Source organism: Arthrobacter sp. PTI12, from assembly GCF_056679915.1.
The window spans coordinates 57,672-283,201 of the sequence record NZ_CM155256.1 but is presented as its reverse complement, the minus strand read 5'-3'; the positions used below and the strand labels follow the sequence as shown (position 1 = coordinate 283,201).

Annotated in this window: 214 protein-coding genes, 1 tRNA gene, 1 pseudogene and 1 riboswitch (2 of these 217 cut by a window edge); of the genes and pseudogenes, 101 read left to right on the top strand and 115 right to left on the bottom strand. The window is 63.9% G+C overall.

Annotation, left to right across the window (positions count from 1 at the left end; genetic code table 11):
* The 7 genes from lipA to AC1MBU_RS01340 all read right to left on the bottom strand — a co-directional run.
* Positions 1 to 518, bottom strand: partial view of a lipoyl synthase gene (lipA, locus tag AC1MBU_RS01370; RefSeq protein ID WP_479788249.1) — the 5' portion only. 490 nt of this gene lie to the left of the window's left edge; the window shows 518 of its 1,008 coding nt (coding positions 1–518); it begins with the start codon at positions 516 to 518; its stop codon lies beyond the left edge, outside the window.
* Positions 519 to 543: 25 nt separating this feature from the next.
* The gene (locus AC1MBU_RS01365; protein WP_479788248.1) at positions 544 to 1,941 is read right to left on the bottom strand and encodes an L-serine ammonia-lyase; all 1,398 of its coding nucleotides are present in this window, start codon (positions 1,939 to 1,941) and stop codon (positions 544 to 546) included.
* Positions 1,942 to 2,037: 96 nt separating this feature from the next.
* Positions 2,038 to 3,369, bottom strand: coding sequence for a serine hydroxymethyltransferase (glyA, locus tag AC1MBU_RS01360; RefSeq protein ID WP_471672454.1), 1,332 nt, complete (start codon positions 3,367 to 3,369; stop codon positions 2,038 to 2,040).
* A complete protein-coding gene (gcvH, locus tag AC1MBU_RS01355; protein ID WP_277357544.1) occupies positions 3,366 to 3,749 on the bottom strand; it encodes a glycine cleavage system protein GcvH in 384 nt (127 codons plus the stop codon). The genes glyA and gcvH overlap by 4 nt, the downstream gene beginning before the upstream one ends.
* Positions 3,750 to 3,875: 126 nt before the next feature.
* The gene (gene gcvT, locus AC1MBU_RS01350; RefSeq protein WP_479788247.1) at positions 3,876 to 5,009 is read right to left on the bottom strand and encodes a glycine cleavage system aminomethyltransferase GcvT; all 1,134 of its coding nucleotides are present in this window, start codon (positions 5,007 to 5,009) and stop codon (positions 3,876 to 3,878) included.
* Between the two features lie 10 nt (positions 5,010 to 5,019).
* A complete protein-coding gene (gene gcvP / locus AC1MBU_RS01345) occupies positions 5,020 to 7,872 on the bottom strand; it encodes an aminomethyl-transferring glycine dehydrogenase (protein ID WP_479788246.1) in 2,853 nt (950 codons plus the stop codon).
* A 158-nt stretch (positions 7,873 to 8,030) separates the two neighbouring features.
* Positions 8,031 to 8,128, bottom strand: a riboswitch (glycine riboswitch).
* A gap of 85 nt (positions 8,129 to 8,213) precedes the next feature.
* A complete protein-coding gene (locus AC1MBU_RS01340) occupies positions 8,214 to 8,378 on the bottom strand; it encodes a hypothetical protein (RefSeq protein WP_277357541.1) in 165 nt (54 codons plus the stop codon).
* A 148-nt stretch (positions 8,379 to 8,526) separates the two neighbouring features.
* Here AC1MBU_RS01340 and AC1MBU_RS01335 point away from each other — a divergent pair, with 148 nt between their 5' ends.
* The 3 genes from AC1MBU_RS01335 to xdhC are packed head-to-tail and all read left to right on the top strand — an operon-like array spanning position 8,527 to position 13,254.
* Positions 8,527 to 10,023: a xanthine dehydrogenase small subunit gene (locus AC1MBU_RS01335; protein ID WP_479789823.1), complete on the top strand. Its 1,497-nt coding sequence runs from the start codon at positions 8,527 to 8,529 to the stop codon at positions 10,021 to 10,023.
* Positions 10,020 to 12,410, top strand: a complete 2,391-nt coding sequence (gene xdhB, locus AC1MBU_RS01330; protein ID WP_471672451.1) for a xanthine dehydrogenase molybdopterin binding subunit — start codon at positions 10,020 to 10,022, stop codon at positions 12,408 to 12,410. Before AC1MBU_RS01335 ends, xdhB begins: the two co-directional genes overlap by 4 nt.
* Position 12,411: 1 nt before the next feature.
* On the top strand, positions 12,412 to 13,254 hold the full coding sequence (gene xdhC / locus AC1MBU_RS01325; RefSeq protein ID WP_479788245.1) for a xanthine dehydrogenase accessory protein XdhC: 843 nt from the start codon (positions 12,412 to 12,414) through the stop codon (positions 13,252 to 13,254).
* Here the strand turns inward: xdhC and AC1MBU_RS01320 are convergent.
* Positions 13,251 to 14,798, bottom strand: coding sequence for a PucR family transcriptional regulator (locus AC1MBU_RS01320; protein WP_346027707.1), 1,548 nt, complete (start codon positions 14,796 to 14,798; stop codon positions 13,251 to 13,253). The two genes, xdhC and AC1MBU_RS01320, sit on opposite strands and share 4 nt — an antisense overlap.
* A 170-nt stretch (positions 14,799 to 14,968) precedes the next feature.
* Between AC1MBU_RS01320 and AC1MBU_RS01315 the strand changes: the two genes are divergently transcribed.
* Positions 14,969 to 16,351, top strand: a complete 1,383-nt coding sequence (locus AC1MBU_RS01315) for an MFS transporter (RefSeq protein WP_346027706.1) — start codon at positions 14,969 to 14,971, stop codon at positions 16,349 to 16,351.
* Entirely contained in the window at positions 16,348 to 17,346 is a 999-nt protein-coding gene (speB, locus tag AC1MBU_RS01310) for an agmatinase (RefSeq protein ID WP_346027705.1), read from the top strand. The genes AC1MBU_RS01315 and speB overlap by 4 nt, the downstream gene beginning before the upstream one ends.
* Positions 17,347 to 17,480: 134 nt before the next feature.
* Here the strand turns inward: speB and AC1MBU_RS01305 are convergent, their stop codons facing one another.
* The 9 genes and pseudogenes from AC1MBU_RS01305 to AC1MBU_RS01265 all read right to left on the bottom strand — a co-directional run bounded on the left by AC1MBU_RS01305 (position 17,481) and on the right by AC1MBU_RS01265 (position 22,057).
* Complete coding sequence (locus AC1MBU_RS01305) at positions 17,481 to 17,753, bottom strand: DUF1905 domain-containing protein (protein WP_479788244.1); 273 nt, start codon at positions 17,751 to 17,753, stop codon at positions 17,481 to 17,483.
* Positions 17,738 to 18,042 (bottom strand): annotated as a pseudogene (locus tag AC1MBU_RS01300) (NCS2 family permease); the annotation flags it as partial. The gene AC1MBU_RS01305 and the pseudogene AC1MBU_RS01300, both read right to left, overlap by 16 nt.
* 26 nt (positions 18,043 to 18,068) lie before the next feature.
* The gene (locus AC1MBU_RS01295) at positions 18,069 to 18,773 is read right to left on the bottom strand and encodes an EAL domain-containing protein (RefSeq protein WP_346027703.1); all 705 of its coding nucleotides are present in this window, start codon (positions 18,771 to 18,773) and stop codon (positions 18,069 to 18,071) included.
* 149 nt (positions 18,774 to 18,922) lie between these two features.
* Positions 18,923 to 19,216 carry a type II toxin-antitoxin system RelE family toxin gene (locus AC1MBU_RS01290; RefSeq protein WP_479788243.1) on the bottom strand — a complete coding sequence of 98 codons (294 nt, stop codon included), beginning with the start codon at positions 19,214 to 19,216 and terminating at the stop codon, positions 18,923 to 18,925.
* Positions 19,209 to 19,487, bottom strand: a complete 279-nt coding sequence (locus AC1MBU_RS01285; RefSeq protein ID WP_479788242.1) for a type II toxin-antitoxin system Phd/YefM family antitoxin — start codon at positions 19,485 to 19,487, stop codon at positions 19,209 to 19,211. The genes AC1MBU_RS01290 and AC1MBU_RS01285 overlap by 8 nt, the downstream gene beginning before the upstream one ends.
* A 30-nt stretch (positions 19,488 to 19,517) precedes the next feature.
* The gene (locus tag AC1MBU_RS01280) at positions 19,518 to 19,643 is read right to left on the bottom strand and encodes a hypothetical protein (protein ID WP_346027700.1); all 126 of its coding nucleotides are present in this window, start codon (positions 19,641 to 19,643) and stop codon (positions 19,518 to 19,520) included.
* A gap of 75 nt (positions 19,644 to 19,718) precedes the next feature.
* Positions 19,719 to 20,006, bottom strand: coding sequence for a DUF1905 domain-containing protein (locus AC1MBU_RS01275; protein ID WP_479788241.1), 288 nt, complete (start codon positions 20,004 to 20,006; stop codon positions 19,719 to 19,721).
* A gap of 37 nt (positions 20,007 to 20,043) precedes the next feature.
* Entirely contained in the window at positions 20,044 to 21,552 is a 1,509-nt protein-coding gene (locus tag AC1MBU_RS01270) for an NCS2 family permease (RefSeq protein ID WP_479788240.1), read from the bottom strand.
* A 10-nt stretch (positions 21,553 to 21,562) separates the two neighbouring features.
* A complete protein-coding gene (locus AC1MBU_RS01265) occupies positions 21,563 to 22,057 on the bottom strand; it encodes a nucleoside deaminase (protein WP_346027697.1) in 495 nt (164 codons plus the stop codon).
* 342 nt (positions 22,058 to 22,399) lie between these two features.
* Here AC1MBU_RS01265 and AC1MBU_RS01260 point away from each other — a divergent pair, with 342 nt between their 5' ends.
* The gene (locus AC1MBU_RS01260) at positions 22,400 to 22,987 is read left to right on the top strand and encodes a pullulanase X25 domain-containing protein (RefSeq protein ID WP_479788239.1); all 588 of its coding nucleotides are present in this window, start codon (positions 22,400 to 22,402) and stop codon (positions 22,985 to 22,987) included.
* 13 nt (positions 22,988 to 23,000) lie between these two features.
* Here AC1MBU_RS01260 and AC1MBU_RS01255 read toward each other — a convergent pair whose 3' ends face one another.
* Positions 23,001 to 23,261, bottom strand: a complete 261-nt coding sequence (locus AC1MBU_RS01255; protein WP_277357531.1) for a hypothetical protein — start codon at positions 23,259 to 23,261, stop codon at positions 23,001 to 23,003.
* A 100-nt stretch (positions 23,262 to 23,361) separates the two neighbouring features.
* Here AC1MBU_RS01255 and AC1MBU_RS01250 point away from each other — a divergent pair, with 100 nt between their 5' ends.
* Positions 23,362 to 24,357, top strand: coding sequence for an adenosine deaminase (locus tag AC1MBU_RS01250; RefSeq protein WP_479788238.1), 996 nt, complete (start codon positions 23,362 to 23,364; stop codon positions 24,355 to 24,357).
* Between the two features lie 13 nt (positions 24,358 to 24,370).
* Here AC1MBU_RS01250 and AC1MBU_RS01245 read toward each other — a convergent pair whose 3' ends face one another.
* Genes AC1MBU_RS01245 through AC1MBU_RS01235 form a run of 3 tightly spaced genes read right to left on the bottom strand, consistent with a single transcriptional unit; the run spans position 24,371 to position 27,265 of the window.
* Positions 24,371 to 25,222: an ABC transporter permease gene (locus tag AC1MBU_RS01245; RefSeq protein WP_471672442.1), complete on the bottom strand. Its 852-nt coding sequence runs from the start codon at positions 25,220 to 25,222 to the stop codon at positions 24,371 to 24,373.
* Positions 25,212 to 26,168: an ABC transporter ATP-binding protein gene (locus AC1MBU_RS01240; protein ID WP_479788237.1), complete on the bottom strand. Its 957-nt coding sequence runs from the start codon at positions 26,166 to 26,168 to the stop codon at positions 25,212 to 25,214. Before AC1MBU_RS01240 ends, AC1MBU_RS01245 begins: the two co-directional genes overlap by 11 nt.
* Positions 26,165 to 27,265: a LolA family protein gene (locus AC1MBU_RS01235; RefSeq protein WP_479788236.1), complete on the bottom strand. Its 1,101-nt coding sequence runs from the start codon at positions 27,263 to 27,265 to the stop codon at positions 26,165 to 26,167. The genes AC1MBU_RS01240 and AC1MBU_RS01235 overlap by 4 nt, the downstream gene beginning before the upstream one ends.
* 192 nt (positions 27,266 to 27,457) lie before the next feature.
* Between AC1MBU_RS01235 and AC1MBU_RS01230 the strand changes: the two genes are divergently transcribed.
* From AC1MBU_RS01230 to AC1MBU_RS01210, 5 genes are all read left to right on the top strand, one after another.
* The gene (locus AC1MBU_RS01230) at positions 27,458 to 28,453 is read left to right on the top strand and encodes an acyl-CoA thioesterase (protein WP_479788235.1); all 996 of its coding nucleotides are present in this window, start codon (positions 27,458 to 27,460) and stop codon (positions 28,451 to 28,453) included.
* A 171-nt stretch (positions 28,454 to 28,624) separates the two neighbouring features.
* The gene (locus AC1MBU_RS01225; protein WP_277357525.1) at positions 28,625 to 29,707 is read left to right on the top strand and encodes an ABC transporter permease; all 1,083 of its coding nucleotides are present in this window, start codon (positions 28,625 to 28,627) and stop codon (positions 29,705 to 29,707) included.
* Positions 29,708 to 29,756: 49 nt separating this feature from the next.
* Positions 29,757 to 30,464, top strand: a complete 708-nt coding sequence (locus AC1MBU_RS01220; protein WP_471672437.1) for an ABC transporter ATP-binding protein — start codon at positions 29,757 to 29,759, stop codon at positions 30,462 to 30,464.
* Between the two features lie 47 nt (positions 30,465 to 30,511).
* Positions 30,512 to 30,946 (top strand): DUF2269 family protein, encoded by a 435-nt coding sequence (locus AC1MBU_RS01215; protein WP_479788234.1) that lies wholly within the window; start codon positions 30,512 to 30,514, stop codon positions 30,944 to 30,946.
* Positions 30,947 to 31,009: 63 nt separating this feature from the next.
* The gene (locus AC1MBU_RS01210; RefSeq protein WP_471672436.1) at positions 31,010 to 31,585 is read left to right on the top strand and encodes a HutD/Ves family protein; all 576 of its coding nucleotides are present in this window, start codon (positions 31,010 to 31,012) and stop codon (positions 31,583 to 31,585) included.
* On the opposite strand, the gene AC1MBU_RS01205 is transcribed toward AC1MBU_RS01210, so the two are convergent.
* From AC1MBU_RS01205 to AC1MBU_RS01180, 6 genes are read right to left on the bottom strand one after another with little or no spacing between them, the layout of a single operon-like run.
* Positions 31,582 to 32,388, bottom strand: a complete 807-nt coding sequence (locus tag AC1MBU_RS01205; protein ID WP_479788233.1) for an HpcH/HpaI aldolase family protein — start codon at positions 32,386 to 32,388, stop codon at positions 31,582 to 31,584. The genes AC1MBU_RS01210 and AC1MBU_RS01205 overlap by 4 nt on opposite strands.
* Complete coding sequence (gene hpaH / locus AC1MBU_RS01200; protein WP_277357520.1) at positions 32,373 to 33,158, bottom strand: 2-oxo-hept-4-ene-1,7-dioate hydratase; 786 nt, start codon at positions 33,156 to 33,158, stop codon at positions 32,373 to 32,375. Before hpaH ends, AC1MBU_RS01205 begins: the two co-directional genes overlap by 16 nt.
* Before the next feature lie 2 nt (positions 33,159 to 33,160).
* On the bottom strand, positions 33,161 to 34,252 hold the full coding sequence (gene hpaD, locus AC1MBU_RS01195; protein ID WP_056545274.1) for a 3,4-dihydroxyphenylacetate 2,3-dioxygenase: 1,092 nt from the start codon (positions 34,250 to 34,252) through the stop codon (positions 33,161 to 33,163).
* A 36-nt stretch (positions 34,253 to 34,288) separates the two neighbouring features.
* On the bottom strand, positions 34,289 to 35,824 hold the full coding sequence (gene hpaE / locus AC1MBU_RS01190) for a 5-carboxymethyl-2-hydroxymuconate semialdehyde dehydrogenase (RefSeq protein ID WP_277357519.1): 1,536 nt from the start codon (positions 35,822 to 35,824) through the stop codon (positions 34,289 to 34,291).
* 24 nt (positions 35,825 to 35,848) lie between these two features.
* Positions 35,849 to 36,547 (bottom strand): GntR family transcriptional regulator, encoded by a 699-nt coding sequence (locus AC1MBU_RS01185; RefSeq protein ID WP_479789822.1) that lies wholly within the window; start codon positions 36,545 to 36,547, stop codon positions 35,849 to 35,851.
* 1 nt (position 36,548) lies between these two features.
* On the bottom strand, positions 36,549 to 38,051 hold the full coding sequence (locus tag AC1MBU_RS01180) for a fumarylacetoacetate hydrolase family protein (RefSeq protein WP_277357518.1): 1,503 nt from the start codon (positions 38,049 to 38,051) through the stop codon (positions 36,549 to 36,551).
* 240 nt (positions 38,052 to 38,291) lie between these two features.
* Between AC1MBU_RS01180 and AC1MBU_RS01175 the strand changes: the two genes are divergently transcribed.
* Positions 38,292 to 40,184, top strand: a complete 1,893-nt coding sequence (locus AC1MBU_RS01175) for an FAD-binding monooxygenase (RefSeq protein WP_479788232.1) — start codon at positions 38,292 to 38,294, stop codon at positions 40,182 to 40,184.
* A gap of 362 nt (positions 40,185 to 40,546) precedes the next feature.
* A complete protein-coding gene (locus AC1MBU_RS01170) occupies positions 40,547 to 42,508 on the top strand; it encodes an FG-GAP-like repeat-containing protein (RefSeq protein WP_479788231.1) in 1,962 nt (653 codons plus the stop codon).
* Between the two features lie 27 nt (positions 42,509 to 42,535).
* Here AC1MBU_RS01170 and AC1MBU_RS01165 read toward each other — a convergent pair whose 3' ends face one another.
* The 10 genes from AC1MBU_RS01165 to AC1MBU_RS01120 all read right to left on the bottom strand — a co-directional run bounded on the left by AC1MBU_RS01165 (position 42,536) and on the right by AC1MBU_RS01120 (position 49,787).
* On the bottom strand, positions 42,536 to 43,573 hold the full coding sequence (locus tag AC1MBU_RS01165) for a zinc-dependent alcohol dehydrogenase family protein (RefSeq protein WP_479788230.1): 1,038 nt from the start codon (positions 43,571 to 43,573) through the stop codon (positions 42,536 to 42,538).
* A gap of 27 nt (positions 43,574 to 43,600) precedes the next feature.
* Positions 43,601 to 44,044, bottom strand: coding sequence for a PRC-barrel domain-containing protein (locus AC1MBU_RS01160; protein WP_479788229.1), 444 nt, complete (start codon positions 44,042 to 44,044; stop codon positions 43,601 to 43,603).
* 215 nt (positions 44,045 to 44,259) lie between these two features.
* Complete coding sequence (locus tag AC1MBU_RS01155; RefSeq protein WP_277357513.1) at positions 44,260 to 44,550, bottom strand: type II toxin-antitoxin system RelE family toxin; 291 nt, start codon at positions 44,548 to 44,550, stop codon at positions 44,260 to 44,262.
* Positions 44,550 to 44,813 (bottom strand): hypothetical protein, encoded by a 264-nt coding sequence (locus tag AC1MBU_RS01150; protein ID WP_277357512.1) that lies wholly within the window; start codon positions 44,811 to 44,813, stop codon positions 44,550 to 44,552. The genes AC1MBU_RS01155 and AC1MBU_RS01150 overlap by 1 nt, the downstream gene beginning before the upstream one ends.
* A gap of 53 nt (positions 44,814 to 44,866) precedes the next feature.
* Entirely contained in the window at positions 44,867 to 45,148 is a 282-nt protein-coding gene (locus tag AC1MBU_RS01145) for a hypothetical protein (protein ID WP_277357511.1), read from the bottom strand.
* Positions 45,138 to 45,419, bottom strand: coding sequence for a hypothetical protein (locus AC1MBU_RS01140; RefSeq protein ID WP_277357510.1), 282 nt, complete (start codon positions 45,417 to 45,419; stop codon positions 45,138 to 45,140). The genes AC1MBU_RS01145 and AC1MBU_RS01140 overlap by 11 nt, the downstream gene beginning before the upstream one ends.
* Positions 45,416 to 45,673: a hypothetical protein gene (locus AC1MBU_RS01135; protein WP_479788228.1), complete on the bottom strand. Its 258-nt coding sequence runs from the start codon at positions 45,671 to 45,673 to the stop codon at positions 45,416 to 45,418. Before AC1MBU_RS01135 ends, AC1MBU_RS01140 begins: the two co-directional genes overlap by 4 nt.
* Positions 45,674 to 45,845: 172 nt before the next feature.
* Positions 45,846 to 47,261, bottom strand: coding sequence for a GntP family transporter (locus AC1MBU_RS01130; RefSeq protein ID WP_479788227.1), 1,416 nt, complete (start codon positions 47,259 to 47,261; stop codon positions 45,846 to 45,848).
* Between the two features lie 118 nt (positions 47,262 to 47,379).
* Positions 47,380 to 48,282 (bottom strand): NAD(P)-dependent oxidoreductase, encoded by a 903-nt coding sequence (locus tag AC1MBU_RS01125; protein ID WP_479788226.1) that lies wholly within the window; start codon positions 48,280 to 48,282, stop codon positions 47,380 to 47,382.
* Positions 48,283 to 48,332: 50 nt separating this feature from the next.
* Positions 48,333 to 49,787, bottom strand: a complete 1,455-nt coding sequence (locus AC1MBU_RS01120) for a four-carbon acid sugar kinase family protein (protein WP_277357506.1) — start codon at positions 49,785 to 49,787, stop codon at positions 48,333 to 48,335.
* Between the two features lie 131 nt (positions 49,788 to 49,918).
* Between AC1MBU_RS01120 and AC1MBU_RS01115 the strand changes: the two genes are divergently transcribed.
* The 8 genes from AC1MBU_RS01115 (at position 49,919) to AC1MBU_RS01080 (ending at position 60,282) form a co-directional block, all read left to right on the top strand.
* Positions 49,919 to 50,620, top strand: a complete 702-nt coding sequence (locus tag AC1MBU_RS01115; RefSeq protein WP_056545251.1) for a FadR/GntR family transcriptional regulator — start codon at positions 49,919 to 49,921, stop codon at positions 50,618 to 50,620.
* A gap of 41 nt (positions 50,621 to 50,661) precedes the next feature.
* Entirely contained in the window at positions 50,662 to 52,953 is a 2,292-nt protein-coding gene (locus AC1MBU_RS01110) for a beta-galactosidase (RefSeq protein ID WP_479788225.1), read from the top strand.
* A gap of 293 nt (positions 52,954 to 53,246) precedes the next feature.
* Entirely contained in the window at positions 53,247 to 54,542 is a 1,296-nt protein-coding gene (locus AC1MBU_RS01105; RefSeq protein ID WP_428831024.1) for an ABC transporter substrate-binding protein, read from the top strand.
* A 57-nt stretch (positions 54,543 to 54,599) separates the two neighbouring features.
* Positions 54,600 to 55,724, top strand: a complete 1,125-nt coding sequence (locus AC1MBU_RS01100; RefSeq protein WP_277357504.1) for a carbohydrate ABC transporter permease — start codon at positions 54,600 to 54,602, stop codon at positions 55,722 to 55,724.
* A complete protein-coding gene (locus AC1MBU_RS01095; RefSeq protein WP_479788224.1) occupies positions 55,721 to 56,620 on the top strand; it encodes a carbohydrate ABC transporter permease in 900 nt (299 codons plus the stop codon). Before AC1MBU_RS01100 ends, AC1MBU_RS01095 begins: the two co-directional genes overlap by 4 nt.
* Positions 56,620 to 58,119, top strand: a complete 1,500-nt coding sequence (locus AC1MBU_RS01090) for a GH1 family beta-glucosidase (protein ID WP_479788223.1) — start codon at positions 56,620 to 56,622, stop codon at positions 58,117 to 58,119. Before AC1MBU_RS01095 ends, AC1MBU_RS01090 begins: the two co-directional genes overlap by 1 nt.
* A gap of 50 nt (positions 58,120 to 58,169) precedes the next feature.
* Positions 58,170 to 59,189 (top strand): LacI family DNA-binding transcriptional regulator, encoded by a 1,020-nt coding sequence (locus AC1MBU_RS01085; protein ID WP_428831011.1) that lies wholly within the window; start codon positions 58,170 to 58,172, stop codon positions 59,187 to 59,189.
* 16 nt (positions 59,190 to 59,205) lie between these two features.
* A complete protein-coding gene (locus AC1MBU_RS01080; protein WP_479788222.1) occupies positions 59,206 to 60,282 on the top strand; it encodes a Gfo/Idh/MocA family protein in 1,077 nt (358 codons plus the stop codon).
* Here the strand turns inward: AC1MBU_RS01080 and AC1MBU_RS01075 are convergent.
* Genes AC1MBU_RS01075 through AC1MBU_RS01065 form a run of 3 tightly spaced genes read right to left on the bottom strand, consistent with a single transcriptional unit; the run spans position 60,272 to position 63,171 of the window.
* On the bottom strand, positions 60,272 to 61,312 hold the full coding sequence (locus tag AC1MBU_RS01075) for an N-acetylglucosamine kinase (protein ID WP_479788221.1): 1,041 nt from the start codon (positions 61,310 to 61,312) through the stop codon (positions 60,272 to 60,274). The genes AC1MBU_RS01080 and AC1MBU_RS01075 overlap by 11 nt on opposite strands.
* Complete coding sequence (locus tag AC1MBU_RS01070; RefSeq protein ID WP_479788220.1) at positions 61,300 to 62,571, bottom strand: 6-phospho-beta-glucosidase; 1,272 nt, start codon at positions 62,569 to 62,571, stop codon at positions 61,300 to 61,302. Before AC1MBU_RS01070 ends, AC1MBU_RS01075 begins: the two co-directional genes overlap by 13 nt.
* Before the next feature lie 54 nt (positions 62,572 to 62,625).
* Positions 62,626 to 63,171, bottom strand: a complete 546-nt coding sequence (locus AC1MBU_RS01065; protein WP_479788219.1) for a GNAT family N-acetyltransferase — start codon at positions 63,169 to 63,171, stop codon at positions 62,626 to 62,628.
* Positions 63,172 to 63,460: 289 nt separating this feature from the next.
* On the opposite strand from AC1MBU_RS01065, the gene AC1MBU_RS01060 reads away from it, so the two are divergent.
* Both AC1MBU_RS01060 and AC1MBU_RS01055 read left to right on the top strand, forming a co-directional pair.
* Positions 63,461 to 63,676: a hypothetical protein gene (locus tag AC1MBU_RS01060; RefSeq protein WP_479788218.1), complete on the top strand. Its 216-nt coding sequence runs from the start codon at positions 63,461 to 63,463 to the stop codon at positions 63,674 to 63,676.
* Positions 63,677 to 63,816: 140 nt separating this feature from the next.
* On the top strand, positions 63,817 to 64,215 hold the full coding sequence (locus tag AC1MBU_RS01055) for an ArsR/SmtB family transcription factor (protein ID WP_268760484.1): 399 nt from the start codon (positions 63,817 to 63,819) through the stop codon (positions 64,213 to 64,215).
* 39 nt (positions 64,216 to 64,254) lie between these two features.
* On the opposite strand, the gene AC1MBU_RS01050 is transcribed toward AC1MBU_RS01055, so the two are convergent.
* The 3 genes from AC1MBU_RS01050 to AC1MBU_RS01040 form a co-directional block, all read right to left on the bottom strand.
* Positions 64,255 to 64,440 carry a hypothetical protein gene (locus AC1MBU_RS01050; protein ID WP_479789820.1) on the bottom strand — a complete coding sequence of 62 codons (186 nt, stop codon included), beginning with the start codon at positions 64,438 to 64,440 and terminating at the stop codon, positions 64,255 to 64,257.
* A gap of 187 nt (positions 64,441 to 64,627) precedes the next feature.
* Complete coding sequence (locus AC1MBU_RS01045) at positions 64,628 to 65,374, bottom strand: alpha/beta hydrolase (RefSeq protein WP_479788217.1); 747 nt, start codon at positions 65,372 to 65,374, stop codon at positions 64,628 to 64,630.
* A gap of 30 nt (positions 65,375 to 65,404) precedes the next feature.
* A complete protein-coding gene (locus AC1MBU_RS01040) occupies positions 65,405 to 66,067 on the bottom strand; it encodes an alpha/beta hydrolase family protein (protein WP_479788216.1) in 663 nt (220 codons plus the stop codon).
* A gap of 57 nt (positions 66,068 to 66,124) precedes the next feature.
* On the opposite strand from AC1MBU_RS01040, the gene AC1MBU_RS01035 reads away from it, so the two are divergent.
* Positions 66,125 to 67,255 carry a winged helix DNA-binding domain-containing protein gene (locus AC1MBU_RS01035; protein WP_479788215.1) on the top strand — a complete coding sequence of 377 codons (1,131 nt, stop codon included), beginning with the start codon at positions 66,125 to 66,127 and terminating at the stop codon, positions 67,253 to 67,255.
* Here the strand turns inward: AC1MBU_RS01035 and AC1MBU_RS01030 are convergent.
* The 7 genes from AC1MBU_RS01030 to AC1MBU_RS01000 all read right to left on the bottom strand — a co-directional run bounded on the left by AC1MBU_RS01030 (position 67,236) and on the right by AC1MBU_RS01000 (position 73,485).
* Entirely contained in the window at positions 67,236 to 67,574 is a 339-nt protein-coding gene (locus AC1MBU_RS01030) for a hypothetical protein (RefSeq protein WP_056545215.1), read from the bottom strand. The two genes, AC1MBU_RS01035 and AC1MBU_RS01030, sit on opposite strands and share 20 nt — an antisense overlap.
* Positions 67,575 to 67,707: 133 nt before the next feature.
* Positions 67,708 to 67,911, bottom strand: a complete 204-nt coding sequence (locus tag AC1MBU_RS01025) for a hypothetical protein (protein ID WP_056545214.1) — start codon at positions 67,909 to 67,911, stop codon at positions 67,708 to 67,710.
* A gap of 108 nt (positions 67,912 to 68,019) precedes the next feature.
* On the bottom strand, positions 68,020 to 69,654 hold the full coding sequence (locus AC1MBU_RS01020; protein ID WP_479788214.1) for a RecQ family ATP-dependent DNA helicase: 1,635 nt from the start codon (positions 69,652 to 69,654) through the stop codon (positions 68,020 to 68,022).
* Complete coding sequence (locus AC1MBU_RS01015) at positions 69,651 to 70,406, bottom strand: ZIP family transporter (RefSeq protein ID WP_277357481.1); 756 nt, start codon at positions 70,404 to 70,406, stop codon at positions 69,651 to 69,653. Before AC1MBU_RS01015 ends, AC1MBU_RS01020 begins: the two co-directional genes overlap by 4 nt.
* Before the next feature lie 2 nt (positions 70,407 to 70,408).
* Positions 70,409 to 71,740, bottom strand: a complete 1,332-nt coding sequence (locus AC1MBU_RS01010; RefSeq protein WP_479788213.1) for an APC family permease — start codon at positions 71,738 to 71,740, stop codon at positions 70,409 to 70,411.
* 13 nt (positions 71,741 to 71,753) lie between these two features.
* A complete protein-coding gene (locus tag AC1MBU_RS01005; protein ID WP_277357479.1) occupies positions 71,754 to 72,869 on the bottom strand; it encodes an AI-2E family transporter in 1,116 nt (371 codons plus the stop codon).
* Positions 72,870 to 73,005: 136 nt separating this feature from the next.
* On the bottom strand, positions 73,006 to 73,485 hold the full coding sequence (locus tag AC1MBU_RS01000; RefSeq protein WP_479788212.1) for a nucleoside deaminase: 480 nt from the start codon (positions 73,483 to 73,485) through the stop codon (positions 73,006 to 73,008).
* Between the two features lie 78 nt (positions 73,486 to 73,563).
* On the opposite strand from AC1MBU_RS01000, the gene AC1MBU_RS00995 reads away from it, so the two are divergent.
* From AC1MBU_RS00995 to AC1MBU_RS00975, 5 genes are all read left to right on the top strand, one after another.
* Positions 73,564 to 74,334 carry a MerR family transcriptional regulator gene (locus tag AC1MBU_RS00995; protein WP_479788211.1) on the top strand — a complete coding sequence of 257 codons (771 nt, stop codon included), beginning with the start codon at positions 73,564 to 73,566 and terminating at the stop codon, positions 74,332 to 74,334.
* Positions 74,335 to 74,419: 85 nt separating this feature from the next.
* Positions 74,420 to 75,517, top strand: coding sequence for a PLP-dependent cysteine synthase family protein (locus AC1MBU_RS00990; protein ID WP_479788210.1), 1,098 nt, complete (start codon positions 74,420 to 74,422; stop codon positions 75,515 to 75,517).
* A complete protein-coding gene (locus AC1MBU_RS00985) occupies positions 75,514 to 75,639 on the top strand; it encodes a hypothetical protein (RefSeq protein WP_277357475.1) in 126 nt (41 codons plus the stop codon). The genes AC1MBU_RS00990 and AC1MBU_RS00985 overlap by 4 nt, the downstream gene beginning before the upstream one ends.
* Positions 75,640 to 75,670: 31 nt before the next feature.
* Positions 75,671 to 75,988 (top strand): dihydrofolate reductase family protein, encoded by a 318-nt coding sequence (locus AC1MBU_RS00980; RefSeq protein WP_277357474.1) that lies wholly within the window; start codon positions 75,671 to 75,673, stop codon positions 75,986 to 75,988.
* An 80-nt stretch (positions 75,989 to 76,068) separates the two neighbouring features.
* Positions 76,069 to 76,899, top strand: a complete 831-nt coding sequence (locus AC1MBU_RS00975) for a DUF1206 domain-containing protein (RefSeq protein WP_277357473.1) — start codon at positions 76,069 to 76,071, stop codon at positions 76,897 to 76,899.
* 123 nt (positions 76,900 to 77,022) lie between these two features.
* Here the strand turns inward: AC1MBU_RS00975 and AC1MBU_RS00970 are convergent, their stop codons facing one another.
* Positions 77,023 to 78,849, bottom strand: coding sequence for a glycoside hydrolase family 2 protein (locus AC1MBU_RS00970; protein ID WP_479788209.1), 1,827 nt, complete (start codon positions 78,847 to 78,849; stop codon positions 77,023 to 77,025).
* Between the two features lie 80 nt (positions 78,850 to 78,929).
* A complete protein-coding gene (locus tag AC1MBU_RS00965; protein WP_479788208.1) occupies positions 78,930 to 79,949 on the bottom strand; it encodes a LacI family DNA-binding transcriptional regulator in 1,020 nt (339 codons plus the stop codon).
* A 217-nt stretch (positions 79,950 to 80,166) separates the two neighbouring features.
* Between AC1MBU_RS00965 and AC1MBU_RS00960 the strand changes: the two genes are divergently transcribed.
* From AC1MBU_RS00960 to AC1MBU_RS00930, 7 genes are all read left to right on the top strand, one after another.
* Positions 80,167 to 81,483, top strand: a complete 1,317-nt coding sequence (locus AC1MBU_RS00960; protein WP_479788207.1) for an ABC transporter substrate-binding protein — start codon at positions 80,167 to 80,169, stop codon at positions 81,481 to 81,483.
* 145 nt (positions 81,484 to 81,628) lie between these two features.
* Positions 81,629 to 82,468, top strand: coding sequence for a carbohydrate ABC transporter permease (locus tag AC1MBU_RS00955; protein ID WP_479788206.1), 840 nt, complete (start codon positions 81,629 to 81,631; stop codon positions 82,466 to 82,468).
* Positions 82,465 to 83,352 carry a carbohydrate ABC transporter permease gene (locus tag AC1MBU_RS00950; RefSeq protein WP_479788205.1) on the top strand — a complete coding sequence of 296 codons (888 nt, stop codon included), beginning with the start codon at positions 82,465 to 82,467 and terminating at the stop codon, positions 83,350 to 83,352. The genes AC1MBU_RS00955 and AC1MBU_RS00950 overlap by 4 nt, the downstream gene beginning before the upstream one ends.
* The gene (locus tag AC1MBU_RS00945; protein ID WP_479788204.1) at positions 83,349 to 84,344 is read left to right on the top strand and encodes a glycoside hydrolase family 43 protein; all 996 of its coding nucleotides are present in this window, start codon (positions 83,349 to 83,351) and stop codon (positions 84,342 to 84,344) included. The genes AC1MBU_RS00950 and AC1MBU_RS00945 overlap by 4 nt, the downstream gene beginning before the upstream one ends.
* A gap of 25 nt (positions 84,345 to 84,369) precedes the next feature.
* Positions 84,370 to 85,251: a phytanoyl-CoA dioxygenase family protein gene (locus AC1MBU_RS00940; protein ID WP_479788203.1), complete on the top strand. Its 882-nt coding sequence runs from the start codon at positions 84,370 to 84,372 to the stop codon at positions 85,249 to 85,251.
* 94 nt (positions 85,252 to 85,345) lie between these two features.
* A complete protein-coding gene (locus AC1MBU_RS00935; protein WP_479788202.1) occupies positions 85,346 to 85,624 on the top strand; it encodes a hypothetical protein in 279 nt (92 codons plus the stop codon).
* 28 nt (positions 85,625 to 85,652) lie between these two features.
* Positions 85,653 to 86,981, top strand: coding sequence for a hemolysin family protein (locus AC1MBU_RS00930; protein WP_479788200.1), 1,329 nt, complete (start codon positions 85,653 to 85,655; stop codon positions 86,979 to 86,981).
* On the opposite strand, the gene AC1MBU_RS00925 is transcribed toward AC1MBU_RS00930, so the two are convergent.
* Positions 86,978 to 87,895: an EamA family transporter gene (locus AC1MBU_RS00925; RefSeq protein ID WP_479788199.1), complete on the bottom strand. Its 918-nt coding sequence runs from the start codon at positions 87,893 to 87,895 to the stop codon at positions 86,978 to 86,980. The genes AC1MBU_RS00930 and AC1MBU_RS00925 overlap by 4 nt on opposite strands.
* 133 nt (positions 87,896 to 88,028) lie before the next feature.
* On the opposite strand from AC1MBU_RS00925, the gene AC1MBU_RS00920 reads away from it, so the two are divergent.
* Positions 88,029 to 88,538, top strand: a complete 510-nt coding sequence (locus AC1MBU_RS00920; RefSeq protein ID WP_277359860.1) for a septum formation family protein — start codon at positions 88,029 to 88,031, stop codon at positions 88,536 to 88,538.
* 99 nt (positions 88,539 to 88,637) lie between these two features.
* Here the strand turns inward: AC1MBU_RS00920 and AC1MBU_RS00915 are convergent, their stop codons facing one another.
* The 6 genes from AC1MBU_RS00915 to rhaI are packed head-to-tail and all read right to left on the bottom strand — an operon-like array spanning position 88,638 to position 96,048.
* Positions 88,638 to 89,327, bottom strand: a complete 690-nt coding sequence (locus AC1MBU_RS00915; protein ID WP_479788196.1) for a cupin domain-containing protein — start codon at positions 89,325 to 89,327, stop codon at positions 88,638 to 88,640.
* A 41-nt stretch (positions 89,328 to 89,368) separates the two neighbouring features.
* The gene (locus AC1MBU_RS00910; protein ID WP_471672396.1) at positions 89,369 to 90,274 is read right to left on the bottom strand and encodes a DUF6807 domain-containing protein; all 906 of its coding nucleotides are present in this window, start codon (positions 90,272 to 90,274) and stop codon (positions 89,369 to 89,371) included.
* Positions 90,267 to 91,376 (bottom strand): Gfo/Idh/MocA family protein, encoded by a 1,110-nt coding sequence (locus AC1MBU_RS00905; protein ID WP_479788194.1) that lies wholly within the window; start codon positions 91,374 to 91,376, stop codon positions 90,267 to 90,269. Before AC1MBU_RS00905 ends, AC1MBU_RS00910 begins: the two co-directional genes overlap by 8 nt.
* A gap of 13 nt (positions 91,377 to 91,389) precedes the next feature.
* The gene (locus tag AC1MBU_RS00900; protein ID WP_479788191.1) at positions 91,390 to 92,832 is read right to left on the bottom strand and encodes a rhamnulokinase; all 1,443 of its coding nucleotides are present in this window, start codon (positions 92,830 to 92,832) and stop codon (positions 91,390 to 91,392) included.
* 10 nt (positions 92,833 to 92,842) lie between these two features.
* Complete coding sequence (locus tag AC1MBU_RS00895; RefSeq protein ID WP_479788189.1) at positions 92,843 to 94,879, bottom strand: bifunctional aldolase/short-chain dehydrogenase; 2,037 nt, start codon at positions 94,877 to 94,879, stop codon at positions 92,843 to 92,845.
* Between the two features lie 2 nt (positions 94,880 to 94,881).
* Entirely contained in the window at positions 94,882 to 96,048 is a 1,167-nt protein-coding gene (gene rhaI, locus AC1MBU_RS00890) for an L-rhamnose isomerase (protein ID WP_346027655.1), read from the bottom strand.
* A gap of 251 nt (positions 96,049 to 96,299) precedes the next feature.
* Between rhaI and AC1MBU_RS00885 the strand changes: the two genes are divergently transcribed.
* From AC1MBU_RS00885 to AC1MBU_RS00855, 7 genes are all read left to right on the top strand, one after another.
* Complete coding sequence (locus AC1MBU_RS00885; protein ID WP_479788188.1) at positions 96,300 to 97,298, top strand: LacI family DNA-binding transcriptional regulator; 999 nt, start codon at positions 96,300 to 96,302, stop codon at positions 97,296 to 97,298.
* A gap of 155 nt (positions 97,299 to 97,453) precedes the next feature.
* The gene (locus AC1MBU_RS00880) at positions 97,454 to 97,795 is read left to right on the top strand and encodes an L-rhamnose mutarotase (protein WP_056545181.1); all 342 of its coding nucleotides are present in this window, start codon (positions 97,454 to 97,456) and stop codon (positions 97,793 to 97,795) included.
* A gap of 97 nt (positions 97,796 to 97,892) precedes the next feature.
* Positions 97,893 to 98,981 carry a Gfo/Idh/MocA family protein gene (locus AC1MBU_RS00875; protein WP_479788186.1) on the top strand — a complete coding sequence of 363 codons (1,089 nt, stop codon included), beginning with the start codon at positions 97,893 to 97,895 and terminating at the stop codon, positions 98,979 to 98,981.
* Entirely contained in the window at positions 98,978 to 99,928 is a 951-nt protein-coding gene (locus AC1MBU_RS00870) for a family 43 glycosylhydrolase (protein ID WP_479788184.1), read from the top strand. Before AC1MBU_RS00875 ends, AC1MBU_RS00870 begins: the two co-directional genes overlap by 4 nt.
* Positions 99,929 to 100,098: 170 nt before the next feature.
* The gene (locus tag AC1MBU_RS00865; protein WP_056545175.1) at positions 100,099 to 101,241 is read left to right on the top strand and encodes a ThuA domain-containing protein; all 1,143 of its coding nucleotides are present in this window, start codon (positions 100,099 to 100,101) and stop codon (positions 101,239 to 101,241) included.
* Between the two features lie 158 nt (positions 101,242 to 101,399).
* Positions 101,400 to 102,107: a hypothetical protein gene (locus tag AC1MBU_RS00860; RefSeq protein ID WP_479788183.1), complete on the top strand. Its 708-nt coding sequence runs from the start codon at positions 101,400 to 101,402 to the stop codon at positions 102,105 to 102,107.
* 204 nt (positions 102,108 to 102,311) lie between these two features.
* Entirely contained in the window at positions 102,312 to 104,876 is a 2,565-nt protein-coding gene (locus tag AC1MBU_RS00855) for a rhamnogalacturonan lyase (RefSeq protein WP_479788181.1), read from the top strand.
* A 112-nt stretch (positions 104,877 to 104,988) separates the two neighbouring features.
* Here AC1MBU_RS00855 and AC1MBU_RS00850 read toward each other — a convergent pair whose 3' ends face one another.
* The 3 genes from AC1MBU_RS00850 to AC1MBU_RS00840 form a co-directional block, all read right to left on the bottom strand.
* Positions 104,989 to 105,759 carry an isocitrate lyase/PEP mutase family protein gene (locus tag AC1MBU_RS00850; protein ID WP_479788180.1) on the bottom strand — a complete coding sequence of 257 codons (771 nt, stop codon included), beginning with the start codon at positions 105,757 to 105,759 and terminating at the stop codon, positions 104,989 to 104,991.
* Positions 105,760 to 105,860: 101 nt separating this feature from the next.
* On the bottom strand, positions 105,861 to 106,922 hold the full coding sequence (locus AC1MBU_RS00845) for a hypothetical protein (RefSeq protein ID WP_471672377.1): 1,062 nt from the start codon (positions 106,920 to 106,922) through the stop codon (positions 105,861 to 105,863).
* A 93-nt stretch (positions 106,923 to 107,015) separates the two neighbouring features.
* Positions 107,016 to 108,002, bottom strand: a complete 987-nt coding sequence (locus AC1MBU_RS00840; protein ID WP_479788179.1) for an acetylxylan esterase — start codon at positions 108,000 to 108,002, stop codon at positions 107,016 to 107,018.
* 186 nt (positions 108,003 to 108,188) lie between these two features.
* Here AC1MBU_RS00840 and AC1MBU_RS00835 point away from each other — a divergent pair, with 186 nt between their 5' ends.
* From AC1MBU_RS00835 to AC1MBU_RS00815, 5 genes are read left to right on the top strand one after another with little or no spacing between them, the layout of a single operon-like run.
* Positions 108,189 to 109,487, top strand: coding sequence for an ABC transporter substrate-binding protein (locus tag AC1MBU_RS00835; protein ID WP_471672375.1), 1,299 nt, complete (start codon positions 108,189 to 108,191; stop codon positions 109,485 to 109,487).
* 38 nt (positions 109,488 to 109,525) lie between these two features.
* Positions 109,526 to 110,512 (top strand): carbohydrate ABC transporter permease, encoded by a 987-nt coding sequence (locus AC1MBU_RS00830; RefSeq protein ID WP_056545161.1) that lies wholly within the window; start codon positions 109,526 to 109,528, stop codon positions 110,510 to 110,512.
* The gene (locus tag AC1MBU_RS00825) at positions 110,509 to 111,414 is read left to right on the top strand and encodes a carbohydrate ABC transporter permease (RefSeq protein WP_056545159.1); all 906 of its coding nucleotides are present in this window, start codon (positions 110,509 to 110,511) and stop codon (positions 111,412 to 111,414) included. The genes AC1MBU_RS00830 and AC1MBU_RS00825 overlap by 4 nt, the downstream gene beginning before the upstream one ends.
* Positions 111,411 to 112,037, top strand: coding sequence for a hypothetical protein (locus AC1MBU_RS00820; RefSeq protein WP_479788176.1), 627 nt, complete (start codon positions 111,411 to 111,413; stop codon positions 112,035 to 112,037). The genes AC1MBU_RS00825 and AC1MBU_RS00820 overlap by 4 nt, the downstream gene beginning before the upstream one ends.
* 27 nt (positions 112,038 to 112,064) lie before the next feature.
* Positions 112,065 to 114,038 (top strand): beta-galactosidase, encoded by a 1,974-nt coding sequence (locus AC1MBU_RS00815; RefSeq protein ID WP_479788175.1) that lies wholly within the window; start codon positions 112,065 to 112,067, stop codon positions 114,036 to 114,038.
* Position 114,039: 1 nt separating this feature from the next.
* On the opposite strand, the gene AC1MBU_RS00810 is transcribed toward AC1MBU_RS00815, so the two are convergent.
* On the bottom strand, positions 114,040 to 114,336 hold the full coding sequence (locus tag AC1MBU_RS00810; protein WP_479788173.1) for a DUF4287 domain-containing protein: 297 nt from the start codon (positions 114,334 to 114,336) through the stop codon (positions 114,040 to 114,042).
* A gap of 160 nt (positions 114,337 to 114,496) precedes the next feature.
* Here AC1MBU_RS00810 and AC1MBU_RS00805 point away from each other — a divergent pair, with 160 nt between their 5' ends.
* A complete protein-coding gene (locus tag AC1MBU_RS00805; RefSeq protein WP_479788172.1) occupies positions 114,497 to 116,188 on the top strand; it encodes a thiamine pyrophosphate-binding protein in 1,692 nt (563 codons plus the stop codon).
* A gap of 11 nt (positions 116,189 to 116,199) precedes the next feature.
* Here AC1MBU_RS00805 and AC1MBU_RS00800 read toward each other — a convergent pair whose 3' ends face one another.
* Positions 116,200 to 116,799, bottom strand: a complete 600-nt coding sequence (locus tag AC1MBU_RS00800; RefSeq protein WP_479788171.1) for a DUF305 domain-containing protein — start codon at positions 116,797 to 116,799, stop codon at positions 116,200 to 116,202.
* A 124-nt stretch (positions 116,800 to 116,923) separates the two neighbouring features.
* Positions 116,924 to 119,104 (bottom strand): alpha-xylosidase, encoded by a 2,181-nt coding sequence (yicI, locus tag AC1MBU_RS00795; RefSeq protein WP_479788170.1) that lies wholly within the window; start codon positions 119,102 to 119,104, stop codon positions 116,924 to 116,926.
* A 110-nt stretch (positions 119,105 to 119,214) separates the two neighbouring features.
* On the opposite strand from yicI, the gene AC1MBU_RS00790 reads away from it, so the two are divergent.
* Positions 119,215 to 120,231, top strand: coding sequence for a LacI family DNA-binding transcriptional regulator (locus AC1MBU_RS00790; RefSeq protein ID WP_479788169.1), 1,017 nt, complete (start codon positions 119,215 to 119,217; stop codon positions 120,229 to 120,231).
* Positions 120,232 to 120,245: 14 nt separating this feature from the next.
* Here AC1MBU_RS00790 and AC1MBU_RS00785 read toward each other — a convergent pair whose 3' ends face one another.
* From AC1MBU_RS00785 to AC1MBU_RS00770, 4 genes are read right to left on the bottom strand one after another with little or no spacing between them, the layout of a single operon-like run.
* Positions 120,246 to 121,169: a carbohydrate ABC transporter permease gene (locus AC1MBU_RS00785; RefSeq protein WP_056545144.1), complete on the bottom strand. Its 924-nt coding sequence runs from the start codon at positions 121,167 to 121,169 to the stop codon at positions 120,246 to 120,248.
* A complete protein-coding gene (locus AC1MBU_RS00780; protein WP_479788167.1) occupies positions 121,166 to 122,170 on the bottom strand; it encodes an ABC transporter permease in 1,005 nt (334 codons plus the stop codon). The genes AC1MBU_RS00785 and AC1MBU_RS00780 overlap by 4 nt, the downstream gene beginning before the upstream one ends.
* An 8-nt stretch (positions 122,171 to 122,178) precedes the next feature.
* The gene (locus AC1MBU_RS00775; protein ID WP_479788165.1) at positions 122,179 to 123,519 is read right to left on the bottom strand and encodes an extracellular solute-binding protein; all 1,341 of its coding nucleotides are present in this window, start codon (positions 123,517 to 123,519) and stop codon (positions 122,179 to 122,181) included.
* Complete coding sequence (locus AC1MBU_RS00770; protein WP_479788164.1) at positions 123,452 to 123,853, bottom strand: hypothetical protein; 402 nt, start codon at positions 123,851 to 123,853, stop codon at positions 123,452 to 123,454. The genes AC1MBU_RS00775 and AC1MBU_RS00770 overlap by 68 nt, the downstream gene beginning before the upstream one ends.
* A gap of 239 nt (positions 123,854 to 124,092) precedes the next feature.
* Here AC1MBU_RS00770 and AC1MBU_RS00765 point away from each other — a divergent pair, with 239 nt between their 5' ends.
* Positions 124,093 to 126,915 carry a glycoside hydrolase family 3 C-terminal domain-containing protein gene (locus AC1MBU_RS00765; protein WP_479788163.1) on the top strand — a complete coding sequence of 941 codons (2,823 nt, stop codon included), beginning with the start codon at positions 124,093 to 124,095 and terminating at the stop codon, positions 126,913 to 126,915.
* Positions 126,916 to 126,933: 18 nt separating this feature from the next.
* Here the strand turns inward: AC1MBU_RS00765 and AC1MBU_RS00760 are convergent, their stop codons facing one another.
* Positions 126,934 to 127,242 carry a hypothetical protein gene (locus AC1MBU_RS00760; RefSeq protein WP_277359164.1) on the bottom strand — a complete coding sequence of 103 codons (309 nt, stop codon included), beginning with the start codon at positions 127,240 to 127,242 and terminating at the stop codon, positions 126,934 to 126,936.
* A 254-nt stretch (positions 127,243 to 127,496) separates the two neighbouring features.
* Here AC1MBU_RS00760 and AC1MBU_RS00755 point away from each other — a divergent pair, with 254 nt between their 5' ends.
* The 5 genes from AC1MBU_RS00755 to allB all read left to right on the top strand — a co-directional run bounded on the left by AC1MBU_RS00755 (position 127,497) and on the right by allB (position 133,615).
* Entirely contained in the window at positions 127,497 to 128,285 is a 789-nt protein-coding gene (locus tag AC1MBU_RS00755) for a hydroxypyruvate isomerase family protein (RefSeq protein ID WP_479788162.1), read from the top strand.
* An 83-nt stretch (positions 128,286 to 128,368) separates the two neighbouring features.
* The gene (locus AC1MBU_RS00750) at positions 128,369 to 129,244 is read left to right on the top strand and encodes a 2-hydroxy-3-oxopropionate reductase (RefSeq protein WP_479788161.1); all 876 of its coding nucleotides are present in this window, start codon (positions 128,369 to 128,371) and stop codon (positions 129,242 to 129,244) included.
* An 86-nt stretch (positions 129,245 to 129,330) separates the two neighbouring features.
* Complete coding sequence (gene gcl, locus AC1MBU_RS00745) at positions 129,331 to 131,109, top strand: glyoxylate carboligase (protein WP_479788160.1); 1,779 nt, start codon at positions 129,331 to 129,333, stop codon at positions 131,107 to 131,109.
* Between the two features lie 20 nt (positions 131,110 to 131,129).
* Positions 131,130 to 132,275 (top strand): glycerate kinase, encoded by a 1,146-nt coding sequence (locus tag AC1MBU_RS00740; RefSeq protein ID WP_479788158.1) that lies wholly within the window; start codon positions 131,130 to 131,132, stop codon positions 132,273 to 132,275.
* The gene (gene allB / locus AC1MBU_RS00735; protein WP_479788156.1) at positions 132,272 to 133,615 is read left to right on the top strand and encodes an allantoinase AllB; all 1,344 of its coding nucleotides are present in this window, start codon (positions 132,272 to 132,274) and stop codon (positions 133,613 to 133,615) included. Before AC1MBU_RS00740 ends, allB begins: the two co-directional genes overlap by 4 nt.
* A 197-nt stretch (positions 133,616 to 133,812) precedes the next feature.
* On the opposite strand, the gene bcp is transcribed toward allB, so the two are convergent.
* The gene (gene bcp, locus AC1MBU_RS00730) at positions 133,813 to 134,283 is read right to left on the bottom strand and encodes a thioredoxin-dependent thiol peroxidase (protein WP_479788154.1); all 471 of its coding nucleotides are present in this window, start codon (positions 134,281 to 134,283) and stop codon (positions 133,813 to 133,815) included.
* Positions 134,284 to 134,440: 157 nt separating this feature from the next.
* Here bcp and AC1MBU_RS00725 point away from each other — a divergent pair, with 157 nt between their 5' ends.
* Complete coding sequence (locus AC1MBU_RS00725) at positions 134,441 to 135,286, top strand: HpcH/HpaI aldolase/citrate lyase family protein (RefSeq protein ID WP_277359300.1); 846 nt, start codon at positions 134,441 to 134,443, stop codon at positions 135,284 to 135,286.
* 77 nt (positions 135,287 to 135,363) lie between these two features.
* Here AC1MBU_RS00725 and AC1MBU_RS00720 read toward each other — a convergent pair whose 3' ends face one another.
* The 5 genes from AC1MBU_RS00720 to AC1MBU_RS00700 all read right to left on the bottom strand — a co-directional run bounded on the left by AC1MBU_RS00720 (position 135,364) and on the right by AC1MBU_RS00700 (position 141,984).
* Positions 135,364 to 136,446: a fatty acid desaturase family protein gene (locus tag AC1MBU_RS00720; protein ID WP_277359299.1), complete on the bottom strand. Its 1,083-nt coding sequence runs from the start codon at positions 136,444 to 136,446 to the stop codon at positions 135,364 to 135,366.
* Positions 136,447 to 136,678: 232 nt separating this feature from the next.
* Positions 136,679 to 138,010: an ABC transporter substrate-binding protein gene (locus AC1MBU_RS00715; RefSeq protein WP_479788151.1), complete on the bottom strand. Its 1,332-nt coding sequence runs from the start codon at positions 138,008 to 138,010 to the stop codon at positions 136,679 to 136,681.
* Between the two features lie 67 nt (positions 138,011 to 138,077).
* Entirely contained in the window at positions 138,078 to 138,980 is a 903-nt protein-coding gene (locus AC1MBU_RS00710; protein WP_346027623.1) for a carbohydrate ABC transporter permease, read from the bottom strand.
* Positions 138,977 to 139,924: a carbohydrate ABC transporter permease gene (locus tag AC1MBU_RS00705; RefSeq protein WP_346027622.1), complete on the bottom strand. Its 948-nt coding sequence runs from the start codon at positions 139,922 to 139,924 to the stop codon at positions 138,977 to 138,979. The genes AC1MBU_RS00710 and AC1MBU_RS00705 overlap by 4 nt, the downstream gene beginning before the upstream one ends.
* Entirely contained in the window at positions 139,924 to 141,984 is a 2,061-nt protein-coding gene (locus tag AC1MBU_RS00700; protein WP_479788149.1) for a beta-galactosidase, read from the bottom strand. Before AC1MBU_RS00700 ends, AC1MBU_RS00705 begins: the two co-directional genes overlap by 1 nt.
* 166 nt (positions 141,985 to 142,150) lie before the next feature.
* Between AC1MBU_RS00700 and AC1MBU_RS00695 the strand changes: the two genes are divergently transcribed.
* Positions 142,151 to 143,167 carry a LacI family DNA-binding transcriptional regulator gene (locus AC1MBU_RS00695; protein WP_277359294.1) on the top strand — a complete coding sequence of 339 codons (1,017 nt, stop codon included), beginning with the start codon at positions 142,151 to 142,153 and terminating at the stop codon, positions 143,165 to 143,167.
* Between the two features lie 18 nt (positions 143,168 to 143,185).
* Here AC1MBU_RS00695 and AC1MBU_RS00690 read toward each other — a convergent pair whose 3' ends face one another.
* From AC1MBU_RS00690 to AC1MBU_RS00680, 3 genes are all read right to left on the bottom strand, one after another.
* The gene (locus tag AC1MBU_RS00690; protein WP_277359303.1) at positions 143,186 to 144,676 is read right to left on the bottom strand and encodes a SulP family inorganic anion transporter; all 1,491 of its coding nucleotides are present in this window, start codon (positions 144,674 to 144,676) and stop codon (positions 143,186 to 143,188) included.
* Between the two features lie 358 nt (positions 144,677 to 145,034).
* Positions 145,035 to 145,301, bottom strand: a complete 267-nt coding sequence (locus AC1MBU_RS00685; RefSeq protein ID WP_056545113.1) for a GlsB/YeaQ/YmgE family stress response membrane protein — start codon at positions 145,299 to 145,301, stop codon at positions 145,035 to 145,037.
* A 182-nt stretch (positions 145,302 to 145,483) separates the two neighbouring features.
* The gene (locus tag AC1MBU_RS00680; protein ID WP_479788146.1) at positions 145,484 to 146,497 is read right to left on the bottom strand and encodes a LacI family DNA-binding transcriptional regulator; all 1,014 of its coding nucleotides are present in this window, start codon (positions 146,495 to 146,497) and stop codon (positions 145,484 to 145,486) included.
* A 182-nt stretch (positions 146,498 to 146,679) separates the two neighbouring features.
* On the opposite strand from AC1MBU_RS00680, the gene AC1MBU_RS00675 reads away from it, so the two are divergent.
* From AC1MBU_RS00675 to AC1MBU_RS00665, 3 genes are read left to right on the top strand one after another with little or no spacing between them, the layout of a single operon-like run.
* Positions 146,680 to 148,134, top strand: a complete 1,455-nt coding sequence (locus tag AC1MBU_RS00675) for a Gfo/Idh/MocA family protein (RefSeq protein WP_479788143.1) — start codon at positions 146,680 to 146,682, stop codon at positions 148,132 to 148,134.
* Positions 148,127 to 149,089, top strand: coding sequence for an NAD-dependent epimerase/dehydratase family protein (locus AC1MBU_RS00670; protein WP_471672359.1), 963 nt, complete (start codon positions 148,127 to 148,129; stop codon positions 149,087 to 149,089). Before AC1MBU_RS00675 ends, AC1MBU_RS00670 begins: the two co-directional genes overlap by 8 nt.
* 53 nt (positions 149,090 to 149,142) lie before the next feature.
* Positions 149,143 to 150,243: a mandelate racemase/muconate lactonizing enzyme family protein gene (locus AC1MBU_RS00665; RefSeq protein WP_479788140.1), complete on the top strand. Its 1,101-nt coding sequence runs from the start codon at positions 149,143 to 149,145 to the stop codon at positions 150,241 to 150,243.
* On the opposite strand, the gene AC1MBU_RS00660 is transcribed toward AC1MBU_RS00665, so the two are convergent.
* Positions 150,211 to 151,296 (bottom strand): phosphotransferase family protein, encoded by a 1,086-nt coding sequence (locus tag AC1MBU_RS00660; RefSeq protein ID WP_346027616.1) that lies wholly within the window; start codon positions 151,294 to 151,296, stop codon positions 150,211 to 150,213. The two genes, AC1MBU_RS00665 and AC1MBU_RS00660, sit on opposite strands and share 33 nt — an antisense overlap.
* 104 nt (positions 151,297 to 151,400) lie before the next feature.
* Here AC1MBU_RS00660 and AC1MBU_RS00655 point away from each other — a divergent pair, with 104 nt between their 5' ends.
* Positions 151,401 to 152,420, top strand: coding sequence for a ring-cleaving dioxygenase (locus AC1MBU_RS00655; RefSeq protein WP_479788137.1), 1,020 nt, complete (start codon positions 151,401 to 151,403; stop codon positions 152,418 to 152,420).
* The gene (locus tag AC1MBU_RS00650) at positions 152,420 to 153,046 is read left to right on the top strand and encodes an alpha/beta hydrolase (protein WP_479788133.1); all 627 of its coding nucleotides are present in this window, start codon (positions 152,420 to 152,422) and stop codon (positions 153,044 to 153,046) included. Before AC1MBU_RS00655 ends, AC1MBU_RS00650 begins: the two co-directional genes overlap by 1 nt.
* Before the next feature lie 91 nt (positions 153,047 to 153,137).
* On the opposite strand, the gene AC1MBU_RS00645 is transcribed toward AC1MBU_RS00650, so the two are convergent.
* From AC1MBU_RS00645 to AC1MBU_RS00620, 6 genes are all read right to left on the bottom strand, one after another.
* Entirely contained in the window at positions 153,138 to 154,268 is a 1,131-nt protein-coding gene (locus AC1MBU_RS00645) for a M24 family metallopeptidase (RefSeq protein WP_479788131.1), read from the bottom strand.
* Entirely contained in the window at positions 154,265 to 154,489 is a 225-nt protein-coding gene (locus tag AC1MBU_RS00640) for a DUF6807 family protein (protein WP_479788129.1), read from the bottom strand. The genes AC1MBU_RS00645 and AC1MBU_RS00640 overlap by 4 nt, the downstream gene beginning before the upstream one ends.
* Positions 154,490 to 154,788: 299 nt before the next feature.
* Positions 154,789 to 155,412: a flavin reductase family protein gene (locus AC1MBU_RS00635; RefSeq protein ID WP_479788127.1), complete on the bottom strand. Its 624-nt coding sequence runs from the start codon at positions 155,410 to 155,412 to the stop codon at positions 154,789 to 154,791.
* 107 nt (positions 155,413 to 155,519) lie between these two features.
* The gene (locus tag AC1MBU_RS00630) at positions 155,520 to 156,008 is read right to left on the bottom strand and encodes an SRPBCC family protein (protein WP_056545077.1); all 489 of its coding nucleotides are present in this window, start codon (positions 156,006 to 156,008) and stop codon (positions 155,520 to 155,522) included.
* Entirely contained in the window at positions 156,005 to 156,361 is a 357-nt protein-coding gene (locus AC1MBU_RS00625; protein WP_277358902.1) for an ArsR/SmtB family transcription factor, read from the bottom strand. Before AC1MBU_RS00625 ends, AC1MBU_RS00630 begins: the two co-directional genes overlap by 4 nt.
* A gap of 103 nt (positions 156,362 to 156,464) precedes the next feature.
* Entirely contained in the window at positions 156,465 to 157,301 is an 837-nt protein-coding gene (locus tag AC1MBU_RS00620) for an SDR family oxidoreductase (RefSeq protein ID WP_479788123.1), read from the bottom strand.
* A gap of 109 nt (positions 157,302 to 157,410) precedes the next feature.
* On the opposite strand from AC1MBU_RS00620, the gene AC1MBU_RS00615 reads away from it, so the two are divergent.
* Positions 157,411 to 158,223, top strand: coding sequence for an SGNH/GDSL hydrolase family protein (locus AC1MBU_RS00615; protein WP_479788121.1), 813 nt, complete (start codon positions 157,411 to 157,413; stop codon positions 158,221 to 158,223).
* Between the two features lie 157 nt (positions 158,224 to 158,380).
* Here AC1MBU_RS00615 and AC1MBU_RS00610 read toward each other — a convergent pair whose 3' ends face one another.
* Entirely contained in the window at positions 158,381 to 160,054 is a 1,674-nt protein-coding gene (locus AC1MBU_RS00610) for an alpha-amylase family protein (RefSeq protein ID WP_479788119.1), read from the bottom strand.
* A complete protein-coding gene (locus AC1MBU_RS00605) occupies positions 160,054 to 161,010 on the bottom strand; it encodes a TIGR03885 family FMN-dependent LLM class oxidoreductase (RefSeq protein WP_277358906.1) in 957 nt (318 codons plus the stop codon). Before AC1MBU_RS00605 ends, AC1MBU_RS00610 begins: the two co-directional genes overlap by 1 nt.
* A 151-nt stretch (positions 161,011 to 161,161) precedes the next feature.
* Here AC1MBU_RS00605 and AC1MBU_RS00600 point away from each other — a divergent pair, with 151 nt between their 5' ends.
* From AC1MBU_RS00600 to AC1MBU_RS00575, 6 genes are all read left to right on the top strand, one after another.
* Positions 161,162 to 162,055 (top strand): SDR family oxidoreductase, encoded by an 894-nt coding sequence (locus AC1MBU_RS00600; RefSeq protein ID WP_479788117.1) that lies wholly within the window; start codon positions 161,162 to 161,164, stop codon positions 162,053 to 162,055.
* Positions 162,056 to 162,418: 363 nt separating this feature from the next.
* Positions 162,419 to 163,300 carry a manganese catalase gene (locus AC1MBU_RS00595; protein WP_471672347.1) on the top strand — a complete coding sequence of 294 codons (882 nt, stop codon included), beginning with the start codon at positions 162,419 to 162,421 and terminating at the stop codon, positions 163,298 to 163,300.
* Positions 163,301 to 163,444: 144 nt separating this feature from the next.
* Positions 163,445 to 164,473, top strand: coding sequence for an iron-containing redox enzyme family protein (locus AC1MBU_RS00590; protein WP_471672346.1), 1,029 nt, complete (start codon positions 163,445 to 163,447; stop codon positions 164,471 to 164,473).
* Positions 164,474 to 164,674: 201 nt separating this feature from the next.
* On the top strand, positions 164,675 to 165,595 hold the full coding sequence (locus AC1MBU_RS00585; protein WP_479788114.1) for a glycosyltransferase family 2 protein: 921 nt from the start codon (positions 164,675 to 164,677) through the stop codon (positions 165,593 to 165,595).
* The gene (locus AC1MBU_RS00580) at positions 165,570 to 168,035 is read left to right on the top strand and encodes a molybdopterin oxidoreductase family protein (RefSeq protein WP_479788112.1); all 2,466 of its coding nucleotides are present in this window, start codon (positions 165,570 to 165,572) and stop codon (positions 168,033 to 168,035) included. The genes AC1MBU_RS00585 and AC1MBU_RS00580 overlap by 26 nt, the downstream gene beginning before the upstream one ends.
* The gene (locus tag AC1MBU_RS00575; RefSeq protein WP_471672343.1) at positions 168,032 to 168,514 is read left to right on the top strand and encodes a hypothetical protein; all 483 of its coding nucleotides are present in this window, start codon (positions 168,032 to 168,034) and stop codon (positions 168,512 to 168,514) included. Before AC1MBU_RS00580 ends, AC1MBU_RS00575 begins: the two co-directional genes overlap by 4 nt.
* Before the next feature lie 78 nt (positions 168,515 to 168,592).
* On the opposite strand, the gene AC1MBU_RS00570 is transcribed toward AC1MBU_RS00575, so the two are convergent.
* Positions 168,593 to 169,492 carry a hypothetical protein gene (locus tag AC1MBU_RS00570; protein ID WP_277358913.1) on the bottom strand — a complete coding sequence of 300 codons (900 nt, stop codon included), beginning with the start codon at positions 169,490 to 169,492 and terminating at the stop codon, positions 168,593 to 168,595.
* Positions 169,493 to 169,597: 105 nt separating this feature from the next.
* On the opposite strand from AC1MBU_RS00570, the gene AC1MBU_RS00565 reads away from it, so the two are divergent.
* Positions 169,598 to 170,098 (top strand): DUF456 domain-containing protein, encoded by a 501-nt coding sequence (locus AC1MBU_RS00565; protein WP_277358914.1) that lies wholly within the window; start codon positions 169,598 to 169,600, stop codon positions 170,096 to 170,098.
* A 19-nt stretch (positions 170,099 to 170,117) separates the two neighbouring features.
* On the opposite strand, the gene AC1MBU_RS00560 is transcribed toward AC1MBU_RS00565, so the two are convergent.
* From AC1MBU_RS00560 to AC1MBU_RS00550, 3 genes are read right to left on the bottom strand one after another with little or no spacing between them, the layout of a single operon-like run.
* Positions 170,118 to 170,240 (bottom strand): hypothetical protein, encoded by a 123-nt coding sequence (locus AC1MBU_RS00560; protein WP_277358915.1) that lies wholly within the window; start codon positions 170,238 to 170,240, stop codon positions 170,118 to 170,120.
* A gap of 46 nt (positions 170,241 to 170,286) precedes the next feature.
* A complete protein-coding gene (locus AC1MBU_RS00555; RefSeq protein WP_479788108.1) occupies positions 170,287 to 171,765 on the bottom strand; it encodes a S10 family peptidase in 1,479 nt (492 codons plus the stop codon).
* A 32-nt stretch (positions 171,766 to 171,797) separates the two neighbouring features.
* Entirely contained in the window at positions 171,798 to 173,264 is a 1,467-nt protein-coding gene (locus tag AC1MBU_RS00550) for a DHA2 family efflux MFS transporter permease subunit (protein ID WP_479788106.1), read from the bottom strand.
* A gap of 69 nt (positions 173,265 to 173,333) precedes the next feature.
* Between AC1MBU_RS00550 and AC1MBU_RS00545 the strand changes: the two genes are divergently transcribed.
* Together AC1MBU_RS00545 and AC1MBU_RS00540 are read left to right on the top strand one after the other, a co-directional pair.
* Positions 173,334 to 173,406, top strand: a tRNA-Ala gene (locus AC1MBU_RS00545).
* 142 nt (positions 173,407 to 173,548) lie between these two features.
* Positions 173,549 to 174,007, top strand: a complete 459-nt coding sequence (locus AC1MBU_RS00540; protein WP_277358918.1) for a MarR family winged helix-turn-helix transcriptional regulator — start codon at positions 173,549 to 173,551, stop codon at positions 174,005 to 174,007.
* Positions 174,008 to 174,072: 65 nt separating this feature from the next.
* On the opposite strand, the gene AC1MBU_RS00535 is transcribed toward AC1MBU_RS00540, so the two are convergent.
* From AC1MBU_RS00535 to AC1MBU_RS00525, 3 genes are read right to left on the bottom strand one after another with little or no spacing between them, the layout of a single operon-like run.
* The gene (locus AC1MBU_RS00535; protein ID WP_277358919.1) at positions 174,073 to 174,693 is read right to left on the bottom strand and encodes a DUF3618 domain-containing protein; all 621 of its coding nucleotides are present in this window, start codon (positions 174,691 to 174,693) and stop codon (positions 174,073 to 174,075) included.
* Positions 174,690 to 175,145: a phage holin family protein gene (locus AC1MBU_RS00530; protein WP_277358920.1), complete on the bottom strand. Its 456-nt coding sequence runs from the start codon at positions 175,143 to 175,145 to the stop codon at positions 174,690 to 174,692. Before AC1MBU_RS00530 ends, AC1MBU_RS00535 begins: the two co-directional genes overlap by 4 nt.
* Positions 175,145 to 175,909: a hypothetical protein gene (locus tag AC1MBU_RS00525; protein ID WP_471672339.1), complete on the bottom strand. Its 765-nt coding sequence runs from the start codon at positions 175,907 to 175,909 to the stop codon at positions 175,145 to 175,147. Before AC1MBU_RS00525 ends, AC1MBU_RS00530 begins: the two co-directional genes overlap by 1 nt.
* A gap of 199 nt (positions 175,910 to 176,108) precedes the next feature.
* Here AC1MBU_RS00525 and AC1MBU_RS00520 point away from each other — a divergent pair, with 199 nt between their 5' ends.
* Entirely contained in the window at positions 176,109 to 176,378 is a 270-nt protein-coding gene (locus AC1MBU_RS00520) for a CDGSH iron-sulfur domain-containing protein (RefSeq protein ID WP_471672338.1), read from the top strand.
* A gap of 71 nt (positions 176,379 to 176,449) precedes the next feature.
* Here AC1MBU_RS00520 and AC1MBU_RS00515 read toward each other — a convergent pair whose 3' ends face one another.
* The 3 genes from AC1MBU_RS00515 to AC1MBU_RS00505 form a co-directional block, all read right to left on the bottom strand.
* Positions 176,450 to 179,251 carry an FG-GAP-like repeat-containing protein gene (locus AC1MBU_RS00515; RefSeq protein ID WP_479788103.1) on the bottom strand — a complete coding sequence of 934 codons (2,802 nt, stop codon included), beginning with the start codon at positions 179,249 to 179,251 and terminating at the stop codon, positions 176,450 to 176,452.
* Between the two features lie 412 nt (positions 179,252 to 179,663).
* Entirely contained in the window at positions 179,664 to 179,960 is a 297-nt protein-coding gene (locus AC1MBU_RS00510; protein WP_479788102.1) for a hypothetical protein, read from the bottom strand.
* A gap of 159 nt (positions 179,961 to 180,119) precedes the next feature.
* On the bottom strand, positions 180,120 to 181,346 hold the full coding sequence (locus AC1MBU_RS00505; RefSeq protein ID WP_479788100.1) for an alpha-hydroxy acid oxidase: 1,227 nt from the start codon (positions 181,344 to 181,346) through the stop codon (positions 180,120 to 180,122).
* Positions 181,347 to 181,422: 76 nt separating this feature from the next.
* Here AC1MBU_RS00505 and AC1MBU_RS00500 point away from each other — a divergent pair, with 76 nt between their 5' ends.
* Positions 181,423 to 182,112: a FadR/GntR family transcriptional regulator gene (locus AC1MBU_RS00500; RefSeq protein WP_479788098.1), complete on the top strand. Its 690-nt coding sequence runs from the start codon at positions 181,423 to 181,425 to the stop codon at positions 182,110 to 182,112.
* A gap of 14 nt (positions 182,113 to 182,126) precedes the next feature.
* On the opposite strand, the gene AC1MBU_RS00495 is transcribed toward AC1MBU_RS00500, so the two are convergent.
* The 3 genes from AC1MBU_RS00495 to AC1MBU_RS00485 form a co-directional block, all read right to left on the bottom strand.
* Positions 182,127 to 182,591: a MarR family winged helix-turn-helix transcriptional regulator gene (locus AC1MBU_RS00495; protein ID WP_346027546.1), complete on the bottom strand. Its 465-nt coding sequence runs from the start codon at positions 182,589 to 182,591 to the stop codon at positions 182,127 to 182,129.
* 104 nt (positions 182,592 to 182,695) lie between these two features.
* Complete coding sequence (locus AC1MBU_RS00490) at positions 182,696 to 183,817, bottom strand: glycerate kinase (RefSeq protein WP_479788096.1); 1,122 nt, start codon at positions 183,815 to 183,817, stop codon at positions 182,696 to 182,698.
* A 9-nt stretch (positions 183,818 to 183,826) separates the two neighbouring features.
* A complete protein-coding gene (locus AC1MBU_RS00485) occupies positions 183,827 to 184,828 on the bottom strand; it encodes a LacI family DNA-binding transcriptional regulator (RefSeq protein ID WP_277359928.1) in 1,002 nt (333 codons plus the stop codon).
* Between the two features lie 191 nt (positions 184,829 to 185,019).
* Here AC1MBU_RS00485 and AC1MBU_RS00480 point away from each other — a divergent pair, with 191 nt between their 5' ends.
* The 4 genes from AC1MBU_RS00480 to AC1MBU_RS00465 all read left to right on the top strand — a co-directional run bounded on the left by AC1MBU_RS00480 (position 185,020) and on the right by AC1MBU_RS00465 (position 188,884).
* Positions 185,020 to 186,156: a Gfo/Idh/MocA family protein gene (locus tag AC1MBU_RS00480; protein WP_277359930.1), complete on the top strand. Its 1,137-nt coding sequence runs from the start codon at positions 185,020 to 185,022 to the stop codon at positions 186,154 to 186,156.
* Positions 186,153 to 187,367 carry a dihydrodipicolinate synthase family protein gene (locus AC1MBU_RS00475; protein ID WP_479788094.1) on the top strand — a complete coding sequence of 405 codons (1,215 nt, stop codon included), beginning with the start codon at positions 186,153 to 186,155 and terminating at the stop codon, positions 187,365 to 187,367. Before AC1MBU_RS00480 ends, AC1MBU_RS00475 begins: the two co-directional genes overlap by 4 nt.
* Positions 187,364 to 188,239 carry a sugar phosphate isomerase/epimerase family protein gene (locus AC1MBU_RS00470; RefSeq protein ID WP_479788092.1) on the top strand — a complete coding sequence of 292 codons (876 nt, stop codon included), beginning with the start codon at positions 187,364 to 187,366 and terminating at the stop codon, positions 188,237 to 188,239. The genes AC1MBU_RS00475 and AC1MBU_RS00470 overlap by 4 nt, the downstream gene beginning before the upstream one ends.
* Positions 188,240 to 188,362: 123 nt before the next feature.
* Positions 188,363 to 188,884, top strand: coding sequence for a mycothiol transferase (locus AC1MBU_RS00465; protein ID WP_479788090.1), 522 nt, complete (start codon positions 188,363 to 188,365; stop codon positions 188,882 to 188,884).
* A 175-nt stretch (positions 188,885 to 189,059) separates the two neighbouring features.
* On the opposite strand, the gene AC1MBU_RS00460 is transcribed toward AC1MBU_RS00465, so the two are convergent.
* On the bottom strand, positions 189,060 to 189,707 hold the full coding sequence (locus AC1MBU_RS00460) for an alpha-ketoglutarate-dependent dioxygenase AlkB family protein (protein WP_479788089.1): 648 nt from the start codon (positions 189,705 to 189,707) through the stop codon (positions 189,060 to 189,062).
* Between the two features lie 109 nt (positions 189,708 to 189,816).
* Between AC1MBU_RS00460 and AC1MBU_RS00455 the strand changes: the two genes are divergently transcribed.
* The gene (locus AC1MBU_RS00455; RefSeq protein WP_479788088.1) at positions 189,817 to 190,584 is read left to right on the top strand and encodes a VOC family protein; all 768 of its coding nucleotides are present in this window, start codon (positions 189,817 to 189,819) and stop codon (positions 190,582 to 190,584) included.
* A gap of 80 nt (positions 190,585 to 190,664) precedes the next feature.
* Here AC1MBU_RS00455 and AC1MBU_RS00450 read toward each other — a convergent pair whose 3' ends face one another.
* From AC1MBU_RS00450 to AC1MBU_RS00435, 4 genes are read right to left on the bottom strand one after another with little or no spacing between them, the layout of a single operon-like run.
* Positions 190,665 to 191,585: a sugar phosphate isomerase/epimerase family protein gene (locus AC1MBU_RS00450; RefSeq protein ID WP_479788086.1), complete on the bottom strand. Its 921-nt coding sequence runs from the start codon at positions 191,583 to 191,585 to the stop codon at positions 190,665 to 190,667.
* The gene (locus tag AC1MBU_RS00445) at positions 191,569 to 192,405 is read right to left on the bottom strand and encodes a carbohydrate ABC transporter permease (protein ID WP_479788084.1); all 837 of its coding nucleotides are present in this window, start codon (positions 192,403 to 192,405) and stop codon (positions 191,569 to 191,571) included. The genes AC1MBU_RS00450 and AC1MBU_RS00445 overlap by 17 nt, the downstream gene beginning before the upstream one ends.
* On the bottom strand, positions 192,399 to 193,361 hold the full coding sequence (locus AC1MBU_RS00440; RefSeq protein ID WP_479788082.1) for a carbohydrate ABC transporter permease: 963 nt from the start codon (positions 193,359 to 193,361) through the stop codon (positions 192,399 to 192,401). Before AC1MBU_RS00440 ends, AC1MBU_RS00445 begins: the two co-directional genes overlap by 7 nt.
* 3 nt (positions 193,362 to 193,364) lie before the next feature.
* Positions 193,365 to 194,684: an ABC transporter substrate-binding protein gene (locus AC1MBU_RS00435; RefSeq protein ID WP_479788080.1), complete on the bottom strand. Its 1,320-nt coding sequence runs from the start codon at positions 194,682 to 194,684 to the stop codon at positions 193,365 to 193,367.
* 361 nt (positions 194,685 to 195,045) lie between these two features.
* Here AC1MBU_RS00435 and AC1MBU_RS00430 point away from each other — a divergent pair, with 361 nt between their 5' ends.
* The 3 genes from AC1MBU_RS00430 to AC1MBU_RS00420 all read left to right on the top strand — a co-directional run bounded on the left by AC1MBU_RS00430 (position 195,046) and on the right by AC1MBU_RS00420 (position 198,182).
* Positions 195,046 to 196,050 carry an SIS domain-containing protein gene (locus tag AC1MBU_RS00430; protein WP_479788078.1) on the top strand — a complete coding sequence of 335 codons (1,005 nt, stop codon included), beginning with the start codon at positions 195,046 to 195,048 and terminating at the stop codon, positions 196,048 to 196,050.
* 94 nt (positions 196,051 to 196,144) lie between these two features.
* Entirely contained in the window at positions 196,145 to 197,029 is an 885-nt protein-coding gene (locus tag AC1MBU_RS00425; RefSeq protein ID WP_479788076.1) for a PfkB family carbohydrate kinase, read from the top strand.
* A gap of 58 nt (positions 197,030 to 197,087) precedes the next feature.
* Positions 197,088 to 198,182, top strand: a complete 1,095-nt coding sequence (locus tag AC1MBU_RS00420) for a LacI family DNA-binding transcriptional regulator (protein ID WP_479788073.1) — start codon at positions 197,088 to 197,090, stop codon at positions 198,180 to 198,182.
* A 1-nt stretch (position 198,183) separates the two neighbouring features.
* On the opposite strand, the gene AC1MBU_RS00415 is transcribed toward AC1MBU_RS00420, so the two are convergent.
* Both AC1MBU_RS00415 and AC1MBU_RS00410 read right to left on the bottom strand, forming a co-directional pair.
* On the bottom strand, positions 198,184 to 198,984 hold the full coding sequence (locus AC1MBU_RS00415; RefSeq protein ID WP_479788071.1) for an MBL fold metallo-hydrolase: 801 nt from the start codon (positions 198,982 to 198,984) through the stop codon (positions 198,184 to 198,186).
* Between the two features lie 3 nt (positions 198,985 to 198,987).
* Positions 198,988 to 199,881, bottom strand: a complete 894-nt coding sequence (locus AC1MBU_RS00410) for a phosphoribosyltransferase (protein WP_479788069.1) — start codon at positions 199,879 to 199,881, stop codon at positions 198,988 to 198,990.
* A gap of 133 nt (positions 199,882 to 200,014) precedes the next feature.
* Between AC1MBU_RS00410 and AC1MBU_RS00405 the strand changes: the two genes are divergently transcribed.
* Genes AC1MBU_RS00405 through AC1MBU_RS00395 form a run of 3 tightly spaced genes read left to right on the top strand, consistent with a single transcriptional unit; the run spans position 200,015 to position 203,144 of the window.
* Complete coding sequence (locus AC1MBU_RS00405; protein ID WP_277359882.1) at positions 200,015 to 200,227, top strand: hypothetical protein; 213 nt, start codon at positions 200,015 to 200,017, stop codon at positions 200,225 to 200,227.
* Positions 200,224 to 201,363, top strand: coding sequence for a baeRF2 domain-containing protein (locus tag AC1MBU_RS00400; RefSeq protein WP_346027537.1), 1,140 nt, complete (start codon positions 200,224 to 200,226; stop codon positions 201,361 to 201,363). Before AC1MBU_RS00405 ends, AC1MBU_RS00400 begins: the two co-directional genes overlap by 4 nt.
* The gene (locus AC1MBU_RS00395) at positions 201,363 to 203,144 is read left to right on the top strand and encodes a thiamine pyrophosphate-requiring protein (RefSeq protein ID WP_479788066.1); all 1,782 of its coding nucleotides are present in this window, start codon (positions 201,363 to 201,365) and stop codon (positions 203,142 to 203,144) included. Before AC1MBU_RS00400 ends, AC1MBU_RS00395 begins: the two co-directional genes overlap by 1 nt.
* Before the next feature lies 1 nt (position 203,145).
* Here the strand turns inward: AC1MBU_RS00395 and AC1MBU_RS00390 are convergent, their stop codons facing one another.
* A complete protein-coding gene (locus AC1MBU_RS00390) occupies positions 203,146 to 203,943 on the bottom strand; it encodes a phosphatase PAP2 family protein (protein ID WP_277358688.1) in 798 nt (265 codons plus the stop codon).
* Between the two features lie 68 nt (positions 203,944 to 204,011).
* On the opposite strand from AC1MBU_RS00390, the gene AC1MBU_RS00385 reads away from it, so the two are divergent.
* Complete coding sequence (locus tag AC1MBU_RS00385) at positions 204,012 to 204,659, top strand: pyridoxine/pyridoxamine 5'-phosphate oxidase (RefSeq protein ID WP_346027535.1); 648 nt, start codon at positions 204,012 to 204,014, stop codon at positions 204,657 to 204,659.
* A gap of 71 nt (positions 204,660 to 204,730) precedes the next feature.
* On the opposite strand, the gene AC1MBU_RS00380 is transcribed toward AC1MBU_RS00385, so the two are convergent.
* Entirely contained in the window at positions 204,731 to 205,564 is an 834-nt protein-coding gene (locus AC1MBU_RS00380; protein ID WP_346027534.1) for an aldo/keto reductase, read from the bottom strand.
* 133 nt (positions 205,565 to 205,697) lie between these two features.
* Between AC1MBU_RS00380 and AC1MBU_RS00375 the strand changes: the two genes are divergently transcribed.
* On the top strand, positions 205,698 to 206,777 hold the full coding sequence (locus tag AC1MBU_RS00375) for a DNA polymerase IV (RefSeq protein ID WP_479788063.1): 1,080 nt from the start codon (positions 205,698 to 205,700) through the stop codon (positions 206,775 to 206,777).
* 109 nt (positions 206,778 to 206,886) lie between these two features.
* On the opposite strand, the gene putP is transcribed toward AC1MBU_RS00375, so the two are convergent.
* Complete coding sequence (gene putP, locus AC1MBU_RS00370) at positions 206,887 to 208,386, bottom strand: sodium/proline symporter PutP (protein WP_471672323.1); 1,500 nt, start codon at positions 208,384 to 208,386, stop codon at positions 206,887 to 206,889.
* 144 nt (positions 208,387 to 208,530) lie between these two features.
* Between putP and AC1MBU_RS00365 the strand changes: the two genes are divergently transcribed.
* The gene (locus AC1MBU_RS00365) at positions 208,531 to 209,079 is read left to right on the top strand and encodes an acyl-CoA thioesterase (RefSeq protein ID WP_277358684.1); all 549 of its coding nucleotides are present in this window, start codon (positions 208,531 to 208,533) and stop codon (positions 209,077 to 209,079) included.
* Positions 209,080 to 209,106: 27 nt separating this feature from the next.
* On the opposite strand, the gene AC1MBU_RS00360 is transcribed toward AC1MBU_RS00365, so the two are convergent.
* Positions 209,107 to 209,262, bottom strand: a complete 156-nt coding sequence (locus tag AC1MBU_RS00360; RefSeq protein ID WP_479788060.1) for a hypothetical protein — start codon at positions 209,260 to 209,262, stop codon at positions 209,107 to 209,109.
* Positions 209,263 to 209,340: 78 nt separating this feature from the next.
* Positions 209,341 to 211,272: an acyl-CoA dehydrogenase family protein gene (locus AC1MBU_RS00355; RefSeq protein ID WP_479788058.1), complete on the bottom strand. Its 1,932-nt coding sequence runs from the start codon at positions 211,270 to 211,272 to the stop codon at positions 209,341 to 209,343.
* Positions 211,273 to 211,484: 212 nt separating this feature from the next.
* Between AC1MBU_RS00355 and AC1MBU_RS00350 the strand changes: the two genes are divergently transcribed.
* From AC1MBU_RS00350 to AC1MBU_RS00335, 4 genes are all read left to right on the top strand, one after another.
* Positions 211,485 to 213,614: an FG-GAP-like repeat-containing protein gene (locus tag AC1MBU_RS00350; protein WP_479788056.1), complete on the top strand. Its 2,130-nt coding sequence runs from the start codon at positions 211,485 to 211,487 to the stop codon at positions 213,612 to 213,614.
* A gap of 100 nt (positions 213,615 to 213,714) precedes the next feature.
* Entirely contained in the window at positions 213,715 to 215,787 is a 2,073-nt protein-coding gene (malQ, locus tag AC1MBU_RS00345) for a 4-alpha-glucanotransferase (protein ID WP_479788054.1), read from the top strand.
* A 150-nt stretch (positions 215,788 to 215,937) separates the two neighbouring features.
* Positions 215,938 to 217,320, top strand: coding sequence for an OFA family MFS transporter (locus AC1MBU_RS00340; RefSeq protein WP_056544968.1), 1,383 nt, complete (start codon positions 215,938 to 215,940; stop codon positions 217,318 to 217,320).
* Positions 217,321 to 217,327: 7 nt separating this feature from the next.
* Entirely contained in the window at positions 217,328 to 217,432 is a 105-nt protein-coding gene (locus AC1MBU_RS00335; RefSeq protein WP_428831008.1) for an MFS transporter small subunit, read from the top strand.
* Here AC1MBU_RS00335 and AC1MBU_RS00330 read toward each other — a convergent pair.
* A complete protein-coding gene (locus tag AC1MBU_RS00330) occupies positions 217,422 to 217,751 on the bottom strand; it encodes a hypothetical protein (RefSeq protein WP_157358981.1) in 330 nt (109 codons plus the stop codon). The genes AC1MBU_RS00335 and AC1MBU_RS00330 overlap by 11 nt on opposite strands.
* A gap of 217 nt (positions 217,752 to 217,968) precedes the next feature.
* A complete protein-coding gene (locus tag AC1MBU_RS00325; protein WP_479789818.1) occupies positions 217,969 to 219,423 on the bottom strand; it encodes a glyceraldehyde-3-phosphate dehydrogenase in 1,455 nt (484 codons plus the stop codon).
* Positions 219,424 to 219,720: 297 nt separating this feature from the next.
* Between AC1MBU_RS00325 and AC1MBU_RS00320 the strand changes: the two genes are divergently transcribed.
* From AC1MBU_RS00320 to AC1MBU_RS00295, 6 genes are all read left to right on the top strand, one after another.
* A complete protein-coding gene (locus AC1MBU_RS00320; RefSeq protein ID WP_277358678.1) occupies positions 219,721 to 220,302 on the top strand; it encodes a sigma-70 family RNA polymerase sigma factor in 582 nt (193 codons plus the stop codon).
* A 72-nt stretch (positions 220,303 to 220,374) separates the two neighbouring features.
* On the top strand, positions 220,375 to 221,196 hold the full coding sequence (locus AC1MBU_RS00315; protein ID WP_479788050.1) for a GAF domain-containing protein: 822 nt from the start codon (positions 220,375 to 220,377) through the stop codon (positions 221,194 to 221,196).
* Between the two features lie 102 nt (positions 221,197 to 221,298).
* Positions 221,299 to 222,663, top strand: coding sequence for a sensor histidine kinase (locus tag AC1MBU_RS00310; RefSeq protein WP_479788048.1), 1,365 nt, complete (start codon positions 221,299 to 221,301; stop codon positions 222,661 to 222,663).
* Between the two features lie 58 nt (positions 222,664 to 222,721).
* A complete protein-coding gene (locus AC1MBU_RS00305; RefSeq protein ID WP_479788046.1) occupies positions 222,722 to 223,420 on the top strand; it encodes a response regulator in 699 nt (232 codons plus the stop codon).
* A gap of 80 nt (positions 223,421 to 223,500) precedes the next feature.
* Positions 223,501 to 224,382 carry an ABC transporter ATP-binding protein gene (locus AC1MBU_RS00300; RefSeq protein WP_479788044.1) on the top strand — a complete coding sequence of 294 codons (882 nt, stop codon included), beginning with the start codon at positions 223,501 to 223,503 and terminating at the stop codon, positions 224,380 to 224,382.
* Positions 224,379 to 225,530, top strand: partial view of an ABC transporter permease gene (locus AC1MBU_RS00295; RefSeq protein ID WP_479788042.1) — the 5' portion only. Its footprint extends 87 nt past the window's final position; the window shows 1,152 of its 1,239 coding nt (coding positions 1–1,152); it begins with the start codon at positions 224,379 to 224,381; its stop codon lies off the right edge, out of view. Before AC1MBU_RS00300 ends, AC1MBU_RS00295 begins: the two co-directional genes overlap by 4 nt.

Genomic DNA, 225,530 nt, shown 5'->3' with positions numbered 1-225,530 from the left:
TTGGAATCGCAGATCGCCTGGATGTTTTCCGGCTTGCCGGAGAAGTCCGGAATCAGGAGCTCGACGCCGGTGCCCGGGTTGAGTTCGTGGATCTTGCGGACCGTTTCCGCGTAGAGCCATACGCCCTCATCCTCGAGGTCGTCACGGGCCACACCCGTCACGGTGGCGTAGCGCAGCTGCATGGCCTTGACCGAGCGAGCCACCTTTGTGGGTTCGAACCGGTCCACCGGGGAGGGCTTGCCCGTGTCGATCTGGCAGAAATCGCAGCGGCGCGTGCACTCGGAACCGCCGATGAGGAAGGTGGCCTCCTTGTCCTCCCAGCACTCGAAGATGTTGGGGCAGCCGGCCTCCTCGCACACGGTGTGGAGGCCTTCCTTCTTCACGAGGTTCTTGAGCTGGACGTACTCCGGACCCATCTGGACTTTTGCCTTGATCCAGTCCGGCTTGCGTTCCACCGGTACTGCAGAGTTGCGCTGTTCTACGCGGAGCAGCTTGCGGCCTTCTGGTGCCAGAGTCATGGGTTCTCTTCCTTCGACTTCCGATTCAGCATTCGACGACGTTCACGGCAAGGCCGCCGAGTGCCGTTTCCTTGTATTTGGAGCTCATGTCCTTGCCGGTTTCCCGCATGGTCACGATGACTTCATCCAGAGATACCCGGTGCGAGCCATCTCCCCAAAGAGCCATCTTGGCAGCATTGATTGCCTTCGCGGCAGCAATCGCGTTGCGCTCGATGCACGGCACCTGAACCAGTCCTCCGATGGGATCGCACGTCAGGCCGAGGTTGTGTTCCATGGCGATTTCCGCCGCGTTCTCAACGTGGGAAGGAGAGCCGCCCATCACCTCGGCGAGGCCGGCCGCTGCCATGGACGACGCCGAACCAACCTCGCCCTGGCAGCCCACCTCCGCTCCCGAAATGGAAGCCTGCTCCTTGTACAGCACGCCGATGGCGGCGGCTGTCAGCAGGAACTTGATGACGACATCGTCCCGGTCCTCCTGCGTCGCGTTCTCCATGCCGGGCGCGAAGTGCAGCGCGTAGTAGAGCACGGCGGGAATGATGCCGGCGGCTCCGTTGGTGGGCGCGGTGACCACCCTGCCGCCTGACGCGTTCTCCTCGTTGACGGCGAGGGCAACGAGGTTGACCCACTCCTGCCAGTACTTCGGGTCCCGGTCCTTGTCCTCCTTGAGCAGCCGCTCATGCCAATCCGGAGCACGACGGCGGACCTTCAGTCCGCCGGGAAGCAAGCCTTCTCGCTTGATCGCGGAGTTCTTGCACTCCTCCATCACCTGCCAGATGTGCAGCAGGCCGTCGCGGATTTCCTCCTCGGAGTGCGTTGTCTTCTCGTTGAGGAGCATGATGTCGCTGATCCCCAGGCCGGTGTTGCGGCAGTGCTCCAGCAGTTCTGCCGCAGTGCGGAAGGGGTAGGGCAGTTGTTCCTTCGACTCCTCGAGCTGTTCCGCAGCGGCGTCTTCCTCGCCTTCCCGCACGATGAAGCCGCCGCCCACCGAAAAGAACGTTGCCTCGTGGAGTATCTCGCCGTCGTCGTTTTTCACTTGGAAGGTCATGCCGTTGGTGTGGCGGGGCAGTACGGTGAGGGGACGCAGGACCATGTCTTCGACGTCGTAGGGCAGGGAAGTGCCGCCGGCCAGCTGCAGCATTCCGGTGTCGGCGATGGCAGCCAGCCGTTCCTCCACTTCGTCCGGCAGGATCAGCTCGGGGTGGAAGCCTTCGAGCCCGAGGAGGACGGCGGTCATGGTGCCGTGTCCGCGGCCCGTTGCTGCGAGGGACCCGTAGAGGTCCACCCGCAGTGACGCCGCCTCCGCCAGTCTGCCGGAGGCCTTGAGCTCCTCCGCGAAGACGGCGGCAGCCCTCATGGGGCCGACGGTGTGCGAGCTTGAGGGCCCGATCCCGATGGAAAAGAGGTCAAAGACTCCAACAGCCATTGGTCATTCCTTACTGCTTGGAAGGTCAGAACTTTTGTCCAGATATGGAGACCTAAACGTCTCCGAACTCTCGTTACCTGGACAAAAGTTCAGAGGTCAGGCGAGGTCGGCAACGTCGGGGTAGAGGGGGTGCGCGGCGGCGAGTGCTTCCACACGGGAGCGCAGGCCGGAGAGATCAGCGCCGGCGTCGGCAATCAAGGCCTCGGCAATGATGTCCGCGACCTCCGCGAAGGCTTCTGCGCCGAAGCCGCGGGTAGCCAGTGCAGGCGTGCCGATGCGCAGACCGGAGGTCACCATCGGGGGACGGGGATCAAAAGGCACCGCGTTGCGGTTCACGGTGATGTCAATTTCCGCCAGGCGGTCCTCGGCCTGCTGGCCATTGAGCTCGCAGTTGCGCAGGTCCACCAGGACGAGGTGCACATCGGTTCCGCCGGAGATGACGCTGATGCCCTTCGCAGTGACGTCGGGCTGGACCAGGCGTACGGCCAGGATCCGGGCGCCCGCAAGGACGCGCTCCTGGCGTTCCTTGAACTCCGGCGAGGCTGCGATCTTGAAGGCAACTGCCTTGCCCGCGATGACATGCTCCAAAGGTCCGCCCTGCTGGCCCGGGAACACCGCGGAGTTGATCTTCTTGGCGATGTCGGCGTCGTTGCTCAGGATGATGCCGCCGCGCGGACCGGCGAGGGTCTTGTGCGTGGTGGAGGTGGTGACGTGCGCGTGCGGTACGGGGGACGGGTGCAGCCCGGCGGCGACGAGGCCGGCGAAGTGCGCCATGTCCACCATCAGGTAGGCGCCCACCGAGTCGGCAATCCGCCGGAACTCGGCGAAGTCCAGCTGGCGGGCGTACGCGGACCAGCCGGCAACGATGAGCTGCGGCTTGTGTTCCTGTGCGAGCCGCTCCACTTCCGCCATGTCGATCCGGTGGTCATCCTCGCGGACCTGGTACGGAATGACGTTGTACAGCTTGCCGGAGAAGTTGATGCGCATGCCGTGCGTCAGGTGCCCGCCGTGGGCCAGGTTCAGGCCCATGATGGTGTCGCCGGGCTTGATCAGCGCGTGCATCACCGAGGCGTTTGCCTGGGCGCCGGAGTGCGGCTGCACGTTGGCGTACTCGGCGCCGAACAGGGCCTTCAGGCGGTCGATCGCCAGCTGCTCGATGACGTCCACATGTTCGCAGCCGCCGTAGTACCGCTTGCCGGGATAGCCCTCGGCGTACTTGTTGGTCAGGACGGAACCCTGTGCCTGCATCACGGCAGCCGCGGTGTGGTTCTCAGACGCGATCATTTCCAGACCGGTGCGCTGGCGGTTCAGTTCGTCGTCGATCTTGGCGGCGATCTCCGGGTCCAGATCGGACAGCTGTGCGTTGAGCGACGGTGAGACAACCTGCTCGAAAGCGACCGTGGCCCCGCTCGTGCCTGCCGGGCTCACAGCTCGCCGCCATTGGCTGCTGCGTACTCTTCAGCTGACATCAGCGGGCCTTCTTCGGTGACGGCCACCTTGAACAGCCAGCCGTTGCCGTACGGATCGCTGTTGATCAGTTCCGGATTGTCGACGACGTCGGCATTGGTTTCGGTGACCTCGCCGGAGACCGGCGCGTAGAGGTCTGAGACGGACTTGGTGGATTCCACCTCGCCGCACGTCTCACCGGCAGTGACGGTGTCCCCGACCTCGGGAAGGTCCACGTACACGATGTCGCCGAGGGCGTCAGTGGCCACGGCGGTGATGCCGATCGAGACGGGTCCGGAGCCGTCGCCGGCAATCCATTCGTGCTCGGCGGAGTATTTCAGGTCGGCAATAACCTTGCTCATGTGTTTTTCCTTTACAACGAGGAATCTGTGGGTTGGGTGGCTCCGGCAGGGCCGGCATTTTCGAAAGCGTGCGTTAAGCGAAGCAGCACGCGTGAAAATGCCGACTCTGGCGGAGGTGCCGCAGGACTACTTCGAACGCTTGTAGAACGGCAGCGCGACAACTTCGAACGGCTCGGGCTTGCCGCGCAGGTCGATGTCCAGAGCAGTGCCGGGCTCGCTGAGTTCGACATCGACGTAGGCCAGGGCGATCGGGTAGCCCAGGGTGGGGGAGGGCTGGCCGGAGGTCACTTCGCCCACCACCTTGCCGTCTTTCAGCACGGGATAGTGGCTGCGGCCTGCGCGGCGTCCGAGGCCCTTGAGGCCCACGAGCTTGCGTCCGGTGGTGGAGCCGGCGCCGGCTGCCTTGAGTTCAGCCAGCGCGGTCTTGCCGATGAAGTCGGATTCCTTGGCCAGCGAGACGACCGGGCCAAGACCTGCGGCGTAGGGGTTGCCCTCGCGGGAGAGTTCGTTTCCGTACAGCGGCATGCCTGCCTCAAGGCGCAGGGAGTCGCGGGATGCGAGGCCGGCGGGGATGAGGCCTTGCCCGGTCCCGGTCTCCAGCAGAGCCTCCCACAGAGCCGGGGCATCCTCGTTCGGTACGTAGATTTCGAAGCCGTCCTCGCCGGTGTACCCGGTGCGGGCCAGGAGCAGTTCCTTGGCTGCGCCGTTCCCCTGAATCTCAACCTCGACCGCCGCGTAGTACTTGAGTTCGGTGACGAGTGACTGCTGTTCGGCGGGCACCAGCGTGAGCAGGATTTCCTCGGCTTTGGGTCCCTGGACAGCGATCAGTGACGTATGGGCAGAGACGTCGTCGATGGTCACATCGAAGTTGGCGGCCCTTTCAAGCAATTCCGCGGCGACCACTGGCGCGTTGCCGGCGTTCGGCACCACCAGGTACTTCTCCTCCCCGCGGCGGTAGGAAATCAGGTCGTCGATGATGCCGCCGTCTTCCTGGCAGATCAGCGAGTACTTGGCTTTTCCGACTGCCACTGCTGAGAGCTTCCCGGCCAGTGCGTAGTCAAGGAAGGCCGCGGCGTCCGGGCCGGTGACCCAGACTTCTCCCATGTGGGAGAGGTCAAACAGCCCGGCCGCTTTGCGCACTGCGTGGTGCTCGGCGAGTTCGGAGCTGTACTTCAGGGGCATCTGCCAGCCGCCGAAGTCGGTGAATGAGGCGCCGGCCAGCTTGTGCTGGTCGTAGAGTGCTGTGTACTTCTCAGTCATCGAGGAATCCTTAGTCTTCGAAAGCGGTGAGGGGAGGGCAGGAGCAGACCAGGTTACGGTCTCCCGCGGCGCCGTCGATGCGGCCAACCGGCGGGAAGTACTTGTCCTGCCGGAGGGAGGAGATGGGGAAAGCGCCCTGCTCGCGCGGGTAACGGCGCTCCCACTCTGAGGTGACGACGGCGGCAGCCGTGTGCGGTGCGTTGCGGAGCGGCGATTCCCCGATAGTGAAATCTCCGGTGGCGACCTGCTCCATTTCCTTGCGGATGGTCACCATTGCTTCGATGAAGCGGTCGATTTCCGCGAGGTCCTCGGACTCGGTCGGTTCCACCATCAGCGTGCCCGCCACGGGGAAGGACAGCGTGGGGGCATGGAACCCGAAGTCGATGAGGCGCTTGGCAACGTCCTCGGCCGTGACCCCCGTGCGCGCTGTGAGCTCGCGAAGGTCCAGGATGCACTCGTGCGCCACAAGGCCGCTCTCGCCGGTGTAGAGGACCGGGAAGTGTTCGGTCAACCGGGCGGCAATGTAGTTCGCTGCCAGGAGGGCGGACTTGGTGGCTTCGGTGAGGCCCTGGCCGCCCATCAGCTTCACATACGCCCAGGAGATTGGCAGGACGCCCGCGGAACCGAAGCGGGATGCGGAAATCGCAACACCGTGCCCTGCCTCATGGGCGGACTTGTTCGCGTCGCCCGGCATGAACGGTGCCAGGTGTGCCTTTGCAGCCACCGGCCCGACGCCGGGACCGCCGCCGCCGTGCGGGATGCAGAAGGTCTTGTGCAAATTCAGGTGAGAGACGTCCCCGCCGAACTTGCCCGGCTGGGCAAGGCCAACGAGCGCGTTCAGGTTTGCGCCGTCGACGTAGACCTGGCCGCCGGCCTCGTGCACCGCATCGCAGACTTCACGGACGTCGGCGTCGTACACGCCGTGGGTGGACGGATAGGTGATCATGATCGCGGAGAGTGCATCCCGGTGGGCTTCGATCTTCGCCCGGAGGTCCCCGTGGTCGATGGTGCCGTCCGAAGCCGTGGCTACGACGACAACCTTCATACCCGCGAGAACGGCGGAAGCAGCGTTGGTGCCATGTGCGGACGCAGGGATCAGGCAGACGTTGCGCTGGCCCTCGCCGCGGGAGGCGTGGTACCCGCGGATAGCGAGCAACCCGGCGAGCTCACCCTGTGAACCGGCGTTGGGCTGAATGGAGACCTGGTCGTACCCGGTGATCTCAGCAAGGTCGGCTTCGAGTCCGTCGATCAGCTCGCGCCAGCCTTCGGTCTGGGAATCCGGGGCGAAAGGGTGGATCGAAGCGAATTCCGGCCACGAAATGGCCTCCATTTCGGCGGTGGCGTTCAGCTTCATGGTGCAGGAGCCCAGCGGGATCATGGTGCGGTCCAGCGCGAGGTCGCGGTCCGAGAGCCTGCGGATGTAGCGCAGCAGCTGAGTCTCGGAGCGGTGCGTGTTGAAGACCGGGTGCTGAAGATATTCCGAGGTGCGCACCGCGGCGGCGGGCAGCTCGAAGCCTGCGGCTTCCCTTACCTGGCCGGCGCCAAAGGCGGCGGACACGGCGGAGAGGATTTCCGGCGTCGTCGTTTCATCGACTGAGATGCCGACGGTGTCGGCATCGACCAGGCGCAGGTTGATGCCGCGGGATTCGGCGGCGGAGACCACCTTGGCGGCGTCGCGGGGGACGCGGACGGTGAGGGTGTCGAAGAAGGAGTCGCTCACGAGTTCCCAGCCGGCGGCCTTCAGCGTGGTGGCGAGCGCACGGGCGCTGCTGTGGACGTTCTGGGCAATGGCCTTCAGTCCGTCCGGGCCGTGGTAGACGGCGTAGAAGGAAGACACGATAGCCAGCAGCGCCTGCGCGGTGCAGATGTTCGACGTGGCCTTCTCGCGGCGGATGTGCTGCTCGCGGGTCTGAAGGGCCAGGCGGTAGGCGGTGGCGCCGGCGTTGTCCTTCGAGACGCCGACGATGCGGCCTGGAAGGGTGCGTTCCATGCCGTCGCGCACGGCCATGTAGGCGGCGTGCGGTCCGCCGAAGAACAGTGGAACACCGAGGCGCTGGGTGGAACCGACGGCGACATCCGCTCCCTGCTCACCCGGAGGGGTGATGAGCGTCAGTGCGAGGAGGTCAGCGGCGACCGTGACCAGCGCACCGCGCTCCTTCGCTTCTGCGATGACGGAGGTCTGGTCCCAGACACGGCCGGAGACGCCCGGCTGCTGGAGGACGACGCCGTTGATGTCGCCTTCCGGGAGTCCCTGCGAGAGGTCAGCGACCTCAACCTCGAATCCGAGCGCCTCTGCGCGGCCGAGGACGATCGCAATGGTCTGGGGCAGGCAGTCCGCGTCGAGGACCGTCTTGCCGTCCTTGACGGCCTTGTTCTTGTTGGCCCGGCGCATGAGCAGCACGGCCTCGGCCACCGCCGTGGCTTCATCGAGAAGGGAAGCGTTGGCCACCGGCAGGGCAGTGAGATCCTGCACCATGGTCTGGAAGTTGAGCAGCGCCTCGAGCCGGCCCTGCGAGATCTCGGGCTGATAAGGCGTGTAGGCCGTGTACCAGGCGGGCGCCTCGAGGATATTGCGGCGGATCACTGCCGGCGTGACGGTGTCGTAGTAGCCCTGACCGATCATCTGGACGGCGGTCTTGTTCCTGCCCGCAAGCCTTCGCAGTTCGGCCAGCACCTGGACTTCGCTGAGCGCACTGTCCAGCCCGAGCGGGCTTTCCTGACGAATGGAATCGGGAACGGCACTGTCAACGAGGCCGTCGACGGTGTCATAGCCAACAGCCTTGAGCATCGTGCTGATGTGGTCCTGGCGGCGCGCACCGATGTGGCGGTCTGCGAACGTGGGGACGGATGACTGGACTGTCATATGAGGAACTCCATAACTCAGGTGGCGCAAAACACCACGATGACTTGGGTTCCTCCCCGCTCTGTATTGGACCTGAGAGTTTCCGTTTTTCCTGATGTTCTCAGGATCCACTTGCACCGTCGGTGAGCCCGGTTTCCCGGACTGCTTTCCAGAGTTGCCTCGCCGCGGCGGTACGTGGGCCTGAGAGATTCCTGGGGAGGATTTGCTCCTACGGCGCCTGCTGAACGTACCGGCAGGACTCTCCCGCCGCGGATCGAAAGCGTGCGTCACTGACAGGTGACGCGATTCACAGACTACCGGTTGGTTGAGTCTTCACGCAACTCCTGTACGACTGGGTCCGTCTAGTTCAGTGACTTCTCTACGTCAGCCAGTTCTGTACGCTCCCAGAGGGCAGTCTCGTATCGATGGCCAGCGGCACTAGCGCTCGATGCCGCATCCACTGCCTCCCTGAACTTCAACAACCGAAGTCGCCGCTCTTCCTCGGCAGCAGGACTTGTTGTGCTCAAAACTTTGCTCCTTTCTATCGCATGGTGGAAACGAAGTTCCGCTCGGTGGGTGTACGCTAGGTCACACCGAAACTACGTAACGAACAGTTTGACACGCTTCAGGCAGTTCGGTTGGCGCGTCGGTCCGGTTAGTACGGGAGCGTGAATGATGGACGGAATCAAGGTAACCGTCAACGGCAAAGTCCGGGACTGCAGCGGAACAAACCCCCACATTCGATTACTCGACTGGTTGCGGGACGAAGGGCTCACGGGATCGAAGGAAGGCTGCGCCGAGGGGGAGTGCGGCGCCTGCGCGGTCCTCGTAGCCCGCCCGGACGGATCCGATCGCAGCCGATGGACCTCGGTCAATGCGTGTCTCCCGCCGGCACTGGCCTTCGACGGTCAGGAAATCGTCACCGCTGAGGGTCTCGGGAACGTCTCCGATGCGTGCACGCCGGAAGATCTCCACCCTGTACAGCGCGAGATGGCGGAGCGCGGCGGCTCGCAGTGTGGCTACTGCACCCCGGGATTTGTCTGCTCGATGGCTGCTGAATATTACCGACCGGAGCGCTCGCCGGCGCAGGAAGACAAGGAGACAGGAACCGCCGTCGTCGGTGAAGAGCATGCAACCGACCACGAATGCGGCCCCAACGGGTTTGACCTCCATGCGCTCAGCGGGAACCTGTGCCGCTGCACCGGCTACCGGCCGATCCGTGACGCAGCGTACGCGCTGGAAACACCAGATGATTCGGATCCGCTGCTGGACCGCCAAAGCCGACCGGCCCCTGCTGCAAAGCACACACGCGTCAGCGGTGAATCGGACTTCATTCGTCCACAGTCGCTTGATGAGGTCCACCAGACGCTGCGCGACAGTTCTGACGTGAAGCTTGTTGCCGGTGCCACGGACCTCGGCGTTGAGGTGAACTTGCGGCATTCCCGCCCGCCGCTGGTCCTCGCGATTGATCGGCTGGAGGAACTCCGGGCGCTGACGTTCGACGCCGATTCCATCGAGATCGGCGCCGCGCTGACACTCTCTGAAGTCGAGCGGGCGCTCGACGGCCGCGTCCCGCTGTTGGGTTACCTTTTCCCGCAGTTCGCCTCCCGGCTGATCCGTAACGCCGCGACCTTCGGTGGGAACCTCTCCACGGGTTCGCCCATCGGCGACTCCGCGCCGGTTTTCCTGGCGCTCGACGCAAGAATTGTCCTCTCCTCCACAGACGGAGAGCGCGAAGTTCCGTTGTCCGAGTACTACACCGGCTACCGCCAGAGTGTTCGTCAGCCGCACGAAATGCTCCGCGCTATTCGCATCCCGTTGCCGCTCGCCGAAAGCACCGCGTTTTACAAGATCGCGAAGCGGCGCTTCGACGACATCTCAAGTGTGTCCGTGGCCATCGCACTGCAACTCAGCGGCGGCGTCGTAACCTCCGTGCGCATCGGACTCGGCGGTGTGGCAGCGACGCCAATCCGCGCTCTCGCGACGGAAGAGGCGCTCGTCGGTCAACCCTGGACGTCGGACACGGTGGCCGCCGCCGCCGTCGTCATGGCGGGTGAAGGAACGCCGATCGATGACATGCGGGCCAGCTCGCTGTACCGCTCGGCGATGCTGAGACAGGCGCTGCTGAGATTCCATGCTGAGAACGCTGAAGATCTGGAGGTGGCCAAGTGAAGTCGCTGTCGGATCGCCCAGTAAACCCCGTGGTCGGTGTCCCCGTATCCCACGAAAGCGCCGCAGCCCACGTCACCGGTACGGCTCTGTATACGGATGACCTGGTTGTCCGCAGCTCGAACGCGCTGCATGCCTGGCCGGTTCAGTCGGCGCATGCTCACGCCCGCATAGCTGGCCTGCGCACCGAGCCCGCGCTGGAGGTTCCGGGCGTCGTCAGGGTACTAACGGCGACGGACGTTCCAGGCGTGAACGACGCCGGGATCAAGCATGACGAACCGCTCTTCCCCAGCGAAGTGATGTTCTACGGCCACGCCGTGTGCTGGGTGCTGGGGGAGTCGCTAGAAGCCGCGCGCCTCGGCGCGGAGGCGGTGGAGGTCGATTACGAGCCGTTGCCGTCGTTGATCACTGTTGAGGAAGCCATCGCGGCCGAGAGCTTCCAGGGGAACCGCCCGACGGTTGCTCGCGGCGAGCCGGACAAGGCGCTCGAGGATGCAGCGCACCGGTTCAGTGGCGAGTTCCAGTTCAGCGGGCAGGAGCACTTCTACCTGGAAACGCACGCATCGTTCGCCTACATCGACGAGTCCGGGCAGGTGTTCATCCAGTGCAGCACCCAGCACCCCTCCGAGACGCAGGAAATCGTGGCGCACGTGCTGAACCTATCCAGTCACGACGTCACAGTGCAGTGCCTCCGCATGGGCGGCGGATTCGGCGGCAAGGAGATGCAGCCGCACGGCTTCGCGGCCATCGCGGCGCTCGGCGCCACGCTTACCGGCAGGCCCGTCCGGCTGCGGCTGAACCGCACCCAGGACATCACCATGTCCGGCAAGCGCCACCCCTTCCACGCCACGTGGGAGGCAGGGTTCGACGACGACGGTCGCCTCCAGGCGCTGAAAGCCACCCTCACGAGCGACGGCGGTTGGAGCCTCGACCTCTCCGAACCTGTGCTGCAGCGGGCGTTGTGCCACATCGACAATGCCTACTACATCCCGAACATCGAGGTGAACGGCCGGATCGCGAAAACCAATAAGACGTCGCAGACGGCGTTCCGAGGCTTCGGCGGTCCGCAGGGGATGCTCGTGATCGAGGATCTACTTGGCCGGTGCGCGCCGTTGCTGGGGCTGGATCCGAGTGAGCTTCGTCATCGTAATTTCTATGAGCCCGGGCAGAGCACGCCGTACGGGCAGCCGGTGCGGCACGCCGAACGCCTTCAGGCGATCTGGCAGTCACTCTCGGACCGTGCGGACGTTGCCCGGCGCCGCGAGGAGATCGCGAAGTTCAACGCCTCGCACCCGAATGTGAAGCGGGCGCTAGGCTTGACCCCGGTGAAGTTCGGCATCTCCTTTAACCTGACCGCGTTCAACCAGGCCGGCGCGCTGGTGCACGTGTATAAGGACGGGTCGGTGCTCATCAACCACGGCGGCACGGAGATGGGCCAGGGCCTGCATACCAAGATGCGGCAGGTTGCGGCGACTGCGCTGGGGGTGCCGCTGTCCTCCGTCCGGCTCGCGCCAACGCGGACGGACAAGGTGCCCAATACGTCGGCGACGGCGGCCAGCTCCGGAGCGGACCTCAACGGCGGTGCGATCAAGAATGCGTGCGAGCAGATCAGCGAACGGCTGGCGGAAGTGGCCGCGCGGAAGCTGAACATCCACCCCGACGATGTCCGGTTCGATGACGGAAAGGTCACCGGCATCGGCTTCCATGATTCGGCGATGACCTTCGCGGAGTTGGCACGTGACGCGTACTTCCAGCGAGTTTCCCTGTGGGCGGCCGGGTATTACCGGACGGAAGGACTGCACTGGGACAGCGCCCGCATGCAGGGCGAACCGTTCAAGTACTTCAGTTACGGCGCGGCGCTCGCCGAGGTGGAAGTGGATCGCTTCACGGGTGCTTACCGCCAGTTGCGCACAGACATAGTGCACGACGTCGGCGACAGCCTCTCTCCGATGATCGACGTTGGGCAGATTGAGGGCGGTTTTGTGCAGGGCGCGGGCTGGCTGACGCTCGAGGATCTGCGCTGGGATGCATCCGACGGCGCCAACCGCGGCCGGATCACCACGCAGTCCGCCAGCACCTACAAGTTGCCGAGTTTCTCCGAGATGCCCGAGGAGTTCAACGTGCACCTGTTCGAGCGGGCGACCGAGAGCGGTGTGGTCTATGGCTCGAAGGCCGTCGGTGAACCGCCGCTGATGTTGGCATTCAGCGTGCGGGAGGCTCTTCGGGAGGCGGTCGCGGCCTTCGGGCCCGGTGATGTCGAAGTGGAGCTCGCAAGCCCGGCCACCCCGGAAGCGGTGTTCTGGGCGATCGAGCGGGTGTCCGCGCCGTCGTCGTCCTCTTCTTCCTCGGGTTCCGGTGACCTTGTCACGTCCACGAGTTCAGCGCAGTGACATGGACTGGCTGGAGGCTTTGCAACGCCTGAGGTCAACGGGACAGCCAGGTGTGCTGGCGACCGTGTCCGAAGTGCGTGGGCATTCGCCCCGGGAAGCCGGGGCGAAGATGCTAGTGGGGTCGTCGTCGAGTTGGGGGACCATCGGCGGTGGGAACCTTGAGGCGACCGTGATCGATCGGGCGCGGGAGATGATGGCGGGCGGCGTTTCAACTGCCGAGAACGTCGAGTTTTCGCTCAGCGAGCACGCGGTGACGCAGCACGGGAGGCAGTGCTGCGGCGGGAAGGCTCGGGTGCTGCTGGAGCCGTTCCTGTCGTTGCCCACGGTGGCGGTGTTCGGCGTCGGGCATGTGGGGTATGAGCTCGGGAGGGTGCTCTCGCGGCTGCCGATGAACCTGTACCTGGTGGACAGCCGCGCCGAGCAGTTGCTGCCCGAGCGACTTGCGGATGTGACTTCTGGTGTGGCGACCGTGCACCCGGTGCATACGCCGGTGCCGGACTCGTTCCTGGGTGAGTTGCCGGCCGGTGCGCACGTGTTCATCATGAGCCACGATCACTCCGAGGATTTTCTGCTGTGCGATGCCGGGTTGCGGCGGGGGGATCTTGGGAGCGTCGGGCTGATCGGCTCGAAGGCGAAGTGGTCCCGGTTCCAGCAGAAGCTGGCGGCGGAGGGGTACGCCGAGGCCGAGATCGGGCGGATCCAGTGTCCGATCGGGCTGCCGGATGTCACTGGGAAAGCACCGGCGGTGATCGCTGTGAGTGTGGCGGCGGATCTGCTGCGGCGGCTGTCTCTCCCTGCAACGATCCAGACAACACTGATGAAAAGAAATGATTCGCATGACTAAGTTTTCAGCGTAGCTCCGGCATCCCGAGGTTGGCCCGGTCCAGCGTGGTCTTGAGGGTTCATCGTTTGCTGGATTTGCAGCGCGAACCAAAGTTGAGCCAAAGATGAGGTCTCAGCCATATCGAGACCGGTTAGTTCACCGATCCTGCGGATCCGGTAGATGATCGTTTGCCTGTGTGTGAACAGGGCAGCGGCAGTCTTCTGCCATGACCGCTGTTGATCCAGATAGGTTTCCAAAGTCTTGAGCAAGTCCGCGTCTTTTCCTTGCTCATACTCCAAAACCGGTCCGAGCAACCGTTGAACCAATGCTTGTCCCTCTTCCATGTTGGTCAAGCCAAGCCAGGATGGACCGCTTGCGTAGCGGACCAGCGACTGGCCTGATGCGCCGGCCGTTCCCAGCGCCCACAGCGATTCCTGCAGAGCACGCTGCAGCTGGGACGCGGTCGCGGGCCGGCTAATACCGATTGTGACTTGGTCTGGCAGTACATGCCATAGCAATTCATCGCCGCAGTCTGGCGGGAGCACAATATGCAGGGTATCGAACTGGCGGAGCGAAAGGTGCGCAATCCCGTGACGCCAGAACCCCACGTGGGTGGCAGTCAAGTGGGCTTCTTCAAGTCCGGAAACAGAGACCAGGACGAACTCCCCACTAGAAAAATCAAGCCTCGCGAGACGGCTCTCCAAGTCGGACAGAGCGTAACGGTCCTCGAAAGCCTGGCTCAGGAATTCGGCTCCCAGCCGCCGCTGGTCTTCCAAAGCGAGCATGGTGCGCGAAAGCTCCAACCCCAGTACGGACGCGGCATGCAGTAGCACGACGGCGTCCGGGTGCTGGTCTTCCTGCGGCAGGACAATCAACAAAGCGTTCTCGTGTGTTGGCACGTCAGTCAGTAGCACGTGACGATCCTCGACACGATGCCATTGAAACTTTCTCCCCGCACCGGGAGTCATATTGATCAACGGTTCAAGTCGCGCGGCAAGCTCGGCTGGCAACAATTCCCCGCCTGGATGCCACGGATGAAAACAGCGGCGGTCGATTACGTAGATTAGGGAGCCCAATTGTGCCGCGACGCCTTGCACCAGGGCGTGCCATTGGTGAGCGAGTGGTCCAGCGAGCCGCAGAAGATCGTAGATCCTTGCTGTCTGGCGGAGCTTACGCGATTCCTCCAGTAGGGAGGATTCAGCGACCGATCGTGCAATGGAGATGAAGGGCAAGGGGTAGGGCACGTTGATGACCGGAAGAGGCAGGCGGTCGCACGCTTCCAGAAAGGCAGCGGTCAACTCCGGCGCATGCATTTTTTCTCCGATGGCCAGGGCGCTCGCGCCGGCTGTTACCAAGGCTTCCGCCAGTCCGACCTGACCCGCGGCATCCGGCGGGATGGAGAGTCCGTTAGTCATGATGATTTCACCGCCGGTGACCCATTCCCACAATCGGGGTAGGTCGGAGGTGTGCGCCCACGTAATCCGTTGGTGCAATCCTTCCGAACCGGCGATAAGGGTCAGTCCCAAGTGTGGTTCGGCTAGAAGTTCGGCGACAGTCATCGACATCTTGGTGCTCCCAGTCTGGACCGAACGGAGTCATCGACGCCGCTCATACATATGTCTAAACTCTCTCGCACTTTGTAGTCAATCAGCGGATGGTTGGTATGGCGCCGATCACAAACAATAGAGGTATCAGGATCGAGCTCAAAGATGAGCACTCACGAGAGAGGGCGGCCATGACTGCAACTAGCAATCTCATTGATGATGCCCCGCTTACTAGATTTCATAAGAAGCTGACGTTCTTTGCGTCCGGTGGTCCGTTCATCGATGGGTACGCTCTGTCGATCATTGGGATCGCATTTATCACCATGACGCCGAGCCTGCAGCTCACGACAGCAGAAATAGGGTTGATCGGGGCTGCGAGTCTCATCGGGATCTTCTTCGGCGGTGCCATCTTCGGATGGTTAACCGACAAAATCGGGCGCCACAAGATGTATATCGCAGACCTCATCGCGCTTGCCCTGTTCTCGTTGCTGAATGGTCTTGCGACTGAGGTGTGGCAGGTCGTTCTCTGCCGGTTCCTTCTCGGCATGGCGATTGGTGCTGATTACCCGATCGCGACCTCACTCTTGGCGGAGTTCCTCCCCCGCAAGGTGCGCGGTCGTTTGCTCGGCGCCACCTTCGTCGTCTGGGCCGTTGGTGCGGCCGCTGCTTTCGCCGTCGGATACCTGCTGCGGGATATAGGTCCTGACGCCTGGCGTTGGATGGTGGCAAGCCCAGCAATTTTCGCGGTCGTGACGCTGCTGTGCCGGCTGGGTACTCCGGAGTCTCCTCGCTGGCTGCTCTCTCGCGGTCGTCAGGACGAGGCACGAGCTGTCATCAAGAAGGTTTATGGGGAGCAGTATGACCTCAGCGACATCTCATCCGACGTCGAGGGAGAATCAAAGCAGGGCCGCTTCACGGACATCTTCAAGGGTGAACTCCTGAAGCGCACGCTCTTCGTCTCGATCTTCTGGACGGCGCAGGTGATACCGCTCTTTGCCGTATATACCTTCGCGCCGGACTTGCTGGCTTCCTTCGGTTTGACGGGGGACGCGAACCTTTATGGCGGATCCTTCCTGATCTCCATGTTGTTCGTAATCGGCGGGATACCAGGACTGTGGTTGGTAGAAAAGATCGGACGACGCAAACTGCTGCTGTGGTCCTTCGGGGTCATTGTTGTAGCGCTGGGTATTCCAGCGTTCATTCCGAACGTTCAAGCCGCTCCGCTGTTCATCGCACTTGCCATCTTCGCGCTCGCCTCCGGTGCGTCAAGCTTTCTCGAGGTCGTGTACCCGAACGAGCTGTTCCCAACAGAGATAAGGGCGACCGCGGTTGGTTTCGGTACAGCAATAAGCAGGGTCGGTTCAGCCGCCAGCACATACCTCATGCCCGTTGCCATCATCAGCTTCGGGGCTGCTGGATCGCTGCTCATCGGGGCACTGGTTTCCTTGGTGGGACTTCTGGCTACATTCCTGCTGGCGCCCGAAACTGCCAACAAATCCCTCCACGAACTCACTGGAAAAAAAGCGCCGGGCATGATGCCGGCGGAATTAGCAAAAGAAGGATCACCGCTATGACTATCAGTAACCCTATCGGCCCCGTCGATGCGACAAAGGTTCCTCGCTACGCAGGCCTCGGCACATTTGCCCGGCTTCCCCAAATTGATCGGGTGCAGGACTATGACATCGCCATCGTGGGAGTTCCTTTCGACGGCGGAACGTCATTCCGGCCAGGCGCCCGCTTTGCTCCGGCAGCTGTCCGTGAAGCATCCCGGCTGCTGCGTCCTGGTTACCATGTGGAGCTGGACGTCGAACCAGTGAACGAGAGTCAGGTTGTTGACGCGGGGGACATCGCCTGCACGCCGTATGACATCACCCGCGCCGTGCAGGAAATCGAAGAGCAAGCCTTTCCGCTCATGGGACGGGACCGGAGGCTCATCTCGATCGGGGGGGATCACACCATCGCACTACCGATGCTGAGGGCGGTCAATAAGGTACACGGACCGGTAGCCCTGCTGCATTTCGATGCGCACTTGGACACCTGGGATACGTACTTTGATCAGCCGGTCACACACGGCACCATGTTCCGCCGGGCATTTGAGGAAGGGCTGTTGGTGGAGGACCGGTCAATACATGTAGGAATCCGGGGCCCCGTCTACGATCGCAACGATTTCCTTCGCGACCACGAGTTTGGTTTCCAGATCCTGCGCTGCTCCGATCTAGATGTCATCGGGGTTCCTGGTGCAATCCAGCGCGTCAAGGAACGGTTAGGGGGCACGCCGGTCTACGTCTCCATCGACATTGACGTCCTCGATCCCGCGTTCGCGCCGGGAACTGGCACACCCGAGATGGGCGGTCTGCACTCCCGCGAGCTGCTCGCGCTGCTCCGGGGCCTCAATGGAATCAACATCGTCGGCGCCGACGTGGTGGAGGTTGCACCCGCCTACGACCACGCCGATGTCACCAGCCTCGCTGCCGCAACCGTGGTCTTCGACCTTCTGGCGCTCATGGTCAACCGCGATAAAGGCGCTACTTTCGATGAGGAAGAGTTGTTACTGACGGTTGATCACTGAGAACAATGAGTCGGGACGAAAGCACCTAAAGGTGCGTTCCTCCCGACTCATTGTTAATCCCGCACACCTCGACGTCTCACGCCGTGATGGACAGCTCAAGCCCACAGCGTCGCCGTCGTCGATCCCTTCATCCTCTATGACGAAGTCTTAATCGGCACAATGTATCCACCGTTCTTCGAGAACGTGGCAGTGGTCCAGGTGGTGCCGCCGATCGTCACCGCTACCGGAATCATTCTCCAGCCGTAGCTCACGATCTTTGATACCGCCCGGAGCTCAGCGCACTGCTCCTCCGGCACCGTTACGAAGTGGAACGGTGCCGCCGGGCCCCGCCAGTACCAGATCTCGCCCTGAAAGGTCAGCTTCACGGGTGAGCATACTGCCGAGGGGAAGGTCACCCGCCCATCCATATCGTGATTGGGCCGCGAGCGAAGTAGACGAGGAACCCGGCTGCCACCACCCAGAGGAGCGGATGGATCTTGCGGCCTTTCCGGAGGAGGCCCGGATGATGACCCAGCTGATGAAGCCGGCACCGATGCCGTTGGCAATCGAGTGGGTCAGCGGCATGGTGACGAAGGTGAGGAACGCGGGCAGCGCGATGGAGAAGTTCCGGAAGTCGGTCTCGCGGATCTGCGCCACCATCATGGCGCCGACGACGAGGGCTTCCGCTGCTACCTCCGGGGGTACCACTGCCGTCAGTTTGCACATCGAGTCGGCAGAAATAACTAGGCCGTCCCGGCGGGGACAAACTGCACCCGCGGAAGCTGCTCGAACACGGGCTTCGCGAACCAGTAACCCTGGAACAAGCGGATGCCGGCGGCAGCCAGGCACCTGAACTCCGCCTCGGTCTCGACGCCTTCTGCGAGAACAGTTATGCCGAGCTCCCGAGCCATAGCCAGGATGCCGGTCACTACGGCTTGGCGGGACGGACTGTTGTCAATGCCTCGAACGAGTTTCATATCGATCTTGATGAGGTCAGGTTGGAATTCAACCAGTAGGCCCAGCCCGGCGTGGCCGGCACCGAAATCGTCGATGGCCGTGGTGAAACCGTGCTTGCGGTATTCAGTGACGATGTTGGTGAGGTGAGCGGTGTCCGTCACCTCCTCGTTTTCCGTGAATTCGAACATGATCGACGACGTCGGGAAGCTGTATCGCTCTGCTGCCCGGAGGGTCGCCCGGAGGCATGCGGCGGGTTCGTAGACTGCATTCGGCATGAAGTTGATCGAGAGTTTCAGGTCTTCGCCTGCAGGAAACAGCCGCGATGCGAGTTCTATCGCCTTGACCCGGCAATCCTGGTCAAAGCGATACTTCTGCTCCGCGGAAACTTTGGACAGGACCTCAAAGGCGCCCTCGCCCGATACCCCTCTGACGAGGGCCTCATATCCCCACACGCGATGCTCAACCGCGTCATAGATGGGTTGGAAAGCCATGCTGAAGTCAAGGTCGAGTTTCGATGATGTCGCGCAGCCGTTACATGCCATGCGGAATGGCCCCCTCACTGGTCCCGTCCACAATAAGACACCTAGAGGGACATGGCACTCAACTGACGCGCCGCCGGATGAGTCGGTGGCGGCTCCGGCTAAAGGGCCTTGTATACGCTGGATCGATGTTCGATGCGATGAACATACAGAATGTGCTCTTTGCCGTCGAGGGTGAACAGCACGCGGTAATCCCCCCGGCGTGCGGTGCGCATACCTAGGAGTTCATTCGTGAGGGGCTTGCTCAGCCGGTGAGGATTATCGGCCAGGACTCCGGTGACGAATTCGACGATTGCGGTGGCAGCGTTTTCCGGCAGCTGACGAAACCCCTTCAATGTGGGACTGGTGACTTTAATCTTCCATCGGTCAGGACCGTTCGACCGTGCTTTACTCACCGGGCGGCAGCCCAAACTCACGCCGCAGTTCATCGCCGCTCACCGTGTTGCCTTCCGCGATGTCACGTTTAGCCTGCTCGAGGTCTTCTCTTATGCGAGGCTGCGAGAGCCAGAAGATGGTTTCCTGAAGGGACTCCAGATCATCAGCGGACATCAGAACGGCAGATGGATGCCCGTGCCTAGTGATGTGGATGATTTCGTGCGTCCTGTCCGCCTCGTCGACCAAGGACGAGAGTTTGTCTTTCGCTTCGCTCAGCGGCACCGTTCTCATCCCCTTATTCTAGCCTGAAGTCTGGCTAGATTAGGAGGATGAAGCAGCCGTGCGCTTAGCCCACTCCTCGCAGAGGATAACCTGCTCCTGCTCGCTGAGCGTGTCATAGGAGCGCGCGCCTGCAGTAAGACGGTTGGGCTGGCTGCTTCTCGTCATATGGGAAGGGTAGCGCCGCGCCCGACTGATCTAATACCCGCCCATCGCCCTTCCGTCGTGCACGGCCCCAGCAAGTCACGCACCTATCGACAGCACAACCGTCACCGTGTCGCCGTCGTCGATTTGCTCGTCCCGTCGCACGAAGTCCTTGATCGGCACAATGTAGCCGCCGTTCTTGGGAAACAGGGACGTGGCCCAAGTGGTGCCGCCGATCGTCACAGACGCCGGGATCATCCCCCAGCCGTAGCTGACGATCTTCGACACCGCCCGGATCTCCACGCACTGAAGGTCCGGCACCGTCACAAAGTGATACGGTGCCGGACCTCTCCAGTACCAGATCTCGCCCTCGAAGGTCAGCTCCACGGGGTCAGCCTAGACCCGATTTACACGAGGGGAAGGTCTATCCGCCCATCCAGATCGTGATCGGGCCGCGCGCAAAGTAGACGAGGAACCCGGCTGCCACCACCCAGAGGAGCGGATGGATCTTGCGGGCCTTCCCGGAGGACGCCCGGATGATGACCCAGCTGATGAAGCCGGCGCCGATGCCGTTGGCGATCGAGTAGGTCAGCGGCATGGTCACGATGGTGAGGAACGCGGGCAGCGCGATGGAGAAGTTCCGGAAGTCGATCTCGCGGATCTGCGCCACCATCATGGCACCGACGACGACGAGAGCTGCCGCCGCTACCTCCAGCGGCACCACTGCCGTCAAAGGAGTGAAGAACATGGCGGCCAGGAAGAGAGCTCCCGTCACCACTGAGGCAAGGCCGGTCCGTGCACCTTCACCGATGCCGGAAGCGGAGTCGATGAACACGGTATTGGAAGAGGCCGACGTCGCGCCGCCGGCAACCGCACCCACGCCCTCGATCACCAGCGCGGACTTCAGGCGAGGGAAGTTGCCGCGCTTGTCAGTCAGACCCGCCTGTTTGGCAAGCCCGGTCATGGTGCCCATCGCGTCGAAGAAGTTCGTGAACACGAGCGTGAACACCAGCATGGTCGCAGCCAGGATACCGATGCGGTCGACCGCACCGAAGAGGTCGAACGCTCCCACGAGGCTGAAGTCCGGCAGCGAGACGATGTTCGAGGGGATGACGGGAGCATTGAGGTGCCACCCTGCAGGGTTGTCCGGTCCGCCCGCACCCAAACGCAGCGACATTTCGACGATGATTGCGATGACCGTGGTGACGATGATGCCGATGAGCAGCCCGCCCTGGACCTTCCGGGCGATCAGGATGCCCATGGTGACCAGGCCGATGATGAAGACGAGCGTCGGCACGGTGGTGATGGAGCCGCCGTCGCCCATTTGTACCGGCGGGCCGCCGGCCGTACGGGTGACGAAGCCGGAGTCCACAAAGCCGATGAAGGCGATAAACAAGCCGATTCCTACGGTGATTGCAGCCTTGAGCTGGCGCGGTACGGCGTTGAAGATAGCGGTTCGGGCTCCGGTCACTGCGAGCAGGACGATCAGCAGGCCGTTGATGACTACGAGACCCATGGCTTCGGGCCAGGTGACGTCGCCCACCACCGAGACGGCGAGGAAAGAGTTGATTCCCAGCCCGGCGGCGATGCCGAAGGGTAGATTCGCGACCACACCGAAGAGGATGGTCATGACGCCGGCGGTCAACCCGGTGACGGCGGCAATCTGTGTGGCTTGAAGCCAGCCGCCTTCGACGTCGAGTGCCGCGGCGTCGGGGCTGAAGCCGCCGAGAATCAGCGGGTTCAGAATGACGATGTACGCCATGGTGAAGAAGGTGACAAAGCCGCCGCGGACCTCGCGGCTGTTTGTCGAACCGCGTTCGGTGATCTTGAAGAACTTGTCGAGCGGGCTAAGCGTCCCGGGTTGTACGGGCCGGCGTACTGAACGGGAACCTCGGGGCTCAGGGTGGCCGCCGGTCTCGGTGAGGATTGCCATGGCGTGCTCCTTAGTAATCCACGCGGGCAACGAGGTTGCTCCACGCTTCGAAGGGTGCCAGGGCAGTTACTTCCGCCGAGGGCGTGAGTTCGTAGTGGCGCACCGGCATGATCCGGTCCTCCACAGGGGTGGCGAAGAAGTCGTAGAAGACGGCGTCGTCAAACCCGGCCTGCGCGGCGTCGTTCCGGTCTGCAGCGAAGACGACGGCGTCCACCCGGGCCCACAGCGCGGCCGAAAGGCAGAGCGGGCACGGTTCGCAGCTTGTGTAGAGGGTGCTGCCGGATAGGTCGAAGGTTTCCAGCGCTGTGCAGGCGTTGCGGATAGCCATCACTTCCGCGTGCGCCGTTGGATCGTTGGTGGCGGTAACCCGGTTGGCTCCTTCGAAGGCCCGACCGTCGAGCGTCACGATGAGCGCACCGAACGGGCCGCCGGAGTTGTGGACGTTATCAGTGGCCAGGGAAATTGCCCTGGAGAGGAACTGCTCTTCTTTGGTGGTGGTAGTCACGGTGATTCTCCCGAACGTGGGGCAGCAATCACTCGAGTCCACGGGCGCCAACGATTCAGCGTGTTCTGCGACCAGACTGCTGCGGGGTATGGGGATTTGCAGGTCCACCTGGTAGATAGCTCCGATTGGAGCCCGCCGTTGGCTTCGTTGTACGACGTTAGCAGTCAAATGTGACTTGGGCCATAGTTTCGATGAAACTTTCTTTTCATCCAGCGGAATTACTCTCCCAATGCTGGGTCACATTCCGACACGACATGCCGCAGGGTGCCCGGGCTCCCCGGTTCGGGAGCAATCGGCTGTCAAAATTTTCTCGGAAGTACAGCAAATTTGAGAGGTCCACACATGAGTGCCCAAGACAACACAGCAGCCCGCCTGAAGGCCATCGTCCAGGTCCTGGCGGAAGAGCCCGGCACCCCGGTGAAGGGTAGCGATGTGCTGGCAGCCGCGGTTGCCCGGATGCCGCTCAGCCCGTGGGAAAGCGAAGTCCTCAGCGGCGGCGTTGCACGCGGCGTGAAGCGTCTGTCCGCAGCGACAGCCACGCTGGTCAAGGAAGGCCTGATCCTGAAGGGCCGCACCGGATGGACCATCACCGAAGAGGGCTCCCGCTATGCAGCCGCGCCAGGCGCCGTGGCGCTCGCCGGTAACTTCGGCCACCGACTGGGTGCCGAGGACTGGGCACCCGCAGCCGACCAGGTGCAGATGGCGTACAGCCCCGTATCCCAGAGCTGGGAACTGACCGCGCAGCTGCCCGCTGGCACTTACGAGTTCAAGGTCGCCATCGACCGCTCCTGGGAAGAGAACTACGGTGCGTTCGGCATCAGCAATGGAGCAAACCACGTACTGCAGCACGACGGCGGTGTGGTCACCTTCCGCTACGACCACCGCTCAAAGGACGTGGAAGTGACCGTCCTGGACGGCGCGCTGGTCTAGCTCTCCTCAGGCTCTAGCTTTCCTCGTCGCCGGGCTCGCGGGCCGGGTTCTCCCGGCCCATTTCGTCCCAGTGGCCTGAATTGTCGGCGGCTTCTTCCGGTTTGTCTCCGGGTTGGTCGCCGCCGACGAAGGCCGCAGGGACAGCGCCGGCCGCGTGCGTTCCCTGCTCTTCGCGGATGTTTTCAGCGTCTCCTGCGCGCGGATCAGGTTCCAGGACCGCCTCGCGGCGGTCGTCGTCGTGCGCTTGGGTACCGTCAGTGGTGTTGTCCGTCATGAGGGCGATCCTTTCACCCTTGCGGGGGGCGCGCTAGCGTAGCCGTACTCCGGCACATGGATGCTTGAGTATCCTCCTACACACCGGAAAGAGAGCTGTCATGTCTGTGCTGCCCACGGCCGAATTGCATCTGCACATTGAAGGGACGCTCGAGCCGGAGTTGATCTTCGCACTCGCCGGGCGCAACGGTATTGAGCTGCCCTATGCGGATGTTGAGGAGCTGCGCAGCCAGTACCAGTTTGCGGATCTGCAGTCCTTCCTCAACCTTTACTATGGCAACATGGCTGTCCTGCAGACGGAGCAGGACTTCGCGGACATGACGCGGGCGTACCTCGCCCGCGCTCAGGCAGCGGGCGTTCGGCACGCCGAAATCATGATGGATCCGCAGGCGCACCTGTCCCGCGGTATTTCGCTGGCCACCTGCGTCAACGGTGTCGCGTCGGCGCTTGCGGGCAGCGAGGAAGAGTTCGGCATCAGTACTGAACTCATCGCTGCGTTCCTTCGTGATGAGCCCGCCGAGGAAGCGCTCGCCGTGCTCGAACAGTTGCTGGCGATGGAGGCTCCGATCATCGGGATCGGGCTGGATTCCGCGGAGGTGGGGCATCCTCCGCGCGACTTCGTTGCCCTCTATGAGCGGGCACATGAGGCGGGGCTGAAGTGCATCGCGCACGCGGGAGAGGAAGGACCGCCGGAGTACATCCGGGAGGCGCTCGATCTGTTGAAGGTGGCGCGGATCGATCACGGCATCCGGTGCATGGAGGACGAGGAACTGGTGCAGAGGCTTGCCGCCGAGCAGACACCGCTGACCGTCTGCCCGCTGTCGAACGTGCGTCTGCGCGCTGTCGATACCCTCGCCGATCACCCGCTGCCCCGCATGCTTGAGCGGGGGCTGAACGTCTCGGTGAACTCGGATGATCCGGCGTACTTCGGCGGATATGTGGACAACAACTTCATCCAGCTGCAGTCAGTCTTCAGTTTCGACGACGACCAGCTCGCGCAGCTTGCCGCAAATTCCGTTCGTTCCGCGTTCATCACGGACACACGCCGCCGGCAGCTTCTCGCGGAGATAGAGGCTTGGCGGGCCGGTCGGCAGTAATGCGAACTGACGCTCAGGCCAGCACGTCCTTGGTGCTGAACCGGCCGTAGGCCAGGGCGCCAAACACCACCACGTAACCAATCTGAAGCAGGGCATTCGCCGCGAACGAGTCCCACACAATCGGGTCCCTCAGCAGGTCCGCGAACCCCAGCCAATATTGCGTCAACAGCCACGGGTGGATCCACTCGAGCTGTGGAAGCTGCCCCATCACCTGGCTGACCACTGAGGCCACCACGGTCGCCGCCATCGCACCCACCGGAACGTCGGTGAGCGTGGACATGAAGAGCCCTACGGCGCACAGTCCGAGCAGCGACAGCGTCACGTAGAGGCACACCAGCGCAATGCGCAGCAGCGCTTCCGGCACGCCGATGCTGGTGCCGGAGAGCAGGGTCACCGGCCCAATCGGAAACAGCAGCGCTCCCATGAGGGTGCCGACTATCGCTACCGTGAAGGTCGCCGCCAGACAGAAGACGACGGCGCCCACATACTTCACGGCCAACAGCCGCCCCCGCGCCACGGGAGACATGAGCAGGTACCGCAGGGTGCCTGTGCTCGCCTCGCCCGCGACTGTGTCACCGGCGACGACCCCGACGGTCAGCGGCAGGAACAGCGGGATCGCAACGATGGTCGCGACGACGGCAACGAAGAGCCCGTTCTGGCTCACCTGGTCGAGGAATGCGGGCCCTCGCCCGGGTGACGGACCGGAGGACAACCTCACGGCAACGGCGATGAGCACCGGTATGGCTGCGAGTGCAGCCAGCAGCGCCCAGGTGCGGCGGCGGCGGAACAAAACGGACAGTTCGGACGCCAGGAAGCGGCCTCCGGCACTCTTGCGAGGCGCTGAAACAGCTGTACTACTGGACAACGTCGAACCCCTCCCCGGTGAGCGCAACAAACAGATCCTCGAGCCCAGCCTGATCAACGCTGAAGCCGTTCACCCGCACATCCGCCTCGACCAGCTCGCGCACCACCCGGTCCGGTGCCAGCCCTGCGGGAAGCAGCGCGGTGACGCTATGCGCGTTCGGGGTGGCGCCGTCGTCGTCGGGTGTTGTTCCCAACCGGCGGAGCACAGCGGAAGTCTGGGTCACATCGGGGGTGTTCACACGGATGCGCGGCTCACCGGAGCGGCGCAGTTCATCGAGGCTGCCCTGCGCCACGAGCGAGCCGGCGCTGAGCACCGCGGCGTGGGAGCAGATCTGCTCGACCTCCGTCAGCAGGTGGCTGGACACGAAAACGGTGGTGCCTTCCTCGGTGAGGGAGCGCACGAGGTGCCGGACTTCGCGCGTGCCCTGCGGGTCGAGGCCGTTGGTGGGCTCGTCGAGGACGATCAGGTCGCGGTGCGTGAGGAGCGCGTTGGCGATGCCGAGACGCTGCTTCATCCCGAGCGAGTAGCGGCCTACCTTTTTGCCGGCGGCCTGCGAAAGCCCCACCCGTTCGAGTGCGGTCTCAACACGTTGCCGGCGTGTGGAGGGGGAGACGTAGCGGTCAGCGGCGTCGAGGCGGAGGAGGTTCGCGGTACCGGAGAGGAAGGGGTAGAAACCCGGGCCCTCCACGAGCGCGCCGACCCGGGGGAGTACCTCCTGCAGCGCTCGCGGAATGGGTTGCCCAAGCACCCGGACATCGCCGGACGTTGCTGACGCGAGACCGAGCAGAATCCGAATAGTGGTGGTCTTTCCGGAACCGTTGGGGCCGAGGAAACCGAACACTGATCCGCGCGGCACCGCGAGATCGATGCCGTTGACCACGTCCCGGCCGCCCAACCGCTTGGTCAGGCCTGCTGTCTCGATGACGAGGTCGGCGGCCCCGCTCACTGTCCGGAAGCTACTGCCTGCAGGCGTTCAACGGTGACGGAGCCGGCGAGGATGCGGCCGTCGTCAGTGATGAGGACGTTCACCAGCGCGGTGGACAGGAGCTGACCGCCGTCGACTGCTGTGCTGAGCTGCATCAGTTCCGCTGGAATCTCCTGCTGACCGGCAGGAACAACGACGACGGCGTCCCATCCTTCGCCTACCACTGTCGGCTTTTCTGCAGCTTCCTTGTCAGCGTGCTCGCGCTGGTGCTCGGCTTTGTGATCGCCTGGATCCACCTCGGTCACCGTTGCGCCTTCCGGCGGGGTGAAGGCGAACAGTTCTGCTGACGGTTCCTCGTAGCTGATTTCGGTGAACGTGGAGCTGTACGCCGGGTCGGTGGAGCCGGCGGCAGCGACGGTGACCCCGAGGGCAAGGCCGGTTTCGCCGTCGACTGCGATGCTGACCGAACCCACGAGGGTCTCGGTGGAGCGCGGAGTCAGCACGAGATCGTAGACGGCACGCCCGGCGACCATGCGGTCCGAGCCGACGGTGACCTCGGTGGACGGGTCGATCTTCTCGAGGAAGTGGGCGGCGACGTCGTTCGGGGCGGACGTGGCGCCGTCGGGCTTTTCATGGTCATCAAGCGTCGCGTGAATGGCCTCGTTCTCATCCGAGTCGTAGTACCAGAGGTCATCTCCGTTGCGGACGACGTTGCGTTCTTCAAGCGGATCGAGCACCTGAAGGCGGGCCTGATCAGGACCATTGACGAAAACCTGGGCGGTGTGGGATCCGGTGATGAGCCCCATGGCGGCGCTGGCCGGGGAGGGTTCGCCGCCGTCGTCGTTAGTTGTTCCGCCTGTTGTCCCGCCGCCAGGACTCATCGCGCCGAGAGCGGAGAGGTCCGGAAGGCCGAGGTTTGAGCTTTGTTCCACGGTGCCGGAGAAGGCGTCAGCGTCTTTCTCCTGAACCAGCGCGAGGACTTCAGCGGCGGTCTTGTCAGGAAGATCAACCGCCGCGTTGGCGGTGAAGGGGGCCACGAGCGCTGCGGCGCCCACCGCCCCGGCGGCAACGACTGCCGGCGTCCACTGACGCCATGATTTTCGCCCTGTACGAGTCATTGCGAACTTCCTCGTTCTGGTGGTGGTTCTGGGATGCGGTCCTGCGCGCCACGCTACACCCGTAACCTGAGAATTGCGTTGGAGTTTCCGCCCTTCTCCACCCGGAAGTTTTGTGCAGGTCCGGTGGGTCGAGGGCGTCGTGAAGTCGCCATAAATGCGCAAAAGTTCCGGGTTCAGCTAGCGTGAACAACCATGGACAACGAGACGCAAGGACGCGTCGACGCGACCGCCCGCCCCAACCCGCATTCAGTGACGCTGCGGTTCCTGGCCGCACCGACGGACCTCGGGCACAGCGGCTCCGTGGACGCAGGCACTGTGCTGGAGTGGGTGGACAAAGCGGCCTATGCCGCGGCCGTCGGCTGGGCCAAGAGCTACTGCGTGACGGCGTACGTGGGGAACATCCACTTCGCGGACCCGGTGAACATCGGCGACATGGTCGAGGTCGAAGCGACAATCGTCTACACCGGTAGGTCCTCGCTGCACATCCGGACCGTCGTCTCCTCGGGCGAGGTCAAGGGCGGCGCGGCAACGATGCGCAGCCAGTGCCTCGTGATTCTTGTTGCCGTGGGGCCGGACGGCAAGCCTGTACCGGTGCCACAGTTCGTGCCCGTAACAGCTGCGGAAACAGAGCTTCGTGACCAGGCGGTTGCCCGGATAGAAGTACGGGATTCGATCGTCGCCGCCATGAGCGGGCAGCAATATACCGGCGCCGGAACCGCCGAGCGCGTCACGCTGCGCTTCCTTGCGGCGCCGACGGACGTGAACTGGGGCGGCAAGGTTCACGGCGGAACCGTCATGGACTGGATCGACGAAGCGGCCTACGTCTGCGCCACGCGCTACTGCGGCCAGGACACGGTGGCGGTCTTCTCCGGCGGCGTGCGATTCTACCGGCCGCTGTTGATTGGAGACCTGGTCGAGGTGGAAGCACGCCTCGTGTACACGGGAAACAAGGGCATGCACATTGCGGTGCACGTCCGCTCCGGCAAACCCACGGGACGGGACATGCAGCTGACCACATACTGCCTCACGGTAATGGTGGCCAGGGATGACACGGGCACCGCCGTCCCCGTTCGGCAATGGATTCCGGTCTCGGACGAGGACAAGCGACTCGCTGCACACGCCCGTGAACTGCTCGAAATCCGGGGCCGGGCGCCGGGGAGCAGCCTTCCGAGCCACCTGTCCGGATAGCGCTGCCGATCGGGCAGGCATCAACCATTCGGTTGATCTGCACATCAACCGACGGACAAGCCGCGAATCAACCGGCCTCCCGATGTAAGCACACCCGAACTGGCCGAGAGTTGAAGAGGCAACAAATGCCGAAACTGCAACTCGAAACCAGATCGGAAGAAGTGATACGGGATGTATCTAGCTCTGCGGGATATCCGCTTTGCCAAGGGCAGGTTCGCCCTGATGGGATCGGTGGTGGCGCTGATCAGCCTGTTGCTGGTGATGCTCTCCGGTCTCACGGCGGGGCTGGCCAACCAGTCGACGTCGGGCATTGAGCAGCTGAACGCTACGACCATCGCGTTCGGCGCCCCGTCCGGTAACGAACCCAAGGCTTCCTACACCGAATCACAGGTCACCTCTGAGCAGGTGAACGCATGGGTGCAGGCTGATGGAGTGAGCCATGCAGAACCGCTTGGCATCACGCAGACCCGGCTGGAGTCCGGCGGGACCGCCAACGTGGCAGTTTTCGCTGCCGATCCCGAGGGAGAGCTCGCGCCCGCGGGCTTGGAGCGCGGCGAGGCAGTCATCAGCGCACAGGTTGCCGAAGATCTCGATATTGCCGTCGGCGACACGGCAGCCATCAGCGGCACTGAGCTGACCGTCACCGGGATCATCGAAGACCAGTGGTACAGCCATACTCCCGTGGTCTGGACCACTCTTGCGGACTGGCAGGACCTTGCCCACGTGTCGGATCCGGACGTCGTCGGCACTGTGATCACAGCAAATTACGACGACGATGCTTCCCAGGCGACTCCGCTCGCGGCGATTGACGCCGCCGCAGACACGGTCAGTATGACAAAGACAGGCAGCTTCTCCGCACTGGGTGCGTTCTCCTCGGAGAATGGCTCGCTGACGATGATGCAAGGGTTCCTCTATGGGATCTCCGCGCTCGTGATCGTTGCTTTCCTCACGGTGTGGACGGTCCAGCGGACCAGGGACATCGCCGTGCTCAAGGCGCTCGGCGGCTCTAACGGCTATGTGCTGAAGGACGCCATGACGCAAGCCGCCCTCGTGCTGCTCGCGGGTGCAGCGCTCGGCGGTGGGCTCGGCGTCATCGGTGGACTATTTGCCGCGCAGGCCGCGCCCTTCCTCACCACCGCAGCCACAACGGTATTGCCCATCACCGGCGTCATCGTGCTCGGACTGGCCGGATCCGCGCTGGCCGTGCGCCGGGTGACCAAGGTCGACCCGCTGATTGCGCTCGGCGGGAACTAATCAGCCGGCACCGGCTCGTACCACTCATCAGTTCAGTGAAGGACATGCCATGAACACCACTCCCAGCCCAGCCCTCACCATGCAGGGCGTCACCCTTGAATACCCAGACGGCGAGAACGGAACGCTCAAAGCGCTCGACAGCGTGAACCTGACCGCCGAGGCAGGCACCGTCACATCGCTGGTCGGTCCATCCGGCTCAGGAAAGTCCAGCCTCCTGGCCGTGGCGGCAACTTTGATCCGGCCGACCAGCGGGTTGATCACCATCGACGGGACTGACGTTACGGCCCTGGATGACAAGCATCGAACCACGCTGCGCCGCGAAAACATCGGCATCATCTTCCAGCAACCGAACCTGCTTCCCTCGCTGACCGCCGTCGAACAGTTGGTGATCGGAGAGCACCTCCGTGGAAACGCCGGCAAACGCGCTACCTCCCGCGCCATGGAGATGCTCGACGTCGTTGGCCTCTCCGATTCCGGCGGACGGCGCCCCCACCAGCTCTCCGGAGGGCAACGCCAGCGGGTCAACATAGCCCGCGCCCTGATGGGCCAGCCGACAGTGCTCCTCGTCGATGAACCTACCGCAGCGCTGGACAATGAGCGCTCGGAGTCCATCGTGCGGCTGCTGTGCCGCATCACGCGTGAATTCAATGTGGCCACTGTCATGGTCACTCACGACACCGAGTTCGTGCCCCTCACCGACGCCGTTGCCAGCATGCGTGACGGCCGCCTCACCGATTCCCGGCTCATCGCGGCCTAAGTTCGACAACCTCATCTCAGCCACTACTTACAGGAGAAAGAAGCACCATGGACACCATCCTGAACATCCTCCACGTCGCTACGGCCGTTTTCATCATTGGTCCGATGGCCATACTCCCGATGACCGCTCTGCGCACCATCCGCACTGGGGCGGCCAGCCAGGTGACGACGCTCGCGAAATCGACTGCGCTCTTCACCTACCTGTCTCTAGCCGTGGCCTTTTTCGGCTTCGGGGTGCTGGGAATGGCGGACCCGCAGTACGACCTCTCCGTCACCACCCCGTGGGTGATGGCGTCACTGATCCTCTACGTCATCGCCTTCGCGCTGAATCTTGTCCTCGTTGTTCCCGGTCTGCGGAAAGCAGCTCACACCATGAGCGTGAACGGTGGTCGCGGCGCCACCTACCCGGCGGTTGCCGCCGGATCAGGTACGGTCGCGCTCCTGCTCCTTACCACTGTTGTCCTCATGGTGTGGAAGCCCTGACCGATAGCGGTCAGCCGATAGGGTTGAGCGATGCGTCACTATACGGCGGAAAGCTATGTTCGGATGCCGTGGAAAAATGGCGCCGGCTTCACTACTGAGGTGGCGCGCTCCGGCCCGGTGGAAGGGTACGACTGGCGGCTCTCCATAGCCGACATCGCCACCGACGGGCCGTTCTCCTCCTTTCCGGATTATTGGCGAGTCATCACGGTGCTTGAAGGTGCCGGGATGCACCTGACGGTGGATGGTCAGCCAAGTGAAGCGCTGGGTCCCTTCGAAGCCTTCACGTTCGACGGCGCCGGCAGGACTGAATGCGCGCTGGTTGGTGGCCCTATTCGCGACTTCAACCTGATTTACCGGAAGTGCCGCATAGACTCCCGGCTCACCTGGGTCGAATTGTCGAATGCGCAGCACCTGGTCACGGACGCGCCGACGATCCTCATCTTCGCTGCGGCGGGACAGGCGGCACTTAGATGCTCCCAGGGAAGTGGACTTCTACTCGGCGAGCAGGAACTCGCAAGAATCGAGAACGGCACCGGCGCGATGCTCTCCCTCGATATCGAGGGAGAGCGCGGCGGTCACGCTGCTGTCATCGAGCTATGGACCCGGGAGGGCGAAGGCGGGAGTCTGCCGGAGGGTTAGTAGCTCACCGTGGGTCCATCGCCGTCGGCAGCGGGTACAAACTGTGCAGCTAGGGCCTCAGATCCCCTTGCCAGCAGGGCGACGTCAGCGCCGACCAGGATAAAACCGGCGCCGGCGTCCATGTAGTGTCGAGCGGTGTCGGGATTGAAGGCGTTCACACCGGCAGGCTTGCCGGCCTTCTTCGCCGCATCAAGACAGCGTTCGACGGCGGCGCGCACCTTCGGATGCTCCTGCTGGCCGAGCAGCCCCATGGAAGCGGCGAGGTCGGCGGGACCCATGAAGATCGCGTCGACGCCCTCCACCGCCAGGATGTCCTCCACAGCTTCAACAGCTGCTGCGGACTCGATTTGAACCGCCACGCTGACCGTTTTCCCGGCCCGGGCAAGGTAATCGGGAACGCGGTTCCAACGGGCCGCCCGCGCCAGTGCCGAGCCAACGCCGCGCACACCCTCCGGCGGGTACCGGGTGGCAGCCACAGCGGCCTCGGCCTCGGCCGCCGAATGAACCATCGGGATGAGTAGGTTTTGCACGCCGAGGTCCAGGTATTGCTTGATCAGGACAGTGTCATTCACGGGTGGCCGCACCATGGTGTGCACCGGGTAGCCGTGGATGGCCTGGAGCTGGGCGAGGATTGTCTCCAGGCTGTTCGGGCTGTGCTCGGCGTCAATCAGGATCCAGTCGAGGCCCGCTCCCGCGCACAGCTCGGCGATCAGCGGGCTACCGGAACAAACCCACATGCCGGCGAGCGGACGCTCGGCCGTAGCCATCACGTCGCGGAAAGTGGTGGTTAGTGGAAGTGGCATGTCACAGCTCCAAGTGGCCCGTAGTCGGCGTGCACGGTATCGCCCTTATGAACCCAGAGCGGACGGGTGAAGGAGCCGGCGAGAATGATGTCTCCGGCTAACAGACTGTCTCCGTGGGCGGCGATCTTGTTCGCCAGCCAGTGGACGCCCGCGGCAGGATGGTCCAGAACGCCGGCTGCTACGCCGGTTTCCTCCACCGTCTGGTTCTTATAGAGGATGGCGGAAACCCAGCGAAGGTCGACGGCGTCGGGTTTCACCGGACGGCCGCCCACCACCATCGCGCCCATCGCGGCGTTGTCGGAGATGGTGTCCACGATGGTCCGGCCCTCCATCTCTATCCGGGAGTCCAGGATCTCGAGGGCCGGAACCACATAGTCCGTTGCATTGAGCACGTCGAAAATGGTGCAGCCGGGGCCCTTCAGCCCGTCCTTCAGCACGAACGCGAGTTCCACCTCAACACGTGGATGGGTGTACTTGTCCCACTCCACCGAGCACCCGGTCTCCAGCACCATGTCATCGAAGATGGCGCCGTAGTCGGGCTCTGTGATCCCGGTAGCGGCCTGCATCGCTTTGGACGTGAGACCGATCTTGCGGCCTACGAGTTTGCGCCCGGCTTCCTCGTTGCGGCGCCGCCACAATTGCTGGACAGCGTAGGAATCCTCCACCGTCATGTCCGGGTAGCGTGCGGTCAGCAGGGGAACCGGGGTGCGGCTGCGGCCGGCTTCCACCAGTTCGTCGGCGATGGCCTCGATTGTTGCGTGATCCAGCATGATTACAGCTGCGCCCCGAGCTTGAACCCCTGCGGCTGGCTGTCCGCGCCGTCGTCGTCCTGCTTCCGGGTGTAGGAGAAGCCGTCGGCGCCAACGGTGACCGCCATCTCGCTCTTCTCCTCACGCTCAACCACTGGCTGGGGGTTACCGTCAAGGTCCAGGACCAGGGAGGCTTCCGTATACCAGGACGGCACAACCGGATTGCCCCACCAGTCGCGGCGCTGGTTGTCATGCACGTCCCAGGTGATGGTGGGATTGTCGGGATCCCCGGTGTAGTAGTCCTGGGTGTAGATCTCGATGCGGTGGCCGTCCGGGTCCAGGATGTACAGGTAAAACGCGTTGGACACGCCGTGCCGGCCGGGGCCGCGCTCAATCCGGTCACTGATGCGCAGCGCGCCCATCTTGTCGCAGATCTGGATGATGTTGTGCTTCTCGTGGGTCGCGAAGGCAACGTGATGCATGCGTGGTCCGTTGCCGCCTGTCAGCGCCGTGTCATGGACGGTCTGCTTGCGGTGCATCCACGCGGCGTAGGTGACACCGTCGGAATCCTTAATGTCCTCGGAGACGCGGAAGCCGAGGTCCTCGAGGTACTTGCGGCCGCGGGGCACGTCCGGGGTCACCTGGTTAAAGTGGTCCAGACGGACAAGCTCACCTGCGGAGTAGAGATCATAACGCTGGGTCAGGCGCTCCACGTGCTCCACATCGTAGAAGAACTCGTAGGGGAAGCCCAGCGGATCCTCGACTCGGACGGAATCACCGATGCCCTTGGTGAAGCCTTCCTTGCGGCGTTCGGTGCGGCAACCCAACTCCTTGTAGTACGTTTCCGCAGCGTCCACCTCAGCGGGGGACTTCACGCGGTAGGCGAAGGCGGCCACGGCGGCAATCGGTCCCTTGCGCAGCACGAGGTTGTGGTGGATGAACTCTTCGAGGGGTCGCAGGTAGATGGTGTTGTCGTCTTCCTCGGTGACGTGCAGGCCGAGGACGTCAACGTAGAACTCGCGCGACCTGGCCAGGTCGGTGACCACGATCTCCATGTAGGCACAGCGGACAATGTCCGGAGCCGGGGCGGCGGGCGTGGGAACGAAGTTGGTCATGATGTTCTCTCTTCTTCGAGCAGTGCAGGAAAGTTACTAGCCCTCGTTGGCGGCGGAGTCTTCGACGCTGCCGAACTTCGGGGTGTGGACGGCGCCAAGGGTGATGTGTACGGCTTGCTGGTCGGTGTAGAAATCGATGGAGCGGTAGCCGCCCTCATGGCCCAGGCCGGAGGCTTTCACCCCGCCGAACGGCGTGCGGAGGTCACGGACATTATGGCTGTTGAGCCAGACCATGCCGGCCTCCACGTTCTGGGCGAAGTTGTGCGCGCGGGTGAGGTTCTGGGTCCAGATATAGGCGGCCAGACCGTACTTCGTGTTGTTCGCGAGGACCAGCGCTTCGTCGTCGTTCTCGAAGGGGGTGATTGCTACAACCGGGCCGAAGATTTCCTCCTGAAAGATCCGTGCTTCAGGCGCGACGTCGGCAAAGACAGTCGGAGCGATGTAGTTGCCTTCGGGCAGATTTTCCGGACGACCGCCGCCGGCAAGGAGCCGGCCCTCGGATTTGCCGATCTCCACGTAGGAGGCCACCTTCTCGTAGTGGTCGGGGTGGACCAACGCGCCGACCTGCGTCTTCGGGTCATGCGGATCTCCGACGACGATGGTCTTCGCGCGCGCCGCGTACCTCTCGCAGAAATCGTCGTAGATGGCGCGTTCCACGAGGATGCGGGATCCGGCGGTGCAGCGCTCGCCGTTGAGGGAGAAGACGCCGAAGAGCGCGGAGTCAATGGCGGCGTCGAGGTCCGCGTCGGCGAAAACCACGCACGGTGACTTTCCGCCGAGCTCCATCGACAGGCCCTTAAGGTTGGCCGAGGCATTGCGGAAGATCGTTTGCCCGGTGGTGGTCTCGCCGGTGAAGGAAATCAGCGGAACATCTGGGTGCTTGACCAGGGCGTCGCCCGCTTCCTCGCCGAGCCCATTGACCAGGTTGAAGACCCCGTCGGGGAGCCCCGCGTCCTTGAAGATCTGCGCCCAGAGGGAGGCGGAAAGGGGCGTGAACTCAGCCGGCTTGAGTACCACGGTGTTGCCGGTCGCCAGCGCGGGGGCCAGCTTCCAGGATTCGAGCATGAACGGTGTATTCCACGGGGTGATCAGGCCAGCAACGCCGATGGGTTTCCGGTTGACGTAGTTGATCTGGGATCCGGGAACCTTCATGGCGTCGTCGAACTGGGCCACGATGAGGTCGGCGAAGAAGCGGAAGTTCTCGGCTGCCCGCAGCGCCTGGCCCTTGGCCTGGGTGATCGGAAGGCCGGTATCGAAGGTCTCGAGCTCGGCGAGGCGGGCTTCCTGCGCTTCCACGGCGTCAGCGATTTTGTTCAGGACGCGGGCCCGTTCGCGGGGCTTCATCTTCGGCCAGGGACCGTTCAGGAACGCATCACGTGCGGCGGAAACCGCGAGGTCGATGTCTTCCTTCTGGCCCGCCGCTGCGGTCGCGTAGTTTTTGTTGGATACCGGGTCCAGGACATCGAAGGTCTTGCCACTGAGTGAGTCGACGAAGTTGCCGTTGATGTAGTGCTGGATGTGCGTGGGCAGGTCCTTCGGCACGTAATGGGTCTCAGAAACGGTGGACGTCATTGTTCTCTTCCTGACTGCTGGAATCTACTGGGTGGTGGCGGGCGCTTGCGCGAGGTAAGCGTCGAGAGTGGCAGAGCGGTGTCTTCGCGCCGCGCGTTCAATGGCGTCGGCGTCGGCATCCGATTCGATGAGTTGGAGCAGGTCTTCGTGTTCGCTGACCGATTCGCGTGCGCGTCCGGGGACAAACCGGAACGTTGAGGACCGCAGCGTTGCGAGTCGATTCCAGCCCCGATGAACCAGATCAAGGATGTGCGGGTTGGGGCAGTGCTCAAACAGAACGCTGTGAAAGTCCTGGTTGAGCCTTGTGAAGCGCACGGGGTCGAAGTGATCAAGGCAGTCGTGCATTTCCTTGTTGACGGCCCGCGCCCGCGCGACCGCCGCGGAGTCAATCAGCGGCGCGGACAGCGCGGTGGCCGCCCCCTCCACAATGCTGAGCGTCTGCATTGTATAGAGGTACTCCGTAGGGTCGATCCCGGAGACTGTGGCGCCGACGTTGCGCTCGAACTTCACAAGCCCTTCGGCTTCCAGCCGCCGAATCGCTTCCCGCACCGGCACCACGCTGAAGCCGAGGTCCTCGGCGATCTTCGCCAATACGAGCCGGTATCCAGGGGAGAAGGTCCCCTCGACGATGCGAGCCTTGATTGAAATGTATGCCTGCTCGGATTTGCTGCCGGGCTTGATGTCACCGGCGGTCTGTACAACGACGGATGGCCCGAAGGCGATATCAACCACCTGATGCTCCTTCCGAAGCTGAGGCCGCCCACTCCTGGTATTTCGCTTTCCACTCCGGGTTCATCGGAAAAAGCCCGTCAACGCCGTTGCCCTGCTTGACCATCTCGAAGATGAAAGTCTCTTCCTTTTCCTGCTGGATGCAGTCCTCGACGAGGTCTTCGGCCAGGGCCGGTGGGATTACGATGATGCCGTCGGAATCAGCCACGATGATGTCTCCGGGCTGCACGGTGGCTCCGCCGCATGCAATGGTGATGTCCGTGTCCCACGGAATGTGCCGGCGGCCTAAGACCGCGGGGTGGGGATTGGCGAAGTAGGTTGGCATATCAAGATCAGCGACGGCCGAGAAGTCCCGGACGCCGCCGTCCGTGATGATGGCTGCCGCACCGCGTACCTGGGCGCGCAGGGCCAGGACGTCACCCACTGTTCCCGTGCCCTTCTCGCCGCGTGCCTCCATAACGATGATCTCGCCGCCGTTCACTGAATCGATGGCGCGCTTCTGCGCATTGAAGCCGCCCCCATGGGTTTTGAAGAGGTCTTCACGATTGGGCACAAAACGCAGAGTGCGGGCCAGGCCCACAACCCGGCGGTCCGGGCGCGTGGTCTGCAGACCGTCGATGCTGACGTTGTTCAGACCGCGCTTGCGCAGCTGGGACGACAGGGTAGCGGTGGCAACGCTTTCGAGTTTTTTCCTGAGTTCCGGCGACAGTGCCTGCCTGCTCGGTTCCAAACCGGCGGCCTCGCGTGATCCGTACGCCTCTTCACGCTGGGCGTCATCCGCCTTGGGCTGCGCGCCGAAGTCCGCGAACGGCGCGGTTCCCTCCACCACTCGGGTAGTGAGCTTGCCGCTGCTGTAGCTGCCGGCGGTGACCTCGATCTCGACGACGTCACCGGGCTGGGCGACTGACGCTCCGGCGGGCGTGCCGGTGAGGATTATGTCGCCCTCCTCCAAAGTGAGGAGCTGCGAGAGGTCCGCAACGAGCTGGGCAAACGGGAAGAGGAGGTCCTCGGTGGTGTCATCCTGCACCAGGTCACCGTTGTGCCAGGTGCGCACCCGCATTGCGGCGGGATCGACCTCACCCGCGGGGATGAGCTGCGGCCCGACGGGGGTGAATCCGTCACCGCCCTTGGAACGGAGATTGGAGCCTTTGTCTGCGTAGCGGAGATCATAGACGCCCAGGTCATTGCTTGCGGTGATCCACTCCACGTGGCTCCAGGCGTCCTCCAAGCCGACCCGGCGTGCCGGCTTGCCGATGATGAGGGCGATTTCCCCTTCATAACCGAGCAGTTCGCAGCCGGCCGGGCGTTCGACCGAACCGGGCGCTTCGGAGGATCCCACCGCGAGCGACGACGGCGGCTTGAGGAAGTAGGAGGGCTTCTGGGGGGTGCGCCCACGCTGCGCGGCGCGGCTCGGGTAGTTGATGTGGACGGCGATGACCTTGCGGGTGCGGGCAAGGAGCTGGGTGCTTGCTTCGGTGGTCTGTGACTCCGTTGTCATGCCGCGTACTCCTCATTAGATCCAGGTAATGTTTCGATGTACGAAATCGTATACGATAACTCTGTCTTGTGAAGTGCGGCACGTCAACCCCCGTTCACGTGTTCGGAACGGTTGTGCTGTGCATCATGTTCGTCGTACAGTTTTGGCACCGTCATTCGATTATAGAAATAGCTGTTCAGATAGTGAACACGGTGACGGGCATCCCCAAAAGTTTCACAAAGAAGTGAGTGAGGACAGCGCGTGCACTTCCATCATCATGGCTACGTCTCCGGTGATCCACGTGTCCAGGCGGCAGCCGGCGTCGGCGTAGATCGGCCCGAGGAGTTGCCGGAGGAGGTCGATGTCCTGATTGTCGGCAGCGGTCCGGCCGGCATGCTTGCCGCTGCGCAGTTGTCACAGTTCGCGAATATCACCACGCGTTTGGTGGAGCGCCGCCCAGGGAGGCTCGCAATTGGGCAGGCGGACGGTATCCAGGCCCGTAGCGTTGAGACTTTCCAGGCCTTTGGGTTCGCCGAGCGCATCATCGCCGAGGCGTACCGGATCACCGAGATGGCGTTCTGGAAGCCGGATCCGGCGGATCCTTCACGCATCATCCGAACGGCTCGCCCGCTCGATGACCCGACGGGCATCAGCGAGTTTCCACACCTCATCGTCAACCAGGCGCGGGTGCTGGACTACTTTGCTGAGTTCATGGCAAACGCACCTACCCGCATGACCCCGGACTATGGACTCGATTTCCAAAGCCTTGAGGTCGATGAAGGCGGAGAGTACCCCGTGACCGTCACCCTGCTTCACACCGCCGGGCCCCGCGAAGGGCAGGAGCGCACGGTCCGCGCCAAGTACGTGATCGGGGCGGACGGAGCACGCAGCAAAGTCCGCCAGGCGATTGGGTGCACGCTCGCCGGTGATGCGGCGAACCACGCATGGGGCGTCATGGATGTCCTCGCCGTCACCGACTTCCCGGACATCCGGCTCAAGTGCGCCATCCAATCCGGTACGGGCGGAAGCATCCTGCTCATTCCGCGCGAAGGGGGCCATCTGTTCCGCATGTACGTGGACCTCGGTGAGGTGGACGCGCACACCAAGGGTGACATCCGCAGCACCACCATCGAGGAGGTCATCGAGAAGGCCAACGCAATTCTGCACCCTTACACGCTCGATGTCCGCAACGTCGCCTGGAACAGTGTTTACGAGGTTGGCCACCGACTCACGGACAGGTTCGACGACGTCCTTCCGGAGGACATTGGAACCCGCACCCCGCGCGTCTTCATCACCGGAGACGCCTGCCACACACACAGCGCCAAAGCCGGCCAGGGCATGAACGTCTCCATGCAGGACGGCTTCAACATCGCCTGGAAGCTCGGCCATGTGCTGGAAGGCCGGAGCAAGGAAAGTCTGCTGTCCACCTACTCGGCGGAACGCCAGGTGGTTGCGAAGAACCTCATCGACTTCGACAAGCAGTGGTCCTCGCTCATGGCGAAGAAGCCCGAAGAGTTCGAGGACCCCACCGAACTCGAGAACTTCTACGTCCGAACCATGGAGTTCCCCGCCGGATTCATGACGGAGTACTCGCCGTCGATGATCGTTGCCGAGGCAATACATCAGGAACTGGCAACCGGCTTCCCCGTGGGCAAGCGCTTCAAATCTGCACCGGTAGTCCGGGTGTGCGACACCAACCCGCTTCACCTCGGCCACCATGCAACGGCTGACGGTCGTTGGCGGATCTACGTCTTCGCGGACGAGCCACTGCCGGGCAATCCATCGAAGGTAACCAACTTCGCCGAGTGGCTGACGAACTCACCGGAGTCACCGCTCGCACCAACGCCCGAGGGAGCCGACCTCGACGCGTGGTTCGACGTCAAGGTGATCTATCAGCAGGACCACCAGAGCATCGACATCAACGCCGTGCCAGCGGTCTTCAAGCCGGAAGTCGGGCCGTTCAAGCTGAACTACCTGGAGAAGGTTTTCGGCACCGACCAGGCGGAGGACATCTTCGAGCTGCGCGGGCTGGACCGTGGCGGCGTCGTCGTCGTTGTCCGCCCCGACCAGTACGTGGCCAATGTGTTGCCTCTGACGGCGACGGCGGAGCTGGGCGAGTTCTTTGCGGGAATGTGGGCGGGCGTGCCGCGCTGAATGTTGTCGCTACTGCTGCAACCTACTGAGTAGATATTTGTGCATGTAGGGTAACTCGAAGTCGACGAAGGCTGAATCGTTTCCAGGTCGACGTTATTGCCTTCCTTATACCGCGTGGTCTGAATGTAAATTTGGAGGTACCCACGCTTTGTCTACCTGCGCGCGCACTGTCCCGTTGATCACGCGTTCCAGCTTAAGGTGAGTCGGGGGCGTGCGCGGCACCTGTCGATTCGAGCATGCGGGCCGAGCGCTCGTCGTCGAACTATTCCCTCACTGATCCCAGCCGATATACACTACGCGCGGGGGAAGCAACCGGGCGTCCCACTGCCCGGTTTTCCGGGGGTCTCACTTCGAGGAAGCCAATGAGCCGTCCCCGTCTTGTCCGTGCTACGGCCACCGTTGTCGCGGCACTGATCGCCAGCCAATTTCTCAGTCTCCCGGCTGACGCTGATTTCCAGCCTGCCGTCCCGCAAGAGACCGTAGAGTCGGAAGCTCTCACCTCGCCGACACTGGTGCTCGAATCGAACGCCGGGCACGTAGTGAATTCCACGCTCACCATACAGCCGGGCGACTGGAGCCCCCTCCCTGCCGACCTCGCCTACTCATGGACACGCGACGGCCGCATCATAGACGGCGCCGCCAGCGCCAGCTACACGCTGACCGATGAGGACTTGCACAGATTTATTCAGGGCTTCGCCACGGGCAGAGACGAGAGCGGCACCTTGCTTGCCCGCGCGACTGAGCAGATTGGCCCGATAAGACCCGCTCAAATGCTCACCCACCGGGGACCCGTAATCACCGGTATCCCGCAGGTAGGTTCCACGCTTGCGGAGGTTGGACCGGAATGGGGGCCCGCACCGGTTACACGAGCTCACCAGTGGTTGCGGAACGGAGCAGAAATTCCGGGAGCGACGGAATCTACCTACATTCCGGTGGAAGCAGATATCGGCGCGAACATCAGTGTCCGAGTGACGGGATCGAAACCCGGATATGTCACCGCGGTTCAGCAATCCAGCAGCACGGGCCAAGTGCAACCGGAAGGCTTTTCGGTAACGGTCCCGACGATCCTGGGCACTGCCAAGGTTGATCAAACACTGACCGTCGTACCAGGGATATGGTCCCCTGCACCGGAAACGTTCACTTATCAGTGGAACCGCAATGGCGTCCCGATCGCCGGCGCCACCGCAGAGAAATTTACGACGACGGCTGCCGACTACATGAAGTACCTCACCGTCACGGTGACTGCGACCAAAGAAGGTCTCCCGCCGACCTCGCTGACATCCGCTCACACAGGCATTCATCGCGGGGAATTTATCTCGCCCGTTCCCACCATCGCGGGAGCCCCTCGCGCCGGCAGTACCCTCTCGGCTATCACTGGCGACTGGACGCCGGGAGCGACTCTCTCGATCCAATGGCAGCGTAACGGGGCCGACATCACCGGGGCGATCAGCGCTGACTACACCTTGCAGCGCGTTGACATCGGAGCCGCGATATCCGTGAGAGTAACCGCCACCAAGGCGGCATACTTTCCATACTCGACATCTTCCAAGCCCACACCTTTCATTACCGGCACCCTGAAGGAGTTTTCCGGCGACGGCCATTCAGACGTGCTCGCGCGTGACTCCGCGGGAAGGCTGTGGCTGTATGCCGGAAACCCACTGGGTGGATGGAAGCCCCGGAAGCAGGTGGGTTCCGGCTGGAACGTTCTCACCAGCATCGTTGCACCCGGCGATTTCAATGGGGATGGCTTTGCGGACGTGCTCGGCCGGGATGTCAAAGGCGGCCTGCACGTATATCCCGGAAACGGTGCAGGCGGTTGGGAGCCGCCCGCCGCTGTCGGCTCCGGTTGGAATGCGATGACCAGCATCATTGCACCAGGAGACTTCGATGGTGACGGCAACGCTGACGTGCTGGCGCGTGATCGGCAGGGCGCTCTCTATCTCTATCCCAGTGACGGCTGGCACTGGTGGCTTCCGCGGGTGCAGGTTGGTACCGGGTGGAACGCTATGACTGCGATCCTCGGGCCGGGCGATTTCAGCGGTGATGGCAACGTGGACATCCTCGCACGCGACGCCAGTGGATACCTTTGGCTCTACCCGGGCAACGGAGCCGGTGGGTGGAAGACTCGTGTGAAGGCCGGTTCAGGGTGGAACGGATTCACCAGCATCCTAGTCCCCGGTGACTTCGACGGAGACGGGCATGTCGACGTGATGGCGCGCAGCTCCGACGGAGCGCTCTGGCTGTATCCAGGTAACGGAGCCGGCGGCTGGAAGGCCCGTTCCAAGGTCGGTTCCGGATGGAACATTTTCAGTACAATCCTCTGACCGGACCACGTCCACCCACCTGAATCGTCACCGCCACGGATCGATGATCGTCATCCCCGCGGGCTTGGCCCGATCGAACCCGGGCAACAGGAAAGCGGCCTCCGCGAGTCCAACGGTGCGTTCAATCAACAGGTCCGGCCGCAGCGAACCTTCCTCGATGAGCGCCATCATTCCCGGATAGTCGGCGGCGGCCATGCCATGGCTGCCCAGCAGATCAAGCTCCCACGCAATCACCCGTGCCATCGGAACGCGGGGATTGCCGCCAACTGGAGGCAGCAGCCCGATCTGCACATGCCGGCCCCTGCGCCGAAGACTCAGAATGGCGTCAGCGCAGGTCTGCTCACTGCCCACCGCATCAATGGCGACGTGGCTTCCGCCGTCGGTCAGTTCAGCAACAGCGGACGGGATGTCACCGCCGTCGGCCGTGAGAACGTGCTCCGCGCCGAGGGCGGACGCCACGGCAAGGGCCTCGGCGTGACGGTCAACGGCGATCACACGTGCGCCTACCGCGCGTGCGATCATCACCGCGCTCAAACCCACACCGCCCGCACCTACAACGGTCACCCACTCGCCGGGTCTAACCTGCGCGCGGCTGACCAGCGCGCGGTACGCGGTAGCGAACCGGCAACCCAGGCTGGCCGCCGTCGTGAAATCTATCCCTTCGGGAATGGCCATCAGATTGGTATCGGCAGCATACAGGCCGACGTACTCGGCGAAAGATCCCCAGTGTGTGAAGCCCGGCTGCTGCTGGTTGGGGCACACCTGGGCATTTCCGGTCAGACACCATTCGCACCGGCCGCAGCCGCACACAAAGGGGACCGTCACACGGTCACCGGCCTTCCACCGGACGACGTCGGCGCCTACCTCGGTGACGATGCCGGCAAGCTCATGGCCGGGAACGTGGGGAAACGCTATGTCCTCGTGGCCCGCCCAAGCATGCCAATCACTGCGGCACAAACCTGTTGCCATCACTTTGACCACGACGCCGCCCGGAGTGACCGCTGGAGCCGGTACCTCCCGAACATCGGGCCGGCCCTGAACCTGGTCGAAAACTACTGCGCGCATCCTCGGAGTCTAAGCGTGGAATCGCCCTTACTTGTCCGCAGAGCGGTCAGGCGGAACAGGCGGGTAGTACGGGAAGGTCGGGTAGGCGTATCCGGCGCCCCAATACGGCAGGTATCCGTAGTACCCGTACACGTCCTCGTAGTAGGAGGCCTCGTCGACGAGCTCAGGATCATAACCTGGAGCTCCGGCGACCAGTTCGCGGGACTGGTCAATCGTGACCTCATCGGCAATACGCGTGATCGCCTCGACCGGGATGAACGACTTCTCCTTGCCGATCCCGAGGAATCCACCTGAGGCGACCACCAGGAAGCGAACCTTTTTCTCGGCGTCGTCAATCAGCAGTGCATCGATCTGCCCCAGATCTTCGCCGTCCTTGTCCTTGACGTTGAGTCCGCGGATGTCTTCCTCGGCGGTCACCGTCTGATCGCTGTCGCTTAGCTTGATCAGTTTGGCGGGGTTGTTCGTAGCCATGTGCCTCTCCTACTCTCGGTTTCCTCTATGGATTCGGTGAGTCGGAACCCGACCGGGGCTGTCAGCCCCACTTCCCACCGAATCACGGGCCGGAGGATCAGGCAAGGGCGCGGTCAGATGTATGGCACGTCTACGCGCCACGGAGAATCCCGGAGTAGTCCAGCGAGGGGCGAAGCTTCGCTACTGGATAGCTACGTAACGTCCAGCAATCTCGCTCAGCGCCCTAGATGACGCCGCAGCTCCTGATGGATTTCGTTCCGCTCGTTGATGACAATCACAAGTATGAGTAGCTCGCCGCCGTCTACGCGGTAGCAGATCCTGTAGTTGCCTACTCTGATACGGAATATGCCGGAGTAGCCCTTGAGTTGTTCGCATCCGGGCGGATGAGGTGATTCCGCCAGGCTTTGAATCGCTTCTTCAATATTCTGCGCATCGGACGGCTGTTGTCTCACTAACTTGGACAAGAATTTGTCTGCTGAACGAAGGAGCGCAATGGAGTAAGTCACTATGCGGGGTTAGCGCCACTGCGGCGGATGAAGGGCACTCGCTCGTCCTTCCCGGAGTCAAGGTTTGCGAGGGCGATTTCAACGCTCCTCGCGTCGATAAGATCCTCCAGTTGTTCGAGCAACTCGGCAGATGCTGCCGGCACCACGGCTGCGGCGCGATGCCCGTGTTTGGTGAGGTAGGTGGTCTCGCCGCCGAATTCTGCACGAGCGGTCACGGCGCTGAGTGCAGCCCGGCCCTGACTTACCGTCATGTCTGTGGTCATGTACAAATTGTACATCGCCACGCTGAAACGAGATGGCCCAGGACTAGCCGGAGCTAACGACGACGACGGCCGAGCACGAACCCGCCGACGCCCGCCGCCAGCGCCACTCCGGTGCCGAGCAACACCCCTCCCATCGTGGGACTGAGCAACAGCGGCCCATTGCTCAGGACGCCGTTCGAGGTGATGTGGAATTCCTGGCCCTGCCCTCCGACAAAACCGAAGTCCTGCGTGGGAGCCGGCTGGGAACCGATCACCAGAAACACGCCAAGAACCACCAGCAGCGCTCCCACAGACAACACCGCGATCGCTTTCCGCCAACCGGAATCAGTCCGCATCCGGAGCCTCCCTCGCGAGCCGGCCGCCGTAGGCGCCGGCGCTGATCATCAGGCCGCCCAGCACCAGCAGGCCAGCGGCGGTGGTGAGCAGATCGGAGGAGGAGGCGCCGTCGTCGTACGCGATCACGAGCTCCGAACCGTACGCGATGCTCGCTTCAGACTGAGCGGTGGGAAGCGGGAGAGCGGCTGGCGGCCGGCCAAACAGCAGCGACACTCCGGCCAGTATCAGGAGCGCGGCGACCCCCAGCAGCGAGATCAGCAGCGGCCTCATGTGCCGCGCCGTCCCCGCAGGTAACCGAGGGCTCCGGCGCACAGGATGAGACCCGCTCCGGCGAGGGACGCTCCGAAGATTTCACCCGCAGTCGGGTCGGGTGCTACGACGGCGTTGTTTGCCAACGGTGCATAGGCGAACCAGCCGAACGTCGCAGGCGGCGCGGTGGCCCCGGCAACAAGAACGAGCACAAGCCCGACGACGGCGATGCCAAAACCGGCTGCAATCAGCCGGTTGGCGCGGATCCAGTTCATTTCCCCCCTCGGCGCCCCTCCACAAGGAGCGGACTGTTCCGAACAATAACGGGTGGGAGAGCGGATGACTACAACTGATCCGATAACAGTTTTGCCATCCGATAGCGGAAGGCCGCTATCGGATGGCAAAAAAGCTAACGGGAGGCGCGAACGGTATCGCGCGAAGGTGAAACTAGACCGCGAACCCGCCCACGAGCGTCCACGCCACAAGGGTGAGTAGGAAGCCGGCAACGCCGAGGATGGTCGTCAGCACGGTCCAGGTCCGAAGGCCATCCGCCACGGAGAGGCCCAGGAAGCGGGTAACAATCCAGAAGCCGGAGTCATTCACATGGCTCAAACCGAACGCTCCGAAACCAATCGCGATCAGGATGAGCGCCGTCTGCACGGGGGAGTAGCCGCCGGCCGCGACGGCCGCGCTGAGAAGTCCCGCCGTCGTGATGATGGCGACGGTTGCCGAACCCTGCGACGCACGCAGAACTGCGGCCAGGATGAACGCCATGATAATGATGGGCAGACCAACGGCAGCGAGACCCTCAGCCAGCGCCGTGCCGATCCCGGAAACGGTCAGCACCTTGCCGAAGACGCCGCCGGCGCCGGTCACGAGGATGACGATCGCGGTGGGAGCCAGCGCTGAATCCATGACCTCGCCGGTGTGCTGGGAGGACCAGCCGCGGCGGATGCCCAGGAAGTAGTAGGTCAGGCCCAGAGCCGTCAGCAGCGCGATCAGCGGTGAGCCGATGAAGCCGGCGAGGTCGCGGCCGAAGGTATCTTCGGGCAGGAGGATGGCGCCGACCGTCCCGACCATGATCATCAGGATGGGAAGCACGATCAGGGAGATGATCATCGCGGGGCTCGGCGCGGTGCGGACCTGCGTTGCTACTCCACCGGTGCCGCCGGACGCTGTGTCGCGCTCGACGTCGGACTCACCGGTACCGAAAAGCTTGAACTGGGCGGCGGTTGCGGGAAGCATCTCGTACTCGCGGCGGTTCAGCCTCTGCGCAACAAAGTAGCCCAGTACGCCGACTGGGATGCAGAGCAGCAGGCCCAGCACCGTGGTCCATCCGATATCCGCGCCGAGGATCCCGGCTCCTCCCACAACGCCGGGGTGCGGCGGAACAACCACGTGGATGGCGAGCATGATGGCGCCCACCGGCAGGCCGAACTTGACCGGGTTCACGCCCGCAGCCTTCGCGAATCCGTAGATGATCGGCACGAGGATGATGAAGCCGACATCGAAGAACACGGGAATGGCCAGCAGGAACGCCGCGGAGGTCAGTGCTGCAACCACGCGGCGCGGGCCGAGCACCGAGGTGAACTTCCCCGCCAGCGCCTGGGCGCCGCCGGAGATTTCGATCATCTTGCCGAGCATGGCACCGAGGCCCACGAGGATCGCGACGTTGCCGAGCGTTCCACCCATACCTTCAGTCACGGTGCTGACGATGTCGCCGAGCGGAATGCCCGCAACCAGCGCCACCAGCACGCTCACCACCAGCAGCGCGAGGAACGCCGGAATCTTGAACTTGATAACTCCCACGAGTAGCAGGGCAACGCCCGCTACTGCAATGGCGAGGAGAGCGAGAGGGCTCATAAGGGGTGTCTCCTATGACAACGGGAGCCTCGCGGTGAGGCTGCTAGTAAATACGACGACGGCGGGAGCCGCCTGAGAGCGAACGGTGCGCTCAGTGATGGTGCAGTGAGCGACGACGTCAGGCGCTGCGCCTCGTGGGCGCAACAACTCGGATGACGGCGGAATCATCCGCAGCGGCGAGGCCCTGGGCCTGACCGAGAAGGTAGAGCTGTTCAGCCGCGGCCGCGACCGGCGTCGCCAGCCCGGCGCCCCGCGTGGCTTTGCCGACAATCCCCATGTCCTTGACGAAGATGTCGAGCCGGCTCAGTACTTCGGCGCCGTCCTCGCTGTAGGCCTCGAGGATCCGCGGGCCGCGGTTGGAGAGCATGAAGGATCCGGCGGCTCCAGCCTCGAGGGCGGCCAAGGTTTTCTGCTGGTCGAGGCCAAGGGCGTCGGCCAGTGCCATCGCCTCAGCGGCAGCGGCAATGTGAACGCCGCACAGCAGCTGGTTCACCGTCTTCAGGGCCTGGCCGTCGCCCGGCTTGTCGCCGACGATGCTCAGCGTTGACGCCAGCAGCTCCAACACCGGGCGGGCCGCTTCCACAGCCGAAGGGTCGGCGCCCACGACGATGAGCAGGTCCCCCTCCCCGGCCCGCTTCGGTCCGCCGGACAGCGGCGCGTCAACGAGGGCAACGCCGAATTCCGCGAGACGCGAGACAGTGCCGGCGATCGCCTCGGTGCCGACGGTGCTGGTAAGAATGACGACGGCGCCCGGCTTCAGCGCTGCGGCGACACCGTTTTCGCCGAACAGGACCTCGGTGAGCTGCTCGCCGTTACGGACGGCCAGCAGGAGGGCGTCGGCGCCGTGCGTCGCGTCCCGCCCGGAAGCGAAGGTGTGCACACCGGCGTCGTTCGCCAGCTTGAGCCGCTCCTCGGCGATGTCGAAGCCGTGCACGGTCAGCTGTGTTGCGAGTCGGGTTGCCATCGGCAGCCCCATCGCGCCGAGGCCGAGGACGGTGACCTGGTAATCAGTGGTGCTCATCTGTATCTCCATTGGTACGTACTGGGTTGAACTGTGCAGTGGGAAAGCCGTCAGAAGGTGACGCTGAGGGTGCGCGTCACGTCTGCGAGGGAGCGGTCGTCGCCGACGTTCCCCGCGAAGACGATGTAGGGGATGCCCTTGGCGGGGCCGTCAACGGGCGCCCAGAGGCTCACGATTCCGGGCAGCATGGGACCGCGCACAATCGCGTGGCGGATCTCGAGGCCGTGGGCTGCAACATCGGATGAGGTGATGCCGCCCTTTGCAATGACGAAGCGGGGAGGGAACGCCTTCAACGTCCGGTTGACGACGTCGACGACGGCGGCAGAAACGGTGCGCGCAATGCGCAGGCTCTCGGCCGGGTCATCGGCGCGCACCAGGAGCCGACTGGTGTGCACAATGACGTCCGCGCCGTTGAGGGCGGTGCTGACGGTGTCCACGACCTCGTCGAGGTAGCGGTCCGCCTCAGCGGTGAACAGGCGCTCGACATCGATCTCCACGATGCGGGCTGCGCTGTGCTCGGTGGTCAACACGTTCAACTGTCGTGTGGTCACGCCCACGTGGGAGCCGACAACAATAAGGCCACCCGCAGTGCCCGGGCTGGTACCGGCGAACGCTTCGTCACTGGTGAGCGGCTCGCGGACATCCTGCCCGATGCGTGCGCGCATGAACGGCGGGCCCACCCGGTACAGCAGGCGCTTGCCGCGCCGCTCAGCTTCGGCGAGGCCGAGCGAGAGCGCGCGGAGATCGTTCTCGGTGACGATGTCCGCGACGATCGGAGTGGAGCCGGTAGCGCCGTCGAGCGCGTCGGCGATGGCTGTCGCTGAAAACTCCGGATCGCTGGTTTCGCTGCCGGCCCGGATGATGTTCAGGTCGAGAACGATCACGTCACCGGAGGAGAACCGCCCGCCGGACTTCTCCTCCACATACTTCGGCAGCGCGGAGTTCGTGAAGCCGAAGGTTGCGTCCTTCGCAAATTCGGTCTCGGCGACCGGAATGAGTTCGTCATCGCTTCCGCGCGTGTAGTGCACTCCGCCGATGGTGATGCGGCCGGCGTCGGGAAAGGCGGGGATGATGACGACGCCGTCGGTAGCTTCACCGGACATCTCGGCCACGGTGGCGGCAATAACGTCCGGCTCCAGCGGATAGTGCCCTCGTAGGGTGGAGTCGCTGCGGCTGACGAAACTCACGCGAAGGTCGGATCCTAGTCGGGTAGAGGCGTCGAGCGCGTTGCGGACCACTTCCTCATTGCGGGCGGCGGCTTCCGCGGGATCAAGGCTTCGGGTGTTGGTTAGCACGTACACCGCAGGCTTTCCCTCGCCGAACGCCCAGGTGAAATCCTCGGTCTCCCAGCGGGTGAGGACCGGCAGATCCGAGACCGACTGCGTGCCGGTGGGGTCGTCGTCGAGCACTACAAAGATGCGGTTCTCAAGCGTTTGCGCCACCGCGTCGGCGGATACGGCGAGCTCGGCCGGGTAACCGGCGAGGAGGTTCGTCTCGGTAGTCACTGTGCACTCCGTTGTGTATAGCTGGCCTTTATTCTAAATGTAAGATGTCAGACATCTTGCATATCGATTAGTGTGACACAGGCCATGCAGACACGCAAGTACACTTGGCTGGTTACTGGAAGAGGGGGAGCATGGCACGCAAATCGCTGGTCGATGAAGTTGCTGATGAACTGCTCGACCGCATCGTTGCCGGTGAATTCCCGCCTGGATCAGGTGTCCCCGGCGAACTGGAGCTGAGCGCGCGGCACGAGGTCAGCCGCATGACCGTCCGCGAAGCGATGAAGACTCTTGTGGCACGCCGGATTCTCCGCGTGGAGCGTGGGCGGGGGACGTTCGTGAACCCGCTGAACCAGTGGTCGTCCCTTGAAGCTGTGCTGCGTGCCGCGTCGGAGGGCCAGGAGGATGCTGCGGTGGCCGTCCAGCTGATCGAATTGCGGCGCATGCTCGAAACCGGCGCCGCCGAACTCGCCGCGAGCCGCATCACCGCCGAGGAACTCACCGAGATGGACGGGCAGCTGGCGCAGATGCGCGCCGCCCATGAAGAGAACGACGTCGACCGCTTCGTCGCTGCCGATCTCGCCTTCCATGATCTGATCCTGCATGCGTCCGGAAACGTGTTTGTTGCGGTGCTGTTTGAGCCGCTGACCCGGATCCTTGCCTCCCGGCGCGCGCAGACCTCGAAGGTGGTCCAGATTCAAATCAACGCCATTGCCGAGCACGCCAACATCATGGACGCCATGCGCTCGCATGACACCGAACGCGCCCGGCTGGCCATGGATCGGCACATGGAGCAGACGCTCAATGATCTGTTGGCGTACGTCCTGGAACCCTGACATTGTTGCTCGGTGCGCGGAATGCGCTTACCGTCGAAACCATGCCCGCCCTGAAGATCTCCCACGTTGGCTGGGACGCTCCCGAAACCCGCCCGCGGATGGCCAACGACGTCGACGCCCGCCCCGGCTTAGCGCTCACCAACCGCAGCATTCTCCGGAACGGTGAACCGTGGATTCCCGTCACCGGCGAGATGCACTACAGTCGCCAGCCGCGCGAACGCTGGGCCGATGCGCTGCGGCTGATGAAGGCGGGCGGCATCAACGTCGTCGCCACCTACATCTTCTGGATTCATCACCAGCCGGAGGAACACGGCACTCCAAGCTTCGAGGGCAACCTCGACCTCGCGGCGTTCGTGCAGCTGTGTGAGGAGATTGGGCTCGAGGTCATCCTTCGCCTCGGCCCGTGGTGCCATGGCGAGGTCCGCAACGGCGGTCATCCGGACTGGGTGGTCAACGCGGACTACACCGAACGCACCAACGATCCCCGTTACCTCGACGCCGTCAGAACCTGGTTCGGGCAGATCGGCGGAGAGGTGGCCGGGCTGTGCGGCAGTGACGGCCCGGTGATCGGCATCCAGCTTGAGAACGAGATCTATGACAGGCCCGACCACATTCTCGCCCTCAAGGACATCGCCCGGGAGAGCGGGCTCTTCGCGCCACTGTGGACTGCGACGGCGTGGGGCAGCGCGGACATCCCGGTGGGCGAGGTGTTCCCGCTCTACGGCGGCTACTCGGACGGCTTCTGGGTGGATACGGATCAGGGCTGGGATGAGAGCTTCCGGGCCCACTTCACCTTTTCCCACCAGTGGGATGACCCTGGAATCGGCAAGGACCTAGCGGGTGAGAGCTGGACCGGCGTCGTCGGCGCCAAGCATCCCGACTTCCCGGCCGCCACCTGCGAACTCGGCGGCGGAATGGCGAAGGCCTACCACCGGCGTCCGGCGCCGACCGCACGGGATATTGCCGCCGTCGCGCTCTGCAAGCTCGGCAGCGGGTCCACCTGGCAGGGCTATTACATGTTCGTGGGCGGCACCAACCCGCGCAAGGGCCTGCAGGAGTCCCACGCAACCGGCTACCCGAACGACCTGCCGGAACTGAACTACGACTTCGGCGCACCCGTCGGCGCCCACCTCCAGATTCGGGAAAGCTTCCACCGGCTGCGGAACCAGCACTCCTTCCTGGAGGCTTTCGGCTCCCGCCTCGCGGCGATGAATGCCACCATCCCGGAAACTGACGACGATGAGGGCGGCCTGCGCTGGTCACTGCGCAGCGACGGTGGGAGCGGCTTTGTTTTCATCAACAATCACCGGCCGCATGAGCCGTTGCCTGCCCGGACCGGCGTGCAGTTCGAGATCGGATTGGATGACCGGAGTGTCCTGTTGCCGCACCGGCCGGTCGATCTCCCGGCCGGGGAGTTCCTGTCCTGGCCGGTGCAGCTGGAGGTGGCAGGCGTCGTCGTCCGGTGGGCCACGCTCAACGTGCTGACCGTGCTTGAAGCCGAGGGGGACCCGCCGGTCTTGGTGCTCGCCGCGAATGACGGCGTCGATGCCCACCTGGCGGTGCCGGGCGGGTACAAGGTTGAGGGCCATTCCAGTGTGCCGGTGGGCGGGGAGCGGGTGCTCGAAGACCTTCGCCCGGGTTTCTTCACCCTGACCAGTGAGAGGGGTGGGCGGTTGCGCGTGCTGGTTCTTTCGGCGTCCCAGGCGCTGGAAGCGTGGACGCCCACTGTCAGCGGCCGTCGTCGTCTGGTGCTTTCGTCTGCCCCTGTGGTGGAGCGGGATGGCGGACTTGCGGTGTATGCGCACCAACCCGGCACCGTGGCCGTATTCCCTCCCACGGGAGAAGCGGACGACGACGGTTTCTCGCGCGACCCGTTCACCGTATCGTCCGAGGCGCACGAAGTGACGATCACGCGGACAGCTCCCGCTTCCGCACCGCCGGCACGGCCCGTAACCGTACCGGGGCGCGCCTCCGCGCCGTCCCCCGATGACTTCGCTGCGCATGCCGCCCGCTACACCATCAGCGTTAGCGGCCAGGCGACGGCAGGGGAGCGCTCCCTGCTGCGCCTTGAGCTGGTGGGTGACACGGCGTCGTCGTTGTTTGAAGGCCGCGAGGAAGACGTCTTCTGGGACGGTTCGGTGTGGGACATCGACATCACGCCGGCTCAGGACACCGACCGGCGGGTGGTCGAGGTGGCCGTGTACCCGCTGACGGCTGATACGCCTACCTGTCTTCCGGAAGCGGCGCAACGGATCAAGGCATCCCTGGCGGAGCCGTCAGCGGAGATCTGCAGCGCCTCGGTGCTCACGGGTAGGCTCACGCCGCTGACATAGCGGCTAGTCAGGCGGGTGCACGCGGTCCCGCACCGGGGCTGTCAACAGCTCTAGCCCGACGGCGCCGCGATGGGCCCAGAATTCTTGATGGAGCGCTCTATTGACATGTGACCCAGGTCATCTGTAGATTGACTGAACCGCCGATGGAGCGCTCCATCAAACTTTCGCACCATTCTCCACGCAGGCTAATCGCGTCCGTTTCCAGAAGGCCAGCCAGTGGAATCCAGCACGCCCTTTCCCCATCGAAGCACGCACACAAAGGAGTGACCGTGAGCCTTTCACGACGCACCAAAATGATCACCGCCCTCACCGGCACTATGACCCTGGCATTCGTTGCCACGGGCTGCGGCAGCAGCAGCGATGAACCGGCCAGCGCCGAGAACCCCATCGAGTTGTCCATCACCACCTTCGGCAACTTCGGCTATGACGATCTGTATGCCGAATACGAAGAAGCCAACCCCGGCGTAACCATCGAGGCCAACAACATCGACGGCAGCGCCAACGCCCGCGTCGATGCGTTCACCAAACTCGCAGCCGGATCGGGTCTGAGCGACGTCGTCGCCGTCGAGGAGGGCTGGCTCGGCCAGATCATGGAGGTGTCTGACCAGTTCGTGGACCTCAATGAGCACGGTGCCCAGGACATCAAGGAGAATTGGGTGGACTGGAAGTTCGAGCAGGGCACCGATCCCAACGGCCGCGTCATCGGCTACGGCACCGACATCGGGCCGCAGGCACTGTGCTTCAACCAGGACCTCTTCGAGGCAGCAGGTTTCCCCACGGACCGCGAAGAAGTTGCTGAACTCTTCGGCGGCGACGACGCCACCTGGGAGACCTACTTCGACCTGGGCCGGCAGTACAACGAGGCCACCGGCAAAGCCTGGTATGACCAGTCTGCGTTCGTGTGGAACTCCATGGTGAACCAGATGGAGGAGGGCTACTACACGGCCGACGGCGCGCTGAACGTCGAGGGTAACGAGGCCATGCGCGCCAAGTTCGACCTCCTCGCAGCCGGCACAGCCGACGGGCTGTCCGCCAACCAGAAGCAGTTCGACTGGGGCAAGGGCAAGGCTTTCGTTGACGGCTCCTTCGCCGTGCATGTCTGCCCCGCGTGGATGCTCGGCACCATTCAGGAGCAGCTCGAATCCGCAGGCGGAGGACCCGAGAGCGGTTGGGACGTAGCTGACGTCTTCCCGGGCGGCGCTTCCAACTGGGGTGGAGCTTTCCTCTCCGTTCCTGAAAGCTCGGAACACCCGGCAGAGGCAGCCAAGCTGGCAGCATGGCTGACCGCCCCGGAGCAGCAGGTCAAGCAGTCCGCCGCAGCGAACAACTTCCCCAGCACCATCGAGGCACAGCAGCAGATTGTGGAAGACGCCGTACCCAATGAGCTCTTCAATGACGCTCCCTACGGTGCCATCTTCGCCTCACGGGCCGAGGGCGTCGTCGCGCAGTTCAAGGGTCCGAAGGACTCGGTGATTCAGGAGAACGTCTTCGCGCCGGCACTGAAGATCCTCGATACAGGCTCCGGTACGGCTGACGAAGCCTGGAACGAAGCCGTCAAGCTCCTCAACGAGCTCGTCGTCAACAACTAGCACACCGGCCGTGGGGCCTCCGGAGTACCGGAGGCCCCCTCATGGACTGGAATCGTCATGACCACGACACTGAATCGACCGGCAGCCGGGACTCCCGCTGCCAGCAAGACCGCACCGACCTTCCGCCAGCGCCTGAATGTTTTCGATGTGAAGGCGTCGCCGTACCTCTATATAGCCCCGTTCTTTCTCCTGTTCGGGCTCGTGGGGCTGTTCCCCCTCGGCTACACCTTTGTTGTCTCCCTCTTCGACTGGCATCTGTTGAAGGGTCAGGGCGAGTTTGTGGGACTGCAGAACTTCGTCGAGGTACTGCAGGACAGGTTCTTCTGGAACTCACTGTTCAACACCGTGAGCATCTTCCTGCTCTCCACCATCCCGCAACTGGTGGTCGCAACCGCCATTGCGGCCGTCCTGGACCAGAATCTGCGGGCCAAGACGTTCTGGCGCATGAGCATCCTGCTCCCCTACATCGTTACTCCGGTAGCGGTTGCCATGATCTTCGCGAACATGTTCGGCGAGCAGTACGGGCTCATCAACAACATTCTGGCGAGCATGGGCATTGACCGGATCATGTGGATGAACGAGACCCTGCCCAGCCACATCGCCATTGCCACCATGGTGAACTGGCGCTGGACCGGCTACAACGCCCTGATTCTCCTCGCAGCCATGCAGGCCGTGCCGCGGGACATCTATGAATCCGCCGCCATTGACGGCGCCGGGCCATTCCGCCGCTTCTTCAGCATCACCCTGCCGAGCATCCGCCCCACCATGATCTTCGTGGTCATCACCGCAACCATCGGTGGCCTGCAGATCTTCACCGAACCCAAGCTCTACGATCCCAGGAGCGCCGGTGGAACCGCACGTCAGTTCCAGACCACCGTCCTCTACCTGTGGGAAATGGCGTTCCAGCGCCAGAACTTCGGCAAGGCTGCGACCATCGCGTGGCTCCTGTTCCTCATCATCGTCCTGTTCGGCATCGTGAACTGGCTGATCTCGCGCCGCATTGCAACCACGGGAGACGAACGCGGCTCTCGCCGCGGGGCACTCAGCCGGCGCAGGAAGAAGTCCTCGGCTCCCGCCGTCGTACTCCCTGCCGTCGGAACGCAGCCGCCGGCACCGTCGGGGGAATCAGCGGCTGGAAACCCAGCCAGCACAGACGACGCGACCACAAGGAGTGGAAAATGACCGTCATCGACAGGACGCAGACCACCGATCGCAAGAAAGGTACGCGCCCGCCGGCTCTGCGGAGAAAGCTGCTCGGCAACGGGTACCGTCCCGGGTTCCTGACCTACGGGTTGCTGTTTGCCTTCTTCCTCGCCTCGGCGTACCCGCTGTGGTGGTCCGTCATCATCGGCAGCCGGTCCAATTCGGCACTCGCCGGAACCTGGCCGCCGCTCCTGCCCGGCGGCAACTTCTGGAGCAACGCCGGCGAAGTCTTCGACACCATCCCGTTCTGGCTGGCGCTGGGCAACAGCGTCCTGATCTCGGGAATCATCACCGTTTCGGTGGTGTCCTTCTCGACCCTTGCCGGCTACTCCTTCGCAAAGCTTCGCTTCAAGGGGCGCAACGGTCTGATGGTCGCGGTGATCGCCACCATGGCGATCCCCACCCAGTTGGGCATCATCCCTCTGTTCATGATGATGCGGACCCTGGGCTGGACCGGCGAGATCGGCGCCGTCGTCATCCCCACGCTGGTGACGGCGTTCGGTGTGTTCTTCATGCGTCAGTACCTGGTGGACGTCATTCCCGATGAGCTGATCGAATCCGCGCGCATGGACGGGGCATCCATGATCTCCACGTTCTGGCACGTGGCGCTTCCCGCCGCGCGGCCGGCCATGGCGATTCTTGGGCTCTTCACCTTCATGACCGCCTGGACGGATTTCCTCTGGCCATTGTTGGTGCTCGACGCCGGCAACCCCACCCTGCAGACGGCGCTGAGCCAACTGCAGGCCGCCCGGTACGTCGATTACTCGATCGTGCTTACCGGTGCGGTTCTCGCGACACTTCCCCTGCTGGTGCTCTTCGTCATCGCAGGCCGACAACTCATTTCAGGAATCATGCAAGGAGCAGTGAAAGGCTAATGCCACTCGACGCAACCCGCCCCCTACCCATCAGCGGTGAACCCGTATCAGGAAGCGCGGCCAGAACCTGGCCGGAGGGGTTCCTCTGGGGATCAGCCACCGCAGCAGCGCAGGTTGAAGGAGCAAGCCACCAGGGCGGTAAGGAAGATTCCGTCTGGGACGCCTTCGCCCGTGTACCCGGGGCTATTGCCCACGGCGACACCCTGAAGGACGCGGTCCAGCACTATGACCGCATGCCCGAAGACGTCCGCATCATGAAGGAGCTCGGGCTGGGCTCCTACCGGTTCTCCACCAGCTGGGCGCGCGTCCGGCCGGGGGACCGTGGGCCAAACCCGGAAGGCCTGGACTTCTACTCCCGGTTGGTGGATGAACTGCTCGACGCCGGGATCCTCCCCTGGCTGACCCTCTACCACTGGGACCTGCCGCAGGCCCTTGAGGAGAAGGGCGGCTGGGCCAACCGGGACACCGCGTACCGCTTTGTGGACTACGCGAACGACGTCTATTCGGCGCTGGGCGACCGGGTGCAGCACTGGACGACCTTCAACGAACCCTTCTGCTCCTCCCTGCTTGGGTACGCTGCCGGAGTGCATGCGCCGGGCCGGCAGGAACCGAGTGCTGCCGTTGCCGCTATTCACCACCAGCACCTCGCGCACGGCCTCGCTGTCAACACCCTGCGCTCTCGGGGGGCCGAGCAGATCGGCATCACGCTGAACCTGAGCAACTCGATCCCGAAGGACCCAACGGACCCCATTGACCTCGATGCCGCGCGCCGGTTCGATTCCCTGCAGAACCGGATCTTCCTCGACCCGATCCTGCGCGGGGAGTACCCCGAAGACACCCTCGCGGACCTCGAGCAGTTCGGCATCCGGGACGTCATCCAGTTCGGTGACCTGGAAATCATCGGAACGCCGATCGACTTCCTTGGCGTCAACCACTACCACGACGACCTCATCAGCGGTCACCCGACCGGGGGCGGCGACGGCCACTCCGGCGGCACCACCCGCAAGACGTCCTCATGCTGGATCGGCTCTGAGGACATCGCCTTCCCCAGCCGCGGCCTGCCGCGCACGGCGATGAACTGGGAAGTGAACCCGGACGGGCTCCGGAAACTGCTGGTCCGCCTCGGCGAGGAGTACCCCACCCTCCCACCGCTGTACGTGACGGAGAACGGTGCAGCCTACGACGACGCCGTCAGCAGCGACGGCGCGGTGCATGATACCGAGCGAACCGCGTTCGTACTCGACCACATTGCCGCCGTCGGTGAGGCAATCGATGCCGGCGCGGACGTCCGCGGCTACTTCGTCTGGTCCCTGCTCGACAACTTCGAATGGTCGTGGGGCTACGGCAAGCGCTTCGGGATTGTCCGGGTGGATTACAACTCCTTTGAACGGACCATCAAGGACAGCGGCCACGCCTACCGGCAGCTGATCAGCTCCGCGAGGGCCAATGGGGAGGTGGAACAGTCAAGGGTGCAGGTGCTCACGCCGTCAGGAGCCTGAGCCAACCTAGACTGGACCCACAGGTTCCAGCACCATGCACGGAGATGATTGTGAAGACAGACGCAAGCCGGTCGCGGCCCGCGCCGACCCTCGAAATGGTGGCCGCGCTGGCCGGCGTCTCACGATCAACGGTGTCCCGGGTGGTCAACGATGCACCGAACGTTGACCCGGACATTGTGAAGTCCGTCCAGAGCGCCATCTCCACACTGAACTACATTCCCAACCGCGCTGCCCGTTCGCTTGCGAGCAGGCGCACCAACTCGGTTGCAGTGGTGGTTCCGGAGTCCACCTCGAAAGTGTTTGCCGACCCGTTCTTCGCCACCCTGGTGGAAAGCATCGCGCAAACGCTGGTGGAGACGAAGTACACGCTGAACCTGATCGTCTCGTCTGAAGCAAGGCCTGAAAAGACCAGAAGCTACCTGTTGGGCGGGAACGTTGACGGTGCGCTGGTGGTCTCCCACCACAGCGGGGACCACTCCTGGACGAGAATCAGCGATTCGCTCCCCGTGGTCTTCGCGGGACGTCCTTTCCGGGGTGAGGGTGACAGCTACTACGTCGAGGTGAACAACCAGGCCGCTGCGGCACGCGCCGCACAACACCTGGTTGACGCCGGACGCACCTCCATCGCCACCATCGCCGGTCCGCAGGACATGTACCCGGGGATCGACCGGCTGCGCGGCTGGGAGACTGCCCTGCGATCAGCCCGGCTGGACACCTCGCTGGTGGAAGTCGGCGACTTCACGCAGGCCTCCGGCAGGGAGGCGATGCGGCGGCTCCTGGACCGCGGGCAACGGATCGACGGGCTCTTTGCGGCCAACGACCAGATGGCGGCCGGTGCCTGCTCGGTGCTCACCGACCGGAACATCCGCATCCCGGCGGATATCGCCGTCGTCGGCTTCGATGATGACTCCTTTGCCACCTCCGTAACGCCCGCCCTGACTACCATTCACCACCCCATCGTCGAAATGGGACACCGGATGGCCGAGATCCTCCTCGCACTGATCGAGGGGGAGCCGGCGGACCGCGTGAACCTGCTGCCCACCTCGCTGGTGGTCAGGGACTCCGCCTAACCTTCCAAGGAAACCCATGCGCCAACACATCCTGCCCGTTCCGCCCTGCGCTGAGCCCGGAGCTGACCCGCTGAAAGCCACCGGGAAGAACCTGCGCTGGGGCGTCGTGGCCCCGGGCACCATAGCCCGACGGGTTACTGCAGACCTGGCGCTACTGGAAGACTCAGTGCTGCACGCGGTGAGCTCCCGCAGTGAAGCGAATGCTGCCGGCTTCGCCGCCGACTTCGGCTTCGCAACCAGCTACTCCGACACGAAGGGCGTGAGCGGTTATCAGCAGTTGTTCAATGACCCGGATGTGGACGTGGTCTACGTTGCCACGCCGCATAGCCAGCACCGCGAGGTGGCAGAAGCGGCGCTGACCGCGGGCAAGCACGTCCTGTGCGAGAAGCCTTTCACCGTCAACGCTGCGGAAGCCCGGGCGCTCGCCGACGTCGCAGCGGCCAACGGCGTCTTCCTGATGGAAGCGGTCTGGACGCGCTTCCTGCCGAGCATCAACCGGGCGTGGGACATCATTGCCTCGGGGGAGCTGGGAGAGGTCCAGTGGGTCCAGGCGGACCTGGGTTTCGTGTCCGCTTACGACCGGAACTCCCGCCTCTGGGATCCGGCTGCCGGCGGCGGCGCGCTGTTGGATCTTGCGGTCTACCCGCTGACGTGGGCGCTCGGAGCGCTGGGGGTTCCTACCGGCGTCGCGGCCCAGGCAACCCTCACTGACGACGGCGTGGACATGCGGAACGCCCTGACGCTTTCCTATGAGAACGGGGCGAACGCCCACCTGATCACCTCGATCGTTGCCGCCTGTCCCGGCACCGCTACGGTGAGCGGAAACGCAGGCTGGCTGACTGCCTCCACCCCACAGTGCAATCCTTCCGACCTCACCATTACGACGACGGACGGACGATCCCGCGTCGAGTCCTTCGGCCAGGTGGGAAGCAATTATGTGTACCAGCTGCGCGAAGTCACCCGGTGCATCCAGGACGGACTGACCGAAAGCCCCACCATGCCGTGGGCTGACTCGGTTGCCACGATGGAGCTTCTCGACGACGTGCGCGGGCAGGTCGGCATCCGGTACGGGAGCGACCAGGTCACGGTGTAGTTCGCACGTTTCGCTGGAGCGGAATGGAGCGGCTATCGAGAGCTGACCGTGCGCGAGCCAATGCATCCGCCTCCGCACCGGCCACTTCGAGCGCCAGAAGGCCCGCTCCCACGATCGGGGGAGCGGTCACCAAATGCAGGTGGGTGCGGGGTGCCTGCTCCTCCAGACCTGACCTGATCCTGGTGAGGAGCCGGCTGTCGTTCGCAGCGAGCACCCCTCCGCCCAGAACAACGGGCACCGGAGCGTCAAGCAGATCGAGACGTCGAAGCGCAGTGACCGCCAGGACAACGATCTCATCGGCTTGGCGGTCAACCACTGACGCGGCGACGTCATCCCCGGCCGTCGAAGCTGTGAACAAAACGGGAGTGAGGTCCGCAACCGATCGCGCGGGGATTTTCCCGAGGTGGATGGATTCGATGACTTCGCGCACGGAGTTGAGGCTGTAGGCAGCGGGAACCAGCTCGTCCAGGGACGTCCGTGGCCCCCGGCCGTCTTCTGACCTGGCTGCATGCCACAGTGCAGCTGCGCCCAGGTCCCCTCCGCCGCCCCAGTCTCCGGACAGCAGGCCAAGGGCGGGAAACCGTGCCGTCCGGCCGTCAGCTCTCACTCCCACTGCGTTGATTCCGGTTCCACAGACAACCGCGACGGCATCCGGGCTGTCGGTTCCGGCCCTGAGGAGGGCAAAGAGGTCATTGTCGACGAACGCTCGTCTACCGCCTGCTCCTCCCGCCCAGTCATCTTCGGCGATGGCCGAGGAGAATTTCTCAATCTCGACCGGGAGGTCCATACCGGCGAGATAGACGTTTGTCTGCAGCAGCGGCCGGTTCCCGATAACCGCCATCGCCTCGGCAGCAAGCGCCCGGACCAACGCGACAGATGCGTCGAGGCCTACCGTCTGGGGATTCGCGCCACCGCCACGCGCGTGAAAGACCACCTCACCCTCAACCGAGAGCACTGCAAGGTCCGTCTTCGAACCGCCGCCGTCAACCGCTATAACAACAGGGCAGCCGGGCTGGTTCAACGGGCCCACGCCAGGTGCTCACGGTTGGCGGCAAGCAGTGCATCGGTGAGCTTCTCCGCCTTATCGAACTGGCCAACCAGCGGATGGGCGAGCATCGCCTTGAGCACCCGCTCCCTACCGCCGTGCAGTGCGGCGTCGAGGGCCAGCCGCTCGTAGGACGCCACGTGGCTGATCAACCCGGCTATCTCCTCCGGCAGCGTGCCGATCGGAGGCACAGCCAACCCACCGGACTGAATGACGGCAGGGACCTCGATCACGTGATCGTCCGGCAGGAAAGGCAGCGTGCCGTCATTGCGGACATTGACAACCTGAACATCGCCCCGCCCCGAGATCAGCGACGACATGAGGTCAACCGCTGCTTCGGAATAGAAGGCGCCGCCCCTCAGGGACAGTTCCTCCGGTTTGATGTCCAGCGCCGGGTCCGCGTACTTTCTCAGCAACGCATCCTCAACCTCCATGACAGCCTGCGCCCGGGATGGCTGGCTCAGCTGGTCCCGGAGCACCTCGTCGTGGACGTAGAAGTACCGCAAGTAGTAGGACGGCACAGCCTGCTGCAGGGACAACAAGGCGGGTGGTAGCTGCACCTCCCGCGCCACTTCCTCGAGATGTTCTCCGAGGATTCGGGGGAGGACGTTCACGGAGCCGCCATCCGTTTTCAGGTTGACGCCCAGTTCCCAGGTGAGGTGATTGAGACCCACATGATTCAGGGAAACGTTGCTGTAATCAGCGTCGAGGAGCGCTGCGAACCGACGCTGGAAACTGATGGCCACGTTGCACAGCCCCACGGCCCGGTGCCCGGCCTGGAGGAGTGCGCGCGTCACTATCCCGACCGGGTTGGTGAAATCGATGATCCAAGCATTCGGCTTCGCCTTCTCGCGGATGATTTCAGCGATTTGAAGTACCACAGGCACGGTCCGCAGCGCCTTGGCGAACCCGCCGGGGCCGGTGGTCTCCTGCCCCACACAGCAGGCTTCATGGGGAAACGTCTCGTCGCCATGGCGTGCGGCCTGCCCGCCGATGCGCAATTGCAGGAGAATGACGTCGGCGTCGCTGACCCCCTCTTCGACGCTGGAAGTGGTCCGAATCTTGCCGGAATGTCCCGCCCTCGAGAAGATGCGGCGGGAAAGACCTGATACCAGCTCGAGCCTCGACCCGTCGGGATCAACCAGCCAGAGCTCTTCGATGGGCAGCATCTCCCGGAGGCGGGCGAAGCCATCCACGAGCTCGGGCGTATAGGTCGACCCGCCCCCAACAACAGCAACTTTCATGGTCATCCCTTCCATGCGATGCGCGAGCTTCTGAACTCAATCCTCGCATTGAGTTCACCGGGGAAGCGGCTCGATATCATCCGGTGAACTGTCAGTTGCCAGGCGGGCGTGCGTCTCCACGTCGTAGCGTTCAACACCGTAACGCAGTTTCGAGCGCTCAACTCCCTCCGCCTGGAATCCGGCGCGCGTTGCCACCCGGCACGAGGCAGGGTTATTGACCCGGTGCCCCAGCTCCAACCGGAAGAGGCTTTCGGAAAATGCCCATTCCGACGCCGCCGCGAGACCTCTGGTGATGAGTCCCCGTCCGCGGAACTCGGCGCTCATCCAGTAGGAGACCCAGGCCGTGCCGTGATTGAACTCCATTGAGCTGATGCCGACATCACCGACCGCTACGCCGTCGACCGCTACTGCGAAATGGCGGGCTGAAGCGCTTTCGACCGCCAGCTGGTTTTCGATGTACCGTCTGCAGGCGTCGTGGGTAGCGAGATCCTGCTGCCCGAATTGGATACGTAAGTCATCGCTGCAGGCTACGGCGCGGTGGAGGGCGACCGTGTCGTCGGGCGTCCAGCGCCGGAGGACTGCGCCTGTACTGTTCTGCACGTCTGGCACTCCTTGCCTGAGCTTGTCGGACCTGTTTCAGCGTAGCCGCGGGCACCACCGGCACCTCTTCACAAAGATAGCAAGCGTGCTTATGATCGTACGCACGGGCCCCTTCCATCGTGCTGGACCTGTTCCACTCATCAAAAGAACGCAGGAAAGGGGACTGATCATGACAACCGCACGAGACCGCAACTACCCTGAGGACCGGGTCGGCGAACTCGTCGAATTGATTTCCTACTGATTCCTCCCGACAGGAGCAGGGGAGGAACTGAGCGAGGAGGAGCCAGACATGTCGATCGAAGACAATGAGCCGTTGACGGCAAATGATGCCGACCGGATTGAGCAGCAACAAGCAGTTGGTGAGGATTCCGTCGAGGACGTGAGCGAGCAGCCGCTTGAGGCGGGGGCCCGCGAAGCTAACGAGGCGGACGTCGTCGAACAGGCGCAGGCGGTTTACAGTGAGGACGATTATCCGCGCGGACCAGTGGGAGAAGAATCTGTCTGACAGGAGAAGCTACCGGTGAGTAGCACATGACGGTATGATGAAGTCCTCAACTGCCCAGGCGATCGTCGCGAGGCACTTCTTTGAACCGGCTGTCATCCTGTGATCGTCCCGGTCCATGTTCGCAAAGGATGATGGTTTTCTTGGAGGCATTTCCAGGAGCGCACCGGCCCCTCTATGAGGTGAAGGCGAACCTGTTCAAAGGCATGGCACATCCCGTACGCGTGCGCGTTCTTGAAATACTCTCCGCGTCGCGGGACGTCTCAGTGACGGATCTTATGGCGGATATGGGCGTTGAAGCATCCCGCCTTTCCCAGCACCTTTCCGTGCTGCGGACGCACCACCTTGTTGTGTCCGAGCGGCGCGGCAGCCAAGTCTTTTACAGCTTGGCCTATCCGCGTGTCGCCGACCTGCTGGCGACGGCGAAGATGCTGTTGGGTGAGGTCCTTGAGTCTACGCAGCAGCAGTTGCGGACTTCGGAGTGGGTTGCGCAGGAATCCGTCGAAGCCAGGGAATCCCAGCAGTCCGCTCCCACACCGTAGCGAGACTCGCACCGTAGCGAGACTCGCGCCGAAGCGAGACTAAGCGGTAGCGCGACGCCGCACTTGCCGCACTTGCCGCGCCCGCGGCGCCCGTGCGGCAGGGTCGGAGCAATCCTGGATGTGTCCCATGGCGGCATGCTCACGGACGGCGGTTATGGCTGTTACCACGTCACCTTTGTGTCCGTACCCGGCTGAGGTTACGAGAATGCCGCCTCGCTCATCCATGAGGCGAAAGCGGTACAGCTTGTCGGCGTCCCTGAAAATTTCGAAGTTACCGGCCACGATTTCCTCCTCCGGCGCAGAGGCGCATCAGCGCGCCTGATGACTTTAGGATTTCATTAATTCGTAATATAAGAAAGTCCTGTGACGCCGGAGGACACACTCCTCCAACCTTTTCCCAAGGTTTGAGGCTCTAGCGGTTGGTCCAGCCCTGCCGCGACAGCCAGTTCCCGCACAGCGCTGTCCACTGATCGGGGCCCGGTTCACCGCCGGCCAATCCCAGCCCGTGTGAGCCGTGAGGGAAGACGTGGACCTCGGCTGGCACGCAGTGCTCGATCAGCGCACGTGCATAGGCGAAGGTATTCTCCACGGGCACCGCGCCGTCGTCGGCCGTGTGCCAGAGGAACGCCGGAGGCGTTGCGTCGGTAACGTTCAACTCCGGTGACATTTTTCGCAGCAGATCCGACGACGGCGAGCGGCCCAGCAGATTGTCGATGCTTCCCTGATGCACAGCATCGGTAAAAGACACCACCGGGTAGCAGAGGATCGACAGGTCGGGGACGGCGGAGGGGACGTCAAGCGCTGGAGTCTTCGCGGACGTAGCTGTCGAGAGCGTGGCGGCAAGGTGTCCACCGGCTGAGAACCCCAGCACTCCTACCCGCCCGCCGTCCACGGCGATACCGTGATCCCCGCCCCGAATCCAGAGCATCGCTTCCTTGGCGTCGATCAGCGGCGCAGGATGTTGATGAGGTGCAACCCGGTATTGAAGGACGAATGCGTGGATGCCGAGCCCTGCGAGCCATTCGGCAACGGGCTCCCCCTCATGGTCAGATGTCTTGCCGTAGCCGCCTCCCGGAAGCACGAGGACCGCAGGAGCGCGAACATCGGCACCATCCACGGCTGGGATTACTGCCAGGTTTGCGGGAGAGGGGCTCGGCATAGGTTCACCGTACCCAGTGGGGATATGGGCTCAGCCACTCCGCGCAATAAATGACGCCGCCGCGGGAGCCAGCGATGCACCAATCTCCAAAGGGCTGCGCTTGGCGCCCTTGACCGCGAAGGAGTGATCGGCGTCGGGCACGTACTGCAGCGTTGCCCGGTCGCCGAGCTTCGCGACCACCCGATTCAAGAGCTCCTTCCGCGCGAACGCGTCGTTGCTTCCCTGCAGGAAGAGCATCGGCATGTGAATGTGGACCAGGTGTTCGTCGCGGACCTTCTCCGGTTTTCCCGGCGGGTGCAACGGATAACCGAGAAAGATCAGTCCGGCGGCGTCCATCCCCTCCGCTGCTGCCATGGACGCCATTCGGCCGCCGAAGGACTTCCCACACGCCCACACCGGTCCCTCCCGCGTGCGCTCCTGCGCATGCGCCATCACTTCCCGCCAGGCAGCGATCGCCTTCGGAGGGCGGTCCGGGAATCGCCGACCCTGCTCCATATAGGGAAAATTGAAGCGCAAGGTGGCAAAGCCGGCGTTGTTCACGGCATTGCTGAAGCCGAGGAGGAAAGGGTGGTCCATGCCCGCACCGGCACCGTGGGCGATGATCACGGTTGCCGTCGGAGTGTCCGGCTGTTCGTAGGTGCAGGAGAAGTCAGCATCGTCAACGCGCAGGATGAAGTGCTCGGAGGAGGACATCTGCCCATCATGCCGTAGGTCCTCCTGTGCAGGTGCCGATCAACGCATACTGAAGCCATGGGAACTCCGATAACCCGGGACCAGTTGCTGCAGCTTCGGCTCGCGCACCACTTCCCCGTGAGCGACGGCCGACCATCATCAGGATTGCCCGGCCCGGCCGACGTGGTTGGCAGGATGCTCGCAGTCCAGGCGCAGGACTTCGGCCAGGCGCTCTGGGCGGTCGGCTCGCGAGTCAATGGTTCCACTCGGCAACGAGTCCTCGCTGTCCTCGATAGTGCGGACGTGGTGCGGTCTGCGCCGGTACGGGGCACGCTCCACTTTGTGCGGCCGGCTGACCTCCGCTGGATGCTCGGGCTGACGGCGGAGCGGATGATCAAGTCTGCGTCGCGGCGCCTGGCGGAACTCGACCTTAATCAGCACACACTCCACCGGGCCCGGGATGTAGTGAGTGAGGCGCTCGCGGGCGGTATGGCGCTCAGCCGGGACGAGTTCCTGGAAACCCTCAACAGGTCAGGAATCTCCACCAGCGGGCAACGGGGTTACCACATCATCTGGTATCTGGCACAGACGCAACTGGTCTGCTGGGGGCCACCGGACCGGTCCCAGCAGGCGCTGGTGCTGCTTGATGATTGGGCTCCTGATGACAGCCCGCGGCCGGATCGGGAAGAGGCTCTGCGGTGGTTCGCCCTCCGGTACTTCACCGGGCACGGCCCGGCACGTCTGCAGGACTTCACCTGGTGGTCAAAGCTCACTCTCGCTGACGCGAAAGTTGGCCTGGCTCAGGCGCGCAGCGAGCTGGTGGAGTACGTCTACGACGGCGCGAGCTACTGGGCGCTGCCCGGCGTAACCGAGCCGGACCCGATGGCCGGAGGCGGGCTCCTGCTGGCTGGGTATGACGAGTACATCCTTGGCTACCAGGACCGCGCGCCATCACTTCCGCCCGAGTACGCCTCCCGCATCCAGCTGGCCAAGAACGGGGTGTTCAAGCCGGCACTTCTGCTGGACGGCCGCGCCGTAGGAACCTGGCGGAGAAATCCGCGGGACAACACGGCGGACATTGCCCCGTTTGCCGAGTCCGCAATCAGCGGCACCGAAGCGTTCGACGGCGCCATCACTGCTTATGAGCATTTTCTTGCCGATGAGCCGCACGCCAGAAAGCCGCGAGAACTCAACCGGACCCGAGGTTAGTCACCCGGACCAGTCTCCAGCCCTCCCAGCGCGGATCCCGGCAGACGTCGAAGACAAGGATGGGTGACGCCGGCCCCGTTTGTGCCCGGAACCGCCAGTACTGCTGTGTCATGATGCTGCCCTGGCCCATGATTCCCGAAGGGCCCGGCTCCCACCAGTTTCGGGAGCTTGTCCAGTGCATCGGGTCACCCAGAACCTGCCAGATGCCCGCCCTCCAACGAAGCGCGAGCGGCTCCCCGCGGGACGTGAAGCGGACGTCTGCCTCCTCATTGAGCGACCGCGACCCGGGCTGAACCTCGTCTACATGCTGCGCCGTCATTACCCTTCACCTTCTTCAGTGCCGGGTTTAAAAGTAGAACATATTTTCGATTAAGTCACCCCGGTTAAAAGAACATGTCCGGACCAGGCAGGCCAGCAGCCTGTCCAGTCCGGACGTGTTCCCGATGAAGGGGTTAGTTCTCCTGCTCGCGCCGGTTCAACTCCAGGTTGACCTCCTCAAGACGCGCCTCGGTTTCCGGCTCCGGGAGGCCTTCTGCATACTCAGCCTCGAGCTCGCGGTGAATTCTGCTGTTGAGTACCTCGACCTCGACATCATCCAGCACGGTCAAGTCTTCTGGGAATGGGTCTTCGGGGGAAATCTTGTGGTTGGTTTCCATGGGTCACTTTCGCGCTCATTACGGTTCTCTGTCGAAGTGTAACCATGCTGTTGAGCGTTGCGCGAGATCGTATGACGGAACGCGCTGTTCACACGCACACCAGTACCTTCAGGACCGCACCGCAGTCAGCAGGTCCTTCTCCTCCACCAGCGGCACAGACAGCGATTTGTAACCGTGCTCCCCGAACAGGACCGTGATCACATCGTTCTCGTATCCCATCACGACGCCCTCGCCCCACTCGCCATGCCGCACGGTGCTCTGCAGCGGGAAGAGGTGCTTCTCGCCGTCGTCGTCAGTGTGCTCCGCCGACCGTCCGGAATCGCAGTTGTCGCACGCACCGCACAGGCCCTCGTGCTCCTCGCCGAAGTATCCGAGCAGGAACTTCCGCCTGCAACCGCGGTACTCCGCGTACTGCCGCGCCATTTCCACACGTGAACGGTCCACTTCCTGCCGCCGCTTCTGATGCTCGACGACATCGGCAATGACCTGCCCGGCATCCGTTGCCACCGCGCGGTACTTCCCGGAACGCTCACGAAGCGCTCCCACCTCAACCAGCTGGTTCAGGAGTCCGGAGAGCTTGCGCTGGGTCAGCCCGGTCGCTTCCCGGATTCCGGCGGCATCGAGTGCGCTTTCCGCTGCCCGCAGTGCGGCGAACAGCTGACGAAGGCCGTCCTCCTGCACATTCTTCGCAGCAAAGAACCGGCGGATCCCAAGATCCTCAGGGCGGTAGTGAAGCACGACGGCGGCCGGCTCACCGTCCCGCCCGGCACGCCCCGCCTCCTGGTAGTAGCTGTCGAGGGAATCGGGAATGTCCGCGTGCACCACGAACCGCACGTCCGGCTTGTCGATGCCCATCCCGAATGCCGTTGTTGCCACCATGACGTCCAGCTCACCGGCGTGGAAGGCTTCATGCAGCGCGGTCCGCTCGGACTTCTTCCGCCCGGAGTGGTAGGCGTCAGCGCGCACTCCCGCACCCCGCAACTCCTGTGCGTACTGCTCCGTCTGCTTCCGGGTGGCGGCATAGAGCAGGCCCTGCCCCTCAAGGGAGGCCGCCTGCTCCAATACTGCGCGCTGCTTGTCGCGGTCGGACTCGTGCTGCTGCACGCTGAGGTGGAGGTTTGGCCGGTCGAAGCCCTCAGCGATCACGACGGCGTCCGTCAACTTCAGCCGCTCCTGAATCTCCTGCCGCATCGGGGGAGAGGCGGTGGCCGTCAGCGCGATGACCGGCCGTTTAAGACGCTCCACCAGCGAGCCGAGCTGGAGATAGTCGGGCCGGAAATCATGCCCCCACGCGGAGACGCAGTGCGCCTCGTCGATCACCAGGAAGGACACGTCCAGCGCCGTCAGCCGGGCCGCTGTTTCCTCGCGCGCCAACTGCTCCGGCGCCAGGAACAGGAACTTGGCGCGGCGCTCCTCGTCCGGATCTTCTGCGGCTGCCCATGCCTCATCGATCTCGCTGTCCGTCGCGGTGGAGTTCAGGACGTAGGCGCGGATTTCGCCGAGTGTCTCATTGATGGCCTCCGCCTGGTCACGCTGGAGGGCGATCAACGGCGAAACAACGACGGCGACACCCGGCGCTGCCATTGCAGCCACCTGATAGATGGCGGACTTTCCGTAACCGGTGGGAAGGACGCAGAGGAGGTTCCGGCCGCCGTCGGCTGCCTCCAGCGCCTTGCGCTGTCCGGGAAGGAGCGAGTCCCAGCCAAAGTGCTCCCGCGCGGTGGCTTCGAATTTTCTGCTCATTCGGCGGCCGCTGTAATGAGGGCAAGCAGCACTGAGTAGATCACCATACCCGCAAGGAACCAGGGAAAACTCGAGCCGCGGTTTGACGGCAGTTCCTCTTTGAAGACGTTCAAGAGCACAGAGCCTCCCAGCAGGGCGGTCAGAATGGCGACGACAACCGTGCTGGTCGGCGCAAACAGGGCTGACAGCAGCCAGCCGAGAAGGAGCGCGCCCGCCAGAACCACCCGGCCGCTGGCAGCGAAGCGGTGCGGATAGTTCTCCTCGAGGTGCCGGTCCGTGAGCACAAAGTGCAGGCCCATGGCGATGGCGAACAGGATTGCGAAGAGGTACCCCGTTTCAACGCGCAGCGCCATCGTGTACGTGATCAGCGCGTTGTAGAACGCGAACGCTCCGAGGTGCAGCCAGTAGACGCCGGCGGAATCCGGCCGTTTGCTGGTCCGCCGCGAGGTTGCCAGCCGGTCCAGCCCGTAGAACACGGTGAAGCCGGTAAGCGCAACGACGAAGATCCCCAGATCAAACAGCGGCGTGACCTCGATGGTGTCCTCGAGCAGCTCGCCGATCGCCTCGTTACCTTCCGCGATTTCCGGGAGCAGGTGGAGGAAGACGTACGCGACGGCGAGTCCTCCCGCGAAGGAACCGGTCACGCTCTCCGGAACCAACGGCAGCTTCCGGATGCGCGGGGCGGCGAGGTGCAGTGCCGCCAGTACGAGTGCGATGACCAGCGAAGCGATCAGGGCCGCGGTGAAGGTCATGACTATCCAGCTTCCGCCTGGGGCTTACGGTTGCTGCGTTTGGTCACCACCGCACTGATGAAATACAGCACGACGCCGACACCCACCAGAATCGCCGCCCGCAGCCAGATCTCCGCTGACTGCTGGGTGAGAAGAAGGACGCACGAGGCAACGCCGAGGTAGGGAATCACCGTCGGAATGCGGAAGTGTTTGTGCTCGACCCGGTCCCGGCGGAGTACCAGTACCGCGATGTTCGTGCTGATGAAGACGAATAGGAGCAGCAGCACCACCGTCTCGGCCAGCGAGGCGAGGTCGCCGGTGAGGGTCAGGACCATGGCAACCGCCGTCGTCGCAATAATTGCCACCCACGGCGTGCGCCGGTTGGGCAGAACCTTGCCGAGCACCGGAGGAAGGAGACCTTCCTCGGCCATGCCGAAAGTCAACCGGCTCGCCATGATCATGGTCAGCAGCGCACCGTTTGCAACGGCGACGAGGGCGATCAGGCTGAACAGCCACGGCGGGATCCCGAAGCCGGTGGCCGTGACCACGTCGAGCAGGGGTGCGGTGGAGCCGGCCAGGTCGTCGGCGGGTAGCGCGGCAGCGGACACCAGTCCGATCAGCAGGTAGACGGCGCCCGCCGTCGCGAGGGCACCGAACAGGGCTTTCGGGTAGACGCGTGCGGGGTTCTGCACTTCCTCGGCGACATTAGCGGAGACCTCGAAGCCCACGAACGAGTAGTAGGCGATGAGGGACGCTCCCAGGACGGCAACGGCAGGGTTGGCGTTGGTCGGGAATTGGGAAATCTGCTCGGGGTTGCCGCCGCCCTGGCCGAGGAATACGGCAACCAGGACGATCACGAGCACCAACCCGGACACTTCGATGACGGTCATGACCACGTTGGAGCGCACGGATTCCTTGATACCGCGCGCGTTCAACAGTGCCAGCAGCGCGAGGAACACCACTGCCGCCCATCCGGGTGGAACGGCGATGAAGGCGGAGAGGTAATCACCCGTGAATGCGAGGGTGAGCCCGGCCGCGCTGGTCACGCCTGCGGCGAGCATGCAGAATCCCACGACGAAGGAGATGAAGGGGGTTTTGTACGCCCGCTGCGCGAAGACTGCAGCTCCGCCCGCCTTGGGGTACTTGGTGACCAGCTCCGCGTAGGACCCGGCGGTGAGGAGGGCCAGCGCGAGTGCAACGATCAGCGGCACCCAGATCGCTCCGCCGACCTCGGCGGCGATGACGCCCACCAGGGCATAGATGCCGGCACCGAGCACGTCGCCGAGGATGAACAGGTAGAGCAGCTTGCCGGAGATGCCCTGGCGAAGTTTCGATGGAGCTGTTTCTGTGGTCATTCTCTCCCCCTCCTCAGATTGGTTCGGAGCCTGCGGGAGGCAGGTCCGGGTTCAGCGGTTCCATTCTTGGATCCTCATCGGTCCACACCTGCAGGACGGCCCAGGTGACGGCTGCGATCGGAACGGACAGCACGGCACCGATGATGCCGGCGAGGATGGTTCCTGCTGTCAGCGCGAGCAGAATCACCAGTGCATGGAGTCGCAGTGACTTCCCCATCACGATGGGCTGCAGGAGATCGCCTTCCAACTGGTTGACCGCGACGACGACGCCGACCACGATGAGCGCGACAATCGGCCCGTTGGCCACCAGCGCAACGAGGGCAGCCAGCACGCCGGCGAGGGTAGCCCCCACCAGCGGGATGAACGCACCGATGAACACGATCATGGCCAGCGGCAGGGCCAGCGGTACGCCGAGGATGAGCAGCGCGATGCCGATGGCCACCGCGTCAACGAGCGCGACGATTGCCGTTCCGCGGACGTAGCTGCCGAGTACCTCCAGGGTGCGGGCGCCTGAACGGCGCAATTTCTGCTCGCGCTCGCCCTTGAAGGGTCGGAGGAAAAACTCCCAGATCTTCTTGCCGTCCTTCAGGAAAAAGAAGAGGATCACGGCCATCAGGGTGGCGCCGGTGAGGAATTCAGCCACCACGGAAACACCGGAGATGGCGCCTGAGCGGAACTGGGCGCTGGTGGCGAAATCGATGATCGCGGTGCGCGCCTGGTCGAGCTGTTCCGGCGAAATAGGGAAGGGTCCGCTGGTCAGGAAGGCCTGCAGTTCGTCCAGGCCTTCGGTGGCCGCGGCAATCAGCTCATCGGCCTGGCTGCGGACCGAGAAAACGATGATGGTGATGACGCCGGAGATGGCGATCAGCAGGGCAAGGAAGGCGATGGCCGTGGCGAGTGCGCCGGGCACTCCGCGCCGGCGCAGCAGATTGACGAACGGCCCGATGGCGGCTGCGAGGATCAGCGCAATGATGACCGGAATCACGAGCAGCCGGATTTGGAGCAGCCCGTAGATGGCCACCACCGCAAGGGTCAGAATCAGCAGAATCTGCGCTGACCGGGAGGCGGTCCGGCCGAGACCGTCCGTCCAGGGGCTTGATCTGGTGCTGTGCAAGCGGGAGCCGGCCATAGGTTTCCCCTTCCCCGGAAGTATTCGATGTGCTGCGGGCAACTAAATGCTAAGCATACTGTGTAATTTCTGGAGGGACGTCAGCGCGGTGCTGCGGCAGCGGTAGGTCCGCACGTCCGCAGCAGGTGAAGCGGGGTCAGTACTCGATGCGGTTGGCCAGCTCGGCCCAGGCGCGGAAGGGGTTGGCACCGGAGGAGTCCGGAAGGACAAGCTGCCGGACCTGCATGGACCGTTCCTCCACAGGTTGAGTGAAGAAATCGTGGAAGCGGGCGTCGTCGAAGCCGGCCCTTGCAGCATCGTGCCGGTCTGCCGCGTACACAATTCCGTCAACGCGGGCCCAGAGCGCGGCGGACAGGCACAGCGGGCACGGTTCGCAGCTCGTGTAGAGCACGCACCCGCTCAAATCAAAGGTTCCGAGCGATGAACAGGCGTTGCGGATGGCCATCACTTCGGCATGGGCAGTGGGGTCATTATTCGCGGTCACGCGGTTGGTTCCGTCAAACGGACGCCCATCACCGGTGACGATGACAGCTCCAAAGGGACCGCCGCCGTCGTGCACATTCCGGATTGCAAGATTGATGGCGCGGGCAATGAACTGTTCCTCTCCAATGCTCATTCCCGAACCCTACACCCGGCCATTGACCTTGACGCAGCGTCAACCTATACGGTGAGGGAAAGGCGCACGGAGGAGCATATGGACAGGTCGATTCAGGACGTCGCGCGGCTGGTCGGGACCACCAGCCGCACCCTGCGGCATTACGACCGGCTGGGCCTGCTGCCGCCGTCCAGGGTGGGCAGCAACGGCTACCGCTATTACGACGACGGCGCCCTGGTCCGGCTGCAGCGGATCCTCCTGCTGCGCGACCTCGGGCTGGGGCTTCCTGCGATCGCGGAGGTACTGGACAGGGAAGCGGAGCCTGCCCGTGCGCTGCACAAGCACCTGGAGCTGCTGAGGCAGGAACAGGAGCGGCTGGCGCGGCAGATCGCGTCGGTCTCGCTGACCATTAAACAACTGGAAGGAGGTGAACAACTGATGGCTGAGAACATGTTCGACGGCTTCGACCACACGCAGTACAAGGACGAGGTGGAGCAGCGGTGGGGCAAGGAGGCGTACGCCTCGGGAGACCGCTGGTGGACCGGCATGAGTGATGCTGAGCGAGCCGGGTGGAAGGACCGGACGGCGCAGCTCAGCGCTGACTGGACGTCCGCTGCGGAGCAGGGTGTCGCGGCTGACAGCGCTGAGGCGCAGGAGTTGGCGCGGCGGCACTACGAGTGGCTTGCCGGCGTGCCCGGCCTGCCGTCGTCGGGCAGCGGGTCCTCGGGCAACGGGCCCTCGAAGGAGTACGTCACCGGACTCGGTGACATGTATGTCGCCGATGACCGCTTCGGCGCGAACTACGGCGGCCGGAAGGGCGCGGAGTTGGTGCGCGACGCGCTGAAGATCTTCGCCGGCCGCCACCTCTAGCGGCAGAGACGACGACGGCGGCACCCATCGTGGCGCCGTCGTCGTCCGTTGTTCCTTTGTCGGTGTGAATCCGTAAGGTGCAGATATGACGATTTCCGCTGCTGCTGACCGCGCCTGGTCGGATGAGGCCATCCGGCGCATCGAGGCCGAGGGCAACCGGTCCGCTGACACCCACCTGCTTGCACTGCCTCTGCCGGAGAGCTGGGGGATTGACGTTTACCTCAAGGACGAGTCGACGCACCGGACGGGAAGCCTGAAGCACCGCCTTGCCCGGTCGCTCTTCCTTTTCGGACTCGTGAACGGCTGGATCCGGGAGGGCGCCACCATTGTTGAGGCGTCCAGTGGATCCACTGCAGTTTCCGAGGCGTACTTTGCGCAGCTGCTCGGGCTGCCGTTTGTTGCGGTGATGACCCGTTCCATCAGTCCCGAGAAGATCGCGCTGATTGAGCAGTATGGCGGAACGTGCTCCTTTGTTGACGGGGCCTCGGAAGTGTATGCGGCAGCCGAGCGCATTGCGGCGGAGACCGGCGGCCATTACATGGACCAGTTCACCTACGCGGAACGTGCCACGGACTGGCGCGGCAACAACAACATCGCCGAATCGATTTTCCGGCAGATGGAACACGAGAGGTTCCCTGTCCCCGAGTGGGTAGTGGTCGGCGCAGGAACCGGTGGAACCAGCGCCACCATCGGCAGGTACCTCCGCTACAACCGCTATCCCACGCGGCTTGCCGTGGTGGACCCGGAAAACTCGGCTTTCTATCCCACCTGGGCGGAAGGGGTCGCCGCTGTCGGGAAGCCGTCGCGGATCGAGGGGATTGGCCGTCCCCGGCCTGAGCCGAGTTTCGTACCCTCGGTGATTGACGCGATGATCCAGGTCCCCGATGCCGCCTCTGTTGCCGCTTCCCGGCACCTTCGTGCCTGGACGGGGATTTCGGCCGGCCCGTCTACCGGGACCAACCTGTGGGGAGTGTGGAAGCTCGTCGCCGAACTGAAGGCAGCGGGTCAGCAGGGGAGTATCGTTTCCCTTCTCTGCGACTCGGGTGAGCGTTATGCGTGTTCCTATAACGACGACGCCTGGTTGGCGACGCGCGGACTGGATCCGGAGCCTGCGCTCGGGCTGCTGGAGGATTTTTTCGAAACCGGGGAGTGGCCGGTTGCCACGATGAGGAGTGTCAGGTGAACCAGCTGTTGAGGGTCCAGAATTTCGGTGTGTCCAGCGACGGCTTCGGAGCCGGTGAGAACCAGAGCCTGGAAAGGCCGTGGCCCGTGGCAGAACGAGGACTGGCAGGGCTGGTGGGGTAACGAACCGCCCTTTCATACTCCAGTGTTCGTGATGACCCACCATGAGCGGCCATCCTTCGCCCTTTCCGACACCACGTTCCATTTCACCGGCGCTGATCCGGCAACGGTGCTGGCCGAAGCGCGGAAGGCAGCCAACGGCAAGGACGTCAGGCTGGGCGGCGGCGCGACCACCATCCGGGAGTTTCTCGACGCTGATCTCGTGGATACGTTGCATGTAGCTGTCTCGCCGGTTGAACTCGGCGGCGGGTCGCGCTTGTGGGAATCGCCCGATGACCTGCTGGACCGCTTCCATGTCGACGTCGTTCCCAGCGCCAGCGGCGTAACCCATCACCTGTTCTGGCGGCGCTGAACCCTGGCCCGTGGACGTCCGCTCATCGAACGTCACCCGCGGTTGTACCCTGAAATACCAGGGAAATACAGGAGCGTGGCATGTCAACGGATAAAAACTCCCGGGCGCGGGAGGCCGCTGACACCGCAGAAGAGGTGTCGGACCATGCAGTGCTCGACGCCGTCGCGCGTTTCGGGTTCGCGGTTCTCGCCGTCGTCCATATCCTCATCGGCATCATTGCCTTGCAGATCGCGTCCGGGGGAAGCGGCGAGGCTGAGCCGACCGGTGCGCTGGAACAGTTGGCTGGTGGAACGTCCGGCCCGTGGGTCATGTGGGCCTGCGCGATCGGGTGCCTCGGACTCGCCGCCTGGCAATTGAGCGAAGCGACCCTGCGCGCCCGCCACCTGCCCACCGGGGAACGGGTCTCCAAGACAATATCTTCCGGATCACTGAGCATTATCTACGGCAGCATGGCCTTCACCTTCGCCCGGTTCGCCTTCGGCGGCGAAGTCGATTCGAGCGAATCCACTCGCGATTTCACCGCCGCGATGATGGGCTCGCCCTTCGGAGTCTTCGTGATCCTTGCCGTAGGCGGCACCGTCTTCGGCATTGGTGTCTACTTTGTCTTCAAGGGGCTCGCGCGCAAGTTCCGGCCTGAGCTTCGGCACTTCGAAGACACGCACCGCGGGGCCCTCATCGAGGTGCTGGGCGTCATCGGGCACGTTGCGAAAGGGATTGCCCTCATCCTGGTGGGCATCCTGTTCGGCGCCGCCGTGATCACCCATGACCCCAGCCGGTCCACCGGACTCGATGGAAGCCTGAAAGCGCTGACGGACCATCCCTTCGGCGATGCGCTGCTGGTCCTCATTGCCGTGGGTCTTATCTGCTACGGCATTTTTGCGCTGGTGCGGGCGAAGTTCGGGCGGATGTAGCCCCCACCCGTTTCTGGAACTTTTGCGCAGGTCCGGCGACTTCGAAGGGGTAGGAAGCCACCGGATCTGCACGAAAGTTGCCGGGGTTGGAGTGATCAGGCCGTTGCCTGAGCGGGCGGCCGCTCAGGTAGCTTTCTCTCCTGTCACAATCCGCCGGATGATCTCGATCGGGAGTTTGGGCTTCCGGTTCTCATCGGTCAGCCCGTTGGCCTCCTGCAGTGTGTCTGTGAGTTGTGTGTAGCAGAACCCGGCCAAGACGGGGCTGGCATGCAGGGCCGAGAACAGGTTGTTGAGCTGATCACTGAACCCTTCAGCAGACTCGACCGTCGAGTAGCCCCAGGTGCTGATCGAGCTATTCGGGGCATAGGAGACGCCGCCGAACTCCGACACCATCACCGGTTGGTCCCGGATGCCGGTGGATAGAGCCAAAAGGCGTCGTCCAGCCGGCCCAACGCCGTCGATCAGGGCGTTGACGGTGTCAGCGTCCCGGTAGTTCGCAAGCAGGCCGTCGTGCGTGGTGGTGTAGTCGTGGATCGTCAGCAGATCCGAATCGGCGTGCTCCCAACCGTCGTTGGACACCACGGAGCGGGTGGAGTCGAGTGCTTTGGTGAGGTGGTACATCGCCTGGACAAAGTGCAGCTGCGCCCGGTTGTGTGCAACCTGCTGCACACCCCAGCTCTCGTTGATCGGAACCCAGGTCACGATGCAAGGGTGGGACCGGTCGCGTTCAACGACGTCCATCCACTCACGGGTAACACGCTGGACCGATGCGGTCGAGAACTCGAACGGACTTCCCATCTCGCCCCAGACAAGCAGGCCCAAGCGGTCAGCCCAGTACAGGAAACGGGGGTCTTCCACTTTTTCGTGAAGGCGGGCGGCGTTAAATCCGAGGTCCTTAATCAGCTGCACCTCAGTGCGCAACGCGTCAGCGTCCGGTGCCGCCAGGAGGGAATCGGGCCAGTAGCCCTGCTCAAGCACGGACCGGACGTAGTAGGGGCGGTCGTTCAGGAGGAAGCGTCCGCCCGCTTCGCCGACGCTGCGCAGGCCGAGGTAGGACCAGATTTCTTCCAGCACCTCTCCGTCGGAACCCAGCACAGTGACCCTCGCGTCGATCAAGCGTGGATGCTCGGGTGACCAGAGCAGGGATTCATAGGCTTGGCCGTTTGCCTGGTGCGCGATTGCGCAATGCAGGCTGACGCGGTCCTGGTTGGTGAAGACCTGGTAGGTGCCGAGGTGCTTCGTGCGGTGCGTGAGCTCAACCCGGACGCTCACTTCCTTACAGATGTCCTTCAGGAGGTCCACGTCTACCTGCACCGATCCCGCGGGGACGTCTGACTGCCAGGCCAGACTGCGCACATGCGTGACGGGAACGGCTTCGAGCCACACCGGCTGCCAGATGCCGGTGGTGCGGTGGTACCAGATGACGTGCGGGTCTTCGAGCCAGTCCTGCTTGCCGCGGGGCTGCGACACGTCCTGCGGATCATCTTCCGCGCGCACCACGAGGACTGCGTCGTCAGTCGTCCGTGTGTGTTCGGTGATATCGAAGGAGAACGGAGTCTGGCCGCCTTCATGGGCGCCGAGCAATTGCCCGTTCAACCAAACGCTGGCCCGATAATCAACGGCGCCGAAGTGAAGGAGGATGCGGTCGTCGTCGTTCAATCGTCCGCTGGCGGCCAGATCATCCTGGCTGATGACGCGCTTGTACCAGACCACCGGATGAAATCCGGTATCTGCGATCCCGGACCGGGCGGATTCCGGCGGAAACGGAACCGTGATGGTGCGGTGGAAGTCCACCTCGCCCGAGTGCCAGGCGTCGCGCAGGCCAACATTGGCGTCGTCGTGCTCGAAATCCCATTCACCGCACAGATCCTGCCAGTGGCGCCGGACAAGCTGGGGGCGGGGATAGCTACCGTCTTGGCTGCTGGCGGAGAAGGAGGATGAGTTCGACATGCGGACAATCCTGACGCATTTTTACAGCGCTGTAAAGTCTTCGCCTTCTTTGAGGAGCAAGAAGTTGGCTGTTGCCTGGCTTAAGAGGCGGTGGGGGCCGGTGCGCTCTGGCGGATGGACAGGGAGTGCGGTACGACCCGGTGCCGTCCAATCCCCTGATACCCCTTGATGCGCTCGTCGAGCAACTCAAGGGCAACCTCCGCCAGCGCGCGCTTGCTTGGAGAGACGGACGTCAGGCTCGGTGTCGTATAGGAGCCGATGGCGGTGTCGTCCCAGCCGACAACTGCAACCTGCTCCGGAACTGCGACCGCCTCATCGCGGAGGGCTTGCAGCGCACCGATGGCGAATTTGTCGTCCCGGCATACGATGCCGTCGAAGCGCAGACCCCTCGCCAGTGCCTCACGCACCGCGGCAGCGCTGGCCTCAGGTGAGAAGTCCTGTACGGAGAGCACCAGATCCGGGTTCAGGTTCACGCCCGCTTCAAGCAGGCCCTGCTGGTAGCCGAGGAGGCGTTGATCTGTTGAACCCGTGATGTCATGTGCAACCACTCCGAGGAAGACGATCCGCTTCCGGCCAAGGGCAAGAAGATGCCGGACCCCATCCGCGGCAGCCGCGACGTTGTCGATCATCACGTGGTCAGTGGTGACGGGCATGATCGACTCGCCCAGCAGAACCAGCGGCGTATCCCGATGCAGCCTGGCGATTTCCAGCGTGGTCATCCGGACCGGGTGGAAGATCACTCCATCCACCAAGCCGGCCTCGCGATCCTTGAGTACCGCGTGTTCGGCCTCGACATCGCTCAGCGTCTGTTCGATGATCACCCGGTAACCCCTGCGGGTAGCCTCCTCGGCGATATGCCGGGACAGTTCAGAGAAGTAGGGGTGGTCTATCTCGGGCATGGCCAGGGCCAACATGCCCGTTCTGCCGGTGGCGAGGCGTCTGGCTGTGAGGTTGGGCCGGTAACCCAGTTCGTCGATCGCAGCCTGGACCTTGCGGCGAAGTTCCGGCGCGACATGTGGGTAGTTATGCACGACGTTCGAGACCGTCTTCATGGACACGCCGGCCCTCTCGGCCACGTCCGTCAGTCGAACCCGTTTCATCGCTGCCCTTCTTGTCAGCCTCTAACCCTAGTCGAAGTCGTTATGTTGCCCGGCGCTGCAGCATGCCAGGTCTCGATTGGGAAACAACACTAGACATCGTCGTTTACAGCGCTGTACATTTGCCAGATGCCGTGTAGCTGGGTAAGCCCCAGGCCGCAGTGGCGTGCAGACCAGTTGCGCACACTCAAGGTGGAGCGTTTTACCGAGGAGGACAAAGATGACCTATCCCAAGCGGTCTTTCCGCAAACGATTCCTGAGCTCCAGCGCCCTTGGTGCAGTGGCTCTACTCGCTCTGACCGCCTGCGGCGGTTCGGGCGCACAGCAGGCGGTCGAACAGGAGTTCACCGGGGAGTACACCGGACCGGCAGTCGAGCTCTCCTACTGGAACGGATTTACCGGCGGTGACGGCCCGTACATGGAAAAGATGGTTGAGGACTTCAACGCCGAACACGAGAACATCACGGTTGTCTCCAACACCATGCAGTGGGCGGACTTCTACCAGCGACTTCCGGCGGCGGTGACCGCAGGCGAAGGTCCCGACGTCGGCGTAATGCATCTCGACCAGTTGGCCACCATGGCTGCACGTAACGTGATCGTTCCGGTGGACAATCTCGTCTCCGGACTCGAACTTACTGCTGATGATTTCACCGAGGAAGTATGGAACGCCGCCGTGTACAAGGACCAGCGCTACGGCGTCCCGCTGGATGTCCATTCACTGGCGATGTACTACAACACCGAGCACTTCGAAGAAGCCGGAATCACTGAGGCGCCTACGGATGCAGCCTCTTTCGAGGAGGCACTGGTCAAGCTTGAGGATGCGGGCTTCGAGAACCCGTTCTGGATGCCGGCGAAGTGGCCGGCTCACCTGATGGACCTTTCACTGCTGTGGCAGAACGGTGGAGACCCGTATAACGCGGAAGAGGCCACCGCAACCTTTGATTCCGAAGCCGGGGTTGAGTCACTTCAGTGGATGAGGTCAATGGTGGAAGAGGGCTATAGTCCCGACGACGTCGCCATCGATTCCCAGTACGTTGCGTTCAAGAACGGGGAAAACTCGATCACCTGGGATGGCATCTGGCAGCTCAACGACCTGGAAGCCTCAGGCCTTCCTTACGCGGCCGTCCCCATCCCGGCAATCGGCGAGGAAGACGCTGTCTGGGCCAACTCCCACAATTTCTTCCTCCCTCGCCAGGCTTCTGCGGACCCCGACAAGCAGGCCGCCGCGCAGGTCTTCATTGCCTGGATGAGTGAAAACTCCGACGAGTGGGCCAAGTCCGGCATGATCCCAGCACGGGAATCGGTGCGTGAGAGCGGCGTTCTTGACGGCATGCCGCAGGAAGCGATCGCGGAGAAAATCGACACCATGCGCTTCCTGCCCCCGGTACCCGGCATCGGTACCGTCCAGACCGAGACCCTTGAAGTCGCGGTGAGCAACGCCATCCTTGGGGAACAGGAGCCTGAGCCTGCTCTGACTGAGGCCGCCAAGCAGGCGACCACCCTCATGGAAGAAAACCAAGCCGCATTCGGGAACTGACACAGCCATGAATTCGACACAGCAAGCGGGTGCCCTCGAAAAGAAGAGGGCACCCGCCCGCCCGGACCAGACAAACTCCAGAGGAATCAGGAAGCAGGCCCCAGCCACCCCGTGGCTTTTCCTGGGACCTTATCTGATCCTCTTCGTGGCGTTTGTACTGCTACCAATCGTGTTCGGTGCGTGGATCAGCCTCCATTCCTGGGACTACACGTTGCCACTGAAGCCATTTGTCGGAGCGCGAAACTACGCACAGCTGTTTGATCCCGCGTCGGCGGAGTCGCAGAACTTCTGGCGATCAATGAAGGCCACCGGCATCTTCACACTCTTCAGCGTGCCTCTGCTGCTTACCATCCCGCTGGCAGTAGCGCTGCTTATGGCGAAGAAGTTCCCTGGCCGCAACTTCTTCCGGGCAGTTTATTTCGCTCCGTACGTCTTGGGCGTAGCCGTTATCGCAGTCTTGTGGCGCTACCTGCTCGACAACAACATCGGTCTGGTCAATTACTACCTTGGTCTCCTCGGTCTTCCGGACGACATCGCCTGGACAACCTCCACACCCGCTGCCTGGGTAGCACTGGTCGGCGTGACGGTCTGGTGGACCCTTGGATTCAATGCCGTGATCTACCTCGCGGCATTGCAGGACATCCCCGCTGAGCTTTATGAGGCTGCCCGGGTTGACGGCGCCAACAGTTGGCAACAGTTCGTCAATGTGACGCTTCCGGGCCTGCGCCCTGTGCTCTCCTTTGTCACGATAGTGACGCTCATCGCCTCTGTGAACATGTTTGGCCAGTCCTATCTGATCACCCAGGGTGGCCCTGCCCGTGAAACCCGCACCGCGATCTACCAGATTGCCGAAACCGGATTGCGTAACTTCTCCATGGGCAGTGCCGCGGCAATGAGTTACGTGCTCACCGTGTTCCTGATGGTCCTGAGTCTGATCGTCTTCTGGCTGTTCCGTGAAAAGCGGGAAAAGAAGGTAAGCAAATGACACACTCCACCGACGCGCGGCCCGCACGGACGGAAGCTGCCGCCGCCAAGCGCCCATCCAACCGCGGCCGCACCATCCTCAAACTGGTGTTTCTCGGGCTTGTGGCCCTCATCTTCATCAGCCCGATCATCTTCATGATTGTCACTTCGTTCAAAACCAGGGGAGACGCAACGTCGATACCCCCAAGCTGGATTCCCAACCCCTTCTCGCTGCAGGCCTACGAGAGCATTCTCGCTCCCGGCACCAACACGCCCGTCTTGCGGTGGTTCATCAACAGCATGGTGGCAGCCGCAGTGCATTCGGTTCTTGTGGTGGTGACAGCTTCGCTTGCCGCCTACCCGCTGGCCCGCATGAATTTCAGGGGCAAGGGCATCGTGTTTGCGGTCATCGTCGCCACCTTGCTGGTGCCGCCGGTCATCCTCGTCATCCCGAACTACCTCATCGTGAGCGACCTCGGCTGGCTGAATTCGCTGGTCGCGATCATTGTGCCGACAGCCGCTTCCGCTTTCGGTGTGTTCTTCATGCGGCAGTTCTTCATCTCCCTCCCAGAGGACCTGGAAGAAGCTGCGAGACTCGACGGTGCCAACCGGTGGGAGATGTTCACAAAGATCATTCTTCCCCTGGCCAAACCGGCTATGGCAACCCTGGCGCTTCTTGCCTTCCTTGCGAATTGGAATGACTTCCTGTGGCCTGTCTACGTCCTGTTCAGCCCTGACGTACAGACGCTGCCGGCGGGACTTTCGACTCTGCAGTCCGCCAACTCGGTGCGGTATGACCTCCTGATGGCCGGTGCGGTGGTGGCCAGCGTTCCGGTGCTTGCCCTGTTCGTCTTCCTCCAGCGGTTCATCATCGAGGGAGTCTCGCGGTCCGGGGTCAAAGGTTGAGGCGCAGCCTGCGCGCGCAGTTCCTTGGTGCTGGCGCAGCACTGGCGGCGCTCGCTCTGGGCGCCTGTGCCGGATCGTCTGGTCCGGGCGGATCCTCCACACCAACTGAGGACAGCCCCGCCGCGGAGCCGGTCATTGACCGGAACTTCCCGGATCCGGACGTGCTGAAGGTCGGTGACACGTACTACGCGTACGCCACCGAGGACAACGCGAAGAACGTTCAGGTTGCGCAATCCACCGACCTGGAAAACTGGACGGTCCTCAACGCGGACGCCCTGCCGGACCTGCCCTCGTGGGTGATTCCCGGAAAGACCTGGGCGCCGGAAGTTACCGAAGTATCCGAGGGCAACTACGTTCTTTACTTCACGGCAACGAACTTCGACCCGGCGCTGCAGTGCATCGGGGTCGCCACGGCTATTGATCCGCTGGGCCCCTTCGAGGTGCAGGGGGACGGGATGCTCGTTTGCCCCGAGGACGAGGGCGGTGCAATCGATGCCAGCACCTTTACCGACGACGACGGTCTCCACCTCGTGTGGAAGAACGACGGCAACTGCTGTGGACTGGACACCTGGATCCAGACCGCACCGCTGAGCGCCGACGGTCTCACCCTCACGGGCGAACCACAGAAGCTGATCAAGCAGACCCTGGAGTGGGAAGGCGATCTGGTGGAGGCGCCGACGGTTGTGCCACGGGATGGTGGTTATGCGCTGTTGTATTCAAGCAATTCCTACGCGGATGACCGGTACAACGTCGGAGTGGCAACCGCCGCAACCCTTGATGGGCCGTGGGATAAAAGCGATGAGCCGATCCTCTCGACCCAGTCCTCAGAATTCCGGTACATGGGTCCCGGGGGCCAGGACGTGGTAGCCGGACCGGACGCATCCGACTACCTCGTGTTCCATGCGTGGGATCCGGCCTTCACCTACCGGGGCATGTATACCGCGCCCATCGAGTGGGACGGATTGATGCCCCGCGTCGTGCTCAACGACTAGCTCCTGGATTCGAACAAGATCATAGATGAAAGAGGAAGCAGTGAACGAGGCAGTCAACAATGTAGGGGACGTGCAAATCCCGGTTCCTGAAGGTGCCGATGAGGAAACTGTTGACGCCGTCACCGGGTTATACATGGACGGTGTAATCGCCCGAAAAGGGGCTTTCTCCCGCCACTGGGCCGCCCAGCTTCATGAAGACATCGACATTGCCTACCAGGAGGCACTGTCCAGACCCGGTGGTGCGGTTGGTCGAGGCCCGAAGCGGCACTACGTTGAAATCCACCCGGAGCAGTTCCGGGGGTGGGTGGAACTGGTCGATCACCCATGGGTCCGTATGGTCTGTGAATCAGTTCTCGGCCCGGACTACCAGTTCGTCGAACTGGGATTCGACGTCCCCGGCCCCGGTGCCATGAACCAGCCCTGGCACAGGGATTTTCCGATGCCGGAGGAGACCCGTGTGAACAAGAGACTGACGTCGCTGGCCTTCAACGCAACCGCAGTCGACACGGACGAGGACATGGGCCCGTTTGAGGTTGCGCCGACCACACAATGGGATCTCCCTGTCGGCTTTGAACATGACATGTTTCCTCCGAAATCGGCGTACAGCCGGTACGATGGGCTGGCACAGCGAAAGTACCCGAAGATGGGGGATATCTCCGCACGGTCGGCGTTGACCATACATCGCGGTACGAAAAACTACTCGCAGAAGTCCAGACCCGTCCTCGTGCTCGGCGTGGATGCCCCCGGAGCTGGGAACGCTGAGCACCATGACATGGCAGTTACCAAACGATTCTTCGACAGTCTCCCCCAGCGGGTGCGGTACCACCTTGCCTGCCCAGTTGTAGACGAACTGACACCGATCACTCAGAAACACTCCATCGAAGGGCTCATGATGGGCGAGGCATAATGCGGAGCTGAGAGGGTTAGCGAGTGGGGAAACTTGGGGGGGACACACACCTGCCCGATTAGTTGCTGCGGCAGCGTGGGGCGGAGCAGCGCTCGTGCTGAGCTCGTGCTCGGCTGTATCCGCCGCGGTGGGCGAGGAATCGAAAGACACTGCCGAGTACCTCGTCCACGCCCAGTGCCGCGGAACGGACCGGCTGACCTTCTCCTACACCTCTCAGGCCCGCAGCGAGGGCATGACGGGCTTTGCGTGTGGTGGTCCCACCTGGTTCAACGTGTCTGTGCCGGAGCCCGGCTACTTCATCACCTTCAGCGGGGACCCGGCCGCTGCCGCCGGCGTGGAGTACATCTTCGCTGTGGCTGAACAACCGAAGTAGGCCGAGTCGCCACGGATAGAGTGGCGTTGTGGATACCGACACTCTCCTGAATGCCCTGCTGGTTCTCGTTTTCGTGCTGATAGGCGGCGTTTTCGCAGGCACCGAGATGGCCATCGTCAATCTTCGCGAGGGCCAGATCAAGCGCATCGAGGAGTCCGGGCCCAGCGGCATGAGGACAGCCAAACTGGTTCGCAACCCGAATCTTTTTCTCTCCGCCGTGCAGATCGGCGTCACGCTTGCAGGATTTTTCTCGTCGGCCTACGGCGCCTCGACTCTTGCCCCCGATCTCGCGCCGCTGCTCATCAACATCGGCATACCGGACGGCACTGCCGACACGGTTGCCCTGATTCTGATGACCCTGGTCATCGCCTACCTGTCCCTCGTCCTGGGTGAGCTCGCTCCCAAACGACTGGCCATGCAGCGCGCCGTCGGCTTCACGAGGGTCCTGGCGCCTCCGCTCAACATGTTCGCGCGAGTGATGCGCCCCGTGATCTGGCTGCTCTCGGTGTCCACCAACTCCGTCGTGAAGCTCGTCGGCGGGGATCCGAATGCCACCACCGAGGAGTACACCGCCGCGGAACTGCGGCAGCTGGTTCAGGAAACCCCGGATCTGCGGAGGGAACACCGTCAGATCCTCTCTGATGCTTTCAGCGTCGGAGACCGCCTGATCGACGAGGTGAAGCGACCGCGCACTGACGTTGAATTCCTCGCTGAGACCATGCCGTTAAGTGAAGCTGCTGCGGCAATCCGTGACCTTCCCTACACGCGATACCCGGTGTACCGGGAGTCCATCGACGACGTCGTTGGTTTCATTCATATCCGCGACCTCCTCAGCCACGAAGGGTCGGGCGGTGATGCCATAGCGTCGATTGCCCGGCCGATCCTCGCTGTGCCGGGTTCGAACCGAATTCTGCCCACACTCAGCCAGATGCGTGGAGGAGGGCACCACATAGCCCTCGTCGTCGATGAATACGGAGGCACTGATGGCATTGCCACGCTTGAGGACCTCCTCGAAGAACTCGTCGGAGAAATCTATGACGAGTACGACGACGAGAAGGCTGACGCGTCCGCGCGGCACACGCTCAGTGACGGTGGCAGCGTCGTGTTGGACGGCGGTCTGATCATCGAAGAGGCTTCCGAGGAGATCGGCGTGGACCTTCCCGACGACGGCCAATATGAGACGCTTGCCGGCCTGGTTCTTGACCGGCTTGGCAGAATGCCGAAGACCGGCGATAGCGTAGAAATCGAGGGACTGCGTTTCGAAGCGGCGGAGATGGCGAGCCACCGGATCGAACGTGTCCGTGTCACCCGTAGTGAAGCGCCGGACGAGTCCAAGGATTCATCAGAGGGTTCCTAGGGAACACCAACCGCTGTGCGGACAGTGCGCCGCGCAGGCACGGTGAGGACGGCGAGGCTCGCAATCACGAGTCCAACGCCAATCCACCCTGCCGCCGGCAGCCTTTCACCCACAATGACGACGGCCAGCATCGCCGCCACGACCGGTTCCGCCAAGGACAGCGTGGTCGCCGTGCTTGCCATGACCCGCGCGAGGCCGAGCCCGAAGAAGACGTAGCCCAGGAACATGGGCACCAGCGCCATGTAGGCGCCGACGGCAAAGTTGTGCCAGGACTCAAGCAGCGGCGCGCCGGTGAGGAAAAGCACCGGCATCAACAACACACCGCCCGCCCCGAAGATCGCACCCATTGCAACCCCGGAACGCACGCCCCGCTGCATAGTCCGGTGTGCCGCCCACGAGTACAGCGCGTACGTGACCCCGGCGAGCAGCCCCAGCAAAATCCCGGCAGTGGTGTTGCCTGCACCCGTGTCCTGCGCCGGCTCCACGAAGGTAAGCAGCACTACTCCCACCAGCCCGACGCCGGCACCCACCGCCCAGCGCCGCGTCAACCGGTGCCCGTCAATGACGCGTTCGATGACCGCCGACGCGATGGGCGCCGAGCCGATTGAAATGACGGTACCCACGGCAACACCGGCCAATCGCATGGAGCTGTAGAAGGCGAGGGGGTACACAGCTACGGCGACTCCGCCGAGCGCGATGGTGGGCCACCGCCGTCGTAATTCGTGGCGGGCGCGGACCAGCCCCGGTCCGGCGAGGGCTGCCTGAAGCAGGCCGCCGACCCCCATTGCCGCCGCGCCGATAGCGAGCGGGCCGACGCCTGGCGCGAAGCTGGCAACGGTGCCGGTGGTTCCCCACAGCACCGCCGCGATCAGGACAAACACGGCGCCGATGCCGGCACCCGGATGGTGGGTCACTGCTGCTCGCTCGGCGTCATGCGGATAAGCCTATCCACGCAAACATTCCCGGCGTGTCTTCCCGCAGAAGGGGTCTCAAGCCGCCGTCGGGCTCTATTCTCAATTCGTTCGCACGGCATCTCTCGGGGGAATCATGAAAAGCAAGGCACTAGTGGTGCTGTCCTTCTGCGCCATCTTCGGCGTTACAGGCTGCTACTCGCTGGATACCGGCGTGGTTGAGCGCGATGAATCCGGTCAGGTGACGGCGCCGGCGGAGTTTGACGCCATGAACATCGGCGTGGGCGACTGCGCAAACTACCCAAAGGAACAGGAAAAGGCCTCCGAGGAGGAAAGCTACAGCTTCTCCGAGATCACGGTGCTGCCGTGCAGCAGCGAGCACGACCTGGAAGCGTACGCCACAACCGATCTTCCCGACGGTGATTTTCCCGGCGACTCCGAGATCGTCGCTCTGGCAGAAGAGTTCTGTTACAACGAATTCCCCGGGTTCATAGGAACGGAGTACGAGGAGTCGTCGCTCTATTTCGAATCCTTCACGCCGACAAAGGCCAGTTGGGCGTTCGACGGTGACCGCGAGATCCTGTGCCTCGTCAGCGGCGATGAAGGCGAGCTGCTCACCGGAAGCATGAAGGGTTCCGGGCGATAACGTCTTAGCACGCAAACGCGCCGGTGATTGTCAGGATCGTGGGGGCGTCCCCACGATCCTGCCGGTTACCGGCACTTTTGCGGTAGCGATGCGCAGGGTTCAGCGCCGGTCGGCGTCCCAGATCCCCAGGCGCCCGCACATTCCGAAGGCTCGCGGCTCAGGCCTCGGCACGGCACGCACGACGGCGGCATCACCCAGGTGCGAAGCGTCCCCTTCCGCAAGGGCTGCCAACTGGGACCGGGTTGTCTCGACATCGGCAAGCACCGTGTCCGTCCACAGCTTCGTCCACTCCTCCACTCGGGGCTGCACCAGTGCGGAGGCTGCGGCGTAGAACGCATCGAGCGGTCGGCGGTCGCCTTCCTCCAATCCAGCAAGCAACTCCGCATAGCCCTTGATCGCCAGATCACGGCGACGGCGGGCCGCCTCGCCGCGCTCCGCCTCGGTGCCCTCAGGCAACGTGACCGCTGACCGGTACCTTTCGGCGTCGGAAACGATCTCGAGCGGAAACGTCAGCACAGCGTCGCCGGCCTCCGGCAGCCCTGAGTTCTGCATGACCGTGAGGATGCGGAGGTCCCCTGTGTTGATGAGCCGGTGCACCGTCCCCGGGCTGAACCACAGCACCGATCCGGCACTCAGCGGATCCCGCGCATAGCCCTCCGAAGAGAGGGTGTGAACCTCACCTGATCCGCCGATCACCACGTAACCCTCGTTGGACACAGTGTGCAGGTGCGGCGTCCCGCCGTGGTGGCCGTCGTCGGTCTCCCACTCGTACACCCGCAGGTCGCTCATGCCGACCGATCCCGGGAAGAGAGGGAGCCGCGGCGATCCGCTCACAGGGAGGCGCCCTTCGCGATCCGCTCGATGTCGTCGCGCTCGCAGATCCGGTCCACGAAGACGTACCGGTGCTGCAGGCGAAGCGACTCCCCAGGCGCCAGCGTAATTTCCTCGTCGAAGGCGGGGGAGGGCGACAACGCAGCAAACGGCTCGCTACGCACGAACCACTTTAACGGAACCGACGACGACGACGTCCCGGCCAGCGCCACGATGGTGGCACCGCCGTCGAGCTCGTCATTCTGCCCGGCGAGGGCAATCCAGGGCGCAGAGGTGCCCATCATCGCTTCACCCTCGGCACCATCGGGACCGAAGATCGAGCAACCGGTCCAGCTGCGCGGGCCCCGCCAGAAGAACCCGGTGTACCCGGCGTTGGCGCGGCCATGGGTGGTAGGGCTGCCAAGATCAAGCGATCGCTCGGAGATGTTGGTCAGTTCCGTGGTGAAGTCCAACTGCCAGGACTGCTCCTGCACATCGACGCTGGAGAAGACGGTCTCGCGCTGCTCCGAGAGCCAACGCTCACCGGCGGAGTTGCGCCAGGTCAGGGCTTCACCCAGTGAGACTCGGTCGGGCGAGGCGGAGAGCCCGGGGAACCCCTCGTGTTCGATCGAACCGAGGTTGTCCCGCCACTGGTAGTCCGTCTCCGGAGAGAACGTTGGTCCGCCCCAGAAGTTCTGCCCCGAAACATGGGACCAGGTCATCTGCAGGCCCTTGTGCCAGCGGTGATCCCACGGGCGGAAACCCGTAAGCGGCGCACCGCTCAGGGTGCGCAGCGGGTGCAGGTACGGTTTCGGTGCCTCCGAGCGGGTGGCAGGCGGGATGAACACGTACGTCGCCAGGTCAACGGCGCCGCAGGAAATCACCAGCTCGCTGTTGGATGGACGGCGTAGCTGCAGTTCAGGCATCGAGTGTCTCCTTCAATGTGGCGGAAGCACCGTTCATCGACCAGTAGAACGGATTCTCCCGGGTCAGCTCGCTGCGCTGCACTCGTCGGCCAGTAATCGCTGACTGGTACAGGCCCGCAATCAGTTCAAGCACCCGCCGTCCGTCGTGACCGGAAGCCGCGGGGCGCTCACCGCGCTCGAGGGAGGACACGAGTTCCTCCAACTGCACAGCGTGTGAGCTGGCGAAGTTTCGCGTCGGCGCCCAGGAGCTCACTGCGTCCGTATCAACGTGCGGAGCCGGCGTCCATTTCCAGTGCGAATTGTCGTACCCGTAGAGGTGCTCCACCTCCACGGTGGCATCGGCGAAGTCGAACCGCAGGTAGCTGGTCTCCCGCGGCGACAGCACGCTGTTCACCACCGATACGATCGCTCCGCTTTCGAACGTGACGTGTGCAAAGGAGACGTCCTCGGTCTCAACATCACGGCCCAGGGTCGCCATGGTCGCGCTGATTTCGGTCCAGTCGCCCAGCAGGGACAGCAGCAGGTCCATCTGGTGGATGCCGTGGCCCATGGCGGGTCCACCGCCCTCGGTTTCCCACTTACCCCGCCACGCGACGTCGTAATAGGCGGTATCCCGGTACCAGAGCGTGTGGCAGATGCCCACCAAAGGAGCCCCGAGATCACCGGCAGCGATCTGCGACCGCAGCGTTCGCGCTGCTGAGCCGAAGCGGTGCTGAAAGACGTAGGACGCATACGGGCCCGCGGCGCTTTCGTGCTCGAGGATTGCGTCATACTCGGCCAGGGAAAGGGTCGGCGGCTTTTCGCACCAGACTGAGGCTCCGGCGTCGAGCGAGCGGATGACCGCGTCAGTGTGCGAGCCGGGCGGCGTGCACACCAGCACGAGATCCGGCTGCACCTCCTCCAGCATCGCGGCCACGGAGGTGAAGGAGGAAGGCGCGCCCCACTCTGCTGCAACTTCCCGCGCCCGGTCGCCGTCCATGTCGACGATGGCTGCGATGTCCACCCGATCGCCGAGGACGCGCAGCCCGGGAAGGTGCTGCCCCTGCGCGATGCCTCCTGCTCCAACGACGGCGGTGCGGACGGGTCTGGTGCGAACTGCCACTGTGAATCCTTTGCTAGGTCAGTGCTGTTTCGGTTTGTCGGGAAGGTTCATAACGCGTGGTCTGGGCTGTGCTACGGACGGCGGTACGGATGTCGTCCAGCGTGGCCCCCGTCCCGAGAGCTCCCGCGCCCAGTGCGCCGTCGGCACGCGCTTGAACCAGCACGTTGCCAAGGGCCGTGGCCTCCACCGGCCCGGCAAGAACGGGAAGCCCCGTGGCGTCCGCGGTGAGCTGGCACAGCAGCCGGTTCTGCGAACCGCCGCCGACAATGTGTACGACGTCGATCGGCTTACCGCTAAGTTCTGCCGCCTGCTCGAGCGTGCGTGCATACACCTGCGCGAGGCTGTCCAAAATGCAGCGAACGACGGCGGCAGGAGACTCAAGCGCTTCGCCCGCCGCGCTGCGGATGCGGTGTGGCATGTTCTCCGGCGCGATGAAGTCGTCGGAATCGGCGTCGATTCGTGGACCGCCGGCGGGCAGCTCGGCAGCCTCAGCGAGAACTTGCTCGAGGGTCACGGATCGCCCCCACTCACGCAGGCACTCCTGGAGCAGCCACAGTCCGCCGCAGTTGCGCAGGTACCGGATGGTGCCGTCAACGCCGCGTTCATTCGTGAAGTTGGCGGCACGGCCGGCTTCGGTGAGGATCGGCTCCGACAGCTCCACCCCCACCAGCGACCAGGTGCCCGAGGAGATGTAGGCAAAGTTGTCTACTCCCGCGGGCACTGCGGCCACGGCGGATGCTGTGTCGTGGGAGCCCACGGCGATGACCGTGGTGGCGGAATCCAGCCCTGTCCGTTCGGTGATGGAGGCCAGCAGGGTGCCCAGCGTTTCCCCCGGTTCCATCAGCGTCGGGAAGATTCTCCGCGGAATGTCGAGGGCATCGAGAAGGTGGCTTGAGAAGTTGCCGGTCGAGGCGTCCAGAAGCCCGGTGGTCGAGGCGTTTGTGATCTCGGTCCGGCGCTTCCCGGTCAGCCAGAAGCCCAGCAGGTCCGGAATCAGCAGTGCCTGGACGTTCTCAAGGGACGGCTCGGCCGCCAGTTGATAGACGGTATTGAACGGGAGGAACTGCAGGCCGGTGGTTTCATACAGCCGGTCGAACGGAACCTCTCCGTGCACCCGATCGAGAACCCCAGTCGTGCGCGAGTCACGGTAACTGTGCGGCTGGGAGGCGAGAGCGCCGTCGTCGTTCACCAGGCCGTAGTCCACGGCCCAGGTGTCGACGCCGATGCTCACCACCCGTTCGCCCTTTGCGTCTGTGAGTTCGCGGGCGAGGGTGAGGCCGTGCAGCACCTCCACGAAGAGGGCGTCGATGTCCCAGCGGAGGGCGCCGTCGGTTTCCTGCACGCCGTTCGGGAAACGATGGATGACCTCAAGTGACGGGCCGTCGGTGCCCATCCGGCCGAGGATAACCCGGCCGGATGAGGCACCGATATCGACGGCTGCGTAGACCGACTTCATGCTGAGCCGATTACCGGAGGAAGGCGGCGGCTACGCCGGCATCGACCGGAACGTGCAGCCCGGTGGTGTGGGACAGTTCGGCGGAGGTGAGGACCGCGGCGGCGTTCGCCACGTTCTCGGGCAGCACCTCGCGCTTGAGGAGGGTCCGCTGGGCGTAGTACTCGCCGAGCTTTTCTTCGTCCACACCGTAGACGGCGGCGCGTTTGGCTCCCCAGCCACCGGCGAAGATACCAGAGCCGCGGACCACGCCGTCGGGGTTGATGCCGTTGACGCGGACACCGTACTCGCCGAGTTCAGCGGCCAGCAGACGCACCTGATGGGCCTGGTCGGCTTTGGTCGCTGAATACGCGATGTTGTTCGGCCCGGCGAAGATAGAGTTCTTGGAGGATATGTAGATGATGTCCCCGCCCATCTCCTGGTCGATGAGCACCTTGGCGGCGGCCTTCGAGACCAGGAACGATCCCTTGGCCATCACGTTGTGCTGCAGGTCCCAGTCTTTCTCGGAGGTCTCCAGCAGCGGCTTGGAGATCGAAAGCCCGGCGTTGTTGACCACAAGGTCCAGTCCGCCGAAGGCCAGGACTGCGGCGTTGATTGCTTCCTGGACCTGCTCGGGATTGGTGACGTCGGCCTGGATGCCGATGGCGACGTCCGGCCCGCCAAGTTCCTCGGCGACCTTCTCGGCGTTTTCGAGGTTCAGGTCGGCGATGACCACGCACGCGCCCTCCGCTGCGAGGCGGGTGGCGATGGCCTTGCCGATGCCCGAGGCGGCGCCGGTGACCAGTGCGATGCGGGTGGCGTGGGACTTCGGCTTGGGCATCCGGGCGAGCTTGGCCTCTTCCAGCGCCCAGTACTCGATGCGGAACTTCTCGGACTCATCGATCGGGGCGTAGGTGGAAATGGCCTCCGCGCCGCGCATCACGTTGATGGCGTTGATGTAGAACTCACCGGCCACGCGGGCGGTCTGCTTGTTGGCACCGTAGGAGAACATTCCGACGCCGGGAATCAGGACGATGGCCGGGTCGGCTCCGCGCATGGCCGGTGAATCGGCGTCGGCGTGGCGCTCGTAGTACCCCTGGTAGTCCGCGCGGTACTCCTGGTGAAGTTCCTTCAGGCGTATCACGGACTCCTCGACGGAGGCATCCGCGGGCAGGTCCAGCACCAGCGGTTTGACCTTGGTGCGCAGGAAGTGGTCCGGGCAGGAGGTGCCCAGCGCCGCCAGGCGGGGATGTTCAGCTGCGCTCAAAAAGTCCAGAACGGCGTCGTCGTCAGTGAAGTGCCCCACCTGCGCGCGGTCGGTGGAGGCCAGGCCACGGATCACCGGGGCGATGGCGGCGGCCTTCGCGCGGCGCGCCTCAGGCGAGAGCGCGGCGTAGCCGTCGAGGGGCTCACCGAGCGCCTTTGGGTTTCCGTTCTCGGTAATGTAGCGCTCGGCGGTTTCGATCATCCACAGTGAATTGTTCTCGGCCTCGTCGGAGGTTTCGCCCCACGCGGTGATGCCGTGCCCGCCAAGGATGGTGCCGACGGCCTGCGGGTTTTCGGCCTTGATCGCGGCGATGTCCAGGCCGAGCTGGAAGCCCGGACGCCGCCAGGGCACCCACACCACCTTGTCGCCGAAGATCTTTTCGGTGAGTGCTTCGCCGTCGACCGCCGTGGCGATCGCGATGCCTGAGTCCGGGTGCAGGTGGTCAACGTGTGCGGCGTCGACGAGGCCGTGCATGGCGGTATCGATGGAAGGTGCCGCGCCGCCCTTGCCGTGCAGGGTGTAATCGAACGCCGCGACCATCTCGTCCTCACGGTCAAGGCCAGGGTAGACGTTGGTCAGGGCACGGAGACGGTCGAGGCGGAGCACCGCCAGGCCCTGTTCCTTGAGGGTGCCGAGGTCACCACCGGAGCCCTTTACCCACAACAGCTCAACGTTCTCGCCGGTGACGGGGTCGGTATCGCTGCCCTTGGCGGAGGTGTTGCCGCCGGCGTAGTTCGTGTTGCGTTTGTCCGCACCGAGCCGGTTGGAGCGGTTGATGAGGTCCTGAACGGTTTGGTTAGTCATGGTTACGCGCCCCATCCTGCCTGCTGTCCGCCCTCACGGTCAGCGTTGATGATTTCCTGGTAGCCGCTGGCCGCGTAGGCAGCCATGGGGTCCGCGGGAAGTCCGCGGGATTCACGCCACTGGGCGAGTGCCGGACGGACGTCGGTGTAGAAGGCGTCCATGAACAGTGCATGCGCGCCGAGGACGTCGCCTGCTTCCTGCGCCTTGGTCAACGACTCCCGGTCAACGAGCAGCGCACGGGCCGTCATCTCCTGCACATTGAGGACAGAGCGGATCTGGCCGGGGATCTTCTCTTCGAGGTTGTGGCACTGGTCCAGCATCAGCGCCACGTTGGCAGCCGGGTCGAGGGCGCCGCCGCGAGCCACCTCGTACATGATGCGGAACAGCTGGAACGGATCCGCTGCCCCCACGATCAGGTCATCATCCGCGTAGAAGCGCGAGTTGAAGTCGAAGGATCCGAGCTTTCCGAGGCGGATCAGCTGCGCCACGATGAACTCGATGTTGGTGCCGGGAGCGTGGTGGCCCGTGTCGAGGCAGACCATGGCCTTCTCACCGAGGGCCAGGGTGTGGGCGTAGGAAGTTCCCCAGTCAGGGACGTCGGTGTGGTAGAAAGCCGGTTCGAAGAACTTGTACTCGAGAACCATGCGCTGGTCATCACCGAGGCGCTCGTAAACCTTTTGCAGGGAATCATGCAGCCAGTCCTGGCGTGAGCGCATGTCGCCCTGGCCGGGGTAGTTGGTGCCGTCAGCCAGCCAGATCTTCAGGTCCTGTGAACCGGTGACGTTCATGACGTCGATGCACTCGTACATGTGGTCGAGGGCCTTGTTGCGGACGGCGGCGTCGCTGTGGGTCAGGGACCCGAACTTGTAGATGTCATCCTGGAACGTGTTGCTGTTGATGGTGCCCAGCGTGATGCCGAGGCCCTGCGCAAAGTCAGAAAGCGCGCCGTAATTTTCCACCTTGTCCCAGGGAATGTGCAAGGCAACGGAGGGCGCAAGGCCGGTCAGCTCGTTAACCTTGGCGGCGTCGGCGATCTTCTCCTGCACAGTGCGCGGAGTGCCGGGAGTCTGAAATACCTTGAAGCGGGTTCCGGAATTGCCGTAAGCCCAGGACGGCACCTCAATAGCGAGGTTCTCCAGGGTTGGCGTTATGCGGCTCAGGTCAACCATTACTTCTCTCCATTTACAGCTGCCGGCTGCAAGCCCGCGCGCATCGTCGTTGTTTTGCACTGACTTTTCACTAGGCCTGAAGGAGGCGGCGGTGACGGTCAGGAGATGAATCAGATATTGAATCGATTCATTAGTACGTTTCAAAGGTATCCTTGGCGATGAGTGGTGTCAAGCATTCTCGTGAAGAGTGCACATTTTCGTCCACCGCTTGTCTACAGCCCGTCACTTCCAGGAATCGAGGGTCTGCCCGGATGGTCAGTATCAAAGACGTTGCCGACCAGGCGCAGGTTGCCGTGGGCACAGTATCGAACGTGCTCAACAACCCGGACCGCGTAGCTGAAAAGACCCGTGAGCGGGTGCTCAGCGTCATCTCGGAACTGGGCTTCGTGCGCAATGATGCCGCTCGCCAGCTCCGTGCCGGGCTCAGCCGCACCATTGGGCTCATCGTCCTCGACGTCAGTAATCCGTTCTTCTCTTCGCTGGCGCGCGCCGCCGAAGACCGGGCGGCGGAGTCGGACAGCACCGTGCTGCTCGGGGACAGTGGGCATGACGCCGGCCGCGAAAGCCGCTATCTCGATGTGTTCGAGCAGCAGCGGGTCAAGGGTGTCCTGATTTCGCCGGTAGGTAACGTCGATTCCCGGCTCGAACAGCTGCGCGCCCACGGCGTGCCCGTGGTTTTGGTGGACCGGGTGGACCCGCAGCGCCGGATCAGTTCAGTGTCAGTGGATGATGTCGCCGGCGGTTACATGGCGGTGAAGCACATGCTCTCGCGCGGGCGGCGGCGCATCGCGTTCATCGGAGCGTCCACCGACATCCAACAGGTGGCAGACCGTCTGGCCGGAGCGCAGCAGGCTGTGGAGGAGTACCCGGATGCCGAGCTCGAGGTAGTGGAAGCCGCCGCAATGACCGTGCTGGCGGGGCGTGCAGCCGGTGAACTCCTTGCGGAGCGCGGCAGGGAAGGCCTGCCGGACGGCATTTTTTGCGCCAACGATCTGCTGGCCATCGGCGTGATGCAGGCTGTGCTGCTTATCCGCGGGTTGCGGATTCCGGAGGACCTCGCGCTGATCGGCTACGACGACATCGATTTCGCCCAGTCTGCGGTTGTTCCGCTGTCCACAGTGCGGCGGCCAACGGAGCTGATGGGGCGCACCGCCGTCGAACTGTTGCTTGAAGCGATTGACCGGACCTCACCCGAAAGCCGGCAGGTCATCTTCCAGCCCGAGCTGGTCAGCCGGGGGAGCACCCTCTAGCCCTTCCTCCTTCGGGAACTTTTGTGCAGCTCCGGCGAGTCCGACGCCGGTTTGAGTCACCGTAGGTGCGCAACAGTTGCGGGCAGGCGAGCTCCTTGGCAAGTCGCAGTGGTAGCATCCATGAAACGATTCATACCCGCTCGACGAGGAGAACTATGGAACGCGTCTGCTTCCAGTTGCAGGTGAAGCCCGACCGCCTTGAGGAGTACAAGGAGCGCCATGCCGCCGTCTGGCCGGACATGCTCCGCGCCCTCAAGGACACCGGCTGGAACAACTACTCGCTCTTCCTCCGGCCGGATGGCCTCCTGATCGGGTACGTCGAGTCGGATGACCTCGCCGCAGCCCAGAGCGCTATGGCCGAGACCGACGTCAATGCCCGCTGGCAGGCCGAGATGGGCGAGTTCTTCGTGGAGCTCGACGGCCGGCCGGACGAAGGATTTGTGCGGATCGAGGAGGTCTTTCACCTCGAGGACCAGCTCGACGCCCACGCCGAATGATCATCAGCCCGCAAAGTAGCCGGAAAATGGCAGGTTCGCCGGGAAGACCCCACGAACGTGCCACGCACCGGCGATCCTGACTCGAAAGGTCCCTCCAATGACCCGCATCCTCCGCGCTGCCATCCTCGGCACCGGCGCCGTGGCGCACCTCCATGCCGAGGCGCTTGCCGCGATCGACGGCGTCACTGCGGTTGCTTCAGCCGACCCCAGCGAGGAGCGGGTCCGTGACTTCAACGCCCGGCACGGAATCGCAGCCGGGTACGGCACCCTGGAGGAGCTGTTGGCCAAGGAGGCTGTCGACGTCGTGCATATTTGCACTCCGCCGGCGGGACATGCGGAACAGACAAAAGCAGCGTTCGACGCCGGTGCTCACGTCATCGCCGAAAAGCCGCCTGCGCTCTCCCTCGCAGAGGTGGACGCCATGCAGTCGGACGCGGTGGCCGCGAACCGGAAGCTCGCCGTCGTCTTCCAGCAGCGAACCGGCACGGCCGCCGCTCATATCCGGAACCTGCTGCGGTCGGGTGAACTCGGGAGGCCGCTAACCGCCGTCTGCCATACACACTGGTACCGCGGTCCCGAGTACTTCGACGTGCCGTGGCGCGGAACGTGGGAGACCGAGGGTGGCGGCACCACGCTGAGCCACGGCATTCACCAGATCGACTTGCTCGCCTACCTGCTCGGCGAGTGGAGCTCGGTGTCCGGCCAGCTGTTCCGGCTTGACCGGGAGTTGGAGACCGAGGACACCTCGTGCGGCGTCGTCGTCTTCGAGAATGGCGCCATCGCGTCGGTTCTGAGCACTGTGCTCGCGCCGCGGGAGTCGAGCCTGATCCGCATCGACACGGAGCACGCCACCATCGAGCTCGAGCACCTCTATGGCCACAACCACGCGAGCTGGAAGCTGACGCCGGCCCGCCACATCAGTGCGGAACGGGCGGCGTCGTGGGCGCTGCCGTCGAATGAGGTGCCGAGCGGGCACGATGTGCTCTTGTCCGAGGTCTACGAATCACTTCTTGCCGGGGCCGATGTCCCGCCGGTCGCCGCTGATCCTGCACGTGCTATCGAGATTGTTGCTGCCCTCTACGCATCGGCCGGGCGGGGTGCTCCCGTAACCCGCGGGGAACTCGCTGCGCCAGACTTTCGCGGGAGCATGCGCGCTCCCGTAACGGATCTGCGTCCCGGTCGGTGAGCGCACCGCTGCTCGCCGATCCGCTCGGCGGGCCGACTGATCCGTCGGTCATCCGCAACGAGCAGACCGGACAGTGGTGGATGTTTTACACCCAGCGGCGCCCCGCCGATTCGGGCGCGGGCGTCGAGTGGGTGCACGGCAGCCGGATTGGCACGGCCGTATCCGACGACGGCGCGCGCTGGCTCTACCGCGGTGTGGTCGACGGTCTCGACCCGGCTGGGGAGCCCGGCCCGAACACCCACTGGGCGCCCGAGGTCGCGTGGGACGGAACCCGCTACCACATGTACCTCACGTGGATCAGGGGCGTGCCTTCCACCTGGGCCGGCCATGAGCGGCGCATTGTGCATCTGGTCGGCGACGACCTCGAGCACTGGAAGCACCGGGGCTTCCTTGAGCTGAGTTCGAACTACGTGATCGATGCGGCCATCGCCCGGACCGCCGACGGTCTCCTGCGCCTCTGGTACAAGGAAGAGGCGGAAGCATCTACTACCTACGCCGCTGTCAGTCCCGACTGGGACAACTGGTCCGTCGAAGGGCAGGTCATCGGTGGTGCGCCCCATGAGGGCCCGAACGTCTTCGAGCTGGGCGGGTTCTTCTGGATGATCGTGGACGAGTGGCGCGGCCAGCGCGTCTACCGTTCGGATGACGGTCTTTCCTGGTCGGTGCAGGGCTTGATCCTCGATTCGGCCGGCGTGCATCCGGAGGATAGGCAGGTAGGCAGGCATGCCGACGTCGTTGTTTGCGGTGTTGAAGCCGTTGCGTTCTATTTCACCCACCCGGAATGGGACGGAAGCAACGACGTCGAACTGCAGGCTGGCGCGCTGCGCCGGTCGGAGGTGCATCGGGCGCGGCTGTGGGTTGCGGCCGGCGTGCTGCTGTGTGACCGTGATGCGCCGGTAATTGCGTTGGGCCGACGCATGCCGGAAAGAAATATGCGGGACAAATAGCGCCAGAGGGTAGCTTTCCGGCGTAACAGGCGATTTACTGGCATTAAGTTGTTCGAATCAACAATCTCCGACGCCGTTCATGGTGAGGTAGGTGTTGAACCGGCAGCTGATCCTGGTGCCCGTCCCCAGTGTTTCGGCGACTTAGGGCACAGTCACAACAAAGGAGCGCAATGAAGCGATACACCAGTAAGGCAGCCCTCGGAATACTTGGAGCGGCACTCGTTGTGCCGGCCCTGGCAACGGCTCCGGCGCAAGCCGAGTCCGCGCCGGTCCAGACCGAGGTGACTGAGGACTACGACGTCCTCGTTGTCGGCAAAACCACGGGCTTTCGTCACAGCAGCATCGATGAGGCGACTACGGCGATTATGGCCCTCGGCGACGCGAACGGTTTCAGCGTCGACGTCTGGGATCCGCCAACCTCGCCGAGAAACCAGGGGCAGCCTGACCGCACGCTGCCAAGCACACCGTTCACCAGCGCATCGGACCTTGCAAAGTACGAGACCATCGTCTTCGTTTCCACCGTCGATGGCACCAACAGCCTCAACCCTGCGACACCGACGCTGCTCGACGAGGGTGAACTGGAGGCGTTCCAGGGTTACATCCGCTCCGGCGGTGGCTTTGCCGGCGTCCATGCGGCAACGGATTCCATGCACACCGTTCCCTGGTACAGCGAACTCACCGGCGGGGGTGCGCGGTTTGTCAGCCATCCTGCCCAGCAAACAGCCGTTCAGGTAGTGGAAGACGGCACTCATCCTTCGACCGAGCACCTGTCAGGAACCTGGACGCGCTTCGACGAGTGGTACAACTTCAACCAGAGCCCCCGCGATGCCGTCCGTGTCCTCACCAACCTCGACGAAACCACGTACAACCCGGGCGGTAACGCCATGGGTTCCGACCACCCGCTGTCCTGGTGCCATAACTTTGAGTCCGCCCGCTCCTGGTACACCGGTGGCGGTCACACTGAGGCATCGTACGTTGACCCGGTCTTCCTCGAGCACCTGCTGGGCGGCATTGCCTGGTCAGCCGGAGCGGTGAACGGCGGCGGTGACTGTGTCACCTGGAATGAGGTCGAAACAACGACGGCGGACCTGCTCGCTGAAGGAGCTATTTCATCGAAGGCGGCAACCCAGATTGGAAAGCAGCTGGATAAGGCGCGGGCACTCGCCGAGGCCGGTTCGCATGACGATGCTGCGGAGAAGCTCAACGCGGCTGCCGCCCAGGTTCGGGCGCACGTCAACCGTGGCTCAGACGCCCACAGCTTGCTGCTCGGCAAGGTGCAGGACCTGCAGGTTTGGCAGAGCGAGTTGAAGTAACCCCGGCTTCCGCCGCGCTGGCCGCTGCGTAACGCGCCAGTTCGGCGGCATCGCCGATTATCCTCACGCAGCATGGCCGGAACTGGTTGCGCAGCATAGCCGCGCAACCAGTTCTGGCCGCACGTCGCTCATTCAACGTCGGAAGGTCATCGATCCTCTTGAGAAATTCACTCCGTCGCTCCCGCAAGGCGCGGGTCCTTACCGTCGCCGCCGCGGCCTCGGTGCTGATAGCCGTTACCGTTGTGCTCACCGTTGCACTTGCCGCAGGGGGTGCCGGTCCTTCTGAAGCCGGTCCTTCTGAAGCCGCTTCGCCCGAAGCCGGTTCCATCGAAGCGATAGCTGAACAGTTGGCCGCGGGGCAGGAGCGCGAAAGGGCTGAGCTCAATGCCGATCTGGCCGAAGCAGCCGAAGAAGCCCAGGGACGGATGGCGCAGGTGCTGCAGGAACTCGCTGCCGCTGTACCGGTGCAGGAGGGCGAGGGTCCGGCCCCAGCCAGTGTCAGTGACGTGGACCGGTGGAACCACGAGCTGGCCCTTGCCGTGTCTGCATTGGAAACCGTCGACGAAGGAACATCTGAACAGACGGTTGCGCGGGAGGCCTTCATCGGCGCCGCGCAGTTGCTCCTGTCGACGGCGGCTCACTATGAGCAGTTGCTGATAGCGCCCGCGGAGGAGCGGGTAGCGCTCACCGTCACGGTGGCTGAGCAACATGACGCGGCCGTGCGCCTATGGCAAGCCGGGGCAGCGCAGCTCGATACCCTCGCCGTAGAGTCAGGCGGCTCGCACGTACACCTTTTCTTGGCTCCGGATGGTGACCCCGACGCGGTCCCGTTGGAGTTCCGGGAGCCCGAAGAGCCAGAGGAGTAGTCGCCTAACCACGCGGAGCTAATCCGCTCGTAAGCACACGGATGCGGGACGCAGGTCCGGTCGAATTTCGGGCCGTCAGCGGATTGAAACCAGATTGCCGCCCGGCGAACGGGAGCCTCAGCACATCGACCTTGGAAAAACCTTGACCGGTCGCGAACCTTCACCTAGCGTTGAGAAAGCGCTTTCCGTTGAAAGGATTCAAAGATGAACCCGCGCCTTCGCGTCATCCCCGTACCCACAACGCTCGCACTCAGTGCAGCCCTGATCGCCGGAGGTGGCGGCGTTCCAGCCGCTGCAGCTCCGGCCCCCGATGCCCAGGTAGGCATCCAGCTCGAACACCTCGACCGCGGCCTCGTTGCGGCAGCAACCTCCGAGGGAACCTTTCTCAGCTGGCGTCTTCTCGCCACGGAGGTCACCGGTGCCAATGGAACCGGCCAGACCGGCGCGGACTTCGCCGTCTACCGCAACGGCGAGAAGATCGCCACGGTCACCGACAGCACCAACTACCTTGACCCCGACGCGACGGAAGGGGCCACCTATCAGGTTGCCGCCGTCGTCGGCGGTGTGGAACTGCAGCGCAGTGAAGAAGTGGACCCCTGGGCACAGGGCTACACCGATATCCCGTTGCAGAAGCCGGCCGACGGCGTAACCCCCGCCGGTGAAAGCTACACCTACTCCGCGAATGACATGAGCCTTGGCGACGCGGACGGCGACGGCGACTACGAGTACGTAGTCAAGTGGGATCCCTCGAATTCGAAGGATGTCTCGCAGGTCGGGTACACCGGCAACACCTACATCGACACGTACACCATGGACGGAACGCTGCTCCATCGCATCGACCTCGGTGTCAACATCCGCTCCGGCGCCCATTACACGCAGTTCATGGTCTACGACTTCGACGGCGATGGCCGCACCGAGATGATGATGAAGACGGCGCCGGGCACCTCAGTCACGCAGTACACGGACGGTGTAGCCGGCGAGCCTGAGTACATCACGATGCCGGCCGATGACATCGCCGCCGGTTACAGCAACACCGACGATTACCGGAAGAGCGCGGCCGACTACTACGAGCACGTCGTGGACATGTTCGCCACCTGGCACGAGCACCCCGAGGTGGTCGCGGGCAACTGGCCCGCCACACTCGAGGAAGCGTTCGGCATCGAACAGCGCTACGAGTACCCGCTCTCCGACGCGGATGCGCGCGCCATGGCGGACTACTTCATGGATGTCTACGCGCCCAGCCGCAGCGGCAGGAACAACCTCCGCGCCTTCGAGGGCTTCATCCTCAGCGGCCCTGAATACCTGACCGTGTTCGACGGCGCCACTGGAGACGAGCTTCAGACAGTGGACTACGAGCCGGGCCGGCACGACGACGGTCTCATGTGGGGCGATTACGCTATGTCCCGTATTGAGCCGGGCAACCGTGTGGACCGCTTCCTCGCGGGCGTCGCCTACCTGGATGGCCAACGCCCGTCAGCCATTTTCGCCCGCGGCTACTACACCCGCTCCACCATCGCCGCCTACAACTGGGACGGCACGAACCTTTCCAAGGTCTGGAACGTGGACAGCGGCTGGACGCCGATGACAAACCCGTTCAATGACGGCCCGCACGGCCGCCTCGGCACCGACCCCGAGTTCGGTTCCATCACCACGCAGGGCTTCCACTCGCTCAGCGCCGCGGATGTGGACGGCGACGGCAAGCAGGAGATCGTCTACGGCTCAGCAACAATCGACGACGACGGCTCCCTCCTCTACAGCTCGTTCGACACCATGCCGGAAGGCAGTGCAACGCCGGGTGCCGCGGCCGGCCTCGGTCACGGAGACGCGATGCACGTGACGAACATCGACCCGAACCGCCCCGGTCAGGAGATCTGGACGGTCCATGAGGGCGGACGGTTCGCCCCGTACGGTTCCGCCATGCGTGACGCCGCAACGGGCGAAGTGCTGTTCGGTGCGTACTCCGGCAAAGACACCGGCCGCGGCATGATCGGTGACGTGCGTTCCGATGTCGATGGCATTGAGGTCTGGGCGAGTATGCCGGGTGGCAGTGATGGCTCGGGCCTGCTGAGCTCCGACGGCGAGCAGCTGGGAGCCCGCACCCCTGGTACCAATATGAGCATCAAGTGGGCCGCGGACATGACCACGCAGCTCGTCAACCGTTCCGGCGACGGATCACCCACCATTGACGATTGGACCCGCGGAACGCTGCTGAACGCGGAGGGCACCCTGACCAACAACGGCACCAAGGGCAACCCGGCGCTTGTGGCGGATGCTTTCGGTGACTGGCGTGAGGAACTGTTTGTCCGCACGGCCGACAGCTCCGCAATCCGCGTGTTCCTCAGCACCGAGGTCACCGGCCACAAGCTCACCACTCCCATGCATGATCCCCAGTACCGGGCGGAGGTTGCGCGCCAGAACACCACCTACAACCAGCCCTCCTACACGAGCTACTACTTCGCCTCGGACATGGACTTCGCGAATGTTCCCGTGCCGGATGCCTGGACTCCGGGTCTCATCGGGTACCTGCAGGCCACGCTTGAGTCGTTCATCGAGAGCGGGGATGTTGCGGGACCGGTCGCGAAGCAGCTCCAGGCCTCGCTGGCCCAGGCGCAGGAGGGTGTCGAGCAGGGCAACACGGCCAACGTCGGGAAGGCAATGGATCGCTTCGAGAAGTTTCTGAACCAGGGCAAGAAGCCCGACGTCGTTTCAGATTCGGCTCGCGCCGTTCTTGAGAACGGGGTGCAGACGGTGCTTGGAATGGTGAGGTAAGCCAGGGCCAGGTTCCCGGAACTTTCGGGCAGATAAGGCGGGTTCAGCGCAGCTGAACCCGCCTTATCTGCGCAAGACTTCCGTTCTCCAACGGTAGTCTCCCGCCGTTTCTTCAGTTGAGCGCGGGAGTGTCCGTCGGAATGACCCCGTTCGCATAGAGATCCGCCGCGATATCCTGCAGCGCCCGCAAGGCCACGCGTTGCGTGAGCGGTCCGTAGGAGATTCTGGCTACGCCCAGTGACTCGTACTCGCCCGCCGGCAGCGCCCCCGGCAGGCCGATGACGCTGAGCTTGCGCTCTCCGAGACCGGCGACGAGACGTTCTGTCGACTCCTGATCCAGGACACCCGGTACAAACACGAGGCTCGCGCCGGCGTCGAGGAAGGCTTTGCCCCGCTCCATCGCATCGTCGAGGCTGTCCGAAAGGGGGCGATCACCGCCGCGCACAATCGCGTCTGTGCGGGCATTCAGCTGGAAAGCTATACCTTCCTGCTCCGCAACCCGCACGATGGCCTCCACGTTCGCGACTGCCTCGGCCAGCGGAACCAGCCGGTCCTCAACGTTCGCGCCGACGACGCCGACTCCGATCGCTTGGCGGACCGACTCGCCTGGGTCTCCGAAACCCGCGTCCAGATCGGCGGTGACAGGCAGGTCAGTCGCTTGCACGATCCGAGCCAAGGCAGACAGCGCAAGATCGAAAGGCATGGTGCCATCCGCAAATCCGTGACTTGCCGCGATCGAGTGCCCGGCGGTAGCGATCGCGCGCGTTCCGGGCAGGTCAGCAACGGCTCGGGTGCTAATGGCGTCCCAGACGTTGACGACACGGAGAATTTCGGGGGCTTCGTGCAGGGCCTTCAGCGAACTGGCCTTCTCAGAGGTTGTCATGATGGTGACTCTACTTGAGCGGCCGCGCCCTCACTGTTGGCGGTAGCCAAAGAGCGCGATGGCTTGCGGTGCGTGAGATGCCGAAGTGAACCTTGGCACCGTCAGACGTCGTTACGGGTGAACGCAGCGGCCCGGACTACGTCGTCGCTCTCCAGCCCCGCGCCCAGCGCTCCGCCCACGGTCGCCAGGGCTGCGGTGAGCAGGCTCAGCTGCGCGTACTCCGCCAGTCCCACAGACTCACCGACGACGGCGGCGAACACTCCCGCGTCGACCAGCAGCACCGCTGCCAGGAAAGACAGGACAAAGAGGGCCCCGAAGAAGGTCACCACACCGATCACTACGGTCGCCGTCGTCGCCAGATTGAACAGGGTGACCTGCTCCCGCTCGACCCTCCGGCGTGGACGCTCCCATAGGTCCGCGCCGATCATCAGGGTGAGCGTGACGGCACCGACCGCGAGCACGGTCAGCAGGATCAGACGAAGCGGACCGTAGGCGGTGGCCAGCAGCCAGAGGTCGCTCGTCGCGAGGGTCACCACGCCGGCGGCCGCCGCAGCCGTCAGCGCACGGGACAGGGTAACCGCAAGCCGCCACGGCCTATTCGCGAGGATCAGCCCGAGCAGCACGCGGGCGTTGCCAGCGACCACCCGGCCGGTGAACTGGAGCGGGTTTTCGTCCGCATGATCTGGGAGGTCGTCAGCCATCTCGCGTGCGCGGCGGGCGCGGTCTTCCGCTTCGTCGTCGTCGTCCCAGCCGGCCAGCGGGCCCACCAGCCGGGCCACCGCCGTCGTCATGGATTCCCTGCGGCCCACCGCACGGAGCGCCGGCAGCGCCACCAGCCCCACCCTGTGGACAGGGCTGATTTGGGTGAGCACCGGCTTCCGCCCGCTGCGGAGCGCCAGATCACTGACGACGACGGCGAGATCCCAGTCTTCGTCCAGCAGCCGGTCGCGCGCCGTTTCCAGCAGCTCCGACGGCGCGCGTCCGTCGAGGGTTTCGACCACCATCGACACGCGCCACGCGACTCCCGGGTAGGACTCACGGAGCAGGCGCGGCAGCGCATCAGTCAGATCCTGAAGCGAAGCCGGGTCAAGCGAGGGGGGTAGGACGACGCCGAGCGTCAGCTCAGGAACATCTCCGGGCTGCGGCGGGGGAGTATCAGGCACCGCTCAATGATCCACGTTTCGGAAGTTTCGTGCAGCTTCGGCGAGCTGGAGCGCATCCGAATCCGCCGTATCTGCGCAAAACTTCCCAGGGGGTCAGGCCGAGGCGAACACCTCGCGCTGAAACCGGATGTGCTCAGCGGCCTGGACCGCGCCGCCGTTCTCATGCCCGTTGTAGGGGAAAACGTTCATGGACTTCGGCCCGGCGTAGGAGTTGTAGGCGGCGTAGACGCAGGACGGCGGGCAGACGTCGTCGAGCAGTCCTACCGAGAAGAGCGCCGGCATGGTGGCGCGGGCGGCGAAGTTGACGCCGTCGAAGTAACCCAGAGTGGTGAAGACTTCCTCCTCGCGCCCGCGCTGGATGCCGAGATAGCGCACCAGCTCGCTGTACGGAGCAGTGTTGACGATCTCCGTTGCGCGCCGGACGTGGGAAAGGAACGGCACGTCCACGATCGCGCCCAGCGGTGCATGCTCCAGGAAGGTGGGGGACAGGGCGGCGGAGGCCAATGCAATCGCCCCGCCCTGGCTCCCGCCGGAGATCAGCACCCGCGAAGGATCAACGAACGGGTGCGCCTGCGCCGCTTCGACCGCGCGCACCGCATCGGTGAACAGCCGCCGGTAGTAATACGTCTCGGGGGATTCAATACCGAGCGTCAGGTGCCCGCCGAAGTGGGGCCCGCTCACACCGGGGTCGGGAGTGTCTCCACTGCGGTGCCCGGCGCCCTGTCCGCGAAGATCCATAACAAAATGCGCGACGCCGGTGCTTGGGATGGCAGTCCACTCACCGAGCAGACTCCTGCCGCCGCCATAACCGATGTAGGTGACGACGGTGGGCAGCGGACCGGAGGCCGAGCGCGGCCGGAGCATCCATCCCTTGATGGCGTGCCCGCCGTAGCCGGCGAAGGTGACATCCTCAGTGACCAGTTCGGAGTAACCGGCGTCAACCTTGTCGAAACGGGCATCGAGTGAGAAGGCCGCCGTCTCCGCGAGGGTCTTCTCCCAGAACGCGTCAAAGTCTGCGGGTTCAGTGCGATCCGGTGCGTACTGCTCGAGCTCGCGGAGGGGGAGGTCAAACTGCGGCATCTGAAGAATTCCTTCGCTCATTATGTCTCGGAAGTATCACAGCTCACATTATTCTAGGAGTAGGCCTTGCGCATTGAGACGATTCAATTTACTCTCGATGGAGAGCGCTTTCCCGTGATGTGCACCACTGTACCAGCGGCCCAAAGAGCTTCACCTCAAATCTGAGCCGTTCCCAGGAGGACAAAGATGTTCAATAAACTTTCACGACGCGCCGGGTCCGGCGTAGCGCTCACCATGGCAGCAGCTCTCATGCTGACCGCGTGCGGCGGCAACGGCGGCGGCGAGGCCGGCGGCACCCCCGATCCGAACGAGGAAGTCACCCTCAACTTCACCTGGTGGGGCAATGAGGACCGCGCCGAGCGTTACAACGAGGCCATCGCTCTGTTCGAGGAGCAGAACCCGAACATTGACGTCAACGGAACCTTCATGGACTTCCCCGCCTACTGGGAGAAGCGCCAGACCGAAGCAGCGGGCGGCGGGCTGCCGGACGTCATGCAGTTCGACTACAGCTACCTGCGCCAGTACGGACAGAACGGGCTGCTGATGGATCTCACCGAGTACGTCGGCAACGGGCTGACCACCGACACCATCGACGAAACCCTCCTGGCAACCGGCAAGCTCGAGGATCAGACCCTCGCTGTGCCCACCGGCTACAACGCCTGGTCGCTCTTCGAGAACCCTGCGCTGATCGAGCAGGCCGGCGTCGAGGGCTACGAAGGCGGCACCTCGTGGGAAGACTACGAGGCGTACATGGCCAGCGTGAGCGAAGCCGGCGACGAAATCTGGGGCGGTACCGACTACACCGGCCGCATCCAGAACTTCGAGCTGCAGCTCCGGCAGGAAGGTCGCGAACTTTTCACTGAGGACGGCCAACTGAACTTCACCCAGGAGGAACTCGCTGAGTTCTGGGCCAGCGCATCCGATCTGCGCGAAAGCGATGCAGTGATCCCCGGCCGCAAGCTGGAGGAAGTGGCCCCGAAGTCCGGTTTCGGCGCAAATCTGACCGCCAGCGAGATGACCTGGTCCAACTTCATGGGTGGCTACCTTGGCGACACCGGTGCTGAGGACTTGACCATCCTCGCACCGCCCACCAGCGATCCTTCCGTGAAGGACCTCTACCAGAAGCCCTCCATGCTGCACGCGGTTGGCGCTCAGACCGAGCACCCTGAAGCTGCAGTGGCTCTCGTTGACTTCCTGATCAACAGCCCCGAGGTCGGCGAGATCTTCGGCGCTTCCCTGGGCGTTCCGGCTTCGGAAACCGCTCTCGAAGGTGCCGCGCTCGAAGGCCCCGAGCTTGAGGTCAAGGAGTACCTGGATTCGGTGTCTGACCGCATCGGCGAGCCGCCTGCAGCTCCGATCGTGGGTTACGGCGCACTGGAGAACACCTTCCTGACACTCGGTACCTCGATCGGACTGGACGCCATCACTCCTGAAGAGGCCGCCCAGCAGTTCTTCGACGAGGCTGCCGTTACGCTCGGCAGCTGAACACCGACCTTAGCTATCACCGCTATTAGGAGCAGGCTATGACCACGGGATCGGCGCACGCGCCAACACACACCCGCACTACCGCCGAACCCGGCACCCGTCCGGCGGGCAACCGCCGGACGGGTGGGCAGCCCCGACGCAAAGGCAACAGGGAGAACGTCGCGGGGTACCTTTTCCTCTCCCCATGGTTGCTTGGGCTTTTCGCGCTTACTCTGGGCCCGATGCTGTACTCGCTGTACCTCGCATTCACGGACTACAACCTCTTCACAGCCCCCGAGTGGACCGGCCTGGGCAACTTCGAACGGATGGCCGGCGACACCGTCTTCTGGGGCTCGGTCCAGATCACCATGATCTACGTCCTTGTCGGCACACCCATCAAGCTGGCCGCCGCACTCGGTGTGGCTATGCTGCTGAACTACAAGACCAAGGGCACCGCGTTCTTCCGCTCGGCGTTCTATGCACCGAGCCTCATTGGCGCATCGGTCAGCATCGCCATCGTGTGGCGGGCAATGTTCTCCGCGGACGGCCCGGTGGACAGCGGCCTGAGCCTCTTCGGCATCAACCTCGGCGGCTGGGTGGGTGTCCCGGCCCTGATCATGCCGATGATGATCCTCCTCGCGGTCTGGCAGTTCGGAGCCCCGATGGTCATCTTCCTGGCGGGCCTGAAGCAGATACCCACCGAGCTGTATGAAGCGGCGTCAGTGGACGGCGCGAAGGCATGGCGCAAGTTCCTCAGCGTCACCCTACCGATGCTCTCTCCGGTGATCTTCTTCAACCTGCTGCTCGAAATGATCGGCGCATTCCAGATCTTCGCGTCCGCCTACATCATCGGTTCAGGAACCGGCGGACCTGCCGGCGCCACCAACTTCTATACCGTTTACCTCTACACCCGCGCCTTCACGAACAATCAGATGGGCTATGCCTCGGCAATGGCGTGGGTGCTCCTGATCGCCGTAGGCATCCTCGCGTTTATCCTTTTCCGCACCTCCAAGAGCTGGGTGCACTACGGAGGTGACACAAAGTGACCACGATCGAAACCAATCCGACCGCACTTCCACCGGTCGAGGCAAACCGGAAGCGACGCCAGCCCCGGCGGAAGACCGCAGCAACGGTGGCCTGGATCATCGGCATCGTGCTGCTGACCGCCGTCGTGCTCTATCCGCTCCTGTGGATGATCTCGGCTTCGTTCAAACCGAGCGCCGAGTTCGGTGCGAACAACAGCTTCCTGCCCCAGAACCCTACCTTCGATAACTTCTTCAAGGTCATGGAGGGCGTTGCCGGTATTCCCACCTGGAAGTTCTTCTGGAACTCCACCATCCTCGGCATCGGCGCGGTGATCGGCACCGTCATCTCCTCATCCATGGCCGCCTACGCGTTCGCCCGCCTGGACTTCAAGGGCCGCCCGCTGTTCTTCACCATGATGATCGGCACCCTCCTGCTCCCGTTCCACGTGCTGATCATTCCCCAGTACATGATCTTCCGTAACCTCGGGATGATTGACACGTTCTTCCCCCTCCTGGTCGGCAAGTTCCTGGCCACTGAAGCGTTCTTCGTGTTCCTTATGGTCCAGTTCATCCGTAACCTGCCCAAGGAACTCGACGAGGCAGCGCGCATTGACGGCTGCGGCCACTGGCGCATCTTCTGGTCCATCACCATTCCGCTGATCAAGCCGGCGCTGATCACCTCCTCGATCTTCGCGTTCATCTGGAGCTGGAATGATTTCCTCGGCCCGCTGCTGTACCTGAATTCGCCGGACAACTACCCGCTGCCGCTGGCACTGCGGGTGTTCAATGACCAAACCAGTGGTTCCGACTACGGCGCCACGGTGGCGATCGCGGTGCTGGCACTGCTGCCGGTCATGCTGTTCTTCGTGATCTTCCAGCGGTTCCTCGTTGACGGCGTTGCCACCCAGGGCCTGAAGGGATGACACCCCGCAGCGTCCGCAAACGGCGTGAACGACCCCAACCAGACGGCACCCAGCTCAAGTGGCCGGGTGCCGAGGGGAAGTTTGCACTGTTCGCGGAAGTGCTGTGGATAGGTATCCTCACGGTCGCCGGCGGCCTGCTGCTGGTCACGCTGCCGGCGGCGATCGCAGCCTCCAGCCGGCACCTCCACCGCTATCTGCTGGCCGAGCGTTCCACGCTCGGCCAGTGGTGGTCGGACTTCCTGTCCGCACTCCGCACCGGCTGGGTGGTGGGATTGACGACGACGGCGCTCGCCCTGGTCCTGCTCTTCAACCTCCTGCTCGCCGGCACCCAGGTGCTGCCCGGCTGGCAGGCGGTATTCGTCGTCGGGCTCGTGGCACTGGCCGCGTTCGCGCTGACGCTGCTGCAGTCGGCGGTCCGCTGGACGCCCGAGAAGGGCTGGCGGCAGGCAGTGCGGGATGGGGTGCAGGCTTTCGGCTCGGACCCGGGCGCGATTGTCCCGCTGCTTGTCGCACTGGCGCTGACCGTCATCGTGACCTGGCAGTTGCCGCCGCTGATTGTGCCCGGGATGGGCTGCCTTGTTTTTGCTGTGCTCGTTGTGAAGGAACGCGAGCGCAAGCGCTAGATCCTCAACACTCCCGAAAGGAACACCGTGCACTACGGCGGCGATTACAACCCCGAGCAGTGGCCTGAGTCAGTCTGGCCGGAAGATGTCGAGCGGATGCGTGAGGCCGGGGTCACCATGGTGAGCCTCGGGATCTTCGCGTGGTCGCGGATTCAGCCTGCGGAGGACGTCTACGACTTCGAGTGGCTTGACCGGGTTATCAATCTGCTGCATGAGGGTGGGATTGCCGTTGACCTTGCTACTGCGACGGCGTCGCCCCCACCGTGGATGACCGTTGCCTATCCGGACATCCTTGCCGCAGACGAGAACGGCGCACCGTACTGGCACGGAAGCCGGCAGCACTACGCGCCGTCGTCGCCGTCGTACCGTCGTCTTGCCTCGGCCCTGGTGCAGCGCCTCGCCGAGCGGTACGTGGACCACCCGGCGGTGGTGCTGTGGCACGTCAACAACGAGTACGGCTGCCACCTCAACCTGGACTACTCCGACTCCGCGCGCGATGCCTTCCGCGTCTGGCTCGAGCGGAAGTACGGCACGCTCGACGAGTTGAACGCTGCCTGGGGCACCTGGTTCTGGGCGCAGCACTACGAGACCTTCGACCACATCTTCCCGCCGCGCAAAGCCCCCTACAGCCACAACCCCGGTCAGTTGCTCGATTTCCGCCGGTTCACCTCGGACATGCTGCTCGAGTGCTACACGATGGAGCGGGACATCATCCGCGCCGCCGGAGCAACGCAACCCGTCACCACGAACTTCATGGGTGCCTTCAAGCCCGCCAACTACTGGGAGTGGGCGTCGGAGATGGACGTCATCTCCGACGACTGCTATCCGGACCCGAACGAGCCCGAGAGCTTCCGTGCAGGTGCCTTTCAACGGGACCTGATCCGCTCCTTCAAACCGGACACCCCATGGCTGCTCATGGAGCAGTCCACGAATGCGCTGAACTGGCGGCCCACCAACGCACCCAAGGCGCCCGGGCAGATGCAGGCGTTGTCCATGCAGAGCGTCGGCCGCGGCGCGGACGGCATCCTGTTCTTCCAGTGGCGGCAGTCCCGTGCGGGCGCCGAGAAGTTCCACTCAGCGATGCTGCCGCACGCCGGCACGTCCACCCGTACCTGGCGCGAGGTCGTCCAGCTGGGCGAGGAGCTTGCGTCCCTGCCCGCGCTACCCGCCGGCTCGAAGGATGCCCGCGTGGCCATCGTCTTCGACTGGGAGAACTGGTGGGCCATCGAGAACCCGGACCACCCGGTTGTCCTCGATTACGTGGAGTGCGTTCAGCGCTGGTACAACGCCATCCATCGTCAACACGTGCAGATCGACTTCGTGCAGCCGACGTCGGAGCTTGGGCAGTACGCCGTCGTCGTTGCACCCCAGCTGTACCTGCTGAGAACCGACGGCGCCGCGAATCTCACGAGCTTCGTTGAGGGCGGCGGGCACCTGCTGGTCACCGCGTTCAGCGACGTCGTCGACGAGCACGACCGTTTCCGCGAGGGCGGGTTCCTCACCCAATTGGGCCCGTTGCTCGGTGTCACGCTGGAGGAATTCGGGGCCCTGGTGCCCCCTTCCGCCGCCGGACCGGGTCAGCGCACTGCCCCCATCGCCTTCGGCTCCGAAGCCTTCGACGGCCTGTACCTCGCGGAGGAGATTGCCGCCGTCGACGCGGAGGTGCTCGCATCTTTCAGCGGCGGGCGTACCGAGGGCCTGCCGGCCTTCACTGGTCGCAAGACCGGCGCCGGCAGCGCCTACTACCTCGCAACAGTGCCCGACGACGACGGCGCCCGCCTGGTGAGTGCGCACGTGTTCGCAGGTGCCGGCGTCGTTCCTGTGCTTGGAGGGCTGCCGGAGCTGGTGGAAGCAGCGCAGCGCGGTGACGTGGTGACACTGATTAACCACGGTACTGACGCCGTCGCAATCGAGGTGTCCGGTGTGGACCTGCTCACGGGGGAGGCCGTGGACAAGGTGCATCTGGAGTCGTTCGGGTACGCGCTGGTGCGCCGGGGGTAGGTCATCCGCCCGCGGGCCTGGTCGCTTTCCCGTCCAACCACAGCTCAGCCGATTCGTCCCGATGCGTGCCGTCGGAACCGACGTGCTTTTCGCTGATCTGCGGACCTTTCTTGATGACGTGGACCAGCGCCATGGCATGCCCGCGGCCCAGGCCGTAGTCCGCCTTCAGCCAGTCCACTATTTCCCCCGCTTTGACGGCAGGGCTATCAAAACCGCGCTCCTTCGCCTGCTCAACCAGCTCACGTGGAGTTCTGCCGGTCTTGTCTTCAATAGCGTCGAGGTAAGCCTGGAACGACATGCGGTTTCCTTACTGGCTTTTGTAGGCCGGGTTGTCGGGACTGAACTTCCTGAGCCTAAGGCAAGGTCCCTTGCGCTGTGGCGGGCTAGCCGCGATGCGGGAGCACTACCCGGGAGCACCTAACCTAGTGAGGACGCACACGAAGGAGTGGACTTAAACCATGACGACCGCCAGTACCCAGGACCAGCCGACCGGCGATACCCCGATGCTTCCCGACGAGGGCCACGTTTCGGCAGCTGTGGCCGACGCGGTGGCGGAGCGGGCCGGTCACCTGTTTGGGCTCATGGGCAATGGCAACGCACATCTGATCAGTCGGCTCACGAGGCGCGGCTTCCCGTTCACCTCCGCCCGGCATGAATCCGCAACCGTTGCCATGGCTGACGCGTATCACCGGGCAACGGGTGGGGTGGCTGCGGCAACCACCACGTACGGCGCCGGCTTCACGAATGCCTATACGACCCTGGCCGAGGCACGTATCGCCCGCATCCCGCTCGTTTTGGTGGTCGGGGACGCACCGGCGGCCGGCCAGCGTAACTTCGACATCGACCAGACGATGGCTGCAGAAGCGGTCGGGGTCACCACCCTCGTTGCCCGACCAAGCAACGCTACCGAGACCACGCACCGCGCCTTCGACCTCGCGCTACAGACGGTGCAGCCCGTCATCGTCGCCATCCCGTATGACCTCGCGACGGCACCGCTCACCGAACCCGAACCGCTTGAGCCGCTGCCCGGCAAGGCAGTGTGGCCGCCGGAAGAGTCGGACCTTGACCGGGTGGCCGAACTGCTTGCCTCGGCGAAGCGTCCGATGGTGGTCGCCGGCCGCGGGGTGGTCCTCGCGGACGCCGCGGCGCCGCTCAAGGAGGTCGGTGACCGGCTCGGCGCCCTCTTCATGACCTCGGTCATGGCGATCAACGCCTTCGACAGCGAGTGGGACCTCGGCGTCGCCGGAGGCTTCACCCGCCGCCACCGCCTCGAAGTGGCGCGCAGGGCGGACGTCGTGCTGGTGGTCGGGGCCAGCATGAACATTTTCCAGACCCGGTATGGAACCCTGTTTCCGGAGGGAACCCGGATCATCCGCGTGGACAACGAGCCCGACGAAAATCACCCCATCGTTGTCGATTACATCCGCTCCCATATCCGCCCGTTCGTTGAGGGCCTCCTGGAACGGGTTGCACCGCCCGCAAGCACCTGGCGCCAGGAGATTCCCGAGGTCGCCGAGGCGGAGTTCCGGTCCTCCCATCCCATCGAGGATCCCGTCGAGTTCGGTCCCGATGGGCGGCTCAACCCCCGGGCGGTCGTCGCCGCGCTCGAGGACATCCTCCCGGCCGAGCGCTCAGTCGTCATGGACGGCGGGCACTTCATCGGCTGGGCGCCCATGTATCTGTCTGTGCCCGATCCCCACGCCATGATCCTGGTGGGCACCGCCTTCCAGTCCATCGGCATGGGGTTCGGCTCTGCCGCGGGTGTGTCGGTGGCGCGCCCGGAGCGCACCACCGTCCTGGTCAGCGGCGACGGCGGCGGCCTCATGGGCCTGGCCGACTTCGAGACCTTCCTCCGTGCCACCCGTCGGGGCGTACTGATTGTGCTCAACGACTCCGCGTACGGCGCCGAACTCCACCAGTACGCTGCCAAGGGCCTGCACAACCAGGCGATGCTCATCGACGAAGTGGATTTCGCCGCCGTCGGGCGCGCGCTCGGTGCCAAGGGCTCCAAGGCGCGCACCCTCGCCGACCTCGCCGAACTGAAGACCTGGCTGGCAACCAACGACGACGGTGTGTTCGTCCTCGACGTCGCCATCTCCCAGGAGGTGGTTGCCGAATTCATGGCGGAGTCGGTGGCGATCAAGAAGTAAGCCGCGTCCGGCTACTGCCCTGCGCAGTCGCGTAAGGCGGAAGCTTCATAGTCAGGCACCGGCCGGGCTTGTGCCTCCTCCAGTGTTTCCGCTATGCCGTTCTCCTCGATATCCTCGATCAGCCAGTCCATCTCGCTAATTTCCCGCCGCTGGGCCTCGCTGATCTCGACGGCGAGCTGGCACACCCGCACGTCGGCCAGTTCGGCGCGTTCGGACCGGGTGATGGCCAGCGAGTGGTGCGGGATCATCGCGCTCATGAAGTCCTGATCATCCACGGTGGTCTGGCTGCGGTCGAGGAAAGCGCCGCCGCCCAGCAGCAGGAGGCTGACCACCACCACGGCCACGTTCGCCTTTGTGTTCTTGTACATGTTCAACATCCAGCCGAGCATGATCAACCCCATCGTGCCGCCCATGGCGAGTGTCATGAACACCCGGCTCTCGCTGAAGCGGATATGGCTCCATTCCCAGGAGCCGATGAACATGACAAAGTACATCACCACCATGGCGGTCAGGATCATAGCGCCGAACCGCAGGTACATGTTTCGCATCTGGTGGGATTTCCGCTCGTCCTGCCTCTGTTCGTTGGACTGCTTCTTCTCCGTGCTCGACATTGGACTCCTCCTTCAGCATCGCATCGGAGCCGGCGCCGCCGGGTAGGGCCGCGCTTACCGGCTGTAATTCAACAGTAGGCTGATGAATCGATGCTCGCACCTGCGTGCCCGCCGCCTGAGGCGATCAACGCACGACGACGGCGCTCACCTCTCCCTGTGCCACGGTCACCTGATACGTGGTCGACGAACCGTCGGGGGAGGGCACCTCAACCCTGGAGCGATGCCCCTCCTCGACTGCGAAGGCGCTGAACTCGACGTTGGCTGCCCAGTCGTAGTCCGGCCGGTTGGAAACGCTTCCCAGGGGCAGGATGGTTCCTGGCCGAACGAACACGGGAGCTTCCATCACCGAGAAGGAGCGGCTGTGCCAGCGGGGGCCCTCAAGGGTGTCACCGGACTCGAGATGGGTCCACGTTCCTTCTGGGAGGTAGAACGAGTGCTCGCCGCCGGCCTCCAGCACCGGCGCAACCAGCAGGCTACTGCCGAGCATGTACTGCCGGTCGAGGTGGGCACACCCCTGGTCCGCAGGGAACTCCAGGAACATGGGCCGCATCACCGGGGTTCCGGAGGAATACGCTTCCTCGGCTGCGCCTGCCAGATACGGCATCAGATGCATCTTCAGTTCGGTGAAGTGCCGCAGCACATCCACCGACTCCTCATCCACGAGCCACGGCACCCGGTAGGAGTTGGATCCGTGCAGGCGGGAGTGTGATGAGAGCAGCCCGAACGCGATCCACCGCTTGAACATCTCCGGCTCCGGCGTGCCCTCGAACCCGCCGATGTCATGGCTCCAGAACGCGAAGCCCGAGGACGCCAGAGACAGTCCTCCGCGCAGGGATTCGGACATTGCGGCGAAAGTGGATTCGCAGTCCCCGCCCCAGTGCACGGGCAGCTTCTGACCGCCGGTGGTCGCGGACCTGGCAAACAGGACCGCTTCACCGACCCCCAGCTCCTTCTCGAGCAGCTGGAACACCGCTTCGTTGTACAACTGGGTGTAGTAGTTATGCATCCGCTGCGGGTTCGAGCCGTCATGCCACACCACATCGGTGGGGATGCGTTCGCCGAAGTCGGTCTTGAAGGAGTCCACTCCCTGCCCCAGCAGGGTGCGCAGCTTGTCCTGGTACCAGAGGACGGCGTCGGGATTGGTGAAGTCAACCAGCGCCATCCCGGCCTGCCAGAGATCCCACTGCCACACGGAACCGTCAGCCCGCTGCACCAGGTAGCCGAGCTCGCGGCCCTCCCGGAATAGGTGGGAGCGCTGTGCAATATAGGGGTTGATCCACACGCACACCTTGAGCCCGCGCTCGTGCAGGCGCCGCAGCATGCCCTCGGGGTCCGGAAACGTTGCGGGGTCCCAGACGAAGTCGCTCCAATGGAAAGCCCGCATCCAGTGGCAATCGAAGTGGAACACCGAGAGCGGCAGGTTCCGCTCGGCCATGCCGTCGATGAAGGACATGACGGTGTCCTCGTCATAATCCGTGGTGAAGGACGTGGACAGCCACAGACCGTAGGACCACGCAGGAATCCGCGAGGGCCTGCCGGTCAACTCCGTGTACCGGCGCAGGATCTCCTTCGGTGACGGCCCGTAGATCACGAAGTACTGGAGCTTCTGGCCCTCCACGCTGAACTGCGCACGGGAGACCACCTCCGAGCCGATCTCGAATGAAACCCGCTCAGGATGATTCACGAACACCCCGTACCCGGAGTTGGTCAGGAAGAACGGCACGTTCTTGTAGGCGAGGTCACTGGAGGTTCCGCCGTCCTCGTTCCAGACGTCCACCGACTGGCCGTTCTTGACGAACGCGCCGAAGCGCTCGCCGAGCCCGTACACATTGGTGCCCACGCCCAGGGTGAGCTGTTCATGCACAAAGGCGCGACCGGCGTCGTCGGTGATGAAACCGACGCTCCGCGGCACAGAACTGGTGAGCAGCTTTCCGTCGCCGGTGAAGTCAACCGTCCAGTCACCGCTCAGGCTGACGGACGCGGTGAGCGCACCGGAGGTCAGGGTTGCGTGCGTTTCGTTGACCGCGACGTTGACCGCGGGATGCGCGTCCTGCAGTTCAAACCGTGGATTGGGATCGAGTGCGCCCTGGAAATGCTCGATCGTCACGCCGATCACGCCTTCAAGCGGCGAGGAAAAGGAAACCGTCAGCTGAGGGCAGTTCAGCGCATCGCCGCGGGCATTGATCCGCTGCGTCGGCGCATAGATTTCCAGGCCGGAATCGGTGGCAACGACGTCGGAAATGTCCCGTGGATGCAGGGCGGTGAGGCCCTTGCGGTACATCCAGTAACCGTCAGTGAATTTCATGCTGTTCCTTCAGATGGTGCGTTCAAAGTTGGAGGATTGGTGTCGAAGCGCTTCTCTTTCGCGGACGGGTGAATCGTTACGAATGCGAATCGAAGCGTGTCGAAGCTAGGATGGAAGCCGTGGCCACCATGAATGATGTCGCCCGGGAGGCCGGGGTATCGCTGAGCACTGTTTCCTACGTACTGAGCGGAAAGCGAACCATCTCCGAAGAGACCCGGCTGGCTGTTCAGAGTGCAATCCGGAAGCTCGACTACAGCCCTCATTCCGGTGCCCGGGCGCTCGCCTCCAACCGCTCCAACGTGCTGGGCCTGATGGCGCCGCTTCGCGCGGACGTGAACGTCAGCGTGATCATGCAGTTCGTGGCGGCCGTGGTCACCACGGCGCGCACCTACAACCAGGACGTCCTTCTCCTGACCCAGGACGACGCCGGCGGACTGGAACGCGTCACGTCGCAGTCCATGGTGGACGGGCTCCTCATGATGGACATCGAAGCCCTCGATCCGCGCATCCCCCTGCTCGCCAAACTGCGCAAGCCGGCAGTTCTGATCGGCCTCCCGGATGATCCGCAGGGGCTCAGCTGCGTTGACTTCGACTTCGCGGGCGCCTCCCGGACTGCTGTGCGGCACCTGGTGGACCTGAATCACCGCAGTATCGGTTTCATCGGATCCCCGCAGGCCTCCCTTGAGCGCCACGCGACCTACGCCGACCGCGCCCGCAAGGGCTTCACCGAGGCCTGCGATGCCGCCGGTGTCAGCTCTACGCTGCGTGCCTGCGAGCCTTCCATGCCAGCCCTCACCGAGGCGCTCACTGCAGTGCTCGACGACGACGGCGCCGCCACCGCAGTCACTGCCCTTGTGGTGCATAACGAGGGACTGCTTCCGCTGCTGCATGAGGCCCTGGCCGGGCGCGGCTTGCGCATTCCCGAGGACATTTCGGTAGTGGTGATTGCCCCGGAGGACGTGGCGCTCGCCGCAACGAAGCCGTGGACCGCCGTCTCCATTCCTGCGCACGACATCGGCCGCGCCGCCGTCGAAATGGTCATGGATCGGCTCAACTCGGACAAGCCGGTTGAGGTGCGGCTGATTGTCCCCACGCTGGTTCAGCGGGAGACCACCAGCGCGCGCTGACCAGTTTGCCGGCGTCATCCTTTCACCGCGCCGATCATGACGCCCTTGGTGAAGTGCTTCTGCACAAACGGGTAGACCATGAGGATCGGCACCATGGCGATCACGATGACCGCCATCTGCAGGGCGAGCGATGGCGCCACGCCCTGGCCGACGTCGATCTGCCCCGGCACGGACACACCTTGCAGCACGTAGGAGCGCAGGACCACCTGTAGTGGGTTCTTGGAGCTGTCATTGATGTAGAGCACCGCGTTGAAGAAGGCGTTCCAGTAGCCGACGCCGTAGAACAGCGCGATCACGGCAGTCACCGCCTTGGACATGGGCAGCACGATCTGGGCGAGGATGCGCCACTCGCTGGCCCCGTCGATGCGCGCGCTGTCGAGGATGCCGCGGTCAATCCCCATGAAGAATCCGCGCAGGATGATGATGTTGAAGACGGACACCGCACTCGGCAGGATCAGTGCCCAGTAGGAGTTGATGAGGCCGAGGCCGGAAACCAGCAGGTAGGACGGGATCATTCCGGCGCTGAAGAACATCGTGATCAGCAGGGTGAACAGGATCGGCGTATGAGCAAAGGAGCCCGGCCGTGAGAGACCGTAGGCGCACAGGATCGACACCACCATGCTGAGCAGGGTTCCGGTGACGGTGATGCCGACACTCACCAGCACGGCGCGGGTCACCACGCCGCCGTTCAGGATCTGGCGGTACGCGTCGAGTGAGAATTCACCCGGGATGAGGACGAGGCCGCCCGCCTGGGTGATGGTGCCCTGCGAGGAGATGCTCGTGAGCAGGATGGTGTAGAGCGGGCCGAGGACTGCGAGCACCACGAGGGTCAGGATCACTACCTTTCCCGCCTTGGTCGCAATTCCCGGTTCTTCTTCCCACGCGGGCCGCGAAGGACCGCTACGGCGGGGCCGGGCTGGCTTGATGATCGTTGTCATGACTTGGAATACACCCCGTTTTCACCGAAGAGATGGGCCACCTTGTTGGCGGCGAGAATGAGCCCGAGTGAGATGACGCCCTTGATTAGCCCGGCGGCAGCTGCGTAGCTCCAGTCACCGTTCTGGATGCCGGTGTAGTAGACGAAGGTGTCCAGCACCTCCGCAGCCTCGGCGCCAACGGCGTCGCGCTGCAGGATCATCTGCTCGAACCCGACTGTCAGTGCATCGCCGAGGCGCAAGATGAGCAGCAGGACGATGACGGATCGCAGTCCCGGAAGCGTCACGTGCCACATGCGGCGCCAGCGGTTGGCGCCGTCTACAGCCGCGGCCTCGTACTGCTCGGGGTCGATGGCGGCCAGGGCGGCCAGGAAGACGATGATGCCCCACCCCGCGTCTTTCCAGACCGCCTGGGACGTGATGAGGAACAGGAATGTATCCGGGTTGGTCATGATGTCCATGCCGCTCCAGCCGTTGGCCCGGAGCATCTGACTCAGGAGCCCCGCGCCGCCCAGCAACTGCTGGAAGACGGACACCACGAGCACCCATGAGAAGAAGTGCGGGAGGTAGACGATCGCCTGAATGGTGGCACGCATGGCCGGCCGAAGCAGGGAGTTGAGCAGCAGTGCCAGCGCAATCGGGACGGGAAAGAAGAACACGAGCTGGAAGCCCGTGATGACCAGCGTGTTGCGGACTGCGTTCCAGAAGTTCGGATCGCCGAACACCCGCGCGAAGTTCTCCAGGCCCACCCAGGGGCTGGCCGGGATGCCGATGAACGGCGAGTAGCTCTGGAACGCAACCACATTGCTGAGCAAGGGCACGTAGGCAAACACAACCAGAAGGACGACGACGGGAAGCGCCATCAGCACCAGCGAGCGGTCGCGCCGGAACCGGGCTTTCAGACCCTGCTTGCGCCGGACGGGCGGCGGGGCAGGCGGGCTTGCGACGTCGTCGTGCTTGTCTGCAGCCAGCTGGGCGCGGCGGATGGATTCTGTGGTGGTCATGGCCGTGTTTACGCGGTCAGGAAGCCGGCGTAGAACTCGCGGAGCTTTTCGCCGCCATTCTGCTTCCAGGTGGCAATCTCCGAATCGAGGTCCTTCAGGCTCTTGCGGCCGCGGGCGATGTCCTTGGCGAGGTCGTCGAACGGTGCGCCGAGGGATCCGTACTGCGGCGGCTCCTGGATCTGCATGCCGAAGAAGACGTCTTCCTGGACGAAGGGGGCCTGGCGGGCTTCCCACTCGGTCTTGGCCTCGACGAAGCCGGGATACTGGACCTGCGAGTTGACGGTGGGCGGGCTGACGAGGAACTGGTACGTGCTCGTGACTTCCGCGCGTCCGAGGTCAGTCATCTGCGGGATGTTCCGGGCGTCGCGCTTGAAGTGCTTGCCCTCGACGCCGCTCGTGATGAGGAGGTTCTCTTCCGTTCCGAAGGGCGCGGCCATGAAGTTCGCAAGTGCCAGGAGTTCTTCAATCCTGGCGGTGTCCTCGGTCTTTTTGATGAAACTGAAGATTCCGGCCGGTTGGCCGCTGAATAGGGTGGGATCACCGCCGTCGGGCGCAAAGAAGTCCATCGGCTGCATATTGAAGTCCGGGTTGGTGGGCAGTACGCGGCCGAGTGCCTCGTGCCAGCCGCCGACGCCGTCGACCGTCATCAGCGTGGCACCGGACTCGAAGCGCGGCTTTGCCTGCTGGGCGTTGCCCGCAACAGCGTCCGGGTGGACAGCGCCGGACTTGAAGAGCTTGATGATCCACTCGAGGGCGGCCCGGTATTCCTCGGTCTCGAACTTGTTCACCAGCGTGCCGTCCACGAGCTTCCACTTTGGGACGACCCCGTGCATGATCTGCGCGCCGTTCCAGACGTCCTCGGAACCCCAGCGGTTCTTCGACGGGTCAGTGATTTCCTTGGCGATGGTGATGTATTCATCTGCGGTCTTCGGCTGTTCGAGTCCCATCTCCTCGAACAGGTCCGTGCGGTAGAAGAACGCGTCATTGACCAGCGGCGTGGGCATGGGCAGCCCGTAGAGTCCGCCCTCGAAGCAGCTGTACTTCCACGCGGCCGTCGGAATGTTGGCCAGGTTGGGGTACTTCTCCACCTTGTCGCCCGCGAGGTAGGGGGAGAGGTCCGTGAACAGACCCTTGGCTGCCTGTCCAAACCGCGGCGGGATGTTCCAGGAGGGGATGACCACCCAGTCGGGAACGTCGCGCGGGGAGGCGAGGACGGTCTGGATTTTATCGCCGTAGGTATTGCCGTCATTGGCCTGGAACTCGACGGTGGCGCCAAGGCGCTCATTCACCGCCTGGTAGTACGCGTTGTCCGGCAGGCCGCGGGGAATGGCCCACCACGCGGGCGACATGGCCGTGTAGGGTGCCGCCGCTTCCGGGAGGCTTCGGGACGGACTTCACCAGTTCGGTGGGGATGGTAGTGAATCCCTGCGTGGACCCTTTGACACCCGGGATGTCCGGCTGGACCAGGTTCATCGGAATGTACTTGGGCACCAGCTTGGCGACGGCTTCCGCCAACCCGCCCGCGGTCGTTGCCTGCGGAGCTGAAGCACCGGTGCTGCATGCGGTCAACAGTGCCGGGGAGGCGGCGAAGAAGGCAGCTCCGCCCAGCAGGCCGAGGAAAGACCGGCGACCGAGGGGCTTGCGGGTGATTGTGCCGTTCGCGGCGTCCGAGATGTTTGGCATGGTGCACTCCTTCGTGTCCAGGCGCGCCGATAGGGGCGCTTGCATGGTTGCAATCAGAATTGGCGGCGCGTCGTCCGGGTCGATTAGTCGAAGCGCTTCGATTGATCCAACCGTAGGGCATCTTTTGTCTCGAGACAAGAGGAAATTGTGTTGCGTATCACAGCGCGTAATGTCAGCATGGTGGTCGAACAGCGCTGTGCAAGCGCTTAAACAATTCTCCCAAGGATCGGAACTTTTTCGTGACCGAAACCCGTATGGCCATCCGTACCGCGCAGAGCATCCTCGCAACGCTCGCCCGGGCCGAGAAGATTGCTCTACTCCATCAGCACTCGCCGGCACTTCCCGACGCCGGTCTGGCCTACTTCCATACCGGCGCGGAGGCGGCGCACGGGGTTGCCTGGCTCGGTGACGCGACGGTCTTTCCGCAGACCGTCGGTCTCGCGGCCAGCTGGGACGAGGACCTGCTGCGGCGGGTGGGGCGGGCTGTCGGCGTCGAGATGCGCGCAAAAAAGGCCGCCGATCCCACAGTGAGCCTGAACGTCTGGGCGCCCGTGGTCAATCCGCTCCGGCACCCGCTGTGGGGGCGGAATGAGGAGGGATTTTCGGAGGATTCCGGGCTCACTGCTTCGCTGGCCACCGCTTACTGTGAAGGCCTGAAGGGTGATTCCGCCGAGCAGTGGCTGACCGTACCAACGCTGAAGCACTTCCTCGGGTACAACAATGAGCGTGACCGCAACGTCACCTCAAGCCAACTGCCGCCGCGCGTCCTCCACGAGTATGAGCTGCCTGCCTACCGGCTGCCCATCGAATCGGGGGCTGCGGGCGCCGTCATGCTTTCCTACAACCTGGTGAACGGGCGGCCTGCGCATGTGTCCGACCTGGTGACCGAGCATCTGCGCACGTGGCGGAACGGGGAAACGCTCGCGGTGGTGACGGACGCCGGCGCGCCGTCCTCCCTGTTCACAGCGGAGAAGTATTTCGACGACGGCGCCTCTGCCTATGCGGCTGCCCTGTGTGCCGGCGTTGACAGTTTCACGGACGACGGCGACGACTCCGCGCCGTCCATTGCCTATCTTGAGGAGGCGCTGGATCGCGGGCTCATCTCTGTTGCGGATATCGACGCGGCGGTCCTTCGCTTGCTCACGCTGCGTGAACGCACGGGTGAGTTCGAGCCCGACGGCGGCGTGTATGGATCCATTCCTGCTGAGGCGCTGCTGACCTCCGAGCACGCTGCGCTGGCGCGGGAAGCCGCTCGCAAGTCCGTAGTGGTTCTGCGGAACGACGCTTCCGATTCCTCTGTTGATGTTTCAGTTGATGCTTCAGTTGATGCCGGGCCTGTCCTTCCCTTGGGGGACGCACCGGGAACCATCGCCGTCATCGGATCGCTGGGATCCCACGTACTCAGCGACTGGTACAGCGGAACGCTGGTGAACCCCGTGAGCATCGCGGCCGGCATGGAGGAGCGGTACGGAAGCGTCGTTGCAGAGGAAGGACTGGACCTGGTTGCGCTCCGGAGTACCCGCACCAACCGGTATCTAGGCGTGCCGGACGGATCGGCGGCTTTGACAGCTTCGCCGGGGTCTGCGGGGCCGGCCGAATCTCTGGTGCTCAAGAACTGGGGGAACGGCGAGTACACGCTGCGCTCCGCTGTGAATGGGCGCTTCGTTTCCGGGGAGAGCGGGTACCTCCGTGCAACGTCGGAGCGGGTCGGCGGCTGGGTGGTTCAGGAGACGTTCGCGCTGCACCCATCGGTTGACGGCTCGGTCGCCCTGCGGCACGTCGGGTCCGGGAAATGGGTTCGGGTAGAGGAAGGAACGGGTAGCGCCGTTCTCGTTCCGGGATCCGAGCAGGACGCCGACCGCTTCACCCTGCGCACCATCCGGTCCGGTACCGAAGCGGCACGCAAGGCTGCGGCATCGGCGGATGTCGCCGTCGTCGTCGTCGGTAATGATCCGCACCTGGGCGGGCGGGAGACGATCGACCGAACCACGCTGGACCTACCGCAGAGCGAACAGGAGCTGATCCGGGTGGTGCGGGAGGCGAATCCGCGAACGGTGCTGGTAATCGTCTCGTCCTACCCGTATGCACTCGGCGAGCTGGCGGAGGTGCCGGCAATCGTGTGGTCGTCCCACGGCGGGCAGGAGCTCGGGCGTGGTGTGGCGGACGTGCTGAGCGGTGACCATGAGCCTTCCGGGCGGCTGCCGCAGACCTGGTGGGCGCGGGACGCGGATCTCGCTGACATTCTCGACTACGACATCATCGGCTCCCGGTCCACCTATCACTACAGCACTGCTGAACCGCTCTACCCGCTGGGTCACGGGCTGGGTTACGCCGCTGTGGAGTACGAGTCGGCATCGTATGGTGACGGTGTGCTCGCGGTGTCCGTGCGGAACGCCGGTGGGCGGGATGTTCATGAACTGGTGCAGGTGTATGGCACCTCGGATCTGCCGGGCTACCCCAGGCGGCGGCTTGTTGCGCACGCGAGGGTGTCGCTGAAGCCAAGGGAACGGACGGTGGTTTCGATTCCGGTGGCCGAGGAGAAACTTGCAGTCTTCAGCCCGGCTGCGGGGCGAATGCTGGTGGAGCCGGGAACGTATGACCTGCTGATTGGACGTTCCGCGGTGGACCTGCCGTTGGCGGTTGCCCTCGAGGTTGACGGCTTGGGTAGTCCGGCGCGGACGCGTGGCTCCTGGATCCGGGCTGAACTCTTCGACGAATCCGTAAACGCCCTGCTGGTGCCGGAGACGCCCCTGCAGGGGACTGCCGTGACCGTCGCCGACCCCGCCCTGCTGCGTGCTTTGCTGACTTACCGCGGGTGGGGCGGGGATGCGCCGGCGTCGGTCTCGGTGCGCATTGCCCGGAGTGCCGGTGGGTTGCTGCGGATTGTGGTTCCCGGGCCTGCGGATACGTGGCGGGAATGGGGTTCGGCGTCCGTTGCGGCTGGGTACGCCGGGGACGTGGAGATTCCTCTTGCCGGGGGTTGTGATGCCATGCCGGCGGTGGTCCGGCTGGTTATTGAAGGAGGCGTCACCGTGAGCGAGCTTCTGGTTCCTGCCGCCTGATTCAGCTCCGGTTGCTGGCTACTTTTCCTCGGGCGCTGCCGGTCCCTCGCGTTCCTCGTTTCGTCCCTCGTTGGCGTCTCCGTTGCGTTCAGCGGCTCGTCGCCGCAGGAAGCGCCGCGCCGGTCCGGCCCAGGACAGGAGGAGGAGAATCGTGAAGAGGTGGTTGACCAGACCGCCGAGCACCTGAAACGGAATGATCTGCACGAGCGCGGTGACAACCAGCACACCGAGCAGGACGTTCTTGATGATCTTGAGTGCCTGCGGGCTCAAGGGTCGCGGCCATTCGATCATTGCCGTAAGTTCGTCATGCCTGTGCGCGCGTTGCATCGGTCCCCTCTCCTCCCTTAAGGCTATCGCGCCGGCATGCGGCCCGCTGCCCGTGCGGCCCTCGCGCTGCCCGCAAAAACTGCCGGGAGGTGCAGGGCTGCCGCTTCGAACCGGCAGCCCTGCACCTCCGGGCAGTTTCTGTCCCGGGTCCGGTTGACTCACATCACATCCAACCCCTACCATTTCATTAGACAGAAAGTTTCTTCCACATTACGGAAGAACGATCAGGCCGAAAGAACGCAAAGGGATCGACGATGACCTACACCGTGAACTGCTCCATCCTCCTCACCGAACTGCCGCTGCTCGAGCGGCCGGCTGCTGCGAAGAAGGCCGGCTTTGACGCCGTCGAGTTCTGGTGGCCGTTCGAAACCTCCACGCCGTTCGAGGCTGATCTGCAAGCCTTCGAGAGCGCGATCACCGATGCAGGCGTTCAGCTCACCGGCCTCAACTTCAACGCCGGCAATATGCCCGGCGGCGATCGCGGCTTGGTCTCCTGGCCGGAGCGGCAGGATGACTTCCGCGCGAACGTGCCGGTCGTCGTCGGGATCGGTGAGCGGCTGGGCTGCATGGCTTTCAACGCGCTGTACGGCAACCGGATCGATGGCGTGAGCGCCGAGGAACAGGACGCGGTCGCCGTCGACAATCTGGCTTTCGCGGCTGACGCCGTTGCTGCAATTGGCGGCGTTGTTCTTGTGGAGCCGGTCAGCGGTGCCGAGAAGTACCCGCTGCTCACGGCCCAGGACGCGCTGAACGTGATCGCGAAGACCGGCAAGAGCAACATCAAGCTCCTCGCCGACTTCTACCACCTGGCGGTCAACGGCGATGACGTTGCGCAGGTCATCGCGAACCACGCCAAGGACTTCGGCCACATCCAGATTGCCGACGCCCCCGGCCGCGGAGCTCCCGGAAGTGGCAACCTCCCGCTCGGAGAGTGGATCTCCCGCAGCCGCGAACTCGGGTACGAGGGCTACATCGGGCTCGAGTACAAGGAACCGGCGGACACCGCCTTCAACTGGGCCATCCGCGAACACGCCTCCCGCTAATCCCCACCCGCTCCCTAACCTCGCAAGCTCGGCCAGGGAACCCGGCGGGCGTGGGCCCAGCACAACACTCAAGGACAAACAGAATGAGCAAAGTAACAGTCATCGGACTCGGCATCATGGGCCTGCCCATGGCCATCAACCTCGTCAAGGCCGGCCACACCGTCACCGGCTTCAACCGCAGCTCCGACAAGATGGACAAGCTTGTCTCCGAGGGCGGTTCAGCGGCAACCAGCATCGCTGACGCCGTCAAGGATGCCGACGTCGTCATCACCATGGTTCCGGATTCACCGGATGTCGAGGGCGTGGTGAGCGGGGACGACGGCGTTTTCGCCAACGCGAAAAAGGGCGCCCTCTGGATCGATGCCAGCAGCATTCGCCCGGATGTCGCGGTTGAGCTTTCCAGGCAGGCGCGCGACGCCGGTCTCAAGCCGCTGGACGCGCCGGTTTCCGGCGGCGAGCAGGGCGCCATCGACGCCGTCCTCTCGATCATGGTCGGCGGAGAGAAGGAAGACTTCGACGCCGCACAGGACGTTTTGACCGCCGTAGGCAAGACCATCGTGCATGTGGGTCCGTCCGGCTCCGGCCAGACCGTGAAAGCCGCCAATCAGCTCATCGTCGCCGTCAACATCGGCGTCCTGTCTGAAGCGATCGTCTTCCTCGAGGCCTACGGCGTAGATACCGACGCCGCCCTCAAGGTCCTTGGCGGCGGTCTCGCCGGCTCCAAGGTGCTCGACCAGAAGGGCCAGAAGATGCTGGACCGCAACTTCGACCCGGGCTTCCGCCTGGCCCTCCACCACAAGGATCTCGGCATTGTCACCTCAGCCGCCCGCGAAGCCGGCGTTGCCACCCCACTGGGTGCCGTCGTCGCGCAGTTGGTTGCCTCGCTCGTCAACACGGGCGACGGCGGCCTCGACCACTCCGGCCTCTTCAAGCTGATCAACCAGCTGTCCGGCAAATAGACCCCAAACTTTCGTGCAGATCAGGCGAGCCGACGACGTTGGAAGTCACCTTAGCTGCGCAAAACTTCCCGAAGTAGGAGCACACCATGCCTAAAATGCGCGCTGTCGACGCAGCCGTTGCGATCCTGGAGAAGGAGGGCGCCACCACGGCGTTCGGCCTGCCCGGAGCAGCAATCAACCCCTTCTATTCCGCGATGCGCGCCCACGGCGGCATCCACCACGTCCTCGCCCGCCACGTTGAGGGCGCCTCGCACATGGCGGAGGGTTACACCCGTGCCAAGCCGGGCAACATCGGCATCTGCATCGGCACCTCCGGCCCCGCCGGAACCGACATGATCACCGGGCTCTACTCGGCCATGGCAGACTCCATCCCCATCCTCTGCATCACCGGCCAGGCACCTGTGGCCAAGCTGCACAAGGAAGATTTCCAGGCCGTGGATATCGCCTCGATCGCCGGACCGGTCACCAAGATGGCCGTGACCGTCATGGAAGCGGGTCAGGTTCCCGGCACCTTCCAGAAGGCGTTTTACGAGATGCGGACCGGCCGCCCGGGGCCGGTGCTGATCGATCTGCCGATCGACGTCCAGCAGACAATGATCGAGTTCGATCCCGACACCTACGAGCCGCTCCAGGTCCACAAGCCGGCAGCCACGCGCAAGCAGCTGGAGAAGGCCCTGGACATGCTGACGGCGGCTGAGAAGCCGCTGATTGTGGCCGGCGGAGGCATTATCAATGCCAACGCCTCCGAGCAGCTGGTGGAGCTCGCCGAACTGCTGAACATCCCCGTGATCCCGACGCTCATGGGCTGGGGCACCATCCCCGACGACCACGAGCTGATGGCCGGCATGGTGGGCCTGCAGACCTCACACCGCTACGGCAATGCGACCATGCTGGAGTCGGACTTCGTGATCGGCATCGGCAACCGGTGGGCCAACCGCCACACCGGCGCGCTCGATGTTTACACCAAGGGCCGCAAGTTCGTTCACATCGACATCGAGCCCACGCAGATCGGCCGCGTCTTCGCGCCGGACTTCGGCATCGTGTCCGACGCCGGTGCCGCCCTCAGCGGTCTGGTCGAGGTTGCCCGCGAACGCAAGGAGCAGCAGGGCCTGCCGGACTGGAACGCCTGGGTGAAAGACTGCGCGCAGCGGAAGTCCATGCTGCAGCGCAAGACCAACTTCACCAACGTTCCGGTCAAGCCGCAGCGTGTGTACCAGGAAATGAATAGCGCGTTCGGCCGGGACACCCGCTACGTTTCGACCATCGGGCTCTCCCAGATCGCCGGCGCGCAGTTCCTGCACGTCTACGAGGCACGCAACTGGATCAACTGCGGCCAGGCCGGCCCGCTGGGGTGGACCCTTCCCGCAGCGCTGGGCGTGGCTCAGGCAAGTCCGGGGGAGACCGTCGTTGCGCTTTCCGGCGATTACGACTTCCAGTTCATGATCGAAGAGCTGGCCGTCGGCGCCCAGTTCCAGTTGCCGTACATCCACGTGGTGGTGAACAACTCCTACCTCGGCCTCATCCGTCAGGCACAGCGCGGGTTCGAGATGGACTACCACGTGTCCCTCGCCTTCGAGAACGTGAATGCACCCGAGCTTGACGGCTACGGCGTGGACCACATCAAGGTCGCTGAGGGCCTCGGCTGCAAGGCGATCCGCGTCCGTGAGGCTGATGATCTGCAGGCTGCTTTCGAGAAGGCCCGCGCCCTCATGCAGGAGTACCGCGTGCCGGTGATCGTAGAGGTCATCCTCGAACGCGTCACCAACATCTCGATGGGCGCCGCGGGAATCGACGCGATCCACGAGTTCGAGGACCTTGCCGAATCCTCTGACGACGCCCCCACCGCCATCTCCCTGCTCGTCTAGAGGACTGGTTCAATAGCGTCATGCGAATCGTCATTGCACCGGACAAGTTCAAGGGCTCGCTCACGGCTCCCGAGGTGGCAGAACGGCTGCGTGCCGGGCTGCTGACAGCGGACCCGGCGCTCAGAGTGGACACTGTCCCAGTGGCCGACGGCGGTGAGGGCACACTCGATGCCGCCCTCGCCTCCGGGTTCGACCGCCATACGGTTCCGGTTTCCGGACCGACGGGCGAACCGATCGAAGCTCCGATTGCCATTCGCGGTTCCACGGCGGTGATCGAGATGGCGCTCGCGTCCGGCCTTGCCGTTCTCCCCGGGGGAGTGCTGCGGGCCCGCGAAGCGACCAGTCTCGGCACCGGTGAACTGATCCGCTACGCGCTTGACTCCGGCTGCACCAGCATTGTGCTGGGCGTCGGCGGCAGCGCGAACACAGACGGCGGCGCCGGGATGCTTACCGGCCTCGGCGCCGCTTTGCTCGATGGCGCCGGCGCCGCGCTCCCCGCTGGAGGCGCGGCGTTGGCTGACCTGGCCTGGATTGATGTGTCCAACCTGGATCCGCGGCTCGCCACTGTGGTGTTCACCCTGGCGTCCGACGTCGACAATCCCCTCCTGGGCCCCAACGGTGCTGCAGCCGTATTCGGCCCCCAAAAGGGAGCAACGTCCGACGACGTCGCTCACCTGGACGGTGCCCTGGCCCGCTTCGTTGAGGTGCTGGAGAAGGAACTGGGTCCGCGTGCCGCCGCACTGGCTGCGGCGCCCGGTGCCGGCGCCGCAGGTGGTGTCGGTTACGCAGCCCTTGCTGTACTGAACGCCGAGCGCAGACCGGGTATCGACGTCGTACTGGAGCTCACCGGACTCGCTGAAAAGCTGGACGGTGCGGATCTGGTGATCACCGGCGAGGGGAGCCTGGATGAGCAAAGCCTCGGCGGGAAGACCCCACTGGGAGTGGCCATGGCGGCCGGGGATATCCCGGTGATTGCCGTGTGCGGGCGCACAACGTTGACTCATGAACAGGTCACAGCGGCAGGGTTCAAGAGCGTGTACGCGCTAACCGACCTGGAGCCCGACGTCGGCACATGCATCGCCAACGCCGGGGTATTGCTTGAGCAGGTAGGGCAAAATATTGCCGCCTCCATTGGCGTGGGGGCCGGAAACGGAGGAAAGCCATGAGCAGCGAAACATACGATCTCGTTATCCGCGGTGAGCGGATCCTGACCACAGCGGGGATCGCGCCGCGGGAAATCGGCGTTCGGGACGGCGTTATTGTGGCAATGGAGCCACTGGGCAACGGGCTCGATGGCACCACGGTAGTGGAACTCGCTCCCGATGAGACTCTGATCCCGGGGCTGGTTGACTCGCATGTGCACGTCAACGAACCAGGCCGGACAGAGTGGGAGGGCTTTGCGTCCGCCACGAAGGCTGCTGCTGCCGGGGGAGTGACCACCATCATCGACATGCCGCTGAACAGCATCCCGCCCACGGTCACCGTGGACGCGCTCGAGCAGAAGCGGGCCGTGGCGGAAACCCAGTCCTTCGTCGACGTGGGCTTCTGGGGCGGCGCCATTCCCGGCAACACGGCGGACCTCCGTCCACTCCATGATGAGGGCGTCTTCGGGTTCAAGTGCTTCCTGCTCCACTCCGGTGTGGACGAGTTCCCACATCTCGAGGCCGATGAGATGGAAACGGACATGGCGGAGTTGAAGACCTTCGACTCCCTCATGATCGTTCACGCCGAAGACTCCCGCTCCATTGACCGCGCACCGTCCGCGGAGGGGGACCAGTACTCGAAGTTCCTCGCCTCCCGCCCACGCGGTGCCGAGAACGTGGCTATCGCCGAGGTCATTGAACGTGCCCGCTGGACAGGTGCTCGTGCGCACATCCTGCACCTGTCGTCGTCGGACGCGCTGCCCATGATTGCAACGGCCAAGCGCGACGGCGTGCACCTCACGGTTGAGACGTGCCCCCACTACCTGACGCTATTGTCGGAGGAGATTCCGAACGGGGCCACGGCATTCAAGTGCTGCCCGCCGATCCGTGAAGCGTCCAACCGGGAGCTGCTGTGGCAGGGGCTCATTGACGGGACGATCGACTGCATCGTGTCCGACCATTCGCCGTCCACCCTGGACCTCAAGGATCTCGAGAACGGCGACTTCGGCGTAGCTTGGGGCGGCGTTTCCTCGCTGCAGCTGGGTCTCTCGCTGATCTGGTCGGAGGCGCGGAAGCGGGGCATTCCGCTTGAGCGGGTTGTGGAGTGGATGTCGGCCCGTCCGGCCAAGCTGGCCCGCCTGCAGCGCAAGGGTCAGCTCGCGCTGGGCTACGACGCGGACTTCTCCGTTTTCGCAGCGGATGACACCTTCGTGGTGGACGTGAACAAACTCCATCACAAGAACCCCATCTCGCCCTACGCGGGCAAGGCCTTGTCCGGGATCGTCCGCACTACCTACCTCCGCGGTGAGGTACTGGATCTCGAGAAGCCGACGGGTCGGCTGCTCCGCCGAGGAGCGGCCTGATCCGACACAGGACATGCATCGAGTGGGCGCGCAGAACCACCTCTCGTGCGAGCGCAGGTAGTTAGCGCCTCCTCGATGCGACAGACTCCGGAAGGGTGCTAGCACGTCCGTCCGGGAACGCAGAAGGCCCTCCCTTTCGCCGCGGGAGGGCCTTTTGCATTGCTGGACTACCTCTTGCCGTGCTGGACTACACGGAGTCAGGCGACGTTCAGCTGCTCCCGCAGACGCGCCACATGGCCCTTCGCGTCAACGCCGTACTCCGCGTGCTGCACTGTGCCGTCCGGACCCACAACAACAGTGGACCTGATGATGCCGACGACGGTCCCACCCTTGAACTGCTTCTCGCCGTATGCGCCCCAGGCCTTGGCGACTTCATGGTCCACGTCCGAGAGCAGGGGAAACGCGAGCCCGTGGTTGCTGGTGAACGAGGCGAGCTCCTCCGGGCCATCCGGCGAGATGCCCACGACGCTGAAGCCCGCGCCCTGCAGCGACGCGAGGTTGTCCCGGAAATCGCAGGCCTCGGTGGTGCAGCCCGGTGTCTCCGCCTTGGGGTAGAAGTACACGACAACGCTGCGGTCGCGGAACTCGGCGAGGCTGACCGACTGCCCGGCAGCGTCAGGAAGGGTGAACGAGGGGGCCGGATCTCCGACCATAAGCTGATTACTCATGCGCTGCTCTTTCGTCTGGTGATATTTCATTACTGTATTGTGAAAAGCTTAGTTTCCACAGGTGTAGCGGTCAAAAGACTCTTTTGGTCGTAGTGTTCACCATTCCATCCGGCCGGACGGTGGATTACGACGACGCCGGTTGCGTAAGGTTCTAGGTATGGCCCCCCTTCGTAATAGCCGCGCTGCTGCGCTTCCCGCCAAGCTGTCCCGTTCCTGGCTGCTCGCCTCGGCGGCATCGGAACAAAACTTCGCGCCGGCGCTCGCCTCCGAGGCCGATTCGGTGGTCTTCGATATTGAGGACGCCGTGCCCGCGGAGTCCAAGCCGGAGGCGCGTGAGCGGGTGGTTGAGGCCCTCTCTACCGGCATGACGGCCTGGGTTCGGGTCAACGGTATTGAAACCGATTACTGGGCCGATGACCTTGCGGCGCTGTCCAAGGCGCCTGGTTTGCGCGGCGTCATGCTTGCCATGACGGAGAAGCCGGAACAGGTCACGCACACTGCTATGCGGCTCCAGGCAGGCACTCCTGTGCTCGCGTTGGTGGAATCGGCGCTGGGCATCGAGAATGCTACGGCCATTGCCAGCGCTCCCGGCACCTTCCGCCTGGCCTTCGGAGTGGGTGATTTCCGCCGTGACACCGGCGCCTCGGATGACCCGATGGCCCTGGCCTACGCCCGCGCCAAGCTGGTGGTCGCCTCCCGCGTGGGTCAACTCCCCGGCCCGATCGACGGACCGACGGTTGGCGCCCTCGGCGATGATCTGTTGGAGGCCTGCAAGGTCACCGCATCGATGGGCATGACCGGAAAGCTCTGCCTGCGCCCCGACGCCGCGGACACCATCAACCACGGCCTTTCTCCCAGCGAGTCCGAGATCCAGTGGGCACACGAACTTCTTGACGCCCACGCCTCCGGCGCCGTCGTTGGGGATGGCTCCTACCTGCCACGGCTTGCCCGCGCCCAGAAAATCTCCTCCTTGGCGGACTCCTACGGACTCTGGAACGCCTGACCTTCTCCAGCACAAACAACGACGGCGACCGCTCACCGAAGGGTGAGGGTCGCCGTCGTCGTCATGGCGGTGTGGAATCAGCGCCGGCGGTACCGGTTGACCATGGGGCAATCGAAGGGATCGCGCGCTGCGAGTCCCACCCGGTTGAGGTAGGAGACAACCGCACCGTAGGACGCCGCTACACCAACCTCGGTGTAGGGGACCTTGAGGCGTTCGCAGTGCTCGCGCACAATCACCGCTGCCTTGCGCAGGTGTGGGCGCGGCATGTCGGGGAAGAGGTGGTGCTCAATCTGGAAGTTCAGGCCGCCGAACGCGTTGTTGATGAAGTTGCCGCCGCGGATGTTGCGTGAGGTGAGGACCTGTTTCTGGAAGAAGTCCAGCTTGCTGTCTTTCGGGATGACCGGCATGCCCTTGTGGTTCGGCGCGAATGAGGCGCCCATGTAGATGCCGAAGACCGCCATTTGCACGCCGATGAACGCGAACGCCATGCCGACGGGCAGGAACCAGAACAGCACGCCGAGGTAAAGACCGAAGCGCGTCGCGAGGAGCGCAAGCTCAACCCAGCGGCCCTGCACTGCGCCAGGGCGGAACAGGGTGGCGATCGAGCGCGCGTGAAGGTTCAGGCCTTCGAAGGTGAGGAGGGGGAAGAACAGGTAACCTTGGCGGCGGGTGATCCAGGCCTGGATCCCCTTGGCCTTGGCGGCGTCTTCCTCCAGGAACGAGATGGTGTCTACCTCGATGTCCGGATCTTTGCCCACCACGTTGGGATCATTGTGGTGGCGGGAGTGCTTGTTCATCCACCACTGGTAGCTGATTCCGACGACCCCGGCGGCGAGGATGCGACCGGACCAGTCGTTGGCGCCGCGCGAGGCGAAGATCTGGCGGTGGGACGCCTCATGCGCCAGGAACGCGATCTGCGTCATGACGACCCCCAGTGCACCAGCGATCAGCAGCTGGAACCAGGTGTCACCGAGCAGTGCGAAACCGGTCCAGGCCGCCCCTAGGGCAAGGCCGAGAAGCACCATGATCGAGATGTAGAAGCCGCGCTTGCGGGTCAGCAGGCCTTCCTTGCGCACTTGCTTGAGCAGCGTGGCGTAGGAGGCAACGACGTCGTTCGGTTTGGCAACACGGACGGAGCGCGCGGGCGAAGTGATGGTCATAAAAATCCCTGAGGTCGAGAATCGACTTCCCAGCCGTGAAAGGGTCCCCATTTCCCCGAAGATCCTCCAATGCTACAGGCGCTGCCTGATGGTGCGCTGGAAATATGCAGTCTGCTGACTATTCAACGTCACGACCGCGGACGCTAAAACGCCGGCCTGCTGCCTCGCCGACCGTCACTAACGGTAGGCGTGCAGCAGGCCGGCGAACGGCTGACCCGGAAAGGGGAAGCGGTTACTCGATGACTGGGATGGACTGCGCCTTCAATGCGTCGATGGTCTGCTGTTCACCGCGCTGCAGCGCCTCCGTGAGGGTGGACTCGCCGCCGATAGCAGCGCCGAAGCCGTCAGAGACGTCCGTGTAGGTCTGCGTCATGGTGGGGCCCCAGGTGAATTCCGGGTCGACGTTCTTGGAAGCTTCAGCGAAGACGTCATAGACGGCCTGTCCGCCGAAGAACTCGGACTCACCAGCGAAGGCTTCGAGGTCCGCTCCCGCCGTCGCAGCCGGGTACAGTCCGCCGAGCTCGTTCGCCAGCGCCAGCGCTTCAGGATCGGTGTTCAGCCACAGTGCAAACTGCGAGGCCTCGTACGGGTGATCCGATCCCTTCAGGACTGCGGTGGACGAGCCGCCCCAGTTGCCTGCAGCACTCTGGCCGGCGTCCCACTGCGGCATGGGCGCAACAGCCCACTTACCCGCGGTATCCGGTGCACCGCTCTGCAGCGTCGAGGTACCCCAGACTGCGGAGACCCAGGTCCACTGGTCGCCTTCGTTGAAGGACGCGTTCCACTCGTCGGAGAAGGAGGGGAGGGTGGACACGAGGTCATCCTCGAGCAGCCCCTGCCAGTACTCGGCCACCTGCGTTGACTCTTCGCCGGTCAGGTTGACCTCCCAGCCGTCGTCCTCGCTGCTGAACCACTCGCCGCCCGCCTGCCAGACGAGGCCGGCGAACCAGTTCACATCCGAACGCGGGAAGTTGGTGATGTAGCCGCCTTCCTCACGGATCTGCTCGGCGGCGGTTGCATACTCTTCCCAGGTGGTCGGAACTTCAATGCCGGCCTGCTCGAAGAGGTCCGCGCGGTAGAAGAGGGCCATCGGTCCGCTGTCCTGCGGGATTGCGTAGACGGCGTCTTCCTCACCGAAGGTCACCTGGTTCCAGGTCCAGTCGATGAACTGGTCCCCGGCATTACCGACGCCCTCACACGCGGCGATGTTCTCGAGCCCGTCCTGGACACGGAAGTTCGGGAGGGCGTCATACTCGATCTGGCCGAGGTCCGGCGCGTTGCCCGCCTGCAGCTGGTTGAAGAAGTTCTGGTACGTGCCGGAGTTGCCGTTGGGGCCGGTCTGAACCTCGACCTGGATGTCCGGGTTCTCCTCGTTCCACAGCTTCACCACCTCGTCCATGCCTGGAACCCACGTGGTGAAGGTCAGTTCCACGGGCTCGCTCGAGGGCTCGCACGCTGCTGCTTCGGGAGCGCCGGAGCTGTCGCCTCCACCGGCGCAGCCCGCGAGGGCCAGAGCGGAGACCATGACGACGGCGGCGGTGGTCTTTCCGTGATGCATACGCATTCTGTTTTTCCTTTGTGTATGGACGGTGCCGGCGACGGGTGTCTCCGGCAGTTTCTTGCGGTCTTGGTTACTTGACGCTTCCGGCACCGAGTCCGCTGCTCCAGAAGCGCTGCAGACCGAGGAAGGCGATGATGAGGGGCAGGATGGAAACGAGCGCACCGATGATCACAAACGTGCGCAGCTCCGGGATCTGGCTGATCTGGCTGTTCCACGCGTACAGGCCCAGTGTCACCGGGAAGAGAGCCTGGTCGCGGAGCATGATCAGCGGGAGGAAGAAGTTGTTCCAGATGGTGACGAACTGGAAGAGGAAGATCGTGACCAGCGCCGGCGCCATGAGGCGGCTGGAGACGGTGAAGAAGGTTCGCACCTCGCCGGAGCCGTCCAGCCGGGCAGCCTCGAGGAGTTCCCCGGGGACCGAGGCCGCGGCGTAGATCCGCGCAAGGTAGACGCCGAACGGGCTGACGAGGCTGGGCAGGAAGACCGCCCAGTAGGTGTTGGTCAGGTTCACTTCGCTGAAGATCAGGAACAGCGGCAGGGCCAGCGCGGTGGCCGGTACCAGTACTCCGCTGAGGACCACGTTGAAGATGGCTTCCCTGCCCTTGAACTCGTACTTGGACAACGCGTAACCGCACATCGCCGCAATGATGGTGCCGAGGAAAGCACCGACCCCCGCGTACAGGGCGCTGTTCAGCAGCCACTTGACGAAGAGTCCGTTTTCATACGCGAACAGGCCGGTGATGTTGGTGAAGAACGTGGCAACGGAGTCTGGGGTGAACCACAGCGCGGACGTCCCGGTGATGTCCCCGCCCGATTTCGTCGAGGTAACCAGCAGCCACCAGATCGGGGTCAGGAAGTACAGCGTGAAGACGCCCATGATGAGCATGGCTGCACTGCGGGACATGATGCTCTGCCGCGGACCCCGGGAGCGGGACTTTTCCGGGGCTGACAGGGGAACGGCTGCCGTGCTCATTGGGATACCTTCCGCTGGGTTGCCTTCAGGAAGACGAAGGAGAGGATGAAGGTGGCGATCGCGAGGACAACCGAGAACGCAGCGGCGAGGTTGTAGTTGGGGATCGACGCCGTGGTGTAGACCGCGAGGTTCGGTGTGTAGGTGCTGCTGATCGCCGAGCTGAAGCTGCGCAGGGTCTGGGGTTCGGCGAGGAGTTGGAGGGTGCCGATGATGGAGAACACCCCGGTGAGGATGATCGCGGGAGTCACCAGCGGGATCTTGATCCGCCAGGCGATCTGCGCGTTGGAGGCGCCGTCAAGCCGTGCCGCCTCGTAGATTTCCGTGGGAATAGCGAGCAGCGACGCGTAGATGATGAGCATGTTATAGCCCACGTACACCCAGGTGACGATGTTCGCGATGGACCACAAGACCAGGGACCCGTCGAGGAAGTTGATTTCCGAGGTGACCGCGCTGAACGGTGAGAGTGAGGGCGAGTAGAGGAATCCCCACATGATGGCCGCAATGACGCCCGGCACCGCGTAGGGAGCGAAGAAAGCCAGCCGGAAGAACTTCTTTCCCTTGAGGAGCGGCGAATCGAGCAGTAGTGCAAACAGCAGCGCCATGCCCAACATGATCGGCACCTGTACGACGCCGAAGAGCAGCACCCTGCCGACCGAGGCCCAGAACGCCTGGTCCTGGAAGACGAGCGCGTACTGGCTGAATCCGCCGAAGACCTGCTGCGGCGCCCCGAACGTGCCCTCACGTTCCACCACCAGGAGCGACTGGATGATCGCGAAGATGATCGGTGCCGCGTAGAAGAGGATGAAGAGCACGGCGAACGGCGCCACGAAGACGGCAACCGCTTTGCGCGTGCTGCGCCGCTTGTTGGAAATGTGCCGGGAATTTTTGACGGTGCCCGGCGGGTTGGTGCCCGGCGGGTTCTGGGCCTGGTCCAGGGTAGCCATCAGGAGGCCTCCTTGCCTGTTGATACGGTGCTGCCTGTCGAGTGGGTGCTGCCTGTTGAGTGGGTGCGTACAACGCGGACGGTGCCCGCCGGAACAACGACGACGTCGGCAACTTCCGTGCCGAGCACCAGTTCAGTTCCGGTGACCCGGTGCTTGTAGTCGTGCGTGGTGTGGTTGATGACGAAGAGATAGTGTGCGTCCCCGGACACCCGCTCGACAGTTTCGACGCCGCGCGTCCCCGAGGCAGGAATCCCGGCGGAGCGGGCGGCGTCGCTGAGAACTTCCAGCAGGGTTTCCTTGCCGAGCGAGGTGCCCAGGTACCAGGCGTGGCCGTTTCCGAAGGAATTGCGGGTGACGGCAGCGGTCCCGGCGAGGTGACCCTCGGTGATGGTAAGAACGGCTTCAGCGCCTGTGGTGCGGAGGGCTTCGCTCCACAGTGCCGCCGTCGTGCCGTTTGAAAGCTGCAGTTGCTGGCCGGCGGTCAGCGGGTGGAACTCCTCGACGCTGATGCCGAGCAGGTCACGGAAGGCACCGGGGTAACCGCCCGGGCGCACCCTCTCGTTTTCATCCACGATGCCGCTGAAGAAGGAGACGACGGCGGTGCCGCCGCCGCGGACGTAGTCGGTGAGCCGGCCGGCGTCGTCGTCGGTGACGAGGTAGAGGGCAGGGACAAGCACCAGGTCATAACCGGTGAAGTCGCCGTCCGGCGGCAGGAAATCGGCGGTGATGCCGGCATCCCACAGTGCGCCGTAGAGTGCGTGCACCTGATCGAGGTAGCGGAGGTCGGCGGAAGGGTGGGAGTCGGAATCGCAGGCCCACCAGGCCTCCCAGCTGAAGATCACGGCTGCCCGCGCCGTGACAGTGCTGCCTGCGACTTCACGTAACCGGCCCAGTGTCTCGCCCAGTTCGGTGACCTCGCGCCAGATCTTCGAGTCCGTGCCCGCGTGGGGGAGCATGGCCGAGTGAAACTTCTCGCTGCCCTGCAGGGAGGCGCGCCACTGGAAGAAGCACAAGCCGTCCGCACCGCGGGCGAGGTGGGACAGGGAGTTGCGCAGCAGCTCGCCGGGCGCCTTGGCAATATTCCGGGGCTGCCAGTTGACTGCGCTGGTGGCGTGTTCCATCAGGATCCAGGGCCGGTTCCGGGCCAGACCGCGGGTGAGGTCGGCGGCGAGGGCGATCTCCTGCACAGGGTCCTCGAGCCGGTGGTCCGGGTAGTGGTCATTCGCGATGACGTCCATCTCCGGCGCCCACTGCCAGTAGTTCTGGGTGCGGATGTGCGCGGTGACCATGAAGTTGGTGGTGACGGGCAGCGTGCTGTGTGCGCGGAGGGTATCTGCCTCGGCCCGGTAGTACGCGAGGAGCTCGTCGGAGCTGAAGCGGCGGAAGTCCAGGACCTGCGTGGGGTTGGGTGTGGCGTGCGGGGTGCGCGGTGGGAGGATTTGTTCCCAGGCCGAGTACCGCTGGCTCCAGAACGCCGTACCCCACGCAGTGTTCAGGGCGTCCAGGGTGAGGTAACGGTCCTGCAGCCAGCGCCGGAAGGATGCGGCGGACGTGTCGCAGTAGCACAGCGCATTGTGGCAGCCGATCTCATTCGATACGTGCCAGAGGCGCACTGCGGGGTGCGCGCCGTACCTCCGGGCAACTGCTTCAACCAGCGTGAGTGCAGAGGACCGGAAGACGGGGGAGCTGGGGCACCAGGCCTGGCGCCCGCCGGGCCAGCGCGTGGCGCCGTCAACCGTCACGGGAAGGATCCCGGGGTGCGCCGTGGTGAGCCATGGCGGCGGGGAAGCGGTTCCTGTTCCCAGGTTGACGCCTATGCCGTTCTCATGGAGGAGGTCCATGATGGCGTCCAGCCGGTCGAAATGGAAAGTTTCGGCGTCGGGCTGGAGTTCCGCCCAGCCGAAGATGTTGACGGCCACCAGGTTGACCCCGGCCTCGCGCATCAGCCGCACGTCTTCGGTCCACGTGGCCTCGTCCCACTGTTCCGGGTTGTAGTCGCAGCCGAACACCAGGCCACCGTTGGGCGCTAGCTGAGTGATCGGTGAGGTGGAGGTCGGCACGTGAGGTCCTTGACTGTTCGCTGTTGCTTCTGTGAACGTTCCCAGAAAGCGCGAAGCGCGATGTTCTACGCAATCTGGGAACGTTCACAGAGTAGTCTGCGTCACACCGACGTGTCAACGTTTTTATTCGGATCCACCGCTTCGACAGCTCCGTTACAGTATCGGTATGGACTCCACTCGCGTGCGCCGCCGGCGGGCAACAATCAATGATGTTGCCTCCGCGGCGGGCCTGTCCCGGGGGACGGTCTCGCGTGTGGTCAACGGGGAGAAGTACGTCTCACCCGAGGCGAAGATGGCCGTGGAGTCGGCTATCGCGCAGGTCGGTTACGTGCGGAACTCGGCGGCCCGGAACCTCGTGCGGCAGGAGTCCCGGGCTATCGGCCTCATCATCCACGAGCCGCACTCCCTGTTGTTCGAGGATCCCAACATCGGATCGATACTCCTCGGCGCCAACTCGGTGCTTTCCGCCGCGGACTACCAGCTGGTCTCCCTGATCATCGACACCGCACGGGACAGCCAGCGGGTAGCGGACTACCTGCGCGGCGGGCTTGTGGACGGCGCCGTCATCATTTCTGCGCGAACCTCCGATCCCATTGCGACGGCGGTGCGGAACCTGAAGATTCCGGCTGCCTTTGTCGGCCATCCGCCGGGTACGCCGGACATTCCGTATGTGGGGATCGATAACGTGGCAGCCGCCCGGACAATTGTGCGGCGGTTGTTGGACACCGGCAGGACGCGGGTGGGCATGATTGCGTGTGCGCTGGACCGCGATTCCGGCCAGGACCGGCTTGAGGGTTTCCGGACAGCGCTGGGGCCGGCATTCGACCCGGATCTTGTTCTTGAGTTTCCGCTCTACACCTATGCTGCCGGCGCTGACGGCATGGCCGAACTCCTGCGCAGGCGCCCGGATATCGACGGCGTTTTTGCCGCCTCTGACGCGGTGGCCGCAGGTGCCATGGCCACCCTGCAGGAGCAGGGCAGGCGGGTGCCGGACGACGTCGGGATAGTTGGCTTTGATGACAGCAGTTGGGCACTGCGCTGCAAGCCCCAACTGTCCACGGTCAAGCAGCCGGCGGACCTGCTGGGGCGCGCGGCCGCAGAGCTTGTCCTCGCCCAGATCGAGGGCAACGAGGCTGAGGTGCGGATGCTCAACACCTCTGTGGTGTGGCGGGAGTCCGCCTGAGGGGCACCCGCACCTACCTCAGTGGCCGCCGCCAAGCTTGCCTGCCATGCGCTCGCGCATCAGCACGCTGGCATCGTTGAGGCCGATGATGTCGACCTCCTTGCCGTGGTGATGGTATTTCTCCGTGATGGCGTCAAGGACGGCAATCGTTGACGCGTCCCAGAGGTGGGAAGCGTGCATGTCGATGATGACCTTCCGCGGATCGTGTGCGTACTCGAACTGCATGTACAGGTCGTTGGAGGAGGCGAAGAACAGCTCCCCGTCCACTACGTAAGTTGCGACTTCCTCGCCGTTCAGTTCCAGGACCGTTCGCTCCACAGTGACAAAGTGGGCCACCCGCCGGGCAAAGAGCACCATCGCGGTCAGCACGCCGACGCCGACGCCGATCGCGAGATTGTGGGTGGCAACTGTCGCAACCACGGTCACCACCATGACCAGCGTCTCGCTCTTCGGCATCATTTTCAGGGTGGACGGCTTGATGCTGTGCCAGTCGAAGGTTGCGATCGACACGAAGATCATGACGGCCACCAGCGCCGCCATGGGAATGATCGCCACAATGTCGCCCAGGGCCACCACCAGGATGAGTAGGAAGACTCCTGCGAGGAAGGTGGAAATCCGGGTGCGCGCACCGGATGCCTTCACGTTGATCATGGTCTGGCCGATCATCGCGCAGCCGCCCATGCCGCCGAAGAAGCCCGTGACCATATTGGCTGCGCCCTGGCCCCAGCTTTCCCGCGTCTTACTCGAGCGGGTGTCGGTGATGTCATCCACCAGCTTCGCGGTCATCAGTGATTCCAGGAGCCCCACGAGAGCCAAGGCCAGTGCGTACGGGAAAATGATCCGCAGTGTCTCGAGGTTCAGCGGAATGTTGGGAATGAAGAGGGACGGCAGGCTGTCGGGAAGCTCACCCTTGTCGCCAACGGTTGGTACGACGACGGCCGCCAACACTGTGATGAGAGTCAAGACAACAATGGCCACCAGAGGAGCGGGAACGGCAGTAGTGAATCGGGGCAGCCCGAATACAATGAGCAGGCCGAGGGCGGCCAGCGGGTACACGAGCCACGGAACACCGAGAAGCTCCGGCACCTGGGACATGAAGATCAGGATGGCAAGAGCATTGACGAAGCCCACCATGACCTGTCGCGGGATGAACCGCATCAGTTTTGCGACGCCCAGCACGGCCAGCAACACCTGGATCAAGCCGCCGAGGATGACCGCGGCAATGAAGTAGTCCACGCCATGGCTTGCCACCAACGGAGCGATGACCAGCGCCACTGCGCCGGTTGCCGCCGAAATCATCGCCGGTCGACCGCCCAGGAAGGCAATTGTCACGGCCATCGTGAAGGATGCGAACAACCCAAGCCGCGGGTCAACGCCAGCGATGATTGAGAAGGCAATAGCCTCGGGTATCAGCGCCATGGCGACAACCAGCCCGGCCAGGACCTCCGTCTTCAGGAGTCGCGGCGACTTCAGGGTCAGCAGGACTGACTGCCGCTGTTCGGGCGTCAGGGTGGGCTTCGAGCCGAGTGTTGTGGCCACGTGGGCTCCGTTTCACAGGTCGGGAAGGCGCGCCGGCCTTCATGCAGGTTTGACTTCATGCAGGTTTGAAGTGCGCAGCGCTGCACAGGGAAAGTTCCGACCGGGGCGATGGGAGGCCGGGCCTGACCTCAACTCTACTGTGGACTATTCGGCAGTACGGCGGAACGGGACTGCCGCCGCCCACCAGTACAGGGAGGGTGGTTGAAGGGCAAGCCCGTGCGTCGTACGTTCCGTTGAGTCAGGCTAGTCCGTTAAAGAGCACAATCCGGGCCCTGCGAGGGAAGACTTCCCTCTGATGGGCCCGGATTGAACTCGTGTTGCTGGTGAACTACCGGCGGACGCTGCGGTTGCGGCGGCCCGAAAGTGACTCAGCGACGCCGATCAGCAGAACCGCGGCGATCACCGCAAGGATGAAGCCGAGAATGTTCAGCTCAAAGATTCCACCGGTGTGGAAAAAGCTCGCTATCAAACCGCCGATGACGGAGCCGGCAAGTCCCAGCAGCAGGGTCGCGAGCAGTCCCAGGTTCTGCTTACCCGGTTTGATGAGCCGAGCGAGTGCCCCGATAATCAACCCGGCAATGATGAAACCAATCATGATGCCTCCTATAGGTGAGTGTTTCCTCCGAGAACCCTAAGCCTGCTTTCTAGTGAGAGCAACTCGTTGCGGTGGTGCGAGGCCCAATCGCAAAGAAACTGCCCCGAGGTGCAGGGTCGCCGGTTCGAACCGGCGACCCTGCACCCGCGGGCAGTTTCTGAGTGAGGCAGGACGCCCTACCGCTAACGCGCGGCTGGTCCCGTGCTTCCGCGGCGCCTGAGCTCAGGCTGGAACGTGGTGTGCGAGGGCTCATCCCCGCCATCCCCCAGGAGCCGGCGCATCTCGTGCCACGCCTGCTCGCCGATGTCATTGATCGGCACCGCCGCAGTGGTGAGCGGGGGCGTGGTGTAGTTCGCGAACGGGATGTCATCGAACCCGGTGATCGAGATCTCCCCGGGCACATCGATCCCGCGTTCATGCAGGCCGCTCAAGAGCCCCATGGCAACGAGGTCATTGAAGGCCAGTACGCCGGTAGCGCCGGTTCCGAGGACGTTGTCCACCGAGGTGTGCCCGGCCTCGAAGTTCGACCCTCCGGAGAGGACCGTCAGCTGAATCTCCGGGTTGTCCACACGGAACTTCTCCAGCCCCTGCAGGCGTGCCTGGTTGGACGCGCTCCGCTCAGGCCCTTCCAGGAACGCAAGAGTGGTATGGCCGAGCTCCACGAGGTGCGCGGCCAGATCCTGCACGCCCTGCCCGTAGTCGACCACGAGGCTGGGAGTCTCAGTATCCGCCGTCGAGCGGTTGACCAGAACCAGCGGGCGCAGCGACGGAAGGAGCGCCTCCAGTTCTGCCTCGTTCATGCGTGGTGCACAGAGTACGACACCGTCACACCGCCGTCGTGCTTCGCCTGCCAGAATCGATTCCTCGCTGGACACTTCGGAGGAGTCCGCGATGAGCACGCGGTAGCCATCCTGGGCGGCGGCGCGGCTTACTCCGCGGAGCATCCCCTGGAAGGTGGGGTTGGCCAGATCCGGCACGACGACGCCGATGGTGTCGGTCTTGCCCAGCGCCAGGCTCCGCCCCACCGCGTTGGGCTGGTAGTTCAGTTCCGCGGCGGCGCTCCGGACCCGGGCCGCTATGTCCGCGTCCACGGAGAAGTTGCCGTTCATGACGCGCGAGACCGAGGCCAGCGAGACTCCTGCACGCTGCGCGACGTCCGTGATGCCTACCCTGCGGTTGGCTGTTTTCCTGGCCATAGGTTCCTCATCCGGGCTGGAGATCGGCGTACCGGCAACGAATGGTTGACGGGTACGCCGGTGTGTTGATAGAAAGCATATAACCTAATTCAGAAAACGTTTTCTCACAGTTTCCACTGACAGTTACTTCTCACAGTCACGGTGTCGCATCTTCCGCTGATGCAGGTACCCGAAGGAGCCCCATGAGCACCGCCCCCCATACGCTTCCTGCCCAGCAGCAGGCCGATTCGACGTCGGAACCGCGAGATCGCACCCGTCTGGTGATCGTGGGCACCGGCTCGCGGGCGGAAATGTATGTCCGCGCTGCGCTCGGCGATCATGCGTCCTCAGCCGAGCTCGTGGCAATCAGCGACACCAACCCCGGACGGGTGGAGTATTACCTCGATCTCGCCGAGGAACTCTCGGCGGAGACAGACGTCGCGCAGTTTCGCCCGGAGGAGCTGACGCAGTTCATCCGGGACAACGGCATTGACCGCGTCATCGTGACCACACCTGACTACACGCATGCCGATTACATCGTCGAGGCGCTGGAAGCGGGAGCGGACGTCGTCGTCGAAAAGCCGCTCACCATCAATGCCGAGGGCTGCCGCCGGATCTGCGAGGCGATCGAGCGTACCGGCCGCGGCGTCGTCGTGACCTTCAACTACCGGTATTCGCCGCGCAACAGCGCGCTGAAGGAAATTATTCAGAGCGGCGCAATCGGCACCGTGACGTCCATCGACTTCAGCTGGATGCTGGACACCGTCCACGGCGCTGACTACTTCCGACGCTGGCACCGGCAGAAGGAGAACTCCGGCGGGTTGCTGATCCACAAGGCGTCCCATCACTTCGACCTCGTGAACTGGTGGATCGACGACGTCCCTGAGCGCGTTTTCGCCAGCGGTGGGCTGCGCTTCTACGGGGACAGCAACGCTGTTGGGCGCGGGCTGACGGACCGGCCCGAGCGCGGAACCTCAGACTCGGCCGCGGGGGATCCGTTCGCCCTCGACCTGCGCGAGGACGAGAAGCTGAACAACCTCTACTACGCCAACGAACACCACGACGGCTATCAGCGTGACCAGGACGTCTTCGCCCCCGGAATCACCATTGAGGACAACCTTGCCCTGGTGGTGGACTACGCCTCCGGAGCGACCCTCAGCTACTCGCTGAACGCGCACAGCCCCTGGGAGGGCTACCGGGTTGCCGTGAACGGAACGCTGGGCCGCGTTGAACTCGAGGTCGTGGAGCGGGCCGCAGTTTCCGGCAGCACGGATCAAAAGAACGTCGTCGATCCCAGTGCCACACCCGTGCAGGAAGACGACGCCGTCCGGATCAACGGCGAACGCCTCATCCTGCAGCGCCACTGGGAACCCGCCCTCGAAGTGCCGATTGTGAACGGAGAGGGCGGCCACGGCGGCGGTGATGCGCTGCTGCTCACGGACCTCTTCGAGGGCCCCGGCGAGGACCCGCTGGGCAGGCCGTCAGGCTATCTGGACGGTCTGCGCGCCGTCGCCGTCGGTATTGCTGGCAACGCCTCACTCGAATCCTCGCTGCCAGTACGCATCAGCGAACTCGGCCTCGGAGCGGACCTCGGAGCGGACCTCACCGCGAACCGTGCCGCCGACCGCGCGTCCAAGGCCGCGGTGCGCCGTGGCTGAGCGGGCACAGACTACCGTCCTGGTCACGGGAGGCTCCGGCAGGCTGGGCCGAAGTGTGGTGACCGGCCTCGCTGAGGCAGGCTACGACGTCGTCTCCGTGGACCGCGCGCCGGTTCCGGACGGCGTGTTCCCCACTCAGATCCGACAGGAAGCGGCTGACCTGTTGGCTCCCGGCGTTGCGCGTAGCGTGCTGGAAAACCACCGGGCCGACGCCGTGATCCACCTTGCCGCGATCGCCGTGCCCTTCAGTGCGCCGGAGGACGTGATCCTGCAGACCAACAGCCAACTCGCCTTCCAGGTGATGGACGCAGCGACCACCCTCGGCGTCGGCAGGATCATCACCGCGTCAAGCCCCACGGTCCTTGGCTACGGCGCACCCGCCGGTTGGATGCCGGAGGCCTTCCCGCTGAATGAGCAGACAACACCGAAGCCCTGGAACGCGTACGCGCTCTCCAAGCTGCTCGCCGAGCAAACCATGCGCATGTTCGCGGCCGCGCAGGGCGAGCGGATCCGGTACGCCGCATTCCGGCCCTGCTACGTTATCTCGCCGGAGGAATGGGCCGGTGCGCCGACGCAGCAGGGGAACACCGTCGTCGAACGCCTGGATGATCCCGCGCTGTCCGCGCCGGCCATTTTCAACTACGTGGACGCACGGGATGTTGCGGATTTCCTTGATGTGCTGCTGCAGTCCATGGATAGAATCCCGAACGCTGAGACCTTCTTCGTGGGCGCAGCCGATGCACTGGCGCGCGAGCCGCTGTCCGAGCTCATCCCGCGCTACCTCCCCGCGGTGGGTGCGCTCGCCGGGAACCTGCACGGAACCAGCCCGGCCTTCTCGATCGACAAGGCGCGCAAGCTGCTCGGCTGGGAGCCGAAACGTAGCTGGCGTACGGAACTCGTTCCATCGGAGCTCGCTACACCGGAGCTCGCAGCCGCAAGCCAGGAAGCACGGTGAGTCATGCAGTTCAAAGAGGCCATTCCTGCCGCCGGCCGTGAGCTCGTGGGCGCATGAACGTCAAGATCACCGGCCTGTCCTCGCGAGTGGTCACGGCGCCGCTTCGGCGTGCCTGGGGAGCGGACGTGCCGGAAAACCACTTCATCGCGACGACGGTGACCACTGACGACGGCGGTGTGGGACACGGCTTTTCGTGGACGCCCACCATCGGGCCGCAGGCAGTGCTCGCGTTGCTCGAACATGACATCGCCCCCTTTGTGGAGGGCCTATCTGCCCGTGCGGAGGAGGTGTGGGACGCACTCTGGGTCCGGCTCCATGAGGCAGGCGGGGGAGGGCTGACCACCATCGCGATGGCCGGCGTCGACCTTGCGCTGTGGGATCTGGCAGGGAAGCAGGCCGGGTGTTCCGTACCTGACCTGCTGGGCCGCCGTCGGGAAACCGTACCGGTGTATGGATCGGGAGTGAACCTGCACTACACGCTTGAGGAGCTCGTTGAGCAGTCCCAGCGGTGGGTCACGGAAGGCCGGCAGGCGGTCAAGGTGAAGGTGGGTAAGCCGGACCTGCGCGAGGATGCGGAACGGATCGCCGCAGTCCGCGAGGTCATCGGCCCCGACCGCGCACTGATGATCGACGCGAACCAGCGGTGGGACCTGCCCACAACCCTGCGGGCGCTTGAACGGCTGGCGGAGTACGGCCTGCACTGGCTCGAAGAACCGATCCGCGCAGACGATCTCTCTGCCTACCGGCGGCTGCGGCGCTCCTCGCCGGTGCCTATCGCACTGGGTGAAAACGTGCACACCATCTACCGGTTCCGGGACTTTATCGAAGCGGACGCCGTCGACATCATCCAACCCAACATCATCCGCGTCGGTGGAATCACTCCGTTCCGGCGGATCGTCGAGCTTGCCCGGGCCAACAGCATCGCAGTGGCTCCGCACCTGCTTCCGGAGCTTTCCGGGCAGCTTGCCTCCACTCTCGCAGAGACGGCCTGGGTGGAAGCGGTCGACGGCGCCACCATGACTGAGCTGGGTGTCCTCGCCGGTCCGTCGCCGGTCAGCATCACGGAATCCGGGCTTACGGTGACCGGCCAGCCGGGGCTGGGCCTGGAGATCGTACCTAACTCACGGGGCTTTGTGGAGTGCGCGGCCGGCTGACGCGAGGAGCAGATCCACGAGTGTTATCAGCTCCTCCAGTGCCGCTGCCGGGTCCTCGTCCGGGAGGCTTCCCCGCCGCGGGGGCTCACCCTTCTCGATACCAGCGACGACGTCGACGGCCAGCTTCCAGCGAAGTGCAACCGCGGCGTCGAACCCCAGGCGGATGTTCTTGAACGTGACAGTGGGTGCTTCTGCCCTGAGGGCTGTGGAGTAGGTGTCCAGAGCCTCTTCAACCAGCGGCATCACCACGCTCGCGAGGGCATCGCCACGGCGGACCGAGGAGAAAAGCAACGAAGCCAGGTCTGCTCCCACGGGGCCGGGACCGATGGATTCCCAGTCGATCAGAACGGTCCGGCCGCGCGAGTGGAAGACGTTCGCGCCTCCAGCGTCGTGGTGGCAAAGGGTATGCGGAAGCGATTCCAGAATCCCGCGGTAACGGGCTTGGTTGAGGACCAGCTGCTCGGCGGCAGCCAGCCGGTCACCGAGATGGGCGGCTGCGCGTGGGTCCCGGCGACGCAGTGTGGCGAGGCCCTGCTCAATGGCCTCAGGCTGGCTATGGCGGTCAATCCACCCAGAGAAGTACCAGGGTTCTGGGAGCCGGCGCCCGGCCCACAGCCCACCCATACCGCCCAGATCATGCGCTGCGGCGAGGACAGTCTCCGCGTCCAGCGGCCTTGCACCCTCATGGCGGATTTCCTCAAGCCAGAGGGTCATCCCTCCCTCCGCATCACGCAATTTCCCGTGCATCCGTGGTGTGCCGATGCCGGGAGCTATTCCAGCCAGCACTCCGGAGGCGTATGCGTTGACCTCACGCCGTCCGTTGTCAAGAAGGTACGCGGAGGCCAGGGCCGGCCCCGCGGTGCGCTTCTCGATCATGGACCATGCAACGCGTTCACCCCCAACGAGCGCGTGTCCCTGGATTCGGCTCACCGTCCGGTGGGCGAGGAAGGCGTCGTAATCCAGCGGGATCCGCTCGACGTCAGCCAGAGCAGTAACGGGGCCACCCACGGCGTCGGTAACGGCTGCTTTCAGCTCGTAGAGCGCATCGTTCACGGTCACACACTAGCGTCCGGTCCGGGGAATAAGCCCGAGGATGTATGCATTTGCATGTACAACGTCGACCGCCGGGGCCGACCGGAACCTTCCGGAGGATCACCATGACAGCTCACACCACGGGCCTGCACCACGTCACCGCCATTGCGGGTGACCCGCAGGCCAACATTGACTTCTATATCCGCGGACTCGGACTTCGGCTCGTGAAGAAGACGGTCAACTTCGATGACCCGTCCACCTATCACCTCTACTACGGCGACGACGCCGGCCGACCGGGCTCGCTGATGACCTTTTTTCCGTGGGGCCAGGTGGCGCCCGGGCGGATCGGTTCCGGGCAATCCACCACCACCGCCTTCTCGGTACCTGAGGGAAGCCTCGGCTGGTGGCAGAACCACTTCCGCGACCTCGGCGTGGAGTCCTCCATCTCGCGGACGTCCGCGGATGAGGAAAGGCTTTCGTTGCGTGATCCCGACGGGCTCCAGCTTGACCTCGTGGCCTCCTCGACCTCCGATCCACGCAACCCCTGGGACTCGTCCTTTGTCCCCGCCGAGCACGCCGTCCGCGGACAGCACTCATCCGTGCTGACGGTTACGGACCCCGAGCACACCCTGCGCGTCCTCACCGAAGACCTCGGGCTGCGAATCTCCGACGAGTCTCCCGGACGCACCCGTCTACAAGCAGGCGACGGCGGCCCAGGCAATATTGTCGACGTTCTTGCCGATCCTGCCGGGCCCTACGGACTCGTGGCGGGCGGAACCGTGCACCACATCGCCTTCCGGGTTCCGGATAAAGCCACGCAGGAGCTGTGGCGGCAGGATCTCGTTGAGCGTGGGTTCGCCGTGACAGCGATTCTCGACCGTCAGTACTTCACCTCGATCTATTTCCGGGAGCCTGGCGGAGTGCTTTTCGAAATTGCAACGGACACTCCGGGCTTCAACGTCGATGAGCCGCTCCTGGAACTCGGGCGCTCACTGAAGCTGCCGCCGTGGCTCGAGCCCTCGCGCGAGGACATCGAAGCCTCGGTGGCGCGTATCGAGGTTCCGGAAGACAACAACACGCTTGCCGAAGGCGAGGCCAGTGACGCGGCTACCGTCCCGTCCGGGCAGCCCGGAGGCGTCGCCTGATGACCACACCGCAGCTCACCGACTGGCCGCACCTCTACCGCGAGGGTGATTCCGGGCGCCCACTCCTCCTGATGCTGCACGGCACCGGCTCACACGAAGAGGACATTGCGGCCCTCGCGGCGCAGCTGGATCCGGCCGCAGCGGTGCTTGCGCCACGCGGCAGGGTGCAGGAGAACGGCATGCTGCGCTGGTTCGCCCGGCGCGCGGAGGGAGTGTTCGACGTCGACGACGTCATCCTCCGTGCCGGTGAACTGGCCGGTTTCATCGCTGAGGCACGGGAACACTATGACGTCGGCAACCGGGAGATCATCGCCGTCGGCTTCTCCAATGGTGCCAACATCGCGCTGGCAACGGCGATGCTGCACCCGGAAGCGCTGAACCGCGTGGTTGCGTTCTCGGGCATGTACCCGTTCGGTGAGCGGAGCACGGAGGTTTCCCTCTCCGGCAGCCGGTTCATCGTGCTGAACGGGCGGTCAGACCCGATGGCGCCGCTGAGCAGCGTTGCCACGCTGATGTCCGAGCTGGAACGGCAGGGCGCCGACGTCGAACAGGTTCTTCGGGAGGGCGGTCACGGTATCGATCGCGCAGACCTGGAAGCGGCGGTTGACTGGCTGGGCCGCCGCTGACCTCCAGGAACTGCATCGAATATCAGGAACTTTTGCGCAGCTCTGGTGGGTTCCACGGCGCTGGAACCCACCGGAGCTGCGCAAAAGTTCCCTAGATCTCGAGGGTCATTGGCCGCTGCAGGCCGTTCACCTCGACCGTCGGCCAGCGCTCGTCGACGCTGAGCACCCGGATCCCTTCGGCAGTGAGCAGCACGGTGTCTTCGATCTTCACTCCGGGGCCGGACGGGTTCCAGGTGAACGCCTGATTGGGCACCACCTTGTCATCCGTCGACGCCGTAACCCGCGGATCCCTGCCCGCATAGCCGGCGGGGCCGCCCTGATGGTGCAGCCGCCACTGATCCGGCCCGAAGCCGTGAGCGGCATAGGAACTGTGGATGACCTCGAAGATTCCGTCCAACCGCGCACCCGGCACGGTTGCCGCGAAAATGTCAGCCTCCACGGCAGCAATGCGTGCTTCGGCGTCGCGCTCGGCGGCCGTTGACCCGTCAAACCGGACCCAACGCGTGACGTTCGCAACCATTCCCCGACGCCGCGCGCACACGACCGCCATCGCCCGCCGACCCAATGGCGACGACGTCGGCAGCGGGTGCCGGAAAGCCGACCGCTCACGCCCATTGCAGAGCAGAACCAGTGGCTCAGCGCCCATGGCGATGACCCGCGCGCCCAGTTCAGCGGCGATGTCCCGTTCCGGTGTATGCGGCCTGGCAGCGGAGAGCACATCGGTCAGCGCACCCGCGACCTCCCTGTTCAGTTCTGTGTACTGCTCCACTTCCACGGGAAGCAGCGACTGCCTCGCGTCGCGCAGCTCCCGCCGCACGCTCGCCTCATCCAGCGGCTGCGACGGGGACAGCCGGCTCATCACCTCGTGCATGGATCCGTGCCAGGGAACAGGATGAACGACGACGTCGGCCGGCAGCTCCTCGCGGATCAGCCGGTCCGCTTCGTTATTGAACGTAACCAGGTGGTCCCGTTCGCGGTCAACGAGCAGCATGGCGATGGGATCCCCCGCGAGGCTGATGTGCAGACGGCTCCCGCCCAGGTACCACGTCATCGCCGTGTTGCTGGTCAACAGCAAGGAGTCATGGCCTGTGCGGTCAAGGATCTCAAGAACCCTGCCGCGCTTGATGGCGCCCTCGTCGACAGAGTCGTCGACGCGCGCGGCAGTTGGCTCCGCAGTTGGAGCCGAAAACATCTCAAGGCCGGGGGCTGAAGTGGTGGTCATGGGTGCCTTTCTTCGGCCGCAAAGGTGCGGACGGCGTCAGGAGTCAGGGTGCGGGCGGCGTCAGGAGTCAGAGCGCCGTCGGCAATGAGGATGGTGACGGAGCGGGTCAGGGGAGCCTCGCGCGTGGTGGTGACCGGCCGGTCCCAGGCGAGGGTAAGCCCCACCCCGGGGTAACCCTCGGCCCTCACGAACCAGGGGTCGATCGCGTTGTCGTTGGGCAAGAAGAGGAGCGTAGCGGGCCGCCTGCTGAAGGTGCCACTCCAGTTCCTGCAGCTCGACGCCGTCGAACACTTGAGCGCGGCGCACCGTGACGGGCGGTGCGGGGATGGGTGCGGGTACGCCGAGGGCTTGGGCAAGACTGGCGCTCGCGGTGTTGTGTCCCTCGTGTCTACCGAGTTGCCGCAGAGCTGCGGGCCAGTCCTCGAAGCCGGCGATCGGGCTCGGGGTTGGCGTCATCGACGGTCCGCGGAGCATGAGGTGGGCCGGGCCACGAACCCGGCGGCCGGGTCTCCCAGGACCATCATTGACCATCTGCCGAGAATGAGCCGGGCCAGTCCTCGAGGCGAATTCGCCTGATCCGGCGCACCTCGCCGAGAGTTCCCCATTCGTCCCGGCCGAGGCGGGACAACGGTTCGAGTAGATCCACACGGGGGTGATCGCCGTCGAGCACCTGTTCGGAGACGGCTGCGTGGACCACCTCACCCAGGATCAGCGTGCAGTTCCCGACGGGAATGAGACTGTGCAGACGGCACTCCAGCGCAACGGGAGATTCGTATACGCGCGGAGTGCTGATCAGGGTGCTCGCCTCGCGTTGCACGCCAGCGGCGTCGAACTCGCTCACCTCCGGCTCGAACGCGGTGCCCGTTGCGTTGACGCGCTCGAACAGGTTCTCCGGCGTGAAGTTCACGGTGAATTCGCCGCTTGCACGGATGTTTCGCAGGCTGTCCTTCTCGCCGACAGACGTGAACTGGATGATCGGCGGGTCTGTTGACGCGACGGTGAAGAAGGAATGCGGTGCGAGGTTGTCCACACCGTTCTCCGACCGCGACGCCACCCACGCTATGGGCCGCGGCACAACCGTCGCTGTCAGTAGCTTGTAGAAGGCGGCGGCTGAGTGCTGGTCGCGATAGAAGTCCCTGCGCATGTACCGAGCCTAAGGTGCGGCGGTGCAGCATCCCACTGGATTGCGGGTTCCACTGGGAATGTCTGGACACTCCCAGTGAAGCCCGTCTTTGAGTGGGACGCTCGGCATCAAGCACGCGAGGGAAGGCTTGCAAGCAGTTCATCAAGGCGCTCGTAGCCCTCGGTCATGCCGCCTTCCATGCCGGACTGCGCCATGCCGTCCCGGGCCTCCTGGGAGGGATAAACGGAATGGCCGACGAGCTTGCAACGCCCGCCGCCCAGGTCCTCAAAGGTCAGGAACTCAATGCTGACGACGTCGGGATAGCCGAGAAACTCAAAGGTCTGGATAGCGAACTCGTTGTCCCGCACGGTGTGGAACACGCCGCTGAAGTCATAGCGCTCACCGTCCGGGCTGACATGGGTGTAGCGGTAGCTGCCGCCGGTGCGGAAATCATAGTGGTCGATCTCCGCCTTCATTCCGCGAGGCCCGAGCCAGTTCGCGATCATCGCGGGATCCCGGTGCGCTTCGAAGACGGCTTCGACCGGGAAATCGAACTCCCGCTCGACGTCAATGTAGGGAACGCCTTCCGGCACGGAAAGCTTCAGTGGATTGCTCATGGTTGGTCCTTGGGTGAATGGCCATCTCTGGCCTGAGATCCGAGTAGATCATCGAGTGCGCGGAACTGGCTCTCACGGGTAAGCCTGTATTGGTCAATCCACGCGGTGAGCGACTCCAGCCGTGCGGGGTTCAGGTGCACGGGGCGACGCTGGGCATCACGCGAGCGGGTTACCAGTTCAGCCTGTTCAAGGACCTGAATGTGCCTGGAGATTGCCTGCTTGGTGATGTTGAACGGTGCAGCCAACTCGTTGACGGTTGCCGGGCCCCGGCTGAGATGAGCGATGATGCTGCGGCGCGCCGGGTCTGCCAGAGCCATGAAGGCCCGATCCAGACGATCAGCGTCCACGTCCATGGTCAACTATTTCCTTTATCAACAAATTGGTTGAATACAACGGTAGACCTGCCGCGTCACGGAGTCAAGGATCGTTCCCGGCACCGGGGCGGACGCAGGGGCCTTACCTCGTGAGCAGTGTCTCAAGATCCAGTGGTGCTGACCCGGTGAGTTCCTGCACCGCCGTCGTCGTCCGTTCCAGCTGGCCGGAGGCAATCGCCGTGTAAGTGCTGACCCACGCGTCCAGCTGCCAGTCCGGCACACCATAAGAGGCGCGCGAGGCATAGGCTTCCTCGACCGTCTCCTCCTCGTAGCGGGTTGCCCGGCCGGTCACCCGCGTGATGATTGCGGCAACCTCGCTGAGCGAGAGGGCTTCGGGGCCGGTGAGATCCCAGGTCCGCCCTACGTGCGCCTGCGGATTTCCAAGCACGACGACGGCGGCACGCGCCACGTCTGTCCGTGCCACTGCTGCCACCCGGCCGTCGCCGGCAGGTCCGCGCAGTACGCCTTCGTTCCCAGCGAAGAGGGGCAAAACATCGAGGTAGAAGTTGTCGCGAAGGAATGTGTAGGCCATTCCGGAGTTGCGGATGTGCTCCTCCGTTGCCCAGTGGTCCCGGCCCAGCGTGAAGGTTGCGTCCGGCGCGGCGGCAAGGAAGGAGGTGTAGACGATGTGCTGAATACCGGCTTCGGCGGCGGCATCGATGAAGGTACGGTGCTGATCCACGCGGTCCTCGGCTTCGGCGCCGGACACCATGAACAGCACCTCACTCCCGCGCAGCGCCTCAACCGCGGCCTCCCGCTCGGCGTAGCTGGCCTGGGCAAGCTTCGCTCCCGGCAGATCGGGCGCCCGCGCCGGGTCCCGAACAATGAGTTTCTGTTCATATCCTGCGCTGGACAGGAGGCGGGCTACTTCGCCGCCGACGTGTCCGGTTGAGCCGGTAACTGCGAGTCGTGGAGTCATGTTGGGTGAAGCGCGCGATCAAGCAACAATATTCCGAATTCACCCTGACTTTCCCGCAGCGAAACATGGACGACGAAGGGACGTCGTCCGTCATCCCTACCGTGGAGCGGTGTCCAGACTCTATGTCGCAATCGGTGATTCCTTCACGGAGGGAGTGGGGGACTGGGACTCCCGCTATCCCAACGGCGTCCGTGGCTGGGCGGATCGTGTGGCCAAACAGCTGAGCAAAAAAGACCCAAGCTGGCGCTACGCCAATCTCGCGATCAGGAGCAAGCGGCTTCGGCAGATCGTCGACGAACAACTGCAGCCTGCGCTTGACCTTCACCCTACTGTTGTCAGTGTGTACGCCGGCGGAAACGACATTCTCGAACTGCGCGCCAGCATCACCCCGCTCATGGAGACCTACGAGGAAATGGTGTCGCGTATTGCGGCGGCTGGTGCCCGCCCGCTCCTCTTCACGGGCTTTGACGTGCGGCTCCACCCGGTCCTCGAACCGATGCGACGCCGGAACTGGATCTACAACGACCACGTCCGCCGGATCGCCGAGACGTACGGCGCACTCCTTGTGGATTACTGGTGCTTCGATGAGTATCACGACCCGCGTTTCTGGGACATCGACCGGCTCCACATGTCACCGGCAGGCCACAGGAACATGGCCGCCCACGTACTGCGCGAGCTCGGCATCGACCACACGCTCACGTCCAAGCCCCTGCGTCCCCGGCAGCGGCTGACCATGACCGAGCTGCTCCGCCGGGAATCAGCGTGGTGGGGCGAGTGGGTGATCCCGATGTTCGGACGGCGCCTGCGCAACGTGACCCTCGGAGATTACCTTGAACCGCGTTGGCCGGTGCCCATCCGCCCCGCAGACGGGTTGAAGCGGCTGGCAGCTGAACATGCCGCACGCCGTGCGTGCAGGGACTAGCACGACGTGCTTTGGCCTCTTTTCCGTACACTGGATTGATCATGACTTTCATCAACAAGTACCGCACCCCGATTGTCTGGCTCGTCGTTATCGCCATGGTGGCCTCCATCGGAGCCGGCTTCTTCGTCACCATTTTCTAGAGCTACTTTCGCTGCACTCACCACAGGCGGCCGGCACCCGGAACCTGAATCCGCAGCCACCGGTATCCGTAGGCGGGAAGTTCCACCGTGAGCGTCTCGCCCGGCTGGATTTCCGCGCGGGTGTCCTCGAGCAGGTCCGTGAGGATGCCGCCACCGCTCGGCACATCGCCGTCGTTCAGTTTTACCGACACTTCGGCGGGCTCGGCCGCAAAGTTGTGGAAGATGAACAGGGAGTTCTCCTCCCAATCACAACGGTGGGCCAGCACAGCGGGGTTGGGGGTGTCGATCAGCGAAAAGGTTCCCCAGCCCAGCTCAGGGCATTCCCGGTAGCGGCGGATCAGGATGCCCATGAAGCTGAGCAGGGAAGACGGATCCCGCCTTGCGGCCACCACGTTGACTTGGCCGGGCCCAAAATCGCCTTCCACGAGAGGTGCCACCAGCTTGTCCGGCGGCGCGGAGGAGAAGCCTGCGCTGTCCTCATCTGTCCATTGCATCGGGGTGCGTACTGCCAGCCGGCCCTCGGCTGCCAGGTTCTCGCCCATCCCGATCTCCTCGCCGTAGAAGAGCACCGGCGTCCCGGGTAGGGAAAACAGCAGCGAATACACCATGCGGATACGCTGCGGATCCCCGCCCAGCATGGGAGGGAGCCGCCGCTTGAGGCCGCGGCCGTACACCTGCATGTTCTTCTCAGGTCCGAAGGCGTCGAAAACTTCCTGCCGTTCGGAGTCCAGCAGTTTGTCCAGGGTCAGCTCGTCGTGGTTCCGGACAAATGTGGCCCACTGGCTGTCGGGATCGATCGAGGGCCGGTCCGCGAGAGTACGTGCCAGCGCGCGCGCATCGCCCCGGGCCAAGGACAGGTACATCTGCTGCATGGTCACGAAGTCGAACTGCATGTTGAGCTCATCAGCGGCATCCCCGAAGAACTCAACCTGCTGCTCATAGGGCAGATTGACCTCACCGAGAAGCACCGCGTCACCGGTGCGCCGGGAGAGGAACCGGCGGAGGTTGCGCAGGTAGTCGTGCGGATCCCCGGCCTGATGATCAATGCCCTTCGTCTCGAGGAAGAACGGCACAGCGTCCACGCGGAATCCCGAAAGGCTGAGTTCCAGCCAGAAGCCCATTGCCTTGGCGATCTCGTCGCGGACGATGGGATTCGAAACATTGAGGTCCGGCTGGTGCGAATAGAAGCGGTGCAGATACCACTCACCCGTCTTCCGGTCCTTGCTCCAGATGGAGTTCTCCTTGTCCGGAAACACCACCTCGCTGGAGGTATCCGGCGGCGGGTCTGATCGCCAGACATAGAAGTCGCGGTAGGGGTTGTCCTTCGAGGATCGGGCCTGTGTGAACCAGGGATGCTGGTCTGAGGTGTGATTGACCACCAGATCCGCAATGACGCGCATCCCGCGGTCCTTGGCAGTACGGATGAACTCCACCAGATCGCCGAGGGAGCCCAGCCGCCCATCTACGCCGTAGAAGTCCACGATGTCGTACCCATCATCACGCTGCGGCGAAGGATAGAACGGCATCAGCCAGATGCACGTAATGCCGAGTTCGGCGAGATAATCCAACCGCTGGGCAGCACCGGCGAAGTCACCCACGCCGTCGCCGTCGGAATCACAGAACGTCTCGATGTCGAGGCAATAGATGACGGCGTTCTTCCACCAGAGGTCCGAGGTGTCCGTGACGCGCATCAGCGGACCTCCGGCAGGACATGCTCGGCAAAGGCCTCAATAAACGGCTTCTGCTCCGTCCCCACGTAGTGCAGGTACAGCTCATCGAAGCCGAGGTCTGCGAACTCCCGCAATCGTTGGGCATGGACCGCGAGATCTGCTGAGATTTGTACGGTGCTTCGAAGCTGCTCCTCGGTGACTTCCCGGGTTGCCTCCTCGAAGTCGGACGGGCGGGCGAGATCCCACGTAGTGGGTGGGGTCAGAGAGTTTGACCCCCATTGGACGCGCGCCACCTCGAGAGCTTCATCCTCGGTAGGTGCCCAGGAGAGGTGTACCTGAAGGATGAGTTTGCCCTGGCCGCCGTTGCTCCGGTAAGCAGTGATCATTTCCGTCAGCTTCTCGTGCGGCTGGTTCACGGTCACCAGTCCGTCAGCCCAACCGGCGCTCCGCGCCGCGGTTTCGACACTCACGGCCGGGGCTATCAAGGGTGGCTTGACCTCCGGCGCATCCCAGAGCCGCGCCTGTTCTGCGGTGACCAGGCCGCGGTGGGTAACCTCCTCGCCGTCGTGCATTCGGCGGATGATGTCTATGCACTCCTCCAGGCGCTGCTGTCGGATCTCTTTGGCGGGCCAGGAATCGCCCGTGATGTGTTCGTTCAGATTCTCCCCGCTGCCCAGCGCTGCCCAGAAACGGCCGGGAAACATGCTCGCCAGCGTGCCGCTTGCCTGCGCGATTATGGCGGGGTGGTAGCGCTGGCCGGGGGCAGTGACGACGCCGAAGCGCAGGTTGGTGGTGGCAAGCGCGGCTCCCAGCCATGACCAGGCAAAACCTGAGTGACCCTGGACCGCGGACCACGGTTCAAAGTGGTCGGAGCACATAGCGGCGTCGAAACCAGCCTGCGCAGCGAACTGCACATCGGCGAGGAGCTGTGCGGGGGCTATCTGTTCGTGTGAGGCGTGAAATCCGATGAGGGGCATGCGCGGACCTTTCCATTGGCGGCTCTTGAACGGGTGAACCGGTCCGTCCTAGTGTGATCAGTAGGCTTAGCAATATGTGTCGAGCCTAGCTGTACGGCAGAGAGCCCCTCAAGGGTGCTGCCCAAACTTCCATATGTACCAGGAGGAAAGCATGAGCGATCAGTACACCTTCCAGAACCCTGTGACCCGGTTTCCCGAGATCTCTCCGCCCAAGCAGGACCAGCCGGAGCCTGGGCTCGACCAGCAGCTTGAACCACAAAGCGACCGCGGGGAGGAGTCGTACCGCGGCACCGGCCGTTTGGAAGGCAGGAAGGCGTTGATCACGGGAGCGGATTCCGGGATCGGCGCCGCCGTGGCTATCGCCTTCGCTCGGGAAGGCGCCGACGTCGCGCTCTCCTACCTCCCGGAGGAAGAGGCGGACGCCGAAGAGATTGTGCGCCTGATTGAAGAGTGCGGCCGCACGGCGGTAAAGCTGCCCGGCGACATCAAGGACGGCGAGTTCTGCAAGGAACTGGTGACAAGCGCGGTGGAGGGCCTGGGCGGCCTCGACATCCTCGTCAACAACGCGGGCAAGCAGATCGCGGTGGAGCGGCTTGAGGACATCGACGACGAGCAGCTTGACCACACGTTCAAGACGAACATCTACTCGTTCTTCCGCATCACCCGGGAAGCGCTGAAGCACCTGCCGGCCGGGTCGAGCATCATCAACACCACGTCGATCCAGGCCTACAACCCGTCGCCCACCCTCCTCGACTACGCCAGCACCAAAGCTGCAATCAACAACTTCACCAAGGGCCTCGCCCAGCAGTTGGCGCCGCGCGGCATCCGCGTGAACGCCGTCGCGCCCGGTCCTTTCTGGACACCGCTGCAGGTCTCGGATGGGCAGCCGAAGGATGCTCTGCCCGAGTTCGGAAAGTCCACCCCGCTGGGACGTGCCGGCCAGCCCACCGAGCTCGCGCCCGCGTATGTCTTCCTTGCGTCGCCCGAGTCGAGTTACGTGCTTGGCGAAACCCTGAACGTCAACGGTGGGAGCCCGACGCCGTAACCCGGCTTGTGCGAGCCGCTGTGGGGCCGCTCTGTAGCATCGGGAGAAGAGAGCATCCGGAGTGATTCCCGGGCGGGGCCGTCTCAGTCGGGGAAACGGGACGGCCCCGCTCGGGGGGGCTCTGGCAATGCCAGTGCCGGCAGGAGGAGAAGGTGGTCTCGCCCTCCTCTGTCCTGCGCCTTCACTATGGCGAGCGCACCTTGGGAAATTCTTGGGACGCCTTCGCAGCGAAAATAAGTGTGCTTATTACTTCCCTTCCGTCGGGGGCTCGGGTTAGCGTCGAAAAACGAGGTTCCGCGCTCTCCAGCCCGGACAGATGAGTTGGCCGAACAGATCCGGAGCCACAATCACGGAGGTATCCCCGTGTTCTTTCACAAGCAGGAACTACAGTTCAAATCCACACCCGACAAGCCAGATGCCGTGTACGCGAGGAAGCTGCAGGAGGTTCTCGGCGGGCAATACGGCGAGATCACCGTGGCGATGCAGTACAGCTTCCAGGCGTGGAACACGCACATTCCGGGCAAGTACCGCGACTTGCTGTTCGGGATCGGATCGGAAGAATTCGGCCACGTCGAGATGCTGGCGACCATGATCGCCCAGCTGCTGGAGAAGGCGCCTCTGGGTATCACCGACGACGCCGTCCAGTCCGATCCGGCGATTGCCGCCGTCGTCGGTGGTACTGACATGCAACAGGCGATTGTCGCCGGCGCCGGCGCGCGGCCGGTGGATAGCATGGGCAACCCCTGGTCCGGCAGCTACATCACCGCGAGCGGCAATCTGCTGGCTGACTTCACGGCCAACGCCAACGCTGAGATGCAGGGCCGTCTGCAGGTTGCCCGGCTCTACCACATGACCGACGACCACGGCATCCGGGACATGCTCTCCTTTCTCCTCGCGCGTGACACCATGCACCAGAACCAGTGGATCGCAGCGGCTCGTGAGTTGCAGGAAGAAGGCTCGGAGAACCTTCCTGTGCCGAGCAATTTCCCCCTCAAGAAAGAGGAACGAAGCGTGTCCTACCAGTACCAGAACTTCTCCGATGGGAAAGCGGCCGCCGAGGGTTCCTGGGCGTCCGGTCCTGCACCGGACGGCAAGGGCGAATTCACGTACCACGACGGACCCACGACATCGGCGCCCATGCCGCCGCCCACCCATCCGGATTCTCGGTTCTACGGAACGACTGAACTGCCGAACACCATGGAGAAGATGGCCGGGAGCATGCAGGACAAGCTGAACAAGGAGTAGGTTTCTACCTTCGGTTGAACAGCCCGTCATGCCTTGCGTGGCGGGCTGTTCCGCGTGCGCACGTCTTAAAATGAACAGCAGGCTTAGTACTATGGTGGTGATGGGGACGACGTCGTCGGCCCACCGGGTAGAAAGGGGTTTGCCATGAAGAGTCCTGAACCACGCGGGGTCGCCAGCGCGGCATTGTTGGAGTTGCTCCCGCAGGCACCGGAGGGTGAGGGCATCGAAGCCCTTCACAAGGCAGTGCGTGCCGGGCTTGCCAGTTCTGCCGGAATACTGGCGGATGAAGACCTTCAGCTGACCCTCTTTTGCCTCTATGAGCTGCATTACGGCGGCATCGACGGAGCGCACTCCGACTGGGAGTGGGAACCCGGCCTTCTTGCGGTCCGCCGGGAGATGGAGCGGGACTTTGAAGCTGCCCTCCGCGCCGCCGTGGAGCTTCCCTCGCTGGAGCCGCGTGACAGCGAGGGCGTGACAGCCGTTCTGTTCGAGCTCACCGCGGGTGATACTGGACCGAGCGTGTCCCGGTTCGTTGCGAAGAAGGCAAGCCTTGAACAGGCGCAGGAGTTCCTGATCCACAAATCGGTCTACCAGCTCAAGGAAGGCGATCCGCACACCTGGGCCATCCCGCGGCTGAAGGGGCGCGCCAAGGCGGCAATGGTGGAAATCCAGGCGGATGAGTACGGCGGCGGGCGGCCGGACCGCATGCACTCGGCGCTCTTCGCGCGCACCATGCGCGGCGTGGGACTTGATGACACCTACGGCCGCTACGTTGACGCTGTGCCGGCCCTGACCCTCGCATCCTCCAACATGATGTCCCTGTTTGGGCTGCACAGGCGGCTGCGCGGCGCCATTGTGGGGCATCTCGCAGCGTATGAGATGACCTCGTCCCAGCCCAACCGCCTGTATGGCAACGGGTTCCGGCGGCTCGGATTCGACGAGGACGTGACCTGGTACTTCGACGAACACGTCGAGGCCGACGCCGTCCACGAGCAGATCGCTGGGCGGGACCTCGCGGGCGGATTGGTGGAGGCCGAGCCGGAACTGCTCGAGGACGTCTACTTCGGAGCAACGGCTGCCCTCACCCTCGACGGCATGCTGGGCAAGCACATCATCGCCAGCTGGGAGAAAGGTGAATCGTCCCTCCGGGTAACCGCGCCCGTTCCGGTATGACACTGCCCGCAGCAACCTACATCCTGCCCCTGCGGTGGACTGGGGACTGCGGCCTGGCCGCGCTCGCTGTATATCTCGGAGAGGTTGCGCAGCAGGCTGAGGTGCTCGTAGTGGACGGATCGCCGGCTGAACTGTTCCACCGGCATGCAGCGGCCCTGCCGCCGGCGGTTCGCCACCTCCGGCCCCGGTTCACCTGCCGCAATGGAAAAAGTGGCGGGGGTGCTGACCGGACTGGCAGAGGCCTCCTATGAACGGATCATCATTGCCGACGACGACGTCCGCTACGATCCGCCTGCGTTCCGGCGGATGCTGGAGTTGCTTGAGGACGCCGACGCCGTCCGTCCCCAAAACTACTTCCTCGCCCTTCCGTGGCATGCCCGCTGGGATACCGGGCGAACGCTGCTCAACCGCGCCCTGGGCTCCGATTTCCCGGGCACCCTGGGCGTCCGGCGCTCCACCCTGAAAGCCACTGACGGCTATGACGGCGACGTCCTGTTCGAAAACCTCGAGCTCCTGCGCACGGTGCGGGCCGCCGGTGGGAAGGAAATTCGCGCGGATGACCTGTTTGTCGGGAGAGTCCCGCCTCCCGTCCGTCATTTCCGCCGGCAACGGATCCGGCAGGCCTACGATGACTTCGCCCAGCCGCCGCGGCTCCTCCTCGAGCTGTTCCTGCTTCCCGCGCTGTTCCTGCTGGTGCGCCGCTATGGTGCGCTTGCCGTCTCGGCGGTTGCCGCCGTCGTCATCGGTTTGGCAGAGACAGGACGACGACGGCGGGGCGGCAGGCTGGTTTTCCCGGCGACAGCCTCCCTGTGGGCACCGGCGTGGATGGCTGAGCGAATGCTGACCGTCTGGGCGGCCCTGTTTCTTCGCCTGACCGGCGGGATTCCCTACGCCGGATCGAAACTGGCGAAGGCCGGGAACTCACTGCGCTTTCTGAGGCGTAGACACGCGGAAGTAAGGCTGCCGGGCCACAGCGTGCTCTTGTGGGGCCCGGCGGGCTTCGCTACCGTCAAAGAGGACCCATCGATAAGCGCGCTGGTTCCGTCCGGCAACCAACACGCCCAGCAATCTTCACCGAGACACTGGAGGCGAGTGCATGACCAAGAAGGACCGCATAGCTGAACCATGGGGCACGCGGACCCCATATGCGTCGGGTGAGCAGTGGCCCGTACGGGTGGACATGCACTTGGAGGAAGGCCTGAGCGCTGCGAACGTCGATCGCTGGGTGCAGACTGCGTCCATTCTTCACTCCAATGGTGATGCACTCGACATTGCCGTGAAGGATGACCGTATCGCCGGAGTTCGCGGGAGGGCTGATGATCGTGTCAACCACGGGCGACTTGGGCCCAAGGACCTGTATGGCTGGCAGGCCAACTCGTCTCCTGACCGGCTGACCAAACCGCTCATCCGCAAGCGCGGCAAGCTTGTCGAGACGGACTGGGACACCGCGATGGACAGGATCGTGGGGAAAACCTGGGACCTGCTCGACGAGCAGGGAGCCAGCGCAATCGGCTTCTACACCACAGGCCAGCTGTTCGCTGAAGAATACTACACCCTCGGCATCGTCGCCCATGGCGGACTCGGCACCAACCACGTGGACGGCAACACGCGCCTGTGCACTGCCACTGCGGCCGCCGCCCTCAAGGAATCGTTCGCGTGTGATGGCCAGCCCGGTTCCTACACGGACATTGATCACGCCGATGTGATCGCACTCTACGGCCACAACATGGCAGAGACGCAGACGGTGCTCTGGACGCGGGTCCTTGACCGCCTTGCCGGTCCCAACCCGCCGCAGATCATCTGCGTGGATCCCCGCCTGACCCCGGTGGCCAAGGCGGCAACGGTACACCTCGCTCCGCGCCCGGGGACCAACGTGGCCCTCATGAACGGGCTGCTCCACGAGATCATCGAGAACGGTTGGATCGATTCCGACTACATCGAGGCGCATGCAGTCGGCTTCAGCGAACTCGAGAAGCGGGTCAAGGAATACCCGCCGGAGGTTGTGGAACACATCTGTGATGTGCCGGCTGACAAGATCCGGGAAGCTGCACGGATCATCGGACAGGCCGAAAGGCTGCTCTCCACTGTGTTGCAGGGCTTCTATCAGTCCAACCAGGCCACGGCCGCAGCCGTTCAGGTCAACAACATCAACATCATCCGTGGAATGCTGGGCAAGCCCGGCTGCGGAATCCTGCAGATGAACGGCCAGCCAACCGCTCAGAACACCCGCGAGTGCGGCGGTGACGGGGACTTTCCCGCATTCCGCAACTGGTCCAATGACGCCCACGTGAAGGATCTCGCGAAGGTCTGGAACGTGGAACCCATGCAGATTCCGCACTACTCGCCGCCGACGCACGTAATGCAGATGATGCGCTACGTCGAGGACGGATCCATCCGCATGCTCTGGGTCAGCGGAACTAACCCGGCTGTGTCACTCCCGGAACTGCAGCGGGTGCGTTCAATGTTGACGCAGGACCGCCTGTTCCTGGTGGTGCAGGACATCTTCCTGTCCGAGACCGCGCAGCTGGCTGACGTTGTCCTTCCTGCGGCCACGTGGGGAGAGAAGACCGGTACCTTCACCAATGTGGACCGTACGGTGCACCTCTCTGAGAAGGCCGTCGATCCGCCAGGGGAGGCCAAGCCCGACCTCGACATCTTTCTCGACTACGCGCGCCGGCTGGACCTCCGCGACAAGGACGGCCAGCCGCTGGTCAAATGGCATGACCCGGAATCCGCATTCGAGGCCTGGAAGGAATGCACGCGTGGCCGTCCGTGCGACTACACCGGCATTACCTATGAAAAGCTCCGCGGAGGCTCGGGAATCCAGTGGCCCTGCAATGAGGAGAACCCGGAGGGTTCCGAACGAATCTATGCCGACGGCAAGTTCTGGAGTTCGCCGGAGTACTGCGAGAGTTACGGGCGTGACCTCGTGACCGGTGCGCCGCTTGAACCCGACGAGTACAAAGCCATGAATCCTGAGGGCAAGGCGATCATCAAGGCGGCTGAATACATGCCGCCGCATGAGATCCCAAGCGAGAAGTACCCATTCCAGCTCATTACCGGCCGAACCCTCTACCACTTCCATACCCGGACCAAGACGGCGCGAGCTCCGCAGCTCCAGGCCCCCGCTCCCGAGGTATGGGTGGAGATGTCAGACCACGATGCCAAGGCGTTCGGTATCTCAGAGGGAGATCAGACCCGTGTGTCCACGCCACGCGGGTCTGTTGAGGCGAAGGTGAGGATCAGCGGCATCCGCGACGGCGTGCTGTTCCTGCCGTTCCACTACGGCTACTGGGACACGGACGGGGGTCATAAGCCGGACAAGGCCGGTCGGGCGGCAAATGAGCTGACAATCACTGACTGGGATCCGGCGTCGAAACAGCCGATCTTCAAAACGGCGGCAGCAACCATCCGGAAGCTCAAATCCGGCAAAGGGCATTCGGCAGCGCCGACAACGACGGCGTCTGCTCCCGTCCGCCCGATCGGGTGGGAAACGAAGGGCTCGCATAACGCCGAGGCCCAGGAGACGCTGAATGGCGCTGGTACGGGAGGGCAACGATGAAGATCGGTCTGGTACTCCACGAGCTGCATCGCTCGGAGAATGACCTGGCACTTGAACTGCTGCAGGTCTCCGAACGCAACAAGGTGGATCATGAGATCTACCACCTGGGCAGGGACCTCGCGAGGTGGTCACAGGACCACGTCCGGGAGATCGCCGAGATCGGCAGGAACTACGGCCAGAAGCTTGATCCCGAACCGCGGCAGGAGTTCAACCTGGCTGAGAAAGTTCGCGAGGCAGGCAGCGATATTCTCGGGCGGCGGAGCGCCCCGGCATTGTTGATGCTGCGTGACCTGCGGGAAATCTATATGAAGGCATCCGGTGTATCAGCGGACTGGGAGATGCTCGCCCAGGCCGCGCAGGGGATCAAGCACACGGATCTCCTCGACGTGACGAAGCGGTGCCATCCCCAGACGCTGCGGCAGATGCGCTGGGCCAACGCCATGTTGAAGGTGAACTCTACGCAGGCGCTGATCAGCTAATCCGCCCAAGAAATTGTGCAGCTCCGGTGGGCCGACATCGTCGGATCCCACCGGAGCTGCACAAAACTTGCCCTTGCGCTACCGGTTGTCGATGGCGTCGTAATCCGTGCGGTCGATCTTGCGGTGATACCGCATACCGGCCAGGCCACCCAGCACCGCACCGGCCAACGCTGCAAGCAGCGCCACAACGACGGCGATGATGCCGGCCGTGGTGAGCGTGCCCTCATTCAGGGGCAGGCGGGGGAAGCTGTTCAGGTTGGCCAGGACATCGAACTGCGATCCGAAAATCAGGCCGAGAATGGCAACGAGGATGGCAATGATGATGGCCCACAGCCACACTGCAATGCCCTGCTTGGCGCCGTTGAAGCGGGCCATGCGCCCTGCAACGTATCCGCCGCAGTAGTAGGCGACGAGCAGTATGACAAGCAGGATGATCGCACTTGTGATTCCGACCGTCTGGGCACTCTGTGATGCCTGGTTGGTTGCCTCATTCAGGCTGGTGTTGGTCGACAGGCCGAACGCCGCGCCTGCAGCCGCTACCAGTGCGGTGAGAATGACAGCCATGCCGGTGGCTGTCAGCCAGCCGAAGAAGGCGGCGCCGAACTTCATGCCGCCGAACGTCTCTTTCTCGCGCTGGTGAAGCGCATCCCGCTCCGCTCCGACGGGAACCGGCGTGACGGCGCGGTCGCGGTCATAATCCCGATTGGCGTCGGGATCGAGGTCCCTTCCACGACGGTCGTGGTCCTTCCGGTCACTGGTGTGTGACACGGGTACGGCCGCTGTGTGGCTCGAGCGGTCATCGCGCTGGGAGCGGTCGTCAACGCCGTCGTTATTGCGGTCAACGTCCATCGCCCGGGTCTCGGCCTCTGGCGTGCGCGCGTCGGAGCGCCGGGAATCACCGGCGTCCAGAGGGGCGGACTCATCCGCATGTTTGGGGCGGTAGTCCCGATCGTTGTTCCCTGTTCCTGGTGTACTCATGGTGCCTCCTGATGTCAGGGCCCTAAGGCGACTTCATAAGCAACCTTAGTATTACGACGTTGTGCATACAAGGGCGCCGCTCCGCGCGGTGGCATGCTTGGGGGTATGGATTGGGAAATTCTTGTCACCGTGATCTGCGGGTTGGCCATCGCCGTCGGAGTGGCTGGCGTGGTCATCCCCATCCTCCCCGGCAGCATTCTCATCATCGGTGCGCTGTTGGTGTGGGCTTTCACCGTGACGAGCGGTCCCGGCTGGACTGCGCTCGCCGTGGGCGGGGTGTTCGCTCTGGCCGGACTCCTGGCGGGAACCATATTGACGGGGCGAAAGCTGCGTCAGCGGAAGATTCCGGGGCGGTCCATCACTGTAGGGCTGGTGCTGGGCGTCGCGGCGATGTTCGTCATCCCGGTGGTGGGATTGATTGTCGGATTCGTTGTTGGCCTGCTGCTCAGCGAAGCCGCAAGGCTGCGCGATTTCAGGGCGGCTGTAACCTCCAGCGGCGAGGCCTTGAAGGCTCTGGGCCTTGGAATCGTGGTGGAACTCCTGCTTGCGTGCGCGGCGGGCAGCGCATGGATCCTTGCCGTCTGGGCACATTTCGCCATGCGCTGACCCGCCACGGAATGAACGCCTACCGCCGGTAGCCGCGGTTCTTCCCACGCGTGTTCTTGGCGTTGGTTTGGCCCTGTTGGCGCTTGCCGAGCAGTTTCGATGCAATGACCGGTGCGAGCATCCAAAGAATTTTCTTCAGCATGTTGTTCCGCCTTTCGTGGAATGAACCTCCATAGTAAGCACACTGATCAATTCTGTGCGGGATCGACGGTGACGAAATTCCTGAGGGCCTCGAGTTGCGCAAGCCTGCACTCGGGCTTCAGATACATCATGTGACCGGCCTCGTGGTAGTGGTGCGAGATCCTTGCCCGAGCCTCATCATTGAGCGCCATATGGGCGAATACGTACTCGGCCGCGAAGTGCGGAGTGGCGCCGTCCTGGTAGCCGTAATCCACGTGTACCCGCAGCGTCGGATTGTGGACCATGAGCCGCTCAAGCACGTCACTGACGTCAACGGGTGCGCCTTCGAAGGTCCGGTAGCTCCAGGGCTGGACCCGCGCGGTAAGGATCTCGTACGGGAGGTCATTCTCATACCCAAGCTCGGCGCGCACGTAGTGGTTGATCGCCGCCGCAAACGGCCCTGTGATGGCGCGCATGCTCGGATCATCCGTGGAGCTGGAGGACTGCGGGTTGGCCGGCGGCGCTGTGAAGCGCCCATCGATCCGCCCCACTGCGAGTCCCTCCGCCCGCAGGAGCTCAGCCGCGAATTCGTGGTACGCCCAGCGCAGGTTCGTGCGGCGGATGAAGCCCTCGTCGAGGGTGGTGAGCGCGCTCAGGCGGGTGACGGCGTCGTCGTACTCGGGTTGGGTGAGCCGGGCGCCCTGACTGAGGGCATAGCCGAAATCGCGGGAGGCGTACTCCTCCGCCTCGCGAACGACATCGGTGAGCTCCCTGCCGGGGTGGCGGCCGTGATAGTGGGCGATCGCCGCGTAGGTGGGGAGGTGGAGTGCATACGGGGTGTCGCTGCCCGGGAAGAAGCGGAGTGTTGACATGTTGAGCACCGTGGAAATGAGGCCGAGGCCGTTGACCGCCATGCCATAGGCATCGAACAGGCGGCCGGCAACGGCGACCGCCCGAAGGGTTCCGTAGGACTCGCCCACGAGGTACTTGGGCGAGAGCCATCGATTGTTGCGCGTAGTCCACAGGCGGATGACTTCCGCCACGAGGTCGCGGTCCTCGACGAAAGCGTGGAACTCGTCGGTCTTCTCACCCTCAATCACCCGCGAAAAGCCTGTGCTCACCGGGTCAATCAGAACGAGGTCGCTGTGTTCGAGGAGGGTCTCGGGGTTGTCAACGAGACCGAAGGGCGGGGGAGTCATCGCCCCGACATCACCTGAGTCCACACGGCGTGGTCCCAGCAGTCCGAGATGGAGCCAGACCGAAGAAGAACCTGGACCGCCGTTGAACGCGAAAGTGACCGGCCGCTCAGAAGTGCTGTTGTCCTTGGTGTACGCGACGACGAAGATCTCGGCCTTCGGCTTGCACCCCTCCGATTTGCCGTCTTTGGTTTCTTCACGCCGCAGAACTAGCCGGCCGGTGGTGGTGGTGTATTCGAGGCCCGAGGCAGCGGTGTGCTGCCGTGTCACGAAGTCGTCGCTGACTTCCTTGACGGCGTCGGGCTCCGTTTTCTCGACGGTGGTATTTTCAGTTGCGAATTCTTCTGCCATCCCTTGAGCCTATCGGTGGTTACGGAAGGCAACTACCCCCGTTTGGAAGTTTGCATGGTCGGTTCGATGTCAGCGCTCCATAGATGATTTTGTTCCGGACGGGCGAAGAAGAGCGCTGCGATCAAACCGATGACGACGACGGTTCCAGGCAGAAGCAGCGACTCACCCATGGCTGCCGCATATTCCGCAGACCGCGCCGGTGTGCCCACGGCGCCGTTTGCCGCCAGGCGTGCCTGCATGATGGCCGCGATGCCCGCGCTTCCAATTACGGCTCCCACCTGACGCGTGGTGTTGTAGACGCCGGATCCGGCGCCGGCGAGCGACGGCGCGAGATTGCGTGTGGCTGTCAGCGAGACCGGAGCCCAGATGCCTGCGCTTGCCAGGCCGATCAGCGCGACAGGCAGCAACAGCAGCCAGATGGGGGTGGTCGGTGTGAGCAGTGACGCAAGCCAGAACAAGGCAACTGCCATGCCGGTGAAGCCGAAAATGGCCATGTACTTGGGGTTTCCGCGTTGGACGAGCTTTCCGATGAAAGGAGCCAGCGCACCGGAGATGATCGCCATGGGGGCCAGCAGCATCGCAGCCTGCGTGGGTGAGAGGTTGCGAACGTTCTGCGCATAGAGCATGAGCGGCAGGCTCATGGTTGTGATGGTGAAACCCATGGCTGAGATTGCCGCATTGGCGAGCGAGAAGTTGCGGTCGCGGAAAAGCTTCAGCGGCACCAGCGGTTCTTTGCGGTTGTAGCGCTGCCATACCAGGAAGGCAGTGAAAAGCACGGCACCTGTGATGATGAGGGACCAGACTGAAATGGGACCGGCAATAGGACCCCAGTTGTAGGTCTGACCCTCCTGAAGACCGAACACCAGGCAGAACATTCCTGCTGCACTGAGAACCACGCCGAGGAGGTCGAAGGAGTGGTTTGTGGTGGTCAGGTTTGGAACCAGGCGGTAGGCCAGGAAGAATCCGATGACGCCGACAGGCAGGTTGACGAAGAAGATCCATTCCCAGCCGAGCGTGTCAACAAGGACACCACCCAGGATGGGGCCGGCAAGAGTGGCGATGCCCGCCACGGAGCCCCAGAGACCCATGGCTGAGCCCCGTCGGTCCGGAGGAAAGATGCGGGTGATGACGGACATTGTCTGGGGCGTCATGAGGGCCGCGCCCAGCCCCTGGAAAACGCGGGCGAGGATAAGTAGTTCGATGGTCCCGGCGAAACCGCACATGGCGCTCGAAGCAGTGAAGACTGCCAGTCCGGCGAGGTAGATCCGGCGGGGCCCGAACCTGTCACCCAACCGTCCCGTGACCAGCAGCGGCACGGCGTAGGCAAGGAGATAGGCGCTCGTGACCCAGATGGCGCTGTCTATGTCTGCCTGCAGGCCCTCCATGATGGCGGGCGTGGCGACAGAGACAATGGTGGAGTCAACGAGGATCATGAAGAACCCGATGACGAGCGACCATAGCGCCGGCCAGGCCCGGATCTCCGGAGCGGAGGATTGCATGATTCGAGGGTACAGCCGGGCTCTGACAGTTGGTTCTTGTCCCGCATGCTGAGGTATCTTGGTTGCTCCGGGGCTTTAGCTCAGTTGGTAGAGCGTTTCGTTCGCAATGAAAAGGTCAGGGGTTCGATTCCCCTAAGCTCCACTCGTCCCGTCGTGGGCACCTTCCGCCACATACCCTTTCCGTCGCGGTATGTTGATTCTGCACCGGCCTGGCAGGAAGAAGTCATCCACGGGTCCACTGATTACGAATCCCTTAATCCGGATCCAGATGAGAAGAGGCGGAGATGCCGGACACGGACCTTTGGACGACGGAACGAATGCTCACCACCGCTGCCCGCCTGACCGAGAATGCCTGGAACGAGCGTCTTCACGCGCTCGGAATTACGCATGCCGCCTTCATCACGCTGCGCACCGTCGAGGCTCACGGCCCGCTGTCTCAGGTTGAGCTGGCTGACCATCTTCATGTCACCGCGCAGACTGTCGGGCGAACACTGGCACGCCTCGAGCAGCAGGGTTTGGTCTACCGCCACAGCAGTGAAAGCGATCGCCGAACCTTCGTCGTCAGCCTTACCGAGCCTGGCAGATCGCTGCTCTCCGAGGCGGAGCGTCACGAGCGGGAATTCGCGCTCGACCTGCAGCGTGCGTCTCCTGAACTGCGCCGGCTGTTGATGAAGGTTATCGAGGATCTGCTTCCCGCCCGTTTCCCTCCGAACGGCGTGGAGCAGGCAGGCCAAAACAGCTGAACTAGGCGACAAACCGCTGGCGCTGTACGGAATCCGTACAGCGCCAGCGGTTTGTTTTTCAGGAGTTACGGCGTGTTCGAGCTGCTCTGAACGTTGGACTTGGCATCCTGAGCCCGGTCCTTGACGTCCGAGGCAGCGCTCGTGCCTTCTTCCTTGACTGTATTGGCTGAGTCCGTGGCGGTCTGCTTGACCGAGTCCATGGCCTGCTGTGCCGGCTCCTTCATGTCTTCGGCTACCTGCTTGGCGGCGTCTGTCACTTCGGAGACGAGAGGCTGTGCCTTTTCCTTTACAGCCTGGGCGGCTTCCTTTTCCTTCTGGCTCGCCGGGATGAGCGAGGAGGCAAGGAGGCCGGCTCCGAAGGCGATCAAGCCCGCGGCGAGAGGGTTTCCCTGCGCCTTCGAGGTGACGCGCTGCGGTGCGTCATGAAGTGCGTCACCTGCATGGTGTGCCGAGTCTTTCATTGACTGTGAAGCGCCGTGCGCACTGCCCTTGGCAGAGTGCGAGGCATCATGGGCTGAGCCCATCACGCTGTTCTTGACGTTGCCAAGCGCGCTCTTGACCTTGTCGGTCTGCCGGTGGGCAATGTTCGACGGACTTACCTTGTCCGCGACGGCGTCAACATCAGTGCCCAGTTCGCGGCGGGTGCGTTCGATGTCCGCACGGATTTCATCAGGTGTCTGGTTCATGGCGTGTGCTCTCCTGGTTTCAACGTAGGCGGAATTTCCTTGGCTGTCTCAGCGGTCTGCGGCATGCCCTTGATCGACTTCATTTCCTTCTTCCCCTTCAAGGCGAGGACTGCAGCGATGATGCCCCAGATCACGGCAACAATCACCGAGGCCCACCCAAGGCTCTCGATCCACTCGGCGAGGCCCCACATCAGAGCGAGGGAAAGAAAAAGAAGCACGAAGTGCCCAGCGACTGCGGCGCCGCCGAACATCCCAGCGCCCTTGCCCGCGCGCGTTCCTGACTCACGCAGTTCAGCTTTCGCGAGCTCGAGTTCCTGGCGCATCAGCGTCGACAGGTCACTGGTGACCTCACTGAGCAGCTGCCCCAAAGAGGCATTCGAACCCTGGTCATTGTCCGGGCTCGGCGGCGGCGGTTGCGCCGCATGTGATCCGTGGAGGTGTGGCTCGGTCATTAGCGGAAGTCCCTCCCTGATTCAGTGCCGGTTACTCCGGGCTGGCTAAGCGGAGTGGTTGGGGTGACGGTAGGCGTGGTGGTTGGCTGGGCCACCGGCGGTGTGTCGATGCCGGCGCCATAGGCCGGCTGGTCGGTTCCGTACTCGTCAGGCACCGGCGGGTAGGTAGCGACGTGCTGGCCGCCTGTTGCCGATCCGGCGGGGCTGCCGGTCGAGGGTGAGCCGCTCGAATCGGATCCGCCCTGAAGGCCGCGTGCGAGGCGTCCCGCGAGGAGGCCTGCTCCGGCTGCGACCATCAGGAACGCACCGGGCCGACGGCGGGCAAAGCCGGTAACTTCGTCAAGCAGTGATCCCGGATCACGTCCCTCAAGCCATGAAGCAGCGCTCCCGGTTCGCTGGGCTGCCTGCTGAACGAGATGCTGGGCGGTGCCGCTCTCGGAGTTCTGCGCCATGGAATTCAGCTCATCGCTGAGGGAGCGCAGACCGTCGGTGACGCGCTGCTGCTGGGTTCCGGCCTGGCTCTTCAGGTCGGAGCCAAGCTCGCCGACAAGGTTCCTGGCCTGGGCGCCGGCCTCGTGTGCCACGTTCTTCGCTTCTGACCCCGCGGTCTGTGCGACGCCCTTGGCTGCGTCTGCGCCCTGCCGCCCTACATCCTTGGCTTCATCCTTTGCAGCAGACTTAGTGGACTGTCCGGAGGACGAGGTGTTCTGCGCGCCCGGCGTTGAAGTAACCAGCGGGTCTTCTGACCAGTTCTGTGTGCTCATAATGACTCCTTTATTGATGTGGAGGACTTCTGGAAGGTAAGCCATCGCATCTACACAATAAGCATGCTTAGCATATGATCACAAGACCGCAACGAAAACTCCCATTCAAACCGCCAAGCTCGCAGGGACCTGTGTGGACAGCCAGCTTAGTATTCTGAGCGGGAGTCGGCTAGGGCTACAAGCGCAACCAGGGAGACTCATGACTGGATCATCCGCATCACCGGGATCATCACGGAACGACGACGTCAGTATTGTTGCCTGCCCCGACGGGCCTCTGCTCGTAAGGGGAGAGGTGCCCATCGTCACTCCCACGGGCGAACCGGTGCCTCGTCGTCGTAAGACTGTGGCGCTGTGCCGCTGCGGAGCCTCGACAATCAAGCCGTATTGCGACGGGACACATAAGCTCATCAACTTCCGCACGGAGCCGGAACTGCCGGACCCGGCTGACCTTCCGGATGGCCGGCAGTAGGGCTCAACGCAAAAGCCGCCGGTATCGCTGTCAAAGCGACACCGGCGGCGTTTCACCGTAATGCGGTCTGCTTACTCCGCGATGTACATGCCGTTCCAGCCGTGGCCGGCGATTGAGCGGCTGTCGAATCCTCCGTCGCCGTCTCCGTTGTAAAGCCACAGCGTGCCTGCGGTGTCCCGGGCGAGCAGGTCCGTGGTGGTGTCTGCTCCCCACGTGCCGGCACCGGACAGTGCGGTCATAATGTTCCAGCCTTCGCCTGCCACGCGGCGGGTAGCGAATTTGCCTGTCCCGGTGCCAGGGTAGAAGAACAGTGTGCCGGCCTTGTCGCGCGCGATGATGTCGGCGCGACCGTCACCGTTGAAGTCACCGGGACTGACGATGGCGGCCATGACGTTCCAGCCGGAGCCGGGCTGCGTGCGTGCCTTCCAGCCTCCCTCGCCGTCACCTGGGTAAAGGAACAGTGAGCCGTCTTCGGCTCGTGCAATAACGTCCACGTTGTCATCGCCGTCGAAGTCTCCCGGGGTGGCCAGTTCAGTCATGACGTTCCATCCGGCGCCGACTTGAACACCTGAGCGGATGGAGCCGGTTCCGGTGCCCGCGTAGAGCCACATGCGGCCGGCTCCGTCACGGGCGAGAATGTCGGAGAACTTGTCGCCGTTGAAGTCACCTGGCAGCAGGATCGAGCTCATGATGTTCCAGCCGTAGCCCAGCCGGATGCGAGGTTCGAACTTACCGGTGGACGTTGTCGGGTACAGCCAAAGCTCACCATTGGCGTCACGCGCCACGACATCTGGATTCCCATCGCTGTCCATATCCGTCCGGGTGGGAGCCGGTGCCGCTGCCGGTGGTTCCACCGTGACAGTATCCGTGGTGCCGGAAGCGATGAGCATGCCGTTCCAGCCGTGGCCGGCGATTGAGCGGCTGTCGAATCCTCCGTCGCCGTCTCCGTTGTAAAGCCACAGCGTGCCTGCGGTGTCCCGGGCGAGCAGGTCCGTGGTGGTGTCTGCTCCCCACGTGCCGGCACCGGACAGTGCGGTCATAATGTTCCAGCCTTCGCCTGCCACGCGGCGGGTAGCGAATTTGCCTGTCCCGGTGCCAGGGTAGAAGAACAGTGTGCCGGCCTTGTCGCGCGCGATGATGTCGGCGCGACCGTCACCGTTGAAGTCACCGGGACTGACGATGGCGGCCATGACGTTCCAGCCGGAGCCGGGCTGCGTGCGTGCCTTCCAGCCTCCCTCGCCGTCACCTGGGTAAAGGAACAGTGAGCCGTCTTCGGCTCGTGCAATAACGTCCACGTTGTCATCGCCGTCGAAGTCTCCCGGGGTGGCCAGTTCAGTCATGACGTTCCATCCGGCGCCGACTTGAACACCTGAGCGGATGGAGCCGGTTCCGGTGCCCGCGTAGAGCCACATGCGGCCGGCTCCGTCACGGGCGAGAATGTCGGAGAACTTGTCGCCGTTGAAGTCACCTGGCAGCAGGATCGAGCTCATGATGTTCCAGCCGTAGCCCAGCCGGATGCGAGGTTCGAACTTACCGGTGGACGTTGTCGGGTACAGCCAAAGCTCACCATTGGCGTCACGCGCCACGACATCTGGATTCCCATCGCTGTCCATATCCGAGCGCTCGTTTGAGGTGGCAATTGGACTTGTCGCCGGGTAGGTATCGGCAGCAGTGATGGTGACCGAAGCCGAAGTGTTGGAGACGGAATTGATACGCACAGCGGTTCCGGCGTGCGTCATGAAGGTGCTGCCCGCTTGCCACGCGGTGTTCTCTGCGTAGTAACCCGAGTACGGCTTGCTTGAGGGCATCAGGAGCAGCGACGAAGCTTCGGTGAGCCCGCCGCTCTGAACAATCTTGACGCCACGGTTGCCCAGGGTGGCGGTTCCTGCGTCAAAACCGACCGGGGTACGCAGTTCGAGGTAATAGGTTTCGCCACTCCTCGGATCCGTGAACTTGACGGCCCGGTTGGAGGCCGAACCGGCCCAGGGGTAAAGGGTGTAGGTCTTGCTCCCGGAGGCCACGCCGGTGTTTCGGATTTCGTCCCCGCGTCCGAATCCACCGTAGTCCCAGAAGCTCGAGCTGATAGCGGGAGTTTCGAACCAACGGGAGATGCCCATGAGATCGGACGTGTCGCCGTAGCTCCGGATCGAGCACCCCGAGCTGAAGCTTGCAGTGTCCGGTTGGCCGCTCGTGCACTGCAGCGAGTCGGAGTGCATGAGGCCAAGTACGTGCCCAAACTCGTGCGTAACGACGTTCGTAGTGAAGTTGCTGACCTGCGGCATCAGAATGCGACCACTGGTTCCGTTGCTGCTCCAGCCGTAACCGAGGTAGCCCTCCTTCAAAGGCGTTGGAATGAAGACCACCAGCGCCGTGTATGGGCTGTAGGACCAGCGAAGCTCCGATGTCACCTTATTCATGATCTGGTCATAGGAATCGGTGGACTTGGCGGCCGATGCATGGTCCCACACCCGTGAGGCGACCGACATGGAGAGCCGGCCGTTCGACATGCTCCTCCAGTAGGTGCTCGAGACCGCGATCGAGTTCTCGGCCGTCAAGCGCGGAACTGTCGCGGTGCTATCCGCCAGGTCGACTGTCACCAACCGCACCTTGATGTCACCTGCGCGCGAGAGCGTTCCGCCGGCGCCGAGGGGTGACATGGCCGCCCCTTCAGTCGTGGAAGTGAACGAGTGGCCATCCTTCGCCAACGGGCCCTCGAAAGTGTGGTCGGGATGGGCCGGGAACCCGTCCGGGAAGAGCTCATGAATGTCCGCGGCTTCGGCCGGCGCTTCCTCCACAGTCGCGACCTCGGCCGGCGCTACCTCGGCCGGCGCAGTCGTGGCGGGTGACACATCCTGGGGTTCCGGGCTCTGCACGGGCTCCTGGGTTGCGGCTGGCGACGTTACGACCGGAGATGGCTGAACAGATTGTGCCACTGCCGGATGTACCCCGGCCGAAAGGCTTGCGGCCAGGAGCAAAACGCCGGTGAGCGCAGCTGTAGAACGCTGAAGTGAAAGCATGGAAGTCCTTGGTGGTACGAGTGTGGGGTGGGGCTGGCGCCGCCGTGTCCCCCTACGACGGCGCCCGGGCTGTTTCGAGACCATCAGCCCTAAAGGCCCCGCACCAAGTATAGGTTTAGCTATCTCCGGTAAATCGCCGGGAATTCGCAAAGGATTGTCCAAGGAAGCTCAGTTTTCCCGCAGGATATCCGCAAGAGGAATAGTGAGCGAGAAATGCTCGGCAATTCATAATTGCCTAGCCTAATTATTAGGCAAAAAGCAAATGAAATCAGGAAGCGGTGCGGGCAGTGTGCGTACGCTCCGAGTGGCCCGCCAGACGCGGATCCAGCCGGACAACGACTGCGGCCTCCGCCGAAACACCCGGGCGGTTCAAGGCCATCTGGGCAAGAGCCAGCAGGAAAACTGGAAGAGAGAGCAGGATGAAAGTGAAGAGCGCGTACATGGCGATGATGGCGTGGATGGGGGAGTTGAACAGGCTGGCGATGAACGCCGCGCTGCCAAGCCACGTCCACAGCCAGAAGAGCACGACGGCGTAAATCACCGTACGGGCACGCCTGTATTTCAACGGATAATGCACCCGCCGTCGCTTCATTTTATGTGACCCCCAGGTCTCGCGGATCCCGCGCCCCGCGAGTTCCTCTCATGATAGTAAGCCCCGGGAAAGTATTTGTCGCCTAGTTGCCCTTCCAAGGAGATTTAGGCAGCAACTAGGCGACAAAAACTGTTAAAGGAACCGAACATGATCCGGTGTTAGATCCTCTACTCGTGTTACCCCGAGCAGCTGCATGGTGCGCGTGATTTCCTTTGCCAGGATAGTGATGGTGCGGTCTACGCCTGCCCGTCCTCCGGCCATGAGCCCATACAGGTATGCCCTGCCGATCAGGGTGAAGTCCGCACCAAGGGCGAGGGCGGCAACGATGTCGCCGCCGCTCATGATGCCGGTATCGAGCATGATGGACGTCTTGCCGTTCAGTTCGGCGGCGACGTCCGGAAGCAGCCGCAGGGGGATAGGGGCGCGGTCCAGCTGTCGGCCGCCGTGATTGGAGAGCACAATCCCGTCCGCACCGTGGTCCACCACCTTCTTGGCGTCGTCGAGCGTTTGAATGCCCTTGACCACGAGGTTGCCCTTCCACACCTCACGCAGCCAGTCGAGGTCATCAAAGGTCAAAGTGGGATCGAACATGGAGTTGATCAGGTCAGCGACGGTGCCCGAGTAGCGGTTGAGTGAGGCGAACGCGAGTGGCTCGTGTGTCAGGAAATTGAACCACCAGGCCGGCCGATAGGACGCGTCGATGACCGTCTTTACGGTGAGTGCCGGCGGGATGGTCATGCCATTGCGCACATCACGCAGGCGGGCGCCGGCCACCGCAGTATCAACGGTGACCATCAGCGTGTCATTGCCCGCCGCTGCTGCACGTTCGATGAGCTCCATGGAGCGCTCGCGATCCGTCCAGAGGTACAGCTGGAACCAGTTGCGCCCCGACGGCGCTGCCCGCGCTACGTCCTCGATGGATGCAGTTCCCATGGTGGAAAGGGTGTAGGGGATTCCGGCGGCTTCGGCTGCCTGGGAGCCTGCGTATTCTCCCTCCGACTGCATCATGCGGGTGAAGCCGGTGGGTGCGATGCCGAACGGCAGGGCAGACTCCTTGCCCAGGACCGAAACTGAAGTGTCGACCTTCTCGACGTTCCGCAGGATCCCGGGGCGGAACTCGAGGTCAAGGAAAGCTTCGCGCGCCCGCCGCAGGGTGATCTCCGCTTCCGCCGCGCCGTCGGTGTAATCGAAGGGAGCAGTGGGAGTGCGACGCTTGGCGATGGTGCGAAGATCGCCGATCGTGTTTGCACGCCCCAACCGGGCACTTTGGCTGAACTCCGGCTTCTTGAACTGCATCAGAGGGGCCAGGTCAGCAACTTTGGGGATCCGGCGCTTCAGCGCTTCGGGCGTGTAGGACATGGGAAACCTTCGGGTCGGCGTGTGGTCCGACCACACTAGCTCGATGTGGTCTGACCACGCAAGGTAGCCTTATTTGATGCGCACCCACCAGCTTGTTCAGTCATGGCTTGAGGAACAGCTTGCGGCCGGGCGCCTTGCCGTTGGGGACCGGCTGCCCGGTGAGCGCATGGTGGCGGAACAGTTGGGTATCTCGAGGGCGTCGGCCCGCGAGGGGATACGGGTGCTGGAGGCAATGGGGATTGTCCGGGCCGGCGTCGGATCCGGGCCGGGTGCCGGCACGGTGATCACTGCCAATCCCGGTGCCGCACTGGGCGCAGCACTTCGCCTGCACATGGCGACCTCGCACCTGCCGATCGAGGACATCGTCCAGACGCGCCTGCTTCTGGAAACCTGGGCGGCAGCCCATGCCAGGCCCGCAGCGCCCGCAATGGAGAATGCCGCGGCGCTCCTCGAGGCGATGGAGTCTTCAGCTCCGGACGAGAAGGAATTCCTGCGGCTCGATGCGCTTTTTCACGTTGCTCTGGCTGACGCGGCCGGCAACGTGCTGATTGGCGCCATGATGTCTTCGCTCAGGGAATCCATTGAGGGCTACACGCTCCGCCTCACGCGCACCCTGCCTGATTGGGCGGCGACCTCCGCCCGCCTCCGCGCCGAGCATCGCTACATCCACAATGCAATCAGGAACGACGACGGCGCACTCGCTGCGGAGATGGTGGCGAACCATATCGAGGGCTTCTATAAAGAGGCCGGGTTCTCCGGGTCCTGATCGCTGGTCTTCCGCTACTGATCTTCCACTGCGTGGAGTCCACTCCGCCCGCGGACCTGACGCTGCGGTTCCGCCAGTTCCTCAATTGCGGCTTGCAGGTGCGAGCGTAGCTCGGGAGACAACAGTGCCTCATCCGATACCAGCGTGCGCTCGATGTTGCGGCCCTTCTCCAGCGTCGCGAGACCTTTTTCGGTGATGCGGACTGTCTGGCTGCGGCGGTCGTCATCCCCGCGGGTGCGTTCAATATGCCCCTTGGCCTCAAGCCGATTGAGAGTCTTCCCAATTGTCTGAGCCTGCACATGCACCAGTTCGGCGAGCTGCGCCTGCCGGAGCGGCCCGTAACCTGCCAGTACGGCCAGGGCAGTGAACCCGGCGTGGGTGACGTCCAGTTCAGCCAGGCGTTGGTTCCACGATTGCTCAACGAGCCGCGCTGCTGTCGTGAGAAGCCGGCCTGTCGACCAGGCTGAAAGATCGGGCATGCGCTGTCACCTTCCCTGTCGATTCATTTATCCATCTAATCATCAGCTTACTTATGATTGCTGTGGAATCAACCGTGCAGGGCGGGAAAGGTAGCTGTCAAGCCTCAGGAATTTGAGAGAAGTGCCCTCAGGACAGCTTCGGAAGCGTCAGCCGCGTACCCTGCTGCACCGTCCATGGCGGCCGCAATTGAAGGAGCGGTGTCCGCCAAACTACGAGCCTGCCCTACTCCGTGCGCTGCCAGATCGGCGTCGGACAGCGTGATGCGCCCGGCAACTGCAAGTACCGGCAGGCCGAGATCCCGTGCGCGGTCCGCCAACCCGAGCGGAGCCTTTCCGAATTGCGATTGCGCGTCGAGTGAACCTTCACCGGTGAGCACCACATCAGCGTGAGCGAGCTTTCCGTCCAGCCCGGTGAGGCCGGCAACCAGCTCAAAGCCAGGCTCCAGCGAGGCTTTTGTGCAGGCCAGGAAGGCGGCAGGGAACCCACCGGCGGCTCCTGCGCCGGGCTGCTGAACGTCCACCCCCGTGGTGTTTTCCAGAAGGTGTGCCCATCGGGTCAGTGCGGCGTCGAGCTCCGTGCGGAGGCCGGCGTCGGCACCTTTTTGCCCGCCGAACACGTGCGCAGCACCGTCGGGGCCGAAGAGCGGATTCTGTACGTCGACGGCGATCCGCAGCCGGACACGGTGAAGACGGGGATCCAGGCCGGAGAGGTCCAGGGCCGCCGCGCGTGCCAGAGCCAGCCCGCCCAGGGGAAGTTCCCCGCCGTCGTCGTCAAGGATCTTGGCGCCCAGGGCACGCAGGGCGCCCGAGCCGCCGTCGGTCATCGCCGACCCGCCCACGCCCAGCACAATCTCCGTGGCGCCGGCATCGAGAGCAGCAGCCAGCAGCTCACCGCTGCCGTAGCAGTGGGCCGAACCGGCCGTGGCTCCGCTAGGCGTGATGAACTCGAGCCCACTTGCACGGGCCGTCTCGATGACGGCCGTAAAACCGGTGAGCGCCCAGGGGGCGTCCACCCAGTCGGTCAGCGGTCCGCGGACCCTGGCCTGCCGCCTGTCGCCTCCGGCTGCGAGGACGGCCTCGAGGGTTCCCTCACCGCCGTCCGCGATGGGCTGCAGGGTGAGGTGCGCATCCGGCAGTACGCGGCGGACGCCGGCGGCCATCGCTTCGGCGGCTTCGGCTCCGGTCAGCGTGCCCTTGAATTTGTCCGGTGCTATCAGGATTCTCATGGCGCCGGGCTAAGCTCCTGCGGATTCGCGGATGATGACTTCTCCGGGGATCGGTGCCGGAGGCGCCTTGTCAGGATCCAGTGCAAGGTTCGCCGCCTCTTCACCCAGCTGCTCGAGAGGTAGGTGCACGGTGGTCAACGCGGGGAAGTAGTCGCGCAGGGTAGGGATGTCATCGAAGCCGGTCACCAGGGCATCCGCGGGGACCGAAACGCCCAGGGCGCGCAGGCCGGCGATCGCGCCGATTGCCATCACGTCATTCACCGCCAGCAGGCAAACGCCGCGTTCCCCCTTGAGCTCGTCCCAGCAGCGTTGCGCGGCGTCGAAGCCGCCCTCACGGTCGAACCCACTGACGACGACGGCGGCAGGCTCCAGCCCCGCTGCCTTCAGTGCGCGGGTGAAGCCGGAGACGCGGTCCCGTGCGGTATTCAGTTCGGTGGGCCCGGCCAGGATGGCGAACCGCGTAACTCCGAGCGAGACGAGTGAAGCTACGAGGTCCGCCGCGCCGTCGGCATTGCCCACCGGTACGGTCAGTCCGGAGCCGGGGGAGCCGCCGATGGTCACGACGCGCCCGCCGTTCTGCTGGTACCGGGCCAGCTCGTGCTCAAGCTCGGGATCTGCCTGTGCCCGGCGGGAGCCGGCCAGGATGATGGCATCGGTGCGATGGGAGGCGAAGGCGGCGACGGCGTCGTGCTCCGCGCTTTCCGAAGGATCGGTGCTGGCCAGCAGGACCTGGCGCCGATAGTGCCGCGCCGCGTGCTGGACGCCGCGCGCAATGGAGGAGAAGTAGGGGTCCGAGATGTCGTGCACAACGAGGCCGACCAGGCCGGTGGAGGAGCGGGCGAGGGCCTGCGCCTGCGCGTTGGGCACGTACCCGAGTTCGAGCGCCGCGGCGCGGACGCGTTCGGCGATTTCTTCTGCCGGGCGCCGGGAGGAGCCGTTCAGCACGCGGGATGCCGTGGCCAGGGAAACTCCGGCATGGCTGGCCACACCGGACAGGGTTACAGCGGCCACCGGGCTCCTTCGCGTAGTACATGCTCCCGCTGGGTGTGCGGCAAGCGACCTTCGGTGCGGTCGGAAGCTCACTCAGCGGGGAGGGGTTGACGTGGTCTCGATCACTACCCTATATTGGAAAGCGCTTTCCACCAACATTCTTTCCTCTTCGGGAGTACAACGTGACTGAGACCAAGACCATCCGCATCGCGATGAATGGCATCACCGGCCGGATGGGGTACCGGCAGCACCTGCTGCGCTCGATCCTGCCCATCCGCGAACAGGGTGGCGTCACCCTTGCGGACGGGTCAAGGGTGCAGGTTGAGCCCATCCTCGTAGGACGCAACGAAGCGAAGATCCGCGACCTGGCCCAGCAGCACAAGGTTGAGCACTGGACCACGGACCTGGACGGGATCATTGCGGACCCCACCGTCGACGTCGTCTTCGATGCCTCCATGACCTCGCTGCGCGCCGCGACCCTCAAGAAGGCCATGGCTGCCGGCAAGCACATCTACACCGAGAAGCCCACGGCCGAGACCCTCGCCGAGGCCGTAGAGCTGGCGCAGATCGCCCAGGAAGCCGGGGTTACCGCCGGCGTTGTCCACGACAAGCTGTACCTGCCCGGCCTGGTGAAGCTGCGCCGCCTGGTGGATGAAGGCTTCTTCGGCCGTATCCTGTCCCTGCGCGGCGAGTTCGGCTACTGGGTCTTCGAGGGTGACCACCAGGCGGCCCAGCGCCCCTCGTGGAACTACCGCAAGGAAGACGGCGGCGGCATGACCACGGACATGTTCTGCCACTGGAACTACGTGCTCGAGGGCATCATCGGCAAGGTCAAGACCGTCAACGCCAACACCGTCACCCACATCCCCGCCCGCTGGGATGAGCAGGGCAAGGAATACAAGGCAACCGCCGACGACGCCGCGTACGGAATCTTCGAACTGGAGACACCTGCGGGGGAGCCTGTGCTGGCGCAGATCAACTCCTCCTGGGCTGTCCGCGTCTACCGGGACGAACTGGTTGAGTTCCAGATCGACGGAACCCACGGTTCAGCCGTTGCCGGGCTCAACAAGTGCGTTGCCCAGCAGCGGGCCCACACCCCCAAGCCGGTGTGGAACCCGGATCTTCCCGTCACGGAGTCCTTCCGCGACCAGTGGCAGGAAGTACCCGCGAACGCCGAGCTGGATAACGGCTTCAAGCTGCAGTGGGAAGAGTTCCTCCGCGACGTCTCCGCCGGCCGCGAGCACCGCTTCGGTTTGCTGTCCGCAGCCCGCGGCGTCCAGCTCGCCGAGCTCGGCCTGCAGTCCTCCGCTGAGCGCCGTACTCTCGACATCCCGGAGATCACGCTATGACCTCGCTCTACCTCCCCACTACGGCCGGTTCGCTGGAGCGCTACGAACTCGCACCCGCTCGGGAATGGGCCAAGCCAGCGGCGCCGCTCACCGCCCGGCACGCGTACGCGGCTGCACACGTTATTCCTGAGGTCACCGCCGACAACACTCCCGGTGCGCCCGCGGTCCTCGACTGGGACACCACGCTCGCCTACCGTCGGGAACTCTGGTCCTACGGGCTCGGCGTCGCCGACGCCATGGACACCGCGCAGCGGGGCATGGGCCTCGACTGGGCGGCCACGCAGGAACTGATCCGCCGCTCCGGTGCGGAGGCTGCCGCCGTCGTCGGTTCGAATGCGGACGCTACGCGCGGCAAGACGGTCCGGGACCTGCTTGCCTGCGGTGCCGGCACCGATCAGCTGTCCATCGCGGACCTGCCGTCGGGGCGGGCCGGGCTGAACGCCGTCGTCGAGGCCTACCGCGAGCAGATCAAGGTGGTGTCCGACGCCGGCGCGAAGGTCATCCTCATGGCGTCCCGCGCGCTCGCCGCTGTGGCGCAGAGCCCGGCGGACTACCAGTACGTGTACGGGATCCTGCTGGCTGAGGCGGACGAGCCTGTGATCCTGCACTGGCTCGGCACCATGTTCGATCCGGCGCTGGACGGCTACTGGGGCAGCAACGACGTTTCCGCTGCGACCGACATCTTCCTGGACCTCATCCGCGCGCAGCCCGAGAAGGTGGACGGCGTCAAGGTGTCCCTGCTCGATGCCGCCCACGAGACCGCCCTGCGCGCGGCCCTTCCCGCGAGCGTGCGGCTCTACACCGGCGATGACTTCAACTACCCCGAGCTCATCCACGGCGACGGCACGCATTACTCGGATGCGCTGCTGGGCATCTTCGCGGCGATCTACCCTGCCGCGTCGGCAGCCCTGCAGGCGTACGACGACGGCGATGCGGACCGTGGGCGCGCGATCCTGGACTCGACTCGGGAACTGGGCAAGCAGATCTTCAGTTCGCCGACGTTCTACTACAAGACCGGGGTTGCGTTTCTGTCCTGGGTCAATGGGCATCAGCCCGGATTCCAGATGGTCGGCGGCCTGCACTCCGGGCGTTCAGCGCTCCATCTCACCGAAACCTTCCGCCTTGCCGACAAGGCCGGGCTGCTCGCTGATCCGGACGTCGCCGCGCACCGCTTCGAGTGGCTGCTTGCGAGCTATGGGGTGGGCGCATGAGCCGCCTCTCGCTGAACACGGCGACCACGAAGAACATCACCCTGGCGGAGGCGGTTGCGTTGTCCGCCGACGCCGGGCTGACGCACATCGGGCTGTGGCGGGACCGCGTGGCGGAAGCCGGGGTGGACAAGGCCGCGCGGCTCGTTTCCGAAGCCGGACTGTCCGTCTCAAGCCTGTGCCGCGGCGGGTTCCTGACCGCCGCGGATGAAGCGGGCCAGGCAGCTGCCCTTGCCGACAACACGCAGGCGATCGTCGAAGCGGCAACGCTGGGCACCCGTGAGCTGATCATGGTGGTGGGTGGACTGCCCGCTGCCGGTTCGCTCGCCGGCGGCACTGCCGTCGACCCTTCGGCGCCCGGCGCCAAGGACGTGGCCGCCGCACGCCGGCGGGTTGCCGACCGCATCGCCGAGCTGGTCCCGGTGGCCCAGGAGCATGACGTCCGCCTGGTTCTCGAGCCGCTGCACCCGATGTATGCGGCGGACCGCGCGGTGCTCTCGACGTTAGGCCAGGCGCTGGATCTGGCAGCCCCGTTCCCGGCGGAGACTGTCGGCGTGGTCGTGGATACTTTCCATGTGTGGTGGGATCCGGCGCTCGAGTCCTCGATCCAGCGTGCCGGGGCCGAGGGACGTCTTGCGTCGTACCAGGTGTGCGACTGGAACCTGCCCATCGCAGCTGATGCGCTGCTTTCCCGCGGGTACATGGGGGACGGCTACATCGACTTCGAGACGATCACCCGCTGGGTTGCCGCGACCGGTTACGCGGGACCTGTCGAGGTCGAGATCTTCAACCAGGAGATCTGGAATTCCCCGGCGTCTGACGTACTGGCCACTGTGAAGGCCCGCTACGAGTCCCTCGTCGAGCCCTACCTGTAGGTCTGCCTGCTCTAGAGCTATCTCTCAAACGCGGCGGAAAGGTGCAGGATCGTCGGATCAATCCGGCGATTCTGCACCTTTCCGGCGTTTCTGCGTGGACCATGAGTCGTTAGGCTGGGGCGCATGAGTGGAAGAGACGTGCTTGTTGAGGCCTTCGGTCGCATCCCGGACGCCGTGTCCCAGGCGGTGGACGGGCTCGACGCCGGCCAGCTCGCCTACCGGCCACGCCTTGCCGATGGCGCCGGTTCTGCCGGCAACAGCATCGCGTGGCTGATCTGGCACCTCACCCGCGTGCAGGACAATCACCTGGCCGAGGCTGCCGGGCGTGAAGAGTTGTGGCTGGCCGACGGCTGGGTCGAGAAGTTCAACCTCGACCTGCCGCGGGAGGACACAGGTTACGGCCATTCCTCCGCGGACGTGGACAGGGTGCGCCCGGATTCCGCTGCGCTGCTCCTTGACTATCACCGCGCGGTGCACGCCCGGACGCTGGCTTTCGTCGAGAACCTTAGCGAAACGGACCTGAACCGGATCATTGATACGTCTTGGGATCCGCCGGTCACGCTGCGGGTGCGGCTGGTCAGCGTCATCGAGGACTGCCTGCAGCATGCCGGCCAGGCGGCATACCTGCGGGGTCTCCTGGCCTGAGGCAACACCGCCCACCTACCTACCTACCTACCGCAAACCCGTTGCCTTCCCGCATCTGACGCGGCATCCGGGCCGCGGCGTTGGCGGGAAGGCAACGGATTGGCAGGTTGTGGGGCGCGTGTTTGCCGGCGGGAGGTCAGAGTCCGGTCACCCGAGTCCGGTCACCCGAGTCCGGTCAGCCGAGCCCAGTCACCCGCAGCGTGAGGTTGAGCCGCCCGTTCAATCCCAACCCAGGATCCGCCGTGCCGGGATACGTCTTCATGACGCCGTGGTACGCCATCCGCGATTCGCCGCCGAACACGAAGAGGTCCCCGGACTCGAGCCGAACGTCCGTCCAGGGCCTGTTCCGGTTCTGCGTGTTCCCGAAACGGAAGAGGCAGCTGTCGCCGATGCTCAGCGATACAACCGGTGCAAGGGACTTCTCCTCCTTGTCCTGGTGCATGCCCATCTTCGCCGAGGAATCGTAGAAGTTGATTAACGCAGCGTCCGGATCGTAGGCGTCGTCGCGTGAACCATACGCCGCCTCGACGGCGTCCCGGCCCAACTCAGCCAGCCACGAAGGGAACTCGGCGACCGGCCCGCCGCCGACGTCGTCGGCTGTCCTGCTGTAGCGGTAGGGCACCCAATGCCAGCCCAGGCACACGGTCTGCACCGACATCTGCGAACCGTTGGGCATCCGCGTGTGCCGCATCGGAACCGGGCCGGACGCCCACTCGCGGCACGCGGTCACGAGCTCGCGCTGGCGCTCCGGATCCAACCAGTCCGGAACGTGCACTGCGCCGGGAGCGACGACGGCGGGATCGCGGGGCAGAAGGGACGCCATGGGTTAATTGTCCCGCATAGTTTTGTCGAACACCGTCTGTGATCGGGGCATTGTGTGTACCGGCGCCGGGGGCTACGCTCGCTCGCATCGATGCTGTTGAGGAGAAGTCATGGCCAGTCGCCAGTCCTACCGAGATGGAACACCCTGCTGGATCGATCTCGTCAGTTCTCAGCACACGGAGGCAGCGGACTTCTACGGCCGGTTGTTCGGCTGGGAGGTCGAGGACATGGGCCCCGACTACGGGCACTACACCAAGTTCCTCAAGGATGGCCGGGCCGTGGGCGGGTTGATTTCGAATACCCCGGGCTCGGGCTTCCCTGACGGCTGGATCACCTACTTCGCGGCCGGCGACGTCCGGGCTCTCACTGAGAAGGCGCAGCTTGAGGGAGCAGAGGTGCTGGTTGCGCCGTCCGCTGTCTCGGACCAGGGCAGCGTCGCGCATCTTGCGGACCCATCGGGCGCGACCTTCGGTCTCTGGCAGGGCGACCGTCTGCCAGGATTCGGCGTGCATGGTGAACCCGGAGCTGCAGTCTGGCACGAACTGACGACGCGGCTGTACCGGCAATGCGTGGACTTTTACGGGCGCGTGCTCGACTGGGAATTACAGGTGGAGAGCGACACGGATGACTTCCGGTACACGACGGGTCTCGTCAATGGGGAGCAGCAGGCAGGCATCATGGATGCGGCCAACCTCCTGCCCGAAGGCGCACCCTCCGCCTGGGGCGTTTACTTCGGCGTGGAAAACACGGACGACGCCGTTGCCCGCGTCCGCGAACTCGGTGGCACCGTGAAGAGCGAACCACAGGATTCCCCGTATGGCAGGGGGGCCACGGTGGCGGATCCAACCGGCGTCGTGTTCCGGATCAACTCCCGCTAGGGCCCGCACCCGCCACGAGAGCTACCCCCGGGCTGGTCCAGCGGATCCGTTCCCCGGGCGCACATGAAGTGGCGCGAAGGCTACGGCGTATGCGCATTGGCAACGAATCGGCCGGGGGAGTCCATGACCGCGCGCGTGAAGGCACCAATGCACTGCTGCAGTGCGGAACGCGGATTGAATGCATACGTGCCGTCACCGAAAAGCTCGAAGGTGAAGTGGCCCGCGTATCCGTAACCGTCCAGCGCCGCAACATAGCCACTCAGCGGCAGCTCACCGTCACCCCAGGCTAGGTGCCCCGTCGGGCGGCCGTCGACAAGGTGCACATGCCGGACAAGGGCACCGAGATTGTCGTGGTAATCCGCCACAGTCTCCCCGGCAGCTGCCATGGCAACGGTGTCCAGGACAGCACCAAGATTACGTGCAGCGACGTCGTCGATCATGCGGCGCAGCGCTGCTGAGTCGTTCACCAGGTTTGATTCGACCCGTTGCAGGGGCTCCAGAACACAGTCGACTCCGAGAGTGCCGGCGTATGCGGCGATCTCGCCTACGGCGTCGACCGACCGCCGCCACGCCGCATCCACGCTCTCGTCCTCGAAGCCGCGGCCCGGCGTAAGAAAGAGCAACGGTGCCTGAAGTTCCGCGCACACCTCGGCTGTCCGGCGGAACAGGGCGATACTTTGCTCGCGCAACCACGGGATGGGCGAGGCGATGTTGACCGGGTACATGACCTGCTCTGCGGTGACGCAGTGGACCTGGAGACCGCGCTCACGCAGTTGGCGGCGGATGGTTCTCAGATCGGTCGCTGAGAGCTGCGGAATGTGGAACTGGGGAGCGATGCCCCATACTTCCAGCCTCTCCCTGTCGAGGTCCACCATGTCGTCAAGGAATGTCTCGAACGGCAGGTGCTGGTATGCGAAGTTGGAGCCGGTGATTCGGTCTGTCGACAGATTCGAGGTGCCGTCGGTGAACTTACTCGCCGATAGATTACTTGCCGATTCCATCGGCGAGTCCTTTCACGAAGTACCGCTGGCCGAGGAAGAAGAGAAGAACCACGGGGACAGCGGCAATCACCATTCCGGCGAAGACCACCGGATAGTCGGTCCCGTGCTTGCTCATCAGGCTGGTCAGGCCCACCGGAAGGGTCTGGACGCCTGTGCCGCTGGTGAAGACCATCGCGAAAAGGTACTCGTTCCAGGCGAACAGAACGTGCAGGATCACCGTTGAGACGATGATCGGCTTGCACATGGGCAGGATGACCCGCCAGAAAGTGGTCCATTGAGTGGCTCCGTCCACTTTGGCGGCCTCATCGATCTCGCGGGGCAGATCGATCATGTATGCCCGGATGAGGAAGGTAGTGAACGGGATGCGAAACGCGGTGTAGAGGATCAAAAGCGCCCAGAAGGTGTTGTATAGGCCCAGGCTCTGGAACATTTTCACCAGTGGAACGAGCGCGACGGCGGGAGCAAGCATGAGCCCACCGAGAATCGCCGTCACGATAGCCCGGTTGAATGGGATGTTGACCCGTGTCAGTCCGTAGGCCGCCCACGCGCTGATGAACACCGTCGCGATGGTTGAAGTGACGGTCACCAGGACGCTGGTCATCAGGTAGTTGCTCACGCCCCTGTTCCAGGCGTCCGCATAGTTCTGCCAGTCCCAGGTCAGCGGGAGCGCAAAGGGATTGCCGAAGAGCTCGGAATTCTGCTTGAAGCCGTTCAGCACCATCCACAGCAGCGGGTAGATCACTACTACCGCCAGGCCGAGGAGGAAGGTCCACATGAAGACCTTCGCGATAATGCCGAGGAAAGAGGATCGGGTCACCATTCCACTCTTCTCCTGTGTGTGATCCAGAGCTGCGCGAGAGCGATGACGAGGGTGACCAGGAAGATCACCATGGCGATCGCGGCCGCGTAACCGAAATCGTTGCGGACAAAGCCACTGCGATACAGCCAGGTAGCGAGCACCTGGGTGGAATTGTTCGGACCGCCGCTGGTCATGACCATCACCTCGTTGAAGACCTGGAACGCTCCGGAGATGGTGACGATGGTCATCAGGCCGGTCATCTCCCGCACCAGCGGCACGGTCACCGTGAAGAACCGGCGAATGACCCCGATCCCGTCAATGGAGGCGGCCTCGTAAAGCTCCGACGGGATGCGCTGGATCGCGACGGCGAACAGGAGGGTCGAGTAGCCGAACCCCTGCCACTGGCTCATGGCGATCACCGCAGTCATGGCGGTGCTTTCCTGGCCAAGCCAGGGCTGGGTCAGAGCCTCCAGGCCAATTCCGCTGAGCACATAGTTCAGCAGGCCGAGGTTCGGTTCATAGATGAAGTAGAAGAGAAGACCGGCGACCGTGAGCGAGATGGCAGACGGGACAAAGTAGACAGCCCGCAGCGCACGCCGCCAGCGCTCCCTGCGCACGCTTTCGATGATGGCGGCCAACGCGAGCGCTCCGCATACCTGGAAGACGATTGAGATCGCGGCGTACAACCCGTTGTTGCCCAGTGCTGACCAGAAAATCGGATCGTTCATCAGCTTGACGTAGTTGTCCGCGCCGACGAAGGTCTGGCTACCGCTGTAGATATCCCATTCGACGAAGCTGAACCCGAAGTTCTGGACCAGCGGCAGGTACACGAAGACGGCGAGGAGAACCAGAGCGGGCAGCACCCAGGCGAAGCCCAGAACCCGTTTGAACCCTGACTGCCGTGCCGATGGACTCGTCCCGGACGGGGAGTGGGGCCGGGGCACCCGCTTGGTGCGGGTGCCCTCCACGGTCAGCATGGGTTACTTCGCCGAGTTGGAGGCGTTGCGCACGCTCTCGAGCACCTCTTCGGGTGTCGAGCTACCGCTGATGATCGCCTCTCCACCCGCAAGCCACGCGTCAGCAACTTCCGGAACGGTCACTGTATCCAGCCAGACGACGATCTGGCTTGCGTCGTTGACCTGGCTGATGCCGTCGTTGACGGCGACACTTGAGGTTTCTGGCGTGACCGCACCGAGGACGGTGCTGGGCTGACCAAATGGCGGTGACGAGAGAGTTGCGGCGCTCTCGGGAGCGGTGACGAACTTCATGAAATCCACGGCCAGTGCCGCACGCGGAGACTTGGCGTTGATGAGGTATCCCTCGGGTGAACCTTCGATGGCGTCCGGGTCCCCTTCGGCCCCTGCCGGCACCGGCAGCTTGAAGATCCCGAAGTCCTCGGGAGTAAGCGCATTGCCGTCCGCCGTGACGGTGTCGAACTCGAGAATCTCCTGGTAGTACATGGCGGCCGACCCGCTTGCGAGTGCTTCCTGCGCTGTGGTGTACAGAACGCCGTTGGTGCCGTCGCCGCTGTCAGTGCATTCATCGACCAGCGTCTTGAACTGTTCGAGCGAAGCGACATATCCCTGGTGATCCAGCGTGGCGGTCTCAGGGTTGAAATCAGCCTGCAACACATCGGCCGGCACGTTGTAGGCGAAGAGCTGCTGAAGATAGTGCAGCCCCGGCCAGCCGTCCTTGTTACCGAATGCTATGGGCTCGAAGCCGGCCTCCCGAAGAGGGCCGCAGCTCTCAATGAGCTCCTCGAACGACGTCGGAACCTCAATTCCCGCCTTCTCGAAAGCCGCCTTGTTGTAGCCCATGAACTTGCCGTTGTTGTAGAGGGGGACACCGAAGTACTTGTCGTTGTACTTGAAAGCGTCCAGTGAGGCTTCGCCGAAGCTGCTTCCCCACTCGGTGTCCGGTCCTATGACGCCGGTAAGGTCCGCAGCGAGCCCGCCGGTGACAAAGTTCTCGGCCCAGTCGCCCGTCCAGCTGAAGTAGATGTCCGGCAAGGCTCCCGAGGCGGTGAGCGTCTTGGTCTTGTCCTTGATGCTTTGGTCCGTTTCCTGGATCAGCTCAATGTCGACCTCGGGATGGAGCTCGGTGTACTGAGCCGCCAAATCTTCGAAGTACGGCTGCAGCGGCTCTCCGGCGAACTTCGTGAGGATGCTCAGGGTGCCGGAGTACTCGGGCTCGGCGCCTACATCGGCGACGGCGGTGGTGGACTGGTTGGCGCATCCGCTGAGTCCCAGCGCCGAAGCCATAACGAGCGCGATGGTCGCCAGGGAATCTCGTTTCTGCATGGTGGTCCTTCATGTTGGACGAGCGGGGCCGTGAACCACCTGAGTGAGTCATCAAACCCGCCGTTGGATGTGAGAACAGGTACTGCGTGATTTCGATGACTATACAGAGCATCTGGTACCGGTACCAGAGTTTCCCGAAAATAATCCCGGAATCTTTCCGGTGGTCAAGTGGGAGCCCACTTCTCCCTCTGAGAGTGGCTGGTTCCTGTGCCGGTGTATCAATTCTGGAGAGTCGCATCTACTGGATCCCTTGACGTGCTTTATTTGGTGTGCCAGCATCAGTCATGGCTGATACCGGTATCAGAAAAGCCTTCCGCTACGACCGGTTCTCCTGTCGCCTACCCCTCCCTCCGAAAGGAAAATGATGCTCGGTTTTGACGAGTCAGCATTCCGCAAGCAGATCGCCAGTGCAGTGTCCCTACGCCCGAACATCGAGGAGCTGGTCAGCTCCCTTACCGCGAAGGACGTCAGCAACGTTTTCCTTATCGGTGCCGGTGGGACCTATGCAGCCATGTGGCCCTATGAGCACCTCGCACGCCGGCACTCGACTCTCCCGGTAAAGGCCGCCATAGCCGCGGAGCTGATCGTGTCCGGTGACGCGACCCTCGGTGAGAATTCAGTGGCAGTGTTTGCCTCGGTCTCCGGAACGACGGACGACAGCCTGCGCGCTATCGAGTACTGCAAGCAGCGCGGTGTCTACACCGTGGCGTTCACCGGTTACGCGGATTCTCCCATCGCACAGGCGGTCGATGCCGCACTCATCTCCGAGCCGAAGACCTGGCCCTTCGACATGCAGATGCTGCTCTTCATGACCCGGCTGCTGTCCGAGCGTGGAGAGTTCGCCGGCTACGAGAAGTTCGCCGATGAAATGGCAGGTCTCGACAACGTCCTTGTTGAGGTCGCCCGCCAAGCGGAACCGATTGCAGCCGCTTTCGCCGATGCACACGCCGATACTGACTACCACTTCCTCGTTGGTGGCGGAAACCTCTGGGGCTTCACGTACCTCTACTCGATGTGCATTCTCGAGGAGATGCAGTGGCTGCGCACCACCCGAGTGCACAGCGCCGAGTTCTTCCACGGATCACTGGAGCTGCTGGAGAAGGACACGAGCGTCATCATTTTCCAGGGCGAGGACGAAACGCGGGCGCTCACGGACCGCGTCGAGGCATTCGCCAAGAAAGTGTCCGACGACGTCACCGTCTTCGACACCAGGGATTACCCCCTGGAGGGCATCAGCGACGAATTCCGCGGACTCCTTGCGCCGGCGGTTCTCGATACGGTCACCGGTCGAGTCAGCAAGCACCTCGAGCGGGTACGCAACCACTCGCTGGACCTCAGGCGCTACTACCGGGTTGTCGAGTACTGATTCATACCAGACTGGGCGCCTGTTCCGCGGAGCAGGCGCCCAGATACCAAAGGGCGGTTATGGAGCACATAAATCACTGGACAGGTGAGGTTTCGTGAGGGTTCTGGGATTCGGGGACAACATCGTTGACCGGTACCTCGATCGGGGAATGATCTATCCCGGCGGCAACTGCGTCAATTTCGCCGTGTTCGCCCGCCAGCTCGGGGCACAGTCCTCCTACCTGGGAGTGTTCGGATCGGATGAACACGGACAATTCCTCCGGAACGCGATCGAGGCCGAGGGGGTGGGTACTCACCGGTCACTCGTCAGGGACGGGCCGAGCGGAGTCTCATCCATCAGCATCGTCGAGGGAGACAGGGTGTTCAGCGGTTGGAACGGCGGGGGCGTGACGGTATCCGACCCTCTCGAACTCGACGAGGACCTGCTGCGCTACGTCGCAGAATTCGACCTGGTCCACTCGAGTGTTTACTCCCGCTCCGAGAAAGAGCTGATGAAGGTCCGAGCCTCCGGCCCCCTGGTCAGTTATGACTTTTCAAGCGAAGAGGAGTTTCGCACCACGGACTACCTCGCCGCAGTGTGTCCGGCTATCGATCTCGCGCTCATCTCCTGCTCCAACCTGTCGGACCCGGATACCCGGCGGCTGCTCGCTGCCCTGGTGGAAGAGGGCGCCGGCATGGCGCTTGGCACCCGCGGCTCATCAGGAGCGCTCGTCTATAACGGCCGAAACTTCATCGGCGCCCCGGCAGCCCCCATTCCTGCAGCAGAACAAGCGATAGACACCATGGGTTGCGGAGACGCTTTCCTGACGGCCTTCGCCGTCGCCCTCGTCGCGGAAGGATGGGGACGCTCTACGCGCCCCGAGGATTCGGCGATACGGCGGGCGCTCGATGCCGGCGCCGCTTTCGCCGCCCGGCAATGCCTGGTGGAGGGCGCGTTCGGCCGAGGTGTCGCCGATTCCGGCATCGCGGTTACGATGTGACATGCTGACCCGGATGCGCCGAATTATCGACAGAATTATCAACAGAACGGCAGTGTGAATGGCGGCTGAACGTGATCGCAGCGTGGCGCCGCCAACAATTTCCGAGGTGGCCGCGGAGGCAGGAGTGGGCCGCGCTTCGGCCGCCCGTACGCTGGGCGGGTATGGCTATGTCAGCCCGGAGCTGAGGGAACGCGTCCTGGCTGCCGCCGAAAAGCTGGGCTACCGGGCCAACGCGCTCGCGCGAAGTATGTCGACCGGCGTGAGCCACACCCTTGGTCTCATCGTGGCGGACATCGGCAACCCTTTCTTCGCCGGGGTCACCAGGGGGATCAGCGACTTCTCGAGGCAACGGGGCTTCGACACCATCGTGTTGAGCACGCACGAGGACCTGGAGGAGGAGAAGGCAGCAGTCGGGGTTCTGATCGACAAACGCGTCGATGGGATGATCATCGCCTCGGCGGCCGTGGAGCGTGACGATGTCGCGCACATACAGGATGCGGTTGCCCGTGGGATACCCGTGGTTCTGGTCGACCGCGCGGTCGAGCATCTCGCACTCGATTCGGTCGTGATCGACAACCGGGAGGCGAGCCGCCGGGCAGTTAATAACCTGATCGAGCATGGCCACAGGCGCATCGGTTTCATCTGGGGACCGCCGATCAGGAAGCCGGTCACCACCAGGCGGGCGCTGGCCGCTGCGGCCGCCCGAAACCTTTGGACTGACGGCGAGCGGCTCCGCGGTTATCTGGACGCACTTGACGACGCCGGCATGCCTTTCGACGCCGACCTTGTCATGACCGGACGCAAGACGGAAGAGAACGCAGCCGCTGCCGTCACCCGGATGCTGGCCCTCGACGACCGCGTAACGGCCCTGTTCTGCACGGAGAACGACGCGCTGACCGGTTCCCTCCGCGCGATCAGGGCGAGCGGGCTCAGTTACCCCTCGGACGTATCGCTCATTGGGTTCGATGACAGCTCGTGGGCGGCCGTCATGGAACCTCCGCTCACGATGATCGCGCAACCGATGCTGGAACTGGGAGCGCGCGCGGCCGAAACCCTTTTGAACGAGATCGAAGGAGCGGTTCCTTCACGCGCCATGCACACGCTCGAAGCCCGTTTTATAGAACGCGCGTCGGTGGCCAAGTGCAGCGTGTGAACTATCGCTGGTGCTTTTCGCGCAGGTAGTGCAGCTGCGCCGCCACCGACTGTTCCGCTGCGCGGCGCACGGAGGGATCGACGTCGGCATACACCCGGTCGGTAACGGGGCCGACGTCGGCCTCTTCAGCGGTCAGGTCGAGCGCCAGGAGCGCGGCGCGCACCTGGTCAAGCCGCTCCATCCTGTGGGCACGGTATGCGCGGGCGGCGGCGCCGAGATCCGGCAGCGGAGGTCCGTGTGCGGGCAGTGCCGCCGCGCCGCCCAGCGATTCAAGCGTGTCGAGGGAGCGTAGATAATCACCGAGGGTTCCATCCGGATAACTGAGCACCGTCGTGCCGCGTCCCAGGATGGTGTCCCCGGTGAGGACGGAACCGTTGGGGCCGTCGTCGGGCAGGTGAAAACACAGGGAGTCCGCGGTGTGTCCAGGGGTAGCTACAACCTTGATCTCGACTCCGGCTGCGGACAGGATCTCCCCGTCATCGAGCGGGCGGCCGCCATGGCAGCATCCGGGACTAGCCGCTCGAACCGGCGCGCCGGTCAGCTCGTGGAACAGGGCACTGGCCTCTGTGTGATCCCAATGATGATGGGTGATAAGCACCAGTTCCACCTGGCCTGCCGATTGGAGTGCGGTCAGGTGCGCGTCGTCAGGCGGTCCCGGGTCAACCACCACCACCGCTGGTGAATCAGGAGCAGCGATGACATAGGAGTTTGTTCCGTCCAGGCTCATCGGCCCGGGATTGGGTGCAAGGCGGTAGCGTGTGAGCGGACTGCTCCGGGTCAGGCCGTCCTCCGGATGGGGCACCGGCTAGCGGACCGTCTCACGGATCTCGCCGAAGGGAACCTCGGAGGAGACTTCAGCCTGGGTGTCAGGCCCCAGATTCGTGGTGATGAGGACGCCGTGCTCACCGCCGGCGATGGACTGCTTGAACACAGGAATCAGGGCGGCGGCCGTGCTGTCGTCCAGGCCTGCAAGGTAGGCGCGGTAGGAATCGGGAAGCTCTGAGTAATCCGTCATGGTCCCCAAACTACGCCCGCGTGCGTCCCGCAACAACCGCCGGACTTCTTGATCCGACACCTGATCGAAGGTGCGGTACGCGCTGCCGACCGCAGGTAGGTTAGTGGCGGCCCATGGACTGATCAGCTCATCCACCAGGCCGCTCACAACTTCAGTGGCAGAGGCAAGAAAAACCGGCGCGGCAGCGACGATGCGCTGTGCGTCGGCCTTGCGAAGAGCAGCGACCGCGGCGAGCATCGTGGCGCCGGTAGCAACGCCGTCGTCAATCAGCACCACCGTCCTCCCGGCGACGGCCAGCGGCGCCATGCCCTGCCGGTACAGGGCTTCACGACGCTGTAGTTCGGCGTGCTCACGCTCCGCGACGGCAGCGAAGACCGTGTCTGCGTCCCGCACTTTGGCTAGCACATGGGCGTTCCGGACCGTCTCGACGGAACCTCCGATCGACGCAAGAGCCCCCATCGCGAGCTCCGGAAACGAGGGGACGCCGACCTTCCGGACCATGACCAGGTCCAACGGTGCGCTGAGCGCTTCAGCCACCACGGCGGCGACCGGAACACCTCCTCGCGGCAGAGCCAAAACGAGCGGTTCGAGGCCGGTAACCGATGCCTCAAGCGCAGCCGCAAGTTGCCGGCCGGCGTCCGCTCGGTCGGCGTATCGGTGTGGTTCCTCGTGAGCTTGCTTCATCGTGGGCGCCGGTCGTGAGGGGGTCTTTCATTCGAGCTTAGAGGATGATAAACCGGCAGTAGCCTTAGCAATCCAAGTCAGACGAAACCGAAGAGCAGGAATAGCAGGAGAAATAACAGGAGAGAGGTACGTCATGGCAGAGCGGGGAAACACAACCCACGGTCCGCAGGTGGACGACCAGATGAAGCACGAAACCCAGGGTTTGGTGCAGGGCAACCACCCAACCAGGGCAGAGGACTGGCGGGAAACCGAAACCGTGGATGACAGCGACAGCACCGAGGCGGACGATCAGCCCGTCTATGTTTCGCAGGATGATGACCGCAACGCTGATGAGGAGGCGCAGTGACCAATACCCTGCACACGCTTGCAGATGTCTATCGGAAGCCCGGGCCCTGGGTAACCATCTACACGGATGCGAGCACCGGGAATGTCGATTCGCTTCACGCCGACGACGTCCGGCCCGAAAACATCGCCTCGGCACTTGAGGAGGCAGGGGCCACCAAGGACGACCGCAAGGCCGTCGCGGAGGCGCTCCGCCGGTCCGCGAAGGGCCTGCCGGATCCCGTGGCGCGGCTGATCGTGGTGGCGAATGGTTCGGTGGAACTGGATGAGTTCCTGCCCGGGCCTCTCGCCCTACCGGAGTTTACTTCGGTCAACGAGGTGCCGAACCTGTGCCCGCTGCTGTGGCACCGTCCGGACGACTTCGCTTACGTTGTGGCTGAAGTGGGGCGCGACGGCGGTGAGATCCACCTGCGCCGCGCAAACGGACTGCAGGATGACAGCATGACCCACATCGAGGGAGACACGGAGAACCTCAAAAAGGTTCCGAGCGGCGGTTGGTCGCAGGGCCGCTACCAGCACCGCACCGAGAACATCTGGAAGGCGAATGCTGCTGACATCTCCGGGGAAATCGACAAGGTTGTCCGCAGCTGCCGCGCCAGGCTTCTGGTTGTCGCAGGGGACATCCGTGCCCGCAACCTCGTGGCCGAACAGCTCAGCGAGCAGTCCAAGGACATCCTCACCGTCGTCGAAAGCCATAGCCGTACGGAGGGAGCGGACAAGGAAGCGTATGCACAGGAGATCAACAAACGGGTAGCGGAATGCATTGCGCGCCGGCAGGCGCAGCTGCTGGAACGGCTGAACAACCAGAAGGGACGCGCAAACCCGGAGTCAACCGAAGGCATCGGCTCGGTGGTGCATGCGCTGCAGCAGGCGCAGGTCGACACTCTCCTCCTGGAAAGCCAGGGCCTCAACGGTCACCGGCTGCTGGCCTTGGGCTCGGAGCCGTGGACCGCCGAGATCGACGGCGAAACCGCTGGCGCCCCCGTGCTGGGTGAGGTGCCGGCGCCGTCGTCGTTGTTGCGTGCTGCGGTACTGACCGACGCCGAAGTGGCGCTGTTCCCCTCCGGCGCGCTCGACGGCGGACCGGTGGCGGCGTTGCTGCGCTGGCCAGTCGGGCCAACGGTACCGACAGCCGGCTGATGGCGGACCGGCTGGTAGCTGACGGCGTTGTTGAGCGGTTGGCGGCGTGGGGCGTCGATCGCGTGTTCGGTTACAGCGGTGACGGGATCAACCCGGTGCTCGGCGCGCTTCGGCGCGCCGGGTCACCGGAGTTCATCCAGGCCCGCCACGAGGAGAACGCCGCCTTCATGGCGGTTGGCCATGCCAAGTACACCGGCCGCGTTGGCGTGGTGCTCTCCACGCAGGGCCCGGGAGCCGTGCACCTGCTCAACGGCCTGTATGACGCCCGGATGGACAGCGTGCCCGTGGTTGCATTGGTGGGGCAGCAGAGCCAGACCGTACTGGGTTCTGCGTACCAGCAGGAAATCGACCTGCAGAGCCTGTTCAAGGATGTTGCCTCCGGTTTCCGTCAGCAGGTCAACAGCCCGGACCAGGCGCCCATGGTGATCGACCGCGCCTTCAAGGCAGCGCTCGCAACCCGGTCTCCCGCCGTCGTCATCCTGCCCCACGACGTGCAGCAGGAGCCTGCACCCGAACTGGAACACGAGCACGGAGTGATCCCGTCCGCTCCGCTGTGGAGCCGTGGGACCGTGATCCCGCAGGAGCAGGACGTGCACGACGCCGCCGCCCTCCTCAACGCGGGATCAAAACTTGCGCTGCTTGTTGGGCAGGGCGCGCGGGGTGCGCAGGCGGAGGTGGCGGCACTCGCTGAGAAGCTGGGCGCCGCCGTCGTAACCAGCCTGCTCGGCAAACTGTACGTCGACGAGACCATGCCGTGGGCGGCGGGCACCATGGGCCATCTGGGGACAAGCGCCAGCGGATGGGCCATGGCCAACTGCGACTCCCTGCTGATCATCGGATCCAACGACCCATGGACGGAGTTCTATCCGCCGCCGGGAGCCGCCCGCGCGGTGCAGATCGACAGTGACGCCAAGGCCATCGGAAACCGCTACCCCGTGGAGGTGGCGGTGACGGGGGACGCCGCCGAGTCACTCCGGGCGCTGCTGCCGCTTGTCCACGAGCGTCTCGGGTGGCGGGGCGAGGTCGAACGCCACGTCGACGCGTGGCGGACTCTTTCCGAAGCGAGGGCCTTCACCGCTGCCAGCCCCGTGAACCCTGAGCGGGCCATCCGTGAGCTGAACGGGCGGCTCCCCGGGAACGCACAGGTGGCGGTCGACGTCGGCAGTTGCGTCTATTGGTACGCGCGGCAGCTGCACCTGCCGCCGGGAGTGCCGGCACATCTTTCCAGCACGCTCGCGAGCATGGGTTGCGGTCTTCCATACGGCCTGGCGGCAAAGCTCTCTGCGCCGGACCGGCCGCTGGTGGTACTCACCGGCGACGGCGGCTTCCAGATGACCGGGATGGCCGAACTCATCACCGTCAGCCGGCTTTGGAAGTCCTGGACAAACCCGGTCTTTGCCATCTGCATCCTCAACAACCGTGACCTGGCCGAAGTCAGCTGGGAACAGCGGGAAACCGAATCTGAACCGCGCTTCGGGGACAGCCAGGAACTGCCTGACGTGGACTACTCGGGGTACGCAAAGTTGCTCGGCCTGGACGGGGAGCGGGTTGAGTCTGCTGATGGCGTCGGGCCGGCCTGGGACCGCGCGCTTGCCGCTGACCGTCCCTATGTGCTGGATATCCGCACGGACGCCGATGTGCCGCTGCTTCCGCCTTTCCCCGCCGGCCAGGAACTGGCCAAATCAATGGAAGAGGCGCTGGAAACGGAGGGAAACTCCCACGCCCTGGAGTTGCTCCGCGAGTACGTCAGGCTGGAGGCGGAGTCGCAGCCGCGGGACTGAGCTACGCCCGTCGCTCCCGCCGGTAGTTGCGGAACGTCAGCAACAGGCGGTGCGCCGTGATGACGAGCGCGAGCCACGCCAGTCCCAGCGTCCACGCCACGGCGACATCGGTGACCCAGTGGTGCCCCAGGTAGACACGCGTGAGTCCCATGATGAAGGCAAAGAGGACGGCGGCAGTAATGGTCAGCGCCCGCGCCCGCTTTGAATGCTGGCGCAGCACCAGCAGGTACGCGGTGATCCCCGAAATGACGACTGCGTTCAGGGTGTGACCGCTGGGGAATGACGGTGACATCTCGAACGGCGGCACCGCGTATTGGAGGTCGGGCCGCAGCCGCCCGATGGCATCCTTGCCGAGGACCGTCATCAGCAGGGAACCTCCCGCGGCGACAACCATGAGAATCAGCGGCGTGACGGACCGGCGGACCAGGGTCAGCGCGAGTACTGCACAGGTAGCAAGGATGGGCATGCCGATCGGTCCGCCCAGATGGGTGAACGCTGTGGCCGCACCATTGAGCCAGGGCTCGCGCAGCTCAAGCGCGGCGTTGAGTGCAGGCCGGTCCAGGGCAGCGATCCCGTCCTCCTCCACCACCGCCTCGTAAACCTCCGCGGACGCAACCGTGAGGGACACAGCAGCGCCGATGCCCACCACGAGCAGCAGCAACAGCGCCCAGCGCGGCCCGATCCACTGCGCCACACTCCGGACGCACGTGACGAGGAACCGGCCGAGCGGGGTAGTCCACCGGGTAAGGTCTCGCGTGCCGACGTGATGGTCTTCGTTCTCCGGGTCCTGGAATGACATCCTTCGAGGTTAGCAACGCGGCCCGAACCCTGCAGGGCTGCGAACGCGCCGGGCGTAGGCTGGCCACCATGTACACACCGGTCCAGAACCTGCTGCGCGGACTGCCCGTCTTCCCCACAGACATGGCCTCATTCAACACTGCTGCCGCCCCGAATTCTCCGCTGGACCTGTTCACCGACTGGCTCAGCGCCGCGATCGACGGCGGAGTCCCCGCTCCGCACACAGTCACCGTTTCAACGACCGACGACGACGGCCATCCCGCCGCCCGCGTTGTCATCCTCAAGGACCTCGACCAGCGCGGCTTTTCCTTCGCGACCAGCAGCGAAAGCCCGAAAGGCCGACAGCTGCGGAATACACCGCATGCCGCCCTGACTTTCTTCTGGCAGTCAGTCGGCAGGCAGGTCCGCGTCAGTGGCACCGTGACGCCAGGAACGGCGGCAGAGAACGACGCCGACTTCCGCCGTCGTCATCCCAGCGCACGTGCCCTGGTGCTCGCCGGCGAGCAAAGCGCAACTATCCGGCCCTCAGAGTCCGTGAGCGCCGCCGTCGAACGCGAACTGGAAGGGATCGAGGACAAAGGCTCTGCGACGTGGACTGTCTACACGGTGGCACCTGAGCGGGTGGAGTTTTGGCAGGCGGACCCGGAGCGACGCCATACCCGCCTGCTCTACGTGCGCAGCGGCGAGGGCTGGCGGCGCGAGCTCCTCTGGCCCTGAAGTTTTGTGCACCTCCGGTGACTCCACTTCGACGGAAGTCACCGGAGGTGCACAAAACTTCCGGTTGAACGCTAGTGGCCGAAGGAGTCGGAGTCCGTGATGTCGCCCTCGCCGGTGTCCAGAGCCGAGAGGAACTCGACTTCGTCCTGGGTGAGTTCGAACCCGAACAGGTTGATGTTCTGCTTGATGCGCAGTGGATTGGCGGACTTCGGGATGGCCACCAGTCCCAGCTGAATGTGCCAGCGCAGCACAATCTGCGCCGGAGTCATGCCGTACTTGTCCGCAAGCTGATCCACGGCGGTACTCTGCAGCAGGTCACTGCCCTTGCCCAATGGGCTCCATGACTCGGTCACGATCCCGTGCTTGGAGTGGAAGTGCCGTGAGTCCGGCCGCGTGTGGCGCGGGTCGAGCTGGATCTGGTTGACCTCCGGAACGAGACCCGCGTCGAGGACCCGCTCGAGATGGGCGGGCTTGAAGTTGGAGACGCCGAAGGCCCGGATCAGGCCTTCCTCCCGCAACCCGGCGAGTCCTTTGACCGCGTCCACGTAGCGGTCCTGCTCCGGGTTGGGCCAGTGCACCAGCAGCAGGTCGATGTAATCGACGCCCAGCCGGGCCGCACTCTGCTCGAAGGCTTTCCGGACGCCGTCCACGCCGTGCCACTGCTTGTTGAATTTGGTAGTGATGAAGACCTGGTCCCGCTCAATCCCGGACCGCCGGATTCCTTCCCCGACCCCGGCCTCGTTGCCGTAGTTCTCCGCGGTGTCGAAGAGGCGATACCCGACGGACACTGCATGCTCGACGGCGGTGGCCGCCTCCTCATCATCAAGCGGCCAGGTGCCGAGACCGAGCACCGGAATGGATGCACCGCTGAGGAGCTCTATGGTTGGTGCCGCTGCGTCAGTCATGTTCTCCTCGTATCGTTCGGGTGTGCAACTTCTTCCCAGCTTTCTAGCTGGGACCATGATGCGTCAATCCGGCGACCGATTATGGCCGGAAGAAACGGTGGTGCCGGAAGGAACCTGAGGGCAGACTGGGACCGTGAGTCAAGGCCACAGCCCCTGGGTGCTGCACGTCGATCTGGACCAGTTCATTGCCGCCGTCGAAGTGTTGCGGCGGCCCGAGCTGGCGGGCAAACCGGTGATCGTGGGCGGCCGCGGAGATCCGACCGAGCGGGCCGTGGTCTCCACCGCGTCCTACGAGGCCCGTGCGTTCGGAGTGGGGTCCGGCATGCCCCTGCGCATCGCAGCCCGGAAAGTGCCCGACGCCGTGATTCTGCCAGTGGACTCCGAGGCGTATCTGGCCGCTTCCGACACCGTTATGGCGGCGCTGCGGGCCCAACCGGAGGCCACCGTTCAGGTGTTGGGGTGGGACGAAGCCTTCGTCGGTGTGACAACCGATGAACCCGAAACCTACGCGCGGCGGGTGCAGCAGGCGGTGCTGGACGCTTCGCAGCTGCACTGCAGCGTGGGGGTCGGAGACACTCTGGTGCGGGCTAAGGTTGCTACCGGTTTCGCCAAACCCGCCGGCGTCTTCCGTCTCACGAAGGAGAACTGGCTGGAGGTGATGGGTAGCCGGCCAACCATTGACCTGTGGGGCGTGGGACCGAAAGTATCCCGCCGCCTCGCGACGCTCAACATCACAACGGTTGCTGAGCTCGCCGCCTCCAATCCGGGTGACCTCGTTCCTGAGTTCGGCCCGAAGATGGGTCCCTGGTACGCGCAGCTGGGACGCGGGGACGGCGAGCGGGTGGTTGATGACACCCCGTGGGTTGCCCGGGGGCACAGCAGGGAAACGACCTACCAACAGGATCTGACCGAGCCTGCACAGGTCGATGACGCCGTACGGGAGCTCGTGGCCCATGTGCTTGAGGATGTCATCGCCGAGGGCCGGCCGGTGATCGGGCTGACCCTCAAGGTGCGGTACGCGCCCTTTTTCACCAAGACGTACTCCAAGCGGATCCACGAGACGTTCGATCGCGATCTGGTGCTCGCCGGCGCGTTCGACCTCGTTGCGAAGATCGAGCCCGCTCGGCCGATCCGGCTCCTTGGTTTCCGGGCCGAAATGTCCATGCCGGAGGAAGCACGAAAGGGACATACGCCAACGCGCAGCGGTTGGTGAGTGCGCCGCCGTCGTGCGCTTGACCTGGAGCCTGCTCCTTCAACAGCAGCGGCTCCCCGGAAGCGGAAGCAACCGGGGAGCCGCTGGTCATGCGATCGAGCGAAGGTAACTAGGAAACCGTGACCGGTTCCTTGCGCTCGGAGACGCCGCGTACCGCTGCGTCGAACTCGGCTTCGATCTCCGCGTTCGGCTTCCAGGTCAGGCGGCTGATTACGACGGCGACAATCAGGTTGGCGAAGAACGCCGGCACGATCTCATACATCGTGGCCGCCAGCGGGGAATTGCCCCAGGCGAAGACGACGACGGCGCCGACGATCATCCCGGACAGCGCGCCCGGCATGGTTAGCTTCCGCCAGAAGAGCGAGAGCAGCACGGTGGGGCCGAAGGACGCACCGAAGCCTGCCCAGGCGAAGGCGACGAGCGCGAGGATCGATTCGTTGCGGCCCGAGGCGAGGACGATCGCGACGATCGCGACCACCAGCACGCCGAGACGGCCGAGGATGACCCCCTGCTTGGCGGTCAGGTTCCGCTTCGAGACCATGTTGTAGAGGTCCTCAACGAGCGCGGAAGAGCACACGACGAGCTGCGAGGAGATGGTGCTCATGATCGCTGCGAGGACGGCCGCGAGGACAATGCCTGCCACGAAGGGGTGGAAGAACGCCTGCGACAGCGCCAGGAACACGGCCTCGGGGTCCTCGAGCGTCAGCTGCGGGTTCTGCTCGAAGTACGCGATGCCCACAAGGGCGGTGGCAACGGCGCCGAGAACGGTGAGGATCATCCAGCTGATGCCGATCCGGCGGCCGGCCGTGGCATCCTGCGGGGAACGCAGCGCCATGAAGCGGACGATGATGTGCGGCTGGCCGAAGTAGCCAAGGCCCCACGCTGCGGCGGAGATGATGGCGAGGATGGACCCGCCGGCTACGAACTCGAGCATCGACGGATCGATGGCGCGGATGGAGTCGGTCATGCCGGTGAATCCGCCAACCTGAACGAACCCGATAATCGGAACGACGATCAGCGCAATGAGCATGAGGATTCCCTGCGCCACGTCAGTGAAGGTGGCTCCCATGAATCCGCCGAACAGCGTGTAGGAGATGGTGACCGCTGCAACCAGGATCATGCCGAGGGTGTAACTGGAGTTGAAGGAGGACTCGAAGAAGACACCGCCTGCAACCATGCCCGAGGAGACGTAGAACGTGAAGAACACCAGAATGATGACGCCGGAGACAACGCGGAGAACGCGTGAGCGGTCCTTAAGCCGGTTTTCCAGGAAGCTCGGCACGGTGATCGAGTTGTTGGACACCTCGGTATAGCTGCGCAGCCGCGGAGCCACGAACTTCCAGTTCAGCCAGGCTCCGATGGTCAGGCCAATGGCAATCCAGACCTCAATCAGGCCTGACAGATAGATAGCGCCCGGCAGTCCGAGCAGCAGCCACCCCGACATATCGGAGGCGCCGGCGCTGAGCGCAGCTACCCCGGGCTTGAGGCCGCGGCCGGCGAGCATGTAATCATCGAGATCGGACGTTTTCCGGTACGCGTACCAGCCGATTCCCAGCATGGCGGCCATGTAGAGCGCCATGGCAAGGTATTGGAAGGTCTGGTCAGTCATGGGTTCCTTTCACAGAATTCTTGGAACTGGCTGAGTGCAGCCGTCCACTATTCCAAGCCAGCACCCAGTTTGGCTAATAAAGTGACCTGGTTCACCGTTATTTCTGCACAAAAAAGAGAAGTTACCCGCGGGTAATATAGGACAATGCACCTGTTATTTCGGACCCTCTGGCTTCTGTTTGCCTCACGCCGCCGGGCGAAGGTGAGCATCTGGGATTCAACCTCCCTCCCGCAACGCGTTCAATTGACGGACATCGACATTGCGATGCACGTGAACAACGGCATGTACCTCTCCCTGATGGACCTGGGCAGGTTCGACCTCATGATCAGAAGTGGCATCTGGAAGCTCATGCGCCGTAAGGGCTGGACGCCCGTGGTCAACGCCGAGACAATCACTTTTCGGAAGTCACTCCAGCTCGGTCAGCGCTACACCATCGAGACGCGGATCATGGGCTTCGATGAGCGCGCCATCTACTTTGAGCAGCGCATGGTGCATGGCGGCGAGATCTACGCCCGCGCGTACATTGCCACCCGCCTGCTCAGCTCAAAAGGACCGGTGTCGAATGCCGAAATCTTCGAAGCGATGGGCAATCCGCCGGCGGACATGGCGCTTCCGGAGTGGATTCATGAGTGGCGCATCAATACCGCGCTCCCCAGCACCCGGCGTCCTGCCCTCCACGACTGGGTTCGCTGAGTGCTGGGTCGGTGAAACTGACGCTGCTTAGGTTCCGTTGAGGATGGCGCTTGCCACTACGAAAATCAGCACCGCGGCAATCACCACAATGATGCCGGCGAGCATGACTGTGCTGATTTTCTTCTGACGCTTCGGTGAGAGTTTGGCGTCGTCGTTATCCTTCTTGCCCGGTGTCTGGCTCATGGCTCTCCCTACTCGCGGTGCGGTGTCCCCTCCATCCTAGGAACCGCCGGCCGTAATGGGAAGGATGCTTACTAATTTTCAGCGGTAGTTCCGGTGCAGATTTTCTCCGCCGGCTGTGCCCACCGGGTGATCGGCAATCCAGGGGCCGGTTCCTTCGGACTGGTCAAGGACGCCCTCTTCAAGCCACGTATGGCGGCCATCGAGCACCTTCCCCGCGAGGCGCGTGTCCGCGTTGTCAGTGTTCCTCCACAGGTCGGTGAAAAGCTGCTCGATCCGCATCCGAGCTTGCCGACAGAACACCTCGGCAAGCTCGCCTGCCTCCCGCCGGCCCTCCCCCTCAAGGTGCTTGGCATGGGAGCACGTAGCCGCCATCGCAAACAGTTCCGCTCCAATGTCCACAATCCTTCCGAGGAACACCTGCCGGTGCTCAAGCTTCGCCTGCCACCGCGCCATGCCGAGGAAGGTGTGGCGGGCAAGGCGCCGGGATGACCGCTCAACGTAACGCACATGCCCGGCGAGCCGTCCGAAATCGGAGTAGGAGCGCGGCGACAAGCCGGGCCCGGCAAGAAGGCGCGGGAGCCACCCCGCGTAGAAACTGCTGGCGCCCGCCGCCGCCTTCGCCTTCGCTTTGAGGTCAGCGTCCGGCGACGCCAGGTCACCTGCCGCCGCAAGGTGCGCGTCGACTGCCTCACGGGCGATGAGCAAGTGCATGATCTCCGAGGAACCTTCGAAGATCCGGTTGATGCGCAAGTCCCGCAGCTGCTGTTCCACCGGGACGGCCCGTTCCCCGCGCGCCTTGAGGGAAGCTGCGCTCTCATAACCTCGACCGCCGCGGATCTGCATCAGTTCATCAGCGATCCGGTAGGCCATTTCGCTGGACCACAGTTTCGCCAAGGCAGCTTCAATACGAACATCTTTCTGCCCGGAATCAGCAAGTGCCGCGGAGAGTTCGAAGACGGACTCGAGGGCGAAAGCGGTTGCCGCGATGAAGGAAATCTTCTGTGCGACTGCCTCGTGCCTGCCGATGGGCCGGCCCCACTGGACGCGTTCGCTTGACCATTCACGCGCAATCTTCAGCGACCACTTGCCTGCGGCCGCGCAATTAGCGGGGATGGAGAGCCGCCCGGTGTTCAGGGTGGTGAGCGCAATCTTGAGTCCCTGGCCTTCCCTGCCCAGCCGGTTCCGGATTGGAATTTTGACGTTCTCGAACCGGGTAACACCGTTCTCTATGCCGCGCAGGCCCATGAAGGCATTCCGATGCGTCACCGTGATCCCCGGAGCATCCGCCTCCACGACGAAAGCGGAGATGCCTCCCCGACCGCCGCTGTGCGGAGGCACTTTCGCCATCACCACGATCAGCTCGGCAATCACTCCGTTGGTGGTCCAGAGTTTGCTGCCGTTGAGAACGTAGGTGCCGTCGTCGTCGTTACGGGTTGCTGTTGCGTTCATGCGGGCGGGGTCGGATCCGACGTCCGGCTCCGTGAGCAGGAAGGCCGAAATTGCGCCGGATGCGCAGCGGGGGAGGTACTCCTGCTTTTGCTCGTCGGTGCCGAACATACGCACGGGTTCAGGCACTCCGATGGACTGGTGTGCTGAGACCAGCGCACCGAGGCTGGGGTGAACGGAGGTGAGCAGCATCAGTGCGCGCCCGTAGTAGGCCAGTGACAGGCCCAGACCACCGTATTCCTTGGGAATTTTGATGCCGAAAACGCCGAGTCCGGCGAGGTCCCGAAGGTACTCGTCCGGGATTCGCGAGTCCCCCTCGATTCGCTGACCGTCCATCGTGGACAGCAGCGAGGTGAGCTGCGCGAGGAAGTCCCCGCCGTCGTCGTCGGCATGTGAAGAAGCATGTGAAGAAGAGGGGTGCGGGTGTATGAGGGAGATGTCGCAGCGGCCCAGATAAAGGCCTTTTGCAAAGCTGGGCCGGTTCCATTCCGTTTCCCGGGCGGATTCTGCCACCTCCCGGGACGTGCGCTCGTTGACGTTGTCCTGAAGTGCTTCGGCGCTCATGGCAGCCCCCTTCAACGGCAGGCTCCGCCAGCCGGAACCCGGCCATGGGTAAATGCTACTCCCCAGTAGGAAAACGGAATCCTACCGTCACAATCCGAGTTAAAAAGAACGGTCCTTATCATTTCCCAAGGAATGTCCAAGGTGCACGACGCAACCTTTCTGAACCGAGCCGGTAGTAAGCATGGTTTCGGTCTCACACGAGGGAGCCCACAATGTCAATCCATCAACCGGCGGCTGGTCCCGCCACGGGGCGCCGCACGCATCATCCCAAGAATGTCACTGCCTCGGTGTTGGCAGGCGCGATGCTGGTCGTTGCGCTTGCACCGCTGGCAGCCGCACCGGCGAATGCCGCCCTGTCCGGCGTAGGGCCGGTCAGCACTGAACACGGTTTTCCGGAGTGGTACGACGACGGCGACGTGAAACTCGCACTCTGCTACGTCGACGGCTGCCTCGAAACCCTTCCTGACCCCACCGCAGCACCTGTCCAACCGAACTTCCCCGGCGAGGCGTTCTGGTTCGCTGCCGGTGCAACGGTCGGAGATATCGGCTCATACGAAGCGGCGCTGGAAGCAGCGCATGCCAATGAGGAAGCCATCGACGGCGACCAGATCGGGTTTGCCCGGCTCCGGTTCCGGTTCAACGGTCTTCAACCCAACACGGCCTACACCATCACCCACCCCTACGGTGTGGATGTCTTGACCACCGACGCCCTGGGCGGGATCAATGTCACCGAAGATGCTGGCGAGTGCCAGCCGGGAGACGCCTGTAACTGGGCGGGCGTGGGCAACGCATTCCTTGGTGATGCGGCAGGGCAATCAGCGAAGTTCCTGACACAGGTCGGAGCGCCGGCAGGCACCCTCGGAAGCATCGAAACGGCCCGGCGCGTCACGGGTTCCGTTCTCAACACCAACTTTGTCTCGGTGGTGGGTCCGGAAGGCGAAGTAGGCAGGACTGAGCTGTTCACAGTGCAGGGCCTGATTGCCAACGTTGATACCGGTGCTCCATCCACGCCGAACCTGGCCGACGCCAGCGATAGCGGATCATCAAACACGGACGGCATCACCAGCGACACCACACCAACGTTGAACGGCACGGCTCCGGCTGGTGCAACAACAGTTGAAGTCCTGATTGACGGTGCGTCAGTAGGCACCGCCACCGTAGCCGCCGGTGCCTACTCGTTCACAACCGCAATGCTTGCCGATGGCCAGCACACGGTGCAGGCGCAGGTAGCCACCACAACAGATCCGGACGGATTGGCCACGTCGGGAACTATGAGGGTCACAGTGGACACCGCGGCGCCGACCACCACGATTGTTTCCCCGTTCCCCTCGAGCCCGGGTGCGGACACTACGCCGACCTTCAATTTCTCGAGCAACGAGCCAACGGCTACGTTCGAATGTGCGCTGACACCGTCGAACGCCATCTTCACGGCGTGCACCAGCCCCAAGACCTGGGACCAGCAGCTCAGCGGATCCCATCGGTTCGACGTGCGGGCAACAGACCGCGCCGGTAATCTTGGGGCGGCCGCAACACGCACCATTCAGATCGGCACCACAGCAACGCCACCGCCTCCTGCCGGCACGGCAGAGCAGAAGGACATGAACGGGGACGGCAATCCCGACCTCGTGGCACGCGACTCCAGCGGACGACTGTGGCTCTACCCCGGCAACGGGACCGGCGGATTCCGGGCACGCACCCTTATGGGTACGGGCTGGAACATCATGAGCGTAATCTTGCAGCCCGGTGACTGGAACAGCGACGGCCGGGCTGACCTGATTGCTAAGGATACCGCCGGAACGCTGTGGCTTTACCGCGGCGACGGCACCGGGGGAGTCGCCCCCCGGGTCCAGATCGGCGCAGGCTGGAACGTCATGACGGCTATTGCCACGCCGGGGGATTTCAATGGTGACAACCGGGTTGACCTCATCGCTCGGGATAGCAGTGGACGGCTGTTCTTCTACCCCGGAAACGGCGCACTCGGCTTCGGTGCCCGCACCCAGCCCGGGTCCGGTTGGAACATCATGACGTCGATCTTCGGCCCGGGCGACTGGAACGGTGACGGACGAGCTGACCTGATGGCCCGCGATGGTGACGGGCGGTTGTTCCTCTACCCGGGTAACGGCCGCGGCAGCTTCGCTCCACGGTCGCAGCCCGGCGCCGGCTGGAACATCATGAACTCGATCACGGGCGCCGGCCAGTGGGATGCGGGTACCACCGCGGACCTCCTGGCTCGGGATTCCAGCGGTCGGTTGTGGCTGTACCGCGGTGCCGGTGCCGGCGGCTTCTCCGGATCACGTACTCAGATCGGCAACGGCTGGAACGGCTACACCATCGTGCAGTAGCTGAACGAGTACAACCGAATAATCGAGATCCCCTCCCGTGCCGGCGGGAGGGGATCTTCGCGTGCAAGCACCAAGTCCCGCGAGCCAATAGATTAGGACCATGGCCAAGCTCACACCGCTCCAGCAACTTGCCGAGCAGCACCGCGTCGGAATCACCTTCAAGGGCTGGGACGGCACGCCGCAGACGGTGAGCGATGAAACACTGATCGCGGTCCTCACCGCCCTCGGTGTGCCCTGTGCAACGAACGACGACGTCGCCGCCTCCCTCCGCGCAGCCGAACGTGCGCCGTGGCTGCGCACGCTGCCTGCCGCCGTCGTCATCCGGGACGGTGACGCCACCACAGTTCCGGTCACCGTGCCGGCCGGCGCCACGCCCTCTATTCACGTCCTGCTGGAAGACGGAACCGAGCGAATGCTGCCTGCGGGTTCCGCACGCACCCGCGAGGTGAACGGGACAGTGGCCAGCCGGTTCATGGTGGAGATCCCGCTCGATCTCCCGCTTGGTTGGCACACCCTCACGGTTGGGTTCGAATCCGGTACCGCCGACTGCGCGCTCGTTGTGACACCGAGAAAGCTCACCACCGCCGATTCCCTGACGCGGACGTGGGGACTGATGGCCCAGCTGTACTCGGTGCGGTCACGGTCCTCGTGGGGCATCGGGGACCTCGATGACCTTGCGAGGCTGGCGGAAATCTCAGCTGACAAGGGCGCCGGGTTCGTGCTGATCAACCCGCTTCATGCCGCCCAGCCCAAACCGCCGGTCGAGGCGTCCCCCTACCTGCCGACAACGCGCCGGTTCTTCAATCCCATCTACCTGCGGGTGGAGAACGTCGTCGAGTTGGGGGACCTACCGGAGGCGCAGGCGCACACCATCGACGATCTGGCGGCAGAGTTCCGGGCCGCAAACGAGAACGCGGACATCATCGACCGGGATCCGAGTTATGCTGCCAAGCTGCAGGCACTCGAACTCGTGTTCACTGTCCCACGGCAGCCGCAGCGCGAGGATGCGTTTCAACGCTTCCGTTCCGAAGCCGGTCCCGGGCTGGAGAACTTTGCCCTGTGGTCCGCGCTCGCAGAAACGCTCCCCGAAGGTGCTGCGGAGTGGAGCGATCCGGAGTTCCTTGAGGCACAGCGGACCGTGCTCGAGGACCGCATTGAGTTCCACGCCTGGCTGCAGTGGTTGTGCGACGAGCAGCTCGAAGCCGTTCAGCAGGCCGCAATGGAAGCCGGCATGAACCTCGGCATCATGCATGATCTCGCGGTGGGCGTTCACCCCGCAGGTGCTGACGCCTGGACCCTGCGTGACGTTCTGGCGTCCGGCATCAGCGTCGGCGCGCCGCCGGACATGTTCAATCAGCAGGGCCAGGACTGGGCGCAGCCGCCCTGGCACCCGGAGCGGCTCGCAGAGTCCGGCTATGCCGCATACCGAGACATGCTGCGCACCATCCTGCGCCACGCGGGCGGCATCCGGATCGACCATATCCTCGGCCTGTTCCGCCTGTGGTGGATCCCGCAGGGTTCGATGCCCGGCGACGGCGCTTACGTGTACTACGACCATGAGGCGCTCATCGGCATTCTTGCCCTTGAGGCGGCGCGGGCGGGTGCCGTTGTTGTCGGTGAGGACCTGGGCGTCTTCGAGCCGGGCGTCCAGGAGTACCTGGCAGAGCGCGGGGTGCTCGGGACTTCCATCCTCTGGTTCGAGTACGACGACGACGAGCCGCGCCCTGCCGAGCAGTACCGGACGGCGTGCCTCACCACCGTCACCACCCATGACCTGCCGCCGAGCGCGGGCTATCTCGCGGGCAGGCACGTTGAACTGCGCGAGCAGCTCGGTCTGCTGGGCCGGCCTGTGGAGGAAGAGAAGTCCGCCGACCGGCAGGCTCAGGAGCGGGTGCTTTCGCTTGTACGGTCCACGACCGGCTCTGTGCCCGCGACCGTGCAGGAGACAGTCGAGGCAATGCACTCCTTCATTGCGCAAACCCCGTCGGTGCTGCTCGGGGTGGCGCTCACCGACGCGGTAGGCGAGGAACGCACGCAGAACCAGCCGGGAACCACCGCCGAGCAGTATCCCAACTGGCAGGTTCCGCTGGCGGGGCCGGCCGGCGTCGTGCTCGTTGAGGACCTGCCGGACCTGGAGCGGTTCGATGACCTGGTGCGCGCTCTTCAACGGTGAACCGGTTCTACCGCTTACCGCACCAGAGTGACCGTTCACCGCACACCGATGTTGTTTGCCTCAGGCAATATGTGAGCTAATGCACAATATTCCATGGTGGGGGCCAAGGGGACGACGGCGTCCACAAGTAGAGGGAGAGGCATTCCGTTCATGAGCTGGCTCGATAGGGAACACACAATAGCTCCACCCGGATTCAACCGTTGGCTGATCCCGCCCGCGGCACTCGCGGTGCACCTGTGCATCGGCCAGGCTTACGCCACCAGCGTCTACAAGACTGCCCTCGTGGAGCACTTCGATGCGAGCCTGACTGAGATAGGCCTGATCTTCTCCATAGCGATCGTCATGCTCGGACTGTCCGCCGCGGTGATGGGCACGTGGGTGGACCGCAACGGTCCGCGCAAGGCCATGTTCACCTCGGCCATGTTCTGGGTGAGCGGGTTCCTCGTTGGAGCCCTCGGCATCTTCACCAACCAGCTCTGGCTCGTATACCTCGGGTACGGCGTGATTGGCGGAATCGGGCTGGGTATCGGCTACATCTCGCCTGTCTCCACACTGATCAAATGGTTCCCCGACCGGCCGGGACTGGCTACCGGAATGGCGATCATGGGCTTTGGCGGCGGTGCGCTGATCGCGAGCCCACTGTCCACCCAGCTGCTGAGGATGTTCGACCCGGAGTCGGGTACCGAGGGTTGGGTCGCCAGCGGTGAGGCTGTCGGCATGCTCTTCGTGACCCTCGCGGTGATCTACCTCATTTACATGGTCTTCGGAGCCTTCACCATCAAGGTTCCCGCTGCCGACTGGCGGCCGGACGGCTTCGACCCGAGCACCCGGAAGACCAGTGCACTGGTCACCAGCGACAATGTTTCCGCGAAGAACGCCATCCGTACCAAGCAGTTCTGGCTGATCTGGATCGCGCTGTTCTGCAACGTGACCGCGGGAATCGGAATTCTTGAGCAGGCTGCCCCAATGATCCAGGACTTCTTCCGGCAGTCAGACGGCGTCAGCGCCGTGTCCGCGGCTGTAGCGGGCGGCTTCGTAGGCCTGCTGTCCATCGGCAACATGGCGGGTCGCTTCGGATGGTCGACCCTGTCCGACCACATTGGCCGCAAGCGCATTTACATGATCTATCTGGGCGTCGGCGCTGTCCTCTATACCGTTCTTGCTCTCGCAGGCTCCTCCACCACGGTGCTCTACGTGCTGTTGGCCTTCGTGATCATTTCCTTCTACGGCGGCGGCTTCTCCACGGTGCCCGCGTACCTCCGCGATCTCTTCGGCACGTTTGAGGTGGGTGCAATCCACGGCCGCCTCCTGACCGCCTGGTCAGCCGCCGGTATTGCCGGACCGCTGATCGTGAATGGTTTCCTCGATGCACGAGGCACCCCCGGAGAGCTTGTCGCCGCCGACTATCAGCCGGCCCTGCTGACCATGGTTGGCCTACTGATCATCGGATTCATCGCCAACCTGATGATCAAGTCCGTGGACTCACGATTCCACGAACCGAAGAAGACCGCCGAACCCGCAATGGAGGCATGAGATGGAAATGAGCAAGGCTCGACTGACTTTTGTTTGGGCGCTGGTTGCAGTGCCCCTGGCCTACGGGATCTTCACCACCCTCACCAGGGTTGCCGCGCTCTTTACCGGCTAGCTGCGCTGGAACTGAGGTGTACGCCGGCGTCGTCGATTCGTTCGACGGCGTCGGCGGCCTCATAGAAGTTGTTGCCGATGCCGGTGCCATCCACATGGATGTAACCGAGGCGAAGGAGACGCTGCGCGCGTTCCTCGTCCACCTCCTCCGTGCTGAAGGCGCCTGCGAGGAAACTGACGAGTCCGCCTCGCTCCTGCGTTTGGCCTTCCGGGGTGACTGCCTGCGGATCACCCATTTTGACGCTCTTCACCGTGCCGATCTTCTTGCCCTCGGCATTGATGACGTCCATACCTTCTCGAACTTCACTGAGGTCATTCATCGGTGAATCTCCATTCTGTTCGGGTATACGTCCTTTCACCCTAGAACGGAGACGCCGCCGCGGTCGAGGGCAGCGCAACGGCAGACGCGCAGCAGCAGCGCAGCGAAACAGCAAAAGCGCCGGTGCGTGGCAGGAACGTGGGGACATCCCCACAATCGTGTCACTCACCGGCGCTTCTGGTCGACGGGAGCTATTCACCGGCGCTTCTGCGCGGACGTCAGCGCGTGGAGGCAAGCTCCGCCGTCGGGATGGCTTCCTTCGCGGGGAACGACGGCGGGTGGACACCCGCCATCTCCTCCATGACGCGTACTACCTGGCAGCTGTAGCCGAACTCGTTGTCATACCAGACGTAGAGGACCAGGTTCTTGTCATTGCAGATGGTCGCGAGGCCGTCGACCGTGCCGGAGCGGCGTGAACCGACGAAGTCGGTGGAGACAACGTCAGGGGAGTCGATGTAGTCCAACTGCTTGCGCAGGTCGGAGTGCAGCGACATCTCTCGGAGGTAGTCGTTGACGTCGTCCTTGGTGGTCACGTTCTCAAGCGACAGGTTCAGGATCGCGATGGAGACGTCCGGGGTGGGTACGCGGATGGAGCTGCCCGTGAGCTTGCCCTGCAGTTCGGGCAGAGCCTTGGCCACGGCTTTGGCCGCACCCGTCTCGGTGATGACCATGTTCAGGGCAGCCGAACGGCCGCGGCGGTCGCCCTTGTGGAAGTTGTCGATCAGGTTCTGGTCATTGGTGAAGGAGTGCACCGTCTCCACATGCCCGTGCACTACGCCGAACTCGTCGTTGATCGCCTTCAGTACGGGGGTAATGGCGTTGGTGGTGCACGATGCGGCAGTGACGATGGTGTCCTCGGCCGCGATGTCCGTGTGATTGATGCCGTGGACGATGTTCTTCAGGCCGCCCTTGCCCGGTGCAGTCAGGAGGACCTTCGCAACACCCTTGCTCTGCAGGTGCTGGCCGAGGCCCTCCTCATCACGCCAGCGGCCGGTGTTGTCGACGACAAGCGCGTTGTTGATGCCGTAGGCGGTGTAGTCGATGGTGGATGGATCATTCGAGTAGATGACCTGGATCCGCACACCGTTGGCGGTAATGGTGTTGGTTTCCTCATCCACCTGGATGCTGCCCTCGAAGGAGCCGTGCACCGAGTCTCGGCGCAGCAGGCTTCCGCGCTTCATGAGGTCATTGTCGGCGCCCTTGCGGACCACGATTGCGCGCAGGCACAGTCCGTGCCCGCCGCCTGCCTTCTCGATGAGCAGCCGGGCCACCAGGCGGCCAATCCGGCCGAAACCATAGAGGACGACGTCGGTGCTCGTCCGTGTGTCGGCACCGCGCTTCCCGACGACGTCGGCGAGTTCTGAGCGGAGGAATTCCTCCAAAGAGGAGGTGCCGTCCTCCTCCTGATGTGACCTGTACTTCTGGGCCAGGCGGGCGACATCAATGGCTGCTGCTCCCAACTCCAGGTCGGCGAGCGTACGCAGCAGCGGTGCGGTCTCTTCGAGGAGCAGCTCTTCCTTGCTCATGCGGCGCGCGAACCGGTGTGCCTTGAGAATGCCCATGGTGGACTTGTTGATAAGGCTGCGTCCATGGATGCTGGTCACCACGTTGTTCTCGCGGTAGAGGCGGCCGATGACGGGAATCATCCCTTCGGCGAGAGCCTCCCGGCTCATCCAGGTGTCGCGGGTGACGGAAGGTTTGTGATCCACGATGATCAGGTCCTCTCTTTCGCCGGGGTGTCCGGCGGTGACGTAAATCTAGGATACTGACCCTGCGACGCCGGACGGAACGCGGGAGGCCGCGAGATGGCCCGTGCGCCACACGGGGCGCGGATTTACGCCGGATGTTGTTAGGCTCTGTGATGAATGGCATATCGGGGGATGCCTGTGCGGCCGGCTCGTACTCGGCGGCATCAGCGGTGAACGGTCGACGTCGCTTCCTGCGCCGTCGTCGCGATAGACGGGGTAGCGATGCACAAAGCAGGACCAGGCACAGAGACGCTCAGCGATCTGCTGTTTCGTGTGGCGGAGGGGGACCAGAGCGCTTTCGCCGGGCTCTATGAACAGATTTCCAAGCGGGTCCATGGACTGGTGCTGCGTGTTGTGCGTAACCACGCGATCTCTGCCGAAGTGGTCCAGGAAGTGTTCCTGATGCTGTGGGTCTCTGCTGACCGGTACAAAGCCGAGCTCGGTTCCCCTGAGGCCTGGATCTTCACGCTTGCACACAGGCGTGCGGTGGACCGTGTGCGCAGCGAGCAACGGTCGGTGGCACGGGATGCGCAGTACGCGCAGAAGGAATACTTCGTTCAGGAGCCCGTGGATGAGCGGGTTCATCACACCCTCATGAGCGAGAGCGTGAAACGCTGCCTCTCCTCCCTGACTGACCTGCAGGCGGAAGCGATCAGGCTTGCCTACTACGGCGGTCTCACCTACACCGAAGTGGCTGAAGCTCTGCAGGTGAAAGTTCCGACCGCCAAGTCCCGTATCCAGTCCGGACTGGTGTGCCTGCGCCACGCAATGGAAGCCGATGGCTACGGAGCGCGCTCGAGGTAGCACAATGGATCTCTACCGGGTCCGCTGGACCCGGCTCCAAGCATGTGTAAAACGGATAGCTGGAAGGCGGCAATGAATCCCTATCTGCAGCAGTGGTTCACCGCCCGTGCGGTAGCTGATACGGCTCTCGATCTCGATGACGTATGGACGGGTTACACCAACCTGGGCGGTTGGTGCGATCGCGTGGAATTCCAGGCCTACCTCTCCGGCCTGGCGCTGATTGACGAACTTCAGCGGGACATGGTGTCGCACGCCGTGAACGAGACACTCGACGGCGTCAGTTCGCCTGCCCGGCGCGCCGCCTACTCGACGGACGACGTATCCCTGGCTACCGGGGTGATCACGGAGAGCAGTTTCGAGAGCTGCACGGATGCTGCGCTGCGAAGGTTCGTGACGTCGTCGTACGCGTATCTTGAAGGCGCTGACGCGGAGCGGCGCCGGCTCGACTCACTGACACAGACGGGCCTCCTCGGAACGCCCGCGGAAGAGCGGTTTGACCGGATCACCCGCGAAGCGCAGCGGGTGTTCGGCGTGAGTTCCGCATCCCTGGCGCTGATCGGCGAGCATCAGCAGTTCATCAAGTCGGTGACGGGACCAATCGGCCAGAACGTGCCGCGGGACATCTCCTTCTGCAACGAGACTATCCGGGAGGAGCGCATGCTCGTGGTGAGGGATGCGCTGGTGCATGAGCAGTTCCGGACAAACCCGCTGGTGCTCGTTCAGCCGCACATCCGCTTCTACGCGGGCTATCCGCTCACCGGTCCCGAGGGGTGGCGCATCGGGTCCCTCTGCATCATCGATGACAAGCCGCGTGCCTTCTCCCTGGAGGATGAAATGGCCCTGCGCATGTTGGCCGGCCAGGCGCAGCGCGAACTTGAAGCGAGCTACTGCTAGCTGCGGGATCCACAGCAGGCCCTCATCCAAACGAACTAGACCGTCCGGGGGAGCCGGTCCTGCGCCTCCGCTGGCTACACTGGCGCAGGAACAATGCGGAGGGTGCTGCACGTCAACATGGTGAAGATACTCAAACGGCTCACCTTCGGGTTGGACTCCGAGGAGCGGCGGTGGGAGCGGCCCGGCCCTACCGGTGACCACCTGCGCCGGGATGTGATCGGCGTCGTCATTTTCTTCCTGGTGAGCGCCCTCGCACTGGAACTGAGCCGCGGCGTAGGGGCTATGGCCGAGGAGCGCAGCCCAGTCTGGCTCCAGCACGCGGTTCTTGCCCTGATGATCTTCCCGCTCGTGTTCAGGCGGCGCTTCCCGGTGCTGGTCATGCTCGTCATGTCAGCGCTGTTCATCATCCTCAGCCTCTGGATTCCGGCGCTCTCACTGCAGCTCTCCTATCAGGTGGCGTACTTCGCGTCGCTGTACTCGGCGGTTGCCTGGGCGAAGGACCGCAGGGTGCTGTGGCTCGGAACCACGGTTGTTGTGGTCGCCATGACGCTGTGGCTCATCCTCTCCCTGACGGTCGCGAATACGTATGACGGGCTGCTGGACCGGGTGGCAGAGGGGGACGAGACCTGGCGCGGGATCTTCGACCCACTGACCTCCGCGGCGCTCTACTACTTCATGGTGAACTTCGCCTATTTCGGCGGCGCCATCCTGGCGGGCATGTCCTCCTGGCGCAATGCTCTCCAGCGGACGCAACTGGCGGACCAGGCAACGCAGATCGCCAGGCAGTCCGCTGAACTTGCACGCCGTGCGGTCATCGAGGAGCGGCTGCGCATTGCCCGCGAACTGCACGACGTCGTTGCACACCACGTGTCGGTCATCGGTGTGCAGGCCGCTGCCGCACGCCGGGTGATGGACCGGAAACCGGAGGTCGCCGCCGAGTCCTTGCGCACCATCGAGCAGGCCAGCCGCCAGGCCGTCACCGACATGCGCAACCTGCTCGGCGTGCTCCGGTCCGAGACGTCAGTACAGAACCCCCACAACGACGACGACGCTCGCCATCCGGAGCCCGGACTCGCCGACATCGCGGCTCTGGCCGGGAACCAGCAGGACGGCGGCCCCGAAGTCACCTTCTCGAGAGTGGAGGACGTGCCGGGGGCACTCGATGAGGTCTCTGCACCGCTCGCGTTGTCGCTGTACCGGACAGCGCAGGAATCATTGACGAACGTCCGCCGGCACTCCACAGCCTCGGCCGCGGTGATGACGCTGCGCACCGGACGCACGGGCGAGCAGCGCTGGGTGGAACTGGAAACCGTGGACAACGGAAGGCCTCGGCAGCGCGTGGCGGCCGGCTCCGGTTACGGGCTGCAGGGTATCCGCGAACGCGTTGCTCTGCACCGCGGCACGGCTGAGATCGGTCCCCGTTCCGACGGCGGCTGGCGGGTACGTGCCCGCTTCCCGCTGCAGTGAGCAACCCACGAATCCAACCGACCTTCCCCCCTCAACCGAAATCTCAGGAAAGAACGTGATGAACACCATCCGCGTGCTGCTCGCCGATGACCAGGGGCTGGTCCGTGCCGGCTTCGCTACCATCCTGTCCATCGAGGAGGACATCGAGGTGGTCGGCCAGGTGACCAACGGGCAGGAGGCGGTGGACTTCGCCGCAGCCAACGACGTCGACATCATCCTCATGGACGTGCAGATGCCGGTACTGGACGGAATCAGGGCCACTGAGCAGATCACGGCAGCGGGCCGGGGGAAGGTCATCATCCTGACCACCTTCGAACGCGATGACTACCTATTCGACGCGATCCGCGCCGGTGCAAGCGGCTTCCTCCTGAAGAATGCCGATCCGGATGACCTTGTCGCGGCGGTTCAGGCAGTCGCCGGCGGGTACGCGCTGCTGGCGCCTGAGGTCACCCTCCGCGTGATCGAGCGCTTTGCCCACCATCTGGAATCCGAAGCACCGGCACCGGTGGCGAAGCAGCCAAGCGCCGGGCAGCTCCGACAGCAGAGCCTGCTTGCCTTACTGACCCAGCGCGAGAAGGAAGTCCTCGAGTGCATGGCCGCGGGCCTGAGCAATGCCGAGCTGGCACGGAAGCTCTTCCTCGCCGAGGCCACCGTGAAATCCCATGTGTCCTCGCTGCTGGCCAAGATCCAGGTCCGGGACCGGGTACAGGCCGTGGTCTTCGCCTATGAGAGCGGGCTCATCCGTCCGGGGGAATAGAGGTTCCGCCTTACGGCTCATCCGCCCTGCATCCTGTTTGCCTACTGTTGATGACAGAAGGCTCAATCGGGAGGAAACCAATGCTGCAGGTGCACAACCTGACCCGGCGCTTCGGTGAGAACACCGCCGTCGACGACGTCAGTTTCACAGTCCCTTCGGGGAAGATGACCGGGTTCGTGGGTGCCAATGGCGCCGGAAAAACCACCACCATGCGCATGATCATGGGTGTGCTCACCGCGCATGCCGGAGCAGTCCTGATGGACGATCGCCCGGTCACGGCGGCTGACCGCGCCACTTTCGGATACATGCCGGAAGAGCGCGGCCTCTACCCGAAACAGCCAATCCTCGACCAGCTCGTCTACCTGGGCCAGCTGCACCGGATGAGCCAGGCGGATGCACGGTCCCGCGCGCAGGACCTGCTCGAGCGGTTCCAGCTCGGCGACCGCGGGAAGGACAAGCTGGAGTCCCTCTCACTCGGCAATCAACAGCGCGTCCAGATCGCGGCGTCGCTCCTGCACAGGCCATCGGTCCTCATCCTCGATGAACCGTTCTCCGGGCTCGATCCCGTTGCCGTGGACTCCATGGTGGACCTGCTTCGCGAGCACACCGCGCAGGGTGTCCCGGTCCTTTTCTCGAGTCATCAGCTCGACCTGGTGGACCGCCTCTGCGACAACCTTGTGGTGTTGCAAGAGGGGCGGCTGGTCGCTGCCGGCACCGGGGATGACCTGCGCGCCACGGCTCCCCGCCGGCACAGGCTGACGGTCTCGCCCGACGCCGGGTGGGTCCGGGAGGAAGCCGGAGTGACGGTCATCGACGTCGCGGGCCGGGATGCCGTCGTCGAGCTGGAGAACGACGATGACGCGCAGCGGCTGCTTGTCGCCGCCATGGCACGCGGAAGCGTGCATGAATTCAGCAGGATCAGGCCGAGCCTGAGCGAAATCTACCGGGGGGTATCCCAGTGAGCACCGAAACAACTGAGCGGCGCGTGCAGCCGGGGGCGCCGTCGTCGTCCTCGTCGGATCGCAACGCCCAGCCGGCCTGGCTGATTGTCACCCTGCGTGAGGTGATGGTGAAGGCAAAGGACCGCGGATTCGCGATCTCCACCATCGTGACGCTGGTACTGATTGTTGCCGGCGTCGTGTTCAACGCCTACATGTCCAGCCGCGGTGAGGACTTTACGGTGGCTGTGACCTCGGAGGCTGGACAGTCGGTGACCGCGCTCGCGGACGAGGACGGCCGGGCCGACGACGGCAACACGACGTTCACGGCGATCGTCGTTGAGTCGGAGGAAGCAGCACTCGAGGAAGTCCGGTCAGAGGAAGCCGACGCTGCGCTCATTCGGGACGGTGACGGTGCGTGGACGCTGACGGGCAGGAACGAGATTCCCAGGAGTCTGAGTGCCGGGATCAGCGCGTCGCTGGAGGCTTACATGCTGGAAGCGAATGCAGCTGCGGCCGGAACGTCAGCAGAGGAGTTGCTGGCAGGTTCCGAGCTGGAGGAATCGTTGCTCGACGGGAACGCGGAGGATCAGGCCGTGGCAGACGTGGCCGGTTTTGCCTTCAGCTTCCTCTTCTACATGGCGTCCATCATCTTCGGAATGGCCATCGCCAATTCGGTTGTGGAGGAGAAGCAGAACCGGGTCGTCGAGATCCTCGCGACTGCAATACCCGTGCGGCAGCTGTTGTACGGCAAGGTCCTGGGAAATACCATCCTGGCCATGGTGCAGCTCGCGCTGTACGGCGGGGCGGCACTGTTGGCCCTGAACCTGACTGATACGGCGGACCTCGTGGGGAGCATCATTCCGGCGTCGGGATGGTTCATGGTGTTCTTCCTCTTCGGTTTCCTGATCCTCGCCTCGATGTGGGCGGTACTCGGTTCGCTGGCCAGCCGGCCGGAGGACCTGACCAGCAGCTCGACGCCGGTGATGGCGCTGATCTTCGCCGCGCTGGGCGCGGGGTTGTTCGCTTCGGGGCAACTGTTGGTGGTGGCGTCCTACGTGCCGGTGGTGTCATCGGTGGCCATGCCGATCCGCATGCTGAACTCCGAGGTCGCGCTGTGGGAGCCGATCCTGTCCCTGGGGATCGCGCTCGCGGCCGCGGCAGCTCTGCTT

Coding starts and splice junctions, on each gene's coding strand:
- AC1MBU_RS01365 (WP_479788248.1), bottom strand. CDS start 1,941: ATGGCTGTTGGAGTCTTTGACCTCTTTTCCATCGGGATCGGGCCCTCA.
- gcvH (WP_277357544.1), bottom strand. CDS start 3,749: ATGAGCAAGGTTATTGCCGACCTGAAATACTCCGCCGAGCACGAATGG.
- gcvT (WP_479788247.1), bottom strand. CDS start 5,009: ATGACTGAGAAGTACACAGCACTCTACGACCAGCACAAGCTGGCCGGC.
- gcvP (WP_479788246.1), bottom strand. CDS start 7,872: ATGACAGTCCAGTCATCCGTCCCCACGTTCGCAGACCGCCACATCGGT.
- AC1MBU_RS01335 (WP_479789823.1), top strand. CDS start 8,527: ATGGACGGAATCAAGGTAACCGTCAACGGCAAAGTCCGGGACTGCAGC.
- xdhC (WP_479788245.1), top strand. CDS start 12,412: ATGGACTGGCTGGAGGCTTTGCAACGCCTGAGGTCAACGGGACAGCCA.
- AC1MBU_RS01320 (WP_346027707.1), bottom strand. CDS start 14,798: ATGTCGATGACTGTCGCCGAACTTCTAGCCGAACCACACTTGGGACTG.
- AC1MBU_RS01315 (WP_346027706.1), top strand. CDS start 14,969: ATGACTGCAACTAGCAATCTCATTGATGATGCCCCGCTTACTAGATTT.
- speB (WP_346027705.1), top strand. CDS start 16,348: ATGACTATCAGTAACCCTATCGGCCCCGTCGATGCGACAAAGGTTCCT.
- AC1MBU_RS01305 (WP_479788244.1), bottom strand. CDS start 17,753: ATGGATGGGCGGGTGACCTTCCCCTCGGCAGTATGCTCACCCGTGAAG.
- AC1MBU_RS01295 (WP_346027703.1), bottom strand. CDS start 18,773: ATGGCTTTCCAACCCATCTATGACGCGGTTGAGCATCGCGTGTGGGGA.
- AC1MBU_RS01285 (WP_479788242.1), bottom strand. CDS start 19,487: ATGAGAACGGTGCCGCTGAGCGAAGCGAAAGACAAACTCTCGTCCTTG.
- AC1MBU_RS01280 (WP_346027700.1), bottom strand. CDS start 19,643: ATGACGAGAAGCAGCCAGCCCAACCGTCTTACTGCAGGCGCGCGCTCC.
- AC1MBU_RS01270 (WP_479788240.1), bottom strand. CDS start 21,552: ATGGCAATCCTCACCGAGACCGGCGGCCACCCTGAGCCCCGAGGTTCC.
- AC1MBU_RS01260 (WP_479788239.1), top strand. CDS start 22,400: ATGAGTGCCCAAGACAACACAGCAGCCCGCCTGAAGGCCATCGTCCAG.
- AC1MBU_RS01255 (WP_277357531.1), bottom strand. CDS start 23,261: ATGACGGACAACACCACTGACGGTACCCAAGCGCACGACGACGACCGC.
- AC1MBU_RS01250 (WP_479788238.1), top strand. CDS start 23,362: ATGTCTGTGCTGCCCACGGCCGAATTGCATCTGCACATTGAAGGGACG.
- AC1MBU_RS01235 (WP_479788236.1), bottom strand. CDS start 27,265: ATGACTCGTACAGGGCGAAAATCATGGCGTCAGTGGACGCCGGCAGTC.
- AC1MBU_RS01230 (WP_479788235.1), top strand. CDS start 27,458: ATGGACAACGAGACGCAAGGACGCGTCGACGCGACCGCCCGCCCCAAC.
- AC1MBU_RS01225 (WP_277357525.1), top strand. CDS start 28,625: ATGTATCTAGCTCTGCGGGATATCCGCTTTGCCAAGGGCAGGTTCGCC.
- AC1MBU_RS01220 (WP_471672437.1), top strand. CDS start 29,757: ATGAACACCACTCCCAGCCCAGCCCTCACCATGCAGGGCGTCACCCTT.
- AC1MBU_RS01215 (WP_479788234.1), top strand. CDS start 30,512: ATGGACACCATCCTGAACATCCTCCACGTCGCTACGGCCGTTTTCATC.
- AC1MBU_RS01210 (WP_471672436.1), top strand. CDS start 31,010: ATGCCGTGGAAAAATGGCGCCGGCTTCACTACTGAGGTGGCGCGCTCC.
- AC1MBU_RS01205 (WP_479788233.1), bottom strand. CDS start 32,388: ATGCCACTTCCACTAACCACCACTTTCCGCGACGTGATGGCTACGGCC.
- hpaH (WP_277357520.1), bottom strand. CDS start 33,158: ATGCTGGATCACGCAACAATCGAGGCCATCGCCGACGAACTGGTGGAA.
- hpaD (WP_056545274.1), bottom strand. CDS start 34,252: ATGACCAACTTCGTTCCCACGCCCGCCGCCCCGGCTCCGGACATTGTC.
- hpaE (WP_277357519.1), bottom strand. CDS start 35,824: ATGACGTCCACCGTTTCTGAGACCCATTACGTGCCGAAGGACCTGCCC.
- AC1MBU_RS01180 (WP_277357518.1), bottom strand. CDS start 38,051: ATGACAACGGAGTCACAGACCACCGAAGCAAGCACCCAGCTCCTTGCC.
- AC1MBU_RS01170 (WP_479788231.1), top strand. CDS start 40,547: ATGAGCCGTCCCCGTCTTGTCCGTGCTACGGCCACCGTTGTCGCGGCA.
- AC1MBU_RS01165 (WP_479788230.1), bottom strand. CDS start 43,573: ATGCGCGCAGTAGTTTTCGACCAGGTTCAGGGCCGGCCCGATGTTCGG.
- AC1MBU_RS01160 (WP_479788229.1), bottom strand. CDS start 44,044: ATGGCTACGAACAACCCCGCCAAACTGATCAAGCTAAGCGACAGCGAT.
- AC1MBU_RS01150 (WP_277357512.1), bottom strand. CDS start 44,813: ATGACCACAGACATGACGGTAAGTCAGGGCCGGGCTGCACTCAGCGCC.
- AC1MBU_RS01145 (WP_277357511.1), bottom strand. CDS start 45,148: ATGCGGACTGATTCCGGTTGGCGGAAAGCGATCGCGGTGTTGTCTGTG.
- AC1MBU_RS01140 (WP_277357510.1), bottom strand. CDS start 45,419: ATGAGGCCGCTGCTGATCTCGCTGCTGGGGGTCGCCGCGCTCCTGATA.
- AC1MBU_RS01135 (WP_479788228.1), bottom strand. CDS start 45,673: ATGAACTGGATCCGCGCCAACCGGCTGATTGCAGCCGGTTTTGGCATC.
- AC1MBU_RS01130 (WP_479788227.1), bottom strand. CDS start 47,261: ATGAGCCCTCTCGCTCTCCTCGCCATTGCAGTAGCGGGCGTTGCCCTG.
- AC1MBU_RS01125 (WP_479788226.1), bottom strand. CDS start 48,282: ATGAGCACCACTGATTACCAGGTCACCGTCCTCGGCCTCGGCGCGATG.
- AC1MBU_RS01115 (WP_056545251.1), top strand. CDS start 49,919: ATGGCACGCAAATCGCTGGTCGATGAAGTTGCTGATGAACTGCTCGAC.
- AC1MBU_RS01110 (WP_479788225.1), top strand. CDS start 50,662: ATGCCCGCCCTGAAGATCTCCCACGTTGGCTGGGACGCTCCCGAAACC.
- AC1MBU_RS01105 (WP_428831024.1), top strand. CDS start 53,247: ATGATCACCGCCCTCACCGGCACTATGACCCTGGCATTCGTTGCCACG.
- AC1MBU_RS01100 (WP_277357504.1), top strand. CDS start 54,600: ATGACCACGACACTGAATCGACCGGCAGCCGGGACTCCCGCTGCCAGC.
- AC1MBU_RS01095 (WP_479788224.1), top strand. CDS start 55,721: ATGACCGTCATCGACAGGACGCAGACCACCGATCGCAAGAAAGGTACG.
- AC1MBU_RS01090 (WP_479788223.1), top strand. CDS start 56,620: ATGCCACTCGACGCAACCCGCCCCCTACCCATCAGCGGTGAACCCGTA.
- AC1MBU_RS01080 (WP_479788222.1), top strand. CDS start 59,206: ATGCGCCAACACATCCTGCCCGTTCCGCCCTGCGCTGAGCCCGGAGCT.
- AC1MBU_RS01070 (WP_479788220.1), bottom strand. CDS start 62,571: ATGAAAGTTGCTGTTGTTGGGGGCGGGTCGACCTATACGCCCGAGCTC.
- AC1MBU_RS01060 (WP_479788218.1), top strand. CDS start 63,461: ATGTCGATCGAAGACAATGAGCCGTTGACGGCAAATGATGCCGACCGG.
- AC1MBU_RS01050 (WP_479789820.1), bottom strand. CDS start 64,440: ATGGATGAGCGAGGCGGCATTCTCGTAACCTCAGCCGGGTACGGACAC.
- AC1MBU_RS01045 (WP_479788217.1), bottom strand. CDS start 65,374: ATGCCGAGCCCCTCTCCCGCAAACCTGGCAGTAATCCCAGCCGTGGAT.
- AC1MBU_RS01040 (WP_479788216.1), bottom strand. CDS start 66,067: ATGTCCTCCTCCGAGCACTTCATCCTGCGCGTTGACGATGCTGACTTC.
- AC1MBU_RS01035 (WP_479788215.1), top strand. CDS start 66,125: ATGGGAACTCCGATAACCCGGGACCAGTTGCTGCAGCTTCGGCTCGCG.
- AC1MBU_RS01030 (WP_056545215.1), bottom strand. CDS start 67,574: ATGACGGCGCAGCATGTAGACGAGGTTCAGCCCGGGTCGCGGTCGCTC.
- AC1MBU_RS01025 (WP_056545214.1), bottom strand. CDS start 67,911: ATGGAAACCAACCACAAGATTTCCCCCGAAGACCCATTCCCAGAAGAC.
- AC1MBU_RS01020 (WP_479788214.1), bottom strand. CDS start 69,654: ATGAGCAGAAAATTCGAAGCCACCGCGCGGGAGCACTTTGGCTGGGAC.
- AC1MBU_RS01015 (WP_277357481.1), bottom strand. CDS start 70,406: ATGACCTTCACCGCGGCCCTGATCGCTTCGCTGGTCATCGCACTCGTA.
- AC1MBU_RS01010 (WP_479788213.1), bottom strand. CDS start 71,740: ATGACCACAGAAACAGCTCCATCGAAACTTCGCCAGGGCATCTCCGGC.
- AC1MBU_RS01005 (WP_277357479.1), bottom strand. CDS start 72,869: ATGGCCGGCTCCCGCTTGCACAGCACCAGATCAAGCCCCTGGACGGAC.
- AC1MBU_RS01000 (WP_479788212.1), bottom strand. CDS start 73,485: ATGAGCATTGGAGAGGAACAGTTCATTGCCCGCGCCATCAATCTTGCA.
- AC1MBU_RS00995 (WP_479788211.1), top strand. CDS start 73,564: ATGGACAGGTCGATTCAGGACGTCGCGCGGCTGGTCGGGACCACCAGC.
- AC1MBU_RS00990 (WP_479788210.1), top strand. CDS start 74,420: ATGACGATTTCCGCTGCTGCTGACCGCGCCTGGTCGGATGAGGCCATC.
- AC1MBU_RS00980 (WP_277357474.1), top strand. CDS start 75,671: ATGACCCACCATGAGCGGCCATCCTTCGCCCTTTCCGACACCACGTTC.
- AC1MBU_RS00975 (WP_277357473.1), top strand. CDS start 76,069: ATGTCAACGGATAAAAACTCCCGGGCGCGGGAGGCCGCTGACACCGCA.
- AC1MBU_RS00970 (WP_479788209.1), bottom strand. CDS start 78,849: ATGTCGAACTCATCCTCCTTCTCCGCCAGCAGCCAAGACGGTAGCTAT.
- AC1MBU_RS00965 (WP_479788208.1), bottom strand. CDS start 79,949: ATGAAACGGGTTCGACTGACGGACGTGGCCGAGAGGGCCGGCGTGTCC.
- AC1MBU_RS00960 (WP_479788207.1), top strand. CDS start 80,167: ATGACCTATCCCAAGCGGTCTTTCCGCAAACGATTCCTGAGCTCCAGC.
- AC1MBU_RS00950 (WP_479788205.1), top strand. CDS start 82,465: ATGACACACTCCACCGACGCGCGGCCCGCACGGACGGAAGCTGCCGCC.
- AC1MBU_RS00940 (WP_479788203.1), top strand. CDS start 84,370: ATGAAAGAGGAAGCAGTGAACGAGGCAGTCAACAATGTAGGGGACGTG.
- AC1MBU_RS00920 (WP_277359860.1), top strand. CDS start 88,029: ATGAAAAGCAAGGCACTAGTGGTGCTGTCCTTCTGCGCCATCTTCGGC.
- AC1MBU_RS00915 (WP_479788196.1), bottom strand. CDS start 89,327: ATGAGCGACCTGCGGGTGTACGAGTGGGAGACCGACGACGGCCACCAC.
- AC1MBU_RS00910 (WP_471672396.1), bottom strand. CDS start 90,274: ATGCCTGAACTGCAGCTACGCCGTCCATCCAACAGCGAGCTGGTGATT.
- AC1MBU_RS00900 (WP_479788191.1), bottom strand. CDS start 92,832: ATGAAGTCGGTCTACGCAGCCGTCGATATCGGTGCCTCATCCGGCCGG.
- AC1MBU_RS00895 (WP_479788189.1), bottom strand. CDS start 94,879: ATGACTAACCAAACCGTTCAGGACCTCATCAACCGCTCCAACCGGCTC.
- rhaI (WP_346027655.1), bottom strand. CDS start 96,048: ATGGTTGACCTGAGCCGCATAACGCCAACCCTGGAGAACCTCGCTATT.
- AC1MBU_RS00885 (WP_479788188.1), top strand. CDS start 96,300: ATGGTCAGTATCAAAGACGTTGCCGACCAGGCGCAGGTTGCCGTGGGC.
- AC1MBU_RS00880 (WP_056545181.1), top strand. CDS start 97,454: ATGGAACGCGTCTGCTTCCAGTTGCAGGTGAAGCCCGACCGCCTTGAG.
- AC1MBU_RS00875 (WP_479788186.1), top strand. CDS start 97,893: ATGACCCGCATCCTCCGCGCTGCCATCCTCGGCACCGGCGCCGTGGCG.
- AC1MBU_RS00865 (WP_056545175.1), top strand. CDS start 100,099: ATGAAGCGATACACCAGTAAGGCAGCCCTCGGAATACTTGGAGCGGCA.
- AC1MBU_RS00855 (WP_479788181.1), top strand. CDS start 102,312: ATGAACCCGCGCCTTCGCGTCATCCCCGTACCCACAACGCTCGCACTC.
- AC1MBU_RS00850 (WP_479788180.1), bottom strand. CDS start 105,759: ATGACAACCTCTGAGAAGGCCAGTTCGCTGAAGGCCCTGCACGAAGCC.
- AC1MBU_RS00840 (WP_479788179.1), bottom strand. CDS start 108,002: ATGCCGCAGTTTGACCTCCCCCTCCGCGAGCTCGAGCAGTACGCACCG.
- AC1MBU_RS00835 (WP_471672375.1), top strand. CDS start 108,189: ATGTTCAATAAACTTTCACGACGCGCCGGGTCCGGCGTAGCGCTCACC.
- AC1MBU_RS00830 (WP_056545161.1), top strand. CDS start 109,526: ATGACCACGGGATCGGCGCACGCGCCAACACACACCCGCACTACCGCC.
- AC1MBU_RS00820 (WP_479788176.1), top strand. CDS start 111,411: ATGACACCCCGCAGCGTCCGCAAACGGCGTGAACGACCCCAACCAGAC.
- AC1MBU_RS00810 (WP_479788173.1), bottom strand. CDS start 114,336: ATGTCGTTCCAGGCTTACCTCGACGCTATTGAAGACAAGACCGGCAGA.
- AC1MBU_RS00805 (WP_479788172.1), top strand. CDS start 114,497: ATGACGACCGCCAGTACCCAGGACCAGCCGACCGGCGATACCCCGATG.
- AC1MBU_RS00800 (WP_479788171.1), bottom strand. CDS start 116,799: ATGTCGAGCACGGAGAAGAAGCAGTCCAACGAACAGAGGCAGGACGAG.
- yicI (WP_479788170.1), bottom strand. CDS start 119,104: ATGAAATTCACTGACGGTTACTGGATGTACCGCAAGGGCCTCACCGCC.
- AC1MBU_RS00790 (WP_479788169.1), top strand. CDS start 119,215: ATGGAAGCCGTGGCCACCATGAATGATGTCGCCCGGGAGGCCGGGGTA.
- AC1MBU_RS00785 (WP_056545144.1), bottom strand. CDS start 121,169: ATGACAACGATCATCAAGCCAGCCCGGCCCCGCCGTAGCGGTCCTTCG.
- AC1MBU_RS00780 (WP_479788167.1), bottom strand. CDS start 122,170: ATGACCACCACAGAATCCATCCGCCGCGCCCAGCTGGCTGCAGACAAG.
- AC1MBU_RS00775 (WP_479788165.1), bottom strand. CDS start 123,519: ATGTCGCCCGCGTGGTGGGCCATTCCCCGCGGCCTGCCGGACAACGCG.
- AC1MBU_RS00770 (WP_479788164.1), bottom strand. CDS start 123,853: ATGCCAAACATCTCGGACGCCGCGAACGGCACAATCACCCGCAAGCCC.
- AC1MBU_RS00760 (WP_277359164.1), bottom strand. CDS start 127,242: ATGCAACGCGCGCACAGGCATGACGAACTTACGGCAATGATCGAATGG.
- AC1MBU_RS00755 (WP_479788162.1), top strand. CDS start 127,497: ATGACCTACACCGTGAACTGCTCCATCCTCCTCACCGAACTGCCGCTG.
- AC1MBU_RS00750 (WP_479788161.1), top strand. CDS start 128,369: ATGAGCAAAGTAACAGTCATCGGACTCGGCATCATGGGCCTGCCCATG.
- gcl (WP_479788160.1), top strand. CDS start 129,331: ATGCCTAAAATGCGCGCTGTCGACGCAGCCGTTGCGATCCTGGAGAAG.
- AC1MBU_RS00740 (WP_479788158.1), top strand. CDS start 131,130: ATGCGAATCGTCATTGCACCGGACAAGTTCAAGGGCTCGCTCACGGCT.
- allB (WP_479788156.1), top strand. CDS start 132,272: ATGAGCAGCGAAACATACGATCTCGTTATCCGCGGTGAGCGGATCCTG.
- bcp (WP_479788154.1), bottom strand. CDS start 134,283: ATGAGTAATCAGCTTATGGTCGGAGATCCGGCCCCCTCGTTCACCCTT.
- AC1MBU_RS00725 (WP_277359300.1), top strand. CDS start 134,441: ATGGCCCCCCTTCGTAATAGCCGCGCTGCTGCGCTTCCCGCCAAGCTG.
- AC1MBU_RS00720 (WP_277359299.1), bottom strand. CDS start 136,446: ATGACCATCACTTCGCCCGCGCGCTCCGTCCGTGTTGCCAAACCGAAC.
- AC1MBU_RS00715 (WP_479788151.1), bottom strand. CDS start 138,010: ATGCGTATGCATCACGGAAAGACCACCGCCGCCGTCGTCATGGTCTCC.
- AC1MBU_RS00710 (WP_346027623.1), bottom strand. CDS start 138,980: ATGAGCACGGCAGCCGTTCCCCTGTCAGCCCCGGAAAAGTCCCGCTCC.
- AC1MBU_RS00705 (WP_346027622.1), bottom strand. CDS start 139,924: ATGGCTACCCTGGACCAGGCCCAGAACCCGCCGGGCACCAACCCGCCG.
- AC1MBU_RS00695 (WP_277359294.1), top strand. CDS start 142,151: ATGGACTCCACTCGCGTGCGCCGCCGGCGGGCAACAATCAATGATGTT.
- AC1MBU_RS00685 (WP_056545113.1), bottom strand. CDS start 145,301: ATGATTGGTTTCATCATTGCCGGGTTGATTATCGGGGCACTCGCTCGG.
- AC1MBU_RS00680 (WP_479788146.1), bottom strand. CDS start 146,497: ATGGCCAGGAAAACAGCCAACCGCAGGGTAGGCATCACGGACGTCGCG.
- AC1MBU_RS00675 (WP_479788143.1), top strand. CDS start 146,680: ATGAGCACCGCCCCCCATACGCTTCCTGCCCAGCAGCAGGCCGATTCG.
- AC1MBU_RS00665 (WP_479788140.1), top strand. CDS start 149,143: ATGAACGTCAAGATCACCGGCCTGTCCTCGCGAGTGGTCACGGCGCCG.
- AC1MBU_RS00655 (WP_479788137.1), top strand. CDS start 151,401: ATGACAGCTCACACCACGGGCCTGCACCACGTCACCGCCATTGCGGGT.
- AC1MBU_RS00650 (WP_479788133.1), top strand. CDS start 152,420: ATGACCACACCGCAGCTCACCGACTGGCCGCACCTCTACCGCGAGGGT.
- AC1MBU_RS00645 (WP_479788131.1), bottom strand. CDS start 154,268: ATGACCACCACTTCAGCCCCCGGCCTTGAGATGTTTTCGGCTCCAACT.
- AC1MBU_RS00635 (WP_479788127.1), bottom strand. CDS start 155,412: ATGCGCAGGGACTTCTATCGCGACCAGCACTCAGCCGCCGCCTTCTAC.
- AC1MBU_RS00630 (WP_056545077.1), bottom strand. CDS start 156,008: ATGAGCAATCCACTGAAGCTTTCCGTGCCGGAAGGCGTTCCCTACATT.
- AC1MBU_RS00625 (WP_277358902.1), bottom strand. CDS start 156,361: ATGGACGTGGACGCTGATCGTCTGGATCGGGCCTTCATGGCTCTGGCA.
- AC1MBU_RS00620 (WP_479788123.1), bottom strand. CDS start 157,301: ATGACTCCACGACTCGCAGTTACCGGCTCAACCGGACACGTCGGCGGC.
- AC1MBU_RS00610 (WP_479788119.1), bottom strand. CDS start 160,054: ATGCGCGTCACGGACACCTCGGACCTCTGGTGGAAGAACGCCGTCATC.
- AC1MBU_RS00605 (WP_277358906.1), bottom strand. CDS start 161,010: ATGCCCCTCATCGGATTTCACGCCTCACACGAACAGATAGCCCCCGCA.
- AC1MBU_RS00600 (WP_479788117.1), top strand. CDS start 161,162: ATGAGCGATCAGTACACCTTCCAGAACCCTGTGACCCGGTTTCCCGAG.
- AC1MBU_RS00590 (WP_471672346.1), top strand. CDS start 163,445: ATGAAGAGTCCTGAACCACGCGGGGTCGCCAGCGCGGCATTGTTGGAG.
- AC1MBU_RS00585 (WP_479788114.1), top strand. CDS start 164,675: ATGGAAAAAGTGGCGGGGGTGCTGACCGGACTGGCAGAGGCCTCCTAT.
- AC1MBU_RS00580 (WP_479788112.1), top strand. CDS start 165,570: ATGACCAAGAAGGACCGCATAGCTGAACCATGGGGCACGCGGACCCCA.
- AC1MBU_RS00575 (WP_471672343.1), top strand. CDS start 168,032: ATGAAGATCGGTCTGGTACTCCACGAGCTGCATCGCTCGGAGAATGAC.
- AC1MBU_RS00570 (WP_277358913.1), bottom strand. CDS start 169,492: ATGAGTACACCAGGAACAGGGAACAACGATCGGGACTACCGCCCCAAA.
- AC1MBU_RS00565 (WP_277358914.1), top strand. CDS start 169,598: ATGGATTGGGAAATTCTTGTCACCGTGATCTGCGGGTTGGCCATCGCC.
- AC1MBU_RS00560 (WP_277358915.1), bottom strand. CDS start 170,240: ATGCTGAAGAAAATTCTTTGGATGCTCGCACCGGTCATTGCATCGAAA.
- AC1MBU_RS00555 (WP_479788108.1), bottom strand. CDS start 171,765: ATGGCAGAAGAATTCGCAACTGAAAATACCACCGTCGAGAAAACGGAG.
- AC1MBU_RS00550 (WP_479788106.1), bottom strand. CDS start 173,264: ATGCAATCCTCCGCTCCGGAGATCCGGGCCTGGCCGGCGCTATGGTCG.
- AC1MBU_RS00540 (WP_277358918.1), top strand. CDS start 173,549: ATGCCGGACACGGACCTTTGGACGACGGAACGAATGCTCACCACCGCT.
- AC1MBU_RS00535 (WP_277358919.1), bottom strand. CDS start 174,693: ATGAACCAGACACCTGATGAAATCCGTGCGGACATCGAACGCACCCGC.
- AC1MBU_RS00530 (WP_277358920.1), bottom strand. CDS start 175,145: ATGACCGAGCCACACCTCCACGGATCACATGCGGCGCAACCGCCGCCG.
- AC1MBU_RS00525 (WP_471672339.1), bottom strand. CDS start 175,909: ATGAGCACACAGAACTGGTCAGAAGACCCGCTGGTTACTTCAACGCCG.
- AC1MBU_RS00520 (WP_471672338.1), top strand. CDS start 176,109: ATGACTGGATCATCCGCATCACCGGGATCATCACGGAACGACGACGTC.
- AC1MBU_RS00505 (WP_479788100.1), bottom strand. CDS start 181,346: ATGTCCTACACGCCCGAAGCGCTGAAGCGCCGGATCCCCAAAGTTGCT.
- AC1MBU_RS00500 (WP_479788098.1), top strand. CDS start 181,423: ATGCGCACCCACCAGCTTGTTCAGTCATGGCTTGAGGAACAGCTTGCG.
- AC1MBU_RS00495 (WP_346027546.1), bottom strand. CDS start 182,591: ATGCCCGATCTTTCAGCCTGGTCGACAGGCCGGCTTCTCACGACAGCA.
- AC1MBU_RS00490 (WP_479788096.1), bottom strand. CDS start 183,817: ATGAGAATCCTGATAGCACCGGACAAATTCAAGGGCACGCTGACCGGA.
- AC1MBU_RS00480 (WP_277359930.1), top strand. CDS start 185,020: ATGAATGGCATCACCGGCCGGATGGGGTACCGGCAGCACCTGCTGCGC.
- AC1MBU_RS00475 (WP_479788094.1), top strand. CDS start 186,153: ATGACCTCGCTCTACCTCCCCACTACGGCCGGTTCGCTGGAGCGCTAC.
- AC1MBU_RS00470 (WP_479788092.1), top strand. CDS start 187,364: ATGAGCCGCCTCTCGCTGAACACGGCGACCACGAAGAACATCACCCTG.
- AC1MBU_RS00465 (WP_479788090.1), top strand. CDS start 188,363: ATGAGTGGAAGAGACGTGCTTGTTGAGGCCTTCGGTCGCATCCCGGAC.
- AC1MBU_RS00460 (WP_479788089.1), bottom strand. CDS start 189,707: ATGGCGTCCCTTCTGCCCCGCGATCCCGCCGTCGTCGCTCCCGGCGCA.
- AC1MBU_RS00455 (WP_479788088.1), top strand. CDS start 189,817: ATGGCCAGTCGCCAGTCCTACCGAGATGGAACACCCTGCTGGATCGAT.
- AC1MBU_RS00450 (WP_479788086.1), bottom strand. CDS start 191,585: ATGGAATCGGCAAGTAATCTATCGGCGAGTAAGTTCACCGACGGCACC.
- AC1MBU_RS00445 (WP_479788084.1), bottom strand. CDS start 192,405: ATGGTGACCCGATCCTCTTTCCTCGGCATTATCGCGAAGGTCTTCATG.
- AC1MBU_RS00440 (WP_479788082.1), bottom strand. CDS start 193,361: ATGCTGACCGTGGAGGGCACCCGCACCAAGCGGGTGCCCCGGCCCCAC.
- AC1MBU_RS00435 (WP_479788080.1), bottom strand. CDS start 194,684: ATGCAGAAACGAGATTCCCTGGCGACCATCGCGCTCGTTATGGCTTCG.
- AC1MBU_RS00430 (WP_479788078.1), top strand. CDS start 195,046: ATGATGCTCGGTTTTGACGAGTCAGCATTCCGCAAGCAGATCGCCAGT.
- AC1MBU_RS00420 (WP_479788073.1), top strand. CDS start 197,088: ATGGCGGCTGAACGTGATCGCAGCGTGGCGCCGCCAACAATTTCCGAG.
- AC1MBU_RS00410 (WP_479788069.1), bottom strand. CDS start 199,881: ATGAAGCAAGCTCACGAGGAACCACACCGATACGCCGACCGAGCGGAC.
- AC1MBU_RS00405 (WP_277359882.1), top strand. CDS start 200,015: ATGGCAGAGCGGGGAAACACAACCCACGGTCCGCAGGTGGACGACCAG.
- AC1MBU_RS00395 (WP_479788066.1), top strand. CDS start 201,363: ATGGCGGACCGGCTGGTAGCTGACGGCGTTGTTGAGCGGTTGGCGGCG.
- AC1MBU_RS00390 (WP_277358688.1), bottom strand. CDS start 203,943: ATGTCATTCCAGGACCCGGAGAACGAAGACCATCACGTCGGCACGCGA.
- AC1MBU_RS00385 (WP_346027535.1), top strand. CDS start 204,012: ATGTACACACCGGTCCAGAACCTGCTGCGCGGACTGCCCGTCTTCCCC.
- AC1MBU_RS00380 (WP_346027534.1), bottom strand. CDS start 205,564: ATGACTGACGCAGCGGCACCAACCATAGAGCTCCTCAGCGGTGCATCC.
- putP (WP_471672323.1), bottom strand. CDS start 208,386: ATGACTGACCAGACCTTCCAATACCTTGCCATGGCGCTCTACATGGCC.
- AC1MBU_RS00365 (WP_277358684.1), top strand. CDS start 208,531: ATGCACCTGTTATTTCGGACCCTCTGGCTTCTGTTTGCCTCACGCCGC.
- AC1MBU_RS00360 (WP_479788060.1), bottom strand. CDS start 209,262: ATGAGCCAGACACCGGGCAAGAAGGATAACGACGACGCCAAACTCTCA.
- AC1MBU_RS00355 (WP_479788058.1), bottom strand. CDS start 211,272: ATGAGCGCCGAAGCACTTCAGGACAACGTCAACGAGCGCACGTCCCGG.
- AC1MBU_RS00350 (WP_479788056.1), top strand. CDS start 211,485: ATGTCAATCCATCAACCGGCGGCTGGTCCCGCCACGGGGCGCCGCACG.
- malQ (WP_479788054.1), top strand. CDS start 213,715: ATGGCCAAGCTCACACCGCTCCAGCAACTTGCCGAGCAGCACCGCGTC.
- AC1MBU_RS00340 (WP_056544968.1), top strand. CDS start 215,938: ATGAGCTGGCTCGATAGGGAACACACAATAGCTCCACCCGGATTCAAC.
- AC1MBU_RS00335 (WP_428831008.1), top strand. CDS start 217,328: ATGAGCAAGGCTCGACTGACTTTTGTTTGGGCGCTGGTTGCAGTGCCC.
- AC1MBU_RS00330 (WP_157358981.1), bottom strand. CDS start 217,751: ATGAATGACCTCAGTGAAGTTCGAGAAGGTATGGACGTCATCAATGCC.
- AC1MBU_RS00325 (WP_479789818.1), bottom strand. CDS start 219,423: ATGAGCCGGGAGGCTCTCGCCGAAGGGATGATTCCCGTCATCGGCCGC.
- AC1MBU_RS00320 (WP_277358678.1), top strand. CDS start 219,721: ATGCACAAAGCAGGACCAGGCACAGAGACGCTCAGCGATCTGCTGTTT.
- AC1MBU_RS00315 (WP_479788050.1), top strand. CDS start 220,375: ATGAATCCCTATCTGCAGCAGTGGTTCACCGCCCGTGCGGTAGCTGAT.
- AC1MBU_RS00305 (WP_479788046.1), top strand. CDS start 222,722: ATGAACACCATCCGCGTGCTGCTCGCCGATGACCAGGGGCTGGTCCGT.
- AC1MBU_RS00300 (WP_479788044.1), top strand. CDS start 223,501: ATGCTGCAGGTGCACAACCTGACCCGGCGCTTCGGTGAGAACACCGCC.